This window comes from Streptomyces sp. HUAS 15-9, assembly GCF_025642155.1.
Classification (GTDB): Bacteria; Actinomycetota; Actinomycetes; order Streptomycetales; family Streptomycetaceae; genus Streptomyces.
Genome location: NZ_CP106798.1, coordinates 4,673,132 through 4,903,817, shown reverse-complemented (window position 1 = coordinate 4,903,817; position 230,686 = coordinate 4,673,132). Strand labels below are relative to the sequence as shown.

Below are 230,686 nucleotides of genomic sequence, written 5' to 3'. Positions count from 1 at the left end.
GTAATCAAGGTTGTACGTACGTAGGCCGAACCGGGTCGTTATGTCGACACAGCGACCCTGCGCGGGGGTGAGAATCTCACATCCCGCCGCCGACAAGGCGTCTGCCAAGTCGGCGTAGAAGCCCAGCAGCCGATGCGGGTGCCCGGTGCCGAACAGCACCGGCGCCCCACGCCGGGCGACCTCGGCGAGCCGCTCCGCGAAGGCCTCCAGCGCGGCCAGGGTCAGCTCCGGGTCGATCACATCATGCCCGGATGTATGCGCAGGGTCGGCCGAAACCCCACACCTTTCCGCCATGAGACCGATCAAATCCTGCAACCCCCAGACCCGTTCGGGATCGATCCCGATCATCACCCGAGGATCACGAGCGGCGAAGAGCCGATAACTCCGCAGACTTTCCTCCCGCGTGGTAGCCACATTCCCGGCAAGCCGAGCACCGAGAAGATGCGCCCGAACGACTCCACTGCTCAACACGGGAGCGATGGTGACGGACGGGGGCGGGGGGACGGGCCGGGATCGGGGGAAGACCGCACGGTTGGCGTAACGGTTCACTTTCCGGAGAGGGGCGGCATCCCAGCCCGTCCGGCACTCGAGGACGAGGCCGTTCAGGCCGAAGCGGGGGCCTGGGGGCGCAGCCCCCGGGCGGGGCCGAAGGGGCGGCAGCCCCTGGGGACGGGACGGGTAGGGGCGGCGGGGGCGAGAAAACCCACCCGCCCCCTACGCCAGCATCCCCCGCAACGGAAACACCGCCCGCCGCGTGGCCAACACGGCCTGATCCAAGCGATCAGCGGGGTCGTACCCCAACCCCCAGTCCGCCCAGGCCACAGGCCACCGCCCATCCGTCATCCGCCCCGGCGCCAACTGCCGCGTGCGAGCGAACACTTCCTGCCGCCACCCATCGGGGATCACCGTCTCGGGCGCGATCTCCCGCCCACCCGCGATCCCCACCAGATGCGTCCACGACCGCGGCACGACCTCCACCACCGCGTAGCCACCCCCACCCAGCGCGACCCACTTCCCGTCCGCGTACTCGTGCGCCAGGTCATGACACGCCACCTGCACCGCCCGCTGCGCATCCAGCGAAACAGCGAGATGAGCGAGCGGATCCTCGAAGTGCGTGTCCGCCCCGTGCTGCGACACCAGCACCTGCGGCCGGAAGTCGGCCAGCAGCTCGGGCACCACGGCGTGAAACGCCCGCACCCACCCCGCGTCCCCGGTCCCCGCCGGCAACGCCACGTTCACGGCAGACCCCTCCGCCGCCTCCGCCCCGGTCTCCTCCGGCCACCCGGTCTGCGGAAACAACGTACGAGGATGCTCGTGCAGCGAGATCGTCAGAACCCGTGGATCCTCCCAGAACGCCGCCTGCACACCGTCCCCGTGATGCACATCGACATCCACATAGGCCACCCGTTCGACCCCGAGCTCCAGCAGCCGCGCGATCGCCAGCGCGGCGTCGTTGTAGACGCAGAACCCCGACGCACTGCCCGGCATGGCGTGGTGCAGCCCACCCGCGAAGTTCACCGCGTGCAGCGCGTCCCCGCGCCACACCGCCTCCGCGGCCCCGACCGACTGCCCGGCGATCAGCGCGGACACCTCGTGCATCCCGGCGAAGGCCGGATCGTCCATCGTCCCGAGCCCGTACGCCCCGTTCGCCGACCCAGGATCCGCCGACGCGGCCTTGACCGCCTCGATGTAGTCCCCCCGGTGGACGAGCCGCAGCGTCGACTCCCCCGCCAGCTTGGCCGCGACGACCTCCAGGTCCCGGTCGAGCCCGAAGGCACCCACCAGTTTCCGGGTCAGCTCCAGCCGGACCGGATCCATCGGATGGTCCGGACCGAAGTCATAGCCCGTTACTGCCTCGTCCCACATCAGCTGTGCGTGGCCGCTCATGCCCGCCACCGTATCGGTCAGGTTGAGCGGCGAACGACCGGGCGTAGGCCAGTGTCACCAGCACCAACACCATCGGCACGAGCATGGCCCCGCGGTAGCTCCAGGCATCCCCCAGCGCCCCCACCAAGGGCGAACCGACCAGGAAGCCGACGTAGTTGAAGATATTGAGCCGCGCGATGGCCGCGTCCGACGCCCCCGGGAACAGCCTCCCCGCCGCCGCGAAGGTCTGTGGCACGAGCACACACAGCCCCAGCCCCAGCAGGGTGAATCCGAGCATCCCGACCCAGGCACCCGGCGCCACGGACACCACGGCGAACCCGAGCGCCGCCACCAGCGCCCCCAGCCGTACGACCGCCACCGCCCCGAAGCGCCGTACCCCGAAGTCCCCGATGGCCCGCCCCAGCAGCGTGGTCACCATGTACACGTTGTACGGAACCGTCGCCAGCTGCTCCGAGCTCCCCAGCACGTCCTGCAGATACTTCGCGCTCCAGTTGGAGACGGTCGAGTCCCCGATGTAGGCGAAGGTCATCACCAGACACAGCGGCAGGAGCAGCCGGAAGACGACACCCCCACCGGCTGCCGCTCCCTGCTCCTGCTCCACGGGCGCCGCGTCCCCGTCGACGTACCACCGGCTCCCCAGGAACGCCGCAGGCAGCAGCACCGCCACCACCGGCAGATACGACACCCACAGCGCCAGATGCCAGTGCGCGCCCACCCAGGCCAGCGAGGCCCCCACGATCCCGCCCAGGCTGTAGACGGCGTGGAAGCTGAGCATGATGCTCCGCCCGTACGTCCGCTGCAGACTCACCCCGAGCATGTTCATCGAGGCGTCCAGCGCACCGACGGCGAGCCCGAAGGCCGCCAGGGCCAGCGCCAGCTCGGCCATCTGCCCGCCCGCGCCGACGCCGAGCAGCGCGAGCAGCACCACCGGCTGGGACCAGCGCAGCAGCCGGCTGGGCCGTATTCGCTTCACCAGCTGCTCGGTCGTCACGCTGCCGACCCCGGCGAGGATCGGCACGGCGGCCAGGAAGACGGGCAGCAGCGCGTCGGAGACGCCGTACCGGTCCTGAATGGCCGGGATACGCGTCACGAGCAGCGCGAAGGTGGCGCCTTGAGCGAAGAAGCTGAACGCCAACGAGGCCCTGCCGCGCCGCAGCACATCTGTCATGGCGGCGAGCGTAGGGCCCCGGGGTACCCGTGGGTAGATCCAGCCAAAGATGAATTTCCCTCAGCTTTACCGAACGGAGGCTCAGGCGGCGACAGCCACCTCGGGCGTCCCGGCCTCGACCGCCCCGGCTTCGACGGTCCCGGCCTCGACCTCGGCGGCCAGCATCCCCTCCATCGGCGCGACGGCCAGGCCGCCACTGACGACGAAGCCGATCGCCATCGCGACGATCATGATGACCGTGCCGAGCCACACCATGGTGTCCACGGGGACGGTGTACGCCCCCACGAGGCGCACAACGCACTCGGCGAGCAGCACCACACCCCAGACGACGGAGAATGCCCGCTCCTTGCGGAGGAAGTCCGCGGACCCGGCCGCGCTCCCGGACATCAGCCGCTGCCAGGCGGCCTCCTTGGCCGGGTCCCCCTTCACCAGGAAGGGCTTCATGCCGGCGGTCATCATCGGCTTCCCGAGCGCGACGGAGACCAGGATCCCGATGGCGACCGTGCTGCTGATCCCGCTGTCCTTGGCGAGCATCAGCCGCGGGTCACCGGAGACGAAGCTCAGCAGCAGGGAGGCCACGTTCACGACGAGGATGAGTCCGGCCAGGCCGTTGGTCTTCCGCTCCTTGACCAGGCCCCACACGGTCCGGACCGCCGGCACCACACTGCTCCAGGCCAGCGCCGCGAAGGTGCTCATCCCGAGGCCGTCCTTGAACAGGTAGTACGAACCGAGAGGCACCGCCACGTCCACGATAAGCGGGGCGAAGGGGTTCTTCTTGCTCGTCTTCGTCGTCATGCCCTCAGCTTCGCGGAGGGGACCGGTACGCCAGTAGAAACGATCGTCCAGGGCTCGGTATGACATTTGTCAGGCCAGCAGGGCTGCCAACTCCCCCATGTCCGAGAAAAGTTGACCGGCGCCCGCGAGCTTCGCCGCAGGCGTCATCGCGGTGAACCCATAGACGTCCATCCCGGCCGCCACCGCCGCCTGTACGCCCAGCGGGCTGTCCTCCACGACCACACACCGCTCCGGTGCGACCCCCATCCGCTCGGCCGTGTACAGGAACAGGTCAGGCGCCGGCTTCCCTCGCCCCACATCCTGCGAACTGAAGATCCTCGACTCCTCGAACCACCGGTCGAGCCCGGTCGTCCGATGCCCGACCCGGATCCGCTCATGGCTCCCGGAGGAGGCCACGCAGTACGGCACCCCGTCCGCCGCCAGCTTCTCCAGCACGTCGGCAACGCCGACCACCGGCTTCAACTCCCGCTCGAACGCGGCGAACACCCGGCCATGGAAGACATCGTCGAAGTCGTCCGGCAACCGACGCCCGGTCCGCTCCTGGATGAGCTCATGGATCCGGTGCATCGCGGAGCCCATGTAGTCGCGGATGGAGTCCTCGTACGAGGTCGGATGCCCGAGCTCGGTGAGATGGGCGGCCAGGATCCGGTTGGAGATCGGCTCACTGTCGACAAGGACACCGTCGTTGTCGAAGATGACGAGTTCATAGCGATAGCGCATGCCTTCGAGCCTAAACGCCCCTGAACGCAGAAAACCCCCGCACCGGAAGGTGCGGGGGTTTTCCCAAGATTTGTTCGGCGGTGTCCTACTCTCCCACAGGGTCCCCCCTGCAGTACCATCGGCGCTGTGAGGCTTAGCTTCCGGGTTCGGAATGTAACCGGGCGTTTCCCTCACGCTATGACCACCGAAACACTATGAAACTGTGAACGCCGCACCATGCCTGAAAGCATGGGGCTGTTCGTGGTTTCAGAACCAACACAGTGGACGCGAGCAACTGAGGACAAGCCCTCGGCCTATTAGTACCGGTCAACTCCACCAGTTACCTGGCTTCCATATCCGGCCTATCAACCCAGTCGTCTACTGGGAGCCTTACCCCATCAAGTGGGTGGGAGTCCTCATCTCGAAGCAGGCTTCCCGCTTAGATGCTTTCAGCGGTTATCCCTCCCGAACGTAGCCAACCAGCCATGCCCTTGGCAGAACAACTGGCACACCAGAGGTTCGTCCGTCCCGGTCCTCTCGTACTAGGGACAGCCCTTCTCAAGACTCCTACGCGCACAGCGGATAGGGACCGAACTGTCTCACGACGTTCTAAACCCAGCTCGCGTACCGCTTTAATGGGCGAACAGCCCAACCCTTGGGACCGACTCCAGCCCCAGGATGCGACGAGCCGACATCGAGGTGCCAAACCATCCCGTCGATATGGACTCTTGGGGAAGATCAGCCTGTTATCCCCGGGGTACCTTTTATCCGTTGAGCGACGGCGCTTCCACAAGCCACCGCCGGATCACTAGTCCCGACTTTCGTCCCTGCTCGACCCGTCGGTCTCACAGTCAAGCTCCCTTGTGCACTTACACTCAACACCTGATTGCCAACCAGGCTGAGGGAACCTTTGGGCGCCTCCGTTACTCTTTAGGAGGCAACCGCCCCAGTTAAACTACCCATCAGACACTGTCCCTGATCCGGATCACGGACCCAGGTTAGACATCCAGCACGACCAGACTGGTATTTCAACGACGACTCACCGCGAACTGGCGTCCGCGTTTCAAAGTCTCCCAGCTATCCTACACAAGCCGAACCGAACACCAATATCAAACTGTAGTAAAGGTCCCGGGGTCTTTCCGTCCTGCTGCGCGAAACGAGCATCTTTACTCGTAGTGCAATTTCACCGGGCCTATGGTTGAGACAGTCGAGAAGTCGTTACGCCATTCGTGCAGGTCGGAACTTACCCGACAAGGAATTTCGCTACCTTAGGATGGTTATAGTTACCACCGCCGTTTACTGGCGCTTAAGTTCTCAGCTTCGCCCCACCGAAATGGAGCTAACCGGTCCCCTTAACGTTCCAGCACCGGGCAGGCGTCAGTCCGTATACATCGCCTTACGGCTTCGCACGGACCTGTGTTTTTAGTAAACAGTCGCTTCTCGCTGGTCTCTGCGGCCACCCCCAGCTCACCGAGTAAATCGGATCACCGGAGCTGGCCCCCCTTCTCCCGAAGTTACGGGGGCATTTTGCCGAGTTCCTTAACCATAGTTCACCCGAACGCCTCGGTATTCTCTACCTGACCACCTGAGTCGGTTTAGGGTACGGGCCGCCATGAAACTCGCTAGAGGCTTTTCTCGACAGCATAGGATCATCCACTTCGCCACAATCGGCTCGGCATCAGGTCTCAGACACAAGGTGCACGGATTTACCTGCACACCGTCCTACACCCTTACCCCGGGACAACCACCGCCCGGGATGGACTACCTTCCTGCGTCACCCCATCACTCACCTACTAACCGCTTGGTCCGGCGGCTCCACCACTCCCCTCAACTCCGAAGAGATCAGGGCGGCTTCACGGCCTTAGCATCACGATGCTCGATGTTTGACGCTTCACAGCGGGTACCGGAATATCAACCGGTTATCCATCGACTACGCCTGTCGGCCTCGCCTTAGGTCCCGACTTACCCTGGGCAGATCAGCTTGACCCAGGAACCCTTAGTCAATCGGCGCAAACGTTTCTCACGTTTGTATCGCTACTCATGCCTGCATTCTCACTCGTCAACCGTCCACAACTACCTTCCGGTGCTGCTTCACCCGGCAGACGACGCTCCCCTACCCATCACAGCAGGCGTTGGCCCTATATGCTGCAATGACACGACTTCGGCGGTACGCTTGAGCCCCGCTACATTGTCGGCGCGGAATCACTAGACCAGTGAGCTATTACGCACTCTTTCAAGGGTGGCTGCTTCTAAGCCAACCTCCTGGTTGTCTGTGCGACTCCACATCCTTTCCCACTTAGCGTACGCTTAGGGGCCTTAGTCGATGCTCTGGGCTGTTTCCCTCTCGACCATGGAGCTTATCCCCCACAGTCTCACTGCCGTGCTCTCACTTACCGGCATTCGGAGTTTGGCTAAGGTCAGTAACCCGGTAGGGCCCATCGCCTATCCAGTGCTCTACCTCCGGCAAGAAACACACGACGCTGCACCTAAATGCATTTCGGGGAGAACCAGCTATCACGGAGTTTGATTGGCCTTTCACCCCTAACCACAGGTCATCCCCCAGGTTTTCAACCCTGGTGGGTTCGGTCCTCCACGAAGTCTTACCTCCGCTTCAACCTGCCCATGGCTAGATCACTCCGCTTCGGGTCTTGAGCGTGCTACTGAAACGCCCTGTTCGGACTCGCTTTCGCTACGGCTTCCCCACACGGGTTAACCTCGCAACACACCGCAAACTCGCAGGCTCATTCTTCAAAAGGCACGCAGTCACGAGATACAGCAAGCTGCATCCGACGCTCCCACGGCTTGTAGGCACACGGTTTCAGGTACTATTTCACTCCCCTCCCGGGGTACTTTTCACCATTCCCTCACGGTACTATCCGCTATCGGTCACCAGGGAATATTTAGGCTTAGCGGGTGGTCCCGCCAGATTCACACGGGATTTCTCGGGCCCCGTGCTACTTGGGTGTCTCTCAAACGAGCCGTACAGATTTCAGCTACGGGGGTCTTACCCTCTACGCCGGACCTTTCGCATGTCCTTCGCCTATCCATACGGTTTCTGACTCGTCCCACGGCCGGCAGACCGTGGAAGAGAGATCCCACAACCCCGCATGCGCAACCCCTGCCGGGTCTCACACGCATACGGTTTGGCCTCATCCGGTTTCGCTCGCCACTACTCCCGGAATCACGGTTGTTTTCTCTTCCTGAGGGTACTGAGATGTTTCACTTCCCCTCGTTCCCTCCACACTGCCTATGTGTTCAGCAGTGGGTGACAGCCCATGACGACTGCCGGGTTTCCCCATTCGGAAACCCCCGGATCAAAGCCTGGTTGACGACTCCCCGGGGACTATCGCGGCCTCCCACGTCCTTCATCGGTTCCTGGTGCCAAGGCATCCACCGTGCGCCCTTAAAAACTTGGCCACAGATGCTCGCGTCCACTGTGCAGTTCTCAAACAACGACCAGCCACCCGTCACACACCAGAACTCTGATGCTTCACCGGGGCTTAAGCATCCGAGAAGGGCGAGCAGCGCTCGCACCCTCAGACACCCAACAGCGTGCCCGACACCCTCGCCTCCCCATCTCGCGTTCCACGCCGAAGCAGTACTAGCGACCAGAGCAGGTCAAGTGTGCCGAGTAGTCAACGTTCCACCCATGAGCTGACCACCGTCGGACGTTTGCCGACGTAGTGGCTCTGGATCTCTTACGAGATCTAGATGCTCCTTAGAAAGGAGGTGATCCAGCCGCACCTTCCGGTACGGCTACCTTGTTACGACTTCGTCCCAATCGCCAGTCCCACCTTCGACAGCTCCCTCCCACAAGGGGTTGGGCCACCGGCTTCGGGTGTTACCGACTTTCGTGACGTGACGGGCGGTGTGTACAAGGCCCGGGAACGTATTCACCGCAGCAATGCTGATCTGCGATTACTAGCGACTCCGACTTCATGGGGTCGAGTTGCAGACCCCAATCCGAACTGAGACCGGCTTTTTGAGATTCGCTCCACCTCACGGTATCGCAGCTCATTGTACCGGCCATTGTAGCACGTGTGCAGCCCAAGACATAAGGGGCATGATGACTTGACGTCGTCCCCACCTTCCTCCGAGTTGACCCCGGCGGTCTCCTGTGAGTCCCCATCACCCCGAAGGGCATGCTGGCAACACAGAACAAGGGTTGCGCTCGTTGCGGGACTTAACCCAACATCTCACGACACGAGCTGACGACAGCCATGCACCACCTGTACACCGACCACAAGGGGGACCCTGTCTCCAGGGTTTTCCGGTGTATGTCAAGCCTTGGTAAGGTTCTTCGCGTTGCGTCGAATTAAGCCACATGCTCCGCCGCTTGTGCGGGCCCCCGTCAATTCCTTTGAGTTTTAGCCTTGCGGCCGTACTCCCCAGGCGGGGAACTTAATGCGTTAGCTGCGGCACCGACGACGTGGAATGTCGCCAACACCTAGTTCCCACCGTTTACGGCGTGGACTACCAGGGTATCTAATCCTGTTCGCTCCCCACGCTTTCGCTCCTCAGCGTCAGTAATGGCCCAGAGATCCGCCTTCGCCACCGGTGTTCCTCCTGATATCTGCGCATTTCACCGCTACACCAGGAATTCCGATCTCCCCTACCACACTCTAGCTAGCCCGTATCGACTGCAGACCCGAGGTTAAGCCTCGGGCTTTCACAATCGACGTGACAAGCCGCCTACGAGCTCTTTACGCCCAATAATTCCGGACAACGCTTGCGCCCTACGTATTACCGCGGCTGCTGGCACGTAGTTAGCTTACGCTTCTTCTGCAGGTACCGTCACTTTCGCTTCTTCCCTGCTGAAAGAGGTTTACAACCCGAAGGCCGTCATCCCTCACGCGGCGTCGCTGCATCAGGCTTTCGCCCATTGTGCAATATTCCCCACTGCTGCCTCCCGTAGGAGTCTGGGCCGTGTCTCAGTCCCAGTGTGGCCGGTCGCCCTCTCAGGCTACTACCCGTCGTCGCCTTGGTGAGCCATTACCTCACCAACAAGCTGATAGGCCGCGGGCTCATCCTTCACCGCCGGAGCTTTCCACCACCCGACCATGCGGTCAGTGGTTGTATCCGGTATTAGACCCCGTTTCCAGGGCTTGTCCCAGAGTGAAGGGCAGATTGCCCACGTGTTACTCACCCGTTCGCCACTAATCCACCCCGAAGGGCTTCATCGTTCGACTTGCATGTGTTAAGCACGCCGCCAGCGTTCGTCCTGAGCCAGGATCAAACTCTCCGTGAATGTTTACTCGGCCAGTAAATTAATACAGCCGGTTGAACACCACGAGAGCGGTGCGAGAGGAGGAATAGTCCCCTCGCACACAGCGTCCTCGCTGTGTTATTTCAAAGGAACCTCGTCCCAGTCATGACGACCGGAGACGGGGTATCAACATATCTGGCGTTGACTTTTGGCACGCTGTTGAGTTCTCAAGGAACGGACGCTTCCTTTGTACTCACCCTCTCGGGCTTTCCTCCGGGCGCTTCCCTTCGGTCTTGCGTTTCCGACTCTATCAGATCTTTTCCGACCCGATTTCCTCGGTGCTTTCCAGGTTCTCGCTCTCGCGTTTCCCTTTCCGGCGGTTCTGACTCTATCAGATCCTTTCGGCCCTGATTCCCGGTCAGCGGGGTTTGTCTTCACGGCTGTTGGGCCGTTCCGACGAGTGAGACTTTAGCGGATTCCCGGCGCCCGAGCTAATCGGGGCCTGCGCCCTTTCGAACGCGGATTCCTCATTTCGCAAATACGCACGCCAAAGCACACGGCGACGGATCGCCGATCGATGGTTGGTACCTGCGGAATGGCTGTCCGGGGCCGACCGGAGTCGGTGCTCACGTCGGACAGCTCGGAGAACACTACGTATCCGGTTGGAGCGTGTCAACTCACGGCCAGGTGACGTCCCAGGGGCGTACCCTGGTCGACGTGATGACGCGTACGTGCACCCAGCAGTGGTGGGCCGCCTGACGGCGGCCGTACTCACGTATGTACTCAACGGCCGCCGCCCCGGCGGCCGTTCTCGTATCCCCCTCCACAGCTCCTGAGGGCCGGCCGGCCGGGACCGCGGCCTCGACCAGGAGATGGAGCAGGGATGACACGGGTATTCAGCGGGATCAAGCCGACCGGGCACCTGACGCTGGGGAACTACCTGGGAGCCATGCGGCAGTGGGCCGCGGTGGACCAGCACCAGGCCGACGCGGTGTTCTGCATCGTCGATCTGCACGGGATGACCGTGGACCACGATCCGGCACGGCTGCGCAGGCTGACTCGTCAGGCGGCGACGCTGTTGCTGGCGGCGGGACTCGATCCCGAGTTGTGCACCGTGTTCGTACAGAGTCATGTGGACGAACACGCGCGGCTGTCGTACGTGCTGGAGTGCGTCGCGACCGACGGCGAGATGCGGCGGATGATCCAGTACAAGGAGAAGGCCGCACGGGAGCGGGCCAGGGGCGGGAGTGTGCGGCTGTCCTTGCTGACGTATCCGGTGCTGATGGCGGCGGACATCCTGGCGTACAGGGCGGACGAGGTGCCGGTGGGGGACGACCAGGCGCAGCACGTGGAGCTGTCCCGGGATCTGGCGGTGCGCTTCAACCAGCGGTACGGGCACACGTTCGTGGTGCCGAAGGCGACCCTTCCGCGGGTGGCCGCCCGGGTGATGAACCTTCAGGACCCGGCGTCGAAGATGGGGAAGTCGGACGACTCGGGGCCGGGCATCGTCTATCTGCTCGACGAGCCGGACGTGGTGCGCAAGAAGGTGATGCGGGCCATGACCGACAGCGGGCGGGAGGTCGTGTACGACCGGGAGGGGCGGCCGGGGGTGACGAATCTGCTGGAGATTCTCGCTGCGTGCACGGGCGGGAACCCTGAGTCACTGGCGGACGTTCATCAGTCGTACGGCGCTTTGAAGAAGGACACGGCGGAGGCGGTGGTCGAGGTTCTCAAGCCCGTACAGGCCAGGCACAAGGAATTGTGTGCCGACCCGGGATATGTGGAGGAGGTGCTGCGGCATGGTGCGGAGAAGGCTCGGGCGATGGCACGGCCGACCGTCGATACCGCCTACCGGGCGATCGGGCTGTTGCCGCCGGGTGCCTTCGCGGCGTCGGCGGCGGCTGAGCCCGCGCTGAACGCGGCCCGGTAGGCGCGGGGGCTGGTGGCGAGGCGCGAGGCGAAGTGCTGGCGCATCGTGACCTCGCTGCCGAAGCCGGCGCGGCGGGCGACCTCGGGCATGGGCAGGTCGGTGCGTTCGAGGAGTTTCTGGGCCGCTGCGATGCGCTGGTCCAGGAGCCAGCGCAGCGGTGTCGTGCCGGTGGCGGCCGTGAAGTGGCGGGCGAAGGAGCGCGGCGACATGCCCGCGTGGGCGGCCAGATCCGCGACGGTGAGCGGTTCGTGGAGGTGGCGCAGGGCGTGTTCTCGCACCGCGGCGAGGGTGTCGGCGTCGCGGTCCGCGCGCGGGGTGGGGTGCTCGATGAACTGTGCCTGGGTGCCGGTGCGGAAGGGGGCGGTGACCATCGAGCGGGCGACGGTGGCGGCCGCCTCGGCGCCGTGGGACCGGCGGACGAGGTGGAGGCAGAGGTCGATGCCGGCCGCGGTGCCGGCGGCGGTCCAGATGTTGTCGTCCTCGATGAAGAGGGCGTCGGGGACGACGGCGACATGGGGGTGGTGCGTGCGCAGGAGCTCGACGAGGTTCCAGTGGGTGATGGCTCGGCGGCCGTCGAGCAGGCCTGCCTGGGCGAGGGTGAAGGCGCCGCCGCACAGGGCGGCGAGGGTGGTGCCGCGGGCGTGGGCACTGCGCAGGGCGTCGAGGACGGGGGCGGGTGCGGGAGTGAGGTGGTCGTCGAGGCCGGGGACGACGATGAGATCGGCTCGGTTCAGCCAGTCGAGGGTGCGGTCGGCGTGCAGGGCGAAGCCGCCGCGCATGGGGATGGGGGTGGTGGTGTCGGTGGCGACTCTGCGCAGGTCGAAGGCGGGGGCGCCGCGGTCGGTGCGGTCGGTGCCCCAGACCTCGGTGATGACGGAGACGTCGAAGGCGCGGATGCCGGGGAAGGCGACGAGGGCCACGCGGTACGGGGCTGCGGTCACGTGTGGCAGTAAACCATCGATCGCTGTCTTCTGCCCTTCTGGGTCGGGCGTGCCTGCGGCGGCAGGATCGAGGGCATGGAGATCGCAGAGAACGCAGCGCTGGTGGTCGTCGACGTTCAGAAGGGCTTCGAGGAGTCCGGGTTCTGGGGGCCGCGCAACAACCCCGGGGCGGACGAGAACATCGCCTCGCTGATCGACGAGTGGCAGGCGACGGGGCGGCCGGTCGTCTTCGTGCGGCACGACTCGCCGAAGCCGCAGTCGCCGTTGCGGTTGGGATACGTGGGCAATGACTTCAAGGACTATGTGGAGCAGCGGCGCGGGAAGGGGGCCGGCAGTGAGCTGCTGATCACGAAGACCGTGAACTCGGCCTTCCTCGGGACGCCGGATCTGGCGGCCTGGCTGAGGGCGCAGGGCATCGCGCAGGTGGTGCTGGCCGGGATCCAGACCAATATGTGCGTGGAGACGACGGCCCGGATGGGCGGGAATCTCGGGTTCGACGTGCTGGTCGCGTACGACGCGACGTACACCTTCGATCTGGAGGGGCCGTTCGGCTGGCGGCGCACCGCGGACGAGTTGGCGCGGGCGTCGGCGGTGTCTCTGCACGGGGGCGGCTTCGCGCGGGTGCAGACCACGAAGGAGATCGTGGACGCGGCGGGCTGAGGTGCCGCCCCGTCGGGGACGGTTCCGGGTCAGTCCTTCTTGCCGGAGGCCAGTTCGCGGCTGCGGTCGCGGGCGGCTTCGAGGGCGGCGATGAGGGCGGCTCGTACGCCGTGGTTCTCCAGTTCGCGGATGGCGCTGATGGTGGTGCCCGCGGGTGAGGTGACGTTCTCGCGGAGCTTGACCGGGTGTTCGCCGCTGTCGCGGAGCATCACGGCGGCGCCGATGGCGGACTGGACGATGAGGTCGTGGGCCTTGTCGCGGGGCAGGCCGAGCAGGATGCCGGCGTCGGTCATGGCTTCGACCAGGTAGAAGAAGTAGGCCGGGCCGGAGCCGGAGAGGGCGGTGCAGGCGTCCTGCTGGGACTCGGGGACGCGGAGTGTCTTGCCGACGGCGCCGAAGATCTCCTCGGCGTGGGCCACGTGGTCGGGGGTGGCGTGGCTGCCCGCGGAGATGACGGACATGGCCTCGTCGACGAGGGCGGGGGTGTTCGTCATGACGCGCACGACCGGGGTGCCCGTGGCGAGGCGCTCCTCGAAGAAGGAGGTGGGGATGCCCGCGGCTCCGCTGATGACGAGGCGGTCGGTGGGGATGTGCGGGACGAGTTCGTCGAGGAGGGCGCCCATGTCCTGCGGCTTGACCGTGAGGATCAGGGTGTCGGCGTTCTTGGCGGCCTCGGCGTTGCTGACGGGGGTGACTCCGTAGCGGGTGCGGAGTTCTTCGGCCCGTTCGGGGCGGCGGGCGGTGATCAGGAGGTCGGCGGGGGCCCAGCCGGCTCGGATCATTCCGCTGAGCAGGGCTTCGCCGATCTTGCCGGTGCCGAGGACTGCGACTTTCTGGGTCATGGTGCGGGTGCCCTCCGGGGGTTTGCGTCGTCCGGGTTCATCCTCGCACCGGTGCGCAAAGGTGGGGGTTGGTTGTCCGGTGGGCGGACGTTCGTTGTCGGGTTGCCGTCGAGGGTTCTCGCCCCCGCCGCCCCTACCCGTCCCGTCCCCAGGGGCTGCCGCCCCTTCGGCCCCGTCCGGGGGCTGCGCCCCCAGACCCCCACTTCGGCCTGAACGGCCTCGTCCTCAAGCGCCGGACGGGCTGGATTGTCGCGCTGTCTCAAAGCGAACCGTTACACCGTCCGGCGTCGCAATGTGGCCGCTCCCAGGCCCAGTACCAGTACCGCGCAGCCAGCCACGATCAGGACGTCTCGGAGGAAGGTTGTTGTCATGTCCGTGTGGCGCAGGACCTCGTTCATGGCGTCGACTGCGTAGGACAGGGGGAGGGCGTCGGAGATGGCCTCCAGGACGGGGTGCATGTTGGAGCGGGGGGTGAACAGGCCGCAGAGCAGGAGTTGGGGGAAGATCACCGCGGGCATGAACTGGACCGCCTGGAACTCCGAGGCCGCGAAGGCCGAGACGAACAGGCCGAGGGCCGTGCCGAGCAGCGCGTCGAGCAGGGCGACCAGGAGCAGCAGCCATGCCGAGCCCGTGACGTCCAGGCCCAGGAACCACACGGCCAGGCCGGTGGCCAGTGCCGACTGGACGATGGCGAGACCGCCGAAGGCAAGGGCGTAGCCGGCGATGAGGTCGCCCTTGCCGAGGGGCATGGCGAAGAGGCGTTCGAGGGTGCCCGAGGTGCGTTCGCGCAGGGTGGCGATGGAGGTGACCAGGAACATCGTGATGAGCGGGAAGATCCCGAGCAGTGATGCGCCGATGTTGTCGAAGGTGCGGGCGCTGCCGTCGAAGACGTAGCGGAGCAGGAACAGCATCAGGCAGGGGACGAGGATCATCAGGACGACCGTGCGCGGGTCGTGGCGGAGCTGGCGCAGCACCCGGGCCGCGGTGGCGGTGGTCCGGGAGAGGTTCACGGCGCTGGTGGAGGCGGGCACGGGGGCGGTGGTGGTGCTCATCGGACTGTCTCCTTGGTGCGGCCTGCGGCGACCGCCTCGTCCACGAGGTGCAGGAACGCCCCCTCGACGGTGTCCGCTCCGGTGCGGGTGCGGAGGGCGTCGGGGGTGTCGTCGGCGAGGATCTCGCCCTCGCGCATGAGCAGGAGCCGGTGGCAGCGCTCTGCCTCGTCCATGACGTGGGAGGAGATGAGGAGGGTGGCGCCGCGGGTGGCGGCGATGTCGTGGAAGAGGTTCCACAGGTCGCGGCGCAGGACCGGGTCGAGGCCGACGGTGGGTTCGTCGAGGACGAGGAGTTCGGGGGTGCCCAGCAGAGCCACCGCGAGGGAGACGCGGCTGCGCTGGCCGCCGGAGAGGTTGCCGGCGAGGGCGTCGGCGTGGCTGGTGAGGTCGACGTCGGTGATGACCCGGGTGACGTTCTCGCGGCGGCGTTCGGCGGCGATGGGGGTCCCCCCGCGCGAGCGAGTTCGAGCGTGGGGGAGGCCGGGGTCGAGGATCGCCGCGAAGTAGTCCAGGTTCTGGCGGACCGTCAGGTCGTCGTAGACGGAGGGGGCCTGGGTGACGTAGCCGATGCGGGTGCGCAGGAGGGGGTCGCCGGCGGGGCGGCCGAGGACCTGGAGGGTGCCCGTGACCTTGGCCTGGGTGCCCACGATCGAGCGCATGAGGGTCGACTTGCCGCATCCCGAGGGGCCCAGCAGGCCGGTGATCTGGCCGTGCGGGACGGTGAAGTCGAGGTCGCGCAGGACGGTGCGGGGACCACGGACGACGGTGAGGGCGGCGGCCTCGACGGCCGGGGTCTCCGGTGGCCCGGACGAGTAATTCATCATGCGATGAATAGTGCTCGCGGGGCGGGGTGTCGTCAAGTGGGGTGCGTTCGGTAGCGCGAAGGCGCTGCGGGGAGGCCGGAGGAGCGTGGTCCGTTCGCGCGCACCCGTCTTCACCAGGTGGCCACACGAACCGGGCGGTACTCCAACTCCCTTTACCGACAATGGGTTTCACTGCCATTCGCGCCCTCACGGGCTTCGCGTCCTCGTCATCGGAGGTACTGCCGTCATGCGCCGTGTCGTAGGCAAGGCCGATCTGTTCTCGTCCCTCGTTGTGTTCCTCGTCGCACTGCCCCTGTGTGTGGGCGTGGCCATGGCCTCCGGGGTGCCGGCGGAACTGGGGCTGGTCACCGGGATAGTGGGCGGGCTGGTCGCCGGGGCGCTGCCGGGCAGCAGCCTCCAGGTGAGCGGCCCGGCGGCGGGGCTGACGGTGCTGGTGTACGAGGCCGTGCGGGAGTACGGGATCGAGGCGCTCGGGGTGCTGGTGCTCGCGGCCGGGCTGGTGCAGATGAGCCTGGGACTGCTGCGGCTCGGGCGGTGGTTCCGGGCGGTGTCGGTAGGGGTCGTGCACGGGATGCTCGCCGGGATCGGGCTCGTGCTGGCGGCCGGGCAGATCTACGCACTCGGGGACGCGGCCGCTCCGGCGGGCGGGCTCGCGAAGATCGCCGGGCTGGTGGCGCTGCCCGGACGGGTGGGGCTGGTGGCGTTGTCAGTGGGCGGTGCCACCATTGCCGTACTGCTGCTGTGGCCGCGCTGGCGGCGGGGAGCCCGGCTGGTGCCCGCGCCGCTGGTGGCGGTGGCCGGGGCGACCGCGGTGACCTGGCTGTTCGATCTGGATGTACAGCGCGTCGAGGTGCGCGGTGTGCTGACTGCCGTACGGCTCCCGGAGGCGGCGGACTTCGGCCGGCTGACGGAAGTGGGCGCGCTCGGCACCGTCGTCGCCTTCGCGCTGATCGCGTCCGCCGAGTCCCTGTTCAGCGCGGCGGCGGTGGACCGGCTGCACCAGGGACCGCGCACGGAGTACGACAAGGAGCTGATCGCGCAGGGAGCGGGGAACGCGGTGTGCGGGGTGCTGGGTGCGCTCCCGATGACCGCGGTGATCGTGCGCAGCGCGGCGAACGTGCAGGCGGGGGCCCGCACGAAGGCGTCGCGCGTGCTGCACGGGGCGTGGCTGCTGCTGTTCACGGCGCTGCTGCCCGGTGCGCTCGGGGTGGTTCCGGTGGCGGCGCTGGCCGGGCTGCTGGTGCACGCGGGGTGCCGGCTCGTGCCGGTGCGGGAGCTGCGCGGACTGTGGCACGGACATCGGGGAGAGGTGGTGGTGCTCGTGGTGACGGCGATCGTGATCGTCGTCGGGAACCTGTTCGAGGGGGTGCTGGTCGGCCTCGTCCTGGCGGTGGCGAAGACCGCGTGGGAGGTCGGCCATGTGCATGTGGAGAGTGAGGACCGGGGAGAGGCGGGGATCGTCGTGCGGGTGCTGGGGCATGCGACGTTCCTGCGGCTGCCGAAGCTGCTGGACGCGTTGGAGGCGGTGCCGCGCGACCGGGAGGTGCGACTGGAGCTGGGCGGCCTGCGGTATGTGGACCGGGCGTGCGCGGCGGCCCTGGAGGGGTGGGCCGCCGAGCGGACAGCCATCGCGTCAGGTGTGGGCGGCCACCAGTAGCAGGACGTCGTAGGTCTCCTCGACGACGCCGTCCGGGAAGACCTTCAGCAGATGGGCGCGCTCCTCGTCGAGGAAGGCGGTCCGGGGCCCCCGCGGGGTGACGAGGAAGGCCGAGTGGCTGCCTACGTTGTCGAGATGGGTGGCGAGGGGGACACGGCGGCTCCAGCGGACCTCACGGCGCGTGAAGCGCAGGCGGCCGCTGGGGTCGGCGAGTTCGGTCCGGGCGGCCCGCTCCCTCTCGGCGGCGACGTCGATCCCGAAGAAGCGGCCGGCGCGCTCGGCGGCCTCGGCGATCCACTCGACGTCCAGGGCGTGCCTGTTCCACCACAGCGCCAGCGCGCCGCCCGGCCGCAGCACGCGCAGCGCCTCCGGCACCGACCGGGCCGGGTCCGTCCAGTGCCAGGCCTGGGCGTAAGTGAGGAAGTCGGCGCTCGCGTCGGCCAGGGGAAGGGCGTCCCCGCTGCCCCGGACGATCGGGATGCCGGGCAGGGCGCGCCGGAACTGGGCCGCCATGCCCTCACCCGGCTCCACCGCGACCACGTCCGCACCCCGGGCCCGCAGCAGCGCCGTCGCGATACCGGTGCCGGCGCCCACGTCCACGACCCGGGCACCGGCGAGGGGACGCGCGGCGAGTTCCTCGACGGCGTCGAAGAGGGCGGGCGGATAGGAGGGACGGTTCGCGGCGTACTGGGCCGCCGCGGCGTTGAAGGAGTGGGCCCGGTCGGTGGGGGAGGGCTGAGGCGTCGTGGTCATACGGCCATGGTGGTCGAGAAGGGACGCGCGACGACAGGGAGTTTCCACGGCTGACGGCGACGGGCTGCTTCCTCCGGCACTTCGGCGGCTGCTCCCCCTCGCGCTTCGGCGGCTACTTCCTCCGGCGCTTCTTCGAAGGGTTCCCGGTGCGGCGCGAGGAGCGGCGTTCGTACTCCGCGCGTGCCTTCTCGTACTCCTCGCGGTGGAGCTTCTCGCCCGGGGCCTCGGTGAGGGAGCGGAAGAAGTAGGCGAGGAGCGAGCCGATGAAGCCGATGGCCAGGAGCCCGCGCAGGGAGGCCTGACGGTCGAGGTCGAGGCGCTTGCCGAACCCGTCCCAGGTGTTACGGAAGGCCAGCGCGCTGCAGATCGCGAACATCGCCACGACCAGCACGTTCACAAAGGAGCCGGTGCCGGCGATCTGCAGGCCCTGGTAGGCGAAGCGGAGCACGAACGCGGAGGCGACGGCCGCGGCCAGCGAGCCCGCGGCCACTGCGGCACGCCGGCCCGGGTAACCGCTGTCGTGGCTCACCCAGGACGTGCCGAAGAAACGGAGAGGCTCGGGGCGGGGGCCGCCGGGGGTTCCGCCGGTGTCGGTGGAGCCCGCGGGGGTGTCCGGGGTGCTGGGTTCGTCGCTCACGGGACGATTGTGACTCCACCCGCGCGTAAAACGCACGGGCTTCCTGTGTCGGTGGCTACACCACGTCGCAGAGGGCCAGCCCGGCCCTGTTGAGGACGTTCGTCGCGCCGACGTGGTCAGCGTTCGCGGTGAACCCGCACGCCGTGCATTCGAACTTCGCCTGGGTGACGCGGTTCTCCTTCGCGACGTGCCCGCATTCCAGGCACGTGCGGGAGGTGTTGTGGGCATCCACTTCGATCACCAGGCGTCCGGCGCTCTCAGCCTTGTTCGCCAGGATTCCGAGGAACTGTCCCCAACCCGCGTCGAGGATTGCTGCGGTTGAGCCCGGCCTTGGCGGCGGCGCCATTCGGCAGGAACGCGCCGTCGTTGTCGGGGTCGGGCTTGGGCTTGGGGCTGCGGGTCATGCCCGCGGTGTTGAGCCGCTCGTGCGCGATCACGCCATGGCCGCGGATGTCCGGTCCCAGATATCTGTAGGCACCGCGTACGCCCCGAGCAGCAGTGCCTACAGACGGGCGGGATGGTCGATGCGCGTCGCGGCAGCCCCGTACGCCGCTTGGCCTGCATGCCTACAGAAGACTGGGACTGTCCACGGTTCGCGGGGACCGGACAGCGGACCAGCGCGCGGGCCGTCTTGTGGTGGAAGTCCTGGCGCGACCCCGCCGCCAAGGAGCCGGACGGCGGTACTTCAGGCGCCACACCACGTGCAGCTCAAGGTCGTACACGCCTCCGGCGAACCGGCGAGCCTTCCTGGTCACAGCCACACGACGAGCTACACACGCCGCCGGTGTATCAAGTTATGGTCCCCTGAACCTCACACGTACGTGTGAGGGGGTGGCCCCAGCCACGCCGGGGCCACCCCTCAGGAGGCCTTCGGTCCCCGCACCGACTGAAGCCGTTGTCCCCTCGAAGTAGAACCGGTGGCGCCGGGGCCGCCGCGGGCTCCGTACGGGGTCAGCCGCAGCGCGGGGCGACGTAGCCGTCGCTGCCCGTGTTCACGTAGGCGTCCGAGACGTACTCGCCGTTGCCGATGTTGTCCCAGATGTTCGTGGTGCCGTAGTAGCCCGACACCGTCGTGCCCGGCGACTGGCAGTAGATCGCGACCTTGGCGCCCTCGGGCAGGACGCGGACGATGCCGTAGCTGGTGCCAGGGCCGCTGCGAACATTGAGCCTGAGGCCCGGGGCGACCGAGTAGTAGCGCAGGGACGCGGTCGCGGCCGCGGTGGCCACGGCCTCCCCGTCGTCGGCTCCCTCGACCTCTTCGACACGGTCAACAGACATATGATTCCTCCCCCGTTGGCCCCATGACTGTCATGGGGTCCCGTTCATTCCCCTCTTACGTGTCACGAAACGCTCCTGTGCAACACGCACGCGGAGGCTAGCAAGCCGCCTCTGGCTCGTACGAATCATCGACTAGGCTCCGTGCGTCGCGCGCGCGGACGAACAGCACGGGGGTGGTCCCATGGCGCCACAGCGCAACACCGGAGCGGGCGCGGAAGCGGAACTTCCCGAGTACGCCGGTCACTACCGTCTCGAGTCATGCCTGGGCTCGGGCGGCATGGGTGTGGTGCACCTGGCCCGGAGCACCTCCGGGCTGAAGCTCGCGGTGAAGGTCGTACACGCCCAGTTCGCCAAAGATCGCGAGTTCAGGGGCCGTTTCCGGCAGGAGGTGGCCGCGGCCCGCAAGGTCAGCGGTGCCTTCACCGCGCCCGTGGTGGACGCCGACCCGGAGGCCGAACGGCCCTGGATGGCCACGCTGTTCATCCCCGGCCCCACCCTGTCCGATCACGTCAAGCGGAACGGCCCGATGCCCGCCGCGCAACTGCGCCGGCTGATGGCCGGGCTCGCGGAGGCGCTGCGCGACATCCACCGGGTCGGGGTCGTGCACCGGGACCTGAAGCCGAGCAACGTGCTGCTCGCCGAGGACGGGCCGAAGGTCATCGACTTCGGCATCTCCCGGCCCAAGGACAGCGAACTGCGCACCGAGACCGGCAAGTTGATCGGCACTCCGCCGTTCATGGCGCCGGAGCAGTTCCGGCGGCCGCGCGAGGTCGGGCCGGCCGCCGACATCTTCGCGCTCGGGTCGGTGCTGGTGCACGCGGCGACCGGGCGCGGGCCGTTCGACTCCGACAGCCCGTACATCGTCGCCTACCAGGTCGTGCACGACGAGCCCGACCTGATCGGGGTGCCGGAGAGTCTCGCGCCGCTGGTCATGCGCTGTCTCGCCAAGGAGCCGGAGGACCGGCCGACTCCGGACGAGCTCATGCGCGAGCTACGGTCGGTGGCCGCGTCGTACGACACCCAGGCGTTCATACCCACCCAGCGCACGACGGACGGACCTGCTCCGGAGCCCTCTGCCGGGTCGGCCGGGCACGCCGAGGAGAGCGGGGAAACCGCGGCGGCCGAGGAAGCGAAGAAAGCCGCGGAAGCCGAGCGGCCGTCCAGGCGTCGCGCGGGCCGGAAGGCGGCGCTTGGCATCGGCGCGCTCGGACTCGCCGTGGCCGCCGTGCTGGCCTCAGTCCATGCGCTCGGCGGCAGCGACCCCACCCCGCGGAGCACGAGTCCCCGTACCGGCGCGGCCGCCTTCAGCGAGTGGCACACCAAGCCGGCACCCGAGGCGGCGGGGATGCCGCATTGCGCGTACGGCGCGAAGAAGCTGCTCTGTGCGCAGCCCGGCGTGATCTTCGCGCTCTCCCCCATCGACGGGAAGCTGCTGTGGCGGCACTCGGTGGCCACGAGGACGACCAGCGACCCGCCCGTCCTGGCGGCCGGTCTGATCCAGCCCTACACCGACGGCGGCTCGCGTCTGGCGGCGCTGGACCCCGCCACCGGCAAGGAGGTCTGGAAGCGGCGTCTGCCGGCGTCCACGACGGTGCGCTACGTCGGCGGCACGGCCCTGCTCACGGCTGCCGACGGGACGGTCACGGGGCTGGACGCCGCGTCGGGCGGCACCAGGTGGAGCGGGCGGATCGCGGGCCAGAGCCGCCCGGTGTTCGTCTCGTTCCCCGGTGACCCGCTGGCGTACGCGACGAGCACGTCCGACGACGGGTCGGGCACGCGAGTGACGGCCGTGGATCCACTGACGGGTGCCGTGCGGTGGGATGCCCGGTTGAAGGGGACGCTGACGCCGTTCGGCGCCGAGGACGGCTCGCTCTTCTTCCTCTCCGTCGACCGTGTCTACGGGGAGACGACGGCGGTCGTCCGCTACTCACCCGGCTCCGGGGCGGCGCGTCATGTGGCGCTGCCCGTCGCGGCGCCGGGCGCCCACGCCACCGTGCGGGGAGACGTGGTCTATCTGCTGGCCACCGGCGGCTCCCTGGAGGCCGTGAACATGGCGGCGGGCAAGTCGCTGTGGCATCTGGAGACCTCGGTGACCCGCGGCTCGGCGCCGGTCACCGACGGCGCGCACGTCTTCTTCACCGCGGGCGACGGGCGGCTGCTCGCCGTCGACGCCCGCAAGGGCAGACTCGTCGGGCAGACCCCGGCACGGCTGGGCGCGAACTCGGGGCAGGTCGTGGCAGCGCTGCCCGCCCCCGTGATCAAGAACGGGCGTGTCTGCGCCACCGCCCCCGACGGCACCGTCTTCGCCCTGGACGCGCGCGACCCGTCGGCCTGGTGACATGCGAGACCCGTCGGCATGGTGACATGCGAGACCCGTCGGCATGGTGACATGCGAAGGGGCCGCCCCTCCGGGGGGGCGGCCCCTTGCTGTGGCCGGTGCCGGTGCGTCAGCCCAGCTTGGTCACGTCACGGACGGCGCCCTTGTCCGCGCTGGTCGCCATCGCCGCGTAGGCGCGCAGTGCGGCCGAGACCTTGCGGTCGCGGTTCTTCGGTGCGTACGCCCCGCCCAGCGCCTGCTCGCGGCGGGCCAGCTCGGCCTCGTCGACCAGGAGCTCGATCGTGCGGCCGGGGATGTCGATGCGGATGCGGTCGCCGTCCTCGACCAGGGCGATCGTGCCGCCCGAGGCCGCCTCGGGGGACGCGTGGCCGATGGAGAGGCCGGAGGTGCCGCCGGAGAAGCGGCCGTCGGTGATCAGTGCGCAGGTCTTGCCCAGGCCGCGGCCCTTGAGGAAGGACGTCGGGTAGAGCATCTCCTGCATACCCGGGCCGCCCTTCGGGCCCTCGTAGCGGATGACCACGACGTCGCCGTCGGTGACCTGCTTGTTGAGGATCTTCTCGACGGCCTCCTCCTGCGACTCGCAGACCACCGCGGGACCCTCGAAGGTCCAGATCGACTCGTCGACGCCGGCCGTCTTCACCACGCAGCCGTCTACGGCCAGGTTGCCCTTGAGGACGGCCAGGCCGCCGTCCTTGGAGTACGCGTGCTCGGCCGAGCGGATGCAGCCGCCCTCGGCGTCGTCGTCCAGCGCCTCCCAGCGCTCGGACTGGGAGAAGGCCTCGGCGGAGCGGACGCAGCCGGGGGCCGCGTGCCACAGTTCCACGGCCTCGGGGGACGGGGAGCCGCCGCGCACGTCCCATGTCTTCAGCCAGTCCGTCAGGGACGGGCTGTGGACCGCGTGCACCTCCTCGTTGAGCTGGCCCGCGCGGTGCAGCTCGCCGAGCAGCGCGGGGATGCCGCCGGCCCGGTGCACGTCCTCCATGTAGTACGTGCGGCTCTTGGCGACGTTCGGGGCGACCTTCGCCAGGCAGGGCACCCGGCGCGAGACCGCGTCGATCTGCTCCAGGCCGAAGGGCACGCCCGCCTCCTGGGCCGCCGCCAGCAGGTGCAGGATCGTGTTCGTGGAGCCGCCCATCGCGATGTCGAGGGCCATGGCGTTCTCGAAGGCCGCGAAGGTGGCGACGTTGAGCGGGAGGACGGTCTCGTCGTCCTGCTCGTAGTAGCGGCGGGTGATGTCCATGACCGTGCGGGCCGCGTCGACGTACAGCTGCTTGCGGGCCGTGTGGGTGGCGAGGACCGAGCCGTTGCCGGGCAGGGACAGGCCGATCGCCTCGGTGAGGCAGTTCATCGAGTTCGCGGTGAACATGCCGGAACAGCTGCCGCAGGTCGGGCAGGCGTTCTCCTCGATACGGAGGATGTCCTCGTCCGAGATCTTGTCGTTGACGGCGTCGGAGATCGCGTCGACCAGATCGAGGGTGCGGACCGTGCCGTCGACGAGCGTGGCGCGGCCGGCCTCCATGGGTCCGCCGGAGACGAAGACCGTCGGGATGTTCAGGCGCAGGGCCGCCAGCAGCATGCCCGGGGTGATCTTGTCGCAGTTGGAGATGCAGACCAGGGCGTCGGCGCAGTGCGCCTCGACCATGTACTCGACAGAGTCCGCGATCAGGTCGCGGGAGGGCAGGGAGTACAGCATGCCGCCGTGGCCCATCGCGATGCCGTCGTCGACGGCGATCGTGTTGAATTCGCGCGGGATGCCGCCCGCCTCGGTGATCGCCTGGCTGACGATGCGGCCGACCGGCTGGAGGTGGGTGTGGCCGGGCACGAACTCCGTGAAGCTGTTGGCGACCGCGATGACCGGCTTCCGGCCGATGTCCGCACCGGGTACACCGGAGGCGCGCATAAGGGCGCGGGCGCCCGCCATGTTGCGGCCGTGGGTGACTGTGCGGGACCTCAGCTCGGGCATCTCGCTCGCTCCTTCAGAGACTGCGATCAGAGAGACTTCTGATTGCCAACGAGCGTACGCCGGTCATCCAGGGTTCGGGACGAGCTGTCCGGAATGCGGGATGCGCGTCTCGGTGGTCCGACGGGTCCGACGGTGCTGCCTGGACCTACGGTCAAGGAGCCGTGAGATGCCCCTGGACCACGGGTGCCACCCGCGCCACGATCTGCTCCAGGTCCGCCGAGGCCAGCGGCTCCACCTTGACCACGTACCGCAGCATCGCGCACCCCACCAGCTGGGCCGCCGCCAGCTCGGCGCGCAGCTCGGCGTCGGGCAGGTCCAGCTGGGAGGCGATGCGGCGCAGCAGCTGGGAGGCGACGAGGTGGCGGAAGACGGCGGCCGCGGTCTCGTTGCTGACCGCGGAGCGGACGATCGCCAGCAGCGGCACGCGGGTGGTGGGGTTCTCCCAGACGCCGAAGATGAAGCGGGTGAGCCGCTCGCCGACCTCGTCGAGGGGCCCGTCGGCGACCGCGTTCGGCGCGTTGAGCGCGGGCGCGAAGGCGACCTCGATGGCCGCCTCGAACATCTGCTCCTTGGTGCCGAAGTAGTGGTGGACCAGCGCGGAGTCGACTCCCGCGGCCTTGGCGATGCCGCGTACCGAGGTCTTCTCGTAGCCGCGCTCGGAGAACTCCTCGCGGGCCGCGGTCAGGATGCGGTCGCGGGTGTCGGCGGACTCGGTGCGCGGGGGACGGCCGCGGCGCCGGGAGTTCGCCTGGGTGCGGCGCGGGGTGAGGCCGGTCACTGTCGGGGCACCTTCACCGCGGAGGCCAGGTGCAGGCGTGTGTACGCCAGCGCCTCGGCCAGGTCGGCCTCGCGTTCGGCGCTGGACATGGCGCGCCGGGTGTTGACCTCGATGACGACATGGCCGTCGAAGCCGGTGAGCGCGAGCCGCTCCAGCAGCGCGGCGCAGGGCTGGCTGCCGCGTCCGGGCACCAGGTGCTCGTCCTTCGCCGATCCGTTGCCGTCGGCGAGGTGGACATGGCCCAGGCGGTCGCCCATGCGGTCGATCATCCGCAGGGCGTCCGTGCGGGCCGTCGCCGTGTGGCTGAGGTCGATCGTGAAGTGGCGGTAGTCGTCGTTGGTCACGTCCCAGTCGGGGGCGTACGCCAGCATCTCGCGGTCGCGGTAGCGCCACGGGTACATGTTCTCGACGGCGAACCGTACGTCCGTCTCGTTCGCCATCCGCCAGATCCCGGTGACAAAGTCCCGGGCGTACTGCCGCTGCCAGCGGAACGGCGGGTGGACGACGACCGTACTGGCGTCGAGCTTCTCGGCGGCCGCCCGGGCGCGCTGGAGCTTGACCCAGGGGTCCGTGGACCAGACGCGCTGGGTGATCAGCAGGCAGGGGGCGTGGACGGCCAGGATCGGGATGCGGTGGTAGTCGCTGAGCCGGCGCAGCGCCTCGATGTCCTGGCTGACCGGGTCGGTCCACACCATGACCTCGACCCCGTCGTACCCGAGGCGCGCGGCGATCTCGAAGGCCGTCGCCGTCGACTCCGGATAGACGGAGGCCGTCGACAGGGCGACCTTCGCATCCGGGATGCGGACAACGTCCCTCGGTTCTGCCACGGAGACAGATTACGGGGTGAGGTCGGCGCGGCGCGGGGTGCCCGTTGGCCGTTGTGGGCTTTGCCATAGCCGCGGGTGGGTCGCCCACGCCCGGTCGTGCCCGTGCGGCGGAACCTCGGACGTCACCGGCCCGCGCCCCGTCGGGGGCGCGGTCGCCGGCGTCGGTTTCAGGCCGGACCCATGTGGTCGAGCCGTCGCAGGATCACGCCCTCCCGCAGCGCCCAGGGGCAGATCTCCAGGTTCTCCACCCCGAACAGATCCATCGTCCCCTCGGCCACCAGCGCCCCCGCCAGCAGCTGGCCGGAGCGGCCCTCGGAGACGCCGGGCAGTTCCTTGCGCTGGGCGGTGGTCATGCCGGCCAGGCGCGGCACCCAGGCCTCCAGTGACTCCCGCTTGAGCTCGCGCTGGATGTAGAGGCCGTCGGCGGTGCGGGCGGCGCCGGCGATACGGGCCAGCTGCTTGAAGGTCTTGGAGGTCGCGACCACGTGGTCGGGGGCGCCGAAGCGGCTGAACTCCCCCACCGTGCGGGCGATCTCGGCCCGTACATGACGGCGCAGTGTCCTTATCGCCTCGGTGCCGGGCGGGTCCTCGGGCAGCCAGGACGCGGTCAGGCGCCCGGCGCCGAGCGGCAGCGAGACCGCGGCGTCCGGCTCCTCGTCGATGCCGTACGCGATCTCCAGGGAGCCGCCGCCGATGTCGAGGACGAGCAGTTTTCCGGCCGACCATCCGAACCAGCGGCGGGCGGCGAGGAAGGTGAGCCGGGCCTCCTCGGCGCCGGTGAGGACCTGCAGCTCGACGCCCGTTTCGGCCTGCACGCGCTCGAGGACCTCGTCGGCGTTGCTGGCCTCGCGCACGGCGGAGGTGGCGAACGGCAGCAGTTCCTCGACGCCCTTGTCCTCGGCCGCCTGGAGTGCCTCGTGGACGACGCCGATCAGTTTGTCGACTCCGTCGGGGCCGATGGCCCCGTCCCCGTCGAGGAGTTGAGCGAGCCGCAACTCCGCCTTGTGCGAGTGCGCGGGCAGCGGGCGCGCGCCTGGATGCGCATCCACCACCAGCAGATGCACCGTATTAGATCCCACGTCGAGGACACCGAGTCTCATGTACGAAACGCTACTGCCACCTGGGCGCTCGTCCGTCCCCGGAGCCGTCCCGGGCGACTTACCCTGGACGGGTGCCAAAGACGAAAAAGGCGAAGGACCGCAAGGCCGCCAAATCCACCGGTGATTCTTCTCGGGTGACGCCACCGAGGAAGCCGGAGACGGACCCGGCGGCCGACGAGAAGGGGCTCGACTTCGCACGCGCATGGGTGGAATTCCCGGATCCGGCGGACGACGAGCAGGTCTTCCGGTGCGATCTGACATGGCTGACCTCTCGCTGGAACTGCATCTTCGGCAGCGGCTGCCAGGGCATCCAGGCGGGCCGGGCGGACGACGGGTGCTGCACGCTGGGCGCGCACTTCTCGGACGAGGACGACGAGAAGCGGGTCGCCGAGCACGTGGCGAGGCTCACGCCGGACGTCTGGCAGCACCACGGCGAGGGCATGAAGCACGGCTGGGTCTCGGAGGACGACGAGGGCTCCCGCCAGACGCGCCCCTACAAGGGCTCGTGCATCTTCCAGAACCGCCCCGGGTTCGCGGGCGGCGCGGGCTGCTCGCTGCACATCCTGGCGATCAAGGAGGGCCGCGAGCCGCTGGAGACCAAGCCGGACGTGTGCTGGCAGCTGCCGATCCGGCGGACCTTCGACTGGATCGACCGTCCCGACGAGACGCGTGTCCTTCAGGTCTCCATCGGTGAGTACGACCGCCGGGGCTGGGGTCCGGGCGGCCACGACCTGCACTGGTGGTGCACGTCGGCGACGTCGGCGCACGGCGCGGGGGACCCGGTGTACGTCTCCTACCGGGCCGAGCTGACCGAGCTGATGGGCAAGGCCGGCTACGACCGTCTGGTCGAGCTGTGCGAGGAGCGGCTGGCGTCCGGGCTGCCGCTGCTGGCACCGCACCCGGCGGACCCGACGGCCTGACCGGCTGCCGGTCACCGCTCGGGCGGCCCAGATCACGGGTTCTGGCCGCCCGAGGGGGTCGGGTCGCCGCTGTCGGCCGGTGGTGGGGTCGGGCCACCGGAGGGGGTCGGGGACGGGTCGGTGGGTGTCGGGGTCGGGTCGGGTGACGGCGGATCGCTGGGCGGGGGGCCGGTGGGGGCCGAGGTGGTGGGCGTCGGGTCCGGGATGGAGGTCGGGCTCGGGTTTCCCGGGTTCGTGGGGCCGGTGGACGCGGTGCCGTAGCCGTCGATCGAGACGACGGCGCCCGCGGGTGACACCGCCACCTGGGCGCTCCAGTGGCCGGACGGCTCGCGCAGATGGTCGACGTACACCTTGATCGTCAACGATTCGCCGGGCCGGAGGGTTCCCGAGAACTGGCTGAGGTAGAGCCAGCGGGCCGGGGTGGCGGCGGACCAGCGGACCGGCGAGGTGCCGGAGGCGGTGAGTGTGATCAGGGTGGTGTCGCCGCTGTTGCCTGCCGACACCGCGAGCTGCCCGGCCCCCTTCTTCCCGGCCCCGGAGACGCTGATCACCTGTACGGAGACATCGGACTTACCGTTCCTGCCCACGTGGGCGCCGGGTCTGGGGGCGGCGTTGCCCGCGTTCTCGTAGTCGTCGGCCGGGTGGCCGCCCAGGCTGTCGGGGCCGTGTGCCTCGCTGGCGGTGGCCGTGTTGCGCTCCGGGTCGTCCCCGGCGGGGGAGCCGCGGTAGGCGGCCCACAGGGCGAGCACGGGGGCCGCGACGACGGTGGCGACGACGGTCGTCGTGACGGCACGCGAGCGTAGCCGGTCGCGGCGCGCGGCACGGTCCTTCGGGTCCATCGGGAAGCCGCGCCGGTCGAAACGCGGCAGCGCCACGCCCCGCGCGCGCGGGTGGTGGGCCAGCGCGCCGTACAGGGCGCGGCGGGGCGCCTCCAGGACGGGCAGCTCGGCGGGCGTGACGCTGGCGCCGGGCCAGCGGCCCGGGACCGCGCGTTCTGCGGCCCGGCGGCAGCGCGGGCAGTCGTCGACGTGCCGGACCAGCTCACGGCGTACGGCCGTGCTGAGGACGAGCTGGTTGTCGCCGGTGAGGAGGGCCACGCCGGGGCAGCCGCCGGTCTCGACGACGGCGAGGGCCGCGCGGGTGCGCTCCACCTCGCAGGCGGCGGAGGCCAGCAGCTCGCGGGCGACGGTCCGGTCCATGCCGAGGACGGCGGCGACCTCGTGGGCGGCGAGGTGGTGCCGGACGGCGAGTTCGAGGGCCTCGCGCTGCTCCGGGGTGGTTCCGGCGGCCTCCGGCCAGGCGAGCAGCGCGAGTTCGCGCCGCCGCTCCTCCTGGGCCTCCCCGGACGCGGGCGGGTCGGCGGACTGCGGGCCTTGCCGCTCGGTTCCCGCACGGCCCGCCGCGTGCGTGCCCTGACGTTTCTGCTTGGCCTCGGCCAGCTTGCGCAGGCACGCCCAGCGGGCCAGCGCGTACAGCCAGGCCCGGCGGTCCGCCTCGTCCGGGACGCGCTGCCCGCGCCGCTCGGCCAGCGCGAGGACGTCGCCGAGCGCGGCGGTCGCCGTGTCGTGGTCGCACAGGACCGACAGGCAGTAGGTGAACAGACCGTCCAGATACGGCTCGTAGCGCGCCGGCTGCCGATGCGCCGGCGTGCGCGCCGCGGTACGGTCGCGCGCCTCCCGGTGTGCCCGGTGCGCGCCGGTGGTGCGGGTCGAGGTCTCCGGGCTGCTGCTCGTCATCTGTGCGACCGTAGGCGGCTGTGGATGGCCCCTTCTTCCCACTTGAGCACTTTTAATCCGTACGGGTGAAACGATCCCTCATAAGGGGACAGGAACCCCTCATTCCGCGACTCATTCACGACGGTGAGTGGCCAGTCCGGTCCCGTACCGTCCGGCGGTCGGTGCCGCGCTGTCAGTGCCGGCGGCTACGGTTTCCGCATGGCTGCCCGTACCAAGACCACCAAGGACCGCCCGTCCTACCGCTGCACGGAGTGCGGCTGGCAGACGGCCAAGTGGCTCGGCCGGTGTCCCGAGTGCCAGGCCTGGGGGACCGTCGAGGAATACGGCGCACCCGCGGTGCGGACCACGACGCCGGGGCGCGTCACCACGTCCGCGCTCCCCATCGGGCAGGTCGACGGGCGCCAGGCCACCGCCCGCCCGACCGGTGTGCCCGAGCTGGACCGGGTGCTCGGCGGCGGACTCGTGCCCGGCGCGGTGGTGCTGCTGGCGGGCGAGCCCGGCGTGGGCAAGTCGACGCTCCTGCTCGACGTGGCGGCCAAGTCCGCGAGCGACGAGCACCGCACGCTCTATGTGACCGGCGAGGAGTCGGCGAGCCAGGTGCGGCTGCGCGCCGACCGCATCAAGGCCATCGACGACCACCTGTATCTCGCGGCGGAGACCGATCTGGCGGCCGTCCTCGGCCACTTGGACGCGGTGAAGCCGTCCCTGCTGATCCTCGACTCCGTGCAGACGGTCGCCTCGCCGGAGATCGACGGGGCGCCCGGCGGCATGGCCCAGGTGCGGGAGGTGGCGGGGGCCCTGATCCGCGCCTCGAAGGAGAGGGGCATGTCCACGCTCCTTGTGGGCCATGTCACCAAGGACGGGGCCATCGCCGGACCCCGCCTGCTCGAACACCTCGTGGACGTCGTGCTGCACTTCGAGGGCGACCGCCACGCGCGCCTGCGGCTCGTGCGGGGCGTCAAGAACCGGTACGGCGCCACGGACGAGGTCGGCTGCTTCGAACTGCACGACGAGGGCATCACCGGCCTCGCCGACCCGAGTGGGCTTTTCCTCACCCGTCGTGACGAACCCGTCCCCGGCACCTGCCTGACGGTGACCCTGGAGGGCCGCCGCCCACTGGTGGCGGAGGTCCAGGCGCTGACCGTCGACTCCCAGATCCCCTCCCCCCGCCGCACCACCTCCGGCCTGGAGACCTCCCGCGTGTCGATGATGCTCGCCGTGCTGGAGCAGCGGGGCAGGATCAGCGCGCTGGGCAAGCGGGACATCTACTCGGCGACGGTGGGCGGGGTGAAGCTCTCGGAGCCCGCCGCGGATCTCGCCATCGCCCTGGCCCTGGCCTCCGCGGCCGGTGACACCCCGCTGCCGAAGAACCTCGTCGCCATCGGCGAGGTCGGTCTCGCGGGCGAGGTCAGACGGGTCACGGGCGTGCAGCGCAGGCTCTCGGAGGCCCACCGTCTGGGCTTCACACATGCGCTCGTGCCGGGCGATCCGGGCAAGATCCCTCCGGGTATGAAGGTCCTGGAAGTCGCCGACATAGGGGACGCGCTCAGGGTCATTCCCCGCTCCCGTCGCCGAGAGGCCCCACGGGAGGTGGAGGACCGCCGGTAGACTTTGCCCTGGTCTCGCCCGTCCGTGCGAACCGAGTGCGCGAACGGCAGCGCCCCAGAACCTGCGACCGGAGGAGTGCAGTGGCAGCCAACGACCGGGCAGCAGCTCCCGGAAAGTCCGGTGGGAGTGCCGGTTCCGATGGCCTGATGCGCGCCTCGCTGAGTGCCGTGGCACCCGGTACGGCCCTGCGTGACGGGCTCGAACGTGTACTGAGGGGCAACACGGGCGGACTCATCGTGCTCGGCTCCGACAAGACCGTCGAGGCGATGTGCACCGGCGGTTTCGTCCTGGACGTGGAGTTCACGGCGACGCGGCTGCGTGAGCTGTGCAAGCTCGACGGCGGCATCGTGGTCTCCTCGGACCTGTCGAAGATCCTGCGGGCGGGCGTCCAGCTGGTCCCGGACCCCACGATCCCCACGGAGGAGACGGGCACCCGGCACCGTACGGCGGACCGTGTCTCCAAGCAGGTCGGCTTCCCCGTGGTCTCCGTCTCCCAGTCGATGCGCCTGATCGCCCTGTACGTCGACGGGCAGCGCAGGGTGCTGGAGGACTCGGCGGCGATCCTGTCCCGCGCCAACCAGGCACTGGCCACGCTGGAGCGCTACAAGCTCCGCCTGGACGAGGTCGCGGGCACGCTGTCGGCGCTGGAGATCGAGGACCTGGTGACGGTCCGCGATGTGTCCGCCGTCGCACAGCGCCTGGAGATGGTGCGCCGCATCGCCACCGAGATCGCCGAATACGTGGTCGAACTGGGCACGGACGGGCGACTCCTGGCGCTCCAGCTTGACGAGCTGATCGCGGGCGTGGAGCCGGAGCGCGAACTGGTGGTCCGGGACTATGTGCCCGAGCCGACCGCCAAGCGCTCCCGCACGGTCGACGAGGCCCTGTCCGAGCTCGACGCCCTCAGCCACGCCGAGCTCCTCGAACTGCCCACGGTGGCCCGAGCCCTCGGCTACACCGGCTCCCCCGAGGCCCTCGACTCGGCGGTGTCCCCGCGGGGCTTCCGCCTCCTGGCCAAGGTGCCGAGGCTGCCGGGCGCGATCATCGACCGTCTCGTGGAGCACTTCGGCGGCCTGCAGAAGCTCCTCGCGGCGAGCGTGGACGACCTCCAGACCGTGGACGGCGTGGGCGAGGCCCGGGCACGCAGCGTGCGGGAGGGTCTGTCACGGCTGGCGGAGTCGTCGATCCTGGAGCGGTACGTCTGAGTTCGGGAGGGGTACGTCTGGCTCGGCGCCGCGCCGGGCACCCCTTCCGGGGCGCCCAGCCCCTGAAGGCGGGAACTAGTCCGCCGACAGCACGAACGACGTCGGCGCGATGCTGAACCCCGAGGCCTTCGCCTCCAGCAGATACGTACCCGCCGCCGCCGACCCCGCCGGAGGCGTGGCGCACTGCGGAGCGCTCGGCTTGCGGTCCCACTTCACCGTGTAGGTGATGCTGCTGCCCGCCGGCACCCGGTAGACCATGCTTCCGGCACCCTTCGGGCAGTCGGCCGACGACCAGTACGAGTCGCTGCCGTGAGCCTGGGTGATGGTCAACACCGCGCTCTTCGGACCGAGATCCACCTTGCAGTCACCGGACGACGAGTTCTTCGCGGTGAGTTCGAAGACCGGGGTCTGATCCGGCGAGTACGAGTTGTGCCGGCTGCGCAGGCTCAACGTGACCGCTCCGGAGGAGCAGTTGGGCAGCCCCGAGGAGGCGGGCAGCGTGGCCGCCGCGTTGACGCCGCCACCGGAGGAGGAGCCGGAACCCGATCCGGAGCCGTCGCCCGAACCGCTCCCGTCCGTCGAGCCGGAGCCACCACCGTCGCCCGAACCGCCGTCACCGGACCCACCGTCACCGGATCCGGCGTCGCTCCCGCCGGTGTCCCCGCCCCCCGACTCGTCACGCCCGCCGGGGTGTTGGCTGACCACCGGCCCGCTCCCGGACGGTCCCGCCGTGATCGTGGACGCGGGATTCTTGCCGTCGGGCCCGCCGGCGTTCTTCTTGCCGCCCCCGCCACCCGCCGTGGCGATCCAGGCGATCAGCAGCGCCAGGACGGCGACCACCGACAGCATGACGACCCTCCGTCGCCAGTAGATGGAGGAGGGAAGCGGCCCGACCGGATTGCGCAGAGATCCCACGGCGCAAACTTTACGAGAGATCCGCGCGCTTGCTGGCCCCACCCGCCGCCCGGGAACCAACTTTTCCGGATCATCATCCCGGCAACTTCCCACGAAGGGGCTTCGCTTCACGCTCCGCACGTCCCGCCCCGGCGCCGCCACTGACCGTGTCCGGCCGACGCGTGGCAGGATCGGAAGGGCCATGACTGAGATGCTCCACGCCCCCGTGATCGCCTGGTTCGACACCCACGCCCGCGACCTCCCCTGGCGCCGCCCGGCGGCGGGCCCATGGGGCGTGATGGTCAGCGAGTTCATGCTCCAGCAGACCCCGGTCAGCCGGGTCCTGCCCGTCTACGAGCAGTGGCTGGCCCGCTGGCCCCGCCCCGCGGACCTGGCCGAGGAGGCGCCCGGTGAGGCCGTCCGCGCCTGGGGCCGGCTCGGCTACCCGCGCCGCGCGCTGCGTCTGCACGGCGCCGCGGTCGCCATAACGGAGCGGCACGGCGGCGACGTACCGACGGACCACGCGCAACTGCTCGCGCTGCCCGGCATCGGCGAGTACACGGCCGCGGCGGTGGCCTCCTTCGCCTACGGGCAGCGGCACGCCGTACTGGACACCAACGTCCGCCGGGTCATCGCCCGCGCGGTCACCGGTGTGCAGTACCCGCCGAACGCCACCACCGCCGCGGAGCGCAGGCTCGCCCGTGAGCTGCTGCCCGAGGACGAGGGCACCGCCGCCCGCTGGGCCGCCGCCTCCATGGAGTTGGGCGCGCTGGTGTGCACGGCGAAGAACGAGACCTGCCCGCGCTGCCCGATCGCCGCCCAGTGCGCCTGGCGGCTCGCGGGCAAGCCGGAGCACGAGGGCCCGCCGCGGCGCGGCCAGACGTACGCCGGTACGGACCGCCAGGTCCGCGGCAAGCTCCTCGCCGTACTGCGCGAGGCGCGTGTCCCCGTGCCGCAGCCGGCGCTGGACCGGGTGTGGCACGAGCCGGTGCAGCGCGCCCGGGCGCTGGACGGGCTCGTCGCGGACGGTCTGGTGGAGCCCCTGCCGGGCGGTCTGTATCGGCTGCCGCTGAGCTGACGCACAGACAAGTCACAGAGCCCGGGGGGTTGTTCCACAGCCACCCAGCCCGTCAAGTCATCCCATACCAGGGCAATCCGACCACCTCCCTTACCCCGAACCCACTTCCGTTACACAACCGACGGACAGCCGAGCGCTGCCCGCAGGCTGCTTCGGACAGCCCCGTGACAACAGCTCCGTAACTTCATTCCTGTGCCCGGCACGACCAACCGGAGCACGGCAGGACTGGCACGGGGCCGGGAAAAACGGGGAACGGAGGCGGTTGATCATGGCGCAGGGCGAGGTGCTCGAATTCGAGGAGTACGTCCGCACTCGGCAGGACGCGCTGCTGCGCAGCGCACGCCGTCTGGTCCCGGACCCGGTCGACGCGCAGGACCTGCTCCAGACGGCGCTGGTGCGGACGTACGGCCGCTGGGAGGGCATCGCGGACAAGCGGCTCGCGGACGCCTATCTGCGCCGGGTGATGATCAATACGCGTACCGAGTGGTGGCGGGCCCGGAAGCTGGAGGAGGTCCCCACCGAGCAGCTGCCGGACGCCTGCGTGGACGACGCCACCGAGCAGCACGCGGACCGCGCGCTCCTCATGGACATCATGAAGGTTCTCGCTCCGAAGCAGCGCAGCGTCGTCGTGCTGCGACACTGGGAGCAGATGTCCACGGAGGAGACGGCCGCCGCCCTCGGCATGTCGGCCGGAACGGTCAAGAGCACGCTGCACCGGGCGCTCGCCCGGCTCCGCGAGGAGCTGGAGGCCCGCGATCTGGACGCACGCGCGCTGGAGCGTGAGGAGCGGGAGCGGTGCGCGGCCTGACCGACGAAGAGCCCACAGCGGCTCGCGGGGTCTACCAGGCGGCGATCACGGCGGTGGCCGTGATCGCCGTCCTCGGCCTTTTCGTCGCCGCCTGTGCCACGGGCGGCACCGGCGCCCGTGACGAGGGCCCGGCACACTCCGACTCGGTGGCGGGGGCGCGCTCGGTGATCTCCCCCGCCCCCGCCCCCAAGGCCTCTGACACATACAAACGTGTGGACGCGGTCGCCCTCGTCGAGCAGGACCCGCAGGTCTCGCCCGCGGTCAAGCGGTATCTCAAGCCGTGCGACGCAAAGGACCCGGTCGACGTGACGTACGGCGATCTGACCGGCGGCCCGACCAAGGACATCGTGGTCAACGTGCTGACCTGTGCCGACGGCGTGGGCGTCGGCTCGTACGTGTACCGCGAGGAGGGCGGCAGGTACGAGAATGTGTTCACGGCCGAGGAGACTCCGGTCTACGCGGAGATAGACCGGGGCGACCTGATGGTGACCGAGCAGGTGTACGACAAGAGCGATCCCCTGTCGAATCCGTCCGCGGAGAACGTGATCACATACAGCTGGACGGCGGGACGCTTCGTCCAAAAGGACTACCACCACACCGACTACAGCAACGCCATCGGTGGCGATCTGTCGTCGGTGCCGTCCGGCTGATGTGAACCCGACACACGATCCGTGCGTCAAGTCAGTGACGGCACGAGAACGACTCGGCACGAGATTCACACGGCATGAGAACCACGAGGACTGAGAGCAGCGGGATGGCAGACCAGACCCATGTCCTGTTCGTCGAGGACGACGACGTCATCCGCGAGGCGACCCAGCTCGCCCTGGAGCGGGACGGCTTCGCGGTCACCGCCATGCCCGACGGGCTGTCGGGCCTGGAGGCGTTCCGGGCGAACCGCCCCGACATCGCGCTTCTGGACGTCATGGTCCCGGGCCTGGACGGGGTGAGCCTGTGTCGGCGCATCCGGGACGAGTCGACGGTGCCGGTGATCATGCTGTCGGCGCGGGCCGACTCCATCGACGTCGTCCTCGGCCTGGAGGCGGGCGCCGACGACTATGTGACCAAGCCCTTCGACGGCGCCGTCCTGGTCGCCCGGATCCGCGCGGTACTGCGCCGCTTCGGCCACGCGGGCGGGGGCGCCCAGGCGGACCCCGACCCCTCCGCGGTGGACGGCGGAGTGCTGACGTTCGGCGAGCTGGAGATCGACACCGAGGGCATGGAGGTGCGCCGGGCCGGACAGCCGGTGGCGCTGACACCCACCGAGATGCGGCTGCTGCTCGAGTTCTCCTCGGCACCGGGCACGGTACTCTCCCGCGACAAGCTGCTCGAACGTGTGTGGGACTACGGCTGGGGCGGGGACACCCGCGTCGTCGACGTCCATGTGCAGCGGCTGCGCACGAAGATCGGCCAGGACCGGATCGAGACGGTCCGCGGCTTCGGCTACAAGCTGAAGGCCTGAGCGGGGCGGGCATGCGGGGGAGCAAGCGGCGGCCGCAGCGCGCGGGCATCCGCACGGGACTCAGATGGAAGCTCAGCGCGGCCATTGCGCTGGTCGGCGCACTGGTGGCGATCGCGCTGAGCCTCGTCGTGCACAACGCCGCGCGGGTGTCGATGCTCGACAACGCGCGCGACCTCGCCGACGAGCGGCTGCAGATCGCCCAGCGCAACTACGACCTGTTCGGGCGGCCGAACTTCCCCAGCATCGACATCGACGACCCCGGGCTGCCGCCCGTGCTGCGCGAGAAGGCCAAGGACGGCCGCCGGGCCACCTACGTCACGGCCCACGACGGCGGCGTGCCGGACATCTGGGCGGCGGTACCGGTCAAGGGCGGACACATTCTGTCGCTGCACACCCGCTTCACCGACCGCAGCACGAACGTGATGAAGGACCTCGACCAGGCCCTGGTCATCGGCTCCATCGCGGTCGTGCTCGGCGGCAGCGCGCTCGGTGTGCTCATCGGCGGGCAGCTGTCCGGCCGGCTGCGCAAGGCGGCGGCCGCCGCGAACCAGGTCGCCAAGGGCGAGCCGGACGTGAGGGTGCGCGACGCCATCGGCGGTGTCGTACGGGACGAGACCGACGACCTCGCCCGCGCGGTGGACGCCATGGCGGACGCGCTGCAGCAGCGGCTGGAGGCCGAGCGCCGGGTCACCGCCGACATCGCGCACGAGCTGCGCACACCGGTGACCGGGCTGCTGACGGCCGCCGAGCTGCTGCCGCCGGGGCGGCCGACCGAGCTGGTGCTGGACCGGGCCAAGGCGATGCGCACCCTCGTCGAGGACGTGCTGGAGGTGGCCCGGCTCGACGGCGCCTCCGAGCGGGCCGAGCTGCAGGACATCATGCTGGGCGAGTTCGTCGCCCGGCGGGTGGCCGCCAAGGACCCGGCGATCGCCGTACACGTGGTACACGAGTCGGAGGTCACCACCGACCCACGCCGTCTGGAGCGGGTGCTGTTCAACCTGCTCACCAACGCCGCCCGGCACGGCAAGCCGCCCATCGAGGTCATCGTGGAGGGCCGGGTCATCCGGGTCCGCGACCACGGCCCCGGCTTCCCCGAGGAGCTGCTCGCCGAGGGCCCGAGCCGCTTCCGCACCGGCAGCAAGGACCGCGCCGGGCAGGGTCACGGCCTGGGCCTGACCATCGCGGCGGGCCAGGCCCGGGTGCTCGGCGCCCGCCTGACGTTCCGCAACGTACGCCCCGCGGGCGCACCGCCCCAGGTACCGGCCGAGGGCGCGGTGGCAGTCCTGTGGCTCCCGGAACACGCCCCGACGAACACAGGCAGCTATCCGATACTGCCGTAGAACTGCAACGGATCAGCAGGCCCAGTCCTTGTCCAAGTCGAGGTCCCCCTCGCGGGGCTGGGTGAAGGAGAACCAGTTGCCTGAGTCGTCGCGGAAGAGGGCCTCCGTGCCGTACGGACGCTCCTGCGGCTCCTGGAGGAACTCCACGCCACGGTCCTTGAGCCTCTTGTAGTCGCCGTGGATGTCGTCGGTGGTGAGTACACCCGCGCCCAGCGCCCCCTTGGCGACGAGCTTCTTGACCATCTCGGCGGACTCGGGATCCATCGCCGGCGGCCCGGGCACCATCAGCGTGAGCTCGACGTCGGGCTGGTCCGGGGAGCCGACGGTGAGCCAGCGCATTCCGCCCTCGCCCATCGACATGTCCGTACGGACCTCGAGGCCCAGCTTCTCGGTGTAAAACTCCTTGGCCCGGTCCTGGTCGAGTACCCAGACGGTCGAAATCCTGAGTCCCTTGATCATGGCGTGCTCCTGTCCGCGGGGATCGGCTGCCTGCCCCGCCACCGTAGGCAGCCGGGGTCTCAGCCCGCTTCTCCAGAATTGCTCCGGGTGCTGCCGGGGCCGCTTCTGAACCCGCCCGCCCAGAGCATGGCGTAGCAGCCCGGTATGAGCGCGGCCCCGCGGCCCACGTGCTTGACCCGGTACTCGCTGGGAGTCAGCCCGGTCCACGCCTTGAACCGGGTCGAGAAGGTGCCCAGGCTGCTGAAGCCGACCAGATGGCAGATCTCGGTCACCGACAGATTGGCGGTGCGCAGCAGGTCCTGAGCCCGCTCGATCCGGCGGTGCGTCAGATACTGGCCGGGCGTCTCGCCGTACGCCTCCTTGAAGGCGCGGATGAAGTGATAGCGCGAGTACCCGGCGTGGGCCGCCACCGCGTCCAGGTCGAGTTCCGGGTCCGCCCAGTCGCGGTCCATGGCGTCCTTCGCCAGGCGCAACTGGCGCATCTTGTCCATACGGCGATGGTGGCACGCGGCACTGACATCGGGTCCCGGGCACGAAATCCCGGGCACGAAGCCCCAGGCACAAAGTCCCGGGCACGAAGAAGGCCCCCGAGGCGGACACCATCCGGGGGCCTTCGTTCAGGGGCGGATCGGCCGGCCTCGATCACCGGGGCCGGCGCCGCGTCACGCGCCGTCCGCCGCGGGTTCCGGCTTCTGGGGCCCGCTCTTGAGCGGGACCTCCTTCACGAACAGCGCAGCGGCCAGCACGATCACCGCGATCACCGCGCCGAGCAGGAACGCCGAGTGCGTACCGGCGGACACCGCGTGCTGGTACGCCTCCCGAACCGCCGCGGGCAGCTTGGCCAGGCTGGCCGCGTCCAGCTGTGCGGACTTCTCGGTCGTCTTGGCGGCCAGCCCACCGCCCCGCTCGGCCATGACGTCCTGCACCCGCTGGTTGAACAGCGCGCCCATGATCGCGACACCGAAGGAGGAGCCGAGCGTACGGAACAGGGTGGTCGACGAGGACGCGACGCCCATGTCCTTCATCTCCACGCTGTTCTGCGCGACCAGCATGGTGATCTGCATCAGGCAGCCCATGCCGAGACCGAGGACGGCCATGTACACGCCCGAGGTGAACCGGGAGGTGCCGGTGTCCATCAGCGACAGCAGATACAGACCCGTGATCATCAGGACGGCGCCGACGATAGGGAAGACCTTGTAGCGGCCGCTGTTGGTGGTGACCCGACCGGCCACCATCGAGGTCACGAGCATCGCGCCGAGCATCGGCAGGAGCAGCAGACCGGAGTTGGTGGCGGAGGCGCCCTGCACCGACTGCTGGTACAGCGGCAGGAACAGTGTGGCGCCGAACATCACGAAGCCGGTGATGAAGCCGATGACCGACATCAGGGTGAAGTTGCGGCTGCGGAAGATGTGCAGCGGCAGGACCGGCTCGGCGGCCTTGGTCTGCCAGAACACGAAGCCGACCAGGGCGACGACACCGATGGCGATCAGTTCCATGATCCGCGCGGACGTCCAGGCGTACTCGGTGCCGCCCCAGGTGGTCACGAGCACGATCGAGGTGATGCCGACGGTCAGCAGCGCGGCGCCCAGGTAGTCGATCCGCGCCTTGGTGCGCTTCTTCGGCAGGTGCAGCACGGCGCTGATCAGCAGCAGCGCGACGGCGCCGAGCGGCAGGTTGATGTAGAAGGACCAGCGCCAGCCCCAGTTGTCGGTGATGGTGCCGCCGACGAGCGGACCGCCGATCATCGCGAGCGCCATGACGCCGGCCATCATGCCCTGGTACTTGCCGCGCTCCCGCGGCGGGACGAGGTCGCCGATGATCGCCATGACGCCGACCATCAGACCGCCGGCGCCGAGACCCTGGACGGCCCGGAACCCGATCAGCTCGCCCATGTTCTGGGCCATGCCGCTCAGCGCGGAGCCGATCAGGAAGATCACGATCGAGGTCATGAAGGCGCCCTTGCGCCCGTACATGTCGCCGAGCTTGCCCCAGATCGGGGTGGATGCCGCGGTGGCCAGTGTGTACCCGGTCACCACCCAGGACAGGTGCTGCAGACCGCCCAGCTCACCGACGATGGTCGGCATCGCCGTGCCCACGATCATGTTGTCGAGCATCGCGAGCATCATCGCGATCATCAGCGCGAGCAGGACGACCCGCACGCTCCGCTGCTTCTTGCCCGGCTTGCCCGGCTGCTCGTCGAAGACCCCTTCGGGTGACTCCTGGCTCGCCAAAGCCGCTTGTGTGTCCGCCATCTTCCCACTCCCCCAGCGACCGCCACTTACTTGCCGCCCGGCTAGTTGTCTACACTGGGAAGTTAGCGCCGTAACTAGCCGGGCGTCAAGTAAGTTTCCTAGTCGGGCGGCAAGTAAGTTTCCGCGGGAGCGCGAGGAGTACGAGGATGGGCGTCACCATGGACGGCACCAAGCAGCAGCGCCGCGGCAACACCCGCCAGCGCATCCAGGACGTCGCGCTCGAACTCTTCGCCGAGCAGGGCTACGAGAAGACGTCATTGCGAGAGATCGCCGAGTGCCTCGACGTCACCAAGGCGGCGCTCTACTACCACTTCAAGACGAAGGAAGAGATCATCGTCAGCCTCTTCGAGGACCTGACGAAGCCGATGGAGGAACTGATCGAGTGGGGCCGGCAGCAGCCCCACACCCTGGAGACCAAGCAGGAGATCGTACGGCGCTACAGCCAGGCGCTGGTCGGCGCGGAACCGCTCTTCCGCTTCATGCAGGAGAACCAGGCGACGGTCCGCGAACTGCGCATCGGCGACACCTTCAAGGACCGGATGCACAGCATGCGGGACATCATGATCGACCCCGCGGCACCGCTCGTCGAGCAGGTCCGCTGCGTCAGCGCGCTGTTCACGCTGCACGCCGGGATGTTCGTGATGCAGGAGCTGGAAGGCGACCCCGAGAAGCGGCGCGAGGCCGTTCTCGAGGTCGCCGTGGACCTCGTCACGCAGGCGCACCGGGGCGCCTGTCGGGAGGATCAGGTCAGACCTTGACGCCCTTGGCGTGCAGGAAGGCGACCGGGTCGACCGCGGAGCCGTAGTTCGGGGTCGTACGGATCTCGAAGTGCAGGTGCGGACCGGTGGAGTTGCCGGTGCTGCCGGACAGGGCTATGTGCTGGCCGGTCTTGACGACCTGCCCGATCTGGACGTCGATCCGGGACAGGTGGGCGTACTGCGAGTACGTCCCGTTGCCGTGCTTGATGACGACGGCGTTGCCGTACGCGGGGCCGTCACCGGCGCCGTTGCCGCCAGCCTTGACGACCGTACCGCCGTGCGCGGCGACGACCTCGGTGCCGGTCGGCACGGCGAAGTCCTGGCCGCTGTGCTTGTGCGCCCAGTGGCTGCCGTCCTGCATGAAGCTGGCGGAGAGCGTGTACTTGTGCACCGGGTCGACCCAGGAGGTGGCGGACGCGGTGGCGGCGCTTGCGACCCCGGTTCCCACGACGGCCGTGGCACCCAGACCGGCAGCCAGGACGGCCACCCGGGTACGGAGGTTGGACGTGCGGGTGGAACGGGACGTAACGCGCTTGAACATCTGGACCTCGTGGAGTCGGGGACTTGGAACCACCCGACGCACAACCGTCCGCCGGATGGGGCATCTCTTGGTAACCCGCCATCCCGCCTGGTCTCAAACCCCCCTGTCTACGGCTAAAGCTAGTATTCAGCGACACAATCACCAGCTTCTTGACAGATAGGGTTTTTCGGGCATCACCTGCCGATACCGCCCATTCATGGCGGGTTAGGGCATAAAAATCCCTTTTGCCCAGCTAGGAAGTCTCACTATCTAACCTAGTAACGGACATATCGCCTGTGCGGCATGTCACCGGCTCCCAAGATCGACAAACCCCGAAATGTGACGCGCGCTACGCCGGCCGGCACTCGGGTCTGGTCGGCCCGCCGACGAAGAGGACCTTCGCGCGGGACGGGCCGGGGACGGGGCCGGCCGACGGGCCGGTGCGACTGTCCGCCCTGCTGCGAGCGGCGGAGCAGCCGACGGCCGCCGGTCCGCTGGTGCTCGGCCTGCGGCCGCACCTGGGGGGACTGATGAAGCGCGACGCGGTGACGGCGCTGGTGACCGGCCGCCCGCGGTTCGGCCGGACGCGGCGATCCCGCATCCGGCGCGACTCGCCAAGAACACCTCACCGCCGGTGATTTCGCGCCTCCTGTGGGCATGGGGCCGGTTCGACACCGAGCGCTGAGCGCACGGGGCGGGCGCCGCTGGGGGAGTTCGTCGGCCGGAGCGTGGGGGTCGGCGAGATGGGGTCGTACGCCGCCGACTTCCTGCCCCTGAGCTTTGTCGTACTCGGCGCCGGCACCGCCCCGGAGGACGGGCAGGCGGGCCTCGGGCGTCTCACCCGGCTGGTCGAGCTGAGACTCGACGCCCGCGCGTCAGCGGCCGCACATTCTCGGGGACGTCACGCGGCGCTTCGGCCTCGAACCGCTCCTGGATCCGCCCCACTTGGAGTCGGCCTTCCTCTCCGGCCGGACCCGCGTCGGTGTGGGCTCGGTCAACTGCGGTGCGGGCGGGGTCAGATCCTGAGGGCAAGCGGGGCCGCCGTGGAACTCACCGCGTCGGACGGCGAGTTCCGGGGGTGCGCCCAGAATTCACGGCCCTGTGTGACGCAGATCTCTGTACGCCTACCCCCCGGTAACCCTACGGTTCCCCTCGCGCCATCCTCGCCCAAGATCATGCCCCTGACAGGCCTGTACGGACGTGAGAGGACCCCCACAGATGACCAGACGCCCCTGGGCTCGCCGAGTGACCGTGACCGCCGTCTCGGCGGCCGCGTTGGCGGCCATGGCCACCCCGGCCGACGCCGCGACCGCCACCAAGGTCGACTACGCGACCTGGCAGCAGGACTGCCAGACCGTGATGGGCCAGGCGCTGCCGTACCTGAAGGACCGTATCGACGACGCCAAGCCCGGCGAGAAGCAGGCGATCGTCTTCGACATCGACAACACCACGCTGGAGACCGACTTCGGTTTCAGCTACCCGCAGCCGGCCAACAAGCCGGTCCTGAACGTCGCGAAGTACGCCCAGGAGCACGGCGTCTCCCTCTTCTTCGTCACCGCCCGCCCGGGCATCATCGCCGCGCCCACCGAGTTCAACCTCGAGTACGACGGCTATGACGTCTCCGGTCTCTACGTCCGCGGCTTCTTCGACCTCTTCAAGGACGTCGCCGCGTACAAGACCGCCCAGCGCGTCGCCATCGAGAACAAGGGCTACACGATCGTCGCGAACATCGGCAACAGCGCCACCGACCTGTCGGGCGGCCACGCCGAGAAGACGTTCAAGCTGCCCGACTACGACGGCCAGTTGTCGTAACCGCGGTCTTCGCGGCGCAGCGCATACGAAAGGGGCCGGTGCTCGAAAGCACCGGCCCCTTTCGTCCGCTCGCCCCCCGGGGGGGGGTCAGGCGTCCTTGCTCAGGTTCGGCCCGGCTCCGCCGGCCGCCTGCTCGATCGGCGGGACGTCGGGCAGCGCCGACTTCTCCTCACCCCGGAAGGTGAAGGTCTTGGTCTCGCCCTCGCCCTCGGTGTCCACGACCACGATGTGACCGGGGCGCAGCTCGCCGAAGAGGATCTTCTCCGACAGCGAGTCCTCGATCTCGCGCTGGATGGTGCGGCGCAGCGGCCGGGCACCCAGCACGGGGTCGTACCCCTTCTTGGACAGCAGCTCCTTGGCGGACTGGGAGAGCTCGATGCCCATGTCCCGGTCCTTCAGGCGCTCGTCCACCTTGCCGATCATCAGGTCGACGATCCGCAGGATGTCCGCCTGCGTCAGCTGCGGGAAGACGACCACGTCGTCGACGCGGTTCAGGAACTCGGGGCGGAAGTGCTGCTTGAGCTCGTCCGACACCTTGTTCTTCATGCGCTCGTAGTTGGACTTCGTGTCGCCCGTGGCCGCGAAGCCCAGGTTGAAGCCCTTGGAGATGTCCCGGGTGCCGAGGTTGGTCGTCATGATGATGACCGTGTTCTTGAAGTCCACGACCCGGCCCTGGGAGTCGGTCAGACGACCGTCCTCCAGGATCTGCAGCAGCGAGTTGAAGATGTCCGGGTGGGCCTTCTCGACCTCGTCGAAGAGGACGACGGAGAACGGCTTGCGGCGGACCTTCTCGGTCAGCTGGCCGCCCTCTTCGTAGCCCACGTAGCCGGGGGGCGAACCGAAGAGCCGCGACACCGTGTGCTTCTCGCTGAACTCCGACATGTCGAGGGAGATCAGTGCGTCCTCGTCGCCGAAGAGGAACTCGGCGAGCGCCTTGGACAGCTCGGTCTTACCGACACCGGACGGACCGGCGAAGATGAACGAGCCACCCGGACGCTTCGGGTCCTTCAGACCCGCGCGCGTACGGCGGATCGCCTTGGACAGCGCCTTGACGGCGTCGTCCTGGCCGATGACCCGCTTGTGCAGCTCCTCCTCCATGCGGAGCAGGCGGCTGGACTCCTCCTCGGTCAGCTTGAAGACCGGGATGCCGGTGGCCGTGGCGAGGACCTCGGCGATCAGCTCGCCGTCGACCTCTGCGACGACGTCCATGTCGCCGGCCTTCCACTCCTTCTCCCGCTTGGCCTTGGCGGCCAGGAGCTGCTTCTCCTTGTCGCGCAGGGAGGCGGCCTTCTCGAAGTCCTGCGAGTCGATCGCGGACTCCTTGTCCCGGCGGACGGCGGCGATCTTCTCGTCGAACTCGCGCAGGTCCGGCGGCGCGGTCATCCGGCGGATGCGCATCCGGGAGCCGGCCTCGTCGATCAGGTCGATCGCCTTGTCCGGCAGGAAGCGGTCGGAGATGTAGCGGTCGGCCAGGGTGGCGGCCTGGACCAGGGCCTCGTCCGTGATCGAGACGCGGTGGTGGGCCTCGTACCGGTCGCGCAGACCCTTGAGGATCTCGATCGTGTGCGGCAGGGACGGCTCGGCGACCTGGATGGGCTGGAAGCGGCGCTCCAGGGCCGCGTCCTTCTCCAGGTGCTTGCGGTACTCGTCCAGCGTGGTCGCACCGATGGTCTGCAGCTCACCGCGGGCCAGCATCGGCTTCAGGATCGAGGCGGCGTCGATGGCGCCCTCGGCGGCACCCGCACCGACCAGCGTGTGCAGCTCGTCGATGAACAGGATGATGTCGCCGCGGGTGCGGATCTCCTTGAGCACCTTCTTCAGGCGCTCCTCGAAGTCACCGCGGTAGCGGGAGCCGGCGACCAGGGCGCCGAGGTCCAGCGTGTAGAGGTGCTTGTCCTTGAGCGTCTCGGGCACCTCGCCCTTGACAATGGCCTGGGCGAGACCCTCGACGACGGCGGTCTTGCCGACGCCGGGCTCACCGATCAGGACCGGGTTGTTCTTCGTACGGCGGGACAGCACCTGCATGACCCGCTCGATCTCCTTCTCGCGCCCGATGACCGGGTCGAGCTTGGACTCACGAGCCGCCTGGGTGAGGTTCCGGCCGAACTGGTCCAGGACGAGAGAGGTCGAGGGGGTGCCCTCGGCCGGGCCGCCGGCGGTGGCGGTTTCCTTGCCCTGGTAGCCCGACAGCAGCTGGATGACCTGCTGGCGGACACGGTTGAGATCGGCACCCAGCTTGACCAGGACCTGGGCGGCGACGCCCTCGCCCTCACGGATCAGGCCGAGCAGGATGTGCTCCGTGCCGATGTAGTTGTGCCCCAGCTGAAGAGCCTCACGGAGCGACAGCTCCAGGACCTTCTTGGCACGGGGGGTGAAGGGAATGTGCCCGGACGGGGCCTGCTGGCCCTGGCCGATGATCTCCTCCACCTGCTGGCGGACCGCCTCGAGCGAAATCCCGAGGCTCTCAAGGGCCTTGGCGGCGACACCCTCACCCTCGTGGATCAGGCCCAGGAGGATGTGCTCGGTGCCGATGTAGTTGTGGTTGAGCATCCGGGCTTCTTCCTGAGCCAGGACGACAACCCGCCGCGCGCGGTCGGTGAACCTCTCGAACATCGTTAATCGCTCCTCAGAGCGGTCAGGCAGTGGGGGGAACTTCCCCTCCCTGTCCTTCCGCAGCTTAGTCCCGCAAGCGGGGACCGCTCATTCCAACTGCCGACACCGTCGATGGCCTCCTGACCCCGAACGCCGACATATGCTCCAACCCGATGGTGCGAGACGATGTTCCCGCAGGCCAGACAGTTACCCCTGTCTCCAGTACGCCGATGGCGAACGTGAGACGGCCCGTCCTGCGTGTCGCCCCCTCCCACTAGGGATGTCTTACCCGTACGGACTGACACTCCATGCCGTGCGCACCGGTTCCCTCCGCTATGGGCGAACAACCTTGCGTCTGCCCGGGCCCCCTCGAGCCCCTCGTCGATGACTGTCCGCGCTCGATTGAACACTCAGCGTAACTCGCGAGGGTCTTCGGCGGTTGCACTTGGCATGGCTGGCGCAGTCCCCATGGTTCCTCTCCCGCGTCGTCCACTCGATGCGCACGATCCCTCCGGTCCGTACGGCCCGTACGATCCGGGCGGCCCGGGTGACCCCGAGGCCCGGATCCGGCACTGGTACGAGAACGAACTGGGGTGGCCGACAGTGCCCGGTGAGCCGGTACGGCTCGTCACCGGGCTGCGCTTCGACGTGCTGGACGTGCCGACCGGGGCGGGCGCCGTGGCGCTGCGGCATCTGGGGCCGGGCTCTCCCGTGGCCCTTCAGGGCGACCGGATGCGGCTGCTGGTGGCCGCGGGCAGCGCGGAGGAGCTTCCGGGGCTGCTGGACTGGCTGGAGTGGGGCACGCTGGCCCTCGATCTCGTCGCGCTGGGCGCGGGCGAGCGCATGGACGCGCCACTGCCTCCCGAGCGGGCCCTGCGCGACGGTGCCGATACCGCCCTGCGCGTCCCGGGTCCCGTGGGGGGGGCCGCCGTGTGGCTGCGGCCCCCCGAGCCGTGGTGCGGGGCCGACGCCTCGTTTCCGACGCTGTCGGCCATGGGGGGCGTGGGGGGCGCCCCCGATCTCGTACGACTCGTGGACACGGTGGCAACGCAGTGCCACCGGATCCGGCTGCGGCGCGTACACGCCGGGCCGTCGGTTTCTCAGCCGTTGGCCTTCTCGTAGGCCTCGCGGATGGACGCGGGAACACGGCCACGGTCGTTGACCTCGTAACCGTTCTCCTTCGCCCAGGCGCGGATCTGCGCGGTGTCCTGGCTGCCGCCGGAAGCGGCACGGGCCTTTCCGCGCCCGCCCGAAGCACGGCCACCGGTACGACGACCGCCCTTCAGATAGGGCTCAAGAAGGCCACGCAGCTTGTCCGCATTGGCGGTCGTGAGGTCGATCTCGTACGTCTTGCCGTCCAGCGCGAACGTCACGGTCTCGTCCGCCTCGCCGCCGTCGAGGTCGTCGACAAGAAGGACCTGAACCTTCTGTGCCACCGGATTTCCTTTCATCGATAACTTCAAGGGCCGGGGGTCTGCGGCGTCCGCCCGTTTCGCCGCCCCCTGTTATATGCAGTACTGCAGTACGTCGGAAAGCAAACCGCTTTTGCTGGAAAAACACAAACCCCTGGGAGAGACTCAGGGGCCACCCCTGCCCCGGAAACATGCGCGTTTCGGACATAGGGAACCTGGGCATGGCTCGAGGGCCGGAATACCGGACCAAGCGCGGCGATCACAGATGCAGAAGCATCCGGCTGTTGCCCAAGGTGTTCGGTTTCACTCGTTCGAGTCCGAGGAACTCCGCGACGCCCTCGTCATAGGAACGCAACAGCTCCGCGTAGACATCGGTGCCGACGGGTGTCTCACCGATCTCCACGAAGCCGTGCTTCACGAAGAAGTCGACTTCGAAGGTCAGACAGAAAACACGGCGAACGCCGAGCCAGCGCGCGGTGTGCAGCAACTTCTCCAGCAACTGATGGCCGACACCGGCGCCCTTCAGGCCGGGCTTCACCGCGAGAGTGCGGACTTCCGCGAGGTCTTCCCACATCACGTGCAGTGCGCCGCAGCCGACCACCTCGGCGTTGTCGTCCCGTTCCGCGACCCAGAACTCCTGGATGTCCTCGTAAAGCGTGACGGTCGCTTTGTCGAGCAGGATGCGGTCTCGGACGTACACGTCGAGGAGGCGGCGCACGGCCGGCACATCGCGGGTCCGGGCCCGCCGGACCGTGATGGCTTTAGCGGTGACTTCGGGGCGCTCTGCTGACATGAGCGGACGCTATCGCCCGCCGCCATCCTGTGCGGAGCCGGGGTTCTCGTCGCCGGTATCGGTGGGGGTATCCGTGGTTTCCGGTCCCTGGACGATCCGTACCGCGTCCCTGAGGTCCTGTCGCTGTTCGTCGCTCATCATCCCGAAGAAGGCGACGAGAGCGGCGGCGGGGTTGTCGCTCTGCGACCAGGCGTCGTTCATCAGGGCGGCGGCGTACGCGGCGCGTGTGGAGACGGCCTCATATCGATAGGCCCGGCCTTCCGCCTCGCGGCGCACCCAGCCCTTCTGATGGAGATTGTCCAAAACGGTCATCACCGTGGTGTACGCGATGGACCGTTCCTGCTGAAGGTCTTCCAGGACTTCTCGAACGGTCACCGGGCGGTTCCACTTCCACACCCGCGTCATGACCGCGTCTTCGAGTTCTCCCAATGGGCGAGGCACAGCACAGAACAATAGTGGGAGATCCCGGCAATGGCGTGCCGGACGTGCACTTTCAGCGCCAAACGCCAACAAAAGGGGCGTACGACTCGGGAGGTGCGCGCACACCGGGAGCCGCGCGCCCGTCGGTGTCCGCCCGCCGGCGTCCGTCAGGCGTCTGTGCCCGTGGAGGCCTTCCGTGCACCCTCCGCGCGCGCGATGGCGTCGACGACGGCGTCCTCCTTGGCCTTGGCGGCCCCGCCCTGGGTCTTCACGATCACGCGGACCAGACCGATGAAGAACACGGCCATGACGACCGGGGGCACGAGTGCGGAGACGTAGTCCATGCGACCAGGGTAGCCACGGGGGGACGAACGGCCAGGTCGGGGTGGACCCACCCTGTTCCGGCATGTCGCCCCTGTGCCGCGGCCCTCCGTCGCGTCCGTCAGCCCGCAGCGAGCCGGTGCCGCGGCGGGTCGGCGGGCGGCGGAGACGGCTTCCGGCGCGGGAAGACCTCTCCCGGGGTCGGAATGGGACGGGACGGCTTGGGCGCGGCGGGCTCGGCCGGCTCGGGCCCCGGACGCTCCGCGGGACGCTCGGCGGGCTTCTCCGCGGGCTTCTTGCCCTGCTCCTCGCTCGCGCCCCTCGTGCCCCCGGGGATGGCCATCAGCCGCGTACGGGCCTGTACGGGCGCGCGGCAGGCGGGCACGCTGGGAAGCCCGGCGCCCCGGCCCGCGCCCCGCACAGGCCCCTCACAGCGCTCCAGGAGGGCCGCGGCGACGGGACTCCCGCTCAGCGCGCGCAGTGCGGCGAGGTCGTCCCCGATGGGCCGGTAACCGGCCTCCAGCGCCTCATCCAGGAGGGCGAAGTACCCGGTGGCGGTCCCGGGCAGGGCGGCGCGGTACCGGGCGAGGTCGGCCAGCAGGAAGGCACGCAGCCGAGCCCCCTCGCGCATCGCCTCGTCGAGCGAATCGGCGAGGCTCAGACAGTCCTGGACGTCCTCTGCCGAGGTGGGACCGGGGTGAAGGGCGAGGGCGAGAGCGCGGCGGAGCACACGCAGCTCCGCCACACCGAACACCATGCCGCCGCGGGATCCGTATGGCGTGGGCATGCATCGAAGATACGCACTAATCAGACAAACCCGACACAGAAGCCGGGCGTGGCGCCCACAAGCCACCCGGCTGGCCGGTCCCACGCCCTACCGGGCTCCGAACTGCACGCTGCCGACTCGGGCCTGGACATCCATCCGCACGGCCGCGGCCCGGGCAGCAGCACGGGCGCCGTCCCGGCGGAAGCAGGGCCGCCACCCGGGCCACGAACACGGCCATCGTCACGTCAGAAGCACGGGGGCACACCCCCGCCACAAACACGGGCATCGCCCCAGCAAAATCACGGACACCGCCCCGGCCAGAGACACGGGCGCCGTCCCCGCAGCAGCAGGATCGCCGCGCCAGCCATCAACACACACGCCGGAAGCAGGGCCGCCACACGGGCCACGAACACGGGCGCCGCCCCGGCCACAACACGCCTGCCGTCCCGGCAGGAGCAGGACCGCCGCCCGCCCACAAACGCGCGTGCCGTCCCGGCGGGAGCACAGCCTCCGCCCCGGCCACAACGCGGGCATCGCCCCAGCAAAATCACGGACACCGCCCCGGCCAGAGACACGGGCGCCGTCCCCGCAGCAGCAGGACCGCCGCCCGCCCACAAACGGCGCGTGCCGTCCCGGCGGGAGCACAGCCTCCGCCCCGGCCACAACGCGGGCACCGTCCCAGCAGAACCACGGACACCGCCCCGGCCACGAACACGGGCGCCGTCCCGGCGGAGGCGCGGGCACCGCCCGGTACCAGCGCGGCGTGCCCGGTCGGTGCGTACCAGGCGTCGGCACGCGGCTGCCCCGGGCTCGGTCAGGCCCCGTCTGCGTCCGTGCCGGTGCCCGCCGGTGCGGGAGTGGGCCGCTGGGGCATCGCGCCCGGCCGGCGGGCAGCTGGGTCCGGCACCGGCAGGGGCCTGTGTACGGGTTACATGCGGGAGACGTTGCGCTCGTACACCAGGCGCAGGCCGATCAGGGTCAGCCACGGCTCGTGTTCGTCGATGACCGACGACTCGCCGAGGACCATCGGGGCCAGGCCGCCGGTCGCGATCACCGTCACGTCCTCGGGGTCGTCGGCCAGCTCCCGGGCCATCCGGCTCACCACGCCGTCGACCTGCCCGGCGAACCCGTACACGATGCCCGCCTGCATGGCCTCGACCGTGTTCTTGCCGATCACGCTCCGGGGCCGGGCGACCTCGATCTTGCGAAGCTGCGCGCCCCGTACGCCGAGCGCCTCGACGGAGATCTCGATGCCGGGTGCGATGACACCGCCGACGTACTCCCCGCGCGCGGAGACCGCGTCGAACGTCGTCGCCGTACCGAAGTCCACGACGATCGCGGGGCCCCCGTACAGCTCGACGGCCGCCACCGCGTTGATGATGCGGTCCGCGCCGACCTCCTTGGGGTTGTCGGTGAGGATCGGCACGCCGGTCTTCACGCCGGGCTCCACCAGCACGGCGGGCACGTCGCCGTAGTAGCGCCGGGTCACCTCGCGCAGCTCGTGCAGCACCGACGGGACGGTCGCGCAGATCGCGATGCCGTCGATGCCGTCCCCGAGGTCGTCGCCGAGGAGCGGGTGCATGCCCATCAGGCCCTGCAGCAGCACCGCCATCTCGTCCGCCGTGCGGCGCGGGTCCGTGGAGATCCGCCAGTGCTCGACGATGTCCTCGCCGTCGAACAGGCCGAGAACGGTCTGTGTGTTGCCCACGTCGATCGTGAGGAGCATGGCCGTTACTCCGCCTCGCGCAGGTCCAGGCCGATGTCCAGGATCGGCGAGGAGTGGGTCAGGGCCCCTACGGCCAGGTAGTCCACGCCGGTGTCCGCGTACGCCTTGGCGTTGTCCAGCGTGAGCCGGCCGGAGGCCTCCAGCATCGCCCGGCCGTCGACGATCGCCACCGCCTCCTCGCACTCCAGGGGCGTGAAGTTGTCGAGCAGGATCAGGTCGGCGCCCGCGTCCACGACCTCGCGCAGCTGGTGCAGCGTGTCGACCTCGACCTCGATCGGCACGTCCGGGAAGGCCGCCCGCACGGCCTCGAAGGCCTGGGCGACGCCGCCCGCGGCGACCACGTGGTTGTCCTTCACCAGCGCCGCGTCCGACAGCGACATGCGGTGGTTGACGCCGCCGCCGCAGCGCACCGCGAACTTCTCCAGCGACCTGAGGCCCGGCGTCGTCTTGCGGGTGTCCCGGACCCGGGCCTTCGTGCCCTCCAGGACGTCCTCCCACGCGCGCGTGGCGGTCGCGATGCCCGACAGACGGCACAGCAGGTTGAGCGCGCTGCGCTCGCCGGTCAGCAGGTCACGGGTGTGCGTGGTGACCGACAGGAGCTTCTGCCCGGCCTCCACCCGGTCGCCGTCCTCGACGTGCCGCTCGACCTCGAACTCGTCCGTGCAGACGACGGAGAGCACGGCCTCGGCGACCCGCAGGCCGGCCACCACGCCTGCCTCGCGCGCGGTGAAGTCGCCGGTGGCCACGGCGTCCTCGGGGATGGTCGCGACGCTCGTCACGTCCACGCCGTGGGCGAGGTCCTCCTGGAGGGCCACGTTGGCGATGTCCTCGACCTCCACCGGGTCGAGTCCGGCGTCGGCCAGGAGCTGCGCGAGCGCGGGGTCGAGCCCGCACTCCAGGTACGCGTCGTCTCCTTCGGTGCCCTCGGCGCCGCAGGCGCAGTCGCCGCCGCAGCCGCCGGTGGGGGCGAGGGGAAGGTCGTCGGTGCTCACTTCTGTCACTGCTCCTGGGGACGCGGGTGGTGCTGGGTAGGGGGGAAGTCTGCGGTGTCGGTGGTGCGTACGGCCAACGTGCGGTCCGGATTCAGCCGTACGACGATGTGGCGCCGCCAGTCGGCGTCGTCACGGTCGGCGCGGTCCTCGCGCCAGTGGCAGCCGCGGGTCTCCTCGCGCAGCCGCGCGGCGGCGACCAGGACGCGGGCCACGCACATGAGGTTGGTGGCCTCCCAGGTGTCGACGCCCGGCTCGGCGGTCTTGCCGTTCTCGTCGAGGGCGTCGCGGGCCTCGGTGTGCAGCTGCTGGAGCTGGTCGGCGGCCTTGGCGAGGGAGTCGTCCGAGCGCAGGACGCCAGCGCCCTCGGTCATGATCCGCTGGATCGCGAACCGGGCCTCGGGGGCGAGGAGCGGGTGGGCGGGCGTCTCGGGGTGCTCGACCGGCTCGGGCACGCGCGCGTGCAGACCGTTGCCCGCGTGGCTCGCCGCGATGTCGGCGGCGATGCGCTCGGCGTAGACGAGCCCCTCCAGGAGGGAGTTGGAGGCGAGCCGGTTCGCGCCGTGCACACCGGTGCAGGCGACCTCGCCGCACGCGTACAGGCCCGGGACGGTCGTGCGGCCCCGGGCGTCGGTGCGCACGCCGCCGGAGGCGTAGTGGGCGGCCGGGGCGATCGGGATGGGCTCGGTGACCGGGTCGATGCCGTTGGTGCGGCAGGCGGCCAGGATCGTCGGGAAGCGGTGCTCCCACATGTCGGCGCCGAAGTGCCGGGCGTCGAGGAACATGTGCCCGGCGTCCTGCTCCTGCATGCGCCGCATGATGCCCTTGGCGACGATGTCCCGGGGCGCGAGCTCGGCCAGTTCGTGCTGCCCGATCATGAAGCGCACGCCGTCGGCGTCGACCAGGTGGGCGCCCTCGCCGCGCACCGCCTCGGAGACCAGCGGCTGCTGGCCCTCCGCGTCGGTGCCGAGGAACAGCACGGTCGGGTGGAACTGCACGAACTCCAGGTCGGAGACCTCCGCGCCGGCGCGCAGTGCGAGGGCCACGCCGTCGCCCGTGGACACGGACGGGTTGGTGGTCGCCGAGAAGACCTGCCCCATGCCGCCGGTCGCGAGGACCACGGCGGGGGCGTGCACGGCGCCCACGCCGTCGTGCTGGCCCTCGCCCATGACGTGCAGGCTGACGCCCGCGGTGCGGCCGTTCGCGTCCGTCAGCAGGTCCAGGACCAGCGCGTTCTCGATCGTGCGCAGGCCACGCGCGCGTACGGCCTCGACGAGCGCCCGGGAGATCTCCGCGCCGGTGGCGTCGCCGCCGGCGTGCGCGATGCGGCGGCGGTGGTGGCCGCCCTCGCGGGTGAGCTCCAGCCTTCCTTCGGCGGACTCGTCGAAGTGCGCGCCGGTGTCGATGAGCCGCCGTACCGCGTCGGGACCCTCCGTGACGAGGATCCGTACGGCCTCCTCGTCGCACAGGCCCGCACCCGCGACCAGGGTGTCGTCCAGGTGCTGTTCGGGGGTGTCGCCCTCGCCGAGGGCCGCGGCGATGCCGCCCTGCGCCCAGCGCGTGGAGCCGTCGTCGAGCCGGGCCTTGGTGACCACGACGGTCTTCAGGCCCGCAGCCTCGCAGCGCAGGGCCGCGGTGAGGCCGGCGACCCCGGAGCCGACGACCACCACGTCCGCGGAGATGGACCACCCGGGGGCGGGCGCGTGCAGTCGTATGCCTGTGCTGGTCACGAGGCGGCTCCGAAGGTTCCGAAGGTGAGAGGGAGGTTGTCGATCAGCCGGGTCGTCCCGACCCGGCCGGCGACGGCGAGGACGGCTTCGCCGGTGAAGTCGTCACCGATGTCGGTGAAGTCGGACGGGTCGACCAGGGCGAGGTAGTCCAGTTCGAGCGGCGGGTCGAGGCGGGCGGCCTCGTCCAGGACCAGGCGGGCGGCGGCGCGGACGGCCGCGGCGGCTCCGGGCACGGCCTTGGCGACGGCGTGCGCGTCGGCGGCCGCGCGGGACTCCCCTATGGCGCTGAGCGCCTCGGCACGCGCACGCGTGGAGGGCACTTCGAGGGCCCGTGCGCGCAGCGCCTCCTGTGCGGCGTGCCGGTCGCGGCCGGCGAACAGGGCCTGGGACAGGGCCAGGGCCGTGTGCCGCTCCTGGGGCGAGAGATACCGGTTGCGGCTCGACAGGGCGAGGCCGTCCTCCTCGCGCACGGTCGGTACGGCGACGATGTCGACGCCGAAGTTCAGGTCCCGCACCATGCGGCGGATCAGGGCCAGCTGCTGGGCGTCCTTCTGGCCGAAGAGGGCCACGTCGGGACGGGTGAGGTGGAGCAGCTTGGCGACCACGGTGAGCATGCCGTCGAAGTGTCCGGGCCGCGAGGAGCCCTCCAGACGCTCGCCCATGGGGCCCGCGGTGATGCGCACCTGGGGTTCGCCGCCGGGGTAGACCTCGTCGACGGAGGGGGCGAAAACGGCGTCCGCGCCCGACTGTTCGGCGATCTTCAGGTCGGCTTCCAGGGTGCGCGGGTAGCGGTCGAGGTCCTCGCCCGCGCCGAACTGCAGCGGGTTGACGAAGACGGTGACGACGACCTCGCCGTCCGGCCCGGCGATCTCGCGCGCGCCACGGATGAGCGTGGCGTGACCCTCGTGCAGGGCGCCCATGGTCATCACCACGGCACGGCGACCGTGACGCACACGCGCGTGCAGCTCGTCGGCGGTGCTCAGCAGGGCGGTGGTCATCGGAAGTCTCCGTTCCGGGGCACGCGCGTCGTCGGGCGGCCCTCCTGCGCGGTCGTGGGCACGGACCGGCTCATCGGGCGTCCCCCTCGGTCCGGCCGGCGAGCACCCCGAGGAGGTCCTCCGCGAGTTCCGGCTTCAGCAGCCCGTGCGCGAGCGCGCGGTCGGCGGTCGCGCGGGCCATCGCCAGGTAGCCCGCGACGGTCTGCGGGGAGTGCCTGCGCAGCTCTGCGACGTGTGCGGCGACCGTGCCCGCGTCGCCGCGCGCGACCGGCCCGGTCAGTGCCGCGTCGCCGGAGCGCAGGGCGTTGTCCAGAGCGGCGCCGAGGAGCGGGCCGAGCATCCGGTCGGGGGCCTCGACGCCGGCGGTGCGCAGCAGCTCCATGGACTGGGCGACCAGGGTCACCAGGTGGTTGGAGCCGAGGGCGAGGGCCGCGTGGTAGAGCGGGCGGTTCTCCTCGGCGATCCACTCGGGTTCGCCGCCCATCTCGATGACGAGGGCCTCGGCGGCCAGCCGCAGTTCCTCGGGGGCGGTGACGCCGAAGGAGCATCCGGCGAGCCGCTGGACGTCCACCGGGGTGCCGGTGAAGGTCATCGCGGGGTGCAGGGCCAGCGGCAGCGCGCCCGCGCGCAGGGCGGGGTCGAGGACCTTCGCGCCGTACCGCCCGGAGGTGTGCACGAGCAGTTGGCCCGGCCGTACCGCGCCGGTCTCGGCGAGGCCCGCCACGAGGGCGGGCAGGGTGTCGTCGGGGACGGTGAGCAGCACCAGGTCGGCGCGCTGGAGGACTTCGGCGGGCGGGGCGACCGGGACGTCGGGCAGCATCAGCGCGGCACGTCGCCGGGAGGCTTCGGAGACCGCGGAGACGGCCACCGGGCGGTGCCCGGCGAGCTGGAGGGACACGGCCAGCGCGGGGCCCACTCGGCCGGCGCCGACGACGCCGACGGTGAGCCGCGCGGGGCGGTCCTTGGGGTCTGGCTGCTGGTCTGTACTCACGCCACGGTGGCCTTCCCGTTCCAGTCCGCTCTGGGTACCGGACGATTTCTCGTCATGTTAACGCTATCGGCTCGAGGACCGATCGCGTTGTCCACAGGCTGTGGGTTTCCACACGTCCGCAGGGCGGGTCCCGGCGGCAGTTCGCCCGGCGAAAATCCGGCTGCTCGCGCGAGGCCGACAGGGCATGATCCGGCGCATGACTGATACGGGTGAACAGGGCGAAGAGCGCTCGGCACAGGAGCGGTTGCGGGAGCGGCGGTCGGCGGCCCACCGGACGGCACGGCGCACCCTGTCGCGCGCGGGCTGGCGGGGCACGATCCGCGAACGGCTCGCGCTGCTGCAGGAGACACAGCCCCAGGTGTACGACCTGGACGAACCGGCGGACATGTACGGCGACCGGATCGTCGCGTCCCTGGAGGAACGGGTCGCCGCGCTGCTGGGCACGGAGGCGGCCGCGTTCTTCCCGACCGGCACGATGGCCCAGCAGGTGGCGCTGCGCTGCTGGGCGGGCCGCACCGGCGACCCCACGGTCGCCCTGCATGCGCTGGCCCACCCCGAGGTGCACGAGCGGAACGCGTTCAGCCAGGTCAGCGGGTTGCGCCCGGTCCGGGTGACCGATGCGCCCCGGCTCCCCACCGCCGAGGAGATACGCGACTTCCCAGAGCCCTTCGGGACACTGATGCTGGAACTGCCCCTCAGGGACGCCGGATTCGTGCTGCCTTCGTGGGAGGAGCTCACCGAGCTCGTGGCGGCCGCCCGGGAGCGCGACGCGGTGGTGCACTTCGACGGCGCGCGCCTGTGGGAGGCCACCGTCCACTTCGACCGCACCCTGGACGAGATCGCGGGCCTCGCGGACAGCGTCTACGTCTCGTTCTACAAGTCCCTCGACGGCTTCGGCGGAGCCGCGCTCGCCGGTCCGAAGACCCTGGTGGAGGAGGCGAAGACCTGGCGGCACCGGTACGGCGGCATGATCTTCCAGCAGTTCCCCACCGCGCTGTCGGCGTTCGTCGGGCTGGAGCGGGAGCTGCCCCGGCTGCCGGACTATGTGCGCCACGCGCGCGTGGTGGCCGCCGCGCTGCGCGAGGGGTTCGCGGAGGCCGGGGTGCCGTGGGCACGGGTGCACCCCGAGGAGCCGCACACCCACGAGTTCCAGGTGTGGCTGCCGTACGACCCCGAGGTGGTGGCGGAGGCGGCGGTGCGCCAGGCCGAGGAGACCGGGACGCTCCTGTTCGGCGACGGGTGGCAGCCGGGCGGCCCCGGCCTCGCCGTCACCGAGGTCACGGTGCGCTCCGCGGGTCTGGAGTGGACGGCGGCCGACGTACGGGCAGCCGTAGCGGACTTCGTGACCGGGTTGCCGAAGAAGGCCTAGCCACAGGGCCCACGAGCGACGCGACCGGCCGGGCCGCGCCGGTCATGGTGGGAAGTCCCCGATTGACTGCCGCCGTCAATCGGGGACGGCTTGTCAGTGGGGGCGTGCACCATAGGGGCATGAGCGTGCGCATCGACATCGCGGGGCTGCGGCCGGAGAGGGTCGCCGTCGTGCCCTCACCCCTGGCCGAGCTCGGCATGGCGCTGCACGCGCTGTCCGAGCCGGGGCACCACCCGGGGCTGCAGGGCTGGGTCACCGGCGTGAGTGCCCGGCTCGACTCGCATCTGGCCGACCGGATGTGCGAGGCCGACTTCCTGTGGCGTACGACGTTCTCCGATCTGTTCATGCCCTTCGCGGGCATTCCGGGCGGGTCCGAGATTCCGGGTGCCACGCTCGCCGAGGACCTCGAGCTGCTGGACAAACTGACGGACGAGCAGTTCGTGGACACGGCGCTCGAGTTCACCTGCGCACTTCCCTACGGGCTGCCGGGCCCCGGCCCGCTCGCCGACGCCGAGCTGCGCCGACGCGCCTTGGAGCTGGCCGCCGCGCGGGGGCCGCAGCAGATGCGCTTCGCGGAGCGGCTGCTGGCCGACCCGCCCCGGATCCGGGGCTGGCTCCGGCAGTTCCTGGAGGACTGTGACGAGGCGTTCTTCGCGGAGACCTGGTCGCGGCTGCGCCACCAGCTCACGGCGGACGCCCGGCACAAGACGGAGCTGCTGCGCCACAAGGGCCTGGCGGAGGCGCTGGCGTCCGTGTCCCCGGTCGTGACCCTGGACGAGCCGGCCGGCCGGATCACGGTCGACAAGCTGGGCGAGGGGCGCACGGCCACGGCGGACGGCGGCCTCCTGCTCGTACCGACGAGCCTGGGCTGGCCCCACCTGATGGTGCTGCACCGGTACGACTGGCAGCCGGTCCTGCACTACCCGGTCGGCTCCCCCGAACTCGCCGCCCCGCCCTCCGTCGAGCAGCTCACGCTGCGGATGACCGCCCTGTCCCACCCCGTCCGCATGCGCATCTGCCGCAATCTCGCCCGCAGCGCGTACACCACGAGCGAGCTGGCCCAGGTCCATGGCATGACCGCCCCCGAGATATCCCGACACCTGAGCGTCCTGAAGAAGGCGGGCCTGCTCACGACCCGGCGCCGCGGGCGTTACGTCCTGCACCAGCTGGACGTGTCGGTGGTGGCGCGGCTCGGCAGCGACTTCCTGGAGGGGATCCTCAGATAGCCGGGCCACCCGTCAGTCGAAGCGGATGTGCTTCACACCGACCCCGGCCTGCCTGAGCCGCGTCCGCAGCGCTCCCTCGGTGTTGGGCCTGAGGGTCAGCCCGGCCAGCACGGCGATCCGGTCCGCGGTCTTCGGCACGGTCGAGTGGTCCGTCCACAGGTGCTCGGCGAACTCCGGCTCGGGCAGCCGCTCCAAGCAGTGGTCGAGCTGCCGCACGGCCCAGCTCTCCCTGCGCAGAGTGGCGTTCCTGCCGGTGACATGGCGCAGGAGGTGCCCGAAGCCGCGCTCGCGCAGCCGCCGAAGGACGGTCTCACGCTGGGCGAGGAGCGTGAAGTGGCGTACGTCATGGCCGAGTTCGCGCAGCCGGCCGACCGTCTCCTCGAAGCAGACGGGGTCGGTGACCGTCATGGGGGCGATCACCGCGCCCTCGCGCTTGGTGAGGGCGAGGTCGAGGACCTCGACGACGCCCTGCCGCCAGGAGGTCAAGTCCCGGAAGTCTCCACGCAGTTCGGGTGGGAGCGTGCGGTGCAGGCCGAAGCCGGCGTGCTCCGGATCGCAGATCACGCTGCCCGGAAGCCGACGCTGGATCTCGTGTGCGGTCTGTGTCTTGCCGCCCCCGAAGGGGCCGTTGATCCACAGGAGCATGCGCAGACCCTAGTGCGCGCCGGGCACACGGGAGTCACGTTTCCGGGAGTCGTGGCCGAGCTGCGGTTCCGGGACGGCTCCCGGTGGCGCGGTTCCGGGACGCCCCCGTAGGTGCGGTGCCACGGACTCAGCCGTGCCCGCCGGCCCGTACCAGCCCCGTCTCGTACGCCAGGACCACCACCTGCACCCGGTCCCGCAGTCCCAGCTTGGTCAGGATGCGGCCGACGTGGGTCTTCACCGTCGCCTCGGACAGCACCAGCCGGGCCGCGATCTCGCCGTTCGACAGCCCCTGCGCCACCAGCACCATGACCTCACGCTCTCGGTCGGTGAGCCGCTCCAGCTCCTTGTGCTGGGGTTCACGGCCGGTGGCGGGCAGCATCGGCGCGAAGCGGTCGAGCAGGCGGCGGGTGGTGGAGGGGGCGACCACGGCGTCGCCGCTGTGCACGGCGCGGATCGCGGTCAGGAGTTCACCGGGCGGCACGTCCTTGAGCATGAAGCCGGAGGCGCCCGCCTTCAGCCCGGAGAAGGCGTACTCGTCGAGGTCGAAGGTGGTCAGGATCAGCACCTTCGGCGGGTCGGGCTCCGAGCAGACGCGGCGGGTGGTCTCCACGCCGTCCAGCTTCGGCATGCGGACGTCCATCAGCACCACGTCGACGGGGGTCGAGCGCAGCACCTGCAGGGCCTCGACGCCGTCGCCCGCCTCCGCGACGACCTCCATGTCCGGCTGGGCGGCGAGCACCATCCGGAAACCGGTGCGCAGCAGCACCTGGTCGTCGACGAGCATCACGCGGATCGTCATCGGGGCCTCTTCCGTTTCCGTCTTTCCGACTGCTTGCCGGTCTGTCTGTGGGTCTGGTCATGGGTCTGCTTGTGCGTCCGCGGGGGCGGGGGCGGGGCAGGTGTCGGCAGGGGGTGCGCCGCCGCGTCAGTGCGCCGGTTTGAGCGGGAGCAGGACGCTGATACGGAAGCCTCCCCCGGGACGCGGGCCCGCGTCGAGGGTGCCCCCCACCATCCCGACCCGCTCGCGCATGCCGATCAGGCCGTGGCCCTGGCCGTCGGCACCGCCCTCCTCGTACAGCTCGTGCGGAGCGCCCTTGCCGTCGTCCTCGACGAGCAGGCCAAGGCCGTCGTCGAAGTAGACCAGGCGCACACTGGCGCCCGCGTTCGGCCCGCCGTGCTTGCGGGTGTTGGTCAGCGCCTCCTGCACGATGCGGTACGCCGTGAGCTCGACGCCGCTGGGCAGCGGGCGCGGGGTGCCCTCGACCTTGAAGTCCACGGGCAGGCCGGAGCTGCGGCACTGCTCGACGAGGTCGTCGATCTGCTCGACATCGGGCTGCGGGACGTACTCGCCGACCTCCTGGTGCTCCCCGGTGCGCAGGACGCCCAGCAGGCGGCGCATCTCGGCGAGGGCCTGGCGGCCGGTGGAGGAGATCGTCTCCAGGGCCTTCTTCGCCTGGTCGGGCGCGGCGTCGAGGACGTAGGCGGCGCCGTCGGCCTGGACCACCATCACCGACACGTTGTGCGCGACCACGTCGTGCAGTTCGCGCGCGATCCGGGCGCGCTCGGCGGCGACCGCGACCTTGGACTGCGCCTCGCGCTCCTTCTCCAGCCGGGCGGCGCGCTCCTCCAGCTGTTCGAAGTAGGCGCGGCGGGTGCGCATCGAGTCGCCCAGCACCCAGGCGAGGGCGAACGGCACCGTCTGGAACACCGCTATCGCGACCTCGCCCGGGAGGCTCGCCTCCGCGGCGGGCCAGCGGATCTGTGCCAGGGTGGCCGCGCACAGGCTGATGGTCAGGGCGAAGCGGGAGGCCCAGCGCGCCCCGACGGTGGCGACCGTGTAAGTGATCACCAGCATGGCGAAGTCGGCGACGGTCGTCTCGATGTCCAGGACCAGCTGCGCCAGTCCGGTCGCGGCGGCCAGGAGCAGCATCGGCTCCGGGAAACGGCGGCGCAGCGCGACGACGACGCACAGCACGGCGGACACCGCGAGTGCCGCGGCTACCGATCCGTGGTGGTCCGGGGCCCCGTTGACGCTGGTCACGCTCACGCCGGAGATCCCGAAGAGGACGACGGCCCAGAAGGTGTCGACCCACGTCGGGTGCCTGCGGAGGAAGTCATAGAGGCGCTGCACGTAACCCAGAGTAGGGAAGCGAGATGCGTGCAGGGGTCAACCGGAGGATCGATCCGGGCCCGACGCGCATACTCCGCAAGGTGGAGGCAGTGATCATCTGTGCGCCTAGTCTGTTCCGGTGACGCGAGAAACGGCGGGCGAAACGGCAGGCGGGGCGGCAGGCGACTGGCGTGGCTGGCGGGCCGCGGCCGAAGCGGCGCTGTACGGGCCCGGCGGCTTCTACCGGCGCCCCGAAGGTCCGGCCGGGCACTTCCGCACGTCCGTGCACGCCTCGCCGCTGTTCGCCGAGGCCGTGGCGGGGCTGCTGTGCCGGGTCGACGAGGCGCTGGGGCGGCCCGGAACGCTGGACTTCGTCGACATGGGTGCCGGGCGGGGCGAGCTGGTCTCCGGCGTGCTCGCCGCGCTGCCCACCGACGTGGCCGCCCGCGCGCGCGGGTACGCCGTCGAGGTCGCCGACCGCCCCGAAGGCCTCGATGAGCGGATCGTCTGGCTGAGCGACCCCCCGGAGGGGATCACCGGGCTGCTCTTCGCCAACGAATGGCTGGACAACGTACCCGTCGAGGTCGCGGAGGTGGACTCCGCGGGCGTCCCGCGGCTGGTGCTCGTACGGGAGGACGGGGCCGAGCGGCTCGGGGAGCCCCTGGCGGGGGCGGAGGCGCGGTGGCTCGCGCGCTGGTGGCCGCTGCTTGCCGAGGCGGGGCTGCGCGCGGAGATCGGGCTGCCCCGGGACACCGCCTGGGCGTCGGCCGTCTCGCGCGTCGCGCGGGGGCTCGCGGTGGCGGTGGACTACGCGCACACGGCGGACGCACGCCCCCCGTTCGGGACGCTCACCGGCTTCCGGGAGGGCCGGGAGACGGCGCCCGTGCCGGACGGTTCGTGCGACATCACGGCGCACGTGGCGCTGGACGCCTGCGCGACGCTCGACACGGCGCGCACGCTGTCCGGCGCACGCCTGCTCACGCAACGCGAGGCATTGCGCGCCCTGGGCATCGAGGGCGCACGCCCTCCGCTCGCGCTCGCCTCCACCGATCCCGCGGCATACGTGCGCGCCCTCGCGAGCGCCGGTGAGGCCGCCGAGCTCACCGTGCCGGGCGGCCTCGGCGACTTCGGCTGGCTGCTCCAGCCGGTTGGAATTCCAAACGCACCCCTCTAGGGCGGCCTACTTGTCGATGTCCCCGACCACGAAGAACATCGACCCCAGGATCGCCACCATGTCGGCGACCAGCGTTCCCGGCAGCAGCTCGGTCAGAGCCTGGATGTTGTTGTATGAGGCCGAGCGCAGCTTCAGCCGGTACGGGGTCTTCTCACCCTTGCTGACGAGGTAGTAGCCGTTGATGCCGAGCGGATTCTCGGTCCAGGCGTAGGTGTGGCCCTCGGGGGCCTTCAGGACCTTCGGGAGCCGCTGGTTGATCGGGCCGGGCGGCAGGGCGGCGAGCCGGTCGAGGCAGGCGTCGGCCAGGTCCAGCGCGTTGTGGGTCTGCTCCAGGAGGCATTCGAAGCGGGCGAGGCAGTCACCCTCGCTCCGGGTCACCACCTTCAGGGTGTCCTGGAGTTCCCCGTACGCGAGGTACGGCTCGTCGCGCCGCAGGTCGAAGTCGACGCCCGAGGCGCGCGCGATGGGGCCGCTCACGCCGTACGCGTGCACGGCCTCCGACGTGAGCTCACCCACGCCGCGTGTACGCCCCCGGAAGATCTCGTTGCCGAGCACCAGGTCGTCGAAGACGTCCATGCGCGAGCGCACGGCGGCGACGGCCCCGCGCGCGCGTGAAGCCCATCCGGCCGGCAGGTCCTCCTTCAGCCCGCCGACGCGGTTGAACATGTAGTGCATGCGCCCGCCGGAGACCTCCTCCATGACGTTCTGGAGGACCTCGCGCTCCCGGAACGCGTAGAAGACCGGGGTGATGCCGCCCAGCTCCAGCGGATAGGACCCGAGGAACATCAGGTGGTTCAGCACCCGGTTCAGCTCGGCCAGCAGCGTGCGCGTCCACACCGCGCGCTCGGGCACCTCCATGCCGAGCATCCGCTCCACGGCGAGCACCACGCCCAGCTCGTTCGAGAACGCCGACAGCCAGTCGTGGCGGTTGGCGAGCATCACGATCTGCCGGTAGTCGCGGGCTTCGAAGAGCTTCTCCGCGCCCCGGTGCATATAGCCGATGACCGGCTCCGCGTGCACGATGCGCTCGCCGTCCAGCACGAGCCGCAGCCGCAGCACTCCGTGCGTGGAGGGGTGCTGCGGGCCGATGTTCAGCACCATGTCGGTGCTCTCCGCCGCGCCGCCGATCCCGACCGTGGTCTCCGTCGTAGGAGTCATGGACACAGTCTCCCCTACGTAGGCTTGCCGCATGGAGACGGGGAGCCCGGAAAATACCGACGCGACGGGGGCGGAGCCGGTCTGGACCGGGCTGCCGCCCGGCCTGCTGCGCATGCGGCGGCTGCTGCTGGCGGTGTGGCTGGGGACGACGGCCCTGGTTGTCGCGCTGCTGCTCGGCCTGCTCGCCGGGCCGGGGTGGGCCGCCTTCGCGCTGCTGCCGCTGGCCCTGCTGGCGTGGGGCTGGGTGCTCCTCGGCCGCAACTGGCGCTCGTGGCGGTACGCCGAGCGCGCGGACGACCTGCTGATCAGCCGCGGGGTGCTGTGGCGCGAGGAGACCGTCGTGCCGTACGGGCGGATGCAGCTCGTGGAGGTGAGCTCCGGTCCCGTCGAGCGGCACTTCAAGCTGGCCTCCGTGCAGCTGCGCACCGCGGCCGCGGCCACCGACGCGAGGATCCCCGGCCTCGACCCGGCCGAGGCGGAGCGGCTGCGCGACCGGCTCACCGAGCTGGGCGAGGCCCGATCGGCGGGCCTGTGACGACGCCGGGACCCGACGACGTACGACAGGGGCCGGCCGTGGCCGAGCGGCGGCTGCACCCCGTGACGCCGTTCCGGCGCGCGTGGGCGCCGGTCGCCGTGACAGCCGGGTGGGCGGTGCACGACCCGAACCAGGCCCAGGAGCAGCTGACGAGGCTGACCACGACCATGCTGCTGGCCGGGCTCGCCGTGCTGGTCCCGGTGGCCGCCCTGTACGGCTTCATGTCCTGGTGGTTCACCCACTTCTCGGTGACCGACAGCGAACTGCGCATCCGTACCGGCCTGTTGTTCCGCCGCACCGCGCACATCCGGCTGGAGCGGATCCAGGCCGTCGACGTGACACAGCCGCTCCTCGCGCGCGTGGCGGGTGTCGCGAAGCTCAGGATCGACGTCGTCGGGGCGGACAAGAAGGACGAACTGGCCTTTCTGGGCGAGGGCGAGGCCCGCGCACTGCGCGCGGAACTGCTCGCGCGCGCGGCCGGTTTCGCGCCGGAGACGGCGCACGAGGTCGGCGAGGCGCCGTCGCGCGAGCTGATGCGGCTGCCCGCGCGCGAGCTGGCGGTCTCGCTGGTGCTGACGGGCGCGACCTGGGGGTCCCTGGTGGCGGCGCTCGTCGTACCGCCGGTGCTGTGGCTGGCCACCCACAGTGTGGTGACGGTGCTCGCCACCGGCCTGCCGCTGCTCGGCGCGGCGGGCGCGAGCAGCGTGGGTCGGTTCGTCGCCGAGTACGACTGGACGGTGGGCGAGTCCCCGGACGGGCTGCGCATCGACCACGGGCTGCTCGACCGCACGCACGAGACGGTGCCGCCGGGGCGGGTGCAGACCGTACGGATCGTGGAGCCGCTGCTGTGGCGGCGGCGCGGCTGGGTGCGGGTGGAACTCGACGTGGCCGGGTCCTCGAACTCCGTCCTGGTGCCGGTCGCCCCGCGCGCGGTGGCCGAGTCGGTCGTCGCGCGCGTGCTGCCCGGAGTGACGGTGCCACCGCTCCGGTCTCTCGCCCGGCCGCCGCGAAGGGCCGGACGGTGTGTGCCGCTGTGGTGGCGGGGTTACGGCATCACGGTCACGGACACCGTCTTCGCCGCGCGGCACGGCCTGCTCCGTCGGCGCCTGTCCCTCGTTCCGCACGCCAAGGTCCAGAGCGTACGGCTCACCCAGGGCCCCTGGGAGCGCCTCTGGCGGCTTGCCGACGTCCACGTGGACACGGGAGCCGACAAGACGGTGACAGCCCGCCTGAGAGACACCCGGCAGGCCGCAGAACTGCTCCAGAACCAGGCTGAAAGATCCCGGACGGGCCGCAGGGACGCCCGCCCGGACAGATGGATGACCTGAGCCGACGGCCGACCGCCCCGGCGAATGACCCAACCCGACAGAGGCCCAAGCATCGAACCGGTCGCCCGACACCCCAACGCTCTGCCGATGTCGGCCGCCTCGCCCGTCTCAGCACTGCGAGCGACCCGAGCCCGCCCGAAGCCCGAGCCCGGCAAAGCCGACGGCCGACGCCGGTCCCCGGTGTCGGCCGTGTGCGGTTGGGTCAGGAAGCCGCGGTGCGCAGGTTCTGCATGTCGATCTGTTCCGTCTCGTCGTGGGCCGTCAGGTCGATGACCTGGCCGACGGCGCGCGACCCCTCGTCGGCCGGCTTGAACGCGGCCTCGGACTCGGCCTTGTGCAGGGCGAGCGCCTCCTGGCCCACCACGTCGGCGAGGTCCTCGTTCTGCACGGCGGCCAGCTCGGTGGACTCCTTCTGCGTGCCGAAGAAGTCGAACCCGCCCGTGACCAGCGGACGCGGCATGGGCGCGGCCGGCAGCACGGCCACCGCGGTCGGCACCGTGAAGTGCCCCGCGGGCTGCTGCACGTTCTTGCCGGTCTCGGCCGACAGCGTCGTGGTGGTGGCGGCCGCGTGCTCGTGCCCGTCGGCCGCCTCGGGCTGCCCCTGTGCCTCGTCCTCCTGGGCGGCCTCCCGGACGGACACGGATTCCGCCCCGGTGCCGTCGCCGGCCGACGCTTGCGCGGCGGGCTCCTTCACCTCGTCCGCGACGCCGTCCCCTTTGGCCGCGGATCCGGCCCCGGCCGCCTCCTCGCCCTCGTCGAACCGGGACAGCGCCGCCTGGGCCCGCAGGAACAGCCGGGAACCCTCGGGCGAGAACACCCCGGGAGCCGCCGGCTTCTCGTCCTCGGCCGTCCCGGCACCCTCGGCGGGCTCAGCGGCCTCCGTCTCCCGCTCGGCCTCCGGCGCCGGCGAAGGCGCGGGCAGCAGCGCGCGCGAGGGCGCGGCCGACTCGATCTCCAGCAGCCGGCGCCCCTCCAGGGCGCTGGCCCGCTCGGTCTCCGCCGTGGCGTACCGCCGCAGCAGCGCGGCATGCTCGTTGCGCAGCCCGGCCAGCTCGGTCCGCTTCGCGCGCAGCCGCTGCTCCAGCTTGGTGCGCAGCTCGCGCGACTCCTCCAGGTCGGTCTCCAGCTCGGCGACCCGTTCCTCGAAGCGCCACTCGTCGCTCGCCCGCGCGCGCGTGAGGTCGGCCACCTGCTTGCCCGCGAGGGCGTCCCAGCGGCGCATCACGGCCGCACCGACGACCGCCGTCGCCGCGGCGATGGCGGCGACGACGCGCAGCACGCCCGTATCGGAGAACAACCAGGGACCAAACGCGCAGACGAGAGAGACGCCTGCGATCGCCGACGGTGGCAACAGCCGGTGCAAAGGCGGGGAATGGCGGTGACGTCCACGTGGCATGGCCAGAAACTTACCGCGCGTAGGCGAATCATGGTGCCCCCGCCCGTAAAAACGCAGCCATAACGATGCCTTCACCCGGCATCAGGAACGACACGACTGATCATCGAGCCGCCGAATTCGGCAAGATCGCTTTCAGCGGTCGCTCAGCCGCCCGCTCAGCCACTGCAACGTCGCCGGAATCTCGCGCCGCCAGGTGTTGAAGTTGTGCCCGCCGCTCGGAAGGATGATCGACGAGATCCCGGTCAGATTCGTGGCCTTCACCTGGTCGATGAACCTGAGCGTGTCCTTGTAGTTGTGCTCACCGATCCTGCTGCTGGTGACCAGCAGCGAAGTGGCCGGGGCGGGCAGGTGCTTGAGGCACCACCACAGATCGGCACGATTGCGAAGATTCCGGTCACCGCGGAAGAGGTCGCCGGTCGTGGGGTCGATCGGCGCCTTGTAGTAGGGCGACAGACCCGCGGCCGCCGCGTACGACGCCGGGTGGTGCATGGCGAGCTTCAGCGCGCAGTAACCGCCGGTGGAGTCTCCGACGATTCCCCAGCTGCCCGGTTTTCTGCCCACCCTGTAGTGGTCCGTCACGGCCTCGGGCAGATCCTTGGCGAAGAACGTCTCCGTCTGCGGGCCGCCGGGAATGTCCACGCATTCCGTGTCCCGCGGCGGCGCCACCGTCGGCCGCAGCATCACCAGGATCATCGGCTGCATCCGCCCGTTCTTGGCCAGTTCCTGGGCCGTACGCGGGTAGTGCAGCTTGTCCACCAGCGCCTGGGCCGTACCGGGGTAGCCGGTGAGTATGACGGCGGCAGGGAACGTGCGCGTGCGGTACCGGGGCTGGAAGTACTCCGGCGGCAGATAGACGTACGCCGGTGTGGCGACATGGGTCGTACGACCCACTATGTCAACCTTCTGGATCTGCCCCGTCGACCGCGGCCCCGATCCGCTCACCCCCTGCAGCTGTTGCGTGCTCAGCACCTGGAGCGGGCCGCCGGGCGCGCCGTTGGCGGTGTGGTCGACCACGACGCCCTGGGCCGTCTCTTTACCGAACAGGTCCGCCCAGCTCGCGTAGAAGCCGAAGGCCTGGTTGGCGGCGACCCCCAGGGACGAGAAGAGCGCCAGCTGGACCGCCAGCAGCAGGCCGACCCGCCCGGTGACGGACCGCCAGTTCTGCCGTGCCAGCCGTGGCCACAGCCACACCGTGCCGATGAACAGAAGCACCGCGAGCACGACCGTCAGCAGCAGCACCTTGTTGCTCGTGAGACCCATGGGCTGAACCTGCCTGCGCTTTCCGCCGGCGGCTCACCCACTCGTTCGTAGCGAGGGCTTGCCCCGGGCTTTCCTTGGCCTTTTAACCGGCTTTCCGGTGGGGAGTGAACCTCTCTCCCCAAGACACCGTCCTAGAGGGCGCAATGTCGCCGGATGCCCCGATCGGCACCGGATTCAAGGTCTCTCGCAGAACTACGGGATGCGATGTCTGTCAGGATAGATGGGGAAATGTCGGGCGGGGTTCCGAGCCGATCAGGCGCGATGCGGCGCATAGTCCGCGGCCCGCGCCCCGAGGCCGTCCCCGCACTGGTCGGCAGGGCGTGCGCTCTGGTGGGCGTCCTGGACATTGCCGCGGGCGTGTTCCCGCGCTTCCGTCACAGCCGTATGCACGCCCTCGCCGAGGTACTGCCCGGCGCGCTCGGCCCGTTCGCCGCGGCGCTCTCGCTCAGCACCGGCGTGCTGTTGCTGCTGCTCGCGCACGGGCTCAAGCGGCGCAAACGCCGGGCGTGGCGGGCCGCGGTCGCGCTCCTGCCGGCCGGTGCGATGGCGCAGTTCGTGTACCGGCACTCCATCGTCGGGGCGCTGATCTCGGTGGCGCTGCTGGTGCCCCTCCTGCGCCACCGGGACGAGTTCGCGGCCCTGCCGGACCCGCGCAGCAGGTGGCGCGCGCTCGCCAACTTCGTGCTCATGGGCGCCGGTTCCCTCGCCCTCGGGCTGGTCATCGTCAGCGTCCACCCCGAACGCACCATCGGCGACCCCAGCGTGGCCGATCGCCTGACGCATGTCCTGTACGGCCTGTTCGGCTTCGAGGGACCGGTCGACTACCAGGGCAACACCTCCTGGACGGTGGCCTTCTCGCTGGGTGCTCTCGGCTGGATCACCGCGATCACCACCATCTACCTGGCCTTCCGGCCCGAACACCCGGCCGCTCAGCTGACCGAGGAGGACGAGTCGCAACTGCGCGCCCTGCTGGACCGGCACGGCGGCCGCGACTCCCTCGGCCACTTCGCCCTGCGCCGCGACAAGGCCGTCGTGTTCTCGCCCAGCGGCAAGGCGGCGGTGACGTACCGCGTCGTCTCCGGCGTGATGCTCGCCAGCGGTGACCCCATCGGCGACGTCGAGGCCTGGCCGGGCGCCATCGAGCGCTTCATGGACGAGGCGAAGGCCCACTCCTGGACGCCCGCCGTCATGGGCTGCTCCGAGACCGGCGGCGAGGTGTGGACCCGGGAGACCGGCCTGGACGCCCTGGAACTGGGCGACGAGGCGGTGGTGGACGTCGCGGATTTCTCACTCGCCGGACGCGCGATGCGCAACGTGCGACAGATGGTCAAGCGCATCGAGCGAGCCGGCTACGAAACCCGGGTACGGCGCATCCGTGACCTGGGCGAGGCCGAACTGGAGCGCATCCGGCGCGCCGCGGAGGACTGGCGCGGCACGGACACCGAGCGCGGCTTCTCCATGGCGCTCGGCCGGATAGGCGACGCGGCCGACGGGGACTGCCTGATCGCCACCGCCCACAAGGCGGACGACGAGCCCGGCGAGTACGGCGACCTGAAGGCGATCCTGCACTTCGTGCCCTGGGGCACCGACGGCGTCTCCCTGGACCTCATGCGCCGCGATCGCTCCGCCGACCCCGGCATGAACGAGCTGCTCATCGTGGCCGCGCTCCAGGCGGCCCCGAAGTTCGGCATCACCCGCGTCTCGCTGAACTTCGCGATGTTCCGCTCGGCGCTGGCACGCGGCGAGAAGATCGGTGCGGGTCCGGTGCTGCGCGCCTGGCGTGGGCTGCTGGTGTTCCTGTCCCGCTGGTTCCAGATCGAGTCGCTGTACAAGTTCAACGCCAAGTTCCAGCCGCGCTGGGAGCCGCGCTTCGTCGTCTACCGGGCCTCCGGCGACCTGCCCCGCATAGGCTTCGCGGCCATGCAGGCGGAGGGCTTCGTCGACCTCGCCCTGCCGCTGCCGCGCTTCCTGCGCCGCCGCACCCCCACCCGGCGCCCGTGCTCGCACGGACTGGCGGAGCGGGACGTCAAGGCGGCCTGACCCGGACTGGTCCGAGCGGGACCCCCGGCCCTCCAGCCCCGGGGGTTCCGCTCGGGCCGCGGGACCTGCGGCCCCGGCCCGGGGCCTACGCTGAACATATGAGCAACCAGAGCGGGCGCGGCCGAGTGACGGGCCTTCCGGCATGGGACCGCTGCGCGGTCATGGGGGTCGTGAACGTCACCCCCGACTCCTTCTCCGACGGCGGCCGCTTCTTCGACACGACCGCCGCCGTCAAACACGGGCTCGAACTGGTCGCCGAGGGTGCGGACCTGGTCGATGTCGGCGGCGAGTCCACCCGCCCCGGCGCCACCCGCGTCGACGAGGCCGAGGAGCTCCGGCGGGTCATCCCCGTCGTCCGCGGTCTCGCCTCCGAGGGTGCCGTCGTCTCCGTCGACACCATGCGCGCCTCGGTCGCCGAGCAGGCCCTCGCGGCCGGTGCCGCCCTGGTCAACGACGTCAGCGGCGGTCTCGCCGACCCCGCGATGATCCCGGTCGTCGCGGCCTGTGGCGCCCCCTTCGTGGTCATGCACTGGCGCGGCTTCCTGGCGGGCGGCAACGTCCAGGGCGTGTACGACGACGTCGTCACCGAGGTCGTCGACGAACTCCACGCGCGCGTGGAGGCCGTCCTGGCGGGCGGCATCGCCCCCGACCGCATCGTCGTCGACCCCGGCCTCGGCTTCTCCAAGGAGGCCGGGCACGACCTCGCCCTGCTCGCCCACCTCGACCGCCTGGGCGCTCTGGGACATCCCGTCCTGGTCGCCGCCTCCCGCAAGCGGTTCCTCGGCCGCGTCCTGGCCGGGCCCGAGGGTGCACCCCCGCCGGCCCGGGAGCGGGACGCCGCGACGGCCGCCGTCTCCGCGCTCGCGGCACAGGCCGGTGCTTGGGCGGTGCGTGTCCACGAGGTGCGCGCCACGGCGGACGCGGTACGGGTCGCACGGGCCGTGGAAGGCGCGCGCGCAGCGGGCACGCGCGCGGTGGGCGCTGCACAGGGCGCGGAAGGAGCCCGGTGAGCGCCCCCCTTACCGACGTCGAACAGGTCGAGCTCGCCAACACCGCCTTCTACGAGGCCATGGAGCAGGGCGACTTCGAAGAGCTGTCCTCGCTCTGGCTCACCCCGTCCGACCTCGGCGTCGACGAGGAGTACCACGACCCGGCGGACGCGGGCGTGATCTCCTGCGTGCACCCGGGCTGGCCCGTGCTCACGGGCCGCGGCGAGGTCCTCAGGTCGTACGCGCTGATCATGGCGAACACCGACTACATCCAGTTCTTCCTCACCGACGTCCATGTCTCCGTAACCGGCGACACCGCGCTGGTGACGTGCACCGAGAACATCCTCAGCGGCGGCCCCGCCCCCGAGCCCGGCGCGGAGCTCGGCCCGCTCGTGGGCCAGCTGGTCGTCGCCACGAACGTGTTCCGCCGCACACCCCTCGGCTGGAAGCTCTGGTCCCACCACGCCTCTCCGGTACTGGCCGAGAACGACGAGGAAGAGGACGACGACACGCCTGCCTGAGTGGGCGGGTGGCCCGCAGGGACCAAGAAGTGGTTGGAATCACGAACTCGCGGGTAAGTGGGGCTACCAACCCATGAGGTACCGGGTTCCCCAGGGGAAACGCGCGATGAACCCTCTCGGCCCCGGCCGGGGCCCACCCCCCTGAGATCCGGTTCTGTCAGTGTCCGCAGGTAGATTCGTCTGAGGCCGGTGTGCCGTTCGCACACGGCACGGACCGGCCGTTACCAACGATTGCAGGAGTGATTCGCGTGGATCGTGTCGCGCTGCGCGGCCTGAAGGCCCGCGGGCACCACGGTGTGTTCCCCAAGGAGCGCGAGGAGGGCCAGCCCTTCATCGTGGACGTCGTCCTTGGTCTGGACACCCGGCCGGCAGCGGCCGGCGACGACCTCGCGAGGACCGTGCACTACGGCATCGTGGCCGAAGAGGTCGTGGCCGTGGTCGAGGGCGAGCCGGTGAACCTCATCGAGACGCTCGCCGAGCGCATCGCCCAGGCCTGCCTGAAGCACGAAGGAGTCATGGAGGTCGAGGTCTGCGTCCACAAGCCGGACGCCCCGATCACGGTCCCCTTCGACGACGTGACCGTCACCATCACCCGGAGCCGAGTATGACCGCATCCTTCACGCAGGGTCCCAGCGACCCGACCGTACAGCCGGTACCCGCCTCCGTCGTCGAACAGGTCGACGCCGCCGACACCACGTTGAGCAACCCGAAACGGGCCGTGATCTCCCTCGGCTCCAACCTGGGCAACCGCCTGGAGACCCTCCAGGGCGCCATCGACGCCCTGGAAGACACCCCGGGCGTCCGGATCAAGGCCGTCTCCCCGGTGTACGAGACGGAGCCGTGGGGTGTGGAGCCCGGCAGCCAGCCCTCGTACTACAACGCGGTCGTGGTCCTGAAGACCACGCTCCCCCCGTCCTCCCTCCTGGAGCGGGCACACGCCGTCGAGGAGGCCTTCAACCGCGTACGGGACCAGCGCTGGGGCCCGCGCACCCTCGACGTCGACATCGTCGCGTACGCCGAAGTCGTCTCCGCCGACCCGCACCTGACCCTTCCGCACCCGCGCGCGCATGAGCGCGCCTTCGTGCTGGCCCCCTGGTACGACGTGGACCCCGACGCCCTGCTGCCCGGCCGCGGCCCGGTCGCCGACCTCCTCGGCACCGTCACCCGCGCCGGTGTCCAGGCCCGCACGGACCTGGAACTCCACCTGCCCGAGTAGTCGTTAAGGTCAAGGGCCGAGACGACCACACGGTCCGGCCACACCTACTCCGGGGGAGCTGAAGGAACACCGTGAGAGAGCTGCGCATCAGGGTGCTGGTCGGCGTGTTCGTCGTTGCCGGAGTGCTGTCCTGGGCGGGCGCCCGCCTGTGGAACTCGGTGGGGACGCTCCCCAGCGTCCCGCTGGCCGCCCCCATCGTCCTGGCCCTGATCGCCGCGGTTCTGCTCGCCACGGCGCTCTCCCTGCGGGCCCGCTTCAAGGCCCAGCGCGAGCGCCGCCCCGGCGCCAAGGGAGTCGACCCCCTGATGGCCGCCCGCGCGGTCGTCTTCGGCCAGGCCAGCGCCCTGGTCGCCGCTCTCGTCGCCGGGATGTACGGCGGTACGGGCGTCTTTCTCCTGGAGCTCCTCGACATGCCCGCCCGCCGCGACCAGGCCATCTACGCCGGTCTCGCGGTGCTGGCCGGCATCGCCGTCATAGCGGCGGCCCTCTTCCTGGAACGCGTCTGCAAGCTCCCGGAGGACGAGGACCACAACCACACCGGGGCCGAACCGGCGGCCTGACCGCCGACGCCGTCAGCGCGCCAGTATCAGGCTCATCGCCTCGGCGCGGGTCGTGGCGTCCCGAAGCTGGCCGCGCACCGCCGACGTCGTGGTCTTGGCACCGGGCTTGCGGATGCCACGCACCGACATGCACATGTGCTCGGCCTCGATGACGACGATCACGCCTCGTGCCTCGAGGATCCTCATGAGGGAGTCGGCGATCTGCGTGGTGAGTCGTTCCTGCACCTGCAGACGGCGGGCGAACACCTCGACCAGCCGCGCGAGCTTCGACAGGCCCGTGATCTTGCCCGTCTCCGCCGGGATGTACCCGACATGGGCCACACCGTGGAACGGCAGCATGTGATGCTCGCACAAAGATACGATTTCGATGTCCTTGACCAGGACCATCTCGTCATGACCGAGATCGAACGTGGTCGTCAGGACGTCCTCGGGCTCCTGCGTGTGTCCCGCCAGGAGCTCCCGATAGGCCCGCGCCACCCGTGCCGGTGTCTCCCTCAGGCCCTCGCGGTCCGGGTCCTCGCCGACCGCGATCAGCAGTTCGCGTACGGCGTTCTCGGCGCGCTTCTCGTCGAACTCGCCGATGGTGCCTTCGCCGTCCAGCGTCACGGGGTCGGTCATCTGGTGCCTCGTTCCTGTTTCTCCTACGCACGGGCATGCAGAAATGCCGCGCCCCCCAAGGCTAGAACCTTGCGGGGCGCGGCATCCATTCCGGGCCTGGCACGGCGGCCGGGGCCGCACCAGGGGGCGGTCAGCTCTCCGTGCGGTCCTCCGGGGCCTGCTCCGTCACCGGGGCGGACTCCGACGCCGTGGACTTGACGGTGCTGATCGCCGGCGTCGAGCCGTTCGCGCCGTTGGTCAGTGCCAGCTCCTTCGGGGAGAGCACCGGCGGGCGGGTGGACGGCGTACGGCGGGAGGAGCCGGTCCACGCGGGCCGCGGCGGGCGCTTGTGGATCGGGGCGAAGATCTCGGCGATCTCCTCCTTGCCGAGCGTCTCCTTCTCCAGGAGGGCCAGGACGAGGTTGTCGAGGATGTCACGGTTCTCGACCAGGATCTCCCAGGCCTCGTTGTGAGCGTTCTCGATGAGCTTCTTGACTTCCTCGTCCACCAGCGCGGCGACCTCTTCCGAGTAGTCGCGCTGGTGAGCCATCTCACGTCCGAGGAACGGCTCGGTGTTGTCGCCGCCGAACTTGATCGCACCCAGGCGCTCGGTCATGCCGTACTGGGTGACCATCGCGCGGGCGGTGGTGGTGGCCTTCTCGATGTCGTTCGCGGCACCCGTGGTCGGGTCGTGGAAGACGAGCTCCTCGGCCGCGCGGCCGCCCAGCATGTACGCCAGCTGGTCCAGCATCTCGTTGCGCGTCGTGGAGTACTTGTCCTCGTCCGGGAGCACCATCGTGTAGCCGAGGGCACGGCCGCGGGACAGGATCGTGATCTTGTGGACCGGGTCGGAGTTCGGGGAGGCCGCCGCGACCAGGGCGTGTCCGCCCTCGTGGTACGCGGTGATCTTCTTCTCCTTGTCCGACATGATCCGGGTCCGCTTCTGCGGGCCCGCCACCACGCGGTCGATCGCCTCGTCCAGCATGGAGTTGTCGATCAGCTTCCTGTCGCTGCGGGCGGTGAGCAGCGCGGCCTCGTTGAGGACATTGCTCAGGTCCGCACCGGTGAAGCCCGGGGTGCGACGGGCGACCGCCGACAGGTCGACGTCGGGCGCGACCGGCTTGCCCTTCTGGTGAACCTTGAGGATCTCCAGACGGCCCTGCAGGTCCGGCGGGTCGACAGCGATCTGGCGGTCGAAGCGGCCGGGGCGCAGAAGGGCCGGGTCGAGGATGTCGGGGCGGTTCGTCGCGGCGATGAGGATCACACCGCCCTTGACGTCGAAGCCGTCCATCTCGACGAGCAGCTGGTTCAGGGTCTGCTCGCGCTCGTCGTGACCACCGCCGAGGCCGGCGCCGCGGTGGCGGCCGACCGCGTCGATCTCGTCGACGAAGACGATCGCCGGGGCGTTCGCCTTGGCCTGCTCGAACAGGTCACGGACCCGGGAGGCACCGACACCGACGAACATCTCGACGAAGTCGGAACCGGAGATCGAGTAGAAGGGGACCCCTGCCTCGCCGGCGACGGCACGCGCGAGCAGCGTCTTGCCGGTGCCGGGACGGCCGTAGAGAAGCACGCCCTTGGGGATCTTGGCGCCGACGGCCTGGAACTTCGCCGGCTCCTGCAGGAACTCCTTGATCTCCTGGAGCTCCTCGACGGCCTCGTCACAGCCCGCGACGTCCGAGAAGGTCGTCTTCGGGGTGTCCTTGGTGATGAGCTTGGCCTTGGACTTGCCGAAGTTCATGACCCGGGAGCCGCCGCCCTGCATCTGATTCATCAGGAACAGGAAGACGACCACGATCAGGACGAAGGGGAGCAGGGAGAGCAGCACGCCGACGAAGGCGTTCTGCTTCGTCGGGGAGACGGTGTACCCGTCGGGGATCTGCTTGTCCTGGAACTTGGTCTGCAGCGTGCCGGCAAGGGCCACGCCCTGGTCGCCGATGTAGCTCGCCTGGATCTTCGAGCTGCCGTCGACCTTCACGCCGTCCTTCAGCGTGACCTTGACGGTCTGCTCGTCACCGGTGGTGAGCTTGGCCGACTGGACCTTGTTGTCGTTGATCGCTGCTACGACTTGGCCGGTGTCCACCGTCTTGTAGCCGCCGGACGAGCCGACGACCTGCATCAACACGACCACGGCAAGGACGGCCAGCACGATCCACATGACCGGCCCACGGAAGTATCGCTTCACGTCCATCCATACGGAGCGGTGTCGCCCCGTCCCTCCTGCCATAGTGAGTTTGATAAGACAGTTCTTCTGACGGTACCCCAGCATTGTTGCGCGAAGCCGCACAGGACTGCTGTCAATCCCGTCTCTGCATGCTCCAACGGCGCGAAACCCGCTGGGGTTCCCGATCGTCTTACGAGACTGGGCCGTGCGAGGCTCAGCCGCCGTAGACGTGAGGCGCGAGCGTACCGACGAACGGGAGGTTGCGGTACTTCTCGGCGTAGTCGAGGCCGTAGCCCACGACGAACTCGTTGGGGATGTCGAAGCCGACCCACTCGACGTCGATGGCCACCTTGGCGGCGTCCGGCTTGCGCAGCAGGGTGCACACCTTGAGCGACTCCGGCTCGCGCGAGCCGAGGTTGGACAGCAGCCAGGACAGGGTCAGGCCGGAGTCGATGATGTCCTCGACGATCAGGACGTGCTTGCCCTTGATGTCGGTGTCGAGGTCCTTGAGGATCCTGACGACACCGGAGGACTGGGTGCCCGCGCCGTACGAGGACACGGCCATCCAGTCCATGGTGACGGGGGTGGACAGCGCCCGGGCGAGGTCCGCCATGACCATCACCGCGCCCTTGAGCACGCCGACGATCAACAGGTCCCTGCCCGCGTACTCCGCGTCGATCTTCGCGGCCAGCTCGGCCAGCTTCGCGTCGATCTCTTCCTTGGTGATGAGCACCTGCTGAAGGTCGGCACCCATGTCTTTCGCGTCCACCCGCATCACTTTCGGTCGTCCCGGTTCACGGCCGGCCGGCCCCTCCGGAAGAAGAGACCGGGCGTCTCCCCCAGGAGAGAGATTCAGCCTTGCCGAATCACCAGTCTGCCACCCTGGCGCTGGGCGACGACTTTGCCCGGGAGATTGATGGCTCCCTGGCCGCGCCAGCCGGTGATCAGCCGGTCGACTTCCTCGATGTGCCGGGCGAACAGCGAGCCGGCCGGGGCGCCCGCGCGGATGGCGGCGCGGCGCAGGATGCGGCGGCGCACGGCGGGCGGCAGAGCATAGAGCTTGGCGCACTCGAGCAGGCCGGTGGCGTCGAGGACGGAGGACTCGGCCTGGCTGGCCCAGGCGTCCAGGGCGTCGGCGTCGTCGCGGGAGAGCTGGGCCGTGCGGGCGAGTGCCTCGACGACGCCCTTGCCGAGGGCCTTCTCCAGGGCGGGCAGGCCCTCGTGGCGGAGCCGGGAGCGCGTGTAGGCCGGGTCGGCGTTGTGCGGGTCGTCCCACACCGGGAGCGACTGGACCATGCAGGCCTTGCGGGCGGTCTGCCGGTCGAGCTGGAGGAAGGGGCGGCGGTAACGGCCGTCGGCCCCCGAGACCGCGGCCATTCCGGACAGGGAGCGGATGCCGGAGCCGCGGGCGAGGCCGAGGAGGACGGTTTCGGCCTGGTCGTCGCGGGTGTGGCCGAGCAGGATCGCGGTGGCGCCGTGGCGTTCGGCCGCGGCGTCGAGGGCGGCGTAGCGGGCGTCGCGGGCGGCGGCTTCGGGCCCGCCGTCGCGACCCACGGTCACGGCGATGGACTCGACCGGGTCGAGGGCGAGTTCGCGCAGCCTCAGGGCGACCTCGTCGGCGCGCAGGTCGGAGCCGGGCTGGAGGCCGTGGTCGACGGTGATGCCGCCGGCGCGGATGCCGAGTTTGGGCGCCTCGAACGCCAGGGCGGAGGCGAGTGCCATGGAGTCGGCGCCGCCGGAGCACGCCACGAGCACGAGCGGGGACGGGGACGGGGAACGCTCGTACGCGCCGCCCGGGGAGTCGTCGGCGGAGATATGGGGGCTGTGGTCGGTGAGGATGTCGTGAAGGACGCGGCGGACCGCCAGGCGTATCGCCGCGACCGCAGGATGGGGACCCATGTCCGGTTCCCTTCATGAAGTTTTCGGGGGTGAGCCCGAGGCCGGTCACTCAGAGTGTGTAGATGGTGACAGAAACGGGCGGTTCCCCGAGCATTGCACGCCTACCCAACCCTCACGGTCCCTCGGACGGGTGATTGAGGGGGCGTTCTCCTGCCGTCGGCCGGATTCCGTTCACGACGTGCCCCATGCGCCTCACGGCTCCGGCCTGCGGTGCACCCGCGCGACCCAGTCCGCCGGTTTGGCGATCTCCGCCTTGGTGGGCAGGGTGTTCGGGGAGGTCCACACGCGGTTGAAGCCGTCCATGCCGACCTGTTCGACGACGGCTCGTACGAACCGTTCGCCGTCCCGGTACTGCCTGAGTTTGGCATCCAGACCCAGCAGCTTGCGCAGGGTCATGTCCAGGCGGGAGGCGCCCTTGGCGCGGCGCTGCTGGAACTTCTCGCGGATCTCCGAGACGGTCGGTACGACCTGCGGACCGACCCCGTCCATCACGAAGTCGGCGTGGCCCTCCAGGAGGGACATCACGGCGGTGAGGCGGCCGAGGATCTCACGCTGGGCCGGGGTCTGCACGAGCTCCACGAACGACCGGCCCCCGTCGTCCTCCTCGCCCTCGGGGCGGCCGCCGGCGAGCGACTGGGCGGCCTCTCGGATGCGTTCGAGGACCGTCATCGGGTCGACGTCGGTCTCCGCCAAGAACGACTGGATTTCACCCTCCAGGTGATCGCGCAGCCACGGCACCGCGGTGAACTGTGTGCGGTGCGTCTCCTCGTGCAGGCACACCCACAGGCGGAAGTCGTGCGGCTGTACGTCGAGTTCACGCTCCACGTGGACGATGTTCGGCGCGACCAGCAGCAGCCGGCCGCCGCCGTTCTCGCCTGCCGGGAGGTCGCGGCCGGCCGGGGCGAAGGTCTCGTACTGGCCGAGGACACGGGAGGACAGGAAGGAGAGCAGCATGCCGAGTTCGACGCCGGTCACCTTGCCACCGACGGCGCCGAGGACCGCGCCGCCGGGTGTGCCGCCGCGTCGCTCCTGCATCTTGTCGAGCAGCGGCTTGAGGATCTCCCGGAACCCGGCGACGTTCGCCCGCACCCAGCCGGGGCGGTCGACGACGAGTACGGGGGTGTCGTGGGTGACTTCGGTGCCCAACCGGGTGAAGCCCCGCACGTGCTCCTCCGAGGCCTTGGCATGCCGGCGCAGCTCCGCGACGACGGCCCGGGCCTCGTCACGGCTCACGTCGGGCCCCGGCCGCACGAGCCGGGTCGCGGTCGCCACCGCGAGATTCCAGTCGACCATCTCCGTGCCACCGATGCTCGTCATGCGTCAACCGTACGTGAGCGTTCCCACTTGGGGCAGGCTGTGACGGGGTCGGTTGATCGCGAGCTGCCTGCGTGGGCGGAGCCGGACCACTCATCGCCCACCCCGGAATCACCCGCCCCGCCCTGCGGAACGACTGCCCACGGCGGCGAGGGGCAGGAAGTGCGGCTGCGCGGCGGCACTGGACGACAGGCGATGCGGGCGCGCCGCGGCGATGGGCAGCGGCCGGAGGCGGTGGGGCGCGCAGGGCGCTACGACGACAGGCAGCGGGAGCAGGCAGTGCGACCACACCACTGCGGCAAGCAACGTCCGGCAGGCAATGTCAGCGCGCCCCAGCGCAAGCGATGGCGGCAGGCAGCGGGCGCAGGCCACGGCCGCACCACGGCAGCAAGCGACGCACGATGGGCAATGACGGCGCGCCCCAGCGGTGGCGGCAAGCCGTCGACGCAAGGCGATGCGGGCGCGCCACGGCAACGGCCAGCGGCCGGCGGCTATGGCGCGCGCCACGCTGCGGCTACAGGCAGCAGGCCACGGCCGCACCACGGCAGCAAGCGACGCACGATGGGCAATGACGGCGCGCCCCAGCGGTGGCGGCAAGCCGTCGACGCAAGGCGATGCGGGCGCGCCACGGCAACGGCCAGCGGCCGGCGGCTATGGCGCGCGCCACGCTGCGGCTACAGGCAGCAGGCGCAGGCAGCGCAGCGGCAGCAAGCGACCCACGATGGGCAATGACGGCGCGCCCCAGCGGTGGCGGCAAGCCGTCGACGCAAGGCGATGCGGGCGCGCCACGGCAACGGCCAGCGGCCGCAGGCTATATGGCGCGCGCCACGCTGCGGCTACAGGCAGCAGGCGCAGGCAGCGCAGCGGCGCCACCGCGGCAAGTGACGCACGGCAGGCAATACCGACGCGCCCCCGGCGCAATGGCGACGGTGGGCGGCAGGCGGTGCCTGGAGCCAACGGCTGCGGACGGCTCCGGCAAGCGGTGGGCTGCAGGCGATGGGGCTGCGCCACCCCGGCAAGCGGCGAGCGGCAGCCGTCGCGATCGAGCGACCACCGCACGCGGCCGACAGCAGGTGATGCGGCGGCACCCGCGGCGGCAGGCTGTGACGGCCTGCGGTGGGCTCCAACCGGCCCGAGCACGCAACGGCGGCGGTAGCGGCAAGCGGTAGGCGGCATCACCGCAGCAGGGCGCACCACCGTGCAAGCAGTGCTGCCGCCCCACTCTCCGCACGCTGCGGGCGACAGCCGGTGCCACCCCCGTAAGCGGTCACCGTGGGCAAACCTGCCCCACGTCCCCCTAACCGCAGCCGCACCCCGCCAGTGCCGTAGCCGTTCTGTCCAGTGCTGACTGGGCGTCCAGGGGGCTTGTCGTGTTCGTGGCCAGGAAGGCGAACGCCAGGAGGCGGCCGTCCTCGTCGACGACCGTGCCTGCCAGGGTGTTGACGCCGGTCAGGGTGCCCGTCTTGGCTCGGACCACGCCCGCCGCGCCGTCCGTGTAGCGGGCGCTGAGGGTGCCGGTGAAGCCCGCCACCGGGAGGCCCGTGAGGACCGGGCGGAGGTCGGGGTGGGCCGGTGAGCCCGCCTGGACGAGGAGGGCCGTCAGCAGGTCCGCCGTCAGTCTGTCGTCGCGGTTCAGGCCGCTGCCGTCGTGGAACGAGGCGCCGGGCATGGGCAGCCCCAGCTTCTTCAGCCGGGAGGCGATCGCGGCCGCCCCGTCCTCGAAGCTCGCCGGCTTGCCGCTCGCGAGGGCCGTCTGGCGGGCCAGGGCCTCGGCGATGTCGTTGTCGCTGTTGGTCAGCATGCGTTCGACCAGGGCGGAGAGCGGGGGTGAGGAGACGGTGGCGAGGGTGGTGGAGCGGCCGGTGGCCTTGGAGGGGCCCGGTGCCGTCGTCGTGACGCCGGCGTTCTTGAGGAAGCCGGCGAACTTGCGGGCCGCGTCCGCCGCCGGGTCGGCGACCCGGGTCACCGGGCCACTGGCCGAGTCGTCGGTGCGGCCCTCGTCGGCCATCAGGGCGCTGACGGGAGCGAGGTTGTCGTTGACGCCGATGGGGTGGATCGAGGGGCCCGTGTAGAGGGTGGTGTCGTAGGAGAGCGTGATCTTCGAGACCCCGCGCTTCTTCAGTGCGGCAGCGGTGTCGGCGGCCAGTGTGCGCAGGCTCGCCCAGCTGTCCGCCTTCTTGTGCGCGGTGAGCGTCGGGTCGCCGCCGCCGACCAGGACGAGCTCCTTGGTGTCCGGCTCCAGGGCGGCCCGGGTGGTGAGGCGGTGGTCGGCGCCGAGCGCGGAGAGGGCGGCGACGGCGGTGGCGATCTTCGTGGTGGAGGCAGGGGTGAGGGCCGTGTCGGCGCCGGAGCCGTACAGGCGCTTGCCGGTGGCCACGTCGACCACCGCCGCGGTGTGGGCGCTGCCGAGCTCCGGAACGTCCAGAAGCGGCGCCAGGACGTCCGCGAGGGGTTTTCCGGACACCGGGGCCTTCTTGGTGTTCACGGTGCCCGTGGCGCCGCCCAGGCCGGTCAGGACGGACGCGGCGCTGGGCGCGGGCCGGGGTGCGGCGTCCGTCGTATCGGAGTTACGACCGTGATCTGTGCCACCTGCCCGCTGCCGGGCGACCGCCCGCTCCCGCTCGGCCGTACGCTGACCGTTGGCGTCCCAGGGGCCGGCGGTGGTCACGACGCCGGCGGCCAGTGCCAGCCCGGCGGTGGCGGCGCCCGCGGTGTACTGCCAGGTCTTCAGGGTCCGCGAACGCGCAGGCCGGACGAGCGCCGCGAGGCGTGGCCGCACGGCCCGGGTGCCCCGCGCGACCCGTGCCAGACGCGGTCGTACGGCACCCGCGATCCGCACCACATGCGGTCTCGCGGCGCGCCAAGGCCTCAGTTCTGGCACAAGGACCAGCCCCTTTCGCGATCACACACCTGCGTGAGGGACACTTAACCACCAGAACTATGTGCTGATCATGGAGGAGCCACCGGTGGAGTTCGACGTCACGATCGAGATCCCGAAGGGTTCGCGGAACAAGTACGAGGTGGACCACGAGTCGGGTCGGATCCGCCTGGACCGTCGTCTCTTCACCTCGACCGCCTACCCGACCGACTACGGCTTCGTCGAGAACACCCTCGGCGAGGACGGCGACCCGCTGGACGCGCTGGTCATCCTGGACGAACCGACCTTCCCGGGCTGCCTGATCAAGTGCCGCGCGATCGGCATGTTCCGCATGACGGACGAGGCGGGCGGCGACGACAAGCTGCTGTGCGTTCCGGCCACCGACCCGCGTGTCGAGCACCTGCGCGACATCCACCACGTGTCGGAGTTCGACCGTCTGGAGATCCAGCACTTCTTCGAGGTCTACAAGGACCTGGAGCCCGGCAAGTCCGTCGAGGGCGCCAACTGGGTGGGCCGCACCGACGCCGAGGCGGAGATCGAGCGGTCGTACAAGCGCTTCAAGGAGGAGGGCGGTCACTGAGACCCCACTCCTGTGAACGGGCCGCACGCGCACGCGTGCGGCCCGTCGGCATCTCTGTGCGCATACTGAGCCTGTCGGAGTGTCGTACAGGGAGTGCTCTTCAGTGACGGACGCGGAGGACCGCAAGCCGCAGTCGGACGAGGCGAGGAGTGCGTACGACCCCGAGATCACGTCCGAGTTCGCCCTTCCGCAGGGGCTGGAGGTCCCCAAGGCAGCCGGTGAGTCCGAGACGACCTCGGAGTTCGTCCTGCCCGAGGGCCTGGATGTCCTCCAGCCGCCGGGCGCGGAGCCGGAGGGCTCGGCGTTCACTCCGCCGAGCACCTACGACGCCCGGCAGGCCCCGGCCCTGTTCACCCCGGCGACGGGCATACCCGCCGTCAGCCTGACCAAGGACGCGCCCTGGCAGGACCGGATGCGCACGATGCTGCGCATGCCGGTGGCGGAGCGTCCGGCACCGGAGCCGGTACAGAAGGCGGAGGAGGAGGGCGGTCCGGCCGTCCCGCGCGTGCTCGACCTGACCCTGCGTATCGGCGAGCTGCTGCTGGCGGGCGGCGAGAACGCCGAGGACGTGGAGGCGGCGATGTTCGCCGTCTGCCGGGCGTACGCGCTGGACCGCTGCGAGCCGACCGTCACCTTCACGCTGCTGTCGATCTCGTACCAGCCGTCCCTGGTGGACGACCCGGTGACGGCGTCCCGGACGGTGCGCCGCCGGGGCACCGACTACACGCGGCTGGCAGCCGTCTTCCGGCTCGTGGACGACCTCACCGACCCGGAGACCCATGTCTCCCTCGAGGAGGCCTACCGGCGGCTCGCCGAGATCCGCCGAAACCGCCACCCGTACCCCGGCTGGGCGCTGACCGTGGCGAGCGGGCTGCTGGCCGGTGCGGCCTCCCTGCTGGTCGGCGGTGACCTGATCGTGTTCGTCGCGGCCATGCTGGGCGCGATGCTCGGCGACCGGCTGGCGTGGCTGTGCGCGGGGCGCGGGCTGCCGGAGTTCTACCAGTTCACGGTGGCCGCGATGCCGCCCGCGATGATCGGCGTGGCCTTCGCGCTGGCGCACGTCGACGTCAAGGCGTCCGCCGTCGTCACCGGTGGACTGTTCGCGCTGCTGCCCGGGCGGGCGCTGGTGGCGGGTGTGCAGGACGGTCTGACCGGCTTCTACATCACCGCGGCGGCCCGGCTGCTGGAGGTCATGTACTTCTTCGTCGGCATCGTCATCGGGGTGCTGGTCATCCTCTACTTCGGCGTGAAGGTGGGCGGCACGCTCAACCCGGACGCGGCGCTGAACATCGCCGAGCGGCCGCTGCTGCAGATCGCGGCGTCCATGCTGCTGTCGCTGACCTTCGCGGTGCTGCTCCAGCAGGAACGGTCCACCGTGCTGCCGGTGACCCTCAACGGGGGCGTGGCCTGGTCGGTGTACGGCGCGATGCACTACGCCGGCGGTATCTCGCCGGTGGCCTCCACGGCCGTGGCGGCGGGCCTGGTCGGACTGTTCGGGCAGCTGCTGTCGCGGTACCGGTTCGCGTCCGCGCTGCCGTACACGACCGCGGCGATCGGACCGTTGCTGCCGGGTTCGGCGACCTACTTCGGGCTGCTGTCGATGGCGCAGAACGAGGTCGACAAGGGCCTTGTGTCGCTGGCCAAGGCCGCTTCACTGGCCATGGCCATCGCCATCGGGGTGAACCTGGGGGCGGAGATCTCGCGGCTGTTCCTGCGGGTCGGCTCCGCCGGGAAGCGCCGGGCCGCCAAACGGACCAGGGGCTTCTGAGCCGGGTGGCACCCGGCGCCGCTCACTGGGCGCTGTGGTTGCCCTGACCCTGGTTGTAGTCGTACGGGTACTGCTGCTGGTCGTAGTACTGGTTGTCGTGGCCCTGGTACTGCCGGCCGTACTCCTGATCGCCGTAACCCTGGTCGCTGTAGGCCTGGTCGCCATAGGCCTGGTTCCCGTAGGCCGGACCGCCATAGCCCTGGTTGCCGTAAGCCTGATTCCCGTAGGCCTGATTCCCGTAGGCCTGGTTCGAGCCGTACGGCTGCTGCTGCGGCTGCTGCTGCTCGTACGTCGGCTCGACGCGGCGCAGCTGGGTCGTGGCGTCGTCCATGACCGGGGCCCGGTGCTGCTGCTGGAGGGGCTGCTGTCCGGCCGGGGCCTCGGCGGGCGGGTTCTTCTTGCTCTTGGAGCGGGCCCGCAGGAACTCGATGGCGATCGGGACCACCGAGATCAGGACGATCAGGATGAGGATCGCTTCGATGTTCTTGTTGACGAAGTCGATGTTGCCGAGCCACGAGCCGAGCAGGGTGACGCCCGCGCCCCACAGGACGCCACCGATCATGTTGAAGACCAGGAACGAGCGGTACTTCATGCCGCTGACGCCCGCGATGATCGGCGTGAACGTCCGCACGATGGGCACGAAGCGGGCCAGGACCAGAGACTTCGGGCCGTACTTCTCGAAGAACTCGTGCGCCTTGGTGACGTTCTCCTGCTTGAAGAGACGGGAGTCCGGGCGGTTGAAGAGCGACGGGCCGACCTTCTTGCCGAACATGTAACCCGCCTGGTCGCCGAGGATCGCGGCGACGCAGATGAGGGCGATCGCGGCCCACAGCGGGAAGTTCAGCTTGCCGGAGGTGATCAGCAGACCGCAGGTGAACAGCAGCGAGTCACCCGGCAGGAAGAACCCGATGAGCAGGCCCGACTCGGCGAACACGATGAGCAGCAGGCCCCAGATGCTGTATGTGTCGAGCAGGTAGTTGGGGTCCAGCCAGCTCGGCCCGAGGGCGAGAGTCGTCACGGTTCCGGGCTCCTGAGGGTGAAGGCGGTACGGCGTCGTGCCGCCGTACAAAGCTATCAACGCAATGTGTCCGCCCCAGGTTCCACCGGTGTCTCCGGGATGCACTGTGCGGGCGCTGGGGCAAAGCTGTGAGCCATGGGTATCGACGAATACGGCGGCGGCCAGGGGCCCCAGCCCGATGTGCTGGTGGTGACCACCAACGACGTGCCCGGGCACCGGGTGCAGGACGTCATCGGCGAGGTCTTCGGACTGACCGTGCGGTCACGGCACATCGGCAGCCAGATCGGCGCGGGCCTGAAGTCGATGATCGGCGGTGAGCTCAAGGGGCTGACGAAGACTCTCGTGCAGACCCGCAACCAGGCCATGGAGCGGCTGGTGGAGCAGGCACGCGCGCGTGGCGCCAACGCGGTGCTGGCGTTCCGCTTCGACGTGACCGACGCGGCGGACGTGGGCACGGAGGTGTGCGCCTACGGGACCGCGGTGGTCCTGACCCGGGAGTAGGCCACGTGGGCCACCCGGGCCAGGGGGCAGGGGGCAGGGGGGCAAGGATCACACCGCGTGCCGCGCCGCGTTCGCGGTGATCGCCTCCCTGAGGTGCTCGGCCAGGCCCGGCCGCATGGAGTCGTAGTACGCCTTGAAGCGCTCGTCGGACACGTACATCCCGCCGAGGCACTGGTGGAGCTCGTACGAGCACTCGTAGAACCATCGGCAGATGTGCTGCCGGTGTTCCTCGGCCAGGTCCATGGCGGCCTCGCCGGTCGGCGAGGCAGGGGGCAGGGGGGCAAGGATCACACCGCGTGCCGCGCCGCGTTCGCGGTGATCGCCTCCCTGAGGTGCTCGGCCAGGCCCGGCCGCATGGAGTCGTAGTACGCCTTGAAGCGCTCGTCGGACACGTACATCCCGCCGAGGCACTGGTGGAGCTCGTACGAGCACTCGTAGAACCATCGGCAGATGTGCTGCCGGTGTTCCTCGGCCAGGTCCATGGCGGCCTCGCCGGTCGGCGGCTCGCCGGTGGCCATCAGGGCGTCGAAGCGTTCGCCCCAGGAGGCCACCTCGGCCTGCATGCGCTTCCAGTCGTCCTTGGTGTAGCGGGCGGCGCGGCGCTGTGACTCCGCGTACTCCTCGGTGCCGCCCCAGCGCTGTTCCGCCTCCTCGGCGTACTGCTCGGGGTCCTTGTCGCCGAAGACCTCGAACCTCTCCTCGGGCGTGAGGTTGATGCCCATCTTGCGTGCCTCCATGGCATGCTCCACGGCCGCGGCCATCTTCTGCAGCTTCTCGATCCGGGCGGTCAGCAGTTCGTGCTGGCGGCGCAGGTGCGCGCGCGGGTCCGCATCGGGGTCGTCGAGCAGGACCGCGACCTCGTCGAGCGGGAAGCCGAGCTCCCGGTAGAACAGGATCTGCTGCAGCCGGTCGAGGTCGGCGTCGCTGTAGCGCCGGTGGCCCGCGTGGCTGCGCTCGCTCGGGGCGAGCAGGCCGATCCCGTCGTAGTGGTGCAGGGTGCGCACCGTGACCCCGGCGAATCCGGCGACCTGTCCTACGGAGTAGCTCACATCCGCTCCTTCTTCTCGGTACACGCTCCACGGTGGGGCCTCACGTGACGTGAGGTGCAAGCCCGTTGCGGGGGCGTGCCCCGGCTGCACTCCCCCGGAGTGTTACGCCCGTTTCGTCCGCTTATGGTGACCCCGTGGCCCAGGACTCCGCGCAACAGGCGCCCAGCACCGTCCCCGCGACGCCCGCGCGCGCCCTGCTGCCGTTGATCCTGCCCGCTCTCGCCATCGGCGTGATCTCCAGCCTGCTCTTCGTCGGGGTGAGCGTGGCGGCCGAGAAGCTCCAGGGCGTGCTGTGGGACAACCTGCCCCGCGCCCTGGGAATCGGCGGCTACTCCACACTGTGGATCTCCGTCATGCTCACCGCGACCGGGATCGCGGTCGGGCTGGTGGTGTGGAAGGCGCCCGGGCACGCGGGACCCGACCCGGCCACCGTGGGGCTGAACGCGCCCACGCTGCCGCTCTCCGTACTGCCGGGCCTGCTGCTGGCGGCCGCCCTGATGCTCGCGGGCGGCCCGAGCCTCGGCCCGGAGAACCCGATCATCGCGGTGAACGTCGGCCTCGCGGTGTGGCTGGGCCGCCGGTTCCTCCCCCGGCTGCCGGGCGGGCTGTGGGGGGCCCTGGCGGAGGCGGCGACGATCGGCGCGCTGTTCGGCACGCCGGTGGCGGCGGCCCTGGTCATCTCGGAGGCGCTGACCGGACAGCAGACCAGGGGGCTGTTGTGGGACAACCTCTTCGCTCCCCTGGCCGCCGGCGCGGCCGGTGCCATCACGACCGACCTGCTCCACCACGCGTCCTTCGACCTCCATCTGCCCCCGATCGACCGGCCGGACGCGGTCGACGTGCTGTCGGCGGTCGTCGTCGCGTCGGTCGGGGCGCTGCTCGGCATGTGTGCCGTCCGCGCCTTCCCGTACCTCCACGCTGCCTTCCAGCGGCTGCGGCACCCGATGCTGATGCTTCCGGTGGGCGGGCTCGTGCTGGGGGCTCTGGGGGCCCTGGGCGGCCCGCTGACACTCTTCAAGGGCCTGGACCAGCTGGCGGAGCTGGCCCGTGCCCCTGAGGGCTGGTCGGCCGGGCAGTTCGCCACGATGACGGTGGTGAAGCTGGCCGCCCTGTGTGTCGCCGCGACCTGTGGCTTCCGCGGCGGCCGGATCTTTCCCTCGGTGTTCATCGGCACCGCCCTGGGGCTCTGCGCCCATGCCCTGGTGCCCGCGGTCTCGCCCGCCGTGGGCGTGGCGGCGGGTGTGCTGGGCATGCTCCTGGCCATCACCCGGCAGGGCTGGGTGAGCCTGTTCACCGCCGCGGTTCTGGTCGCCTCGCCGACGATCCTCGCCCTGCTGTGCGTCGCCTCGCTGCCGGCCTGGCTGCTGGTGACGGGGCGGCCGCAGATGCAGCTGCGGCCGGACGGGACGTCGGTGCGGTGACCGGCCGGACGCTCCGCCCGCCTTCTCTCCTCACTTCCCCTCCTGTCACTCCCCCTCCTCCTAGGAGACACGACCATGGCACTGCACAAGGGTCCGGAGAAGCACGAACAGCGGACCGTGTCCATCAACCCGTTCTTCGGCGAGGCCAATCCGGTCGTCGGCATGACCGAGGCCCCGCCGACGCACCGGCTCCCGGACAATCCCCTGGCGCCGAACACGGCGTATCAGCTGGTGCACGACGAGCTGATGCTGGACGGCAACTCCCGGCTCAACCTGGCCACGTTCGTCACCACCTGGATGGAGCCGCAGGCCGGGGTCCTGATGGCGGAGTGCCGGGACAAGAACATGATCGACAAGGACGAGTACCCGCGCACGGCCGAACTGGAGCGGCGCTGTGTGGCGATGCTCGCCGACCTGTGGAACGCGCCCGATCCGGCGGCCGCGGTGGGCTGTTCGACGACCGGTTCCAGCGAGGCGTGCATGCTCGCCGGGATGGCGCTCAAGCGGCGCTGGGCGCAGCGCAACGCCGACCGCTACCCGGCGCACGACGTGCGGCCGAACCTCGTCATGGGGGTCAACGTCCAGGTCTGCTGGGACAAGTTCTGCAACTTCTGGGAGGTGGAGGCCCGCCTGGTCCCCATGGAGGGCGACCGCTACCACCTCGACCCACAGGCCGCGGCCGAGCTGTGCGACGAGAACACCATCGGGGTCGTCGGTATCCTCGGCTCGACGTTCGACGGGTCGTACGAGCCGATCGCCGACCTGTGCTCCGCCCTGGACGCCCTCCAGGAGCGCACCGGCCTCGACATCCCGGTGCATGTGGACGGCGCGTCCGGCGGCATGATCGCACCCTTCCTCGACGAGGACCTGGTGTGGGACTTCCGCCTCCCGCGCGTGGCCTCGATCAACACCTCGGGGCACAAGTACGGGCTGGTCTACCCGGGCGTCGGCTGGGCGCTGTGGCGGGACAAGGCGGCGCTGCCCGAGGAGCTCGTCTTCCGGGTCAACTACCTGGGCGGCGACATGCCGACCTTCGCGCTGAACTTCTCGCGCCCCGGCGCCCAGGTGGTCGCGCAGTACTACACGTTCCTGCGGCTGGGCCGGGACGGCTACCGGGCCGTGCAGCAGACCACGCGGGACGTGGCGAGCGGGCTCGCCAAGAGGATCGAGGCGCTCGGCGACTTCCGGCTGCTGACACACGGCGACCAGCTGCCGGTGTTCGCCTTCACCACCGCCCCCGACGTGACGTCGTACGACGTCTTCGACGTCTCCCGGCGGCTGCGCGAGAACGGCTGGCTGGTGCCCGCGTACACCTTCCCGCCCAACCGGGAGGACCTGTCCGTCCTGCGGGTGGTGTGTCGCAACGGCTTCTCCCTCGACCTCGCCGACCTGTTCCTGGACGACCTGGAGCGGCTTCTGCCGGAACTGCGCCGGCAGCCGCATCCCCTGACCCACGACAAGGCGGCGGCCACCGGCTTCCACCACTGACACCAGTCGGCGGCTCAGGCGCGCGCCGACGCCGGCTAGTGGCTCAGGCGCGCGAACCGGCGTACCGCCAGCGGGAAGAACACCGCGAGCAGTACCAGTGGCCAGACGACCGCCGCCCAGGTGTGCCCCGGTTCCGCGCCGGGGCTGCCGAGCAGGTGTCGTACGGCCGTGGCCGTCTGGGACAGCGGGTTCCACTGGACGGCCGTGCCCAGCCAGTCGGGCATGGAATCGGGGGTGGCGAAGGCGTTGGAGAGGAAGCCGACCGGCCAGACCAGGATCTGCACGGCCTGGACCAGTTCCGGCTTCCCGGCGATCAGGGCCAGGTGGATGCCGATCCACAGCATCGCGAAGCGGAACAGGAGGAGCAGGCCGAAGGCGCCGAGGAAGGCGCCCGCACCGGCGTGCGCACGCCAGCCCAGCGCGTACGCCGTGCCGGTCATCAGCGCGAGCGCGATCGCCGACTGGAGCATGTCGGCGGCCGAACGGCCCACCAGCACCGCCCCGTTGGCCATGGGCATGGAGCGGAAGCGGTCGATGACGCCCTTGTCGAGGTCCCGGGTGACCGCGAGCATCGTGCCCTCAAGCCCGAAGGCCATGGTGAGCGCGAGCATGCCGGGGACCAGGTAGTCGACGTAGTGCCCCGGCACGCCCCGGCCGCCGCCGACCAGATAGCCGAACATCAGCAGCAGCATCACCGGGAAGGCCACGGCGACGAGCACCTGCCCCGGCTGCCTTGCCCAGTGGGCGAGTTCGCGGCGGGTCATGGTCCAGGAGTCGGTCACGGCGTGGGCGTAGTCGCTCATCGGGGCTCTCCTTCACGGTTGCCCCGCCCCCAAGTCGGGGAGGGGACGAAGCTCCTGCGGAGCAGGGCCGGAAGGCCGGTTCGCCGCCAGAGCGGATCGGCGTCCGCCCTCCACCGGCCGACTCCCGTTACTCACATGGAATCTGATGGAATGTGAGACATGACGCAGATGGTGAAGCGGGCTTTCAAGTACCGCTTCTACCCCACGGGCGAGCAGGCGGCTGAGCTGTCGCGCACGTTCGGCTGCGTCCGCCTCGTGTACAACAAGGCGCTGGAGGAGCGCACTCGCGCTTGGTACGGCGAGCAGCGCCGTATCTCCTACGTGCAGTCGTCGGCCGCGCTGACCAAGTGGAAGAGGACCGAGGAACTCGCCTTCCTCACGCAGGTGTCGTCCGTTCCGCTCCAGCAGGCGCCGCGCCACCTTCAGACGGCGTTCGGGAACTTCTTCGCCAAGCGGTCCCAGTACCCCGGGTACAAGAGCCGGAAGAAGTCCCGCGCGTCGGCGGAGTACACCCGCAGCGCCTTCACGTGGCGCGGCGGTCGGCTGACGCTGGCGCGCTCATGCCCCGGGTTGGCGACCTTCTCCCCCGTGGACAGGGTCACCAGCGACGTGATCCCGGCATCGATGCCGACCCGCGCGGTCCGCAGGCGTATCGGCCTGCTCGGTCAGCACGCGAGGTGGCCGGACACGACGTGGTGACCGAGGCCGCCACTGACCACTTCTCTATTAGTCAGACTTGACTACTCGCTTGAAGGTAACGCGGGCACCTCGATTGGTCAAACTTGATTAGTGGTGGTCCCCAGGATGCCGCTCCCCCGTCGCGTACGGGTTCTCCTGCCCCTCGGCGAGGACACCCACAAACGGCTCGCCCTCGCCGGCGAATGTGTAGGCGCCGCGCTCGAGGCGTGCGATCAGCCCATGGGTCCACGCGGCGTCGGAGTCAGCCGTGTGGACCCACAGGTTCATGATCTCGCCGATGTGGCCCAGCTGTTCGGAGCCGTCCTCGGGGATGTAGTGCTCGGTGACGGCGGACCGCCACTGCTCGATCCGCCGGATCCGCTCCTTGAGCAGGGCCACCGCCTCGGCCCGCGGCAGCTCGACGAGGAAGCCGATGGCCGCCGACTGGATGTCCATCTTCTGGTCGTAGGCGACCAGGGACTCCCGCAGCAGCCGGAAGAACTCCTCGCTCCCCCGGTCCGTGATCTCGTACTCGGTGCGCGGCGGACCACCGGCCGTGGACGGCGCGATCTCGTGCGCGTGCAGCAGTCCCTGCTTGGCCATCTGCTTCAGGGCGTGGTAGATCGAGCCGGGCTTGGCGTTGGACCACTCGTGCGCGCCCCAGTACTCCAGGTCGTTGCGCACCTGGTAGCCATGGGCCCGCCCGTGCTGGCGCACCGCGCCCAGCACGAGGAGACGGATCGCTGACATGCGGTCCAGCGTATGACCCACGGGGTCACCCCCAGGACGTGCCCTGCTCCTGGGCCACCAGCTCGAACGCCGTCTTCCCGTCCAGCGACTCGCGGATGATGTCGGCATGGCCAGCGTGCCGTGCCGTCTCGCGGATCAGATGGAGCACCAGCCAGCGCATGGACACGGCCTCGTCCGGCGGGAACCAGGGGTCGTTCGGCAGCGGGAAGGTGTCGTCCAGGCTGGGGAGCGAGCGGACGAAGCTCTCCGTCTCCGCGGCGACCTCCTCCCAGTACGCCAACTGCTGGGCCGTCGTCTCGCCCTCGGCGAGCACGAAACACTCGTGCCAGTTCGACTCGTCCCGCTTGACCGCCGGCGGCTCGCCCTTGGCGCGGGCGATCCAGCCCTGCTCGACCTCGGCGACATGCTTGACCAGCCCGGCCAGGGACAGCTCACTGGCGCTGGGCCTGCTGGTGGCCTGCTCGTCCGTCAGCCCCAGCACCGCGCGACGGACACCCCCGCGCTGCTCCGCGAGGAAGGCGAGCAGCGCCCCCCGCTCGTCGCCCTGCGCCTCGGCTCGCACATGAGTGACCATGACCGGCCCCTTTCATCGGGTCCAACGGCTTTCCCTTGCCTGACACCGATGACGTTACGGACCCTTGCGGTCAGCTTCTGTCCTCAAAGGCCGGGCCGGGTCGGACGGAATGCTCGACGTACTCGAACACGACCCCGCCTGGGTGGCGAACGGTGGCATTGCGGCCGGTGGGGACGCTGTTCGGGCCGGAGACGAGCTCCCCGCCGTGCAGGTCGAGGAACTCATGGAGACCGTCCAGGTCGTCGACGAGCAGGGTGCTCTGGACCTCCCGGAACGGGGCGAGCCGCGCCGCGCTCCCCGCGACGACCAGGAAGCCGCCGATGCTCGCGACCTCCACCCCGCCATAGGGGAACCGCGACCGGACGTCCTCGCCGGTCAGCTCACGCAGGGCGGGCAGGGCCCGGTCGATGTCGTCCACGTACAGGCGCGCCAGGGTCGCCAGCACCTTCATGTCCGTACTCCCGTGTCCGTGCTCCCACGGCCCGCGCTAGAAGGGGAACTCGCTGCGCCCGTGCTGTACCGAGATCCACTTCAGGGTGGTGAAGGCGTCCAGGGTCGTCTCGCCGTTGAGCCGGCCGATGCCGGAGTGCTTCTCCCCGCCGAACGGGACCAGCGGCTCGTCGTGGACGGTGCCGTCGTTCACATGGAACATCCCGGTGTCGACGCGCTTGGCGAACGCCACGCCCCGCTCGATGTCGGCGGTGTGGACGGCACCGCTCAGGCCGTACGGGGTGTCGTTGACGATGCGGACCGCTTCCTCCTCACCGTCGAACGGGACCAGTAGGGCGACGGGGCCGAAAATCTCCTTGTGCAGGAGGGAGGAGTCGGTCGGCACGTCCGTCAGGACGGAGGGCTCCACCAGGTTGTCCGTCGTCGCGCCGCGCACCAGGACCGTGGCGCCCTCGGCGACGGCCTGCTCGATCGCGGCCGAGATGGCGTTCGCCTGGAGGGAGTTGATGACCGGTCCGATGACGGTCTGCGGATCGCTCGGATCCCCCGTCCTCAGCGTCCTGACCTTGGCGACGAACTTCTCGGTGAACTCGTCCGCGACCGAGCGGTCCACCAGGACGCGGTTCGCCGCCATGCAGACCTGGCCCTGGTCGACGTACCGGCTGAAGACGGCCGCGTCGACCGCGTAGTCGATGTCCGCGTCGTCGAGGACCACCAGCGCGCTGTTGCCGCCCAGTTCCAGGACCGTGCGCTTGAGCTGCGAGGCGCAGACGGTGGCGATGTGCCGGCCGACCTTGTCGGAGCCGGTGAAGGAGATCAGCTTGGGGACCGGGTGCTCTATGAAGGCGTCGCCTATCTCCGCTATGTCGGTGAGCACCACGTTCAGCAGGCCGGGCGGCAGCCCAGCGTCCTCGAAGAGCTTGGCGATCAGCGTGCCGCCGCAGATCGGGGTGTCCTGGTGGGGCTTGAGGACGACGGCGTTGCCGAGCGCGAGGGCCGACGCGACGGGCTTGATCGACAGCAGAAAGGGGAAGTTGAAGGGGCTGATGACGCCCACCACGCCGACCGGGACGCGGTAGAGGCGGTTCTCCTTGCCGTCGATCGGCGAGGGCAGGAATCTCCCCTCGCAGCGCAGCGTCAGCTGGGCCGCCTCGCGCAGGAACTCCTTGGCGAGGTGCAGCTCGAACCCGGCCTTCATATGGGTGCCGCCGAGCTCGGCGATGATCATCTCGGTGATCTCGGGCTCCCGCTCCTCGAGGAGGCGCAGGACCTTCTCGAAGAAGACACGGCGACGGTAGGGGTTGGTCTCGGCCCATTCCCGCTGGGCGCGCGCGGCCGCCCGGTAGGCCTCGTCGACCTCGTCGACGGTCGCTATCGTGATCGAGGCCAGCTTCTCGCCGTCGTACGGGTTGAAGTCGATGATGTCCCAGGAGCCGGTGCCCGGACGCCACTCACCGTCGATGTACTGCACGGCCAGGTCGGTGAAGCTGGACGACATGTGATCCCTCGATCCCCTTACTGCCGAAGCAGTCGAGACGGACACCCGATCGACTCCACGATCCGATCGGTCTGATGAGACTGATCACATGTCATCGTACTTGTGTTTGCCGTGAGTTGAGATGACACCCGAGCAAACGAAAGCGTGAAGTCAAGAGGGCGTGAATCAGGACAACTGCAGAAGCCCGCGCAACAGGTCCCGGCTCTCGTCCGGCCCCGGGCTGTCCTGCTGAAGCTCCTTGAGCGCCTGCTCGTACTGGGTCACGTCCTCGCGTTTGTCCAAATACAGCGCACTGGTGAGCTGCTCCAGATACACCACATCGGACAGATCGGACTCCGGGAAACTCAGGATGGTGAACGCCCCGCTCTCACCGGAGTGCCCGCCGAAGCTGAACGGCATGATCTGAAGGCGTACGTTGGGCCGTTCGGAGAACTCGATCAGATGCTGGAGCTGGCCGCGCATCACCTCGCGGTCGCCATACGGCCGGCGCAGGGCCGCCTCGTCGAGGACGATGTGGAAGTCCGGGGCGTTCTCGGAGACGAGGTACTTCTGCCGCTCCAGGCGCAGCGCCACGCGCCGCTCGACGTCCGCGACGCTCGCGCCCTTCATGCCGCGCCGGACGACAGCGCGCGCGTAGTCCTCGGTCTGCAGCAGGCCGTGCACGAACTGCACCTCGTACGCCCGGATCAGGGAGGCGGCGCCCTCCAGGCCCACATAGGTGGGGAACCAGCTCGGCAGCACGTCGGAATAACTGTGCCACCAGCCCGCGACGTTGGCCTCCCGGGCGAGGGACAGCAGCGACTCTCGCTCCGCCTCGTCGGTGATGCCGTACAGCGTCAGCAGGTCTTCCACGTCCCGTGTCTTGAAGCTCACCCGGCCCAACTCCATCCGGCTGATCTTCGATTCGGAGGCGCGGATCGAGTAACCCGCCGCCTCGCGCGTGATCCCCCGCGCCTCACGCAGTCGCCTGAGTTGTGATCCGAGCAGCATGCGCCGCACCACCGATCCCGGCTCTCCCGCGCTCACGTTCGCCAGCCTCCCCAACGTCTTCAGGGGCCGAAGTCTGCCACTAAAACACTTCGAGCAGTACTCGTCCGGTTACGGAAACGGAAAGAGGCCAAAGTTTCCGCACAGGATGAAGCAGGTAACAGGTGAGCCACGTACATGAGGTTGGCGGAAAAAATGGCCAACAAGCGGTACGGGACTGCTCAATTCGGTCTCGTGCACGTGCATCTGCCCTTGCATCTGCTGTGCGCATCCGAAACCATGGTCCCGCGCCACCGCTGCATCGCAACGACCGCGAATTCCCGGGAGTGCCTCGCATGGGGACGAATGGATCGACCATGCTCGAGCCGTTACGGCAGGGCCTTCCGCCGCTGGATCCCGCGGCCGTGTCCAACGCTGCCTCCTGCGCACTGCCCGCCCGCTACGAAGCGGTGCGCGAAGCCCGGCTGTTCACGCGCAGAACACTCGACCAATGGGATGTGGGCGACCGCTTCGACGACATATGCCTGGTCGTCTCGGAGCTGGTCACCAACGCCCTGCGGCATGCGCTGCCGGGCGACGCCGCGTGCTGCGCGGAGCAGCCCCCGGCCGTGCGGCTGCATCTGATGCGCTGGACCGACCGGCTGGTGTGCGCGGTGCGCGACCCGAGCCACGACACCCCGGTGGCCCGCCCCTCGGACGACTTCTCCGCCGAGTCCGGCCGCGGGCTGTTCCTGGTCGACTCCTTCAGCGACAGCTGGGGCTGGCACCCGCTCGCCGGCACGCTCAGCGGCAAGGTCGTCTGGGCGCTGTTCCGGCTCCAGTCGGCCGAATGAGGAAGCGCGGCGTCACCTGACGTCGCACTTCTACGCGCGTTCCTGGGCGTGATGCGGAGATTGCCCCGACATATCCCTGGAATGAACGGCCGGTGTCGGCTCGCTGTCAGTTCGCTATCAGATGGTCGAACTCGCCGTCCTTGACACCGAGGAGCATCGCCTCGATCTCCGCGCGCGTGTAGACAAGGGCGGGGCCGTCCGGAAAGCGCGAGTTGCGCACGGCCACGTCTCCGCCCGGCAGGCGGGCGAACTCCACGCAGGAGCCCTGCGAGTTGCTGTGCCTGCTCTTCTGCCAGGCCACTCCGTCCAGCTGCGCGGCAGCCATGCCGTTGTACACGTCGTACCCCTTGCACACGCTGTCAACGTCGCGGTCCACAGGTCGCTCCCCGGTGGTGCACTGGCTGATGTGGCCATGGATGCTGTAGTCAACTGACCCGGATCATAACCCCCTTCACGTGCAGGTGCATGGGCGGATGCACGTGCACGGGGGGTGGTCCTACGGTTACAGCTTTGACGTCCGCTTTACCGAAACTGCTCCAGCGTCTGCCCCAGCGCCCGCAGGACATGCGAACGCCAGCCCCCGTCCATGATCTTCCGCGCCATCGTCTGTGCCGGGTCGTCCGGATCGAATCCCTCATGTACTAGGAAGAGACGCGTACCGCGCCCTTCGTGTTCCAGCGTCCATGTGATGGTCCAGTCCGCGGGATTGGCCGGATCGGCATCGGCCCACCGGACGGACAGCATCCGCTCCCTGTCGTAGGCGAGAACCTGCACGTCGACGACGCCGGAGAAGCGGGTGTTGGGACGTGGGACCGAGGTGAGCCGGTATCGGTGCCCGACCTCGAGACGGAAATTCTCCGACCCGGGCATCTGCCACTGAACGAGCAGTTCCGGCTCGGTGAGGGCGCGCCAGACCTTTGCCGGCGGGTGCGGGAGGTACTGGTCGACGCGGATCGTGGTGAGGTCGTCCGCGGGCGGGGTGTCGGTCATGAGCGGTCATCGTCGGGCATACGGTCGAGCAGTTCGCCGAGCCCCGTCAGTTGCCCGCGCCAGAACCGCTCGTACGGGTGGAGCCAGTCCTGCAGGTCGGCGAGCGGGGCCGCCTCCAGGCGGTAGATGCGCTGCCGGCCGGAGCGCTGCTCGGAGACGAGGCCGGCCTCCCGGAGCACCTTGAGGTGTTCCGAGAGGCTGGGGCGGCGCATGTCGAAGTGGTCGGCCAGGGCCTGGACGGGCTGGGGCCCCCGCTCGCGCAGCAGGCGCAGCACCTCGCGGCGGGTGGCGTTGGCCAACGCCGCGAAGATCCGATCCTCGACGGCCCCCGTCGTCGTCATACCCCGCCCCTTCCTGGCGCCGAGCACCGGCAGGCCCTAGCGCTGAGCCTCCGTGAGCAGCATCAGACCGTTGCCGTCCGGGTCCCGGAAGGAGGCCATACGGCCCCAGGGGAACGCGTCCGGCCCCTGCGCGTCGATGCCCGCCTCGGCGAGCCGGGCGCAGTCGGCGTCCACGTCGGTCGTCACCAACATGATCCCCCGGCTGGAACCGGGCTCGAAATCCCCCATCCCCGGCCCCGAGAGCGTGAACACGGTCTGCGCCCCGCGCGGGGCGACCTGGAGCCACCGGCCCTGCGGCATGTCCGAGTCGGCGGTGACCTCAAACCCGAGGACGTCCCGGTAGAAGCGCAGGGCACGGTCCTGATCGGTGACGGGAAGGGTGACGAAGGAGGCGTGAGTGATGTTCACGGGGAGGACGATAGGTAGGAGATTCCCTACGAGTCAAGCGTAGGGAATCTCCTACCTATCCGGGAGGTGCTCAGCGAATACCCACCCGGCGCCCACAAGTCCCCTTGGCAAGTACTGGTAGCTTGCTGCGGTCGTTCCGGCCAACCGGGCGGCCGACCGGCTACAGCTTGGGAGCTTCCAGTGACTTCGGCGACTACGAGGGTGCGGATCGCGGCCACGGCCGCCGGCATGGCGGGCGCGCTCGCACTGACCGCGTGCAGCGGCGGCGGTGGCTCCGACGACTCCTCCCCCACCCCGAGCGCGACCGCGGCCCCGACGTCCACAGCGGGCGCCGGCGACAGCGCCGGCGGCAAGGCCTCCTCGTCCGGCAAGCTGCAGGGCAGCTGGCTCGCGACGACCGACGGCAAGGCCGTGGCCCTGGTCGTCACCGGCAAGCAGGCCGGGCTCTTCGCGACCGGCGGGACCGTGTGCACGGGCACCGCGGGCGAGGAGGCGGGCATGCAGATGATCCACCTGACCTGCACCGACGGCAGCAAGGACCGCGGCACCGGGATGGTGGACTCGGTGTCGAAGGCCTCCATGCAGGTGACCTGGTCGGGCAAGGTCGGCAAGGAGACCTACACGAAGGCCGAGGGCGGAAAGCTGCCGTCCGGGCTGCCGACCGGCAACCTCGGCTCTTGACCGACGGCACCGTCACGACCTCGACAGGGACCCCCTCATGCGCGCCATTCCGCTCACCGTCACCGCCCTCGCCGCCGCCCTCCTCCTGACCGCCTGCGACGACGGCACAAGCGGCGGCAAGGGCAAGAGCGGCTCGGCCTGCGAGATCGGCAAGGTCTCGGTGCAGATCGGCACGGCGAGCGTGGCCCCGGCGGCGGGTGACACGGGCGAGGTGCCGGTCAGCATCACCAACCAGAGCGCCCCGTGCACCCTGGACGGCTTCGCCGGCGTGGAGCTGAAAGCGGGCGGCACCTCGGCCAAGGTCCCCGCGCTCCAGGGTGCGAAGGCGCAGAAGCTGAAGCTCGCCAAGGGCGACTTCGCCTCCTTCACGATCAGCTATGTGCGCGGCAAGGCGGGTGACGCGACGAGCCTGGAGGCCAGGAGCGTGAAGATCACCCTGCCCGGCTCCGGCACCGCCATGAGCTTCCCCTGGTCGTACGGCCCCGTCGCCGGGAAGGGCGGCGCGGGCACCCCGAACGCCTCGGTGAGCGCCTTCCAGCAGGCCGGCGACTGAAACACCGAAGTCCGGCCCAGCGGCGGACGGACCAGGGTCAGTCCAGCCGCGGACGGGCCCTGACCTGGGCCCGGTCCGCCGCCTGCGCCCCTTCCGTCCAGCCGGCCTCGTCGCTCACCCCGCGCAGCCGGGTGGTGGTGGTCCGCGGGAACATGCGCTCCGTACGGTCGGTGACGGCCATCTCCCGGGTGGCCAGGACCGGAAGCAGGTCCTGGGTGACCTGGGTGTCGGCGGCGGCCGCGAGGCGGTCCCCGACTCGATGGGCGTAGGCCGCGAGGAAGGACTGTCTGAAGGTCTTGGTCCGCTTGCGCCCGCCCGCTCTCTGGGCCGCCTCCGCCTTCGTCATCGCGTGCGTGGCCTGCACGAGGAGCGAGGTGTAGAGGAGTTCGACCGCCTCCAGGTCGGGTTCGAAGCCGACGACCGTGGAGAAGCCGAGGGGCTCGTTCCACACGGCACGGCAGTGGTTGGCGTCGGCGACGGCGTGCAGCAGCACCGCCTTGGCCTGCTCGTACGGCGGCTCGACACCGATCCGGCAGGCGCCGGGCGCGTCCTTCGCGGGAGCGTCCGCCGCCAGCAGCGCCTCGTCGATGCTGTGCCGTGCCATCAGCTCCTGCGCCTTGGCGCTCAGCGCCTCGGCCTCCTCCGGGAATCCGGTCGCCTCGGCCTTGGCGAGCAGCGCACGGATGCGGGTGAGCATGCGGGAGGCCGGCCGGTGCCCACGGCGCGGCTCCTCCAACGGCTCCAGGGTGGGCAGGCGCAGCAGCAGGCGGTACAGCTCCAGCACGGTGGTCGCGTACGAGAAGCGGTCGGCCCCGCGGGCAGGGGCGTCCGGCAGGGCGTCGAGCTGGGCGGTCCAGCGGGGGCCGCGCGGCCGGTCGTGCGGCATCTGCGCTCTGATCAGCGCCGCCGCCAGGCGCACGTGCTCGTCGTCCAGCTCACGCCGTACGAGCCGTACGACGTCGGCGGGCTGCCAGCCGCGCCGCCACGCGGTCGCCACGAACTCCTCTCCTCGCCGCGCGAGTTCGTCGTCCGCGGCGGGGTCGGCCGCGAGAAGGGACGCACCGGTGTCGAGGCCGGAGTCGTTGTCGTCGTAGAGGGCGGCCCGGAAGGCCCGCTCGACGGTGCTGGTCGTACTGCTGCTCACCCGTCGATCGTGTCATGCGCCACCGACAGCGGACGCCGGTCATCCACAGCCTGTGGACAATGCCTGGCTCCTGTCAGGAGCGCGCCGGGTCCCGCAAGGCCCGGTCGAGGGCGTCCGCGGCCGCGCACGGGATGTCCGGGCGGACACCCGTACCCTCCCAGTTGGTGCCGGACACCGGGTTGATCGACCGGCCGACCGGGACGGTGGCCTCCAGGTGCGGGTGGACCGTCCAGCCCTCGCGCGGATGCGCCCCGCCCCTGGTGACCTCCCCCACGATCACCGCACGGCCCAACTGCTGCAGGTTGTAGGCCAGTTCCTCGGCGCCGGAGAAGGTGTGACCGCTGGTGAGCACATATACCGGCTTGGTCCCGCCGAACCGGGCGCCCGGGACGTACGGCAGGCTCCAGGACTGGTCGTAGCGCTCCCCCACGCGCGCGTACTGGGTGTTCAGGTGCGTGCGCTCGTCGAGCAGGTAGCTGCAGACGAAGGCCACCGTCTCCGGGTCGCCGCCGCCGTTCCCCCTGAGGTCCAGGATCAGCGCGTCCGCGCGCGCGACCAGGGTGAGCGCGGCCGACAGCGGCTCGGCGGACCAGGCTAGCGGGAAGAGCGCGGGGGCCAGTTCGACGAGTGCCGCCCCGCCGGTCAGCAGTTCCACGTGCGGGACACCGCCCAGCGAGGTGTCGAACTGGCGGCGCATCGCGGCCAGCGCGGCCTCACCCTGGCCCTGCGGGACCCGCTCGGGGTGGTACTTGAGGCGTAGATGCAGATCGCCGTTGTCGGACTGGAGGTCCGCGGTGACCCGGGCGCCGAGTTCCTCGGCACGGTCGACGTCGTACGCCCCCTCCCCCAGCCTGCGACGCAGCAGCGCGGCCAGCCGGTCGGCGACCTCCGGGAAGACGTAGTGCTCGGTGACGAGCCGGGCGGTCTCCTCTACGACGGCGGCGACATCGGCCACGGGGGCGGGGCCGGAAGCGGGGATCGTGGTGTCAGGTGTGCCGGGTGTACGGGGCGTCAGGGTGGTCATGGCCGCGAGTACAGCACCGGGCTTGCAAAAGCGTCAAGAGAATTAGACGCTTGACGTATGACCGAGCATGAGCCGGAGAACGGCGCCGGTATCGAGGACGTACTGGAGATCTCCGAACCCGACCAGTTCGCCGCACTCGCCCACCCTCTGCGACAGCGGCTGCTCTTCGCGCTGACCCACCGGTCCGCCACGATCAGCCAGTTGGCGGTGCGGCTGGGGGTGGCCAAGGGCAGCGTCGGGCACCACCTCAAGGTGCTGCGCGAGGCGGGGCTCGTACGGATCGTGGAGACGCGGCGGGTGCGGGGCGGGACCGAGCACTACTACCTGCGGGTCGGCCGGCGTCTGCGGGTCGCCGAGCCGCAGGCGGCGGGGACGGCGGCGCTGCTCGGCGCGGTCGCCCAGGAACTGGACCGCGCCCCGGGGGACCCACTGCTCTCGCTCCGTCATCTGCACCTCACCCCCGAGCGGGCGGAGCAGTTGCGGGACACGTTGGCCGAACTGGTCGACACAGCCGAGGAGGACGGGGGCGAAGAGGCGGTGCATTCCGTGCTGGTGGTGATGTACGAGCACACGAAGTCGCCGTAGTGCGGGGAGTTCTCCGTGCCACCCCAGTGTCAACTTCGGGTTGACGGTCCTGGGGTGTCAACCTATGGTTGACACATGACGACGAACTCTCCCGGAACGGCATCCGTACGGCTCGACGACCTCATCGAGGCCATCAAGAAGGTCCACACCGAACCGCTCGACCAGCTCCAGGACGCGGTCATCGCCGCCGACCACCTGGGCGACGTGGCCGACCACCTGATCGGGCACTTCGTCGACCAGGCGCGACGTTCGGGCGCGTCCTGGACGGACATCGGCAAGAGCATGGGCGTCACCCGGCAGGCGGCGCAGAAGCGCTTCGTGCCGAAGGAGTCGGCCGGCCTCGACCCGAGCCAGGGCTTCAGCCGCTACACCCCGCGCGCGCAGAACGTGGTCATGGCCGCCCACAACGAGGCCAAGGCCGCGCGGAACGCCGAGGTCCTGCCCGAGCACCTCGTCCTCGGCCTGCTCGCCGAGCCCGAGGGTCTGGCCGGCCACGCGCTCACCGAGCAGGGCGTCTCCCTCGACGCGATCCGCGAGGCGGCGTCCGCCGCGCTGCCGCCGGCGGCCGAGGAGGTGCCCGAGCTGGTCCCCTACAGCGCCGCGGCCAAGAAGCCGCTGGAGCTCACCTTCCGCGAAGCGCTGCGCCTCGGCCACAACTACATCGGCACCGAGCACCTCCTGCTGGCGCTGCTGGAGTACGAGAACGGCGAAGGCGTCCTCAGCGGCCTCGGCGTCAGCAAGCAGAAGACCGAGCGGTACGTCGCCAAGGTGCTCTCGCAGCTGGTGCAGACGCGGAAGGCGGACCAGTCGGAAGACTGAAACCGCAGGTCACGACGATTGTCAGTGCCGCCTGCCACACTCGCGACCATGACCGACCGCTGGGCACTCGCTCCGGCCGAGGACGGTGGCGTGGAGCTCGCCCCCCTCGGTCCGGACGGGCTGCCCGTCGGTCCGGTGCGGCGGGAGGACGATCTCGCCGAGGCGGTGCGGGGCCGACCGGAGGTGACGCGCTGGGTGTGGCGGTCGACCCCCGAGGTCTACCCGCGTCTGCTCGCCACGGGGGTGCGAGTGGAGCGGTGCTACGACATCGAGGACGCCGAGACACTCCTGCTGGGCCACGAGGGGCGGTCCGGCGAGCCACGCTCGGCCGCCGCCGCCCTGGCCCGGCTGCGCGGCGGCCCCGTACCGCCCGATCCACCACTGCGCGCCGCCGAACCGGGCGCGCAGTCCCCGCTGTTCGAGCCGCAGGGTGCCCGCCTCCCGCTCGACGGCCTCCTCACGGTCTACGCCGACCAGCAGCGGCGGCACGACCGGGCCGAGCACCCCGACCGGATGCGGCTGCTGACGGCCGCCGAGTCGGCGGGCATGCTGGTGGCCGCCGAGATGAACCGCGCGGGCCTGCCCTGGAGCGCGGACGTCCACCGCGAACTGCTGCGCGAACTGCTCGGCGAGCGGTACGCGGGCGGCGGTGAGCCCCGCCGGCTGGCCGAGCTCGCGGAGGAGGTGTCGGCCGCGTTCGGCCGCCGGGTGCGGCCCGATCTGCCCGCCGATGTGATCAAGGCCTTCGCGCGGGCCGGGATCAAGGTGAAGTCCACCCGCCGCTGGGAGATCGAGTCCATCGACCACCCGGCAGTGAAGCCGCTGCTGGAGTACAAGAAGCTGTACCGGATCTGGGTGGCCCACGGCTGGTCGTGGCTGCAGGACTGGGTGCGGGACGGGCGGTTCCGGCCGGAGTTCCTCGCGGGCGGGACGGTCACCGGGCGCTGGGTGACCAACGGCGGGGGCGCGCTGCAGATCCCCAAGGTGATCCGGCGGGCGGTGGTCGCCGACCCGGGCTGGCGGCTGGTCGTGGCGGACGCCGACCAGATGGAGCCGCGCGTGCTGGCGGCGATCTCCCGCGACCCCGGTCTGATGGAGGTGGCGGGGCGGGAGACAGACCTGTACCAGTCCGTCTCCGACCGGGCCTTCTCCGGCGACCGCGCCCAGGCCAAGCTCGCCGTGCTCGGCGCGGTCTACGGCCAGACCTCCGGCGACGGCCTGAAGAACCTCGCCGCGCTCAGACGCCGCTTCCCCAAGGCGGTGGCCTACGTCGACGAGGCGGCGCGGGCCGGCGAGGAGGGGCGGCTCGTGCGCACCTGGCTGGGCCGGACCTGCCCGCCCGCGGCGGGGGCGGACGCGGACGCGGCGGCGGAAGAGGCGGGCATCCCCGCCGGGGAGGCCGAGCCCGACGGGCAGCAGTGGGTGCCCGGCCATGCCTCCACCGACGCCCGCGCCCGCGGCCGCTTCGCCCGCAACTTCGTCGTCCAGGGCAGCGCCGCCGACTGGGCCCTGCTGCTGCTCGCCGCGCTGCGCCGGACCTGCGCCGGTCTGGCGGCCGAGCTGGTCTTCTTCCAGCACGACGAGGTCATCGTGCACTGCCCGAAGGACGAGACGGACACGGTGGCGGCGGCGATCCGCGAGGCGGCCGACCTGGCGGGCCGCCTGACCTTCGGGGAGACACCGGTGCGCTTCCCGTTCACCACGGCGGTGGTGGAGTGCTATGCGGACGCCAAGTGAATCCGCGGCCGACGGGAGGGCCGGGAGGATGACCGGCGGTCAGCAGGTTCCGCCGAGCAGCTCCCGCAGTTCCGCCACGACCGGCTTCGCGTCCGTCCCGTCCAGTGCGGCAAGCGCGGCACGCCACTCGTCGTTCGCCTCCTCGACGCGCCCCCGGCCGCGCAGCAGGAGCCCGTACTGGTGGCGGGCGAGACCGCCCATATAGCGGTCGGCGCGGTCGTCCGCCCGGCGCAGCAGTTCCGCGCACTCGTGCCAGGCGCGTTCGGCCTGGCCCAGCCGCCGCAATGCGCGGACCAGGCCGAGCCGGGTCTGGGACTCGCCGTGCCAGTCGCCGTGGCCGCCGAGAATGCGCAGGCTCTCCTCGAAGTGCACGGCGGCCGCGTCCGGTTCGCCGAGGGTGAGATGGGCGTAGCCCATGTTGCAGTGCGCCGAGTGCTGCACGATGACGGCGCCGATCGCGTCCCCGATCGCCAGCGAGCGCCGGTGCTGCTCGATGGCGGCCCGGGGGTCGGTGTGCTCGTAGAGGTTGCCCAGATGGCTGAGGGTGACGGCCTCGCCGTAGGGGTCCTTGAGCCGCCGTGAGTACTCCAGGCTCTGCCGCAGCGCGTCCTCGGACTCGGCATACCGTCCCAGTCCCTCCAGCAGCAGCCCCCGGTTGTTGAGGCAGCGGCGGATCCAGGACCTCGTACCGAGGTGCCGCCAGATCGCCAGGGCCTGGTCGTTGAGGCGGAGGGCGTCGTTCTGCCGGCCGGTCAGGAAGTGCAGCCCCGCGAGATCGCCCAGCGCATACGCCTCGGCGGCCTCGTCCCCGAGCCTTCGGGCCGTGGTGAGGGCGGCCCGGCCGAGCACCTCCATCTCGGCGACACGGCCACGGCGCTGGACGTACGGGAAGACGAGGCGGATGAGGGTGGACAGATGGGCGGCCGTGCGGTCGTCGGGCGATGTGCTCAAGGACGCGTCCGCGTGCCGCTCGACCAGCGCGACGATGTTCTCCAGCTCCACATCGCCCCAGGCGAAGGCCTGTTCGGCGGAGTCGAAGGGCGGTACGGCCGCCACGTCCGCCGCGTGTCCGGGTGGCTGCGCGGCGGTCGGGCGGCGGCGGTCGTCCTGGTCGAGGCCGGGTTCGACGATGGCGGTCAGGGCGCGCTCGGCGACGGCGGCGTACCAGCGCAGGGCCGTGACAGCGGCGTCGGAGCCGTCACCGGTGGCGGCGTCGGCCCCCGCCAGTTCGCGGGCGAAGTCGCGGACCAGGTCGTGCGGTGCGTAGCGGCCGTACGCCGTCTCCTCCAACAGGGCCACGTCGAGCAGGCGGTCCAGAGCGGCCTCGGCCCGGCGCTCGTCGGTGCCGGTGAGACGGGCGAGCAGGGGTGCGCCGTACGCCGGGAGGTCGAGCGCGCCGATGCGGCGCAGGGCGAGGGCCGCGTCCCGGTCGGCCTCGCGCTCGGCGGCGGCGAGCGCGTCGTGGGCGACGGCCAGGGAGCGGCGGACGCTCAGATCGTCGTACTCGAGGTGGTGCAATCGACCCTCGGTGGCAGCCAGTTGAACGGCCAGGACGTCCGGGGTGAGCGCGCTGCGGGCGGCGAGCCGGGCAGCGACCACCCGCAGGGCCAGCGGCAGACGCCCGGTGAGGCCGACGAGCGGGTGCCCGGCATGGAGCCCGTCGCGGCCGCTCACCGCGCGCAGCAGCGCGGCGCTGTCCTCGCCCGTCAGCGGCCCGAGCGGAAAGCGGCGGGCGCCGTCGAGGGCGGTCAGCGGCGAGCGGCTGGTGACGATCACGGCGCAACCGGGGCCCGCCGGAAGCAGGGGGCGTACCTGGGCGGCGTTCGCGGCGTCGTCCAGGACCATCAGGGTGCGGGTCGGCGCGAGGATGGAGCGGAGCAACGCGGCGGCCGCGTCCGGGTGTTCGGGGATGCTACGGGACTCCGCACCGAGGTCGCGGAGCAGTGCGGCGAGTGCCTGGGCGGGGGCGAGCGGGGGCACTCCGGGGGTCGCGCCGTGCAGGTTGACGTACAGCTGGCCATCAGGAAAACGTCCCCTCAGCCGATGCGCCGCGTGCAGTGCCAGGGCGCTCTTGCCCACGCCGGCCATGCCGGTGATGACGGCGACGGCAGGGGTGTCCGGGTCGACGAGCATGCCGCGCAGATCGCGCAGTTCAGGGGTGCGGCCGGTGAAGTGTGCGGGTGACGGAGGCAGTTGGGCGGGCGCGGGCTGTCTGTCGCCGGACATCCGGCCTCCCGCCGGGTCCGGACCCCCACCCTCGTCACCGGTCCGGCTCTCACCGTCGCCCCCGGTCTGGATCTCGACGTCACCACCGGCTTGGATCTCGTCGCCATCACCGGTCCGGATCTCGCCGTCGGATCCGGACGGCTGTCTCCGCGGGGCCTCCTCAGGCGCGGGCGACACCTGGGCGGCGCGGGCCTCGACGGCCACGACTCCCGGACGGCCGTCGTACGACGGCTCCGCGCTGCCCGCTCCCCCGTCGACCGGCGCCAAGACCCCCCGGAGCACCTCGACATGAGCGGCGCGGATCGCCGGGCCGGGCTCGATGCCGAGTTCCTCGACCAAACGGGTGCGCAGGTCGCGGTGGACCGCGAGGGCCTCGGCCTGGCGGCCGGTGCGGTGCAGGGCGAGCATCAGCTGGCGGTGGTGCGCCTCGCGCAGCGGATGCTCGGCGACCAGGGCCGCCAACTCCGGTACCAGGCCAGGCAGTCGCGTACCGCCGACGGCGAGCTCGGCGTCGTACCGCCACTCGATCAGGAGCAGCCGCGCCTCCTCCAGACGCTGCACGAAGGCGTATCCGCCGAGGTCGGCCGAGACCCCGCTCAGCGGCGTGCCGCGCCACAGCGCCAGCGCCGCCGCGCAGGCCCGCAGCACCCCTGCCCAGTCCCGGCGGGCGTGCGCGGTCCGTGCCTCGGCCACCCGCGCGTCGAAGATATGGACGTCCAGCTCGCCCTCGTCGACCCGCAGCAGATAGCCCGGCGCCACGGCCCGCAGCCGCTCGGGTTCGTCGAGGAGCCGGCGCAGCCGGGTGACGTGGTTGTGCAGCGAGGCCCGCGCCGACGCCGGGGGCGCACCGCCCCACAGCGCGTCCTTGAGCGACTCGACCGAGACGACACGGCCGGCCTCCAGCAGCAACGCGGCGAGCAGGGCGCGCACCTTGGGACTGCCGATCGCCCGGACCTCGGACCCGGAGCCGCTGCGGTCGCCGGTGTCGTGGGTGAGGGCGGTGTCGTACACGACCCGGTCGTTCTCGGCACCGTCGACACGGCCATGGCCGGGGCCGTCGACGCCGTACCCATCGCTGTACGAAATCCCGTACAGCGCTCGGTCATACAGAACGGGTGGTCCCAGCAGCCCGAACCGCAGCCCGCACCGCCGCATCACGCCGTCCCATTGCCTTCCCGCCCGGTCCCGTCCGACCGTGCTCCACGGCGGGCATGCCCGCCGTCCATGGCGGATTCCCGCCCCGTCCGAGGCGGTTTCCCGCCATCCTCTCCCTGTTGGTCCGGGCCGGAATCCGCTACGGTTCCGGCATACTCCCGTCGCTCTGCGTCGACTTCTCGCCAACTGCCTCGCGACCTGCGGGAGAACCGTTGGCCATATGTTAGCGATCCGTTGGTGCGCCCTGATCTGATCACTGCATCGGATCTGGCCCACCGGCGCGCGCGTGCGACGCGCAACTCGGGGGAGTGTCGCCGCAGGCCGGATCCGGGGACACAAGAGGGCCCCGGTCGGCGGAGGTGAACGACCGGGGCCCTCGTCCCCACTTACTCTTCTCTTCTTCCCGGCGACGGGCGGGCGTTCCCGACGTCGGACAAGGCGTCAGACAACGGGCGGGCGCCCCAGCCGGGTCAGCCGCCACACCGTCCGCCAGCGCATGGGCCGCCGCTCACCGGCCGGTTCCCGCAGCCCTTCGACGAACCCGCCGAACCAGGCCCGCAGCCCACCCGCCGAGCGGGTGCGCAGAAGCGTGAGGAGCGCCCAGACCCCGAGATGGACCGGGATCAGCGGCAGAGGCAGCCGGCGCCGGACCAGCCAGACGCGGTTGCGGGCGGTCACCCGGTAGTAGATGGCGTGCCGGGCGGGCGAGGTCTTCGGGTGCTGGAGGAGCAGTTCGGGCGCGTAGAGGATCTTCCATCCGGCGTCGGCGGCCCGCCAGGCCAGGTCCGTCTCCTCATGGGCGAAGAAGAACTCGGCGGGCCAGTCCCCGGTCTGTGCCAGCATCGCCATGCGCAGGGCGTGTCCGCCACCAAGGAAGCCGGTGACATAACCGCCCCGCATGGGATCGGAGTTGCCGACCCGGGGCACGTGCCGCTGCTGGGTCTCCCCGTGCTCGTCGGCGATACGGAAGCCGACGATGCCCAGGCGCGGATCGGCGGCGTACAGATCCCGTACGCGGCGCAGCACATCGACGTCGACCAGCAGACCGTCGTCGTCCAGCTCGACGACGGCATCGACGTCGCCGTACTCCCGGAGCCGGGCCAGGGCGACATTGCGCCCGCCGGGGCAGCCGAGGTTCTCGTCCACGTCGATGGTGGTGACCTCGCCGGGAAGCGACAGCCGCCGGGCGAACTCGGGCAGCCGGCACCCGTTGCCGACGATCACGATCCGGGCCGGGGGCACGTCCTGCTTGGCCACGGACTCCAGCAGGGCATCGACTTCGGCGGGCCGGTTCCCCATGGTCACCACGGCGACGGCGATCCTCGGCTCCACCATGTCTCTCACCCCATCCGGCCCTGGGCGGCGTCCGCGTCCTGACCGCGTGACGCTCGCCGTTCACCAAGATGTTGCCTCAAGGGCGGTAGTTGTCCTGGGGCCGGTTTAGTTTGCGCCCTTTTTACGGCGGTTTTCCTTACGGCCGAAGGCCCACGCACCCAGACCCACCAGCAGGGCCGCCCCGGCTCCGTAGACCGGCAGCCACAGGGTGGTCGTGGAAGCCAGGCAGTCGGCAATGGCGTCATGCCGGTGGACCACCTGCGCATAGGCCATGGCGGTACGGTCTGGGCCGACGAGGTTCGGCAACGAGGCCTCCGTGCGGAGGCTTTCGAAGATGCCCAGCTGATCGCACTGGCTGCGGGTCCCCGGCATCGGAAAGAGCCACGCCCAGCGCTGCATCATCGGAGCCAGCGCGACCGCGACACACAGGCCCACCACCAGCGAATACGCCGTCAGGTCCTGCACATACGAAAAGCGGAGGCCCGGCGTGGGCGTCGGCGGTCGGTAGGAGGCGAGGACCACCACGAGAAGCGTCACACCGATGTAGGTGGCGAACCACTGCCAGGACCCCTGCGCGAGGGCGAAGGTGAGCACGGCGGCGAGAGCGATGCCGACGACTCCCGGCTGAACGGGCTCTCGATGGCCGCCTGCCCCGACAGAGGTGGTTTCCCCGGCTCTTCGAGGGCTGAGGTTGTGCATGCGCTCTCTCCCGCCTGGTTCCGAGGCCACCAGTGTTCACGCGGTTCGCGCCATGGGCCCGGCACCATGCCGAGTGCGGGCGCCGGATCCCTTCGATCCGCTCGTACGCCATGTGTGATGCGCTCGTACGCCACGTGAGACTCGCCGCCCCCACCCATCAACGGCTGACGGAATGCCCGAATTGGTACAGTCTGGCGGCCATAACAGGTGATCCACACCGAGGACATCCAGGCTGGAGGATGCCGGAGATGGGCAAACCAACGCGGCGCGACCTGCTCAAGGGGACCGCGGCGCTCGGCGCCGCCACCCTCGCCGACGGAGCGCTGGGGGCATCGGCCCAGGCACGTCCACGCGTCCGCACGAGGCCGGGGCAGGCCGCCTGGGAGCAGGCCGCTGCGGGGCCGGACCGGCACGACGTGCTCGACGTCGCGGTCATCGGTGCCGGGGTGTCCGGGGCGTACACCGCCTGGCGGCTGCTCGGCCCGGAGGCCGACCGCAGCCGTGCGCTGAAGGAGCTTCGGCGGCGACGCGGTGGTCCTCTGTCGGTGGGTCTGTTCGAGGGCAGCGAGCGCGTCGGCGGCCGCCTCTTCTCGGTGACGCCGCCCGGTATGCCCCACCTGCACGCCGAGCTGGGCGGGATGCGCTACCTGAGCGACCAGCCGGTCGTGGCCCAACTCGTGGACCATCTCGGGCTGCCGACGGCCCGCTTCCCGGTCGACGAGCCGCAGAACCTCGTCTACCTACGCGGGCACCGCTTCACCCAGGCCCAGTGGAACGACCCCACGGTCGTGCCCTATGACCTGCCGGCCACGATCCGGGGCAAGTCACCGGACGACGCTCTCGTGTCGGTCATCGAACGCTTCGTCCCCGGTGCCGCCACCATGGACCACCAGGCATGGGACAAGATCAAATCGACGGCGTCGGCCGACGGCCGGCTCCTCTACGACATCGGGTTCTGGAACCTGCTGCTCGACGCGGTCGGGCAGGAGGGGTGGAACTTCCTCCACGACGGCTTCGGCTACGGCTCGGTGGTCGACAACGTCAACAGCATCGAGGCCATGGAGGCGTCGGTGGCCGACTTCGTCGGCTCCCCGCCGCCGCACTACCGGCTCATGGTCAACGGCTATCAGACGATGCCCGAGGAACTCGTCCGGCGGTTCGAGGCGGAGGGCGGGAGCCTCCACCTCCACCACCAGGTCCGCCGGATCGACCGGGAGAGCGTTCACGGCGAGGACGTACTGGCCCTCGCCCTGGCCGTCTGGCCCGAGGGACGGCCGCTCACGGTCCGGGCACGGCACGTCGTTCTGGCGATGCCGCAGCGCTCGATCGAGCTGCTGGACCCGGACACCTTCCTCTTCACCGGCGACCGGTTCCTGTCCGACCTCGGCTCGATCGTCCCGCGGCCCGCCGCCAAGCTCTTCCTCGGCTACGACCGCCCGTGGTGGGAGGATCTCGGCCTGCGGGCCGGCCGCTCGGTGACCGACCTGCCGCTGCGCCAGACCTACTACTGGGGCGTGGAGGGCAAGCAGCCCGGGGCCGACCCCGACAACCGCAACTCCCTGCTGCTGGCCTCGTACAACGACCTCGACGACGTAGAGTTCTGGAACGAGTTGCTGACCCGGCCGAACCGTCTCGCCCCGGTGGCGGTGACCCGGCCGCCCCGGCCGATGGACGCGACGGCATCGGGACCGCTGGTCGACGAGGCACAGCGCCAGCTACGCGAACTGCACGGCCCCGACGCCCGTATCCCCGAACCGACGGCCGCCTACTTCCAGAACTGGGTGCAGGACCCGTACGGAGCCGCCTACCACTTCTGGCGGGTGGGGGAGCGGAGTTGGGAGGTCATGCCACGCATGCGCCGCCCGCTCCGCGACGCCAACCTCTACGTCTGCGGCGATGCCTGGTCGACCGGGCAGGGGTGGGTCTACGGCGCACTCACCCAGGCCGAGCTGATGCTGGAGGAACACTTCGGCCTGCCCCGCCCGGCGTGGCTCCCGGCGAGCGTGTATCTCGGCCCGTGACCCACGCCGTCACCCCTGTCCCTTCGCGCAGGCTCAGAAGCTCGTCAGCGTCCCGGGCAGGTCGAACGTCTGCGACGTCCTCTTGTCCAGGTCCACCACGGTCGCGGTGTCGTCCGAGATCATCACCCAGCCGTCCCGCGTGTGCCGCAGCAGCGACGAGCTGTCCATGCCCTTGACCGTCACGCGCCGCAGTTCACGCCCGCTTCCGCGGTCCAGCTCGATGAGATCGCTGTCCTCCCCGATGTTCACCGCGACCACGACGGTGTTCTTCGACGCCTGCACGGCATCGACCCTTCCGCCGACCGCGCTCACCACCGTTGCCCCGTCCGCGTTCTTCAGGGTCACCTTCACCGTGGTTCCCCGGTTGTTCCGGGTGGGGGTACCGGCCAGGACCGGGGTGCCCGCCGGACATGCCAGTTGCTGCACCTGCACGCCACCGGCCTGCCCGGCCTGCCGGGTCCTGCCTGTGGCGAGGTCGAGCACACTCACCTTCATGCCGGATCCCTGTCCCGTGGCCAGGCACACCGTGTCACTGGACGGATCGGACGCCGCCAGCGTGACCGAACCCGGAACCCGCACGTCCCGGACCTTCTTCCACGTCTTCGCATCGCGTACCAGCACACTGGTGGTCTTGCCGTCCGCCGTGGCAGCGCCCTGATCGTGTCCGGGGGAGCCATGAACGGCCGCGACCAGGCTCTTGCCCGGCACGAGTTCACGCAGCCGCTCCGTATCGTCCTTCTCGTCCAGGGTCTGCCGGGCGGTGTTCAGCGTGAAGAGCCGGTCCGGACGATCCCCATCCCGGGGCGTCGACAGCCACCACGTCCCGTCGGCCGACTGCCCGAGCTGAGGAGCCAGCACGTCGTCGTCGCCGTCCTTCTGCGGCACAACAGCCAGCGCCTGCGCGTGGTGGGCCACGGGATTGATGCCCACCACCACGGTGTGCCCGGACACGATCGCGGTCACATAGGTCTGCGATCCCTTCCAGTCCGTTCCCAACTCCACGTCGTCGGAACCGGAACAGGAGGCCAACAGGGCAGTGGACACCGCGAGCGCGGCGTACGACGTCTTGCGCCGCATCACAGGGGCCGCACCGGCGACCATCGCACCTTCGGGCATCCTGCCCTCCAGGGCTACCTCAGGAGTTCCGGTCGCGGACGCTCAGCCCCGCTTCGCGCACGCCTTCTGCTTGGCCAGCCCCGACACGATCCCGGACATCTCACCGATGACGGCGTCCTTGTCCTTGTCCTTGATCCGGTCCGACATCGTGATCTCGGCCGCGGGACTGCGCCCGTACGACAGAACCGTCTTCGTCCCGTCGTGGGTCTTCTTGGCGTTCACGACCCAGTCGACCCCCTTCACCGAGGTGCACGTGGCCGACTCGGGGACGTCCGAGATGTTCCCGCAGCGGAGAATCACATCGCCGTCCCCCCACACGGCCGTTCCCTTCTGGTCGGAATCGGTGCGCTCACGGCCCCCCAGCTTCTGCGGCGCCTTGTCCACCAGACCGGAGCACGCGGCACTGGCACCACCCGGAGCTCCCGACACGTTGTAGGAACGCCCGGAAGTCCCGCACGCCGCAAGAGCGGCGGCACACACAGCGATCGCACCAACCTGTGCCAGACGCCGGCCAGTGGTCATCTCCATGAGTAATCCCTTGTCTAGGTAACGCAGTTGTGGCTTTCTACGGCGAAGGCCACACGGCGGAAGTCGGTACCCGGCGCTCTCGTACAGAGCGCCGGCCATGTTTGGCGACCGGGGTCAGTCCTCGCGGATGCTGAGCAGGTCGCCGGGTTGGCAGTTCAGTTCGCGGCAGATCGCGGTGAGGGTGGAGAAGCGGATCGCCTTGGCCCGGTCGTTCTTCAGGACGGAGAGGTTGACCACCGTCACCTCGACCCTGGCCGCCAGTTCGGAAAGAGTCATGCCCCGCTCGGCCAGCAGCCGGTCCAGGTGGACCTTGACCCGGTGTTCCTCCTCTGGGGGCATCAGACCAACCCCTCGGTGTCGGCGCGGAGCTTCGTGCCACGCCGGAAGACCTCGCCCAGGGCCAGGATGAGGAAGGCGAGCAGGACGTACTGGCCCGTGAAGGTGATCGAGGAGGGGATCTGATCGGCCATGGGGGTGCCGCTCACCAGCGCTTCCGTGGTGAGCGCCGGCAGTACCGGCGAGAGGATGGCCTGCACCAGCACCGTGAGACCTATGGCGCTCAGGCGGCGGGCGTTCTTCGGCACGAAGACGTCGCCGCCTCGCAGCGTCCTGGCCATCTGAAACAGGAGTGCCAGGACGAGGAGCAGGAGCAGACCGCCGACGACGTCCGGCAGCGCGAGCAACAGGCGCTGGCTCAGGTCGGGGTGGGCGACAACGAAGTCGGCCTGGTGGGTGCCGGTGAGGGTCATGCCGTGGCCCGCCACCGCGTCGGTCACGCTGACCGGTACCCGGGTCGTGGTCTCGGTCTTGACCTCGCGGGTGTCCACGGGGTCGATGAGGCCGACCACCCCGAGGGCCGGGACCAACACCCCGAAGACGCCGACGAGCAGAGCGGCCAGACCCAGAGCAGCCTCCAGGAGCCCATTGTCGGTCCGGCTCCACCAGGACTTCGTACCCACGGTTCCCCTGTCGCTCGCAACCCGCATATCGCTTATCGATACTATCGATAAGCGATATGCGGGCTGTCAAGCTCAGGGTGCGGCGGCGATTGAGACGGGTCTCAGCAGTCAGGCAACCGCGGCGACCGCCTCATCGCCACCTCAGAGCCGGTCGGCGAGACGACCGTGGTGGGAGTAGGCAAAGAGGGCCGCCTCGATACGGCTGGTTACTTTGATCTTGGTCATGAGGTTGGTCAGGTGAGCCTTGACGGTGCGCTCGGCTATGCCCAGTCGGTGGCTGATCTCGCGATTGCCGGCTGCGTGCCCGAGCAGCATGAGGACTTGGCGCTCCCGGGGGGTGAGAGAAGGGATGGCCTGGGGGTCTCCTGGGGCGGACGGAGCGGCCGGGGTGAAGCTCAAGTCCCCTTGCGATCCCGTTCTATGGTCATCCAACGTGAGGTAAGTCAAAGCGGTGGTCTCCCCGTTCATCTCTGTCTGACCGCTTCAGCCGGCTGTCCCCTTGCTCTCGTTACGCTCCTTGCCTGCCGGGTTCTCGGGGCTGAGCGGCGGTTGTGGCGGCACCGTGACCCGTTTGGACAGGCCGACGGCGTCTCACATGTGCGCCCCGCGCATGGCGCGTCTCCATTCCGACTTGGCCGGTAAGGACCGTGGGGACCGCCTGCGTTGAGGTCGGTCAACCACGCCCGGAGACGCGCCCTCGTGGGGCAGGGTCAGTAAATGATCGAAAACGGCTCAAGTAAAGCGAGTTGAGGCAACCTTGAGGTTGTCTCAGATCTTGTTGACGGGTAAACAAGCGCCTACCGCGTGGTCGCGCTCAACGACGACTCCGTCAACGTCCTTGCGCCGGCCGCCGACATCAACGTCAAGATCATGTCGAACACGGTAGGTCACAGCGACACCTGCGTCACGCCGGACACGCACCAAAGCGTCCCGCCCCAGGTCGGCAAGAACGCCGCCGAGGCCACCACGGCGTTCTTGCCGTGTGACGCGTCATGCCCGGAGCGCCGCAAAAGGCCCGTGTTGCACCGTCCAAAGGCGTCCGCGCTCCCCTTGCGCCTTCTGACTGCGTCCGACGCTGCCCGTTGCGGCCTAACGGGCCGTGCCGAGGCGGTTGCGACGTGACTCGACCAGGCAGCGCCATCGTTCGCGGGTCTGTCGTTCTCCGTCGATCCACCGTGCTCGCGCAGTCTCCTCGGGGAGCGGAAGGCCAGCCATGAAGTGCGCGATTTCGACGTAGTAGGCGTAGTCGCCGCTCTGCGTGAGTTCGCGCAGGCGAGTGATCGCGGTGGTGAGGTCGTCCTGGGCGCCGAGGATGGCGTGGTGGAAGCACAGGACGAGTTTCAGTTTGGCCGCGGCGTAGGAAATGCCGGAGACGCCGACTTCGGCGAGCAGGACGGCCGCCCGGTCGGGCACGTCTGCGGCGAACCCGGCGTCGCGTACGAGTGCGGCAATGCGAGCGGTCATCTCGCTGGAGCGCAGGCTGAGGCGCGACAGCAGCCGGGCCGCCAGGTCGAGTTCCTCATCGGCTCGATCGGGGTCGACGAAGGAGACGGTGAAGGCGAGATGTGCTTGCACCATGGCGGTCTCGCCGGCCGCGCCGTGTTCTTCGGCCTCGCTCCTGGCTGCCAGGTAGGCAGCGGTCGCCCGTTCCATGTCTCCCTGCACCCACCACACATCTCCCAGAACCCGATGGTGTCGGCCTTTCCAGCCCAGCCTCCCAGCGGCTTCCACCGCCGCAGGGAAGTCTCCGGACAGTCGGCTCAGGTGTGCCAGGCCGCGTCGAGCGGCAGAAGCGAGCCGACCGTCGGCGGACGCGACACGCTGCATGCTGCGGCGCGAATCGTCCGTCAGGCCGAGGTCTCGCTGGGCCTTCGCCAAGTAGTACGTGGCCATTTCGACCAGGTCATCCGGGAGCAGCTGCGATGCAAGGACGGCGGTGAGTCGACTGGCTGTGCGTTCACGGTGTTCGTGCTGGCGCCGGGCGATGGCGCTGAGCGATTCCACCAGGGCGTCCACCGCAGTCTGCAGGCCGTCCGACGAGGTGGCATCGGCTGCGGGGAGTGCCAGCGGTTCCCAGATCGAGTCTCCTACGTACTGGAAGGCAGCATCGGCGAGCCAGCCGAGATCGAGATGGAAGTCCCGTGCGAGGAGCAGCCCTTGCTGGAGGCAGCCGACCAGGACGGCGCGGTCGCGTCGCAGGTCCTGGCGCCACCGCGATTCCAGGGCGTGGAAAGCCCGTTGGGCCGCGCGCTGCCAGTCCTGGTCCGACCAGCGGTCGTCACTGACGTCGTCCGCAGTGCGAATAGCGGCGCGGATCAGGTCGTGGACGTGGAAGGGCCACACACCGGAAGGGGACTCCCGGATGAAGGGGCGCTCGGTCAGCCGTAGGGCAGGCGCGTCGTGCTGCATGCCGGCAGCCTGGGTGGCCAGGGGCACGGAGAACGCACTGAACAGGCTGACCGAGCGCAGTACGTGGCGTTCCTCGGGGGTCAGGTCGCTGAGGGTACGGGTGATCAGGGCGGGGAAGTCGTGGTCGAAGTCGGTGACCTGCGGCTGCCTGCCGCCGCGTCGAAGTTCCAGGTAGCGCATGACCGACAGGTCCAGGTACAGAGGCAGTCCATGGGAGCGCTCGGCGATGATCCGGCGGACCGGTTCGTCGATCAGCGGCTGCCCGTCGCGGCTGAGCCTGCGGGCCAGATAGTCCTCGCAGTCTTCGGAGGAGAAGTCGCCGATCAGGATCTGGTGGCCGGATACGCCTGACCCGACATGCGTCGCCTCAGGGACGAGGCCGGGCCAAGCGTTCGACCCAGTCCAGTCGAGTTGCCCTTCCAGACTTGCCTCCGCCCACTGAAGGCGGTTGCGTCCGGTGACGACGAAGAACGCGTTGGGCATCAGCCACACGATGCGCTGGAGCAGGCGCTCGAAGTCACGGTTGGTGCGGTCACCGGTGTCCTCGAAGGTGTCCAGAAGGATCACAGGTAGTGCGCTCTTGCCGGCCGGGAGCTGGGCCAGGTCCCAGGCGAGAAGGTGCGGGTAGAAGCTGAGGGCTTCCAGGTCGGGCTCGGCCTCCAGGAGGTCGGCCAGACGGGAGCAGCCGGCGAGGGCGCGTACGGACTGGCGCCGCTCGCGTAACGCCTTGATGAGCGCTCCGGCCCCGTGCCCGAGCGCACCCCCGACGGTGCCGGGAAGGAGCAGAGCCTGGGCCACGTCGCTGAGGGCTGACTGCATCTGCTGGGGAAGGGCGGCAGCGGCGCTGAAGCGGCTCAGCAGCCCGCCCCGGCGGAGGTAGTCCTCGATCGGTTCGCCCGGGTGGTTGTGCTCCCAGTAGCGGCGCAGGGCGAGGTCGAAGGCGGGCATCGGGCGGCCGAGCGGAGCGACGGCAAGACGGATGGTGAGGATGAGGCGCTCGAAGTCCATGCCCGCGGCGCGCGCGAGGTCGATGCGGACCGGCAGCGTCCGATCCTCGGGGTGGGACGGCGATTCCCATTGCACGGGGCGGTGCTCGCTGCTGGTGAGCGACGCCTCGATCTTGCGGGAGAGCGTGGACTTGCCGATCCCGCCCACACCGTGGAACACAAGCATGTTGCGGCGGGGAGCCTCCAGGTCCTCCACGTCGAAGTCCGCACGGGTCACGTGCCGTATGTGCGCAGCGAGGCCGGCGGTCACCGCTTGCCACTGTGCCTGCCGGTTCGTGAACGCCTCACTGGCGGCGATGCTCCGGTCGTTCGAGCTGAACAGCGTTCGAAGGTCCCGCCCTGCCACCGCTCCCCCTGACGATCAACTGGAGCAAATTTATGCTTCATTGAGGACAGCCTGGCAAGTCCACATTCAGGCAGAGTCTGCAGGTCGTATTCGGGTCGCGTCCGCGGACGTGGTGTACGACCAACGTTGTGAGGGGCGTCAGCCGTGGTCACTCACGTGGCTCAGCTGCCCAGGGCGGGTGTGCCGCAGGCGGGGCACGGCCGACTCGGCGGTCGAGGCGAGGTAGTCCTCCAGGAGTTCGGCGAAGGGCACACTGTGCGGAGCGCTCAACTCCAGGCGCATGCAAGTGAGTTCGTGGTCGTGGTGGATCTCCACCGAAAAGTCGGGATCACGTGCCAATCATGCCGGAGGGGCTAACGGGGTGAAGGCGTCTCGCAGGGCACCCGCTGGACATTCGGCCAGCGCTTACCCGGCGGCCACGGCGGAGCCCTGATTGGATCGCCGCTAGCCGCAGCACGCGAGACATCCACCAGTCCGTCCTTGACGACCTGGCGCGGGCGACGGAGGCCGTCGTCAAGCTCGTGCCAGGCGCGCCCCGAGCGATCCGTTCGGTGATCGAACAGCGTGCGGCCCGGCCCGCCCTCACCATCGGCGCTTCGCCCCGCTGTACGTGCGAGTGCACCTGCGGTGCTGCTCAGGAGGGAGCACGCACCGCACAGTCCGGGGGTGTCTGGACTCGCCCAGGGGGCTCTCCCTTCCCGGAGAGCCCCCTCAGCCCATTTCTGTGAGGTTCACGAGAACCGCACCAGCGACTCGCTCGTCCGGAGCGATGGCGTCATCTCCAAGGATCATGCCTCGCACACGGCTCGGCAGCTCGGACGGAGGGCGCTCCACGATCTCCTGCATGCGCCGGTACAGCGGCCATTGACTCAAGTCGCGAGGCAGACCACTCGCGGCCCGCACCAAGTCGAGCTCCCGGTCGACGGCCTCTCGTTCCATTCGCCGATCATGACCTGTCCCAGTGGGCTGAACTCGCCCACTGACTCCGGGCGTAGCGGGCCACGCCGGCACGTCAGGCCTCACCGTGAGGAGACCGCCCTCCTCGTTCAAGGCGGCCTGGAGTTCCTTGACCGCTGCCCGGTGAAGGTCCCTTACGCGCCGATAGGGCGCCTCCACCCTCAGGCCCTCGGGCTCACTCTCATCGCACAGAAGGCGGTGCCATGGCAGGCTTCGACTCTTCACGTACGAGGTGCTGGCCCTGCTGGAGAGCAAGGTCCGCTGCACCACGAGGGCAGAGACGATGGTGCACCCGAACTGTCTTTCCCCAACGGGGCCGTGACGACAACCCGCCAGTAACCCTTCCGGGAGGTCTGGCTGCCAGCTTCGACGGTTGTAGAACACGTAGGCGGGAAGGCACCCTGAGGCGACAGCGTCCTCGATCAGGAGGTCGCTTTGCAGGCGCCCTTTGTCGGGCCGGTACCGAAGCTTGTAAGTACCGTTCCACTCCTCGCGCTTGGCTTGGACCCGCATGCCGAAGCCGATGTCACCGGCATAGAACCACCATTCCCAGTCCGCGCCGTTCGCGGCTTCCTCACTGCCCGTGAACCAGCGGACTGCCACGCGGTCCGCGTGCTCCATGCTGATGGTCGTCAGATGATGTTCGGTGAGCCCCACCTCGCCGGGTGCCTGGCCTTTCCGATGGCCGTGAGACAACCGCCCGAAGGTGTACTCGGAGCACAGGCTCAAGGTGCGGCAGAGCGACTTCTCGCGCAGGGCGCCGCCACAGAATCGGCAGAACCGGGAGTCGGCCGATGGCTCACGGCCACACTGGCACACCTGCTCCACGTCGCCTTGCTCCGGGCCGACAGTCGCCTTCTTCGAGATCATCCGGCGTCCTGCTCGCGCAGACCCGCGCGCAAGCGCGGCATGGCGGCGCATGACCGCAACGGTGCCCAGATCCACCTCACCCTGGCCGTGCTCCTCTCCGCAGGGGCAGATGCTCCAGCCGTCCTTGTCCACACGGTCGGCCACACTGTCCACCAACACCGCCGGCCCGTCGAGCACCCCCACCGGAATCTCCGCCACCCCGCCGGAATGACGCTTCACGAGCGCGGCCCCGATCTCCGTACCGAGGTGCATCGGCTCTGCCACAGCCCCCCAGCCTAGAAGCGGATGTTGGAGCCTTTCCACAAGACTCGCGTAATCGCCAAGTGCTGCGACCAGACCGTTCCATGGCGATGGCGCGCCCTCTCGCGCGCACCCCTCTGCACGAGTCCTGCGCTCATGCGCTCCCCTCGCGCACCCCTTGGATCCGGCGGCGTGACCCGAGAGGGACCATCAATCACAACACTGCCCCAGAACGAGAGAAAGCCCAGGTCAGGGGCACCCGACCCAGGCTTTCGCTGGAGCCGCCTTCGGGATTCGAACCCGAGACCTACGCATTACGAGCTCGCCAGAGCGTTGCCCCGGCATTCCCTGGCCACCCCTGTTTCTCCCGTCTATGCAGGTCAGCTCGCATGCGCGTATCCCGGACGCGGTGATCGTTCACGGGGTTTCACTGTCCTTCCGGACCCATCCTGGACCCAGGGATGTCCTGCTGGCTGGCCGACCGGGTCCCAACCGGGTAGGCCTCCAGCTCAGGCCGGGCGGCAAAGGCGCGTCCAGCGCAGAGGCCTTGCGATGCGAGGGGGCCCAACCCCGGCGTGAGCGGCGTCCTTGGTGTTGCAGATGCAGGGACTTGAATCTCCACGTGCTTCTTGGCGTGGCTGGCCACCGGAGTTGTGGCAGTCATCTGGCCTCAGCCCTGGGCCTGGCTGCCTTTTCCTACCGGGCACGTGCGAGCCGTGTGTGCATATCGCGGCTCAGGCGGTGAACGCACTGGGTCAAGGTCACGTTTGCGCCAAGAACGTCTGGTTCCCTACCTGCTGTGCCCTCCGCCCTCGCCTCCTCAGAGAATCCTGAGCCGACCATCTCTCTCCGTGAGAAGCTGATCAGTTATGTAGAGGTAGGACGAGAGGTTGATCCGCATGGCCGAGGCAGGAGCCGAGTACGGGAACGGGGACACGAAGAATGGCTGGTACGTGCTCGCCTACGGCGACGAATACTTCGCCAGCCGGCACTCACGCGTTGAGTTCGTCTCCTTCGAGTACCGCGTCTCGTCCCTTGCGTGGCTTCGCAGCAAGATCACAAAAAGCGTCGATGTCGAGCTGGCAGAGCTCCACGCGAACCGCGAGACCGGGGCCCATCGAGTCCGTGGCTGGGAGGGTGAGAGCGACCTCATGCTCGACGAGTCGGTGAACGTGCTCGACACGGACGTGCGTCAGATCAGTGCTGGCGTGATCGTCGTTGCCTCTGTTGCCGCCCTCGAGGCCCTGATGAACCAGATGCTGGACCAGCCCGGCGACGAGCGCCTGCATAGGGCTGGCCTCACGCGTAAGGCTGGGGAACTCGCGGCACGCTGGTCAGCAGTGATCGACCGCACGGAACTCGACGAGCACATCTCGTGGCTGCGGGATCGCCGCAACTCGTTCGCGCATCGGCTTATCGACGATGTCGACCTTCAGTGGCGCTCAGCCTCCGGCTTGGGACTTTGACGACGAGATGGCTGACGAGGCCCTGGAGAGAATAAGCGCTGTCGCTTGGATGTTGGAGGCGGGATGGGAACAGTACCTCGGACCGCGGGGAAAGCTCAACGGGACCTGACTTCCGATGTTCGCAGCCATCCCTACCGTTCGAACCGGAATCCGAAGAGCCCGCCTTCGTCGTAAGCATCTGTTAGCAGTGGCTCTATGATGTAGGGCGTCGGATCGAACCCGAGACTACGGGTCTGGGTGAGCTTGTCTTCGTTGATTGTGACGATGTACTGCATGCCTTCCGTCTCGGTGATATCCACCGCGGCTTCGAGGGCTCGCGTTACCTGTCGGTCGTCGACTCCATCAAAGATGTGACTGTCGTGGACGAGGAAGTCAGGCGCCCGACCCTCACGATGGCCGATGACGGCCATCGTGAGGTCGAAGCAGAAGATCGACATCTTGTTGATCCCCTGGCTGACATCGCTGCTGATCTTTGGAGTGATCTTCAGGCTGCTTTTGCCAGCCTCGACCGAGAGGTAGGCCGGCCGATCGTTGCCGTACAGCCTGCTGGCAAGCTCGTGGAACAAAACGGTTGCCTGGTTGATCTGCTGTTGCCTCTCCTGTAGATCAGTGTCGACTTCCCGGACGAGGTCGATGCGCGTCGCCTCGATTTCTCGGCTGCTCGCTTCCACCGTCTGGGCGACTTCCAATCGGTGCTGCAGCGCCCCGAGCTTTGCCTCTTCCTGGGCCAGGATCTTCTGCAGCGCCGTGAGACGGTCGAGCGCCCCACCTTCACTCAGGTCCTTCAGGACAGCACTCAGCTCTGTGTCGAGTCGGGCTCGCTCGGCTTTGCGGGCCTCAAGGTTGCGGCGGGTCGCCTCGATTTCCTCTCCGAGGTATGTACGCCGGTTTCTTACTACCGCTGTGTGGAAGGCTCGTACGTCCTCGAACCGTTTGAGAGCTTGCCCAGGCAGCATGAGGCCCAGTTCGCCGTAGACCTGCTCCAGGTATTGCACCTCGGGATCAACTGCCTCGGCCACCGCCTTTTCGAGGTGGTCGAGATTCCGCCGGTCGATCACGTCTTGCGTACCAAGATCCTGGACTCGCCGGCTCAGCTCGTCAGCCCGCTCCTTTAGCTCCTCGTACTGCGGAACGACGCGGAATGCATCGATCTCTCTCTGGAGTTCAACGATCTTCGAGTTCCGAACGGCAATCTCGCCACGAAGGTCGGCTGTCTTACCGATCACCTTGCCCCAGACGGGGTCGTCCACCGCCTTCTTCAACTGGTCTCGCGTGGCCTTCTTCGCCGCGATGTCCTGATATCGGGCGGCAAGGGCGGAATCGAGGCCGAGCAGGTAGGCCAGATTCGGTGTCGCCTTCGCCTCTGACTGGCGCGAGAAGCTGCGCACCGCTTCATTGAAGCCATGGTCGCCAACGCGGCGGATGAGGAAGGAAAGCAGCCCTCGACCGCTGACTCCGGGATGCTCCCCGGTGAGGCCGAAGAGCTCCTTGTCGATCAGCGCCTGCCACTCAGCGAGAGTGACCGTCTGCTCCTCTTCGGCTCCAAATCCAAACAGGGACCACTCAGATGAACCACTCAACTCTGGGTGATTCCGGAGGCTCGGGCGAAGCGTGACGTGCTTGACGTCAGTGCCGGACCGGCTGACGCTCAGCTCCTGGCTCAGACCGGGCCAGTCCAGGCTGAGTGTGAAGACCGTCTGACGCAGCTCTTTGCGGGCTGCCAGATGCTTGTTGTCCGCTCGTGCACCCAGCAGGAAGTGCAGTAGCTCGATCATGCTCGACTTGCCTGAGCCGTTTCGGCTGTCGGTTGATCGAGAGGCTGCGGTGGCCTCCGCTACGACGAGGTTGAGGCCGGGCTGGAAGGTGACCGTCTTGAACCGCTCATTGTCAGCGCTGAGCCGGCGCAGCATGGGCGGCCTTTCTGGTGAGGAGGTCGTCTCTCAAGTCAACGAGATCAAGGGCGTGCAGTACGTCCAGGGCCAAAACGAACCAGCCAAAGGAGAGGGGCGCCGGATGGTCGTGTCCTCGCCGCCACTCGCGGAGACGGGCCCATGTCTGGCTGACTGTGAGGGGGTGGTCCAGTTGCATGATGATCTGGGCGCCGACAGCCAATAGCGCACGGTCGGGAGCGATCCCCTTGGTCGGGGTGATCATGATGCGCCTCCGTCCGCTACGTGTGTCGGTCTCCATCCCGGTGGGGGGACCTCGAAGATGTCACATTCGTCGAAGAAGTACGCGAGGACGGCCTTTGCGGCTTCATCACGGTTCCACCGCGGAGCCTCCTGGCCCAGCACGAAGCGTTGCATCTGCCAGAGGATCTCGTCTGTGTCGTCGCCATACTCGTGCCGCATCCGCCTGTAGTACGCCTGGAATCCGGCAGCTGTCTCATCCCGCTCCATCTGGTCGAGCAGGTCTCGGTAGTACTGGTCGACGAGATGGACGTAGGGCCGGCCAGCCTGGAGCACCGCCCGAGCCTGCTCCGAGAGGCCGTTGAAGTCGACCTTGTAGGTGGTGGGCAACGGAACGGAGGCGTCGGGAACACGCTGACGCTTCTCGGAAAGATGCTTCAGCAGTGGCTCGATCTCGGCGAGGCCGATGCTGTAGACGACCTGCTCAACCGGGATCGTCTCGCCGAGCAGGATCTCCATCTGCAAGCGATCGAGATACATCGCCTCGTTCCAGAGCTTCTGAGGTCCCATCTGCTGGAAGGCGACGCGAGGGAACGTCTGGCCAGCATCCATGAGCAGCCCCGATATGACGGGGTGGATGCCTCCACGCTGGTCGTTGTGGACGAAGACGAAGGTATCGAACTGTTCCGGGCGCTGGATGATGGCGCTCTCCACGTCTCCGTGGAACTTGCCCTTCACCGAGAACACGTCAAAGGTCTCTGGCGCGTAGCAGGCGTACAGGGTCCGGCACGACGTCCGCAGGCCGTCTCCGCCAAGGTCACCGATGCTGCCGGCGGTCCGGATCGGAATGTAGTCGTCGTAGCGTAGTTCCATCAGGAGGTGGAAGAGCTTCTCGAACTCGTTGCCCGCGCTGCCCGCGACCATCATCCGGAACTTGCTGTGCGCGTACTGCCTCTGGTGCGGGAGCACCGGCGCCTCCCCTGTGCTGTTCTCTCTCTACGCACCGTAGTGGCTTACCAGCCCACTGAGTAGCCCGCTTCCCAGACAACTCGGGGCTGACCAGCCTTCCTTCACGAACCCACCGGCCCTGGGAGCCGCAGGAGTGCACCAAACTGATCTAGCTTGTCTCTCCTCTCGCGATAGTCCTGAAGGGCCCGGCCGACGAGGGTCCAGAATCCTGGCGAATGCTCACGTTTGTACAGGTGAGCTAGTTCATGCGTCAGGACGTAGTCGATCAACTTCGCGGGGAGTTGCATCGCGGCCCGGCGGAGCTTCCATCAGACCCGGAGCGATTCAATCAGGCCAACTGCCTACCGTGGGAGAACAAAGCTGCCTCGACTTGATCCGGGAGTGCACCTCGGGCCCGCGCGTGCTCCTGCACCCCGTCCACGTACTGCCGGTATTGGTCCGTGGTCCAGCCGTTCTCCGGCCAAGTGGCGTCCACAGCACCCTTGGCCTTGAGGGCCCGTGAGACGACGCTGTCGAGAATGACCGCGCGGCGGGGCGCTGTCGCGCTGTCGTGACCGGCGAAGTAGAGCACCTTGGTAAAGAATGCCGGTCCGAGGAAAGGGATGCGCTGATCGTTATTGAATGCCCGGTATGCATCAACGGCGCCTCGTTCCCGCAGTACGTCGAGTGCCTCGCCGAGTCGAGCGTCGATGTCTGCGGGTGAGGAGTGCTCGAAGATGCGTGCCCGCCGGTTCACCGACTGCGCCTTGGTGCCGGCCCCCCAGACCAAGGCGGCGACAAGCAGGAGGCGGCGGCCTTGGACGGTGTCCGTCTGTCGGGCGATGCCGAATACGGCCCGTCGGTCCACCCGGGGCCTGCGGCCGATATGCGGGCACTCGTCGAGCGCGGCCGGCCACCAAGTGGAATCCGGGAGCAGGGATATCCAGCGGCCTCGGTCGAAGGGAATCGCCTGGCCGAGGACCGTGTCGCGGTCGGGGACGTCGACATTATCAGGCAGGACGATCACTCTTGCTCCTTGGCGGGGTGCGGAGGCGGGAGGCTGGGCCACAGGCAGTTCGCGGGTCGCTCAGGAGTCGGGGGCAGGTACGGAGTCGCCGCACCCATCCAGCCCTCGCATCGGCCTCACAGGGTAGTGGTGTAGACCGCGATTCTCTCAAGAGAATGCAGCCCGGCCTGTACGTCGCTCTGACGCGCTGCACCCAGTCACTCGCCTCGGCCACCAGGCGCCTCTGCCGCTCGTCGAGGCGCATCCGACAGCCTGGCATCGCTTCCGCGAGAACCGTCTGGGGCTCCTCCGGAGCGCCCGGGTCTACGACCCGACCGAGTGCGCGGAGGAACCTCGGCCCTCCTCGTCGTCCGGTTTATTTTCCTCGTCTGTGCAGGTCAGCAAGCCTAGAAGCATCTGGGCCACACTGATCATTCACGGGGTTTCATCATCCTTCCGGACCCATCTTGGACCCAGGAAGGCCCTGCTGACCTGCCATCCCAGCCCGAGCCGGGCAGGCTTCCAGCCGCTATCGAGCAGCTGATCAGCTGTCGCTCCGGTCACGGTCTCCGCGGTACGACGAAATCGCCCCATGAACGAGTTCCTCTCCCGTGAAGTTGACCTGAACGAACGGCATAGCGTTCCAACCGGTTCTTGCTCCTACGGATGCGGGTGGCCGGAAACCGCCCATCAAGCTCCCACCCTCGTGTTCTGAGTATTGGAAGCAGCAGTTGGTTACTGTAATTTGACCATCCGTTAGTCGGCCAGGTTGGGGAACCATGGGTGGCCGAGGGGGAGGGACCAGGACATTGTTTGTCCACGTCCAGCGGGTTGGCTTGTGGCCAGTCTCATCAGCTGGATTCCGGCACACCTTGGCGCAGACGCATAAGCATGGTGCCTCAAGGCATGTTTGAGCGCGGCCAGAGAGTGAGGGTCCGAGCCGTCGGCGTCCCGGAGTTCGCCACAGTCAGGTTCGCTCTGCCCGGTGACCAATCGGGGACATGGGATCTCATCCTGGTCGACGACGAGGACCGTCGTCACGAGGTGAATCTGGCAGCCGGAGACACCGAGACCGTGCGACCTCTCGTCAGCGACGGGCAGGCTAACTCCGCCCGTGTGCTGGCCGCGATGTGGACTCAGTGGATGAACGCCGCGGCGACCAATGCCGAGTCCAGCGCGATGGCAGCCACGCCGCTGAAGCCGTACGCGCACCAGACCACGGCCGTCTACGGAGCGATGCTCCCCCAACCCCTGCTGCGTTTCCTTCTCTGTGACGAGCCGGGTACCGGAAAAACGATCATGGCTGGCTTATATCTGCGTGAGATGCAGAGGCTCGGCCTGATAAAGCGCGCGATCATCGTGTGCCCGGCGAACCTCGCCACCAAGTGGGTGGACGACTTCCAGCGGTTACTGGGGGGCGGGCTGCGTCAGCTGACCTCGGCCACGGTGCGTGAGGACGCTCTGAACTCCAACGACCTGTGGGTGGTGTCGCTGGAGTTAGCAGCAGTGAACCCCGCAGTGCAGGACGCCATCCGGCCGGACAAGGCCGGCTGGGATCTGGTCGTCTTCGACGAGGCGCACCGACTGACTCCGACTGCCGCCGGCTTCCACCAGGTCGGACGGCTGCTGGCCAAGAACACCCCGCGGGCCCTGCTGATGACGGCAACGCCGCACCGGGGCAAAGAGTGGCTCTTCCGACATCTGCTGCATCTGGTGGACCCGGAGATCTACCCGGATCCGGGAAACGACCCCACCATCGAACTCAGTGCACTGCGTCCCGGCCCCATCCACTTCCTGCGGCGGATGAAGGAAGACTTAGTCGACTACGACGGCACGACCCGGCTGTTCAAAGGGCGCACCGCGCACAACCACAGCGTCCCGCTCTCGCAGACCGAGTACGGCTTCTACAGGGCTGCCCTAGATATGGTCGACCGGTTCTTCCCTCCAGTGGCGCAGCCGCTTGCCCGCATGGTCTACGGCAAGCGAGCAGCCTCCAGTCTCTACGCGCTGGCCGAGACACTGCGCCGGCGGCACGAACACATGGGGGCGATGAGCGAGGCGGAGGCGGCGCTCATCGCCGACCGCGAGGATCACGGTGACGAGGCCGAGGTCGATGAGGCCAAGGTGATTCACACGATCTCAGCCTCGACCAGGGCTGAGCGGGCCGCGATCAACAACCTCGTGCAGCAGATCGAGGCAACAGTCAGTGACTCTCGCTGGCAGCCGTCGAAGTGGAAGCGGCTCACCGACGACTGCCTGGCCGCCCACGGAATCCACCCTGGGAACAGTGAACAGGCCGTTGTCTTCACCGAGTACGCAGACTCGGCCGAGTGGATCGCCCGGCGGCTCCAGGCCCAGGGATACACCGCCCAGCTCTACTCCGGCCGCCAGGGAAAGACCGAACGCGACGAGGCGCGCAAGGCATTCATGCGCGGCGAATTCCAGATCATCGTCACCACTGACGCTGGCAACGAGGGTATCGACCTGCAGGCCGCGCACGTGCTCGTGAACTACGACATCCCGTGGTCTTTAGTCCGCCTCGAACAGCGGATGGGACGCATCCACCGCGTCGGTCAGCAGCGCGACGTCTACCTCTACAACCTGGTCGCCACCGACACCCGGGAAGGCAAGACCCTGCTCCGCCTCCTGGACAACTTCGTTACGGCCGCGAACGAGCTGCGCGGCCAGATGTTCGACAGCCTCTCGGCGGTCGCCGAAATCACCGGCGTCGACTACGACAAGTGGCTGTCGGACCTCTACGGCAACGACGAGCTGAAGAAGCAGCAGGCCATCGACGCCGCCCAGGCGGTCCAAGCTCAGGAACTCAGCCGGGCAGCCCGGAAGGTACGGGACAACGAGCGACGCCTGGCCAGCCAGGTGGACGCGGTGGCCGCACTGACCCTGCTTCAGCGTGATCTGTTCGCACGCATCAACCCGGCCATCGTCGAGGCATACCTCGACCGGCTCGCGGCGGCCGGCGTGCTGAAGTCCGCTCCGACCGCGGCCGGACCCGGGTTCCGGCGGCTCTCCCTAAGCGGCAAGGCCATATTTCCGGCCACTCTGGGCGGACAAAACGAGGTTCACGTCGCCACCAGCGGGGACGTGGTGCGCGAAGCCTCGGAGAGCATCGACATCGGTGACACCGTCACCCTCGGCCCCGGTGAGCCCGGCTTCAGCGACCTAATCAACACAGCCGAGCACACCCTGGCCGAGGACCTGTACCAGTCCGGCGCCGCATCCGACCCCACCAGCCTCACCCCGTACGACTTGTACGCGTATGAGGCGACGATGACCGAAAGCAATGGCAAGCGCGCAAGCATATGGGCCACCTTGATCAAGGTGGACGACAGCGGCAATGCCCGCCCGGTGCGATGGGAGTCCCTGGCCAACCTCGTGCCCACCGACCAGTACGGCGGCTCACCGCATCCGGCCCGTGAGGGCCACGCGCTCACAGCCGCCCGTGAAGTGGCCGCCACGACCGTCGCGGAGCACCGGAAGGTGCGCGCCGACTGGTTCGCCCAGGCCCGCCGCGACCTGACCAACCTGCCGCTGAGCCTGACCGATCGCATCGATGACCGCGCCGCCCGTCTTGAGCTGCGGCACCGGCTTCAGACCCAGACCGCTCAGCGACTCGAAGAGCTTGAGCGGCTCGCGGACGTGCATCTGACCGAACCGAAGCAGGTGGGTCGAATCCGCGTCCTGGCCACCGCCGACATCAGCGTCCAGGCCGAGATCGACGCCGAGCTGGTTTCCATGCGGCGCGTGCAGCAGCTCCTTGAGGACGACGGCTGGACCGTGGCCGATGTCCACACCGAGGGCCGTGGTTACGACTTGGAAGCTCGCCGCCACAGCCAGGTCCGCCATGTCGAGGTCAAGGGCGTGCTGGGCAGCGCGGCCAGCGACGGCATCCGGATGACAGGCAACGAAGTCCTCATCGCGACCCAGCACCGCAAGGAGTACTGGCTCTACGTCATCGACCAGTGCGCCGATGGCAAGGGCCGATTCTTCGGCGCTTACCAGGACCCCGCCACCCTCTTCGCGAACGTCATGACCGGGAACGCGGTGTTCCGTGTCCCGGGCAGCAGCCTCAAGAACGCCCCCGGGAGCAACGCATGACCCGAATGATTGAACGCTGGTTCCCCTGTGCCGAGGTTTCGGCGAACAGTTCAGCAGGATGGGGAAGCGGTGCGACCGAGATCGGGCTGTTCCCGTGGTTCGCGAAGCGTCCAGTCGCACAGGCCAAGGCTGCGGTGGTCTGCTCGCTGCTGCCCTGGCCGGAGGATCAGGCTGAGCAACAGCGTCTTCAAGAGCTGGTACACAAGGCCATGTCCGGGCGCTACGCCGCCTGGCAGACGCTCCACGACGAGATCCTCAAAGCGAACCCTGAGGGCGCATCAGTCCTGGACCCGTTCAGCGGGCGCGGAATGATCCCGCTCGAGGCGGGGCGGCTCGGGCTTGAGGCCCATGGTGTCGACTACAGCCCGGTCGCGGTGCTGGCCAGCACACTCCTCACCGACTTCCCTCTCCGGGACTGGTCTCAGGAGCCGAGCCTGCCGTTCGCCGAGGAAAGCGACGCCCTCTACGATGACCGGCCCCGGCTGCTTGTTGACGTTCGCGCAACTCTCGATGAGGTGGGACGCCGGTGGACGGCAGCCATGGCGGACTACTACCCCGAGGTCAACGGCAAACGGCCGTGGGGGTATCTGTGGGCCATCGCCATACCGTGCCAGGAGTGCGGCAACCGGTTCCCTCTGGTCGGCTCGTACGAGCTGCGAAGGCCGAGTCAGAAGCGCGGTCGCAAGGGCGCTCCGCCTGTCATCGATCCCGGCCAGTCGTTCTACATCGAAGCCGACCCGGCTGCCGGTACCTGCGCAGCGGTGGTGCACGAGGGCCCTCCAACGCGTACTCCAACACTGACGCGCGCTCGTACGGCTGAGGGTCGCACGCTGCCGGGGAAGTCTGCGATCTGCCCCTTCTGCAGTCATGTGCACCCACTCGATGTGCATCGCCGACTCACCGACGAGAGGCGCGCCACAGACATGCTCCTGGTGGTGGCCGACCACTCGGACGACTTCGGCAAGGAGTACCGGGAACCCACCCAGGCAGAGCTCTCGGCTGTCGCCACAACACCCGCGGCACTACGTGAGCTGTCCGACCCGAGTCCGTTTCTGAGTGCCGTACCGGACGAACGGATCGCACCGGGCAACAACAACATCATCGGGCCGTCCATCTACGGGGCGCGCACCTACGGCGACTTCATGTGCGATCGGCAGACCCTGGCCTTCGTCATGCTCACCCGGTCCATCGCCGAGGTGGCCGACGAACTCATGTACAAGGCGGGGGTGAGCCCTGACTATGCGCGAACGCTGAGTGGTTACGCAGGGGCGGTCGTCGCGCGGAAGCTGCGGAGAGCTACACGCGGTTGCGCTCTCGATCCGAAGCTCAACAAGGTTCACGATATTTACGCGAACCAGGGGTCGATTGTGTTCTCCCAGGACTTTTTCGAGGTGGGGATCGGCACCGGTCCGGGATCGTGGTCGTCGCTGTGCAAGAGCAGCATGGCGACACTCTCAAACCTGATGACTGACATTCAGGGGACGCCGGTCAGCGTGACTCGGGGGTCGGCCACCTCGATGAACCTGAGGGACGCGTCCATCAACACTGTGGTGACTGACCCGCCGTATGACGAGATGATCGCGTATGCCGACTCCTCCGATCTGATCTACGCATGGCTGAAGCGCGCCCTGCACAGCACCTGGCCCGAGCTCGTCGTCACTTCCGACGAACACGGCTGCCAGGAGAAATCGGAAGAGATCATCGTCAAGCGGGTCCGGGGAGAGGCTCCTAACGAGCACCGAACTCGCGAGCACTACGACACGAAGATCGCCCAGGCGTTCGGCGAGATGCGTCGCGTGGTCCGCGACAACGGACTGGTGACCATCGTGTTCGGATCCGGAGACCCGGAGGTCTGGCAGCGCCTGCTCACGGCCATCGAGAAGGCCGGCCTGGTGATGACGGGGTCCTGGCCTGCGAACACCGAGGCCAGCAACCATCAGGGCAAGGCGAACATCGAGACCACCCTGACCATGACGTGCCGCCCCATGGCGCCCGGACGATCCCCTGGGCGCAAGGGCGCGGTCGAGGCGGAGATCAAGGCAGAGATCAAGCAGCGTTACCCGGACTGGGAGCGGTGGGGCTTGGCCCCGGCAGACATGCTGATGGCCGCTGCCGGACCGGCCATGGAGGTCGTCGGCCGTTACAGCGAGGTCCTCGACGCCAAGGGCGAACCCGTCGACATCTACACGTTTCTTCCGCTGGCGCGAGCTGCAGTCCAGGAGGCCATGGCCGTCGAGATCAATCACCAGCCGCTGGAGACCTTTGACGCTCGAACGCGGTTCGCGTTGTGGTGGATTACGCTCTACAACCGCCAGATCCGGGCGAAGTCCGAACTGCGCTGGCAGGCTCTGGCTTCCTCGCTCGACCTGGCAGCGATACGCGACCTGGTTCCTGATGCCGACAAGGGTGTGCGGTTCATCGCCGCCCGCGACTACGAGGGCAAGATCGACGGAGATTCGACCGTCATCGACATCGCCCTCGCACTCGCAGCTGCCTCGGAGGAGGGCCTCCAGGCCATGGGGCAGGTACTGGCGGACGCAGAACACGCGGCCGACGACACCTTCCTGTGGGCCGCAGTCCAGTTCCTCGCGGACCGGCTTCCCGACAACGACCCAGACTCCGTCCGCTTCACCCGCGTGCTGCGCAACCGGGTCGGCGTGGTCAGTGCCGCCGAGGCAGCCGCCGCGAACAACTACGAAAAATCCCAGCTTCAACTCATCGACGACGTCCAGTTGCGGCTTACGTGATGACGACCAACACCACCCCCGTGATCCTCGTGTCCACCAGCCCAGGAGAGCAGCCATGACGACCAACGTGACGCCGTGGTGGAAGGCACTCAAGCTCCGCCAGGAGATCCACAGCGCCTCCGGGCAGATCGATGACGTACAGATGTCGCTGTTCCGAGCCGTTCACGCCACGGGAGCCGACCGGCCGCCCTATGCCGACGCCGACTACTACGGTGACATCACTCACCCGGCCGAACGGCTCATCGACCTGCTCACCGAAATCGCAGTCCGCATCGGTGGTGGCGACGACTACTTGAAAGCCCGAGCAGTCACCCGACTCGACCAGGGCATGGGCGGTGGTAAGTCGCACGCATGCATCGGCGCCTACCATCTGGCCGCCAATCCAAGGGCGCTGCTGGGAACCGAGCTCGGCCAAAGGGTGAACGAGCGCGCGAGGGCCAGAATCGGCCACCCGCTTGCCGGCGGCCTCGGACGTCCACATGTCGTCGTTCTGCCCTGCGACAACATGACCCCAGGGGCCGGGGTACAGGAGTTCGACGGGCCCGCGGTCAACCTCTACGAGCGTTTCCTGTGGCGTCTCTTCTCCAAGGACTACACCCTCTTCGAACGCTATCGGCGGTTCTGGAGCGACAAGCACAAGATCGCCGAGGCCATCAGCGCGGTGAACCGCCCCGTACTGATCATCGTCGACGAGGTGCTCGACTACATCGGCAACGGACTGGACGGCGCAAACCAGACCGACCTGGCGGCCCAGGACATGGCGTTCCTACGGGCCCTGCTCGATGTCGTCAATGACGTCCCTCATGTCGCGATGCTGGTCGTGATGATCGCCTCCGACATCGACAAGACCGCGCTCTCGCCCGCCGCTCAGGCCCGCCGCGACGACCTGAATAGCCAGCTCGACCGCAACGGCTTGCCGACCACCGTGACCGGCGTGGGCGACTTCGCCGACATCCTCCGCCGCCGGCTGTTCGATGCGGAACCCGCCGGTGAGGTGCTCGCTGCGACTGCTGCGCTCTACGAGGAAGTGCTGACAGACAAGACCTGGAGCAAGCAGGTCTGGGACCCGATCGGAGCTGCGTGGCGCCGCAACTGGCGTGCAGAGATGACAGCTTGCTACCCCTTCCATCCCATGCTGATGAGCCTGGCTCAGTCGGAGTGGAGCAAGGTCACCGGATTCCAACGGGTCCGGTCCACGATCCGCATCTTCGCCGCCACGGTCTATGCCCTGCAGCAGCGCGGTAAGGCAGGCGAGTGGGTGCCGGCGCTCATAGGGCCCGGAGACCTGCCGCTGTCGGACAGCACCGTCCGAGAGGCGCTCCTGGGCAGCGGCCTGGTGGAGGACGACCGCACCATCGCGAACTATCGGAGCCTGGCCGAGATCGAGGTCATCAACCACGACGGCTCGTCAGGCGCAGCGCGCCGCCAGGACCTCGAACGGCAGTCCAGCACCTGGGGCACGAACAATCCACGCGCGGCTGAACGGGCGGCCACCTTCATCTTCCTGGCGAGTGTTGTCGGCACCCTGCGCCCGGGGCGGGGCCGCGGAGCCAGTGCCCCTGAGGTCAAGGCGGCCACCAGCGTGCCGGAGGCCGCGTATACCGTCACCGACGCCGACGGCGTCGTCGATGAGCTGGTAAATCCGAACCAAGGGATGAGCGCGCTCGACATCACTCCCGGTCAGGGCAACAACAAGCCAGCCCGTTACTTCCTCTCCACCCGGCTCACCCACCGCATGCTGGTGAAGAACATCCGGCGCACCATCACCGAGACCGAACGCGACGCGGTAATCGCCGACATCGCGAAGAGGCTGGCCAGCAGCGGCCCATTCCGCGATCTGCAGTTCGTGCCGGCGGACCCCCAGCGCAATCCCGCCGACGTCCTCGCCACGGCCGGCTTGGACACCGCCTACACCACCCGGCTCATCGTCCTCGACCCGGCGCAGTACAGCCTGCGCAACGGCATGGAAAAGCCGACCCTCGAGGCACTCACCGTCGCCATGGGGCTCGGGCAAGGTGCGCAACAGCTCCCCGTCCAGTGGGCCAGCAGCGCGGTGTACGCCGTGGTGAACACCCAGCAGCGCGCTCTTGCACGGAACTTAGCGGTGGAGTACCTGGCAAGGCAGAAGGCCCTGCAGGCGCCCGAAATTCAGAACGACGACGAACTCAAGACGATCGGTGCCAAGGAGCTCGCCGAGGCCAAGACTCAGCTGGAGAAGGCGCTCAAGCGGGCGTACCAGCATGTCGCCTACCTGGCCCAGCCCGACCCGGACGGAGAGCGGTACCTCGACCAACTCACATTCGACAAGGACAACATCACCGCCCTCGACGGCATGCTCGTCTGGAAGGGCCTCGCCGCTCGGGACAAGGTTTTCGACACTGGCCAGTTCAGCGCCAAGGCTCTCCTGCACAACCTTCGCGACCACGACTACGGCAAAACCCTCTCCGACATCCGAGCCGCCTTCTACAGCGCCCCACGTTTGCCGCTGCTTTACGGGGGTGACCGCGACCTTCAACAGGCGATCTACGATGCTGTCAGCCAGGGCCTGCTTAGCATCGTTGACGGAGCGGGCACCGAGGTGGAGGTCACAGCCCCCGGACAGGTCAACCTGGCGAGCACGGGCCTGCGCCTCGCCAAGCCACAACCCAAGACGTGCGCCAGCTGCGACCAGCCAGTTCACGAAGGTCGATGCTCCTTGAGTGCCGACAACACCGTCGATAGCGGCTCGACGCACAAGCCAGGCAGCCCAGCTGTCGACACACCGAGCATGCCTCGGCAGCGGGAGACCGAGGGGCCGAGTCCGGACCAATCCCCAGAAAGGGAGCAGGTCAGGGACCGGCAGGTCGCCTTCTCGTTCACCAAGAACCTCCTGGCCAACGGCGACAGCGCCGACGGTTTCGCTGCACTCTTCCGGGCGTTCTACATGGCCCTAGACGAAAGGCAGATCAGCTATCTGCAGGGGACTCTCCAGTTAGTCATTCAGGCCGATGAGGCCGAGCAGATCCAGCAGTGCCTGGAAGAACTCGGCATAAGCGGAACGTTCAAGGAGATCTGACGGGTTAGCCCGCATGCCGGTGACGGCATGCTTCGGTGTGCGGGCACGCTGGCCGACTACGACTGCTCTCCGACGCCGAGGAGCGCATCATAGGGACGAATCTGCACGCCCGACCGGTCCATGAAAACCAGCGTCCCCCGGCATGACAGTCGGGGCGCTTCGAGCTGTACCTGTTCCCCCGCCTCGGCGTACTCAAGATGCGCGGCCTTCGCGCCCGCCACGCTCAGGGCGTCTTCCCTGGATCGTCTCCGGCAACGCGCGCCGCCTGGAGCACCGCACCCACGTCATCGAACCGCGAACGTACCCGTAGTTCTTCTCCGACCGCGCTGGTAGAGCTGTCCGGCCTGCCGCCGATGAGGCGGAGAGTCTGGCGCTAGCCGTCGACATCACGCTCACGACCATGCAGGCGATGCTCACGTCGATGCGGATGACGACCGACACGTACCAGGCGGTGCTGCCTGAGATGCACGCCGCAACGACCTCGGCCTTGTACCCCATCACCACATACCGGGCAGCAGAAGGCCAGAAGGAAGATGAAAAGAAGGACACGGAGACGGACGGACGGAGGTCCGACCGGGGCCCAGATTGGGCTCACCGGGCACCTCAGGGCCCAATCGGCAGGTGGCTTGGACCAGAAGTTGATCAAGTAAATGAGAAAAGGTCAGGTCAGGGGGTGCCTGGCCAGGCTTTTCTCGGATCCGCTTTCGGGACTCGAACCAGAGACCTACGCATTACAATGCGTAAGGCGCTCCCGGCTCCGTGTTGGACCCATCTGGCCCTCGTAAGACCTCACAGGGCAGTGGTGTAGACCGCGAATCGATCAAGGGAATGGGAAAAGGCCAGGCCAGATGGGGCCTGACCTGGCTTTTTATGGAGCCGCCTTCGGGATTCGAACCCGAGACCTACGCATTACGAGTGCGTTGCTCTGGCCATCTGAGCTAAGGCGGCGCGCTGTCCGCACTATGGTGCGATCAGCAACGTCGGTAAGTCTACACAGTTTCCGGGGGTGCTCCGACCATGCCCCGGGAGTGGGGCTCCCGGGACCGGTGGGGTGGCTACGAGCAGCGTTTTCCCTGCGTGGGGGGCGTTCCGTGGAGGAGGTAGGCGTTGATCGTCGAGTCGATGCAGGTGCTGCCGCGACCGTAGGCGGTGTGGCCGTCGCCGACGTAGGTGAGGAGCCGGCCGGAGGAGAGCTGGCGGGCGAGGGACTGGGCCCAGCCGTATGGGGTCGCGGGGTCGCGGGTGGTGCCGACGACCACGATCGGCGCCGCGCCCCTGGCCTCGATGCGGTGGGGTGCACCCGTGGGCTGAACCGGCCAGTAGGTGCAGTTCAGGGAGGCCCAGGCCAGGCCCTCGCCGAAGACGGGGGACGCCTTCTCGAAGGCGGGCAGGGACTTCTTCACCTGGTCGGGGCCGGTGAAGGCCGCCGGGAGGTCCAGGCAGTTCACGGCGGCGTTGGCAGACATCAGGTTCGTGTAGTGGCCGTTGCCGCTGCGCTCGTAGTAGCTGTCGGAGAGGGAGAGCAGCCCGGCGCCGTCGTTCTCGTTCATCGCCGCGCTCAGTGCGTCACGCAGTTGCGGCCAGGCGTCCTCGTCGTACATCGCCGCGATCACCCCCGTGGTGGCGAGCGCTTCGCCGAGCTTGCGTCCGTCGGGGTCACCCGTGGCAACGGGGTGGGCGTCGAGCTTGCGGAAGAAGGCCTTGAGGTGGTCGCCGACCTGTGCGGGGGTCGTGCCCTTGCCGCCGAGCGGGCAGTCGGACTGCCGTACGCAGTCCTTCGCGAACGCCTGGAACGCGGTCTCGAAGCCCGCCGTCTGGTCGAGGTTCAGCCTGCGTGCGTTCAGGGACGGGTCCATAGCACCGTCAAGGACCAGGCGGCCCACCCGCTCCGGGAACAGCCCTGCGTAGGTCGCGCCGAGGAACGTGCCGTACGACGCGCCCACGTAGTTCAGCTTCGGGTCCCCGAGCGCCGACCGCAGGACGTCCATGTCCCGGGCCGCCTCGACGGTGGAGATATGGCGGAGCAGACCCGCCGAGTGGGCCCCGCACCCCTCCGCGAACTTCTTGTACTCCCCGACCAGCGCGTTCGTCTCCTTCTGGTCGTCGGGGGTGACGTCCGTCTGCGTGTACGTGTCCATCTGACGCCCGTCGAGACACTCGACGGGCTCGCTGCGGGCGACGCCGCGCGGGTCCATCGCCACCATGTCGTAGCGGGCACGGACCTCCTCCGGGTAGCCCAGGCCGGCGTACTGCTGCAGGTACGCGACCGCCGAGCCCCCCGGCCCGCCCGGGTTGACCAGCAGTGAGCCGAGCGGCTTGCCCTTGTCGCTGGCCTTCTTGCGGGCGACGGCGAGTTTGACGTCTCCGGCGCCGGGCTTGGCGTAGTCCAGCGGAGCCTTCAGCGTCGCGCACTCGAAGTCGGGGACTCCGCAGTCGCGCCAAGCGAGCTTCTGTCCGTAGTACGGCTTCAGCGCGGCCGGCGTCGAGCGGGGCAGCGCGGCCAGCGCCGCCTCCGCCTGCGTCGGCGCCTCGCTGGTCGACGTGGACGGGTTCCCGGAGGAGCACGCGGAGACGAGCAGGGCGGCTGCCGCCAGGAGGGCGGCCGCGGCCCCACCACGAGGCCGGAGTCGAGTTCGGAGGCGGGGTCGGGTTCGGGGTCGAAGCCGGCGGGAGGTTCGCCTATTGTGCATCATCTGAGCGTAACCCTGAGCGACGGTATAAGTGCTGTGCGTCCGCAATGCGGCTCGTACGGATGACGTCGTCAACCGCGGGTGATGAATTCAGCCCACTCTCAGAGACATTGTCAGCCCGCTCTCAGAGTCATTGTCATCGCCTCCACCGCCAGCAGGGGCGCCACATTGCGGTCGAGGGCCTCGCGGCAGGCCGAGATCGCCTCGATGCGGCGCAGGGTCGACTCCGGGGAGCTGCCACGGGCCAGCCGCTCCAGGGCGTCCTCGGCGTCCGCGTTGGCGATGGCGACGCGGGAGCCGAGCTGGAGGGCGAGGACATCGCGGTAGAACGCCGTGAGGTCGGTCAGGGCGAGGTCCAGGCTGTCGCGCTGCGTGCGGGTTCTGCGGCGCTTCTGCATGTCCTCCAGGTCCTTCATCACGCCCGCCGTGCCGCGCGGCAGTCGCCCGCCCTGGGCCGCGCCCAGCGCCGCCTTCAGCTCCTCGGTCTCCTTGCCGTCCATCTCCTCGGCGAGCTGCTTGGCGTCCTCCGCGGCCGCGTCGACCAACTCCTGGGCGGCCCTGAGGCAGGAGCCGACCTCGTCGAGGCGCAGCGGCAGCTTCAGCACGGCGGCGCGGCGCTCGCGGGCGGCCGGGTCGGTGGCCAGGCGGCGGGCCCGGTCGACATGGCCCTGGGTGGCGCGGGCCGCGGCGGCGGCCACGTCGGGCTCGATGCCCTCGCGCCGTACGAGCATGTCGGCGACGGCGTCGACCGAGGGCGTGCGCAGGTTGAGGTGGCGGCAGCGGGAGCGGATGGTGGGCAGCACGTCCTCCAGCGACGGGGCGCACAGGAGCCAGACCGTGCGGGGGGCGGGCTCCTCCACGGCCTTGAGGACGGCGTTGGCGGACTTCTCGTTCAGCCGTTCCGCGTCCTCGACGAGGATGACCTGCCAGCGGCCGTTCGCCGGTGACGTGAACGACTTGCGGACCGTGTCCCGCATGTCCTTGACCAGGATCTCGGAGCCGACCGCGGCGACCGTGGTGACGTCCGCGTGGGTGCCGATCAGCGCCGTGTGGCAGCCGTCGCAGAAGCCGCAGCCGGGGGCCCCGCCGAGGGCGCGGTCGGGGCTCACGCACTGCAGGGCCGCGGCGAAGGCCCGCGCCGTCTGGTTGCGGCCCGCGCCGGGCGGGCCCGTGAACAGCCAGGCGTGCGTCATCTTCGACGCCTCCGGCGGCGGGGCGTCCGCGGCAACCGCGGTGACGAGCGCGTCGGCGTCCCGAGCGGCCGCGTCGAGCAGCTCGCTCACCTTCTCCTGCCCGACGAGGTCGTCCCACACCGTCATGGGTCACGCCGCCCTTCCGTCACATTTCGCGTTCCGGTGTCCATTGTGCGGGCGACCACTGACAGCCCTGCGGGCGGCCACTGACGGACGGGGCCGTGGTGACGTTCCGGACCGCGCGGCCCCGTCGGCCCCGTCGGCCCCCTCAGCCCCGGCGTCCCCGCCCGCGGCCCCGGCCGCCCTGGTCCTCGTCGTGCCCGTCGTTCTCGTACGACCCCAGCAACTCGTCCGCCAGCGTCGGCAGATCGTCCAGCGGCGTCTCCTCGGCCCAGTCGGACCGCGGCCGCCGTCGCGCAGCTCCGTCCTCGTCGACCTGCGGGAGCTCCCGCGTACGGTCGTCGGGGGCGGCGGGACCGGCGGTCGGCCGCTCGTCCCGGAAGAACCCCTGCGGCATCCGCTCCGCCGGATCCCCGCCCCGCACGGGAGGCAGCACGGCCGTCTCGTCCGCTGCACCGGGAGCAACCGGAGGCAGCACGGCCGTCTCGTCCGCGGCGCCCGGAGCCACGGGAGGCAGCACGGCCGTCTCGTCCGCGGCACCGGAAGGTACCGGCGGCTGCGGAAGCTTCGCCGTCACCTCGGACTCGGACTCCCCGGACGGCTTGCGGGACCGGGACGGCCGACCGTCGCGCTGCTCGCCCTTGGCACCGCCCTCGGACTCTGCCTGGTCTGCCCGAACCACGGGCGTCGGCACGGTCGCCGCCTCCTGCGCAACGGCGGGAGCCGCGGGCCGGGGTGTCGCGGTGACCGTCGGCTGGGGTGCCGCGGGCTGCTGTGCGGCCACGTCGGCGGCGGCCGACGCCGCTGCCGCCTGGCGCCGGGCCTCCTCGGCGCGCAGCAGCGCCGCCTCGGCCTTGCGCTGCTTCTCCAGGCGCCGGGCCTCGGCCTCGGCGTGCAGCCTGGCCTCCTCCTCGGCCTGCTTGCGCCGCCGCTCCTCCTCGGCCCTGCGCCGGGCCTCCTCGGCGGCACGGGCCTCTTCCTCGGCCAGCAGCCGGGCCCGCTCCTCCTCGGCCCGCCTGCGTGCTTCCTCCGCCCGCTGCCGGGCCTCCTCCGCCTGCCGCTCGGCCTCGCGCCGCTGCGCCTCCTCCAGCTCGCGCCGCTTGCGCTCCTCCTCCTCGGCGCGCAGCTTGGCGAGCTGTTCCTGGCGCTCACGCTCCAGGCGCTCCTCCTCGGCCTTGCGCATGGCCTCCTCCTCGGCCTTGCGGCGGGCCTCCGCCTCGGCGGCCTTGCGGGCCTCCTCGGCGGCCTTCACCTCGGCCTCGGACAGCGGAAGCACGGTGTCGAGCCGGTGCCGGATCACGGTCGTGACGGCCTCGGGCTCCTGGCCCGCGTCCACGACCAGATAGCGCCCGGGGTCGGCGGCGGCCAGCGTCAGGAATCCGGCCCGCACGCGCGCGTGGAACTCGGCAGGCTCCGACTCCAGCCGATCCGGAGCCTCGGTGAACCGCTCGCGGGCGGCCTCCGGGGCGACGTCCAGCAGGACGGTCAGATGGGGGACGAGGCCGTTGGTCGCCCAGCGGTTGATCCGGGCGATCTCGGTCGGGGACAGGTCCCGGCCCGCCCCCTGGTAGGCCACCGACGAGTCGATGTACCGGTCGGAGATGACGACGGCCCCCCGCTCCAGCGCGGGCCGTACGACCGTGTCGACGTGCTCGGCGCGGTCCGCCGCGTACAGCAGGGCCTCCGCCCGGTGCGAGAGCCCCGCCGACGACACGTCCAGCAGGATCGAGCGCAGCCGCTTGCCCACGGGAGTCGCACCGGGCTCGCGGGTGAGCACGACCTCGTGGCCCTTGGCCCGGATCCACTCCGCGAGGGCCTCGGCCTGGGTGGACTTCCCTGCGCCGTCGCCGCCCTCCAGGGCGATGAAGAAGCCGTTCGTGGCCGGTGTCTGTGCCGGGTCGTCGCCGCCGAGCAGCGCGTCCCGCAGGTCGTGCCGCAGCGGCACGCCGGAGCGGTCGTCGACCTTGGCCAGCACCAGCGCGGCCACCGGCAGCAGCAGCGCGCCGACCAGCATGAGGGTGAAGGCGGCGCCGCCGTGCGCGAAGACGAACTTGCCGTTCTCCAGCCGGTGCGGGCCGATGAGGGCCGCCATCAGGGGCGCGATCAGCGCGCCGAGCGCCACGAAGACCCGTACGACCGCGTGCAGGTGTTCGGTGGTGCGCGGCCGACGGTAGTCCTCGGTCTCCTGGTCGAGCAGCGTGTGCCCGGTGTTGGCGGCGATGCCGGCGCCGACCCCGGCGAGCGCGACGATCAGCAGCACGCTGGTGACGTCCGGGACGAGCCCGGCGGCAAGCAGCGCGACGCCGGTGAAGGCGATCGCGAGCGACAGCAGCCGGCGGCGGGAGAGCGAGGGCAGCACGGCGGGGGCCGTACGGATGCCGACGACGACTCCGCCGGTCAGGGCGAGCACCAGCAGCCCGTACAGCACCGGGCCACCGCCCAGGTCCTTGGCCTGCAGCACGGACACGGCGACGGCGGCGGAGATCGCCCCGGCGACGGCGGCGCAGGCGAGGACGAGCAGCGGAACGGCCCCCGTGCGACCGGTGTCCACGCCCGTGCCCGTCCTGGGGCGGCGCAGTCCCTCCAGCGGGGACCGCGGGCGCGGGGTGCGCGCGTCAGGCAGTTCCAGGTACGTCAGCACGGACAGGGACGCGGCGAACAGACCGGCCGCGACGTACGAGCCGAGGGCCGCCTGATGCTGGGCGAACCAGGCGCTCACGGTGCCGAGGAGGTTGTTGAGCAGCGCCGCGGCGACGAGCGCGGCGGCCGACAGGGGGACCGCCACGAAGCCCGTGCGCAGCGACAGGCGGCGCAGGGCGTCCATGTGGTCCGGCAGCGGCCGTACCGTCGCGCCCTCGGGGGGCGGGGCGGGCAGCAGGGCGGGGGCGGCGCTCTCGCGGCACACCGACCACAAGCGCTCTGCGACACCGGTCACGAAAGCGGTGACCAGCAGGACCGCCAGCGCGTTGGCCGGCGTCCAGTCGATCCACAGGGGCGCGATGATCAGCAGTACGGCGCGCAGACCGTCGGCGCCGACCATGGTCCAGCGGCGGTCGAGCGGGCCGTCCTGCGAGGTCAGAGAGGTGAGCGGCCCGAGGAGTACGGCGCCGAAGAGCAGGGTGGCCAAAATGCGCGCCCCGAAGACGGTCGCCACTGCGAACGCCACGCCCCGGTAGCCGCCGCCGAACGACCCCTCGGCGATCGCCGCCTGGAGGGCGAGCAGGACCAGCACGAGGAGCGCGAGGGCGTCGCCCACGCCGCTCACGAGCTGTGCGCTCCACAACCGCTTGAGTTGCGGCTGGCGCAGCAGGGCGCGGACCGCCCGCTCGCGGGAGTCCGCCACCAGGGTGTCGTCGGGTGCTGTGGTGAGGGCCGTTGGCTGCTCGGCTCGCGTCATGCTTTCAGCCTATCGGCAGGGACCGACAGCCCGCCGCGCCCCGTCCGAACGTGCGCACGCCCCGACACCAAAGTGATGCCGGGGCGTTCGTTTTGCGAACAGAATGTGAATCAGGACGGGAATCGGGAGGCGAAGACCGGCGGTCTCAGTCCTCCACAGACCTGTCTGTCTCAGTCCTCCACAGACCGCCGGTCTCAGTCGTCCGCCGACGTCTTGAAAGCGGTGGCCTTCGAGGCCGTCGTCGCCTTCTTGGCGGCGGTCTTCTTGGCCGTCGTCGTCTTCTTCGCCGCGGTCGTCTTCTTGGCGGCCGTCTTGGTGGCGGTCGCCTTCTTGGCCGGAGCCTTCTTGGCGGTGGCCTTCTTCGCGGGCGCCTTCTTCGCCGTCTTCTTGGCGGGGCCCTTGGCGCGCTTCTCGGCGAGGAGCTCGAAGCCGCGCTCCGGGGTGATCGCCTCGACGCTGTCGCCCGAGCGCAGGGTCGCGTTGGTCTCGCCGTCGGTGACGTACGGCCCGAAGCGACCGTCCTTGACGACGACCGGCTTCCCGCTGACGGGGTCCTCGCCCAGCTCCTTCAGCGGCGGCTTGGCGGCCGCGCGGCCACGCTGCTTCGGCTGGGCGTAGATCGCCTGGGCCTCCTCCAGCGTGATCGTGAAGATCTGGTCCTCGGCCTGCAGGGACCGCGAGTCCGTGCCCTTCTTCAGGTACGGGCCGTAGCGGCCGTTCTGCGCGGTGATCTCCACGCCGTCCGCGTCGGTCCCGACGACGCGCGGCAGCGACATCAGCCGGAGCGCGTCCTGGAGGGTCACCGTGTCCAGCGACATCGACTTGAACAGCGAGGCCGTACGCGGCTTGACGGCGTTCTTGCCGGTCTTCGGGGTGCCCTCGGGGAGCACCTCGGTGACGTACGGGCCGTAGCGGCCGTCCTTGGCGATGATCTGGTGGCCGCTCTGCGGGTCCGTGCCCAGCTCGAAGTCGCCGCTCGGCTTGGCGAGCAGTTCCTCCGCGAGCTCGACGGACAGCTCGTCCGGGGCGAGGTCGTCGGGGATGTCCGCGCGCTGGTGCTGCTCGGTGTCCTTCTCGCCGCGCTCGATGTAGGGGCCGTAGCGGCCGACCCGCAGCACGATGTCGTTGCCCACGGGGAACGACGACACCTCGCGCGCGTCGATCGCGCCCAGGTCGGTCACCAGTTCCTTGAGGCCGCCGAGGTGGTCCCCGTCGCCGTTGCCCGCCTCTGCCGCGTTGCCGTTGTTCGTGCCCTCGCCGAAGTAGAACCGCTTCAGCCACGGCACGGCCTTGGCCTCGCCGCGCGCGATGCGGTCGAGGTCGTCCTCCATCTTGGCGGTGAAGTCGTAGTCGACGAGCCGCCCGAAGTGCTTCTCCAGGAGGTTGACCACGGCGAAGGACAGGAAGGACGGCACCAGGGCCGTGCCCTTCTTGAACACATAGCCGCGGTCGAGGATCGTGCCGATGATCGACGCGTACGTCGACGGGCGGCCGATCTCGCGCTCTTCGAGCTCCTTGACCAGGCTGGCCTCGGTGTAGCGGGCCGGGGGCTTGGTGGCGTGCCCGTCGACCGTGATCTCCTCGGCCGTCAGCGCGTCGCCCTCGCCCACCTGGGGCAGCCTGCGCTCGCGGTCGTCGAGTTCGGCGTTCGGGTCGTCGGCGCCCTCGACGTAGGCCTTCAGGAAGCCGTGGAAGGTGATCGTCTTGCCGGACGCGCTGAACTCGACGTCCCGGCCGTCGGCGGCGGTGCCGGCGATCTTGACGGTGACGCTGTTGCCGGTCGCGTCCTTCATCTGGGAGGCGACGGTCCGCTTCCAGATCAGCTCGTAGAGCTTGAACTGGTCGCCGGTCAGGCCGGTCTCCGCCGGGGTGCGGAAACGATCACCCGAAGGACGGATCGCCTCGTGCGCCTCCTGGGCGTTCTTGACCTTCCCGGCGTACGTACGCGGCTGCGGCGGCAGGTAGTCGGCGCCGTACAGCTGCGTGACCTGGGCGCGGGCGGCCGCGATCGCGGTGTCGCTCAGCGTCGTGGAGTCCGTACGCATGTACGTGATGTAGCCGTTCTCGTACAGCTTCTGCGCGACCTGCATCGTGGCCTTCGCGCCGAAGCCGAGCTTGCGGCTGGCCTCCTGCTGCAGCGTCGTCGTACGGAACGGGGCGTACGGCGAGCGGCGGTACGGCTTGGACTCGACGGACCGCACCGAGAACCGGGTGTTCTCCAGGGCGGCGGCGAGGGCGCGGGCGTTCGCCTCGTCGAGGTGGAGGGTGTTCGCGGTCTTGAGCTGCCCGAGCGAGTCGAAGTCACGGCCCTGGGCGACGCGCCTGCCGTCGACGGACTGAAGCCGGGCGACCAGGGTCGACGGGTCGCTCGGGTCGCCGGCACGGCCGGTCCCGAAGGTGCCCGTCAGGTCCCAGTACTCGGCGGAACGGAAGGCGATGCGCTCGCGTTCCCGCTCCACCACGAGCCGGGTCGCTACCGACTGGACACGGCCGGCCGACAGGCGCGGCATGACCTTCTTCCACAGGACCGGCGAGACCTCGTAGCCGTAGAGGCGGTCGAGGATGCGGCGGGTCTCCTGTGCGTCGACCATGCGCTGGTTCAGGTCGCGCGGGTTGGCGACGGCCTCGCGGATCGCCTCCTTGGTGATCTCGTGGAAGACCATCCGCTTGACCGGGACCTTGGGCTTGAGGACCTCCAGGAGGTGCCAGGCGATGGCCTCGCCCTCGCGGTCCTCATCGGTGGCGAGGAAGAGTTCGTCGGAGTCCTTCAGCAGATCCTTGAGCTTCTTGACCTGGGCCCTCTTGTCGGCGTTGACGACATAGATCGGCTCGAAGTCGTGCTCGACGTCCACGCCGAGGCGGCGGACCTCGCCGGTGTACTTCTCCGGCACCTCCGCGGCGCCGTTGGGAAGGTCGCGGATGTGCCCGACGCTCGCTTCGACTACGTAGCCGGGGCCCAGGTAGCCCTTGATCGTCTTCGCCTTGGCAGGCGACTCGACGATGACGAGTCGGCGGCCGCCCTGTGCGGTCTCGCTGGTCGGGGACAACTTCGCTCTTCTCTCCGGTCGACGCTGGGGCCTCCCCGGGCCTGTGTCCCGGGGTCGTGTCGTGGTGACGCTGCGGAGTGTGACGGTACATCCCGCCCCCGTGTCAAACGGGAAAAGCCCACAACGGCCACTCGAACGGTAACCCGACTACCGGTATTCCTGCCGCCCGGAGTGCCGGGCCGCCACCACGACCCTGTCCGGAGCGTGACGCTCCCCTTACGCGTACGGCAGCACGCGACCCGCGGTCACAGGCGGGTGAGGCAGTACGCGCCGAGGCCCAGGGCGACCGCTCCGGCGAGGCCGGCGAGGGTGGCCGACGCGACCTGATTCACGCCATGGGCAACCGGTTCGCGGTGTCGGACCCGGGCGCCGGTCCACACCAGCAATGCGCCTCCGAACAGGGCGAACACCACTCCCGCGAAGATCGCCGGTCCGCTCTCCATGGCTGCCCCGCCCCTTTTCCGCCGTCCATGAGTGCCCAGGGTCCGGAGACTGCCACGCACGGGCGGCGTGCGGGCGAAGTCGAGGTGAACGGCGAGCCGACAGCTTTTCGCACGCATATGCGAAAAATCTCGGTGCGAGACAGGACACAGATATTTTTCCGGCCGTTTTCTTCTCGTCGGCGCGTCCCGGGTCGCGCCGGGCCCCGTGCGGGCCGCGTCCGGGCCCGGTGCGACGCCGGTCACCCGACCGGTGTGCCGTACGGCACGGGTGGTGCGCGCGTGTCGCGCGCGGCCGACGGGCGCGAGGGGCATCCGTACGCCAGGTGACCCGCACCCGGGTCGGCCCGACACCGTAGCCACCGCCCGGGGCCGGTCGCGGACCGCGCGCTAGCCGGCCGGTTCGAGGAAGCCCTGTTCCACCAGCAGCCGGATCTGCGCGGGCGTGCTGTCGCGCAGCACCACCGGGTCCTCGCCCAGCAGCTGCGCGATGGCGTCGAGGATGCGGCCCGCGCTCAGCGTGCCGTCGCACACGCCCGCGAAGCCGGCCCCGACCGTGTCCACCCGGGTGGCGCGGCGCATACCGCGGTTCTGGCGCAGCACCACATGCTCCGGGTCCTCGGCACCGGGCAGCCCGACCTGCTCCTGGACGACCTCGGCGACGAGCCTGAAGTGACCCTCCAGCAGGGCGGCGTCGTCGTGCCCACGGAGATAGTCGAGACGGGCGAAGTGCGCCCGCACCGTTTCACCGAGGGGCTGTTCGATCGGGTGCGGCCATTCCTCCACGACGATCGAGGGCTCTGCGGCCGACGTCTTGCGCAGCGTGATCCAGCCGAAGCCGACCGCCTTGACCTTGCGCGCCTCGAACTCGTCGAGCCAGGCGTCGTACCGCGCCTGGTACTCCGCCGGGTCGGCGCGGTGGTCACCGGCGTCCCTCAGCCACAACTCGGCGTACTGCGTGACGTCCTGCACCTCGCGCTGCACGACCCAGGCGTCGCAACCGCGAGGCACCCACGACCTGATCCTGTCCTGCCAGTCCTCCCCTTCCACGTGCTGCCAGTTGGCGAGGAACTGCGCGAACCCGCCTTCGTTCAGTCGCTCGCCCGCTCCTTGAACGAGCGAGCGGCACAATTCGTCCCCGCCCATCCCGCCGTCGCGGTAGGTCAGACGGGCGCCGGGCGAGATCACGAACGGCGGGTTCGACACGATCAGGTCGTACGTCTCGTCGTCCTTGAGCGGCTCGAAGAGCGAGCCCTCGCGCAGATCGGCCGCCGGGGCCCCGGACAGGGCGAGCGTCAGCGCGGTGATGTGCAGCGCGCGCGGGTTGAGGTCGGTCGCCGTCACGCGGGTGGCGTGCTGGGCGGCGTGCAGCGCCTGGATGCCGGAGCCGGTGCCGAGGTCGAGCGCGGCGGCGACGGGCGTGCGGACGGTGATGCCGGCCAGGGTCGTGGAGGCCCCGCCGACGCCGAGGACCACGGCCGAGTCCGTCTGGCGGCTCTGGCCGCCGACGCCGCCCGCGCCGCCGACCGCGCAACCGAGGTCCGACACGATGAACCAGTCCTCGCCGTCCGGGCCGCCGTAGGGCCGGATGTCCACGGTGGCGGCGACCTCGTCGTCGCCGACGCGCGTCAGCCACCGGCTCTCGAGGCACTCCTCGACGGGCAGCAGGTCCGCCACGCGCGCGTGCGGCACGGGCTGCTGGAGCAGGAACAGCCGTACGAGTGTCTCCAGCGGCGTGTCCCCGCGGGTGGCCCGGAGTGCGGGCACGGTCTCGCTGCGGGCCAGGGCCGCGTACGCGGGGGCGCCGAGCAGTTCGAGCAGCCCGTCGGCGGTGAAGGCGGCGCCGAGCAGGGCGGCACGGAGCCCGGCGGCGACATCGGGACGGTCAAAGGACGGCAGGGGGGACAGGGTGGCGTTACTCACGTCCCCCATTGTGTCCGCTCGGACCGACATCGCACGTACCCGAACCGGCCCGCGTCAGCCGCCCGCCCCGGTGCTCAGCCCGCCGACGCCGGGGCCGAGGAGGAGGCCGACTTGCAGCTCTCCTGCTTGGCCATCGCCTGGCCGACGTCGCCCTCCTCGAGGTTCTTCAGCGCGACGTTCCCGGTCGTGCTCAGCTTGTCGAGCTGGGTGGCGATGTCCTTGAGGCCGTCGGCGAACTTCGCCTGGTCCTTGGTCTCGAGCTCGTCGACCTGCTTCTTCAGGGCGGCGTAGGACGCGCCGAGCTGGTTGAGCTCCTTGACCGCGTCCTGCTGCTTCTTCCTGCCGCCGTCCACATTCGGCGCCCCGGCCGAGTTCACGGCGGCGCCGATCGCCTTGTAGGCGTCGGACATGTCCTGGAAAGCCTTCGCATCGGTCTTCTGGACGTCCGCGGGCGCGCTGTTGTCGGAGGTCTCCTTCTGGATCGCGGCGTTGGCGGCCGCGATCTTCTTGGCCTGCGGCTGGACCGCGTCGCAGACCTGCTTGGCCCAGGCATCCAGCTTGTCGTTGTTTTCGCTTCCGCCGCCGCTGCTGGTGCATCCCGTCAGCGCCGCCACGAGTACCGCACCGCCGGACAGTGCGGCCGCGAGCTTTTTGTTCACCGGATCGGTCCCTTCCCTGGCTCTCGGCCCCCGGACCCTACACGCCGGATGGGTGACAGTCGCATGCCGAACAGCCGATAAGGACCAGTTTGCTCCTCTTTGCACCAAGCGAGAGAAGGCTCACCCTGAGGGCGTGCGCACACACGAACGGGCGGGCGGCACATCAATGCGCGCCACCCGCCCGTCCGTTGAACGGAACGTCGTAAGACGGCCTACGAAACCACCGCGGGATCGGCCGACTTGCTCACCCGTTCGGCACTGTCCTCGTCGCCCACGGCGATGCCGCGCCGCTTGGAGACGTACACGGCACCGACGATCACGAGCAGCGCGAGGACCGCGATCGCGATCCGTACGCCGAGGTTCTTGTCATTGCCGTACGAGAACTTGATGACCGCGGGCGCGATGAGCAGCGACACCAGGTTCATCACCTTCAGCAGCGGGTTGATCGCGGGACCGGCGGTGTCCTTGAAGGGGTCGCCGACCGTGTCACCGATCACCGTGGCCGCATGGGCCTCGCTGCCCTTGCCGCCGTGATGGCCGTCCTCGACCAGCTTCTTGGCGTTGTCCCAGGCACCACCGGAGTTGGCCAGGAACACCGCCATCAGCGTGCCGGCGCCGATCGCGCCCGCGAGATAGGAGCCGAGAGCGCCGACACCGAGCGTGAACCCGATGAAGATCGGCGCCATCACCGCGAGGAGGCCTGGCGTGGCCAGCTCCCTGAGGGCGTCCTTGGTGCAGATGTCGACGACCTTGCCGTACTCGGGCTTCTCCGTGAAGTCCATGATCCCGGGCTTCTCGCGGAACTGCCGCCGCACCTCGTACACGACGGAACCCGCCGACCGCGACACGGCGCTGATGGCGAGTCCGGAGAAGAGGAAGACGACCGCCGCACCCGCGATCAGGCCGACCAGGTTGTTCGGCTGCGAGATGTCCAGCGACAGGCTCATCGGCGCGCCCGGGCCGGTCAGTTTCGCGCCCACGTCCTGCACGCTGGTCGTGATCGCGTCACGGTACGACCCGAAGAGCGCCGATGCCGCGAGGACGGCGGTGGCGATGGCGATGCCCTTGGTGATGGCCTTGGTCGTGTTGCCGACCGCGTCCAGGTTGGTGAGCACCTGCGCGCCCGCGCCCTCGACGTCCCCGGACATCTCGGCGATGCCCTGGGCGTTGTCGGAGACCGGACCGAAGGTGTCCATGGCGACGATCACGCCCACCGTGGTGAGCAGACCGGTGCCGGCCAGCGCGACCGCGAACAGGGCCAGCATGATGGACGTGCCGCCGAGAAGGAACGCCCCGTAGACGCTGAGGCCGATCAACAGGGCGGTGTAGACGGCCGATTCGAGACCGATCGAGATACCGGCGAGGACGACGGTGGCCGGACCGGTGAGCGAGGTCTTGCCGATGTCCATCACCGGACGGCGGTTGGTCTCGGTGAAGTAGCCGGTCAGTTGCTGGATCACGGCGGCGAGCAGGATGCCGATGGCCACCGCGACCACGGCGAGGATCCGTGGGTTGCCGTCCTTGCCGCTGATCGCCGTGTCGGTGACGCCGTCGAGGTCCGAGTACTTCGCGGGCAGATAGATGAAGACCGCCACCGCCACGAGCACGAGCGAGATCACCGCGGAGATGAAGAAGCCCCGGTTGATCGCGGTCATGCCGCTGCGGTCGCTGCGGCGCGGCGCGACCGCGAAGATGCCGATCATCGCGGTGATCACGCCGATCGCGGGCACCAGCAGCGGGAAGGCGAGCCCGGAGTCGCCGAAGGCGACCTTGCCGAGGATGAGCGCCGCGACCAGGGTCACGGCGTACGACTCGAACAGGTCCGCCGCCATACCGGCACAGTCGCCGACGTTGTCGCCCACGTTGTCGGCGATGGTCGCGGCATTGCGCGGATCGTCCTCCGGAATGCCCTGCTCGACCTTGCCGACCAGGTCGGCGCCGACGTCGGCGGCCTTGGTGAAGATGCCGCCGCCCACACGCATGAACATGGCGATCAGGGCGGCCCCGAGGCCGAAGCCCTCGAGCACCTTCGGCGCGTCGGCCGCGTACACCAGCACCACACAGGAGGCGCCCAGCAGGCCGAGCCCCACCGTGAACATGCCGACGACGCCGCCCGTGCGGAAAGCGATCTTCATGGCTTTGTGCGAGACGGCGGTGAGATCCTTTTCCGGCTCGCCTTCCGCCGGGGTGGCCTCCCGGGCCGCCGCGGCGACGCGCACATTGCTGCGCACGGCGAGCCACATGCCGATATAGCCGGTGACCGCCGAGAATGCCGCGCCGATCAGGAAGAACACCGACCGTCCGGCGCGCTGATTCCAGTCGTCCGCGGGCAGCAGCATGAGCAGGAAGAACACCACGACGGCGAATACGCCGAGCGTGCGCAGCTGCCGGGCCAGATAGGCGTTGGCGCCTTCCTGGACCGCACCCGCGATCTCCTTCATGCTGTCGGTGCCCTCGCCCGCCGCGAGCACCTGGCGCACCAGGACTCCCGCGACGATCAGGGCCGCGACCGCGACGACCGCGATGATCGCCACGAGGACACGGTTGTCGTCGGTCAGGACTGCGGCTGCGAAGGTTGTGGGTTGACCCAACTGATGAGGGGTAGAAAGCCCCGCCATTCGTCCTCCTTGACGCTTGGGCTGAGCTCAAGATGTGGACGGATTGTAGGTACCCGAACCTGATCAAAACAGAGCGCGGTAAACGGAATTAGCCTTCACCTGCTCTTCAGCAAATGATCGACATCACGCCAGAGAACCCGAAAGCGGTAACGCCCCAAAGGCATTGACGCCCGCATTGGCGCTTGATCAAATAATCGGGTGATTGATCGTGAATTTCTTCACGAATTCCTATGGTCGCAGGTGGACGCAGGAAGATGGTCGCAAGTGGCCGCCAGAATGCAGCACGAAGGGCCCTGCTGAGCAGGGCCCTTGTGAGTGAGCGGGGTTGCGCCGAACGGGTGGCGCGGGGGTGGTTCAGGCGAGCGCGACCGCCGGCGGTGTGGTCGGCCAGGTCATGCGGATCAGCCCGCCGTGCTCCCCGGCACTGACCTCCACGTCGTCGACGAGACCGCTGATGACCGCGAGGCCCATCTCGTCCTCCTCGGCCTCCGCGTCCGCCTCCTCGGCGGCACCGCCGGGCGCCCGGTCGCCCGGGGCCGAATGCGGCGCCTCGTCGCCGACCTCGATGGAGAACTGTTTCTCCTCCTCGATCAGCGCCACCTTCACCGGCGCCGCGATACCGGCGCTCTGGTGCAGCCCGACAGCGCGGGAACAGGCCTCGCCGACGGCGAGCCGCACTTCGTCCAGTACGGCCTCGTCCACTCCGGCCCTGCGCGCCACCGCTGCCGCCACCAGTCGGGCGGTCCTGACGTGCTCGGGCAGCGCGCTGAAGCGGAGTTCAACGGTGGCCATGCATCCCCCTCGCGACTTCGGGCGTGCGGTCGGGGGCCGGGCCGCCGAAAGCCCGGACCCCCTGATGAGACTTCTTCCGCCCCGGGCAGTACGCCGGGGCCGGGCGCGCCGACGACGCGGGCCGATCGGCGGCCCGGCATCGGTCGGCGGCAGCCCGGATCAGTCGGTGGCCGCCACCGCTTCCTCGACCGAGGTGTGGATCGGGAACACCTTGGTGAGACCGGTGATGCGGAAGATCTTCAGAATGCGCTCCTGGTTGCAGACCAGGCGCAGGGAGCCCTCATGGGCACGCACGCGCTTCAGCCCGCCGACCAGCACGCCGAGACCGGTGGAGTCGAGGAAGTCCACGCCCTCCATGTCGACGACGAGATGGAAATTCCCGTCGTTCACCAGCTCGACCAGCTGCTCGCGCAGCTTGGGCGCGGTATATACGTCGATTTCGCCACCGACCTCGACGACCGTACGATCGCCGACGGTACGGGTCGACAGGGACAGGTCCACGGATCCTCCAGCACCTTGCTATCGAGCGGTCGCCCCTCGGGACACCTCGGCTTGCGGCCCCCGGGACGTACGCCAGCCGCGATGGCATTCAATCACTTACCGGCAGGCGTGCACGACGCCTTGGCCCCATTGTCCGTCACGCCGGTGACACACTCGGTGCCAATGGCCAAGAATCACCGATCCGATCGATCCCCGACGGACACCGCGACCCGCCCCGCTCCGGGCACGGTCCTGGACCGGCTCGCCTCGGGCCCGAGCCGGGCCTCGCGCATCACTCATACGGAGCACTTGCCCCCCCGCGCGGGTCGCCATGCCGTCTGGCCGGACCGGATTCGCCCGGAAGTGATCGCGGCGGTGCGGTCGGCCGGCATCGAGCACCCCTGGACGCACCAGGCACTGGCCGCCGAGCACGCCCTGGACGGCGACTCGGTGGTGGTCGCCACGGGCACGGCGTCGGGCAAGTCCCTGGCGTATCTCGTGCCTGTCCTGTCGACGCTCCTGGACGGCTCCGAGGCACCGAACGGCCGCGGTGCCACCGCCCTGTACCTGGCTCCCACCAAGGCCCTCGCGGCCGACCAGTGCCGTTCGGTGAAGGAACTCTCACACCCGCTGGGCACCGCTGTCCGGGCCGCCGTGTACGACGGCGACACGCCGGTGGAAGAACGCGAATGGGTCCGCCAGTACGCCAATTACGTCCTCACCAACCCCGACATGCTCCACCGCGGCATACTGCCCTCGCACCCGCCCTGGTCCTCCTTCCTGAAGGCGCTCAAGTACGTCGTGATCGACGAGTGCCACACCTACCGGGGCGTCTTCGGCTCGCACGTGGCACAAGTTCTGCGCCGACTACGCCGTCTGTGTCAGCGCTACGGCGCGTCGCCCGTCTTCCTGCTGGCCTCCGCGACCGCCGCGGAGCCCTCCGTGGCCGCCCGCCGCCTCACCGGCCTCCCGGTGACCGAGGTCGCCGACGACGCCTCTCCACGCGGGGAACTGGTGTTCGCCTTGTGGGAGCCCCCACTCACCGAGCTGCACGGCGAGAAGGGCGCACCGGTCCGCCGCACCGCCACCGCCGAGACGGCCGACCTGCTGACCGACCTCACCGTGCAGGGCGTGCGCTCGGTCGCCTTCGTGCGCTCTCGGCGTGGCGCCGAGCTGATCTCCGTCATCGCCCAGGAACGGCTGGCCGAGGTCGACCGCTCCCTTGCCCGGCGTGTCGCGGCATACCGCGGCGGCTACCTCCCCGAGGAGCGCCGCGCCCTGGAACGCGCCCTGCACTCCGGCGAGCTCCTCAGCCTGGCCGCGACCACGGCCCTGGAGCTCGGCGTGGACGTCTCCGGGCTCGACGCCGTACTGATCGCCGGGTACCCCGGCACACGCGCGTCCCTGTGGCAGCAGGCGGGCCGGGCGGGCCGCTCCGGGCAGGGCGCCCTGGCGGTGCTGGTCGCCCGGGACGACCCGCTGGACACCTTCCTCGTCCACCATCCCGAGGCCCTGTTCGACCAACCGGTGGAATCCACGGTCCTCGATCCCGACAACCCGTACGTCCTGGCCCCGCACCTGTGCGCGGCCGCCGCGGAGCTTCCGCTGACCGAGGACGACCTGCAGCTGTTCGGCCCCGCCTGCGCGGAACTGCTGCCGCAGCTGGAGGCCGCGAAGCTGCTGCGCCGCCGCACGAAGGCCTGGCACTGGACGCGCCGCGAGCGGGCCGCCGACCTGACCGACATCCGCGGCGGGGGCGGCCGGCCGGTGCAGGTCGTCGAGGAGGGCACAGGACGCCTCCTCGGCACGGTGGACGCGGGTGCCGCGCACTCCACGGTCCACGAGGGCGCGGTGCACCTGCACCAGGGCCGTACGTACCTGGTGCGCTCCCTCGACCTGGAGGACTCGGTCGCCCTGGTCGAACAGGCGGACCCGGCCTATTCGACGGTCGCCCGCGACACGACGTCGATCTCCGTCCTGGAGACGGACGTCGAGGTCCCCTGGGGCGCGGGACGCCTGTGCTACGGCTCGGTGGAGGTCACCAACCAGGTCGTCTCCTTCCTGCGCCGACGTGTCATCACGGGTGAGGTGCTGGGCGAGACCAAGCTCGACCTCCCGCCACGCACCCTGCGCACCCGCGCCGTGTGGTGGACGGTCTCCGAGGACCAGCTGGACGAGGCCCGGATCAACCCGGAGATCCTCGGCGGCTCCCTGCACGCCGCCGAGCACGCCTCCATCGGCATGCTGCCCCTCTTCGCCACCTGCGACCGTTGGGACATCGGCGGCGTGTCGGTGCCGCTCCATCCCGACACCCTCCTTCCGACGGTCTTCGTGTACGACGGCCACCCGGGCGGCGCGGGCTTCGCGGAGCGCGCCTTCCACACCGCACGCGACTGGCTCACCGCCACCCGCCAGGCCATCGCCTCCTGCGAGTGCGACGTCGGCTGCCCGTCCTGCATCCAGTCCCCCAAGTGCGGCAACGGCAACGATCCGTTGCACAAGCGGGGGGCCGTACGCCTGCTCACGGTGCTGTTGCGCGGGGCGCCGGAGGAGAAGGCCGAGCAGGAGCCGGCGCAAGGGCCGGAGCGGAAGCGGGAGGAGGGGGCGGAGCAGGAGGAGGGGGCTGGGCAGGGGCCGGTCCCGCAGGTCCCGCCCGCGATCTGACCTCCGCCGTGAACGGCCCCTGTCCAAAGGACGCCGTCACGTCCGACGTGTCGCCCACGACGGCGCAGCGCACCAGCCGGGTGCCCTGCGCCCCCGCCACCCGCTCGGCGCGAGCGCAGGCCGCCGTGGTGCCCTCGGCCCAGTGGTCCGCCGCCGCGAGCGCCGCGAGATCCGCACCGCCCGCCGCACGGTGCCGGGCCACCACGGCATGCCCCAGGGCGAGCACCACGCCGAACACGACGCACAGGACGGCGACCGCACCGACGCTCCAGACGGTGGCAGACCCTCGGTCCGAGAAGCGGCACGAGGCCCTTCTCCCCGGGCGGCGACTCATCGCCGGGCCTCCGCCCCGCCGCCCGTCGGCCCCGCGGTCACCGAGTCCTCCGCCGAGGCCACGGCCTCCTCCCGTACTTCGAAGGGCAGGCCGGGCAGCAGCGGCGGATCGGCCACGACCGTCACCCGGACATGGTCTCCCTCCCGGGCCACCGTGACCTTCGCGCCGTGCGGTGCCGCCTCACGGGTGACCGCCACGACCGCGTCGGCCGGATCCTGGCGGGCGGCCGCCCGGGCGCCCGTGCGTGCCGCGTCCACGCACTGGATCTGCGCCGCCACCACGAGCATCCCGCAGACCAGCGCCATCGTGAACGCCGCCAGCACGGGCAGCACCACGGCCGCCTCCGCGGTCACGAACCCCGCGTCCCCGCGCTCCCCTCGCTCACATCCGGGCACTGAGGGCTCGCTTCACGATCGCCTGCAGCTCCGCCCTGACCTGCCCGCTCGTCACGACCTCGTAGAGCAGCAGGGCGAACCCGACCGCCGCGACGATCCCCATCGCGTACTCGGACGTGACCATGCCCGCGTCCCGGCACCGCCGCGCCTGCCACCACGCCCGCATCTTCCTGACCTTCTCGCTCATCTGAACTCCTTTGCACTGCAGCTCGGTTGACCATGTGGTTTCGTCTATCGGCCCGCTCATCGACCACCCCCTCCCACCACTCCGCCCGCCAGCCCGATCACCACGGGCAGCACACCGACCGCGATGAAGGCGGGCAGGAAGCACAGCCCGACCGGCGCGGTGACCATGACGGCCGCCCGGCGGGCCCGTGCCGTCGCCGTGCGTGCCCAGTCAGCGCGGGCGTCCGCGGCGAGCCGTGCGACGGGACCGGCCGCTGGCAGCCCCGATTCATCGGCGCGCTCCAGGAGCCGGGCCAGGGCACCGGCACCCGGCAGCGACGCCAGCCATCGCCAGGCGTCCGCCGGTTCACCGCCGAGCCGTATCTCCGCGGCGCCCCTCGCCAGCCCTTGTCCGACGGGCCCCGCGAGTGCGTCTCCGACGGCCTGGGCGGCGATCACCGGACCGGCACCAGCCGCGATGCAGGCCGCCAGAAGGTCCGCGGCGAGCGGGAGTGGGCGCGCGGCCCGAGCGGCATCGAACTCCTCCGCCCGGCCCGCCTCCTCCTGCCGGTGCCGCCAACGCCACAGCCCCACGGCGGCTCCCAGCCCCACCGCCGTCCCGGCCGGCCCGCCGACCAGCACCCACCCGGCGCCCACCACCCCGGCCACGGGCAGCCACCGCCGTACGACGTCCCGCGCCTCGAAGGGCGTCCCGGTGTCCGGCGCCTTCGAAGCCACCAGCCCGGCCAGCCGTCGCCGCACCCGGCGCCCGCGCCGTGCCGCCGCGAACCGCCGTACCGGCCAGCCGAGGAGCAGCACCGCGACCACGACCGTCCCCAGGCTGTGGACAAGCTGCGCGCTCATACCGCCTCCGCTCCCCGCACGATCCGCGCCGCCCACCACAGGCCGACGGCCTCGAGCACCCCGCCGACCACCAGGCAGCCCAGGCCCGCCCCGGTGTGCAGCAGCACGCGCAGTGGGTCGGCGCCCATGGCCGTACCGAGGAGCAGGCCCAGTACGGGCAGTGCCGCGAGCATCACCGTCGTAGCCCGGGCGCCCGCCAACTGGGCTCGCAGGTCGGCGCGCTGGTCCCGCTCGGCGCGCAGGGCCCCGTCGAGCCGATCGAGGCCGGCCGCGAGCCCGGCGCCCTGGTCCACCGCCACCCGCCAGCACGCCGCGAGCCCCAACAGCCCCTCGGCGCCCGGCTGCCGGGCCGCCACGGCGAGGGCACCCGGTACGTCCCCGCCGAACCGTGCTGCCGCGAGCACCGCCGCCTGTGCGTCCGCGAGCCCGCCGGAGTCCCGCTCGGCCCGCAACAGTGCTTCCCCCGGCTGCCGCCCGGCACGCACCTCCCCGGCGAGCGCCCCGCACAGCGCGATCACCTCGTCCCCGCGCCGCTCCCGGGCCCGCCTCGCCTCCCTGGCCAGCCGCAGCCGCCGCAGCACGGGCACCCCGGCCGCCCCCGCGGCGACCGGAATCACCGAGGTGCCCAGCAGCGCCAGCACCAGCCCCGCGGCCAGTGACCACCACTCGCCCCGTAACCGACCGCGCAGCCGCCGCAGTTCACTCATGGCCTGCTCCCACGGGGGCGGTCCGGTCCCCACCGACCCGCCACCGGCGAGCAGCAGCCGTGCCCGCCGGGCTTCCCGGTGCCGTCCGCCCATCAGCCAGACGGCCGCACCGGCGCACGCCACGGCGGCACTCATCGACATCTCACCCATCTCACCCATCGCATCCACCACTTCCGTCGCTTCCCCAGCCGCCGACCCGTCCGCCGCTTCCCTAGCCGCCGACCCGTCCATCGACCTGGTCGTCGGCCCGGCCGCCGTCGCCGTCGTCACCCAGCAGCCCCCGCAGGCGCTCCCAGCCCCGCTCCCGCTCGAACGCCCGGGTGCCCCAGCGCAGCGCCGGTACCGTCCGCACCAGGCCCGTGGGATCCCGCTCCAGCACATGCACCTCGGCGATCCGCCGCCGGCCGGTCCGGTCCCGCACCAGGTGCAGCACCACCGACAACGCGGCCGCCAACTGGCTGTGCAGGGCTGCCCGGTCGAGCCCGGCGGCCGTACCGAGGGCCTCCAGGCGGGCCGGCACATCCGCTGCGGCGTTGGCGTGCACCGTGCCGCAGCCTTCGTGGCCGGTGTTGAGCGCGGCCAGGAGATGGACGACCTCGGCTCCGCGCACCTCCCCCACGACCAGCCGGTCGGGGCGCATCCGCAGTGCCTGCCGCACCAGGTCCTCAAGGGTGACCAGGCCCGCGCCCTCCTGGTTGGCGGGTCTGGCCTCCAGCCGCACGACGTGCGGGTGATCCGGCCGCAGCTCCGCCGAGTCCTCGGCGAGCACGATGCGTTCGCCGGGTCCGACGAGTCCGAGCAGCGCGCTGAGCAGGGTCGTCTTGCCGCTGCCTGTGCCGCCGCTGATCAAAAAGGACAGCCGTGCCCGCAGCAGCGCGCCGAGGACGCGGTCCCCGCCGGGCGGCACCGTGCCCGCCGTCACCAGTTCGTCGAGCGTGAACGCCCGCGGCCGTACGACCCGCAGGGACAGGCAGGTGCAGCCGACGGCCACCGGGGGCAGCACCGCGTGCAGTCGGGTTCCGTCGGGCAGCCTGGCGTCCGCCCAGGGGCGCGCGTCGTCCAGCCGGCGTCCGGCCACCGCGGCCAGGCGCTGTGCGAGGCGTCGTACCGCCGCCGCGTCGGGGAAGGTGACCGGGGTCAGCGCGAGGCCGCCGCCGCGGTCCACCCACACCCGGTCCGGGGCCGACACCAGGACGTCGGTGACGGAGGGGTCGGCGAGCAGCGGCTCCAGTGGCCCGCTGCCGACCAGTTCGGACCGCAATCGGGCGGCAGCACCGAGGACTTCGGCGTCGCCGAGCACCCGACCCTGTTCGCGCAGTGCCTGGGCCACGCGCGCGGGTGTCGGTTCGGCGCCGCTCTCGGCCAGCCACCGCCGTACGCCGTCGAGCAGTTCCGGGCCGTCCACCGGATCGAGGCCGGGTCCGGGAAGCGTCCTCATGCGACACCACCCGCCTCCACCAGCGTCCGTTCCCAAAAGCCCTTGCAGAACCGCGCCAGCGGCCCGCGGCCGGAGGCTCCGGGTGGTTTCCCGGTCTCGTACGGCCGCAGCAGTCCCGATTCGACGGGCACCTCTCCGGCCAGCGGCAGCCCGAGCAGTCTGGCCACCTCGCGGTCGTCCAGACCCGGTGCGTACGGCCCGCGTACCGCCACCCGCAGGTCGCGCAGGACCATGCCGACGGCGGACGCCACCCGTCCGGCCGCCGCGACGGCGCGCAGTTCGGCGGGGACGACGAGGAGCGCGAGGTCGAGCTGGGCGAGCGCCTCGGCGACCCCGTCGTCCAGGCGCCTCGGCAGATCGACGACCACCGTGCCGCCACGCCGCCGGGCGGCCGCGAGGACCGCCCGCACCGCCGGGGGCGGGATGGCGACGCAGTCGCCTCGGTCCCAGCTGAGCACCCTCAGCGCGTGGAGCCGGGGCAGTGACTCCTCCAGGGCGCCGCCGCCGACCCGGCCGCGCGAGGCGGCGAAGGCGGGCCAGCGCAGTCCCTCGGCCGTCTCTCCGCCGAGGAGTACATCGAGTCCGCCGCCCAGCGGATCCGCGTCCACGAGCAGGGTGCGCAGTCCCTCGCGCGCCGAGGTGACGGCGAGCGCGCAGGCGAGCGTGGAGGCACCGGCCCCGCCGCGGCCCCCGATGACGCCCACGGTGAGGGCCGGGCGGCCGACGCCCTCGGCGACGTCGGCGATGCGGTCGACCAGCCACTGCTCGCCGTCGGGGAGCATCAGGACGTGGTCCGCGCCGATCTCGACGGCACGTTTCCAGACCCCCGGGTCGTCCTGGTCGCGGCCCACCAGGACCACTCCTCGTCGGCGCGCGGCCCCGCGCACGCGCCGCGCCGCGTCGTCGCCGACCAGGACGAGCGGCGCCGCCTCCCAGGTGCCTCTGGGTTCCGGTACCCCGTGATGGACTTCCGGTGTCGCGCCGGCCGCCGCGCACAGGCGCAGCAGATCGTCGAGAAGCCCGGCGTCCTCGGTGACGATCAGCGGCCGCCCCGGGCGCCCCCCGGTGTCGGGCGGCGGATCGTGGGTGACGGTTCCGGCCACGTGTGCTCCCCCTTCGCTGCATGTCCCGCGCAGCCCTCTGCGGCCACGCGATTCCCGGACGTGTGAAGAACCGGCATCCGGCCTCCATATGAACGGCCGATACGAACCGGCCATACGCGCCCCGACAAACGGAACCGGCCATGAACTCGCCGCGAGCGTTGCGCGTTGGAATCACAGTGCAGCGATCCCGGAAATCGTGTGGATCTTGGTCGAAAACTGTGGACAACTCAGCGGCTGTGAATATCGCAGTCACCCATACCGGTGACCCCTGCACGGTTCCCTGTGCGACTTCCGCAGAGCAGCGTCACAACTACCCTCAGTGACGGATCATGCGCAGCCTTGAGGGACGGCCGAAGCCGCCCCGGCGCGGTCTCGCGACCGCCTGGAGAACGGGAAAACCCACCCGGACATGCGACGACCCCCGCCGGGGGGGAGAGCGGGGGTCGTCCCCACGGCCGACTCGGGGGGGGAGGAGTCGGGCCGGGTTAGCACGGTCGCGAACGATCCGTGACTTCCATGGTGTACCCGAGAGCCCTCTCAGGCAAACCCACGCGCCCCACACTACGCCGAATGGTGGGCGCCTATGCTCTGGGTCGTGGAAAACCACTCCTTGCCCCGCACAGCGGCCTTCTTTGACCTGGACAAGACGGTCATTGCGAAGTCGAGCACGCTCACGTTCAGCAAGTCGTTCTACCAAGGCGGACTGATCAACCGCAGGGCCGCCTTGCGTACCGCCTATGCCCAGTTCGTCTTCCTGGTCGGCGGTATGGACCACGATCAGATGGAGCGCACCCGCGAGTACCTGTCCGCGCTGTGCCGCGGCTGGAACGTCCAGCAGGTGAAGGAAATCGTCGCCGAGACTCTGCACGACCTGATCGACCCGATCATCTACGACGAGGCCGCCTCCCTCATCGAGGAGCACCACCGGGCCGGCCGCGACGTCGTGATCGTGTCCACGTCGGGCGCCGAGGTGGTCGAGCCGATCGGCGAGCTGCTCGGCGCCGACCGGGTGGTGGCCACCCGCATGGTCGTGGGCGACGACGGCTGCTTCACGGGAGAAGTGGAGTACTACGCGTACGGCCCGACGAAGGCCGAGGCGGTCAAGGAGCTCGCCGAGTCCGAGGGCTACGACCTCGAGCGCTGCTACGCCTACAGCGACTCGGCGACCGATCTGCCGATGCTCAGGACGGTCGGGCATCCTCATGCGGTCAACCCGGACCGGGCCCTGCGCCGTGAGGCGCTCTCGCGCGGGTGGCCGATTCTGGACTTCCACCGGCCTGTCCGGCTCAAGCAGCGGCTGCCCGTGCTCTCCGTACCGCCGCGGCCGGCCCTGGTCGCGGCGGCCGCCATAGGTGCCGCGGCCGCCACCGCGGGCCTCGTCTGGTACGCCAGCCGACGCCGGAGCTCGGTCGCCTGACCTTGGGATTTCACCGCCGCTCCGGATTGGTTCGGCATATCGGTGCCCGTTTAACGCATATTTGATCACAAAAGTAAAGAACTGCAGCCAGGGGTTCCGCTTGCTCCGGGCTTGCAGTACAAAGGATTCAACGGCCCGCGAGACCAAAGGACATCCGAAAGGATCACCTTTAAAACGCATTTGGCCCACGGACCGACGCATGAACACCGGGCACCCACGCGACGTCGACCCGTCGATTACGGGCCAGCCACACCAGGTGACGGGCAAAGTACCCGACCTGATGGGCGACATATCGAGGACGCTTGGTAACTCGGCGCGCATGCCAGCGGCGGTACGAAACCTCGTACCGCCGCAACCCTTTTCCCGGCCTTCCCGGCCTTCCCGGCCTTCCCGGCCTTCTCAGGCGGCGCCGCGCTGCAGCGCCTCGCACACCGCCGTGGACTCGCGCGCACCCAGTTCGACGGCCCGGCCGCAGTGCGCGATCCAGGCCGCCATGCCCTCCGGAGTGCCGGCGACATAGCCGTCGAGGGCCGCCAGATACGCCGCGCGGCCCAGCTCCGCGTACCCGACCTCGGCCGGACAGGCCGACTTCGGATCCAGACCGCTGCCGATCAGGACGATCCGCTCTGCCGCGCGCGCCACCAGACCGTTGTGGGACGCGAAGGGGCGCAGCGCGAGCAACTCGCCGTGCACGACGGCCGCTGTCACCAGCGCGGGCGCGGAACTCCCCGCGATGATCAGCTGCGAGACGCCCTCGAGCCGTCCGGACACCTCGTCCGCGTCCGGCAGCGCCAGCTCGACCAGGGGCTCGTCGACCGGCTCGCCGTTCCTGCGGGGCCGACCGACCTCGTCGCCGGTGCCCGCGGCGGCCACCATGTGCAGCCGGGCCAGCACCCGCAGGGGCGACTGCCGCCAGATCGACAGCAACTGGCCCGCCTCGGCGGTCAGCCGCAGCGCCGCGCCGATGACGCGTGCCTCGTCGTCGCCACTGAAGTCGGTGCGCCGCCGCACCTCCTCCAGGGCCCAGTCGGCACCGGACAGCGCCGCGGAGCCACGGGCGCCGCGCAGGGCCGCCTCGGAGGTGATCTCGTTGCTGCGGCGCCGCATGATCCGGTGCCCGTAGACCCGGTCCACAGCCTTGCGCACGGACTCCACGGACTCGGCCACACCGGGTAGCGAGCCCAAGGCCGCGAGCGGATCGGAAGTCGCGCCTGTCTTACTCATGAGTACGACATTACGCACCCCGCGGTGCCACCCCACGAAGGAGTGGTCTTCTTCACTCGGCCTGCCACGCAGAGCGATTGGACCACTACCCTTTGTGAACATGAAAATTGCTTTCGTCGGGAAGGGCGGCAGCGGCAAGACCACGCTCTCCTCCCTCTTCATCCGCCACCTGACGGCCGCCGGCGCGCCGGTCGTCGCCATCGACGCCGACATCAACCAGCACCTGGGCCCCGCGCTCGGTCTCGACGACGCCCAGACGACCGCGCTGCCCGCGATGGGCCAGCGGCTGACGCTGATCAAGGAGTACCTGCGCGGTTCCAACCCGCGCATCGCCTCCACCGCGACGATGATCAAGACGACCCCGCCCGGCGAGGGCTCGCGACTGGTCCGGGTGCGGGAGCCCAATCCGGTGTACGACGCCTGCGCGCGGCCGGTGGAACTCGACGGCGGCGCCGTCCGTTTGATGGTCACCGGCTCCTTCACCGACGCCGACCTGGGAGTCGCCTGCTACCACTCCAAGACGGGAGCGGTGGAGCTGTACCTGAACCACCTGGTCGACGGCCCCGACGAGTATGTCGTGGTCGACATGACAGCAGGCTCGGACTCCTTCGCCTCCGGCATGTTCACCCGCTTCGACATCACGTTCCTCGTGGCCGAGCCGACCCGGAAGGGGGTCTCCGTCTATCGCCAGTACAAGGAGTACGCCCAGGACTTCGGCGTGGTCCTGAAGGTCGTCGGCAACAAGGTGCAGGGGCAGGACGACATCGACTTCCTGCGCGCGGAGGTGGGGGACGACCTGCTCGTGACGGTGGGGCACTCCGACTGGGTGCGCGCCATGGAGAAGGGCCGGCCGCCGCGGTTCGAGCTCCTGGAGGACGCCAACAACCGTGCCCTGCGCACCCTTCGGGTCGCCGCCGACGCGACGTACGACCTGCGGGACTGGGAGCGCTACACGCGCCAGATGGTGCACTTCCACCTGAAGAACGCCCACTCGTGGGGCAATGAGCGCACCGGGGCCGACCTGGCGGCGCAGATCGACCCCGGGTTCGTGCTCAACGAGGGTGTCGCCACCCCTGTCTGACGGCTGCTGCCCGTCCGACGCCTACTGCCCGATCGCCGGTGCCCCCGGCGCCCCCTTCGGGGCCGGGGCGGAGCGGTTCGACAGGAAGGACGCCCAGCCCTGCCTGGGGGCCTTGCCGACCTCCAGCGTGCGCAGCTTCGACAGGGTCTGCGGATCCTGGGCGTCCAGCCAGTCGGCGAGCTGCCGGAAGGAGACGCAGCGCACCTCGGGCTTGTTGCAGACCTGCTCGACGACCTCGTCGACGGCACGCATATAGGTGCCGCCGTTCCAGTGCTCGAAGTGGTTGCCGATGACCAGGGGAGCACGGTTGCCGTCGTAGGCCCGGTAGAAGCCCTTCAGCAGACCATCGCGCATCTGGTCGCCCCAGTAGCCGTACTTGTCGGGGTCACCCTGGGTCGAGGTGCCGGACTGGTTGATCATGAAGTTGTAGTCCATGGTCAACTGCTCGTAGGTGTGCCCGGGGAAGGGCACGAGCTGCATCGACAGGTCCCACAGCCCCTCCTTCTTCTTCGGCCAGACCTGGTTGTTGACACCACTGGTGTCGTAGCGGAAGCCCAACTGGCTCGCCGCCTTCATGAAGTTCTTCTGGCCCTCCAGGCACGGAGTGCGGGCGCCGATGAGCTCCTTGTCGTAGTCGAAGGGCAGCGGCGGCGCCTTCGTCTGGCCCGAGTTGGTCTTCCAGTTCTTCACGAACTGCTTGGCCTGGGTGATCTCGTCCTTCCACTCGTCCACCGACCACTGGCCGACACCGCCGTCATTGCCGCAGAAGTGGCCGTTGAAGTGGGTGCCGATCTCGTTGCCCTCCAGCCAGGCGAGGCGCAGTTGCCGGACGGTGTCGGCGATGCCCTTCTCGTCGTTGAAGCCGATGTCGGAGCGGCCGGGCGAGTGCTGCGGGGGCCGGTAGAGGTCGCGCTTCTCCTCCGGCAGCAGATACACGCCGCTGAGGAAGTACGTCATGGTCGCGTTGTTGGCCTTGGCGACCTTGCGGAAGTGGGAGAACAGCTTCTGGCTGTCCTCGCCCGCTCCGTCCCAGGAGAAGACCACGAACTGCGGAGGCTTCTCACCGGGCTTGAGCCGCTCGGGTCTGGGCAGGTGCGGCTGCGCGCCGGTGTACGCGGTGGAGCCGTCGCCGATCAGGCGGACCATGCTCTGGGGCGCGGCCGCGCCCTGCCGAGGTCCGGATGCTCCTTCCTTGGAGCCGTCGGCGTCGCTCGCGCAACCGGCGAGCGACGCCGCACAGGCCGCGGCGACCATGGCGCCCGCGGCGATCCTCTGGTTGGCGGCCATGTTCCGCCCACCTTCTTCCTTCTCTCAGGCCAACGCCGATACGGGCGTTGTCTGGTGATCTGCCGGGGTGTGCCGACAGCGCCGCCAAGGTCCCACGGGGCCGAGAAGGAATTAGTACGACAAGCCGATGAAATGCTCGGTTCATCCCAGAGGGTGAATCTCTGAACCATTTGCACGGAAAGTCCATGCATGACCTTTACTCTGCATTACGATCTATTTACCGAGCGTTGATTTCATCCCGCCGCTGCACGCCGTGACCCATGGCCGCGACCCGCCCCGCCACCTCGACGGGGCAACCCCTTTCGCGACCCGCGCCGCCCCGGAGGAGACGGGAAACATGTCAGTCTGCGCACCCACCCCGCCCCAGGCCCTCGGCCTCGCCCGATCGGCCGGAATCCGCACCGCCGACCCGACCCGGACCAAGCACCCCCACCAACCGCACAGCCCGCCGCCGGCTCCGCCCCGCCGCTTCCACCTCGCGGGCGCCGACCTGTCGGCATCGACCGCGGTCTTCCTGATCGCCCTGCCCCTGTCACTGGGCATCGCCCTCGCCACCGGCGCCCCGCTCCAGGCGGGACTCGTCGCCGCCGCCGTCGGCGGACTCGTCGCCGGGCGGCTCGGTGGCTGCCCGCTCCAGGTGAGCGGCCCCGCCGCCGGACTCACCGTCGTCACCGCCGATCTGATCCACCGTTACGGCTGGCGGACGACATGCGGCATCACCGTCCTCGCCGGTCTCGCCCAACTCGCCCTCGGCTGCCTGCGTGTGGCCCGCGGCGCCCTCGCCGTCAGCCCGGCCGTCGTGCACGGCATGCTCGCCGGCATCGGCGTCACCATCGCCGTCGCCCAGCTGCACATCGTCCTCGGCGGTACTCCGCAGAGCTCCGTCCTCGACAACATCCTCGCGCTGCCCGCCCAGTTGGCGGCCCTGCAACCCGCCGCCGTGTCGATGAGCGCACTGACCCTGACCCTGCTGCTCGTCTGGCCACGGCTGCCCGGCCGTCCCGGCCGCCTGCTGCGCAAGATCCCGGCCGCCCTCGTCGCCGTCGCCGCCGCCACCACGACCGCCTCGCTCGCCGCGCTCACCCTGCCCAAGGTCGACCTGCCGTCCTGGCACAGCCACGCCCTGGCGGGACTGCCCGAGGGCCCGGTACTCGGCATCGCCGCCGCCGTGTTCACCACCACGTTGGTGTGCAGCGTGCAGTCACTGCTCGGCGCGGTCGCCGTGGACAAGCTGGTCGCCCGCCGCCCCGGACCGCGGGCCCATGTCGGACGCTCCGACCTGGACCGGGAGCTGCTCGGGCAGGGCGCCGCCAACTGCGTCTCCGGAGCACTGGGCGGACTGCCCGTCGCGGGGGTCGCCGTGCGAAGTTCGGCGAATGTGAGATCCGGTGCCGTGAGCCGGAACTCCACGATGTTGCACGGCGTTCTCGTAGTAGTAGCCGCGCTGCTGATGGTCCCGGTCCTCGACCTCATCCCACTCGCCTCGCTCGCCGCCCTGGTGATGGCCGTCGGCATCCAGATGGTGTCCCTGCACCACATCCGCGCGGTGACCCGCCACCGCGAAGTGCTGGTGTACGCCGCCACGACACTCGGCGTGGTCTTCCTGGGCGTCCTGGAGGGCGTGACGCTCGGCGTCGCCGTGGCCGTCGCCCTCGCCCTGCACCGCCTCGCCCGCACCCGAATCACGCACGAAGAGAAGGAAGGAGTCCATCACGTACATGTACGAGGACAGCTGACGTTCCTCGCGGTGCCACGGCTCAGCCGGACCCTGCATCTCGTACCCCAAGGCACCCACGCCGTCGTGGAGTTGGACGGTTCGTTCATGGACCACGCGGCGTACGAGTCACTGCAGGACTGGCAGAACGCACACACCGCGCAGGGCGGCACGGCGGAACTGACCGGCCGCCGCACCGGGCTCCGGACCGCCGAGCCGACGGCGTCCGCCGGATGCCGCTGCCGGCCCTGGACGCCCTGGCGCAACCACCAGTGCGACATGCCGTCCGGCGGTGGGCCGAGCGGCGGTGCGGGCAGACGGCCGGACACCGACGGGACCGACCGCCCGGAGGGGCCGGCCCAACCCCGCGACGACACCGACGCCGAGGCCACCTTCGGCGACGGCTCCGGCTCCGGTTCCGTTACCTCCACCTCCGTTTCCGGCGCCTCCACCTCGGCTTCCGGATCCGCCTCCAACACCGGCTCCGACGTCACGTCCAGCGCGCATGAACTCGCCCGCGGTATCAGCGCGTTCCAGCGCAACACCGCCCCGCTGGTGCGGCACGAGCTGGCGCGGCTGGCGCGGGAGGGGCAGCGGCCGTCCCAGCTCTTCCTCGCCTGCGCCGACTCCCGGCTCGTGACATCGATGATCACCTCCAGTGGTCCCGGCGACCTCTTCGTCGTCCGCAATGTAGGCAACCTGGTGCCGCTGCCGGGCGAGGAGAGCGGCGACGACTCCGTGGGGGCCGCGATCGAGTACGCGGTGGACGTGCTGAACGTGCGCTCCATCACGGTGTGCGGGCACTCCGGGTGCGGGGCCATGCAGGCGTTGCTGAACTCCGAGCCCGGGGGCGAGCCGACCCCCCTCAAGCGGTGGCTGCGGCACGGCCTGCCGAGCCTGGAACGGCTGGCGGACGACAGCCGGCCGCCCTGGGCACGGCTGGCCGGGCGAGCGGCGGCCGACGCGGTGGAACAGCTCTGCCTGACCAACGTGGTCCAGCAGTTGGAGCATCTGCGCGCACACGACTCGGTGGCGCGGGCGCTGGCCGACGGTGCGCTGGAGCTGCACGGGATGTACTTCCACGTGGGCGAGGCGCAGGCGTATCTGCTCGGCGGCGCGGTCGGCGACGAGGCGGTGTTCGAGCACGTGACGGGGGCGGAGGAGCTGCCCAGCCCTGCGTGACGGGACACGGGTGACCGGCGCGGGCGACCGGGCGGTCGTGACCGAACCAGCATGACCGGACCGCCGCGATCGGACCGGCATAACCGGACCCGGGTGCGGCCACGGTGTGCGGCTGCATGAGCGGCGGCCGCACACCGGTGACTCCGCTCGCCGCCGCACACCAGTGGCTCCCGCCCGCGGCCGCGCACCAGGGGGCTCCGGCACCGTGCAGGGCGCCATGTGGGTGACATGTCAGTGACACCTGGGTGTCTCGGCAGCCCGACCGTCGCCGTCACAGCAAAGGTCAGGAGGCTGAACCCGGTCTTGGTCGGCATCCGTGTACAGGGGTAGTGGACCATCCAGACAGGTCTAAACCAATTCCAGGTCGACCCTTGTCATCGGACCCCCGGGTCTGATGAGCTGTGGCCTGGGACACAACGGACACCCTTGGAAAGGGAGATGTCGTGAGCAACGAAAGCCTGGCCAACCTGCTCAAGGAGGAGCGCAGGTTCGCGCCGCCCGCCGAACTGGCCGCGCACGCCAATGTCACGGCGGAGGCGTATGAACAGGCCAAGGCTGACAGGCTCGGCTTCTGGGCCGAGCAGGCCCGCCGGCTGACCTGGGCCACCGAGCCGACCGAGACACTGGACTGGTCGAACCCGCCGTTCGCGAAGTGGTTCAAGGACGGCCGGCTCAACGTCGCCTACAACTGCGTGGACCGGCACGTGGAGGCCGGCCTGGGCGACCGGGTCGCAATCCACTTCGAGGGCGAGCCCGGCGACAGCCGCGCGATCACCTACACCGAGCTGAAGGACGAGGTCTCCCGCGCCGCGAACGCGCTGCTGGAGCTCGGCGTCCAGGCCGGCGACCGGGTCGCGATCTACATGCCGATGATCCCGGAGACGGCGATCGCGATGCTCGCCTGCGCCCGGATCGGCGCCACCCACTCCGTGGTCTTCGGCGGCTTCTCCGCGGACGCGCTCGCCACCCGTATCCAGGACGCCGACGCCAAGCTCGTCATCACCGCGGACGGCGGCTACCGGCGCGGCAAGCCGTCCGCGCTCAAGCCCGCCGTCGACGACGCCATCGACCGGGTCGACAACGTCGAGCACGTCCTCGTCGTGCGCCGTACCGGCCAGGACGTCGCCTGGACCGACGGCCGGGACGTGTGGTGGCACGAGCTCGTCGAGGGGCAGTCCGCCGAGCACACCCCGCAGGCGTTCGAGGCGGAGCACCCGCTGTTCATCCTCTACACCTCCGGCACCACGGGGAAGCCGAAGGGCATCCTGCACACCTCCGGCGGCTACCTCACCCAGGTCGCCTACACCCACGACGCGGTCTTCGACCTCAAGCCGGAGACGGACGTGTACTGGTGCACGGCCGACGTCGGCTGGGTGACCGGGCACTCGTACATCGTGTACGGACCGCTGGCCAACGGCGCCACCCAGGTGATGTACGAGGGCACCCCCGACACCCCGCACCAGGGCCGGTTCTGGGAGATCATCCAGAAGTACGGGGTCAGCATCCTCTACACGGCGCCGACCGCGATCCGCACGTTCATGAAGTGGGGCGACGACATCCCCGCCAAATTCGACCTCAGCAGTCTGCGGGTGCTGGGCTCGGTGGGCGAGCCGATCAACCCCGAGGCGTGGATCTGGTACCGCAAGCACATCGGCGCCGACAAGACCCCGATCGTCGACACCTGGTGGCAGACCGAGACCGGCGCGATGATGATCTCCCCGCTGCCCGGCGTCACCGAGACCAAGCCCGGCTCCGCCCAGCGGCCGCTGCCCGGCATCTTGGCGACCGTGGTCGACGACGAGGCGAACGAGGTGCCCAACGGAGGCGGCGGCTACCTGGTGCTGACCGAGCCGTGGCCGGCCATGCTGCGCACCATCTGGGGCGACGACCAGCGCTTCCTCGACACCTACTGGTCGCGTTTCGAGGGCAAGTACTTCGCCGGTGACGGGGCGAAGAAGGACGACGACGGCGACATCTGGCTGCTGGGCCGGGTCGACGACGTCATGCTCGTCTCCGGCCACAACATCTCCACCACCGAGGTCGAGTCCGCGCTCGTCTCCCACCCCGCGGTCGCCGAGGCCGCGGTCGTGGGCGCCACCGACGAGACGACCGGGCAGGCCATCGTCGCCTTCGTGATCCTGCGCGGCAGCGCCTCCGAGGACGACACGCTGATGGGCACGCTGCGCGACCACGTCGGCGCGACCCTCGGTCCGATCGCCAAGCCCAGGCGCATCCTGCCCGTCGCGGAGCTGCCCAAGACCCGCTCCGGCAAGATCATGCGCCGGCTGCTGCGCGACGTCGCCGAGAACCGCCAGCTGGGAGACGTCACCACGCTGACCGACTCCACGGTCATGGACCTGATCCAGGCCAAGCTGCCCGCCGCGCCCAGCGAGGACTGAGCGGACAGAGGAACACCCGTCTGAGGGGCGCCCCGCACGAATGGATCCACGGAAGGATCCGCTGAAGCGGGGCGCCCCTCGGGCGCATAACGTGGAACCACCGGATGCGTCACCCGACAACCTTAGGTAAAATAAGCAAAGCGCGAATTGGCGCGGCAAGATCCTCAAGGTGCGCCGGGAAGTCTGGTCGGCATGTGCTCAGCTCTGCCCACCACCCGGAGGTGTCCCCGTGGCCGCGCCCCGCACCACTGTCTCCCGCAAGGTCCTCGGACGTCTGTCCCTCCCCGAGCGGACCTTCGTCATGGACGCGCTGCGCACGGAGACCGTCGGCGGTGTGCTGCTGCTGATCGCCGCGGTGGCCGCGCTGATCTGGGTGAACGTCCCCCCGCTGCGCGCCGGCTACGAGACCGTCAGCCACTTCCACTTCGGCCCCCAGGCCCTCGGGCTGGACCTCTCCGTCGCCCACTGGGCCGCCGACGGACTGCTCGCCGTCTTCTTCTTCGTCGCCGGGATCGAGCTCAAGCGCGAACTCGTCGCGGGCGACCTGCGGGACCCGAAGGCGGCCGTCCTGCCCGTCGTGGCCGCGCTGTGCGGGATGGCCGTACCCGCGCTCGTCTACACCCTCACCAACCTCACCGACGGCGGATCCACCCAGGGCTGGGCCGTCCCCACCGCCACCGACATCGCCTTCGCGCTCGCCGTGCTCGCGGTCATCGGCACGTCGCTGCCCAGCGCCCTGCGCGCCTTCCTGCTGACGCTCGCCGTCGTCGACGACCTGTTCGCGATCCTGATCATCGCGGTCTTCTTCACCGACCGCATCGACGTCGCCGCGCTCGGCGGGGCCGTCGTCGGCCTGGCCGTCTTCTGGGTGCTGCTGCGCAAGGGCGTAAGGGGCTGGTACGTGTACGTCCCGCTCGCCCTGGTCATCTGGGGGCTGATGTACAACAGCGGCATCCACGCGACGATCGCCGGCGTGGCCATGGGCCTGATGCTGCGCTGCACCACCCACGAGGACGAGGAGCACTCGCCGGGCGAGCACATCGAGCACCTGGTACGGCCCCTGTCGGCGGGCCTCGCGGTGCCGCTGTTCGCGCTGTTCAACGCCGGTGTGCTGGTGTCGGGCGGGGCACTCGTCGACGTGTTCACCGAACCGGAGACCTTCGGTGTGGTCCTCGGGCTCGTCGTCGGCAAGACGCTCGGCATCTTCTGCGGCACCTGGCTGACCGTCCGCTTCACCCGGGCGTCCCTCAGCGATGACCTCGAATGGGCGGACATCTTCGCCGTGGCGGCCCTGTCCGGCATCGGCTTCACCGTCTCGCTGCTCATCGGCGAACTCGCCTTCGAGGGCAACGCGGTGCTCACCGACGAGGTCAAGGCGGCCGTACTGACCGGCTCGCTGATGGCGGCCGTCTGCGCGACCGTCCTGCTGAAGATACGCAACGCCAAGTACCGCAGGATGTGGGAGGACGAGGAGCGGGACGAGGACCTCGACGGCATCCCGGACGTCTACAGGGAGGACGAGCCGTCGTACCACCTGCGCATGGCAAAGATCCACGAACAGAAGGCGGCCGAGCACCGGCGCATCGCCCGGGAACAGGCCGCGGCACGCCACGGGCTTGCCGAAGTGCCGGGCGGGGCAGGCGAGGAGGACGACAGTCCGGCATGATCTGACGAGACGGTACAAAAGACGAAGAGGGAGAACGCGATGAGCGCACCCGACGGCAGCCCGGTCGGCGCCGAACGCAGCATCGGCCAGCTGTTCGCCTCGGCGACGACCGAATTGTCGGCGCTGGTGCACGACGAGATCGCGCTGGCGAAGGCCCAGCTGAAGCAGGACGTCAAGCGCGGCGCGACGAGCGGCGGCGCGTTCTCGGCGGCGGCCGTGCTCCTGCTGTTCTCCCTGCCGATGCTCAACTTCGCGCTGGCGTACGGCATCCGGACCTGGAGCGGCTGGAACCTCGCGATCTGCTTCCTGCTGTCGTTCGCGGCGAATGTCCTGGTGGCCGTCGTGCTGGCGCTGATCGGCGTGGTCTTCGCGAAGAAGGCCAAGCAGAGCCAGGGCCCGCAGAAGGTGGCGGCCTCGATGAAGGAGACGGCGGGCGTCCTGCAGAACGCCAAGCCCCACCCCCGTCCCGAGCGCCCGGCGCTGGAAGACCGGGTGCCCGAGGCCATCGAAGCTGTGGGACGCTCGGCGTCATGACGGATCCCTCCGCGACCTCGGTCGTACGCGTCGATGTCCCCGAAGGGGTGACCCACCGGGACGTCGCCGCCAACGGCGCCCGCTTTCACATCGCGGAGCTGGGCGACGGCCCCCTGGTGCTGCTGCTGCACGGTTTCCCCCAGTTCTGGTGGACGTGGCGGCACCAGCTGACCGCGCTGGCCGACGCGGGCTTCCGCGCGGTGGCGATGGACCTGCGCGGCGTGGGCGGCAGCGACCGCACACCGCGCGGGTACGACCCGGCCAACCTCGCCCTCGACGTCACCGGTGTGATCCGGTCGCTCGGCGAGCCGGACGCCGCGCTGGTCGGCCATGACCTGGGCGGCTATCTGGCATGGACGGCGGCCGCGATGCGGCCCAAGCTCGTACGGCGGCTCGCGGTCGTCTCCATGCCGCACCCCCGGCGCTGGCGCTCCGCGATGCTGCGGGACGCCCGGCAGACGGCCGCCAGCTCGTACATCTGGGGTTTTCAGCGGCCCTGGGTCCCGGAGCGGCAGCTCATCGCGGATGACGGCGCCCTCGTGGGCCGACTCATCCGGGACTGGTCCGGGCCCCGGCTGCCGGACGACGAGACGGTGGACACCTACCGGCGGGCGATGTGCATCCCGTCGACGGCACACTGCTCGATCGAGCCGTACCGCTGGCTGGTGCGGTCGCTGGCCCGCCCGGACGGCATCCAGTTCAACCGCCGTATGAAGCGGCCGGTGCGGGTGCCGACGCTGCATCTGCACGGCTCGCTGGACCCCGTGACGCGCACGCGGAGCGCGGCGGGCTCGGGCGAGTACGTCGAGGCCCCCTACCGCTGGCGGCTGTTCGACGGGCTGGGCCACTTCCCGCACGAAGAGGACCCGGTCGCCTTCTCCGCCGAACTGATCAACTGGCTCAAGGACCCCGAGCCCGATCGGTGACCCTACCAATACGTCCGGTATGTCGCATTGAACGTCTGTCCTACGAACGGCCACATGCCTGGCGCATAGGCCAATTGAGGGGTCCGAAGGCGGTTATCGACCATGGGGCGGGGGCAGACGTCGGGGTATGGGCTGGACGCACGACTACAGTGACGCACCCCGAAACCGCCGTTCCACGGGCGGTCTGAGCTCCCACCAGGGAAGCGCCCCGCAGTCGCCGGGCACCGACCTCAGGGTGGGGATCCCACGCATCCTGCGCCGCCGGGCCCGCTGGGTCTCGGTACGCCTGCGTCACCCCCGCGGCTGACGGGCCCGATACGTCTTACAGGGCGCAGCTGTCGGTGCCCACCTGCTCGTTCGCCGTACGGCCCTTGGCGATGTCCTGCCGGATCTCGGCCGCCGTGAGCGCGTAGCCGGTGTCGGCGTCGTCGAGGGACTTCGCGAAGACCACGCCGTAGACCTTGCCGTCGGGCGTGAGCAGCGGGCCGCCGGAGTTGCCCTGGCGGACGGTCGCGTACAGGGAGTAGACGTCGCGGCGGACGGTGCCGCGGTGGTAGATGTCCGGGCCGTTGGCCGTGATGCGGCCGCGCACGCGCGCGGCACGGACGTCGTACGACCCGTTCTGCGGGAAGCCCGCGACGATCGCGCTGTCGCCGCTGTCCGCGTTCCGGGACGCGAACTGCAGGGCACGCGCCTTCAGGTCCGGCACGTCGAGTACGGCGATGTCGCGCTCCCAGTCGTAGAGGACGACCTTGGCGTCGTACTTGCGGCCCTCCCCGCCTATCTGGACCGTGGGCTCGTCGACGCCGCCGACGACGTGCGCGTTGGTCATCACGCGGCGGTCGCCGAAGACGAAGCCGGAGCCCTCCAGGACCTTGCCGCAGCTCTGGGCGGTGCCCATGACCTTGACGATGGAGTTCTGGGCGCGGGTGGCGACGGCGCTGCCCGCCAGGGCCGGGTCGGGCGGCCGGACGTCATTGATCGGCTCGTTGGCGAACGGGCTGAAGACCTGCGGGAAGCCGTTCTGCGCGAGGACCGTGGAGAAGTCCGCGAACCAGGTGTCGGCCTGCGCGGGCAGGGCGCGGGAGACCCCGAGCAGCACCTTGGAGCTGCGGACCTCCTTGCCGAGCGTGGGCAGCGTCGTGCCGGCCAGGGCCGAGCCGATCAGCCAGGCGACCAGCAGCATCGCCACGACGTTGACCAGGGCGCCGCCGGTCGCGTCCAGGGCGCGGGCCGGGGACCAGGTGATGTACCGGCGCAGCTTGTTGCCGAGGTGGGTGGTCAGGGCCTGGCCGATGGAGGCGCAGACGATGACGATCACCACCGCGACGACGGCGACGGTCGTGCTGACCTCCTTCTGGTCGGTCAGGGCGTCCCAGATGACGGGGAGCACATAGACGGCGACGAGACCGCCGCCCAGGAAACCGATCACCGAGAGGATGCCGACGACGAACCCCTGGCGGTAGCCGACGATCGCGAACCACACGGCTGCGACCAGCAGCAGGATGTCCAGCACGTTCACTGAATCTGGCCTCGCCTCATCACTCTCCGGTACCACCAGCTCGGCCGGGGGTCCGGGGGTTGGCCCCCGGGAAAACACAGCACGGGGTTCACCCTGTCATGACCGCCAGTCGAGCGGGACCTGCTTCTCTCTGTCCCAGGGCCGCTCCCAGCCCGCGTAGTGCAGCAGCCGGTCGATGATCCCCGCCGTAAAACCCCAGACCAGGGCCGATTCGACCAGAAATGCCGGACCTGCGTAGCCGCGCGGGTGGACGGCGGTGGCTCTGTTGGCCGGGTCCGTGAGATCCGCCACGGGGACGGTGAAGACGCGCGCGGTCTCGTTCGGGTCGACGACACCGACCGGGGTCGGCTCCCGCCACCAGCCCAGCACCGGGGTGACGACGAAGCCGCTGACCGGGATGTAGAGCTTGGGCAGCACCCCGAAGAGCTGGACGCCGGACGGGTCGAGACCGGTCTCCTCCTCGGCCTCACGCAGCGCGGCCCGCAGCGGTCCGTCGCCCGACGGGTCACCGTCCTCCGGGTCCAGGCTGCCGCCGGGGAACGAGGGCTGGCCGGCATGCGAGCGCAGCGATCCGGCGCGCTCCATGAGCAGCAGCTCGGGACCCTGCTCACCCTCGCCGAACAGGATCAGCACGGCGGATTCCCGCCCCGCCCCGTTCTCCGGCGGCAAGAAGCGGCTCAGCTGAAGCGGCTCGACCGTCTCCACGGCGCTCACCACCGGGTCCAGCCACTCGGGCAGCCCCTCCTTGCTGAGCGTCGCCGAGCCACCGCGCGTGTCGCTCGTGTGCGTCATCACCACCCCCGTTCTTCCGTGTCCAACGCCCGACGGCACCTCGATCGTTCCGTCATGCGGCCCCCAGCGGCGGCGCCGGTCGGCCGCCCGCGTCGAGATAGGACTGCGGGGGCTTGAGGCGCTGGCCCGGGAAGCCGCCCTTCTCGTACTTCAGCAGCTTGCGGGCCTTGTCCGGGTCGGTCTCGCCCTCGCCGTACGCCGGGCAGAGCGGGGCGATGGGGCAGGCGCCGCAGGCGGGCTTGCGGGCGTGGCAGATGCGTCGGCCGTGCCAGATCACATGGTGCGAGAGATCCGTCCACTCGCTCTTCGGGAACAGCGAGCCGACGACGGCCTCGATCTTGTCGGGGTCGGTCTCGTCGGTCCACTTCCAGCGCCGCACGAGCCGCTGGAAGTGCGTGTCCACGGTGATGCCGGGCCGCCCGAAGGCGTTGCCGAGCACGACGAACGCGGTCTTGCGGCCGACGCCAGGGAGCTTGACGAGGTCCTCCAGCCTGCCCGGGACCTCACCGCCGAAGTGGTCGACCAGGGCCTTGGACAGCCCTATGACCGACTTGGTCTTGGCCCGGAAGAAGCCGGTGGGGCGGAGGATCTCCTCCACCTCCTCCGGGTTGGCGGCGGCCAGGTCCTCGGGGGTGGGGTACTTGGCGAACAGCGCCGGGGTCGTCTGGTTGACCCTGAGGTCCGTGGTCTGCGCGGAGAGCACCGTTGCGACCAGGAGCTCGAAGGGGTTCTCGAAGTCGAGCTCGGGGTGGGCGTAGGGGTACACCTCCGCGAGCTCGCGGTTGATGCGGCGGGCGCGCCGGACCAGGGCGGTGCGCGACTCGTCGGCCGGAATCTTCTTCGCGGGCGTCACCTTCGCCGGCGTCGCGGGCGCGGCCTTCACCGGCGTCGCTTTCGCGGGCGCCTTCTTCGTCGGCGTCTTCTTCACCGCTGCCGTTTTGGCAGTTTTTACGGTTTTCCTACCGCCGCCCGGGTTCTGTTCGCCCACAGCGGAATCGCGACGTACAACCACCCGCGCAGCCCCCTTGGCCTGTGCTCTACCGGCGATTTGGACACCCGGCCAGCCTAAAGCCCGGCACCGACATCCGCCCCGGACCCAGAAGATCAGCGCCCAATTGGACCCCTGCCGCTTACCTCGGGACACCTGTGCGGCATCCTTGTGACAGATCACACTGTTTGGACCGTCCGGCAAAATGGGGAACACGGTCCCCTGGTACCAAGGGGGAGCAAGATCCCCTGAGCAGGTCGACAAGGAGAGAACTCGTGGACGACGTTCTGCGGCGCAACCCGCTCTTCGCGGCGCTCGATGACGAGCAGTCCGCGGAGCTGCGCGCCTCCATGAGTGAGGTGACCCTCGCACGTGGAGACTCCCTGTTCCACGAGGGCGACCCGGGCGACCGGCTCTACGTCGTCACCGAGGGCAAGGTCAAGCTCCACCGCACCTCGCCCGACGGCCGCGAGAACATGCTCGCCGTCGTCGGCCCCGGCGAGCTGATCGGTGAGCTGTCGCTGTTCGACCCCGGCCCGCGCACGGCGACCGCCACCGCGCTGACCGAGGTCAAGCTGCTCGGTCTCGGCCACGGCGACCTGCAGCCCTGGCTGAACGCCCGCCCCGAGGTGGCCACCGCCCTGCTGCGCGCCGTCGCGCGCCGTCTGCGTAAGACCAACGACGCCATGTCCGACCTGGTCTTCTCCGACGTGCCCGGCCGTGTGGCCCGCGCCCTGCTGGACCTCTCGCGCCGCTTCGGCGTGCAGTCCGAGGAGGGCATCCACGTCGTCCACGACCTGACGCAGGAGGAGCTGGCCCAACTGGTCGGCGCGTCCCGCGAGACCGTGAACAAGGCGCTGGCGGACTTCGCCCAGCGCGGGTGGCTCCGCCTGGAGGCGCGGGCCGTGATCCTGCTGGACGTCGAGCGCCTCGCCAAGCGGTCGCGCTGACGCCGAGTCCGTTCCTTACGGCTCGGGTCCCTTCCTTACGACTACGGGGTGCCGTCTCTTCGGGGGCGGCGCCCCGTTCTCGTCGCCGCCGGGTTCTGAACGTCGCCGTCAGGCGGTAAATGAGCTGCCCTGCCGCTCCCCCGGGGGCACAGTGAGCCCATGGCCAAAACCGCCGCTTTCCAAGGCCTCGACTCCCGGGGCTGCATCGAGCGCGAGGGCTCCCTCGCCCTCGTCCCGCACGACTTCCGCCCCGTCGTCGCCGCCGCCCGGGACCGGCTGCTCGAAGTCTTCGGCGCACGGCTGCACAGCGCGTACCTCTACGGGTCGATCCCACGCGGCACCGCGCGCGTGGGACGCAGCGATCTCGATCTGCTGGTCGCGCTGCGGGAGGAGCCGACGGAGGCGGACCGGGAGGCCGTCCGTGTGCTCGGCGACGCGCTCGACAAGGAGTTCGGGCAGATCGACGGGGTGGGGACGCTGCTGTTCGGCCGGGAGCGGCTGCTGAGCGAGCCGGAGCGCTACGACCTGGGGTGGTTCGTGGCCTGCCTGTGCACTCCCCTCCTCGGGGAGGACCTCGCCGAGTACCTTCCGCGCTACCGGCCCGACTCACTGCTCGCCCGCGAGACCAACGGCGACCTCGCTCTCCTCCTCCCCCGCTGGCGCGAGCGGATCGCCGGCGCCGACGACTCGGAGAAGGCCCGGCGGCCCCTCGTACGCTTCATGTCCCGGCACCTCGTGCGCACCGGGTTCACCCTCGTCATGCCCCGCTGGAACGGCTGGACGAGCGACCTGAGAGAGATGGCCGAGGTCTTCGGCGCGTACTACCCGCACCGGGCGGCGCAGATGCGCACAGCGGCCGAGTACGGGTACGAACCGGTCGGCGATCCCGTCATCCTGCGGTCGTACGTCGACGACCTCGGGCCGTGGCTCGCCGAGGAGTACGCGCGCGTGCACGGGGTGAAGACACCCAGGCCCGCCTGACGGTTCCCCGCCGCTACGGGATCAGCCCGTGTTCCTGGAGGTAGTCCATCTGCGCCCGCACCGACAGCTCCGCCGCCGGCCACAGTGAGCGGTCCACGTCGGCGTAGACGTGGGTGACGACCTCGGAGGCGGTGCGGTAGCCGTCCTCGACGGCCGTCTCCACCTGGGCGAGGCGGTGGGCGCGGTGGGCGAGGTAGAACTCGACGGCGCCCTGGGCGTCCTCCAGGACGGGGCCGTGGCCTGGCAGGACCGTATGGACGCCGTCGTCCACCGTGAGCGACCTCAGACGCCTCAGGGAGTCCAGATAGTCGCCCAGACGGCCGTCGGGGTGCGCCACGACCGTCGTACCGCGGCCGAGGATCGTGTCACCGGTCAGCACCGCACGGTCGGCCGGAATGTGGAAGCACAGGGAGTCCGCGGTGTGGCCGGGCGTCGGTACGACCCGCAGCTCCAGGCCGCCGACCCTGACCACGTCCCCGGCGGCCAGCCCCTCGTCGCCCAGCCGCAGCGCCGGGTCCAGCGCGCGCACCTTCGTGCGGGTCAGCGATGCGAAGCGGGCGGCGCCCTCCGCGTGATCGGGGTGGCCGTGGGTGAGCAGGGTGAGGGCGATGCGTCTGCCGGCCTTCTCGGCCGTGTCCACGACAGCGCGGAGGTGGTCCTCGTCCAGCGGGCCGGGGTCGACGACGACGGCCAGGTCGGAGCCGGGCTCCGCGACGATCCAGGTGTTGGTGCCGTCCAGGGTCATCGCGGAGGCGTTGGGCGCCAGGACGTTGACGGCCCGCTCGGTGGCGGGACCGGAGAGGACTCCGCCACGGGGCTGGCCGGGGAGGGCTGCGGCGTCCGTCATGCGGAAGCTCCTTCCGGCGCCGCCGTCCGTGTGCCGCGCCGGCCGGCGGCCGACGCGACGATCAGCGGCTCGCGCAGCTCCGCGGGGGATACGCGGGAAGCTGCGAGAAATACGTGGGGAATCGATTCTCCACCCCCGGACCGGCAGGGCGGAGCCGCGCCGTCCGTCATGCGGGGCCTCCTCCTGCCGGAAGGTTCGGGATGTGCTTGGTGAACTCGTCGTGGCCCGGCCAGGACAGGACGATCTCGCCGTCCACCAGGCGGGCGCGGGCCAGGACGGGAGTCATGTCGCGCGCGGGAGCGGCGGCGAGCGTCTCGGCGGCGGTGGCGTGCGGGGCCAGTTGGCGCAGGGTCGCGATGGTGGGCGGCATCATCGTCAGCTCGCCCTTGTCGTAGGAGTCCGACGCCTCCTGAGGGCGGATCCACACCGTGCGGTCGGCCTCCGTGGACGCGTTCCGGGTGCGCTGGCCCTCCGGGAGGACGGCCACGAAGAACCAGGTGTCATAGCGGCGGGACTCGAACTCGGGGGTGATCCAGCGGGTCCAGGCGCCCAGCAGGTCGGAGCGCAGGACCAGTCCGCGGGAGTCCAGGAACTCGGCGAAGGACAGGTCGCGGGCGACCAGGGCGGCGCGGTCCGCCTCCCAGTCCTCGCCCGTGGTGTCGCCGACCACCGAGTCGGGGTCGGGCCCGGCGAGCAGGACGCCCGCCTCCTCGTAGGTCTCCCGGACGGCCGCGCAGACGACGGCCTGGGCGCCGCGCTCGTCGACGCCGAGCCGCTCGGCCCACCACGCGCGCGTGGGGCCCGCCCAGCGGATCTGGTGGTCGTCGTCCCGCGGGTCGACGCCGCCGCCGGGGTACGCGTACGCGCCTCCGGCGAAGGCCATGGAGGCGCGTCTGCGCAGCATGTGGACGGCCGGACCGGCAGTGGTGTCCTTCAGGAGCATCACCGTCGCCGCGCGCTTCGGGGACACCGGGGTGAGGGTGCCTTCCGTCAGCGCACGGATACGATCCGGCCACTCCGGGGGATACCACTGCCCATTAGCCATGGGCGGAGGCTATCCCGATGTGCGCGAATGTTCGAGAGGGGCCAGTGAGCAGCGCCTTACGGCACCAGCTCGACCTGGATCTCCACCTCCACCGGCGCGTCCAGCGGCAGCACGGCGACGCCGACCGCGCTGCGCGCGTGGACGCCCTTGTCGCCGAGGACGGCACCCAGCAGCTCGCTCGCGCCGTTGACGACGCCGGGCTGCCCGGTGAAGTCGGAGGCCGAGGCGACGAAGCCGACGACCTTCACCACGCGCGCGACGCGGTCCAGGTCACCGGCGACGGACTTCACGGCGGCCAGGGCGTTCAGCGCGCAGGTGCGGGCCAGGTCCTTGGCCTCTTCCGCGGTGACCTCAGCGCCCACCTTGCCGGTGACCGGAAGCTTGCCGTCGACCATCGGCAGCTGTCCGGAGGTGTAGACGTACACGCCCGATTGCACGGCCGGCTGGTAGGCGGCCAGCGGCGGCACGACCTCCGGCAGGACAAGACCGAGTTCGGCCAGCTTGGCCTCGACGGCGCTCACGACTGCTTCGCCCGCTTCAGGTAGGCCACGAGCTGCTCGGGGTTGTTCGGGCCGGGCACGACCTGGACGAGCTCCCAGCCGTCCTCGCCCCAGGTGTCCAGAATCTGCTTCGTGGCATGGACGAGCAGCGGCACGGTTGCGTATTCCCACTTGGTCATGTGGCCGACTGTAGCCCCTGTTATCCACAGCCTCCCGCGTGGCCCGTCCGCGGACTGGTTAGTCTCGAATACGTGAGCAGGCTCCAGGTCGTCAGCGGCAAGGGCGGGACCGGAAAGACGACGGTCGCCGCTGCCCTCGCGCTGGCCCTCGCGACCGAGGGGAAGCGGGCGCTTCTCGTGGAGGTCGAGGGTCGGCAGGGCATCGCACAGCTCTTCGAAACAGAGGCGTTGCCCTACGAGGAACGAAAAATCGCCGTGGTTCCCGGGGGCGGGGAGGTGTACGCACTGGCCATCGACCCCGAACTGGCCCTTCTGGACTACCTCCAGATGTTCTACAAACTGGGCGGGGCGGGCCGGGCCCTGAAGAAGCTCGGCGCCATCGACTTCGCGACCACCGTCGCGCCCGGCCTGAGGGACGTACTCCTGACGGGCAAGGCGTGCGAGGCGGTGCGACGCAAGGACAAGAGCGGGCATTTCGTATACGACTACGTCGTCATGGACGCCCCGCCGACCGGGCGCGTCACCCGATTCCTCAACGTCAACGACGAGGTCGCGGGACTCGCGAAGATCGGCCCGATACACAATCAGGCACAGGCCGTGATGCGGGTGCTGAAGTCACCCGAGACCGCGGTGCACCTGGTCACGCTCCTGGAGGAGATGCCGGTCCAGGAGACCGCGGACGGGATCGCCGAACTGCGGGCCGCGCGGCTGCCGGTGGGCCGGGTCATCGTGAACATGGTGCGGCCCGAGGTGCTGGACGAGGCCGACCTGGAACTCGTACGGACCGTGCCGCGCACCGCCGTAGCACAGGCGCTGTCCGCCGCCGGGCTGGGCGGGGCACGCCGCGGCGGCAAGGCCGAACAGCTGGTGGACCCGCTGCTGGACCAGGCCGCCGAGTACGCCGAGCGGTACGCGCTGGAGCACGAGCAGCGCGCCGTCCTCGGCGAGCTGGACCTGCCGCTGCACGAACTGCCGCTGCTCGCCGAGGGCATGGACCTGGCGGGCCTGTACGAACTCGCCACCGAGCTGCGGAAGCAGGGGATGTCATGAGTCCGGACCCGGACCCGGCCCAGGCGCAGGACACCGGCCGCCACCGCCTCTCCCCCGCGCGCGTGCTCGATGTCGACCCGCTGCTCGACGACCCGAAGACCCGGATCGTGGTGTGCTGCGGCTCGGGCGGTGTCGGCAAGACGACGACCGCGGCGGCTCTCGGGCTGCGGGCCGCCGAGCGCGGCCGGAAGGTGGTCGTCCTCACCATCGACCCGGCCCGGCGGCTCGCCCAGTCCATGGGCATCGACTCGCTGGACAACGTCCCGCGCCGGGTCAAGGGCACCGACGGCGACGGCGAACTGCACGCCATGATGCTCGACATGAAGCGCACCTTCGACGAGGTCGTCGAGGCGCACGCGGACCCCGAGCGGGCGGCCGCGATCCTGGCCAACCCCTTCTACCAGTCGCTCTCGGCGGGCTTCGCGGGCACGCAGGAGTACATGGCGATGGAGAAGCTGGGGCAGCTGCGGGCCAGGGACGAATGGGACCTGATCGTGGTCGACACGCCGCCCTCCCGGTCGGCGCTGGACTTCCTCGACGCGCCCAAGCGGCTCGGGTCCTTCCTGGACGGGCGGCTGATCCGGCTGCTGACGGCCCCGGCGAAACTGGGCGGACGCGCGGGGATGGCCTTCCTCAACGTCGGCATGTCGATAATGACCGGCACGCTGGGCAAACTGCTGGGCGGTCAGCTGCTGAAGGACGTCCAGACGTTCGTGGCCGCGATGGACACGACCTTCGGCGGGTTCCGTACCCGCGCGGACGCGACGTACAAGCTGCTGCAAGCGCCCGGCACGGCGTTCCTCGTGGTGGCGGCCCCGGAGCGGGACGCGCTGCGCGAGGCGGCGTACTTCGTGGAGCGGCTGGCCGCGGAGGACATGCCGCTGGTCGGACTGGTGCTCAACCGCGTCCACGGCAGCGGCGCCGACCGCCTGTCGGCCGAACGTGCGCTCGCCGCCGCGGAAAATCTTGAAGAGCCCCGCATTGTGGATCAGGGGGGCGGGAAAGCTGGACTTCGTAACTCTCCCGACACGTACGGCAGTTCAGACTCTCCCGCTGTCGAAGCGCCGGCTCCCGCCGAAGGCTCCCCCGCCGTCACGGACCCGGAGCGCACAGTCGACCAGCTCACCGCAGGCCTGCTGAAGCTGCACGCCGAGCGCATGCGGCTGCTCTCCCGCGAGCAGCGCACCCGCGACCGCTTCACCGCGCTCCACCCCGAGGTGGCGGTGGTGGAGGTGGCCGCACTGCCCGGCGATGTCCATGACCTCACGGGACTGCGGAACATCGGGGAACGGCTTGCGGCCGGACGGACGGAGCTGTCCTAGGCCTTGGAGCGCTGGAGGCCTGAGCCTTGGAGCCCTATAGGCACGCCCGAGCCGCACCGGTCGAGCAGATGGCGGGCCCTGCCCCGAGCGCACACGCGACGACCCCTGGACCTGGGCGCGTGCCGCATGAGGCATGCCGTAGCCGCTTCCCATGACATACGACACACGCCACATGCAACCTATGCCACATAACCGGACATACCACACACACCGCTTCCCATGACGCGTGCCCGGCATGGCCCGAGGTGCCCTGGGTGTAGACCCGAGGGGAGGCCCTCAGCTCACCGCCGCGTAGTTCTCGTACACCTCATCGCTGTCGAGAGGCACGATCCCGGCCCCGCGTTCGTACTCCAAGCGCGCGGTCTCCAGGAGCCTGCGCCACGATGTCACGGTGGGCCGCCTGCGCAGCAATGCGCGGCGCTCCCGCTCCGTCATGCCTCCCCACACGCCGAACTCGACGCGGTTGTCCAGCGCATCGGCCAGACATTCGGTGCGTACCGGGCATCCGGTGCACACCGCCTTGGCCCTGTTCTGCGCTGCTCCCTGAACGAACAGTTCATCCGGATCGGTAGTGCGGCAGGCAGCCTGCGCACTCCAGTCGGTTACCCAGCCCATACCGGCGCCGTCCTCTCCCGAATCGAGGCTCCCCCACGGCGGCAGCGGCATATTCACCGCCGCCAGTTGAGGACGTTACGGAAGGTGGGCACAGCGCAACACCCCCTTCGGGCCCAATCTTGAATGGCCCGAACGGACTATGGGTTAACGGCAGATCACCCGCGGGAGTGAGCTGGCGACATGCGTGATCATCCCGGCAAACCGGGACAGCTGTGGTACGTCACAACGGACGTCGGTTGACACACAAGGCGGATTCGGACACGCCGCCCATAAAAAATTTGGGCTACCTCCGGAACGATTCGGGGTCGCCGGACGTATTGATACGTGGCCGCACTGCTGTGACAGTTGAGAGCAGCTTAGGCCAAGGCATATACGCGTGTCCGGCGAATGAGAACGTAGGCGCCGCACGCTGTCCACGGCCCGGCGCGGGCCGTCGGCCCGGGATGTCGCGAATGTCACCCATGTCACGATCCGGCACTCGAACATCCCGACAGACACCCGCTCCACCGGATCGCTCATCTCTACGGATTAGGCTGCCCTCATGCCAAAGAAGCGCTCGGGTGGTGGCCTCTCGGCAACGCAGCAGGCCGCCAAGTTCCTCGGTGTCAGTGTCCTCGCGGGAGCCGTGATGGCCGGCATCGCGCTGCCCGCTGCCGGAGCGCTCGGGCTCGCGGCCAAGGGCTCGGTCCAGGGCTTCGACGAGATCCCGGCCAATCTGAAGAGCCCACAGCTCAGCCAGCGGACCACCATCCTGGACGCCGCGGGCCACCAGATCGCGACCGTCTACTCCCGTGACCGCACAGTGGTGGACCTCAAGGACATCTCGCCGTACATGCAGAAGGCGATCGTCGCGATCGAGGACTCCCGCTTCTACCAGCACGGCGCGATCGACCTGAAGGGCGTCCTGCGCGCGCTGAACAAGAACGCGCAGAGCGGCGGGGTCGCCCAGGGTGCCTCCACGCTCACCCAGCAGCTGGTGAAGAACTACTTCATCGAGGAGGCCGGCGACGACCCGACGAAGGTCGCGCAGGCCACCCAGCAGACCCTGGGCCGCAAGATCCGCGAGCTGAAGTACGCGATCCAGATCGAGGAAAAGCTCGGCAAGAAGAAGATCCTCGAGAACTACCTCAACATCACCTTCTTCGGCGAGCAGGCCTACGGCGTCGAGGCGGCCTCCCAGCGCTACTTCTCCAAGCACGCCAAGGACCTCAGCCTTCAGCAGGCCGCGCTGCTGGCCGGCATCGTCCAGTCGCCCAGCCGCTACGACCCGGTGAACGACGAGGCGGAGGCCACCAAGCGCCGCAACACCGTCCTGCAGCGCATGGCCGAGGTCGGCGACATCTCCCAGCAGGAGGCCGACGCGGCCAAGGAGAAGCCGCTCGGGCTGCACGTCAGCCAGCCCAAGAACGGCTGCATCACCGCGAGCAAGGGTGCCGGCTTCTTCTGCAAGTACGTGGAACACGTCTTCCTCAACGACCCGGTCTTCGGCAAGACCAAGGAGGCCCGGGCCAAGATCTGGAACCGCGGCGGTCTGACGATCCGTACGACCCTCGACCCGCAGTCCCAGGCATCGGTCCAGGCCTCGCTCAAGCAGCACGTCGAGAAGTCGGACAAGGTGGCCGCGGCCGCCACCCTGGTCGAGCCCGGCACCGGCAAGATCCTGGCCATGGGCCAGTCGAAGCCGTACGGCTACGGCAAGAACGAGACCGAGTACAACTACTCGGTCGACCGTGACATGGGCGGCTCCAACTTCGGCTTCCCGACCGGTTCGACCTTCAAGCCCTTCGTGGCCGCGGCCGCCATAGAGGGCGGCAAGCCGGCGACCCAGGAGTACCCGTCGCCGTACAAGATGCCCTATCCGAGCCCGGTGCAGGCGTGCAACGGCAAGCAGTGGGTCAACGACAGCAACTACACCGTCGAGAACGAGAGCGAGTCGGAGAAGGGCCCGTACGCCATGAAGGAGGCGATGGCGAAGTCGGTCAACACCTACTTCGTGCAACTCATCTCCGACATCGGTCTGTGCCCGGTGGTGAAGATGACCGACGCGCTGCACGTGGTGCAGGGCGACGGCAAGAAGCTCCCCGAGGCGCCGGCCATCGCGCTCGGTTCCAAGGGCATCTCCCCGCTGACGATGGCCAACGCGTACGCCACCTTCGCCGCCCGCGGCATGTACTGCACGCCGATCGCCATCGAGTCGATCACCCAGAAGGCCGGCAACGAGCAGAAGTCCCTCCCGGTGCCGAAGTCGACCTGCTCGCGCGCGATGAGCGAGAACACCGCCGACACGGTCAACACGCTGCTGCGCGGCGTGGTCGACTCCGGCACGGGTCAGCAGGCCGGCCTCACCGACCGCGAGAGCGCCGGCAAGACGGGTACGACGGACGAGCGCAAGAACGCCTGGTTCGTCGGCTACACGCCCAACATGGCCGGCGCCGTCTGGGTCGGCAGCGCCCGGCAGAACGTGAAGATGGTCAACATCACCATCGGCGGCGTCTACCGCCCCCTCGTCTACGGCGGCGAGGTCCCCGGCCCGATCTGGAAGGACGCCATGACCGGCGCCCTCCAGGGCAAGCCGGCCGAGTCCTTCAACCTCGTCGACATCCCGGACAGCAACGACAACGGCGACGACAACGGAGACGGCCATGGGCACGGCCGTGGCCACGGTGGCGACAACGGCGGCTTCATCGGCGGGATCATCGGCGGCCTGACGGACGGCGGTACGACGGCGGGCACGGCCAACGGCGGCACGAACGGCGGCCCGCTCCCGGCGCCCACCCTCTCCCTCCCGGGCAACTTCATCCAGGGGCAGAGCAACGGGGGAAGGAAGACCGGCGGGACGCACGGCTGAGGCCGACGCCGTCGGATTCGCAGACAGAACGGGACCGACACAACGGAACCCACACAGCGGGACCGCACCCGGGCAGAAGCCCACGGTGCGGTCCCGTTGCCGTGCCGTATGCCGTATGCCCGGCTTCAGCCCTGCAGCAACTTCTTGACCGCGGCGGCGACACGGCCGCCCTCGGCCTGGCCGGCCACCTTGGGGTTCACGATCTTCATGACGGCACCCATGGCCCGCGGCCCCTCGGCGCCCGCGGCCTTCGCCTCCTCGACGGCCTGGGCGACGATCCGCTCCAGCTCCCCGTCGGACAGCTGCTTGGGCAGGTACGCGGCGAGGACCTCGCCCTCCGCCTTCTCCCGCTCGGCCTGCTCGGGACGACCACCCTGGGCGAAGGCGTCGGCCGCCTCCCGGCGCTTCTTGGCCTCCTTGGTGATCACCTTGAGGACCTCGTCGTCGGAGAGCTCGCGCTTCTCCTTGCCCGCGACCTCCTCCTTGGTGATCGCGGCGAGCGTCAGCCGCAGCGTCGAGGAGCGGAGCTCGTCGCGCTCCTTGATCGCGGCGTTGAGGTCGTCGTGCAGCTTCGACTTGAGCGTGGTGGTCATGGCGTCGATTGTCGCAGGTACGGAAGGCCGGACGCCTGCCGATTTAGCCGGGACCCGGTCGGCGTCACGAGAACCGCCCCCGCCGCCGAATCGGACGGGGGCTTGGGCGACAGGCGGTCCCTGGGCCACCGTGCGGTCTGACACGATGGTTGTATGCGCGCTCGATACGGAGTACCCCTGGGAATCGCGGCGGTCGGCGCCGCCGGTGTGTTGTATGCGGCGGGGTTCGAGGCCCGCTCCTTCCGGCTCCGACGGGTGACCGTCCCGGTCCTGCCCGCGGGCATGCGCCCGATGCGCATCCTCCAGGTCTCCGACATCCACATGGTGAGCGGTCAGCGCAAGAAGCAGCGCTGGCTGCGCTCGCTGGCGGGCCTGCGACCGGACTTCGTGATCAACACCGGCGACAACCTGTCGGACCAGGAGGGCGTCCCCGAGGTCCTGGACGCCCTCGGCCCCCTGATGGAGTTCCCGGGCGCGTACGTCTTCGGCTCCAACGACTACTACGGCCCCAGCCTCCGCAACCCGGCCCGCTACCTGCTGGAGAAGGCCAGCGGCCACCACGGCCTCAACGGCAACCCGCCGGTCGTGGGCGCGATCCACAACCCCTGGGAGGACCTCCGCGACGGCTTCGACGCGGCGGGCTGGCTGAACCTGACCAACACGCGGGGTGTGCTGAAGGTCGAGGGCGTCTCGGTGGAGCTGACGGGCCTGGACGACCCGCACATCAAGCGCGACCGCTATCTGCAGGTGGCCGGCGGTCCCTCGGGTATGTCCGACTTCTCGATGGGCGTGGTGCACGCGCCGTACCTGCGAGTGCTGGACTCGTTCACGGCGGACGACTACCCCCTGGTCCTGGCCGGCCACACCCACGGCGGCCAGCTCTGCATCCCCTTCTACGGCGCCCTGGTCACCAACTGCGACCTGGACACGGACCGCGTGAAGGGCCTGTCCACGCACACGGCGGAGGGCCGCACGTCGTACCTCCACGTGTCGGCGGGCTGCGGTACGAACCGCTACACGCCGGTACGGTTCGCCTGCCCACCGGAGGCGACGCTGCTGACGCTGGTGGGCCGGGAGTAGTCGGCCGGGGGCCGGGAGCAGTCCGTAGTCCGTAGTCCGTAGTCCGTAGTCCGTAACCAGTAACCCACCCGGCCCCGCCCATATCGCCCCTTTTATACGCTTTGCCTAGCGTGAGGGCATGACCGCCCCGATACCCAGGGACATCCCGGACCTCCCCGCGGTCCCGCGCAAGCCCAGACTGCTGCCCTCGCATGTACCGGCCACGGCGGTGGTACCCCCCTTCCCCCGCCCCCTGGCCGCGGTATTCCGCCTCCTTACGGCCCTGGCGGCGGCCACGGGCGTAACCCTGGAGCTCCTCCTGGGCAGCCCGACCCGGGCGATGAGCTACTTCAGCGTCCAGGCCAATGTCCTACTGGCGCTGGTGTTCCTGATCTCGGCCCGCCGCGCGTGGTCGGCCCGCCGCCCCATACCGTCCGCCGTGACGGGCGCCGTGCTCCTCTACGCAGTGATCTCGGCCCTCGCCTACCACCTGCTGCTGGCCCACACGACGCCCCCGTTCTCCATGACGGGCGCGACGACGCCACCGGCGCCCTGGCACGGCGAGTGGCTCGCCGCCCAGCTCCTCCACAAAGCGGCCCCGGCCGCGGCGGTACTGGACTGGCTCCTGCTCACGGCCCCCGGCCGCCTGCACCTGCGCCAGGCCACGACCTGGCTCGTCTACCCCCTGGCCTACCTGCTCTTCTCCCTCGCCCGCGGGGAACTCCTGCTCCCCGGCACCCCCGACCGCTACCTCTATCCCTTCCTGAACGTCGACCAGCACGGCTACCGCGGCGCCCTCGCCAACGCCCTCCTCCTCGGCCTCGCCTCCTACGGCCTCGCCGTCCTCCTGACCGCCGTCGACCACGCCCGCCCGAACCCCGTCCGCCGCCGCGCCAAAACCGGATTTCGTCTCCGGCCACCGGTGGGCTAAAGTAAACGACGTCGCCGCGACAAGCAGCGACATCGGGGTGTAGCGCAGCTTGGCAGCGCGCTTCGTTCGGGACGAAGAGGTCGTGGGTTCAAATCCCGCCACCCCGACAGCTGAATAGCAATGCCAGAGGGTCCATACCGAATCGGTATGGACCCTCTGGCATTGCTGCGTGTCTAACTGCGTGACTATCGATTCCCGGGTGATTCCCGCGCGCCTACGGCGGCCAAGGGCTTCCCGAGGCCGCCACGCTCCTGCGGCTGCTGGCCTGCTACGCCCCCGAGCCGCTGCCTGTCGGCATCCTCGCGCCGGAGCAGCCGAGTGCCACCGAGCTGTCCGACGCCCAGCCGCCTCTGCCCCGGGACCGAGCGGATCAAGCCCTCCACGGGCTGCTCACCCAGAGCCTGGTGGCGCTCGTGGAGGTCCCCGGCGACGCGGGCCGTCCCGCCGTCCGCAGCGTGCAGGCGCACGCGCTGCTCCTCGACACCGTGTTCGCCCGCACCCCACTCGACCAGCGCGACGCCGTCCTCACCGCGGCAACCACACTCCTGACCCTGCTCCTCGTCCCGGCTCCGGACACCGAAGGCCGCTACGTCGACGCACAGACCCTCCGTCTCTTCCTGCCCCATGCCACCGCACTGCTTCGCCGCGCCGACGGGACCAAGAGCCCGGCAGCCCACGAGGCACTGGCCATCGTCCGCCGACTGCGGGACCAGAGCCACGACAGCGGTGACTTCGCCGCCGCGCACGCACTCGCCACCGCCGCGCACGCGGCCACGGAGAGGGAGCACACGGCCGACGCACCCCGCCCGGGCAAGCGCCCATACGTGACTCGAAGGATCCGGGCGGGCGCTCGATAGTTTTCCGGGCTGCCGCCTGGACGTCACTGATCGGCGCCATCAGGCAGGGTGCCCTCACCGGGGTGAACCGGGAGCGTCGGAACTGACGCCGCCTCGGCCGAGGCGGTGATCAGGTCAACTCCCCACTGCTTCAGCAAAGATGTACGGCAAAGGCATACGATTCTCTCCGGGCCTGCGTCCATGTGTCGCCCGTGGTCGCTACGAAGATGGTCGCGGCCGGCACCTCACGGTCGCGCGGGTGGCTGTTCCGGGGTTGCTGCGCCTTCTGTCGTGGCGATCGTCTCGCGCAGCAGATCGCGAGCCGCGGCCAGGTCGGCCGCACGGCGGTCCAGGGCATTCAACTGGGCCCGCAGGCGTTCGAGGACGCCGGGGCAAGGACGCAGGGCAAGGCCGTCGGCGGCGCATGGGAGGACCTGGCGGATGATCCGTGTGGGAAGGCCGGCGGCGAGCAGTCCGCGTATCTGCCGAACGGTCTCCACGGTGTCGTCGGCGTATTCGCGATATCCGTTGGCACGTCGGTCCGACCGTATGAGCTCGACGCGCTCGTAGTAGCGCAGCAGGCGTTCACTGACTCCGGTACGGCGTGACAACTCCCCGATCAGCACGCGCTCCTCCTTCGGCTTGACCTTCCAACGGTGTCAGGGCGCAACGCTGACCCGGTCGGCCGTATTCCTGGCCGTCCGCTTTCACATGGGGACAGAAGATGATCATTGACGCGCACAGCCATGTCCACGACCCGGTCGAGGAGCACATCATGCTGCTGGACGGCGCCGGGGTGGACCGGGCGGTTCTCTTCGGCACCCGGCCTCACCCGGAACGTGCGACCGACCTTGAGTCGCTGCGGCGCGAGATGGCCGCACTGGGCGAGGCGGTCGGCGGCCGGGCCAATGGGATCGAGGGGTACCGGACCGCATGGCAGGAACTGGACGCTGCGCTGGAGGCCTACCCGGATCGCTTCATCGGATTCAGGAGCGTGCCGCTCGACCTGGCCCCGCATCGGATCGCTGAGCTGATCGACCGGGACGTGGTCGGTCGTGGCCTGCGGGGAATCGGGGAACTGACGCCGCCACCCGGCCGGGCGGACCTGGTGGAGCCCGTGCTGCGGGCAGCCGCGGACCACAGCCAACTGCCCGTAGTGGTCCACGGGTTCGCGCCCACCACGGCCGAAGACCTGCGAACCCTGGCCCGACTGGCAGCCGCGTATCCGTCCGTGCCTGTGGTGATCGGCCAACTCGGGGGCCTGAACTGGATGGACGCCATCGAGTTGGTCCGGGACACGCCCAGCATGTTCCTGGAACTGTCCACGGCCAACGTGATCTTCGCCGTTCGGCTGGCCGTCCGGGAGATACCGGACCGCACCCTGTTCGGCTCGGACGCCCCATACGGTGACCCGGCACTCGCCCGTGCCACTGTCGAGCGCGTCACCCGCCCAGGTGAGGTACGCGACCAGGTGCTGGGAGGAACAGCGGCCCGGCTTCTCGGTATCGTGACGTGATCATGAGGTCCGAGGCCCTGACCAGGCTGTCGGAGCGTGCGTCACCGTAAAGGTCGGTGGCGGCTCACGGGGGAGTGACTGATTGTGTTTGCCGCTGTCTTCGGCGATGAAACGGGGTTCCTCATCGGGCTCACCGTTGTCGCCTTCGTCGTAGGACTGAGCGCGTGGGCCGTCGCCCGTCGGCGTCAAGTAGCCCATTCCTTCTGGTGGTTGCCGCTGGCGTTCTGCCTGACCGGCGTCCTCGGCGTCACCCTCGCACTACGGGGCGGTGAGTCGGGGCGGGCCGAGTGTGTGATCAACCATGAGATCACCGAGCCGCTGCACACCACGCAGGGCCTGTGGAACCTGGCGATGTTCGTGCCGCTCGGTCTGTTCGGTGCGCTGGCACTGCGCCGTCCGCTTCCCGTACTGGCCGGCGTCCTCGCGCTGCCCTGCGTCATCGAACTCGGCCAGGCCCTGGCGCCGTTCGTGAGCGGGATCTGTGACAGCGCCGATGTGGAGATGAACGCAGGCGGCGGCGTGCTCGGCGTGGCCGGTGGGCTCGCGCTGGTGCGGGGCCGTGTCGCGTGGCGTTCCTGGGCCAAGCCCACGCTGATCGCGGCCGGAGCGCTCGCCGTGGCGGGGCTGACCGTCTTCCAGACCGCGATCACCGCCTACCACGTGGACGGCTCTTCCGTGCGGGACGCGAACGACGACGAGCGCCAAGTCGCCGAGCGTGTCATCCGCGAGGCCTTCGGTGACCACTACCAGGTCGGCGCGCTTCGTGTCAGCCCCGGTCTCGACGGCTACAACGGCTGGATGTCCATCCAGATGGCGGGTGGGTTCCCCGCCCAGCTGATGTGGCCGGGCGGCCGCCAACTGAGCGTCGGCTTCGAGGATTCCGACCTTCCGACCCGGGCGAGCTTCCCCGTCCCGGGCTCGGCCACGCCCGATGACGCCCAGGGCGCCTACCTCATCGCCCGTACCTACATGAAGGCCCACTACCCGTGGGCCGAGGCGGCCACCTGGCACGAGACCCGACCGGTCGGCGACAAGGCCAAGTCGGGATGGCTCATGTCGTGGCGGTTCAAGGAACGTGGCGTGGAGATGCCGCGCAGCCTCGACGTGCAGATCAACCGCGCCGGACGCGTCTCCCGGTTGCTGGTCGACTTCGGCCCCGAGCACGTGAGGATCCCCGCCGGGCTGATCTCGGCCGACCGGGCCGAGAGGATCGTCAGGAAGGATCGGGGGAAGAGCGGCGTCAATCTCCGTGCGCTCCGGATCCGCGCGGACGTGCTGAAAGCCGAGCGGGCCAAGGGCTGGCAGGGCCCCTGGCGAGTGGTGTGGTCGGTGAGCGTCACCGACACACGGTGCAAGCCCGACGAGATCGTCGTCTGTGAACCGTCGCAGACGTCGGTCGACGCCGGTACCGGCGAGGTCTACGACGACTGAGCCGAGTGAGCCGACTGAGCCGTCTGAAGCGAGGTCGCAGGCTTCTGCGTGGACGGGGGCGGCGGCCTCCGTGTGTTCTTTCGTGCGTCCCTGCCCACGGCCCAAAATGCGCACACCCCACCCCCCTCCTACCGTTGAAGGGCAAGTCGCCGACGTATGGGGGCACCGGTCGGCTCCGTGCGGGAATGGGAAGGTGGTGCGGAGATGGCCACGACGTCGGACACTCCGGTTCTGGACACGATCGCCGCCATGACGGTCGACTCGATCGAGCGTTGCGGAATGGATGAAGGCTCGCTGATCCTCACGCGTATCGCCGCGCTCGTGGCGATGGATGCGCCGCCGGTCAGCTACCTCGCTCACGCGGGCGCCGCGATGGAGGCCAACCTGACGTCCGAGCAGGTGCAGGACGTACTCGTCGCGATCGCCCCCGTCGTGGGCACGGCGCGGGTCATGTCGGCCGCGGGGCACATCGCCGAGGCGTTCGGGTTCGCCATCGCCATCGCGGAGGCCGAGGCCGAGTCGATCGCCCAGGCCGAGGGGAAGAGCCGTGGCTCGTCCTGAGAAGGCCTGAACCCGAGAAGGCCCGAGGACAAGGCCTGAGAAGGCAGGCCTTGTCCTCGCCCCCTTCGCGTCTCAGTCCGTGACGAGGTCCTCCGGTGCGGACCGCGCCAGTTCGGCGAGGGTGGCGAGTGCCTGGGAAAGGGCGTCCGGCCGGGGCGTGGCCAGGCCCAGCCGGACGGCGTTCGGCGCGTGGTTGTCGCCGACGGTGAAGGCGGCCGCCGGAACCACGCCGATGCCGTGGCGGGCGGCAGCCGCGACGAAGGTGTCCGCGCGCCAGGGGTGGGGCAGCCGCCACCAGCAGTGGTAGGAGCGCGGATCGCTCTGCACCGCGAAACCGTCCAGGTGCCGGGCCGCGATCTCCTGCCGTACCACCGCGTCCCGCCGCTTGGCCTCGGCCAGCACGGCCACCGTGCCGTCCTGCTGCCAGCGGTGGGCTGCCTCCAGGGCGAATCTCATCGGTGCCGAGCCGGACGCGCGCAGGGCGGTGCTGATGCCGGCCGACAGGGCTGCGGGCGCCACCACGAAACCCAGCGTCAGGCCTGGCGCGACGCGCTTGCTCAGGCTGTCGATCAGGATCGTGTGCTCGGGTGCGTGGGCGGCCAGGGGTGGCCGTTCGTTGTGGAGGAAGGACCAGATGGCGTCCTCCACCGCGGGGATGCCTAGCTTGCGCAGGACCTCGGCCAGGCGCTCGGCGCGGGCCGTGGGCATGGTCAGCGAGAGCGGGTTGTGCAGTCTGGGCTGTACGTAGACCGCGTGCAGGGGGGCGGCGGCGTGGGCCTCATCGACGGCGTCCGGGATCAGTCCCTCGCCGTCCATGGGCAGGGGGACGAGCGTGATGCCCAGCCGGGCCGCGATCGCCCTGAGGACCGGGTACGTCAGTTCCTCGACTCCCAGTCGCGCGCCCGGCGGCACCAAGGCGGCGATGACGGCCGCGATGGCCTGCCGTCCGTTGCCCGCGAACAGGATCCGCGCCGGGTCGGGGCGCCAGCCGCCCGCGGCGAGGATGTCGGCGGCGGAGTCCTGTACCGCCGGGAGGGCGGCGGCGCCCGCGGGGCGCAGAGCTTGGGCCAGGGCGTCGGGGCGGAGGAGTCCGGCCAGGCCCTCGGCCAGGAGTGCGCTCTGCTCAGGGACCACCGGGTAGTTGAGCTCCAGGTCGACGCGGGTGGTGGCCGGTTCGGTGAGTGCGGGGGCGGCGGCCGGGGAAGCCGCGCGGACGAACGTGCCCCGTCCCACCTCGCCCGCCGTCAGTCCCCGGCGGGCCAGTTCCTGGTAGACGCGTGTGGCCGTGGAGTTGGCGATGCCGTGCCGCCGCGCGAACTCGCGCTGCGGGGGCAGACGGTCACCGGGGCGGAGCCCGCCCGACCTGATCTCCTCGGCCACCGCGTCCGCGACGCTCTGATAGTCCCGCACCATGCTCTCCCCCTCGGCCGACAGCGTCCCTCATCCCACCACAGAATTGCACTGAGAGCAATATTCTCATTGCACTGAGTTATTGCACTGCAATATGCTCCGAGGCAATCCGATGCCGACCGGTGTCGGTGCGAGGCAGGGGGCGCTTTCATGGTCGATCTGGCCATTGTTGATCGAGTCGTCGTTGATCCAGTCGTCGTTGATCCGAGCGGGATCCTCGGCGTGACCGCGGTGGGGCTCGGCATGGTGCTCACCCCCGGCCCGAACATGATCTATCTCGTCTCCCGCAGCATCACCCAGGGCAGACGCGCCGGGATCATCTCCCTCGGCGGTGTGGCCCTCGGCTTCCTGGTGTACCTGCTCGCCGCGAACCTGGGCCTGGCGGTCGTCTTCGTCGCCGTACCCGAGCTGTATCTCACGGTGAAACTGGCGGGCGCCGCCTACCTCGGCTTCCTGGCCTGGAGCGCCCTGAAGCCGGGCGGCATCTCCGTGTTCACCCCGCAGGACGTGCCGCACGACCCGCCACGCCGGCTGTTCACGATGGGCCTGATGACGAACCTGCTCAATCCCAAAGTCGCCATCATGTACCTGTCGCTGATCCCTCAGTTCATCGATCTGGACCGGGGCCATGTGCTGCTCCAGGGCCTCGTCCTCGGCTCGGCCCAGATCCTGGTCAGCATCGCGGTCAACCTCACGATCGTGCTGGCGGCGGGCACGATCGCGGCCTTCCTCGCCCGCCGCCCCTCCTGGCTCCGGGTGCAGCGCTGTCTGATGGGTACGGTGCTCGGCGCCCTCGCCGTGTCACTGGCCATCAACTAGCCGCCGCAGCAACCCACTCAGTTGTTCCAGGTCTCGTCGTACGGGTCGTGCGGCGTCGGCACCGGCCTGGACCCGGTGAGCCGCAGGAACGGGATCGGGCCGTTGTTGACCGGGTCCCGGGTCTGCTTCGTGGTGTACGTGCCCGTCACCTCCAGCCAGGCGTCCGGCTGGAGGACCGGCGGGATCTTCCCGGTCAGGCCGATCTTCACCGGCTGGGCGTCCGCGGCACAGCAGTTGAGGGCCATGCGGACGAGGTAGGGCGTGCCCGCGCGGTCCACGGCGACGAAGCCGGTGATCCGGACGCTGCGGCCGCCCAGGGAACGGCCGTGGTCGTAGACCGCGCGGCCCGCGTAGTCGACCAGATTGACCGGCACGGGGTCGCCCGTCGGCAACTTCATGTAGCCGTACGGCTGTTGCAGGGCCGTACCGGTGCGCATCGCGCTGTACGAGCCCAGGGCCGGCGGCGCGACCAGGATGAGGGCGAAGAGCGGGAGGACGAGGAGCCAGGAGATACGGGGCTCCCGGTGAACGTGACCGTGGCCCTCTTCACCGGCGGCGGCACCATCGGCGCCGGCCCCCTTCCTCCGCCGCGCGTTCTTCCACTCGTACCAGGCCGTCGCCAGCGCCGTCACGATCAGTACGACGCCGGCCGCCAGCAACAGCGGGCGCAGGCCCGCCTTGACATAGCGCAGATAGAGGTCGGTGAAGCCCGCGTGCAGCAGGGCCGCACCGGTCAGGAACAGGACCGCCGCCTGTGCCTGGCGGTTCACAGCAGCACCGCCCCGGTCACGACCGCGCCCACGACGGCGAGGACGAAGGTGGCGGGGGCGAACCGCAGGGCGAAGCCACGGCCGAAGGTACCCGCCTGCATCGCGAACAGCTTCAGGTCGATCATCGGGCCGACGACCAGGAACGCCAGCTTCGCCGTCAGCGAGAACTGGGTCAGCGACGCCGCCACGAACGCGTCCGCCTCCGAGCAGATCGACAGCACCACGGCCAGGACGGCCAGGGCGAGGACGGAGAACACCGGGTTGTCGGCGGCCGTACGCAGCCAGTCGGCCGGGGCCATCGCCTTCAGCGTCGCCGCGGCCATCGCGCCGAGCACCAGAAAGCCGCCGGCGTGCATCATGTCGTGCCGGACGGACCCCCAGAACGCCTCGCCCCTGCTCTGCCCCTCGTGCGAGGCGTGCGACGGCAGGCGCAGCCAGTCGGTGCGCCCGAGGCGCTGCCACAGCCAGCCCATCACGCACGCGACCAGCAGGCTGGCGACGAAACGGCCCAGCACCATCTCCGGGTTCCGGGGGAAGGCGACGGCCGTCGCCGTCAGCACGATCGGGTTGATCGCCGGGGCGGAGAGGAGGAACGCGATCGCCGCCGCGGGGGTCACACCCCGGCGGACCAGCGCCCCGGCCACCGGCACCGACGCGCACTCGCAGCCCGGCAGCACCGCGCCCGCCACCCCGGCGACCGGTACGGCCAGGCCGGGCCTGGCGGGCAGGGCGCGGGCGAAGAACGACGGCGGTACGAAGACGGCGATCGCGGCGGACAACAGCACCCCGAGGGCCAGGAACGGCAGGGCCTGGACGACCACCGCGACGAACACCGTCATCCAGCTCTGCATCACCGGCGTGGACAGCGCACCGCGGATCGGCCCCTGCGCCACCACCACCAGCAGCATCAACATCGTCAGGGCGAGCGGGGAGTTGAGGTGCCAGCCCTCCTTGTCCGGCCGACGGTCAGGCCGCTGGTCGGACCCGGTACCGGGCGGCGCCGCGTCGCGAGCGACAGGCCCGAGCGGGGCTTCTTCGGTGATGGCCACGGGTCGGGTACCTCCGGCGTACGGGCGCTTCGCTGTTCTGCCTCCCCTTCGGTACGGCGGTCCCGGCACGCGCGTTCAGCCCGTTGCTGGAACCATCCGTCCCGTTGGGGCACTCTTTGCCCTTGTGGGGAGCGTTCCGTATCAGGGTGGCCATGGTGGTGCGCCGGCCCGGATGGTGGTGTGCGGCGACGACGGGCTCGCGCACCGGCTGTCCGCCGAACTGCGCGGAGTGTACGGCGAGCAGGTGACGCTCGTCGTACCGCCGAACGTGCGCACGGCACGGCCGCCGGTCGTCGGGCGGGCCCGGGCGGCCTCGGCAGCGCTGCTGGACCGGGTGGTGAACGCGGCCGTGGGACGCACCGCGACCAGCGGCAACGGCGGCGCGGGCAGCACCGGCACCGGCACCGGCACCGGCACCGGTGAAACCGCCCGTGGTGAGCGGCTGTTGGAGGCCACCGAGCCGACCGAAGCCGTGCTCGCCGAGGCCGGCGTGGAGCGGGCCACCGCGCTGGCGCTCGTGTACGACGACGACGAGACGAACATCCGCGCCGCCCTCACCGCCCGCCGCCTCAACCCACGCCTGCGGCTCGTCCTCAGGCTCTACAACCGGCGGTTGGGCCAGCACATTGAGGAACTCCTCGACCAGTCCGCCGCGTTGGCGGCCGGGAACGGCGAGAGCGGCGAGCCGGGGAGCGACGCCTCGACGACCGTGCTGTCCGACGCCGACACCGCCGCGCCCGCGCTGGCGGCGACCGCGGTGGCCGGCACCACCAAGGTCGTACAGACGGACGGGCTGCTGCTGCGCGCGGTGGAACGGCCGCCGGCCCGTCCCGGGCAGATCGCCGACCCCGGGCTGTGCACACTGGCGCTGCTGTCGGCGACCAGCAGCGATCCGGCCGGCGCGGACGGCGCCGAGGGCAGCGGGGAGCGCGGACCGCGGCTGCTGCCCGACGAGGCGGAGGTACGGGAGGCCGACGGGCGCGGGACGGTCGTACTGGAGCAGGTGTCGTACGCCGCCGGACCGCCGTTGTCCGCGGGGCGCGCCGGGGTCGTACCGCCGTTCGCCTCGCTGTTCTCCCGGCGGCTGCGGTGGTCGCTGGCCGGGCTCGTGGGGTGTGTGATGGCGCTGGCCGTGGCCCTGTGGCTGGTGACGGGCATCCATCCGCTGCAGGCCTTCTATCTGACGCTTCTGGACCTCTTCGCCATCGACGACCCGGCCATCGGGGCGTCCCTCGGGCGGCAGATCCTGCAACTCCTGTCCGGGCTGGTCGGGTTACTGCTGCTGCCGGTGCTGCTGGCCGCGGTGCTGGAGGCGCTCGGCACCTTCCGGACCGCGTCCGCCCTGCGCAAGCCCCCGCGGGGCCTCGGCGGACATGTGGTGCTGCTCGGGCTGGGCAAGATCGGCACACGGGTGCTGACGCGGCTGCGGGAGCTGCACATCCCCGTGGTGTGCGTCGAGGCCGACCCCGAGGCCCGCGGACTTGCCACCGCACGGCGGCTGCGGGTGCCGGTGGTGCTCGGGGACGTGACCCAGGAGGGGGTCCTGGAGGCCGCCAAGATCCATCGGGCGCATGCGCTGCTCGCCGTGACCAGCGCGGACACGACGAATCTGGAGGCCGTGCTGTACGGGCGGTCCGTGCGACCGGATCTACGGGTGGTCCTGCGCCTGTACGACGACGACTTCGCGACCGCCGTGTACCGCACCCTCCGGGCAGCGCATCCGCGCGCGCTGACCCGGAGCCGGAGCGTGACGCATCTGGCCGCGCCCGCCTTCGCCGGGGCGATGCTCGGCCGGCAGATCCTGGGGGCGATCCCCGTCGAGCGCCGGGTACTGCTCTTCGCCGCGGTGGACGTCGAGGGGCACCCCCAGTTGGAGGGGCGGACGGTGGCCGGGGCGTTCCGGGCCGGTGCCTGGCGGGTGCTGACGCTGGAGGGACGGCAGTCGCTGTCGGCCGACCATGTGCTGCGTGCCGGGGAGCGGGTGGTGCTTGCCGCCACTCGGAGGGGGCTGGCGGAGCTGCTCGGCCGACCTGGCGCTCCGCCCCCGACCCCGCCAGGGGCTCCGCCCCTGGACCCCGTTTTCCCACCCGCCAACCCGTCTCGATAGGCCGAACAGCAACCCCGCGGCCTACTCGATCAGGTGCCGCCTCGCGAAGTCGATCTCCAGTCCCACCTGCTTGATCCGCTCCTCCACCACCAGCGACCCGTGCCCCGCGTCATAGCGGTACACCTCATGGGTGGCACCCCGCGCCGCAAGGCGGTCGACGTAGTTCTCCACCTGACGGATGGGGCAGCGCGGATCGTTGACGCCGGCCGAGATGTAGACGGGGACCTTGACCTGGTCGACGTAGGTGAGGGGGGAGGACGCCTCGTAGCGCTCCGGGACCTCCTCGGGGGTGCCGCCGAGCAGGGTGCGATCCATCGCCTTCAGGGTCTCCATCTCGTCGTGGTACGCCGTGACGTAGTCCCCGACCGGGACGACCGCGATGCCCAGGGTCCAGGCGTCCGGCTGGGTGCCGAGCCCGAGGAGGGTGAGGTAGCCGCCCCAGGAGGCGCCCGTGAGGATCAGCCGGCCGGGGTCGGCCAGGCCCGAGGACACCGCCCAGTCGCGGACCGCCGCCACGTCCTCCAGCTCGATCAGGCCGACCCGGTGTCGGAGCGCGTCCGTCCAGGCCCTGCCGTAGCCCGTCGAGCCGCGGTAGTTGATGCGCACCACCGCATAGCCGTGGTCCACCCAGGCGGCCGGGCCCGCGGCGAAGGAGTCGCTGTCGTGCCAGGTCGGGCCGCCGTGCAGGTCGAAGACCGTCGGCAGCGGGCGGGTGGCCCCGGCGGGCTTCTGGATCAGCGCGTGGATGCGGCCGCCGGGGCCCTCGACCCACACGTCCTCCACCGGCACCGAACCGGGGCACTTCATCCCGGGCGGGTCCAGGACCACCTTGCCGGTCGTCGAGCGGACCGCCGGCGGCTCGGCGGCCGAGGACCACAGGAACTCCACGCTGCCGTCGGGGCGGGCCGTCGCGCCGGAGACCGAGCCGGTCGGGGTCGGGATGCTCGTCAGCTCGCGCGTGGCCAGGTCGTAGCGGAACAGTTCGCTGCGGGCCTCGAAGCCGTGGGCGATCAGCAGGGAGGAGCCGTCCGGATACCACTCCGCGCCCACATCGCCCGGCAGGTCCAGCGCCAGGTCGGTCTCCTCGCCCGTCGCCACGTCCCACACCAGCGGCTCCCAGCGGCCGCGGCGCTGGTGTCCGATGAGCAGCCGGGTGTCGCCGTCGACCGGCGCGAAGCCCAGCACCTCCAGGCCCAGTTCCTCCGCGCCGCCCTTGGTGTCGTCGAGTTCGGCGACCTGTGTGCCGTCCTGGCGCAGGACGCGCAGCGCGGAGTGCATCGCGTCGCCGTGCTCCGTGTGCTCGATCGCGAGCAGTGTGCCGTCGTGGGAGAGGCCGCCGACGTACGCGGACTCGCGGTGGCGGTAGAGCTCGACAGGTACCTCGCCGTCGCGGGAGACGTGGATCGTGGTGCCCTCCTCGTCCGTCGAACGGCCGACGACCGCGGTGCGGCCGTCGGGGGCGAGGGCGAGTCCCGCGGGGTAGGAGGGCTTCAGGCCCGGTGTGGCGAGCTCGTCCTCGCCGCCCGCGAACCGCTGCCGGCGCCATACGCCGAACTCGTCGCCGTCCTTGTCGTCGAACCACCAGATCCACGCACCGTCCGGCGACACCAGACCGTCCGTGGTGCCGTTCGGCCGGTCCGTCACCTGCCGCTGCGCCCCTGTCGCACGGTCCCAGGCGTACAGCTCGTACGTCCCTGTCGCGTTGGACACGAACAGGGAGCGGTCGGGGGCGTCCTCCGCCCAGTCGGGCAGGGAGACACGCGGTGCCCGGAACCGCTTCTCCCACTCGGGCATGGCTGCTGCGTCGCTCATGCCTCTATGTAACCCGATCAGCACCAAGTCGTACGGGGGAAGTCCGGAGCGGGCACGGACGGCTCAGCCCCGGCCACAGAACTTGTATGAATAAGTTAGGCCGCAACTTGTATGAACAAGTTTGGTCACGGTTCTTCCGCCCGACAGCGGCCGCCGGTACCTATGTCCCGTTCATGTCACCCCTTAGGCACCCTCATCGACGGGACGAGGTACACGAATGAGACTGCGCTGGAGATCCTTCGGCGGGCTGGTCGCCCTCCTCGGTGCATTGATCGTCTGCGCTCCCGGTCCCGCTCGGGCGGCGGGCGGCAGCGGCAATCTGATCGTGAACGGCGACGCGGAGAGCGGCGGGTACTGCACCAATGACTGGGGTGCGGCATCCACCGTACCCGGCTGGACCACCGAGGCGGGCGGGCTGGACGTCATGTGCCACACCGCCGGGTCCTTCGGGCTGCCCGGCGACGGCAAGGCGCCCGGCAAGGCCTTCTTCGGGCCCGGCAACTTCGGCGACGGCGCGATGACGCAGACCGTGGACGTGGCCTCGGCGGCCGGGGCCATCGACGGCGGCCAGGTGAGCTACGACCTCTCGGGCTGGCTCGGCGGCTGGACCGTCTACGGCGGCTATGTCTCGGTCGGCCTGCACTTCCAGGACGCGAGCGGCCACCCGATCGGTACGACCGCCAAGCTGCCGGCGGTCTCCGCGAGCGACCGGGGGCTGGCCACAAAGTTCCTCTCCCGCAGCACCACCGGCCCGGTCCCGGCCGGGACCCGCTCCATCCAGGTCGAGGTGCAGTTCCTGTCGACGTCCAACGAGACCGGCTACCTGGACAACCTCTCGCTGACCCTGAACACCCCGGTCACCGCGCCGGCCCCGGTCACCCCGCCCGCGTCGCGCGTGCCCGGCTACGACCACGTATTCATGATCATGATGGAGAACACCGACTACTCCGCGATCACGAACGACCCGGCGGACACGCCGTACATGCACAGCCTGATGAACCAGGGCGCCACGCTGACCGACTTCCACGGCGTCTACCACCCGAGCGACGAGAACTACCTCGCCGTCGCCGGCGGCGACACCTACGCCAAGGGCGCCACGTACTGGCCCAACATCAACTCCCCGCAGCGCAACCTGGGCGACACCGTCGAGGCGGCCAGCAAGAGCTGGAAGGCCTACGAGCAGGGCATGGGCACACCCTGCAACACCAGCGACAACTTCGACCGCTACTACGAGCCCGACGACGCGCCGTTCATCAACTACACCGACATCAGCGGCAACGCCTCCCGCTGCGCCGCACACCTGTTCGACACCTCGCAGCTGACCACCGACCTCCGGTCGGCCGCGACCACCCCGGACTTCTCCTGGATCGCCGCCGACGACTACTACGACGGCGAGGCCTCCGGCAACGGCAGTCCCACCAGCCTGAGGACGCAGGACGGCTGGCTGAAGCAGACCCTCGCCCCGGTGCTGGCCTCCCCCGCCTGGACCCAGGAGCGCTCGCTGCTCGTCCTGACCTGGGACGAGAGCAACAGCGAGGCCTACAACCACATCGTCACCACGGTCGTCGGATCGCAGGGCACCGTCCCGGCCGGCACCAGCAGCCCGGCGCACTACGACCACTACGGCATCGCCCGCACCATCGAGTCGGCCCTCGGCCTGCCCGCCCTCACCGGCAACGACGCCTACGCGACCCCGCTGAACGCCGCGTTCGCACCGTCCACCGCCACGGCCCCGACCCTCACCGGCGACCTGAACGCGGTCACGGGCGGCAGCAACGTCACCCTTCGCTATTCAGTGCCGTCCCCGTCCCAGGTGAGTGCGAAGAACTGGGTCGGCTTCTACCCGGCAGGCGTCAGACCGGGCCAGCAGTCCTCGCTGACCTGGTCCTACGCCCCTGATGCCAGCGGTGCCCTGACCTTCTCCACCGGCAAGCTCAAGGGCAACGGCACATACGACGCGTACTACCTCGCGAACGACGGCTACTCGGTCCTGGCCGGACCGTTCACCGTGACCGTCGGCTGATCCGGCGCCGCCGGGACCCCCGGGCCCGTCACCGCGCGATCGCCCCGTACCGTTGACGGCGTGTACCGGTTTCTGCTGACACCCCGCTGGTGGGGCATCAACGTCTTCGTGCTGCTCTCCATCCCCTTCTGCATCTTCATGGGGTCGTGGCAGCTGGGCCGGTTCGAGGCGCGGGTGCAGGACCACCGGGCCGCCACCGAGCAGGCCTCCTCGGGCAGGTCGGAGGCGGCCCGGCCGCTGGCCGAGCTGCTGCCCGTCGACAAGAGCACGTCGGGCAAGCGGGCCACCGCCACCGGCCGGTACGACAAGCAGTTCCTGGTGCCCGGCCGGGAACTGGACAACAGGAGCGGCTTCTATGTGATGACGCTGCTGCGCACCGACTCCGGCAAGGCGCTGCCGGTGGTGCGGGGCTGGCTGCCGGGCGAAGCCGACTCGGCGAAAGCACCCGCTCCACCCGCCGGCGAGGTCACCGTCACAGGTGCGCTGCAGGCGTCCGAGACGCCGGGGGACAACGGCGTCAGCGCCCAGGGCGGGCTGCCGTCCGGGCAGACGGCGGCGATCAGCTCGGCGTCACTGGTGAACCTCGTGCCGTACCGGGTGTACGACGCGTGGGTCACGCTCGACAAGGGCGACTCCGGGATGAAGGCCGTGCCCGCGACCGCCCCGGACAACACCGGGCTGGACCTGAAGGCGTTCCAGAATCTCGGCTACACCGGTGAGTGGTTCGTCTTCGCGGGCTTCGTGGTCTTCATGTGGTTCCGGCTGCTGCGCCGCGAGCTGGAGTTCGCCCGGGACGCGGCGCTGGGCCTGGTACCGGACGAGGAGGGCGTCTCCGCCCCGTCCGGCGTCTGAGTCGGGCGCACCGACGGCGTCCCCCGCCGCCGAGACGGATCGGCAGACCGGCTACGACGCCGACAGCACCCCGGTCCAGTAGACCGTCCCGGCGCACGCGTTGGACACCGTCGCCGAGACCGCGGGCGAGCCCGCCTGCGGAGTGTGGGTCACCACGACACTGCCGTCGGCCGGGCCGTCCTCGGTGAGCAGCTGGGTGGTGACGCCCGAGGACGTGCTGCCGCCGCCGTCCGTGCCGCCGCTCGCGCTGGCGTCCTGGCTGGGCGTCGGCGAGGGAGAGGGGCCGGTGGGGTCCGTGCCGCCGTTGTTGCCGCCGGTGGTGGGGCAGGCCGCCGAGGGCACGAAGGCGAACTTCTCCTCGTAGGCCGAGCCGGGCTGCAGGACCAGCGCGGCCGCCTCCAGGGACGGGTCGGGCAGGCCGGCCGCCGCGTCGCCCGACACATGCCGCGCCGCACCGATCTTGGTGGCGTCCGCGGCGCCCTGCGCGAGGGTGCTCACGCTGCCCGCGCCGTCGACGGTGCAGCTGCTGGTGGAGATGTTGGTGACCCGGAAGGTGCCGTAGACGACGCCGGCGGAGTCGGGGGTGTTCACGGTCCCCGTGGCCGAGCCCAGCTGGGCCGCCGTGCACACCGGGGCGCTGGTGCCCGCGGAGGCCGCGGGGTCGGTGCCACCGGTCGAGCCGGTGCCGTTGCCGCCGGTCTTGCCCTTGCCGGACTCCTTCTTGCCGTCCTGCCCCGTGCCCGAGGTCTTGCCGCCGGAGCCGCCCGAGGTGCTGGTGCCCCCGTCCGGGTTCTTGCCCTGGCCCACGCCGCCCTGGGCCTGCGAGGCCTGGCCGGCGTTGGAGGTGTTGGGGTCGAAGCCGCCGGAGTTGGAGACGTGCACGAGGGCCGGGACGGCGGTGCCGATGAACAGGGCGGCGGCGGCCATGCCGACGGCGGCCTGCCGCTTGCGGGCCCGCCGGGCGGGTACCGCGCGCCGCAGGTGTTCCAGCGTGCCGTCGCGCGGCTCGACGTCCTGGACGGCCGAGTGCAGCATCCGGCGCAGTGCCAGCTCGTCCGAGCCGAGCCCCTCGGGGCCCTTGTCGTCGGGGCTGTCGTTCACAGTTCCGTTCCCAGCGTGCGATTGCGTGTGCTCTTGCTCAGGCCGTTCCATCGGCTCGTGCCAGGCGTAGGGCTCGTGGCGATCATGGGAGTCCCGCCCTTCGGCATCTTCTCTCATGCCGGTGCCTCCATCGCCACGCGCAGCGCCGCGATGCCGCGCGAGCCGTACGCCTTGACCGAGCCCAGGGATATCCCGAGCGTCTCGGCGACCTGCGCCTCGGTCATGTCCGCGAAGTAGCGCAGGACCAGGACCTCGCGCTGGCGGCGTTGCAGGCCCTTCATCGCCTTGATGAGGGAGTCGCGCTCCAGCTGGTCGTAGGCGCCCTCCTCGGCGCTCGCCATGTCCGGCATCGGCTTGGAGAGGATCTTCAGGCCGAGGATGCGGCGGCGCAGGGCCGAGCGGGAGAGGTTGACGACCGTCTGGCGGAGATAGGCGAGGGTCTTCTCCGGGTCCCGGACGCGCTTGCGGGCCGAGTGGACGCGGATGAAGGCCTCCTGGACGACGTCCTCGCAGGAGGCGGTGTCGTCGAGGAGGAGCGCGGCGAGGCCGAGCAGCGAGCGGTAGTGCGCCCGGTAGGTCTCGGTGAGGTGGTCGACGGTCGTGCCGGCCACCGCGGACTCGTCGGCGCCGTCACGCTGGTCGGGTATGCGGGCGGGCCGCGCTGCGGGCATGGGCGCGATCACCGGCATGCCGCCGGGCGCACCGGGCATGCGGGGCCGCAACACCGCGCGGGGCGGCCGAAGGGCCGTACCGCGGGTCGCCGCACTGAGTTCGAGTACCTCTGCCACGCCAGTTGGACACGCTCACCCCCTCCGGGGTTGTACGCGCCGAGCATCACTTTTGCGTCAGACGCGTCGGATGGCACGGCCGACGGCGTCTCCGCGGCCGGCAGTACACCCGACGGAACCTCAAGTGCCGTCATGCGTCCCGCTCTTCCCCTATGTCCCATATGAACGAGCGTCCCCACGCCCAGATCGCGGCGTCCCCACGCCTTGACCATCGCGTCCCACGCCCCGCAAGGGCGTCCGCAAAGACGCTCCCCGCCCTTCGCGCGGTTGCGGGGGCGGGGAGAAAAATCTTCGGACGCCGAGAGGCCCGGATCAAGTGGTACGGACCATTAATCCGACCCCTTGCGTCTTACACAGATCCTACAAATGGATGCGCTCCCATCCACCGGTTTTCCGGTGAGGTGTGGGCCTCACGACACCCCACGCGGGCGTCACGACACCCCGCGCGGGCGTCACGAGAACTCCGCCGCCACCAGTTCCGCGATCTGCGCGGTGTTCAGCGCGGCACCTTTGCGCAGGTTGTCCCCGCATACGAAGAGTTCGAGCGCGGTGGGGTCGTCCAGCGCCCGCCGCAGCCGCCCGACCCAGGTCGGGTCGGTCCCCACCACATCGGCGGGGGTGGGGAACTCACCGGCGGCCGGATCGTCGAAGAGGACGACACCGGGCGCCGTGGCGAGGATCTCGCGGGCGCGGTCGACGGTGACCTCTTCCTGGAAGCGGGCGTGGACGGTGAGGGAGTGCGTGGTGATCACCGGCACGCGCACACAGGTCACGGCCACCGGCAGCTTCGGCAGTCCGAGGATCTTGCGGGACTCGTCCCGCACCTTCATCTCCTCCGACGACCAGCCGTCCTCCCTGAGCGACCCGGCCCACGGTACGACGTTCAGCGCGACCGGCTCCGGGAACGGCCCGGTGTTCTCCCCGACGGCCCGGCGTACGTCACCGGGGCTGGTCCCCAGCTCCGTACCGGCCACCAGGGACAGCTGGGCCCGCAGCGTCTCGACACCGGCGCGCCCCGCCCCGCTCACCGCCTGGTACGACGACACCACCAGCTCGCGCAGCCCGAACTCGGCGTGCAGCGCGCCCAGGGCGACGATCATCGACAGGGTCGTGCAGTTGGGGTTGGAGATGATGCCGCGCGGCCGGCGACGCGCGCAGTGCGGATTGACCTCGGGCACCACGAGCGGCACCTCCGGGTCCATCCGGAAGGCGCCGGAGTTGTCGACCACCACCACGCCCTTGGCCGCGGCGATCGGCGCCCACTGCGCGGCGACCTCGTCGGGCACGTCGAACATGGCGACGTCGACCCCGTCGAAGGCCTCCTCCGACAGGGCCACCACCTCGACCTCCGCGCCACGCACGGCCAGCTTGCGGCCGGCCGAGCGCGGGGAGGCGATCAGGCGGATCTCGCCCCAGACGTCCTTGCGCTGGGACAGGATCTGGAGCATGACCGTACCGACGGCCCCGGTCGCTCCCACGACCGCGAGCGTCGGACGTACGGCCGGACCGGTCGCGGCCATCAGCGGCCGGTGCCTCCGTACACGACCGCCTCGTCGGTGTCGGAGTCGAGCCCGAAGGCGGTGTGCACGGCCCGGACCGCCTCCGACACGTCGTCGGCGCGGGTGACGACCGAGATACGGATCTCCGAGGTGGAGATCAGCTCGATGTTCACCCCCGCGTCGGACAGCGCCTCGAAGAAGGAGGCGGTGACGCCCGGGTTGGTCTTCATGCCCGCGCCGACCAGGGAGATCTTGCCGATCTGGTCGTCGTAGCGCAGCGAGTCGAAGCCGATGCCGGCCTTGCTCTTCTCCAGGGCGTCGATGGCCTTGCGGCCCTCGGTCTTCGGCAGCGTGAAGGAGATGTCCGTCAGGCCCGTGGAGGCGGCGGACACGTTCTGCACGACCATGTCGATGTTGATCTCGGCGTCGGCGATCGCGCGGAAGATGGAGGCGGCCTCGCCGGGCTTGTCCGGCACACCGACAACCGTGATCTTGGCCTCGGAGGTGTCGTGCGCGACACCCGAGATGATGGCCTGCTCCACCTTCTTGTCCCCTTGCTCGATCGGCTCGCTGCTGACCCACGTGCCCTGCAGCCCGCTGAACGAGGAGCGGACGTGGATCGGGATGTTGTAACGGCGCGCGTACTCCACGCAGCGGTGGAGCAGCACCTTGGAGCCGGAGGCGGCGAGCTCCAGCATGTCCTCGAAGGCGATCCAGTCGATCTTCTTCGCCTTCTTCACCACACGGGGGTCGGCGGTGAACACGCCGTCGACGTCGGTGTAGATCTCGCAGACCTCGGCGTCCAGCGCGGCCGCGAGGGCCACCGCCGTGGTGTCGGACCCGCCGCGCCCGAGCGTGGTGATGTCCTTCTTGTCCTGGCTGACGCCCTGGAACCCGGCGACGATCGCGATGTTGCCCTTGTCCAGGGAGTCCCGGATCCGGCCCGGCGTGACGTCGATGATCCGGGCTTTGTTGTGGACCGAGTCGGTGATGACGCCTGCCTGGCTGCCGGTGAAGGACTGGGCCTCGTGGCCCAGGTTTTTGATCGCCATGGCCAGCAGGGCCATGGAGATCCTCTCTCCGGCGGTCAGCAGCATGTCGAACTCACGCCCGACAGGCATCGGAGACACCTGCTCGGCGAGATCGATCAGCTCGTCCGTCGTGTCGCCCATCGCGGAAACGACGACAACCACCTGGTTGCCGTTCTTCTTCGCTTCCACGATCCGCTTGGCGACGCGCTTGATGCCCTCGGCATCGGCTACGGAGGAGCCTCCGTACTTCTGCACGACAAGGCCCACGTGCGCTCCTCGCTCAGTCCGTCGATTGCCCGCTCAGTCTAACGAGCGTCCGAATTTTGCCCTCGGGGAACCGCATCGTGAGATCCGGCAACCCGCTTCGTGACTCCTCTTGCCCAATGTCAGGCAAGTGATGGCTGTGATCTGCGCTTCACACGGACCTCACGGATCTCACTGGCCCTGGCGCATGCCCAGGGGGCCGGCGATCTCCTGCTCCATCACCTTGCCCGCCTCGAACTCCAGGGTGTCGTCGCCCATGCTCTGGTCGGTGTCCAGGCCGTTCAGCTCCTCCAGGGGCTGGTTGAGGCGGACGTGGGCGAGGACGGAGTGCAGGGCGCGCAGGGTGGCCGAGGCCGTGGAGCCCCAGTTGGAGAAGTAGGAGAACTGCCACCACCACAGGGCCTCGGTGGTGCGGCCCGCGCGGTAGTGGGCCATGCCGTGGCGGAGGTCGGTGATGACGTCGGCGAGGTCGTCGGAGATACGGGCCGGGACGGAGGCCTTGCGGGGCTCGTAGGGGTCGAAGACCTCCGAGTAGACGTCGACCGGCTCCAGGAGGCGGGCCAGGTTCTCCCGGAGTTCGTCCACGTCCGGCTCGAAACCGGGATCGGGCTCGTAGCGCTCGTCGGGGACGATGTCCTCGTGCGCGCCGAGCCGGCCGCCGGCCAGGAGCAGCTGCGAGACCTCCAGCAGGAGGAAGGGGACCGCCGAGTCCGGCTCGTCGCCCCTCGCGACCTCCGAGACGGCCACCAGGAAACTCTCGACCTGATCCGCGATCTGGACCGCGAAGTCGTCCGGGTTCTGCGTCGTGGCGTGCAGCGTGGCGTCAGACATCTAGGAGTCGTCTCCCCTCGAAGGCGCGGCCGAGCGTGACCTCGTCCGCGTATTCCAGGTCGCCACCCACCGGGAGGCCGCTGGCCAGGCGGGTGACCTTGAGGCCCATGGGTTTGATCATGCGGGCGAGGTACGTGGCCGTCGCCTCGCCTTCGAGATTGGGGTCCGTGGCCAGGATCAGTTCGGTGACCGTTCCGTCGGCCAGGCGGGCCAGGAGTTCCCGTATCCGGAGATCGTCGGGGCCCACGCCCTCGATCGGGCTGATCGCGCCGCCGAGGACGTGGTAGCGGCCCCGGAACTCACGGGTGCGCTCGATCGCGACGACGTCCTTGGGCTCCTCGACCACGCAGATGACCGACTGGTCGCGGCGGGGGTCGCGGCAGACCGCGCACAGCTCCTCCTGCGCGACGTTGCCGCAGGTCGCGCAGAAGCGGACCTTCGCCTTCACCTCCAGGAGCGCCTGGGCCAGGCGCCGTACGTCCGTCGGCTCGGCCTGCAGGATGTGGAAGGCGATCCGCTGCGCGCTCTTGGGACCGACGCCGGGCAGCCGCCCCAGCTCGTCGATCAGGTCCTGGACCACGCCTTCGTACAACGGACTGCCCTTCCTGGAGTCTTCCTGTACGTACCGTAGTTGGCCGCGGCCTGTCTTAGAAAGGCAGGCCGGGGATGCCGCTGCCGCCGCCGAGACCCTGGGCCAGCGGGCCGAGCTTCTGCTGCTGGAGGGTCTGCGCGTTCTCGTTGGCCGCCTGGACGGCCGCGACGATCAGGTCGGCGAGGGTCTCGATGTCCTCCGGGTCCACGGCCTTCGGGTCGATCACGAGTCCGCGCAGCTCGCCGGAGCCGGTGACCGTGGCCTTCACGAGACCCCCGCCCGACTGACCGTCGACCTCCGTGTTCGCCAGTTCTTCCTGGGCCTTCGCCAGGTCCTGCTGCATCTTCTGGGCCTGCTGGAGCAGCTGCTGCATATTGGGCTGGCCACCACCGGGGATCACGATCAGCTCCTGGTTCGGTTCTCGTTGTTCTCCGTTGTGCACGAGCCTACGTGGTCCACGCAGGCATCGCCCCGCCACTCTTTCGAGTGAGATTGCCGTGAGTCCTATACCTGATCAAGGCCCCCTTCCGAGCGGAAAAGAGGCGAAAGCTTCGCCTTCGCCACCCATTGGGCGGTAGGAAAGGTGCCGCGCGCGTCAGCATGCAGATGTCACTCAACGTGACCGGTCGCGATCAGTAGGGAGTGCCGGGTGGGTCAGCCGGAGATGCAGCCCGAGGGTCCGCCTCAGGACGGGCGGGGCGAGGGGGCGGCCGGGCTGCGGCCGGGCGATCTGACCGGGCGGATGTTTCCGCCCGGGGACTGGGGGGAGCCGGCCGAGCGGCTGGACGAGCTGTACCGGTGGGTGGAGCGGGGGGCTCTGGAGACGGCGGCCTGGTACCTCGCGGACCGGGTGTGGAAGCGGCGCGGGGCGCGGGCGCTGCGGGCGGGGACGGCCACGGGGGCCGTGTGCGGGAGCGTGCTGCCGCTGCTGGATCTGACCGGGGTGCTCGGTGGGGGTGCGCCGTGGGGGTATCTGGCGCTGATGGTCGCGGTGGCGTGTGCCGGTGTCGACCGGTTCTTCGGGGTCACGTCGGGGTGGATAAGGGACGTGGCCACCGCGCAGGCCGTGCAGCGGCGGTTGCAGGTGTTGCAGTTCGACTGGGCGTCGGAGTGTGTGCGGGAGGTTCTGGGGCCGGCCGAGGGCACGGCGAGTGAGGCCACCGAGCGGTGTCTGGGGGTGCTGCGGAGGTTCTCCGAGGACGTGACGGAGTTGGTGCGGGTGGAGACTGCCGACTGGATGGTGGAGTTCCGGACGGGGTCCGCGCCGTTGGGGATCCAGGCGGCCGTGGCCGGGTCCGGGGGGCGGGGGGAGTCGGGGGGGTTGCCTGGGCGGTTCCCGTTGCCGCCGGGGGCCGGCGCCCGGCCCAACATGCCTCGGCAGCGGCCGCCGGAGCCGCGATAGGTTTCACGTCCGGTGCTGATGAGGTGCCCTGTGCTGGGGCTGGGCGGGGGTGGGTCGCGCAGCCCGGCGCTGCGGGGTGCCTCCCCCAAGCTCTCGGCTTCGCTCGAGCAGGGGGGACCCCCATCGCCCACCCGTGCCGCCCTGGGGGTCCCGGTGGGGTCACCGTACGGGCGCCCGGAGGGACAATCCGGTCTCGTCGGCTGAAGTTCGCTGGGCGTTCAACGAGCTCGCGGATAAAGGGAGTTGGCCCTCACCACATCACTGCTTCGTGTAGGTCAGGCTCTCCCCGTTGCCCTGCTTCGCCCGCCGCAGCCGTCCGTCCGACAGCAGCGTGACCTCGGTGGCCTCGCCGGGCGAGCAGGACGAGAGCGGCTCGCCGGAGGAGACGGTGGACGGGCCGATCTCCAACGGGCCGTTGCCGCTGGGCTGTTCGGCCAGCTCCGCGGTGAAGACACAGTGGTAGCTGCCGCCGCCTGCGACGGGCCCGTCGGCGACCAGTGTCAGGACCGTGTCCCCCACGTCGCCCTGCTCGATGGTCAGTTGGCGGGTGTTGTGCCCGGTGGCGTTGTCGATCGACGTCTCCCAGGTCCCCAGGTAACCGGCCGGGATCGTGCCGTCCGACGGTGCCGAGGAGGTGGGCTGCGAGGTCGTCGGGTCGGGCCCGGAGGTGGTCGGGCCGGCGGTCGTGGGCGCGCCGGTGGTCGGGCCGGGGGAATTGGTGCCCCCGCCCTTGTCGTCGCTGCCGCCGCCCTTCATCAGGGCGTACACCGAGCCGCCCGCGGCGAGCGCGACGACCAGCGCGATCACCACGAGGAGTGCCGTGGACCGGCCGCTCTGGCGCGGCTCCCGCGGCGGAATGCCGCCGGGTCCGTACGGCGGGGTCGAGCCCATCGGCGGCGGGCCGTACGGCGGGGTCGAGCCGACGCCGCCCGCGTACGGGTTGTACGGCTGCCCGGAACCGGGCCAGGCACCGGCGCCGGGCTGCTGCGGATGGCCGTAGGCGGAGGGCTGCGGGTGCTGCTGCGGGTAGCCGTACGCCGGGTGGACCGGGGGCGCACCCGGCGGGGGCGTCTGGCCCGGGGCGACCATGGTGGGCAGGTGGTTGACCCCCGGTCCGCCGCCGTTGGGGCGCGGGTCCCCGGGCGGGGGCGGCGCGGAGGCGTCGTCGGAGGCGGGCGCGTGCTCGGGGGAGGAGCCGGGCGCGGGGGCGTGCCCGGGGGCGAGCCGGGTGCGGGGGTCTGCTTGTGGATCCACGCGGGGGCGGGGTCGGGCGTACCGTCCCCCCCGGGGCCGGGCGCGGGCCGGCCGGGCACAGACGCGGGAGGCGCGGGAGACGCAGGCGGAGCCGACCGGGAATCGGCCCCTGCCGGACCCTCCGCCGCCCCCTCCGGATCCTCGGCCTCCAGCAGCTGCACCGCGTGCCGCCCCAGCTGGGCCACCAGCGCACCCGGCAGCCACGGGTCCCGCGAGCGGCCTCCGGACACCGTGTCCTCGGCGCCGGTGCGCTCCAGGATCCGGTCCAGCGTCGGCCGGGCGGCCGGGTCCTTCTTCAGACAGTCGCGCACCAGGTCGGCGATGCCCTCGGGCACGCTCTCCAGGTCGGGCTCCTCCTGGGCGATCCGGAACATCAGGGCGTGCACCCCGCTGTTGGCGGTGCCGAAGGGAAGCTTGCCGGTCGCCGCGTAGGCGAGCACGGAGCCGAGGCAGAAGACGTCGCAGGCGGGCGTGATCCGGTCGCCGCGCACCTGCTCGGGCGCCATGAAGCCGGGCGAGCCGACCAGGGAGCCGGTGCGGGTGAGCCCGTCCCCGGCCAGGGTCTCCAGGGCCCGCGCGATACCGAAGTCGATGACACGCGGCCCGTCGATGGTCACCAGCACGTTGGACGGCTTGAGGTCACGGTGCACGATCCCGGCGGCGTGGATGTCCTTGAGCGCGTGCGCGAGCCCGGCCGCCAGGATCCGTACCGAACGCTCGGGCAGCGCTCCGTGGTCGTGCCCGACCACCTGCTGGAGGCTGGGTCCGGCGACATACCCGGTGGCCACCCACGGCACGGCGGCCTCGGTGTCCGCGTCCAGCACGGGTGCGGTCCAGTGGCCGCCGACCCTGCGCGCGGCCTGCACCTCCTGTCGGAACCGGGCCCGGAACTCCTCCTGCTCGGCGAGCTCCTCGCGCACCAGCTTCACGGCGACGGTACGGCCCCGGTCCGACCGGGCCAGATACACATGCCCCATGCCGCCCGCGCCGAGCCGAGCCAGCAGCCGGTACGCGCCGATGCGCTGCGGGTCACCGGGCCCGAGCTTCTCCATGGCTGCGCCGCCTTCCCCCCGTAGGTGTGCAACGAACCGAGAATAGTGCGGTCGTGAGGGTGGTCGCGCGGGGCGGTGTCTACGGTTCCGTAACAGACAATCTGTCGTGGAAACCCCCCTACCAGGGAACAGGTCGCCGATACCGCGTTCGCTGCGCGGACATTTACGCTCGCCCGCATGACCCCTCAGCCGAATCCCGAAGCCGGCGCCGCCGTGAAGGCCGCGGACCGTGCACACGTCTTCCACTCCTGGTCCGCCCAGGAGCTCATAGACCCGCTCGCCGTGGCCGGCGCCGAGGGGTCGTACTTCTGGGACTACGACGGCAAGCGCTACCTCGACTTCACGAGCGGGCTCGTCTACACCAACATCGGCTACCAGCACCCGAAGGTCGTCGCCGCGATCCAGGAGCAGGCCGCACGCCTGACCACCTTCGCGCCCGCCTTCGCCGTCGAGGCGCGCTCGGAGGCGGCCCGGCTGATCGCCGAGCGGACGCCGGGCGACCTGGACAAGATCTTCTTCACCAACGGCGGCGCGGACGCCGTCGAGCACGCGGTGCGCATGGCCCGGCTGCACACGGGCCGCGCGAAGGTGCTGTCGGCGTACCGCTCGTACCACGGCGGTACGCAGCAGGCGGTGAACATCACCGGTGACCCGCGCCGCTGGCCCTCCGACAGCGCCACCGCCGGTGTCGTCCACTTCTGGGCGCCCTACCTCTACCGCTCCCGCTTCTACGCGGAGACCGAGGAGCAGGAGTGCGCGCGGGCCCTGGAGCACCTGGAGACGACGATCGCCTTCGAGGGTCCCGGCACCATCGCCGCGATCGTCCTGGAGACGATTCCGGGCACCGCGGGGATCATGGTTCCGCCGCCCGGCTATCTCGCGGGCGTGCGGGAGCTGTGCGACACGTACGGGATCGTGTTCGTCCTGGACGAGGTCATGGCCGGGTTCGGACGCACCGGTGAGTGGTTCGCGTCCGACCTGTTCGATGTCGTGCCCGACCTGATGACCTTCGCCAAGGGCGTGAACTCCGGATATGTGCCGCTCGGCGGTGTCGCCATCTCCGGGAAGATCGCGGAGACCTTCGGCAAGCGGGCCTACCCGGGCGGTCTGACGTACTCCGGCCATCCGCTGGCCTGCGCCGCCGCCGTCGCCACCATCAATGTGATGGCGGAGGACGGTGTCGTCACCAACGCGAAGAACCTGGGCGCGAGCGTCGTGGAACCCGGCCTGCGCGCGCTGGCCGAGCGGCACCCGAGCGTCGGCGAGGTGCGCGGCGTGGGCATGTTCTGGGCCCTCGACCTGGTGAAGAACCGGGAGACCCGGGAGCCGCTGGTGCCGTACAACGCGGCGGGCGAAGCGAACGCGCCGATGGCCGCCTTCGGTGCCGCCGCGAAGAAGAACGGCCTGTGGCCCTTCGTCAACATGAACCGCACGCACATCGTGCCTCCCTGCAACGTGAGCGAGGCCGAGCTGAAGGAGGGCCTCGCGGCCCTGGACGTCGCGCTGAGCGTGGCCGACGAATACACGGTGTGAGTGACGACCGCAACACCGAAGCTCACCAGGGGGAACTCGAACGCGTAAGGTGACGTGCTCGTAGATATGGACGAGCACGTCACCCATACGCGTGAGGAGAGCCCCCGACCATGCCCGGCAACGGTGCCGTGACCCGCAGTACCTTGCGGCAGCAGATCGCGGACGCGCTTCGTGACGAGGTGCTGGCCGGCCGGCTCCAGCCGGGCCGGGCGTTCACGGTCAAGGAGATCGCCGACCAGTACGGGGTCTCGGCGACGCCGGTCCGTGAGGCGCTGGTCGACCTGTCCGCGCAGGGCATCCTGGAGGCGGACCAGCACCGCGGCTTCCGCGTCCCGGAGTACTCGCTCGACGACTACCGCGGCATGATCGAGGCGCGCAGCCTGGTCACCGACAGCATGTTCCAGGCCCTCGTCGACGGCCGCAAGCCGTTCGCCGACCCCGAGGAGCCCCGTACGGCGAAAGCCCTCGCCGCGGTCCGGCGGCGCGGCGAGGAGGCCCAGCGCGCGTCCGCCGCCGGTGACCTGACCGTGCTGATCGGCTACGACCTGCGCTTCTGGCGGGAGTTGGGCGCCCTGTTCGGCAACCCCTATCTCGCCGACTTCCTGAACCGGCTGCGCGTCCAGTCCTGGGTGTGCGCGGTGCAGCACCTGCGCCGCCTGCCCGATCTGCGCGGCCGCCTGTGGTCCGGGCACACCGAACTGGTGGACGCCCTGGCCCGCCGGGACCCCGCGGGCGCCCGAGCGATCGTCGCCGGGTACAACGCGCACGCCCTCGCCCTCATCGAGCGGCTGGCGGCCGGATGAGCGGCCGCCGCACCGAGGTGGTCGACCTCTCCGTGGTCATCCCCGCCTACAACGAGGAAGAGCGTCTCGGCCCCACCCTCGAGGCCGTCACGGCCTATCTGAGCGACAACGCGGGCCGCTGGGGCGAGTGGGAGGTGATCGTCGCCGACGACGGGTCGACCGACGGCACCCGGGAGGTGTCGGCCTTAGGGCACCCACGGGTCCAGCTCGTCACCAGTGACCGCAACCGCGGCAAGGGCAATGCCCTGCGCCTCGGGGTGGCGGCCTCGCGCGGCCGCCGGGTGCTGGTCACCGATGCCGACCTGGCGGCCCCGATAACCGAGTTGGAGCGGCTCGACAAGGCGCTCAGCGAGGGGCACACGGCGGCGATCGGCTCGCGTTCGGTGCCGGGTGCGGCGATCGACAACCACCAGCACCGGGTGCGCGAACTGCTCGGCCGTGCCGGGAACTTCCTGATACGCGCGACGGCCGTGCCGGGCATACGGGACACCCAGTGCGGTTTCAAGCTGTTCGAGGGCGACCGGGCCCGTGAGGCCTTCGCCGCCTCCCGGCTCGACGGCTGGGGCATAGACGTGGAGGTGCTCCAGCACTTCCACCGGAGCGACTGGTCCGTGGCCGAGGTCCCGGTCCGCTGGAGCCATCAGCCCGGCTCGAAGGTCGGCCCCCTCGACTACGCCCGCGTCCTCACCGACCTGGCCCGGCTCAGAGCCCGCGCCGTGCGGCCCGCCGACCTCCTGGTCACCGTCCTCTTCCTGCTGATGGCGGTGGCCCTCTACTCGGGCCGTGTCCTCGACCCGGACCACCGCTATCTCCCCGACTCCCTCCAGGACCAGAACCAGTGGGAGTGGTTCTTCGCGGTGACCGCCGACAACGTCGCCCATCTGCGCAACCCCCTCTTCACCGATCTCCAGGGCTTCCCCGACGGCGTGAACCTGATGGCCAACACGGTCATGCTGGGCCTGTCCGTCCCCTTCGCGCCGCTCACCCTCGTCGCGGGCCCCGCCATCGCGCTGAGCGTCTGTATGACGCTGGGCCTGGCCGCGACCGCGGCCGCCTGGTACTGGCTGATCGTGAAACGGGTCGTACGGCAGCGGGCGGCCGCCTTCCTGGGCGCCTCACTGGCCGCCTTCGCGCCCCCGATGGTCAGCCACGCCAACGCGCACCCCAACTTCGTGATCCTCTTCATGATCCCGCTGATCATCGACCGCGCCCTGCGGCTGTGCGCGGGCACGCGGGTGGTGCGGGACGGGGTCGTGCTCGGCCTGATGGCCGCCTACCAGGTCTTCCTGGGCGAGGAACCCTTTTTGCTCGCCGCACTTGGCATGACCCTGTTCGCGGCCGCCTACGCCGTCGTACGGCGGGACGTGGCGCGGCAGGCCTGGCGTCCGCTGCTGAAGGGCCTGCTGATCGGCGCGGCGGTCTGTCTCCCCCTCGTCGCCTATCCCCTGTACTGGCAGTTCACCGGCCCGCAGAGCTATCGAAGTGTCCTGCACGGCGACAACGCGGGCAACAGCCCCCTGTCCCTGGTCGCCTTCGCCGAGCGCTCGCTGTTCGCGGGTGACGCACAGACGGCGAACTCGCTCTCCCTCAACCCCACCGAGCAGAACGCGTTCTACGGCTGGCCGCTGGTCGCCCTGGCCCTCGCGATTCTCGTACGGCTGTGGGAGCAGGCCCTGGTCAGGGCGCTGGCGTTCACCGCGGTGGCCGCCGCGGTGCTCTCCCTCGGCCCGAAGATCCGCTTCCCGCTCACCGACACCGTCTACCCCGGCCCCTGGGCCCTGCTGGCCGACAAGCCGCTGTTCGAGTCGGTGATCGAGGGCCGGGTGGCGATGGTCTGCGCCCCGGCACTGGGCATGATGCTGGCGATCACGGTGGACAAGCTGGCGGCGACCCGTGCCGTGGGCACGATGTACTTCGGCTTCCTCGGCGTCCTGCTCGCCCTGGCCCCGCTGGTCCCGGCGCCGCTGAAGGCCGAGGAGCGGGCCGAGGTGCCGGCGTTCTTCACGGACGGGACCTGGAAGTCGTACGTCCGCGAGGGCGAGTCCCTCGTGCCCGTGCCGCTGCCCGACTCCGGCTCCGCGGAGGCCCTGCACTGGCAGACGGCGGCCCATCTGGGCTTCAGGATCCCCGGCGGCTACTTCAACGGCCCGTACGGCGAGGACCGTATCGGCATCTACGGCGCCTCTCCGCGCTACACCTCCAACATGCTCCGGGACGTGCGCTGGACGGGCGTGGTCCCGATCATCGGCAAGAACTGGCAGGCGCAGGCCGAGCGGGACTTCGCCTACTGGAAGGCGGGCGCCTTGGTGGTCGTGCCCCAGCCGAATGACGACAAGCTGCGCACGGCCCTGCACAAGCTGACCGGCCGTGCCGGAAAGTGGACGCACGGTGTGTGGGTATGGGACCTGCACGAGGGAGGCCAGGGCCTGTCCGGCGGATCAGGCCGGAGAAATCCAACGGCAACGGATCAGCGAAGGTGAGCGGGGTCTGGTGTGTGCAGCTGCAAGGCGGAGGAGGGCGTCGACGCGGAGCGTCGGCAACCGACGACAACGCCGCAGATGCGCGTGCCAGACCCCGCGTCTCCGGCAGGATCCGCCGGGCAGGCCCTGGGCCTGCGCCGCACGGACTACCCTTCCCTGACTACCCTGCAATGCGTGTACGCGTGCTGATGCGAGGAGCTCTCTTTGGCCTGTGACCTGTGGCTGGTGCCGCTCGTGGACGTCCTGTGCCACACCCCGGACAACCCCTTCGCCGAGGAACTCGCGCAATACAACAAGGTGCTCGCCGAGGCCGGGCTCCCACCGGTGCCGGTGTACCAGTACATGCCGGGCCTGTCCGGCGAGGTCGCCCCGGTGGCCGGCTTCGACTACGACGCGCTGCACTTCCTGCGCCGGGTCTATCTCCTCCAGATGTGCGGGCTGCCGGTGACGCCGGTGGACGAACTGGGCGGCGACTACGAGCAGCTCCTGGAGATGTTCGAGTCCACCGCCCAGCAGTCGCACCTGGTCTGGCACTACGACCACGCGGGCGCCTACGTCCCGGTCGACTTCCCCAACCCGCTGTCCAACGAGGAGCTGCTGGCGAGCGGCGGCCCGCTGGGCTCCTCCCAGACGCTGCTGCGGGAACTGGAGTTCGTCGCCCCGTCGATCGGCATCGATCCGGCCAACCCCCCGGCGGCACCGGAACCTCCGCGTGGCCCCACGGAGCTGGAGGAGCCGGCGGTCCCACCGCCGTACGACCCCAGCCCCTTCGCTCGCGAACGGCACGTCTGGCTCGGTCTGCACGCGGCCGCGACCAGGAGCCTGGCCCAGGGGTCGATGATCGTCTTCAGCTGACCGTCAGACCGCCACCTCGGCGAGAACCGTACGCAGCAGCAGTGTGTGCACGAGACGGTCGGGGGCGGGGGGCGGATGGCGCCGGCCCAGTGGCCAGGTCGGGCCGTACAGCGCGGGCACCGGGATGTAGCTCACCCGGTCCGGCCCGCAGGTCAGTCTGGTCACCTCCTCCGGCCAGGCGTGACAGGCGGTGCTCCCGGCCGCCACGAGGAAGTAGACGCAGCGGCGCCCGGTGACCGCCTCGATGACCGGCCCCGGGTCACCGCCGGTCATCTTCGCCAGCCGGTCGGCGAGGTCACGACCCCGGTGGGCGGTGGGGCGCGGCAAGGCGAGTGGCGTTCACGCCGGGCCGGCTCAGCGACTTGCGGCCGGTGGGGGCGGGGCGCGCGTCAGCGCGGTGGTGGCACCACCCAGCCCCCGCACCCCACCCCCACCGGCCATGACCCGCCGAGCCGACCCGGTGCCCCGGCCCCGGTTGTCGCGTCCCCGCCCACCGGCCTCAAGCCGCTGAGCCCACCCGACGCCCACCCCACCCCACCCACCACCCGCAAGCCGCCAAACCCACCCGGCGTGCCCCCGCGCCCACCGGCCTCAAGCCGCTGAGCCCACCCGGCGTGCCACCACCCCGCCGCCGCGCCCCATCGCCCCGGTCCCGGGACGCAGCCGACGGTTGCCCGTGAACTCTGTTGGCCACCCGTCTTTCCGGGCCGCTCGCTCGCTTCTGACCCGGGCTGGAGCGAGGCGTGTCAAGGGTGGCCCGGAGGGCCATCGCCGTCAGGCGACGCGTAGCGCCCTTGACTCGCCTCGCGGAAGCCCGACAATGGCCGAGAAGCGGGCGGTCCCTACGGCCACCGCGCAGCCGACGTTCAGAACACCGGTGTCCCGGCCTGCGTCAGCTTCCAGTTGGCGACAGCGAAGTCCGCCGGATCGAGGCTGCCCTTGGACACCACGTAGTCGATCATCAGCTGGCGGATCTCGTTGGTGGAGCTGTAGGCGATGTCGGCGGACGCGATGTGCGGGTAGCCCGAACCGCCGTTGGCCCGGTAGTTGTTGACGGCGACGACGAAGACCTGGTCGTCGGCGACCGCGGCGCCCTTGTAGGTGAGGTTCTTGATGCGGGAGCCCTCCGGCTGGGCGATGTCAATCTCGTAGGACACGCCCGCCGCGGTGTCGTACATGTAGTCCCAGAAGCTGTTGGCGTTGGTGAGGGTGGAGGTGTCCACCGCCGTGCCCGCCGGGACCTGGTGGTAGTACTTCGCCGCGTACTCCAGGTAGTCCTTGAGCTGGGCGCCGGTGAGCTTCTTGCCGTAGAGGGTGTTGTCGTAGATGTAGAGCCCGGCGATGTCCTTGATGGTCACGCTGCCCTGGGGGATGTCGGCCGTGCGGCTGAACGGCGCGGCGACGGAGATGAGCGGGAGCGCGGCGTCGGCGGCGGACAGGCCTGCCCCGACCGTCTTCATCTGTACCTCGTGGATGAAGTCCATGATGGGGACGTCCTTCCAGCAGGACTCGGCTGCCGAGAGGTCCGCCGTGCAGGTGCCGACGGGGGTGTTGACGTACTTCACGACGAGGTCGTGGTCGGTCTTGAGGAGCCGGGTGATCTCCGGGTCCTCCTCGACGTTGTTGGGGTTGAGGGTCTGGGCCGTCTTGCTCGTGACCTTCCAACGGCCGTGGTGCAGCTCTACCTCGAAGTCGAAGACGCTGAGCCGGTAGCCCCAGCAGTACGGCTCGGAGAGGAGGACCTCCTCGCCCGTCTCCTCGTTCTTGACGGTGTAGGACGGCACCTCGACGTGGGTGTGGCCCACGAGGATGGCGTCGATGCCGGGGACCTGCTCGGCGACGAGGTTGGAGGCGTTCTCGACGTACGGGAGCGAGTCGCCGTAGGAGGAGGAGCCGTCGAGGCCGGAGTGGTCGGTGAGGAAGACGACGTCGCAGCCGAGGGCGCGCAGCCGTGGGACGTACTTCTTGGCCTGCTCGACCAGGCCGGGGAAGACCATCTTCCCGCTGACGTTGTCCTTGTCCCACAGCGCGATACCGGGGTTGGTGAGGCCGAGGATGCCGACCTTGATGTCGGGGGCGCCGGGGACGCAGATGCGCTTCACGGTGTACGGCAGGAACGCGGGCCTGAGGGTCTTGGCGTCCAGGGCGTTGGCGCCGAGCAGCGGGAAGCGGCACTGGCTCTCGAACTTGCGCAGTACCTCGATGCCGTAGTTGAACTCGTGGTTGCCGAGGGCGGCGGCGTCGTAGCGCATGTGGTTCATGGCGACGGCCATCGGGTGCTTGGGACCCCGCTTGCCGTCGGTCCCGGTGATCGGGTCGACGCGGGCGAAGTAGTAGGCCAGGGAGGTGCCCTGGATGATGTCGCCGGCGTCCACGAGCAGCACATGCTCCTCGCCCTTGGCCTCGCGCTGCTGTTTGACGAGGGTGGCGACGCGGGCGACACCGCAGGAGTTGCCGGCCTTGTCCGTGTAGGGGGCGTCCTTGTAGTAGTCCCAGTCGAAGACGTGGCTGTGCAGGTCGGTGGTGCCGAGGATGGAGAACGACCAGGTGCGGGGCGTGTGTCCGGGCTCGTGGTCGGATGCTTCGGCGGTACCGGTGCCGACCGCTCCGGCGGCGACGGCGGCGGCACCGGTGACGGCCGACTTCTGCATGAACTGCCGGCGGTTCATGGGCTGGACGGGCATTCGGGGCTCCTGGAACGGGAGAGGGGCGAGAAACGGCAACTACCCGCGTAGATGCTTGCCCTGCGCCGGTTCCGCGCGGAACCAGGAACAGCCCAAGGGCCGGTCAAGGATGTTCATGTCCATGACCGGCCCCTGGTCGCCGGAGATTGGTCCGGCCGACGACCCGTGAGTCCCGGATGATGACCTGTAAGTCCCGGATGATGACTACAGGAACGAGTTGATCTCGATCGTCTCGTCGCGGCCCGGGCCCACGCCGATCGCGGAGATCGGGGCGCCGGACATCTCCTCCAGCGCCTTGACGTAGTTCTGGGCGTTCTTCGGGAGGTCGGAGAAGGACTTCGCCTTGGTGATGTCCTCGGACCAGCCCGGGAGGTTCTCGTAGACCGGCTTCGCGTGGTGGAAGTCGGTCTGCGAGTACGGGAGTTCCTCGACACGCTTGCCGTCGATCTCGTACGCCACGCAGACCGGGATCTGCTCCCAGCCGGTCAGCACGTCCAGCTTGGTGAGGAAGAAGTCGGTCAGGCCGTTCACGCGGGTCGCGTAGCGGGCGATGACCGCGTCGAACCAGCCGCAGCGGCGGTCGCGGCCCGTCGTCACACCCCGCTCACCGCCGATGCGGCGCAGCGCCTCGCCGTCCGCGTCGAACAGCTCGGTCGGGAACGGACCGGCGCCGACGCGGGTGGTGTACGCCTTGAGGATGCCGATGACCCGGCTGATCTTCGTCGGGCCCACGCCGGCGCCGGTACAGGCGCCGCCCGCGGTCGGGTTCGAGGAGGTGACGAAGGGGTACGTGCCGTGGTCGATGTCCAGGAGCGTGCCCTGGCCGCCCTCGAACAGGACGACCTTGTTCTCCTCCAGGGCCTGGTTGAGGACCAGGACCGTGTCGGCGACGTACGGGGCGAGCTTGTCGGCGTAGCCCAGCAGCTCCTCGACCACCTGGTCCGCGGCGATCGCGCGGCGGTTGTACAGCTTGGTGAGGATCTGGTTCTTGACGTCGAGGGCCGCCTCGACCTTCTGGTGCAGGATCGACTCGTCGTACAGGTCCTGGACCCGGATCCCGACGCGGTTGATCTTGTCCGCGTAGGTCGGACCGATACCGCGCCCCGTCGTCCCGATCTTCCGCTTTCCGAGGAAGCGTTCCGTCACCTTGTCGACGGTGACGTTGTACGGGGTGATGATGTGCGCGTTACCGCTGATCATGAGCTTCGACGTGTCGACGCCGCGCTCGTTCAGACCGCTCAGCTCGGAGAGCAGGACCGACGGGTCGACGACGACGCCGTTTCCGATGACCGGCGTACAGCCGGGAGAGAGGATTCCGGAAGGGAGGAGGTGGAGTGCGTACTTCTGGTCGCCGACGACCACCGTGTGGCCGGCGTTGTTGCCGCCCTGGTAGCGAACGACATAGTCCACCGAGCCACCGAGCAGGTCGGTGGCCTTCCCCTTGCCTTCGTCACCCCACTGAGCACCGAGCAGCACAAGTGCGGGCACGCGCGTACACCCCTTCCGGGCGGGGCATGTCCAAGGTCAGGGGCGTAGGCGTAAGGTTCACCGCCGCGTACCACCGCGACCGCCTTTGGTCGCACAACCGTCGGACCGGATGCCCCGGAATAGACGAAGCCCCTGGCGCAATAGCGCAAGGGGCTCTTGCACAAAGATGCTACCCGAGGAAGCGAGGCAGGACCGAGGTGGCGACCTTCGCGACGTCCGATCAGCTGCTGGTGGTCATCGACCCGGTCGCCCGGCGGACGGACGGCGAGTCCGTACGAATCGCGAAAGACGTGCTCAGCGCGGGTGCGACCACCAAGGTGTGCCTGCCGGAGGGGCCGGAGGAATTCGCCCGCGCCCTGGCGCGGCGCGGCTCGCGGCGCCCCGTGGTGGTCGGCGACGACCGGGCGCTGGTCCGGGCGGTGTCCTTGTTGCACCGGCAGCGGGAGCTGGCCGGATGTGTGCTGTCGGTGGTGCCGGTGGGGGGCGCGCTGGCGCTGGCGGAGACCCTGGGGGTGCCGACGGGGGCGGTGGCCGCGGCACGGGCCGTGCTCGACGGGGTGGAGCGGCGCATGGACCTGCTGGTCGACGACAGTGACGGAGTGGTGCTCGGCGCGCTGCGGATCCCGCCGGTGCCGGTGCGGCGGGCCGCACCGCTGGAGCCGGTGCCCGTGGCTCCGGGCCGCCCTTGGCTGCGGACGACATACCGGTCCCTCGTACGGACGCTGGGCGCCCGCCCCGCCCGGCTCGCCACGTCCGTGCCCGCACCCGGGCCCGCGCGGCTGCGGGTGGAGGTCGACGGGGTGACGCTCGTCGATCTGGACCAGCCGGTGCAGGGCGTCTCGGTGACGACCGGCTCCGCCGGGCTGGCCGAGGTCGAGGTGCGGCCGGCGTCGGTGGGCGCGGAGGCGTGCCCGCTGCGGGCCTCCGGGCGGACCGTGACCGTGGCCGGACCGGACTTCCGGTACCGGGCGGACGCCGGGGTGGCGGGGCCGGTACGGAAGCGGACGTGGCGGGTCGTGGAGGGTGCCTGGGGGCTCACGGTGCCCCAGCGGGCGGGGGCCTGAAAGGGGCCGGGTTCAGCCCTGCCCGAACAGCTGTTCCCGGTGCACCCGCCAGCGCTCCATCATGGCCGCGATCTCGCCGTCGACGAACTCGAAGAAGGCCAGCGTCTCGGCCATACGGCGGCCCGCCGGGGTGTCCGCCCCGAGGCTGACGACCCCCTCGCGCAGGGCGCCCTCCCACCGTTTGATGACCGCCTCACGGTTGGTCAGGGCCTCGTACCACTGGTTGCTGTGCACCCGGTAGCGCTCGCGCCGCGAGCCGGGCTCACGCTCGCGGGACACCATGTGCTGCTGGGCCAGGTACCGCACCGCGCCGGAGACCGCCGCGGGGCTCACCTGGAGCTGTTCACCCAGTTCGGCAGAGCTCATCGCGCCCTCGTCGGAGGACAGGAGCGCGGCGAAGAGCCGGGCCGGCATGCGCTGCATCCCGGCTTCGACGAGCTGTGCCGCGAAGGACTCGACGAACTTCGACACCGCCTCGGGGTCACGCTCCGTATCGGCTGATTCCGTCATGACCGCATCCTATCGGAGCTTCATAGCCTTCCTTAACTTCACAAATTTCTGAAAGAAGCGTACGTTCTGAGCCATGACGAAGGCAATCACCGTCTCCGGACTGCACAAGTCCTTCGGGCGGACACACGCCCTGGACGGCCTCGACCTGGACGTCGAGACCGGAGAGGTCCACGGCTTCCTCGGCCCCAACGGCTCCGGGAAGTCCACCACCATCCGGGTCCTGCTCGGCCTGCTGCGCGCCGACTCGGGCGCCGCGCAGATACTGGGCCGCGACCCGTGGCGGGACGCCGTGGAGGTGCACCGCCGGATCGCCTACGTCCCCGGCGACGTCACCCTGTGGCGCAACCTCTCCGGCGGCGAGGTCATCGACCTGTACGGCCGGCTGCGCGGAGGCCTCGACAAGGCGCGCCGGACCGAGCTGATCGAGCGGTTCGAGCTGGACCCCACCAAGAAGGGCCGCACCTACTCGAAGGGCAACCGGCAGAAGGTCGCCCTCGTCGCCGCCTTCGCCTCCGACGTCGACCTGCTGATCCTGGACGAGCCGACCTCGGGCCTGGACCCCCTGATGGAGGAGGTCTTCCAGCGCTGCGTGGAGGAGGAGCGCGCCCGCGGCCGCACGATCCTGCTGTCCTCGCACATCCTCAGCGAGGTCGAGGAGCTCTGCGACCGGGTGAGCATCATCCGCAACGGCCGCACCGTCGAGAGCGGCTCGCTGGCCGACCTGCGCCACCTCACCCGCACCAGCGTCAGCGCCGAACTCGCGGGACCGCCCAACGGCCTGTCCCACCTCCCCGGCGTCCACGACCTCGACGTACAGGGCCGCCGGGTGCGCCTCCAGGTGGACACGGACAAGCTGGACGCCGTGCTGCGGCAGCTGAGCGAGTCGGGCGTACGGTCCCTGACCTCGACCCCGCCCACACTGGAGGAACTGTTCCTGCGCCACTACCAGGACGAGGTGCCGCGATGACCACCCTCGCGGTACGGGCGCCTGGCGGCACCCGCCAACTGGCCGGCACCGGAACCCTGTTGCGCTTCGCCCTGCGCCGCGACCGGGTGATGATCCCGGTGTTCGTCGCGGTGAACGCGCTCATGATCCTCTCCATGCCGGGCACCCTGAAGTCCCTGTACGACACCACCGCCGAACGTGCCGACCTGGCACGGCAGATGGAGACCAACGCCTCGTTCCGCGCCCTGATCGGCCCGGTCTTCGACACCTCGATCGGCGCGCTGACGGCCTGGCGCGTGGGAGTGACCGCGGCCGAGCTCGTGGCCGTGATGAGCCTGCTGATCGTCGTACGGCACACCCGGGACGAGGAGGAGAGCGGCCGGCAGGAGCTGGTGGCGTCGGGGATGGTGGGCCGCCGGGCCTCCCTCACGGCAGCGCTGCTGGCGGCGGCCGTCGCGAACGCCGTACTGGCGCTGCTGGTCACGGCCGGTCTGGCCGGACAGGGAACCTCGGGCGCCGTGTCCTTCGGGCTCGGCCTCGCCGGGGTCGGCATGCTCTTCGCCACCATGGCGGCGATCGTCGCCCAACTGACGGAAAGCGCACGGCTCGCCCGGGGGCTGACCTCGGGGGTCCTCGGGGCGGCCTTCGTCCTGCGCGCGGCGGGCGACTCGGCGTCCGACGACGGTTCCTCGGTGCTGACGTGGCTGTCGCCGCTCGGCTGGCTGGAGAACCAGCGGTCCTTCGCGAGCGAACGCTGGTGGGTGCTGCTTCTCTTCGCGGCCGCGATCGCCGCCCAGGGCGCGCTGGCCTACGGGCTCGCCGGGCGCCGGGACGTCGGCATGAGCTTCCTGCCCACGCGGCCCGGTCCGGCGAACGGCCGCATGGGCACGGCGGGCGCGCTGGCCTGGCGGCTGCAGCGGGGCAGCGTCCTCGGCTGGTCGATCGGCTTCTTCCTGGCCGGGGTCGTCTACGGCGGTCTGACCGACGGCGCGGCCGATCTGGTCCGCGGCAACGACCAGGCACGGGAGATCTTCGAGCGGATGGGCGGCCAGAGCGCGTTCACGAACGCGTTCCTCGCGGCGATGGTCGGCATGCTCGGCCTGATCGCCTCCCTGTACGTCGTGGCCTCCGTACTGCGCCTGCACAGCGAGGAGACCTCGGGCCGCGCGGAACCGGTACTGGCCTGCGCAGTGGGCCGCCTGCGCTGGGCCGCGGGCCATCTGGCCATCGCCTTCGGCGGCTCGGCCCTGATCATGCTCCTGGCGGGCCTGGGCTTCGCCGTCGGCTACGGCAAGGAGATTGCCCCGATCCTGGGCGCCTGCCTCC

At 70.0% G+C, this 230,686-nt stretch carries 197 protein-coding genes, 2 tRNA genes, 3 rRNA genes and 5 pseudogenes (2 of these 207 cut by a window edge); 79 read left to right on the top strand and 128 right to left on the bottom strand.

Annotation, left to right across the window (positions count from 1 at the left end; genetic code table 11):
• The 8 genes from N8I87_RS22645 to N8I87_RS22610 form a co-directional block, all read right to left on the bottom strand.
• Positions 1–471, bottom strand: partial view of a phosphatase gene (locus N8I87_RS22645; protein WP_263211180.1) — the 5' portion only. 345 nt of this gene lie to the left of the window's left edge; only the first 471 of its 816 coding nucleotides appear in the window; the start codon lies at positions 469–471; its stop codon lies beyond the left edge, outside the window.
• Between the two features lie 243 nt (positions 472–714).
• A complete protein-coding gene (locus N8I87_RS22640) occupies positions 715–1,887 on the bottom strand; it encodes an acetoin utilization protein AcuC (protein WP_263211178.1) in 1,173 nt (390 codons plus the stop codon).
• Complete coding sequence (locus tag N8I87_RS22635) at positions 1,838–3,055, bottom strand: MFS transporter (protein WP_263211176.1); 1,218 nt, start codon at positions 3,053–3,055, stop codon at positions 1,838–1,840. Before N8I87_RS22635 ends, N8I87_RS22640 begins: the two co-directional genes overlap by 50 nt.
• A gap of 81 nt (positions 3,056–3,136) precedes the next feature.
• Positions 3,137–3,850, bottom strand: coding sequence for a VC0807 family protein (locus tag N8I87_RS22630; protein ID WP_263211175.1), 714 nt, complete (start codon positions 3,848–3,850; stop codon positions 3,137–3,139).
• Between the two features lie 69 nt (positions 3,851–3,919).
• On the bottom strand, positions 3,920–4,570 hold the full coding sequence (locus N8I87_RS22625) for an HAD family hydrolase (protein WP_263211173.1): 651 nt from the start codon (positions 4,568–4,570) through the stop codon (positions 3,920–3,922).
• Positions 4,571–4,642: 72 nt separating this feature from the next.
• Positions 4,643–4,759: ribosomal RNA gene (gene rrf, locus N8I87_RS22620) — 5S ribosomal RNA — on the bottom strand.
• Between the two features lie 87 nt (positions 4,760–4,846).
• Positions 4,847–7,966: ribosomal RNA gene (locus N8I87_RS22615) — 23S ribosomal RNA — on the bottom strand.
• 305 nt (positions 7,967–8,271) lie between these two features.
• Positions 8,272–9,797: ribosomal RNA gene (locus N8I87_RS22610) — 16S ribosomal RNA — on the bottom strand.
• Together the 16S, 23S and 5S rRNA genes form the textbook arrangement of a ribosomal RNA operon.
• Positions 9,798–10,638: 841 nt before the next feature.
• Between N8I87_RS22610 and trpS the strand changes: the two genes are divergently transcribed.
• On the top strand, positions 10,639–11,685 hold the full coding sequence (trpS, locus tag N8I87_RS22605) for a tryptophan--tRNA ligase (RefSeq protein ID WP_263211172.1): 1,047 nt from the start codon (positions 10,639–10,641) through the stop codon (positions 11,683–11,685).
• Here trpS and N8I87_RS22600 read toward each other — a convergent pair.
• Positions 11,604–12,626: a GlxA family transcriptional regulator gene (locus tag N8I87_RS22600; RefSeq protein ID WP_263211170.1), complete on the bottom strand. Its 1,023-nt coding sequence runs from the start codon at positions 12,624–12,626 to the stop codon at positions 11,604–11,606. The two genes, trpS and N8I87_RS22600, sit on opposite strands and share 82 nt — an antisense overlap.
• 75 nt (positions 12,627–12,701) lie before the next feature.
• Between N8I87_RS22600 and N8I87_RS22595 the strand changes: the two genes are divergently transcribed.
• Positions 12,702–13,286: a cysteine hydrolase family protein gene (locus tag N8I87_RS22595; protein WP_263211168.1), complete on the top strand. Its 585-nt coding sequence runs from the start codon at positions 12,702–12,704 to the stop codon at positions 13,284–13,286.
• A gap of 29 nt (positions 13,287–13,315) precedes the next feature.
• On the opposite strand, the gene proC is transcribed toward N8I87_RS22595, so the two are convergent.
• The 3 genes from proC to N8I87_RS22580 form a co-directional block, all read right to left on the bottom strand.
• On the bottom strand, positions 13,316–14,128 hold the full coding sequence (gene proC, locus N8I87_RS22590; protein ID WP_263211166.1) for a pyrroline-5-carboxylate reductase: 813 nt from the start codon (positions 14,126–14,128) through the stop codon (positions 13,316–13,318).
• A 272-nt stretch (positions 14,129–14,400) separates the two neighbouring features.
• A complete protein-coding gene (locus N8I87_RS22585) occupies positions 14,401–15,180 on the bottom strand; it encodes an ABC transporter permease (RefSeq protein WP_263211165.1) in 780 nt (259 codons plus the stop codon).
• On the bottom strand, positions 15,177–16,004 hold the full coding sequence (locus N8I87_RS22580; protein WP_263211163.1) for an ABC transporter ATP-binding protein: 828 nt from the start codon (positions 16,002–16,004) through the stop codon (positions 15,177–15,179). The genes N8I87_RS22585 and N8I87_RS22580 overlap by 4 nt, the downstream gene beginning before the upstream one ends.
• Positions 16,005–16,230: 226 nt before the next feature.
• Here N8I87_RS22580 and N8I87_RS22575 point away from each other — a divergent pair, with 226 nt between their 5' ends.
• Positions 16,231–17,661 carry a SulP family inorganic anion transporter gene (locus tag N8I87_RS22575; RefSeq protein ID WP_263211161.1) on the top strand — a complete coding sequence of 477 codons (1,431 nt, stop codon included), beginning with the start codon at positions 16,231–16,233 and terminating at the stop codon, positions 17,659–17,661.
• On the opposite strand, the gene N8I87_RS22570 is transcribed toward N8I87_RS22575, so the two are convergent.
• From N8I87_RS22570 to N8I87_RS22555, 5 genes and pseudogenes are all read right to left on the bottom strand, one after another.
• Positions 17,638–18,414 (bottom strand): class I SAM-dependent methyltransferase, encoded by a 777-nt coding sequence (locus N8I87_RS22570; RefSeq protein ID WP_263211159.1) that lies wholly within the window; start codon positions 18,412–18,414, stop codon positions 17,638–17,640. The genes N8I87_RS22575 and N8I87_RS22570 overlap by 24 nt on opposite strands.
• Before the next feature lie 112 nt (positions 18,415–18,526).
• Positions 18,527–19,051 carry an EamA/RhaT family transporter gene (locus tag N8I87_RS22565; RefSeq protein WP_263211157.1) on the bottom strand — a complete coding sequence of 175 codons (525 nt, stop codon included), beginning with the start codon at positions 19,049–19,051 and terminating at the stop codon, positions 18,527–18,529.
• A 55-nt stretch (positions 19,052–19,106) separates the two neighbouring features.
• Positions 19,107–19,503, bottom strand: a pseudogene (locus tag N8I87_RS22560) (RNA-guided endonuclease InsQ/TnpB family protein); the annotation flags it as partial.
• Positions 19,504–19,691: 188 nt separating this feature from the next.
• Positions 19,692–19,812: pseudogene (locus tag N8I87_RS44750) on the bottom strand (IS200/IS605 family transposase); the annotation flags it as partial.
• 190 nt (positions 19,813–20,002) lie between these two features.
• On the bottom strand, positions 20,003–20,329 hold the full coding sequence (locus N8I87_RS22555; RefSeq protein WP_263211155.1) for an SH3 domain-containing protein: 327 nt from the start codon (positions 20,327–20,329) through the stop codon (positions 20,003–20,005).
• A 181-nt stretch (positions 20,330–20,510) separates the two neighbouring features.
• Between N8I87_RS22555 and N8I87_RS22550 the strand changes: the two genes are divergently transcribed.
• Positions 20,511–22,667: a serine/threonine-protein kinase gene (locus tag N8I87_RS22550; protein WP_263211153.1), complete on the top strand. Its 2,157-nt coding sequence runs from the start codon at positions 20,511–20,513 to the stop codon at positions 22,665–22,667.
• A gap of 109 nt (positions 22,668–22,776) precedes the next feature.
• Here N8I87_RS22550 and ilvD read toward each other — a convergent pair whose 3' ends face one another.
• From ilvD to N8I87_RS22530, 4 genes are all read right to left on the bottom strand, one after another.
• On the bottom strand, positions 22,777–24,630 hold the full coding sequence (ilvD, locus tag N8I87_RS22545) for a dihydroxy-acid dehydratase (protein WP_263211151.1): 1,854 nt from the start codon (positions 24,628–24,630) through the stop codon (positions 22,777–22,779).
• Between the two features lie 151 nt (positions 24,631–24,781).
• Positions 24,782–25,408, bottom strand: coding sequence for a TetR/AcrR family transcriptional regulator (locus tag N8I87_RS22540; protein WP_263211149.1), 627 nt, complete (start codon positions 25,406–25,408; stop codon positions 24,782–24,784).
• Complete coding sequence (locus N8I87_RS22535; RefSeq protein ID WP_263211147.1) at positions 25,405–26,235, bottom strand: sugar phosphate isomerase/epimerase family protein; 831 nt, start codon at positions 26,233–26,235, stop codon at positions 25,405–25,407. Before N8I87_RS22535 ends, N8I87_RS22540 begins: the two co-directional genes overlap by 4 nt.
• A 167-nt stretch (positions 26,236–26,402) precedes the next feature.
• Entirely contained in the window at positions 26,403–27,335 is a 933-nt protein-coding gene (locus N8I87_RS22530; protein WP_263211146.1) for a Ppx/GppA family phosphatase, read from the bottom strand.
• Positions 27,336–27,406: 71 nt separating this feature from the next.
• Here N8I87_RS22530 and N8I87_RS22525 point away from each other — a divergent pair, with 71 nt between their 5' ends.
• Complete coding sequence (locus N8I87_RS22525) at positions 27,407–28,255, top strand: DUF3109 family protein (RefSeq protein WP_263211144.1); 849 nt, start codon at positions 27,407–27,409, stop codon at positions 28,253–28,255.
• Between the two features lie 32 nt (positions 28,256–28,287).
• On the opposite strand, the gene N8I87_RS22520 is transcribed toward N8I87_RS22525, so the two are convergent.
• A complete protein-coding gene (locus tag N8I87_RS22520) occupies positions 28,288–29,991 on the bottom strand; it encodes a BACON domain-containing protein (RefSeq protein WP_263211142.1) in 1,704 nt (567 codons plus the stop codon).
• A gap of 198 nt (positions 29,992–30,189) precedes the next feature.
• On the opposite strand from N8I87_RS22520, the gene radA reads away from it, so the two are divergent.
• Together radA and disA are read left to right on the top strand one after the other, a co-directional pair.
• Positions 30,190–31,599, top strand: coding sequence for a DNA repair protein RadA (gene radA / locus N8I87_RS22515; RefSeq protein WP_263211140.1), 1,410 nt, complete (start codon positions 30,190–30,192; stop codon positions 31,597–31,599).
• An 80-nt stretch (positions 31,600–31,679) separates the two neighbouring features.
• The gene (gene disA / locus N8I87_RS22510; RefSeq protein WP_263211139.1) at positions 31,680–32,804 is read left to right on the top strand and encodes a DNA integrity scanning diadenylate cyclase DisA; all 1,125 of its coding nucleotides are present in this window, start codon (positions 31,680–31,682) and stop codon (positions 32,802–32,804) included.
• A gap of 75 nt (positions 32,805–32,879) precedes the next feature.
• On the opposite strand, the gene N8I87_RS22505 is transcribed toward disA, so the two are convergent.
• Entirely contained in the window at positions 32,880–33,719 is an 840-nt protein-coding gene (locus N8I87_RS22505; RefSeq protein ID WP_263211137.1) for a hypothetical protein, read from the bottom strand.
• A gap of 181 nt (positions 33,720–33,900) precedes the next feature.
• Between N8I87_RS22505 and N8I87_RS22500 the strand changes: the two genes are divergently transcribed.
• The 5 genes from N8I87_RS22500 (at position 33,901) to cseC (ending at position 38,383) form a co-directional block, all read left to right on the top strand.
• Positions 33,901–34,776, top strand: a complete 876-nt coding sequence (locus N8I87_RS22500; RefSeq protein WP_263211136.1) for an HhH-GPD family protein — start codon at positions 33,901–33,903, stop codon at positions 34,774–34,776.
• Between the two features lie 268 nt (positions 34,777–35,044).
• The gene (locus N8I87_RS22495; RefSeq protein WP_263211134.1) at positions 35,045–35,584 is read left to right on the top strand and encodes a SigE family RNA polymerase sigma factor; all 540 of its coding nucleotides are present in this window, start codon (positions 35,045–35,047) and stop codon (positions 35,582–35,584) included.
• Positions 35,572–36,234: a hypothetical protein gene (locus N8I87_RS22490; protein WP_263211132.1), complete on the top strand. Its 663-nt coding sequence runs from the start codon at positions 35,572–35,574 to the stop codon at positions 36,232–36,234. Before N8I87_RS22495 ends, N8I87_RS22490 begins: the two co-directional genes overlap by 13 nt.
• Positions 36,235–36,338: 104 nt before the next feature.
• Positions 36,339–37,043, top strand: coding sequence for a two-component system response regulator CseB (gene cseB / locus N8I87_RS22485; RefSeq protein WP_263211130.1), 705 nt, complete (start codon positions 36,339–36,341; stop codon positions 37,041–37,043).
• Between the two features lie 11 nt (positions 37,044–37,054).
• On the top strand, positions 37,055–38,383 hold the full coding sequence (cseC, locus tag N8I87_RS22480; RefSeq protein WP_263211128.1) for a two-component system sensor histidine kinase CseC: 1,329 nt from the start codon (positions 37,055–37,057) through the stop codon (positions 38,381–38,383).
• Between the two features lie 12 nt (positions 38,384–38,395).
• Here cseC and N8I87_RS22475 read toward each other — a convergent pair whose 3' ends face one another.
• The 3 genes from N8I87_RS22475 to N8I87_RS22465 all read right to left on the bottom strand — a co-directional run bounded on the left by N8I87_RS22475 (position 38,396) and on the right by N8I87_RS22465 (position 41,094).
• Positions 38,396–38,842, bottom strand: a complete 447-nt coding sequence (locus tag N8I87_RS22475; RefSeq protein ID WP_263211126.1) for a VOC family protein — start codon at positions 38,840–38,842, stop codon at positions 38,396–38,398.
• Between the two features lie 59 nt (positions 38,843–38,901).
• Positions 38,902–39,324, bottom strand: a complete 423-nt coding sequence (locus N8I87_RS22470; RefSeq protein ID WP_263216599.1) for a helix-turn-helix transcriptional regulator — start codon at positions 39,322–39,324, stop codon at positions 38,902–38,904.
• Between the two features lie 180 nt (positions 39,325–39,504).
• Positions 39,505–41,094, bottom strand: coding sequence for an MDR family MFS transporter (locus tag N8I87_RS22465; protein WP_263211124.1), 1,590 nt, complete (start codon positions 41,092–41,094; stop codon positions 39,505–39,507).
• Between the two features lie 146 nt (positions 41,095–41,240).
• Between N8I87_RS22465 and N8I87_RS22460 the strand changes: the two genes are divergently transcribed.
• Positions 41,241–41,852, top strand: coding sequence for a TetR/AcrR family transcriptional regulator (locus N8I87_RS22460; protein ID WP_263211123.1), 612 nt, complete (start codon positions 41,241–41,243; stop codon positions 41,850–41,852).
• On the opposite strand, the gene N8I87_RS22455 is transcribed toward N8I87_RS22460, so the two are convergent.
• Entirely contained in the window at positions 41,842–42,393 is a 552-nt protein-coding gene (locus N8I87_RS22455; protein WP_263211121.1) for a M23 family metallopeptidase, read from the bottom strand. The genes N8I87_RS22460 and N8I87_RS22455 overlap by 11 nt on opposite strands.
• A gap of 419 nt (positions 42,394–42,812) precedes the next feature.
• Between N8I87_RS22455 and N8I87_RS22450 the strand changes: the two genes are divergently transcribed.
• Together N8I87_RS22450 and N8I87_RS22445 are read left to right on the top strand one after the other, a co-directional pair.
• The gene (locus tag N8I87_RS22450; protein WP_263211119.1) at positions 42,813–43,010 is read left to right on the top strand and encodes a hypothetical protein; all 198 of its coding nucleotides are present in this window, start codon (positions 42,813–42,815) and stop codon (positions 43,008–43,010) included.
• A gap of 580 nt (positions 43,011–43,590) precedes the next feature.
• Positions 43,591–44,184 (top strand): HAD family acid phosphatase, encoded by a 594-nt coding sequence (locus N8I87_RS22445; protein ID WP_263211117.1) that lies wholly within the window; start codon positions 43,591–43,593, stop codon positions 44,182–44,184.
• Between the two features lie 87 nt (positions 44,185–44,271).
• Here the strand turns inward: N8I87_RS22445 and N8I87_RS22440 are convergent, their stop codons facing one another.
• On the bottom strand, positions 44,272–46,797 hold the full coding sequence (locus tag N8I87_RS22440) for an ATP-dependent Clp protease ATP-binding subunit (RefSeq protein WP_263211115.1): 2,526 nt from the start codon (positions 46,795–46,797) through the stop codon (positions 44,272–44,274).
• Between the two features lie 429 nt (positions 46,798–47,226).
• Here N8I87_RS22440 and N8I87_RS22435 point away from each other — a divergent pair, with 429 nt between their 5' ends.
• The gene (locus tag N8I87_RS22435; protein WP_263211113.1) at positions 47,227–47,898 is read left to right on the top strand and encodes an SCO3374 family protein; all 672 of its coding nucleotides are present in this window, start codon (positions 47,227–47,229) and stop codon (positions 47,896–47,898) included.
• Here N8I87_RS22435 and N8I87_RS22430 read toward each other — a convergent pair.
• The 10 genes from N8I87_RS22430 to N8I87_RS22385 all read right to left on the bottom strand — a co-directional run bounded on the left by N8I87_RS22430 (position 47,877) and on the right by N8I87_RS22385 (position 56,922).
• Positions 47,877–48,212, bottom strand: a complete 336-nt coding sequence (locus N8I87_RS22430; RefSeq protein WP_263211111.1) for a histone-like nucleoid-structuring protein Lsr2 — start codon at positions 48,210–48,212, stop codon at positions 47,877–47,879. The two genes, N8I87_RS22435 and N8I87_RS22430, sit on opposite strands and share 22 nt — an antisense overlap.
• Positions 48,213–48,447: 235 nt before the next feature.
• On the bottom strand, positions 48,448–48,981 hold the full coding sequence (locus N8I87_RS22425; protein ID WP_263211109.1) for an amino-acid N-acetyltransferase: 534 nt from the start codon (positions 48,979–48,981) through the stop codon (positions 48,448–48,450).
• 9 nt (positions 48,982–48,990) lie between these two features.
• Positions 48,991–49,386, bottom strand: coding sequence for a BlaI/MecI/CopY family transcriptional regulator (locus tag N8I87_RS22420; protein WP_411577271.1), 396 nt, complete (start codon positions 49,384–49,386; stop codon positions 48,991–48,993).
• Between the two features lie 182 nt (positions 49,387–49,568).
• Entirely contained in the window at positions 49,569–49,745 is a 177-nt protein-coding gene (locus N8I87_RS22415) for a hypothetical protein (protein ID WP_263211107.1), read from the bottom strand.
• Positions 49,746–49,843: 98 nt separating this feature from the next.
• Complete coding sequence (locus N8I87_RS22410; protein ID WP_263216596.1) at positions 49,844–50,479, bottom strand: hypothetical protein; 636 nt, start codon at positions 50,477–50,479, stop codon at positions 49,844–49,846.
• Between the two features lie 937 nt (positions 50,480–51,416).
• Entirely contained in the window at positions 51,417–52,214 is a 798-nt protein-coding gene (locus N8I87_RS22405) for a type III pantothenate kinase (protein ID WP_263211105.1), read from the bottom strand.
• Between the two features lie 5 nt (positions 52,215–52,219).
• Complete coding sequence (nadC, locus tag N8I87_RS22400) at positions 52,220–53,206, bottom strand: carboxylating nicotinate-nucleotide diphosphorylase (RefSeq protein WP_263211104.1); 987 nt, start codon at positions 53,204–53,206, stop codon at positions 52,220–52,222.
• A gap of 5 nt (positions 53,207–53,211) precedes the next feature.
• A complete protein-coding gene (locus N8I87_RS22395; protein WP_263211102.1) occupies positions 53,212–54,933 on the bottom strand; it encodes an L-aspartate oxidase in 1,722 nt (573 codons plus the stop codon).
• Complete coding sequence (gene panC, locus N8I87_RS22390; RefSeq protein ID WP_263211100.1) at positions 54,930–55,931, bottom strand: pantoate--beta-alanine ligase; 1,002 nt, start codon at positions 55,929–55,931, stop codon at positions 54,930–54,932. The genes N8I87_RS22395 and panC overlap by 4 nt, the downstream gene beginning before the upstream one ends.
• A 70-nt stretch (positions 55,932–56,001) precedes the next feature.
• On the bottom strand, positions 56,002–56,922 hold the full coding sequence (locus tag N8I87_RS22385; RefSeq protein WP_263211098.1) for a Rossmann-like and DUF2520 domain-containing protein: 921 nt from the start codon (positions 56,920–56,922) through the stop codon (positions 56,002–56,004).
• A 196-nt stretch (positions 56,923–57,118) separates the two neighbouring features.
• On the opposite strand from N8I87_RS22385, the gene N8I87_RS22380 reads away from it, so the two are divergent.
• Both N8I87_RS22380 and N8I87_RS22375 read left to right on the top strand, forming a co-directional pair.
• Positions 57,119–58,291: a threonine aldolase family protein gene (locus N8I87_RS22380; RefSeq protein ID WP_263211096.1), complete on the top strand. Its 1,173-nt coding sequence runs from the start codon at positions 57,119–57,121 to the stop codon at positions 58,289–58,291.
• Positions 58,292–58,410: 119 nt separating this feature from the next.
• Positions 58,411–59,517, top strand: a complete 1,107-nt coding sequence (locus tag N8I87_RS22375; RefSeq protein ID WP_263211094.1) for a DUF5937 family protein — start codon at positions 58,411–58,413, stop codon at positions 59,515–59,517.
• A gap of 12 nt (positions 59,518–59,529) precedes the next feature.
• On the opposite strand, the gene N8I87_RS22370 is transcribed toward N8I87_RS22375, so the two are convergent.
• From N8I87_RS22370 to N8I87_RS22360, 3 genes are all read right to left on the bottom strand, one after another.
• A complete protein-coding gene (locus N8I87_RS22370) occupies positions 59,530–60,162 on the bottom strand; it encodes an AAA family ATPase (protein ID WP_263211092.1) in 633 nt (210 codons plus the stop codon).
• A 127-nt stretch (positions 60,163–60,289) separates the two neighbouring features.
• On the bottom strand, positions 60,290–60,961 hold the full coding sequence (locus N8I87_RS22365) for a response regulator transcription factor (protein WP_263211090.1): 672 nt from the start codon (positions 60,959–60,961) through the stop codon (positions 60,290–60,292).
• Positions 60,962–61,087: 126 nt separating this feature from the next.
• Complete coding sequence (locus N8I87_RS22360; protein WP_263211088.1) at positions 61,088–62,293, bottom strand: sensor histidine kinase; 1,206 nt, start codon at positions 62,291–62,293, stop codon at positions 61,088–61,090.
• A gap of 118 nt (positions 62,294–62,411) precedes the next feature.
• On the opposite strand from N8I87_RS22360, the gene N8I87_RS22355 reads away from it, so the two are divergent.
• Positions 62,412–63,446, top strand: a complete 1,035-nt coding sequence (locus N8I87_RS22355) for an SAM-dependent methyltransferase (RefSeq protein WP_263211086.1) — start codon at positions 62,412–62,414, stop codon at positions 63,444–63,446.
• Between the two features lie 6 nt (positions 63,447–63,452).
• Here N8I87_RS22355 and N8I87_RS22350 read toward each other — a convergent pair whose 3' ends face one another.
• Complete coding sequence (locus tag N8I87_RS22350; protein ID WP_263211085.1) at positions 63,453–64,604, bottom strand: NADH-quinone oxidoreductase subunit D; 1,152 nt, start codon at positions 64,602–64,604, stop codon at positions 63,453–63,455.
• Positions 64,605–64,635: 31 nt separating this feature from the next.
• Between N8I87_RS22350 and N8I87_RS22345 the strand changes: the two genes are divergently transcribed.
• Entirely contained in the window at positions 64,636–65,139 is a 504-nt protein-coding gene (locus N8I87_RS22345) for a PH domain-containing protein (protein ID WP_263211083.1), read from the top strand.
• Entirely contained in the window at positions 65,136–66,467 is a 1,332-nt protein-coding gene (locus tag N8I87_RS22340; RefSeq protein ID WP_263211081.1) for a PH domain-containing protein, read from the top strand. The genes N8I87_RS22345 and N8I87_RS22340 overlap by 4 nt, the downstream gene beginning before the upstream one ends.
• Before the next feature lie 202 nt (positions 66,468–66,669).
• Here the strand turns inward: N8I87_RS22340 and N8I87_RS22335 are convergent, their stop codons facing one another.
• A complete protein-coding gene (locus N8I87_RS22335; protein ID WP_263211080.1) occupies positions 66,670–67,863 on the bottom strand; it encodes a hypothetical protein in 1,194 nt (397 codons plus the stop codon).
• A gap of 132 nt (positions 67,864–67,995) precedes the next feature.
• A complete protein-coding gene (locus N8I87_RS22330) occupies positions 67,996–69,123 on the bottom strand; it encodes an alpha/beta hydrolase (RefSeq protein ID WP_263211078.1) in 1,128 nt (375 codons plus the stop codon).
• Between the two features lie 228 nt (positions 69,124–69,351).
• Here N8I87_RS22330 and N8I87_RS22325 point away from each other — a divergent pair, with 228 nt between their 5' ends.
• The 6 genes from N8I87_RS22325 (at position 69,352) to N8I87_RS22300 (ending at position 74,449) form a co-directional block, all read left to right on the top strand.
• The gene (locus N8I87_RS22325) at positions 69,352–71,163 is read left to right on the top strand and encodes a phosphatidylglycerol lysyltransferase domain-containing protein (protein WP_263211077.1); all 1,812 of its coding nucleotides are present in this window, start codon (positions 69,352–69,354) and stop codon (positions 71,161–71,163) included.
• 98 nt (positions 71,164–71,261) lie between these two features.
• Entirely contained in the window at positions 71,262–72,173 is a 912-nt protein-coding gene (gene folP / locus N8I87_RS22320; RefSeq protein WP_263211075.1) for a dihydropteroate synthase, read from the top strand.
• Positions 72,170–72,673, top strand: a complete 504-nt coding sequence (locus N8I87_RS22315) for a nuclear transport factor 2 family protein (RefSeq protein WP_263211074.1) — start codon at positions 72,170–72,172, stop codon at positions 72,671–72,673. The genes folP and N8I87_RS22315 overlap by 4 nt, the downstream gene beginning before the upstream one ends.
• A 248-nt stretch (positions 72,674–72,921) precedes the next feature.
• Entirely contained in the window at positions 72,922–73,281 is a 360-nt protein-coding gene (gene folB, locus N8I87_RS22310) for a dihydroneopterin aldolase (protein ID WP_263211073.1), read from the top strand.
• Positions 73,278–73,889, top strand: a complete 612-nt coding sequence (gene folK, locus N8I87_RS22305; protein ID WP_263211072.1) for a 2-amino-4-hydroxy-6-hydroxymethyldihydropteridine diphosphokinase — start codon at positions 73,278–73,280, stop codon at positions 73,887–73,889. The genes folB and folK overlap by 4 nt, the downstream gene beginning before the upstream one ends.
• Positions 73,890–73,960: 71 nt before the next feature.
• Complete coding sequence (locus N8I87_RS22300; protein WP_263211070.1) at positions 73,961–74,449, top strand: DUF3180 domain-containing protein; 489 nt, start codon at positions 73,961–73,963, stop codon at positions 74,447–74,449.
• Positions 74,450–74,461: 12 nt separating this feature from the next.
• On the opposite strand, the gene folE is transcribed toward N8I87_RS22300, so the two are convergent.
• From folE to dacB, 6 genes are all read right to left on the bottom strand, one after another.
• Positions 74,462–75,067 carry a GTP cyclohydrolase I FolE gene (gene folE / locus N8I87_RS22295; RefSeq protein ID WP_263211068.1) on the bottom strand — a complete coding sequence of 202 codons (606 nt, stop codon included), beginning with the start codon at positions 75,065–75,067 and terminating at the stop codon, positions 74,462–74,464.
• Positions 75,068–75,197: 130 nt separating this feature from the next.
• A complete protein-coding gene (gene ftsH, locus N8I87_RS22290) occupies positions 75,198–77,237 on the bottom strand; it encodes an ATP-dependent zinc metalloprotease FtsH (RefSeq protein WP_263211067.1) in 2,040 nt (679 codons plus the stop codon).
• A 187-nt stretch (positions 77,238–77,424) separates the two neighbouring features.
• Positions 77,425–77,985, bottom strand: a complete 561-nt coding sequence (hpt, locus tag N8I87_RS22285; protein WP_263211065.1) for a hypoxanthine phosphoribosyltransferase — start codon at positions 77,983–77,985, stop codon at positions 77,425–77,427.
• 77 nt (positions 77,986–78,062) lie between these two features.
• On the bottom strand, positions 78,063–79,109 hold the full coding sequence (tilS, locus tag N8I87_RS22280; protein WP_263211063.1) for a tRNA lysidine(34) synthetase TilS: 1,047 nt from the start codon (positions 79,107–79,109) through the stop codon (positions 78,063–78,065).
• 192 nt (positions 79,110–79,301) lie between these two features.
• On the bottom strand, positions 79,302–80,426 hold the full coding sequence (locus N8I87_RS22275) for a zinc-dependent metalloprotease (protein ID WP_263211062.1): 1,125 nt from the start codon (positions 80,424–80,426) through the stop codon (positions 79,302–79,304).
• A gap of 1,294 nt (positions 80,427–81,720) precedes the next feature.
• Positions 81,721–83,265, bottom strand: a complete 1,545-nt coding sequence (gene dacB, locus N8I87_RS22270; RefSeq protein WP_263216594.1) for a D-alanyl-D-alanine carboxypeptidase/D-alanyl-D-alanine endopeptidase — start codon at positions 83,263–83,265, stop codon at positions 81,721–81,723.
• Between the two features lie 124 nt (positions 83,266–83,389).
• Between dacB and N8I87_RS22265 the strand changes: the two genes are divergently transcribed.
• Together N8I87_RS22265 and N8I87_RS22260 are read left to right on the top strand one after the other, a co-directional pair.
• Complete coding sequence (locus N8I87_RS22265) at positions 83,390–83,881, top strand: inorganic diphosphatase (RefSeq protein ID WP_263211061.1); 492 nt, start codon at positions 83,390–83,392, stop codon at positions 83,879–83,881.
• Between the two features lie 103 nt (positions 83,882–83,984).
• A complete protein-coding gene (locus N8I87_RS22260; protein ID WP_263211059.1) occupies positions 83,985–85,649 on the top strand; it encodes a threonine/serine exporter family protein in 1,665 nt (554 codons plus the stop codon).
• A gap of 22 nt (positions 85,650–85,671) precedes the next feature.
• Here N8I87_RS22260 and N8I87_RS22255 read toward each other — a convergent pair whose 3' ends face one another.
• Positions 85,672–86,667 (bottom strand): DedA family protein, encoded by a 996-nt coding sequence (locus N8I87_RS22255; protein WP_263211057.1) that lies wholly within the window; start codon positions 86,665–86,667, stop codon positions 85,672–85,674.
• Between the two features lie 135 nt (positions 86,668–86,802).
• On the opposite strand from N8I87_RS22255, the gene N8I87_RS22250 reads away from it, so the two are divergent.
• Positions 86,803–87,168: a YbjQ family protein gene (locus N8I87_RS22250; protein ID WP_263211056.1), complete on the top strand. Its 366-nt coding sequence runs from the start codon at positions 86,803–86,805 to the stop codon at positions 87,166–87,168.
• A gap of 48 nt (positions 87,169–87,216) precedes the next feature.
• Here the strand turns inward: N8I87_RS22250 and N8I87_RS22245 are convergent.
• Both N8I87_RS22245 and N8I87_RS22240 read right to left on the bottom strand, forming a co-directional pair.
• Positions 87,217–87,429 (bottom strand): annotated as a pseudogene (locus N8I87_RS22245) (TipAS antibiotic-recognition domain-containing protein); the annotation flags it as partial.
• 26 nt (positions 87,430–87,455) lie between these two features.
• Positions 87,456–88,217 (bottom strand): MerR family transcriptional regulator, encoded by a 762-nt coding sequence (locus tag N8I87_RS22240; protein WP_263211055.1) that lies wholly within the window; start codon positions 88,215–88,217, stop codon positions 87,456–87,458.
• Positions 88,218–88,351: 134 nt separating this feature from the next.
• Here N8I87_RS22240 and N8I87_RS22235 point away from each other — a divergent pair, with 134 nt between their 5' ends.
• Both N8I87_RS22235 and gad read left to right on the top strand, forming a co-directional pair.
• Entirely contained in the window at positions 88,352–89,638 is a 1,287-nt protein-coding gene (locus N8I87_RS22235; RefSeq protein WP_263211054.1) for an ion channel protein, read from the top strand.
• A gap of 75 nt (positions 89,639–89,713) precedes the next feature.
• Positions 89,714–91,126, top strand: coding sequence for a glutamate decarboxylase (gene gad / locus N8I87_RS22230; protein ID WP_263211053.1), 1,413 nt, complete (start codon positions 89,714–89,716; stop codon positions 91,124–91,126).
• Between the two features lie 35 nt (positions 91,127–91,161).
• Here the strand turns inward: gad and N8I87_RS22225 are convergent, their stop codons facing one another.
• Complete coding sequence (locus tag N8I87_RS22225) at positions 91,162–91,929, bottom strand: ABC transporter permease (RefSeq protein ID WP_263211052.1); 768 nt, start codon at positions 91,927–91,929, stop codon at positions 91,162–91,164.
• A 159-nt stretch (positions 91,930–92,088) separates the two neighbouring features.
• Between N8I87_RS22225 and N8I87_RS22220 the strand changes: the two are divergent.
• Positions 92,089–92,487: pseudogene (locus tag N8I87_RS22220) on the top strand (RNA-guided endonuclease InsQ/TnpB family protein); the annotation flags it as partial.
• Positions 92,488–92,715: 228 nt separating this feature from the next.
• Here N8I87_RS22220 and N8I87_RS22210 read toward each other — a convergent pair.
• From N8I87_RS22210 to N8I87_RS22190, 5 genes are all read right to left on the bottom strand, one after another.
• Positions 92,716–93,357: a PadR family transcriptional regulator gene (locus N8I87_RS22210; RefSeq protein ID WP_263211051.1), complete on the bottom strand. Its 642-nt coding sequence runs from the start codon at positions 93,355–93,357 to the stop codon at positions 92,716–92,718.
• A gap of 25 nt (positions 93,358–93,382) precedes the next feature.
• Positions 93,383–93,931: a DinB family protein gene (locus N8I87_RS22205; protein WP_263211050.1), complete on the bottom strand. Its 549-nt coding sequence runs from the start codon at positions 93,929–93,931 to the stop codon at positions 93,383–93,385.
• Between the two features lie 70 nt (positions 93,932–94,001).
• A complete protein-coding gene (locus tag N8I87_RS22200) occupies positions 94,002–94,382 on the bottom strand; it encodes a VOC family protein (protein WP_263211049.1) in 381 nt (126 codons plus the stop codon).
• Between the two features lie 36 nt (positions 94,383–94,418).
• The gene (locus N8I87_RS22195) at positions 94,419–95,879 is read right to left on the bottom strand and encodes an aldehyde dehydrogenase family protein (protein ID WP_263211048.1); all 1,461 of its coding nucleotides are present in this window, start codon (positions 95,877–95,879) and stop codon (positions 94,419–94,421) included.
• A 165-nt stretch (positions 95,880–96,044) separates the two neighbouring features.
• A complete protein-coding gene (locus N8I87_RS22190) occupies positions 96,045–96,881 on the bottom strand; it encodes a Sco1979 family transcriptional regulator (protein WP_491743947.1) in 837 nt (278 codons plus the stop codon).
• Positions 96,882–97,201: 320 nt separating this feature from the next.
• Here N8I87_RS22190 and N8I87_RS22185 point away from each other — a divergent pair, with 320 nt between their 5' ends.
• Positions 97,202–97,699, top strand: a complete 498-nt coding sequence (locus N8I87_RS22185) for an ATP-binding protein (RefSeq protein WP_411577270.1) — start codon at positions 97,202–97,204, stop codon at positions 97,697–97,699.
• A gap of 106 nt (positions 97,700–97,805) precedes the next feature.
• Here N8I87_RS22185 and N8I87_RS22180 read toward each other — a convergent pair whose 3' ends face one another.
• The 4 genes from N8I87_RS22180 to N8I87_RS22165 form a co-directional block, all read right to left on the bottom strand.
• Positions 97,806–98,075, bottom strand: a complete 270-nt coding sequence (locus N8I87_RS22180) for a DUF397 domain-containing protein (protein WP_263211046.1) — start codon at positions 98,073–98,075, stop codon at positions 97,806–97,808.
• A 146-nt stretch (positions 98,076–98,221) separates the two neighbouring features.
• Positions 98,222–98,689, bottom strand: a complete 468-nt coding sequence (locus tag N8I87_RS22175) for an SRPBCC family protein (protein ID WP_263211045.1) — start codon at positions 98,687–98,689, stop codon at positions 98,222–98,224.
• Positions 98,686–99,030 (bottom strand): ArsR/SmtB family transcription factor, encoded by a 345-nt coding sequence (locus N8I87_RS22170; RefSeq protein WP_263211044.1) that lies wholly within the window; start codon positions 99,028–99,030, stop codon positions 98,686–98,688. Before N8I87_RS22170 ends, N8I87_RS22175 begins: the two co-directional genes overlap by 4 nt.
• Positions 99,031–99,066: 36 nt before the next feature.
• Positions 99,067–99,438: a VOC family protein gene (locus N8I87_RS22165; RefSeq protein ID WP_263211043.1), complete on the bottom strand. Its 372-nt coding sequence runs from the start codon at positions 99,436–99,438 to the stop codon at positions 99,067–99,069.
• 228 nt (positions 99,439–99,666) lie between these two features.
• Between N8I87_RS22165 and N8I87_RS22160 the strand changes: the two genes are divergently transcribed.
• Entirely contained in the window at positions 99,667–100,119 is a 453-nt protein-coding gene (locus tag N8I87_RS22160) for a hypothetical protein (protein ID WP_263216591.1), read from the top strand.
• A 37-nt stretch (positions 100,120–100,156) separates the two neighbouring features.
• The gene (locus N8I87_RS22155; protein WP_263211042.1) at positions 100,157–100,672 is read left to right on the top strand and encodes a DUF4232 domain-containing protein; all 516 of its coding nucleotides are present in this window, start codon (positions 100,157–100,159) and stop codon (positions 100,670–100,672) included.
• Positions 100,673–100,709: 37 nt separating this feature from the next.
• Here N8I87_RS22155 and N8I87_RS22150 read toward each other — a convergent pair whose 3' ends face one another.
• Complete coding sequence (locus N8I87_RS22150; protein ID WP_263211041.1) at positions 100,710–101,816, bottom strand: DUF2786 domain-containing protein; 1,107 nt, start codon at positions 101,814–101,816, stop codon at positions 100,710–100,712.
• A 73-nt stretch (positions 101,817–101,889) separates the two neighbouring features.
• Entirely contained in the window at positions 101,890–102,840 is a 951-nt protein-coding gene (locus N8I87_RS22145) for a S41 family peptidase (RefSeq protein WP_263211040.1), read from the bottom strand.
• Positions 102,841–102,897: 57 nt separating this feature from the next.
• Between N8I87_RS22145 and N8I87_RS22140 the strand changes: the two genes are divergently transcribed.
• From N8I87_RS22140 to N8I87_RS22130, 3 genes are all read left to right on the top strand, one after another.
• Complete coding sequence (locus N8I87_RS22140) at positions 102,898–103,425, top strand: ArsR/SmtB family transcription factor (RefSeq protein ID WP_263211039.1); 528 nt, start codon at positions 102,898–102,900, stop codon at positions 103,423–103,425.
• Between the two features lie 75 nt (positions 103,426–103,500).
• Complete coding sequence (locus tag N8I87_RS22135; RefSeq protein WP_263211038.1) at positions 103,501–104,244, top strand: Clp protease N-terminal domain-containing protein; 744 nt, start codon at positions 103,501–103,503, stop codon at positions 104,242–104,244.
• Between the two features lie 48 nt (positions 104,245–104,292).
• Entirely contained in the window at positions 104,293–105,981 is a 1,689-nt protein-coding gene (locus tag N8I87_RS22130; protein WP_263211037.1) for a bifunctional 3'-5' exonuclease/DNA polymerase, read from the top strand.
• A 39-nt stretch (positions 105,982–106,020) separates the two neighbouring features.
• Here the strand turns inward: N8I87_RS22130 and N8I87_RS22125 are convergent, their stop codons facing one another.
• From N8I87_RS22125 to N8I87_RS22115, 3 genes are all read right to left on the bottom strand, one after another.
• Complete coding sequence (locus N8I87_RS22125; RefSeq protein WP_263216589.1) at positions 106,021–109,362, bottom strand: AfsR/SARP family transcriptional regulator; 3,342 nt, start codon at positions 109,360–109,362, stop codon at positions 106,021–106,023.
• Positions 109,363–109,803: 441 nt separating this feature from the next.
• Positions 109,804–110,697, bottom strand: a complete 894-nt coding sequence (locus N8I87_RS22120) for a glycosyltransferase family 2 protein (protein ID WP_263211036.1) — start codon at positions 110,695–110,697, stop codon at positions 109,804–109,806.
• A 105-nt stretch (positions 110,698–110,802) separates the two neighbouring features.
• The gene (locus tag N8I87_RS22115) at positions 110,803–111,396 is read right to left on the bottom strand and encodes a hypothetical protein (RefSeq protein ID WP_263211035.1); all 594 of its coding nucleotides are present in this window, start codon (positions 111,394–111,396) and stop codon (positions 110,803–110,805) included.
• Between the two features lie 248 nt (positions 111,397–111,644).
• Here N8I87_RS22115 and N8I87_RS22110 point away from each other — a divergent pair, with 248 nt between their 5' ends.
• Positions 111,645–113,417 (top strand): flavin monoamine oxidase family protein, encoded by a 1,773-nt coding sequence (locus N8I87_RS22110; protein ID WP_263211013.1) that lies wholly within the window; start codon positions 111,645–111,647, stop codon positions 113,415–113,417.
• 33 nt (positions 113,418–113,450) lie between these two features.
• Here the strand turns inward: N8I87_RS22110 and N8I87_RS22105 are convergent, their stop codons facing one another.
• From N8I87_RS22105 to N8I87_RS22085, 5 genes are all read right to left on the bottom strand, one after another.
• Positions 113,451–114,533 carry a hypothetical protein gene (locus N8I87_RS22105; RefSeq protein ID WP_263211012.1) on the bottom strand — a complete coding sequence of 361 codons (1,083 nt, stop codon included), beginning with the start codon at positions 114,531–114,533 and terminating at the stop codon, positions 113,451–113,453.
• 42 nt (positions 114,534–114,575) lie between these two features.
• A complete protein-coding gene (locus tag N8I87_RS22100; protein ID WP_263216588.1) occupies positions 114,576–115,055 on the bottom strand; it encodes a DUF3515 domain-containing protein in 480 nt (159 codons plus the stop codon).
• A 120-nt stretch (positions 115,056–115,175) separates the two neighbouring features.
• The gene (locus N8I87_RS22095) at positions 115,176–115,400 is read right to left on the bottom strand and encodes a helix-turn-helix domain-containing protein (RefSeq protein ID WP_263211010.1); all 225 of its coding nucleotides are present in this window, start codon (positions 115,398–115,400) and stop codon (positions 115,176–115,178) included.
• A complete protein-coding gene (locus N8I87_RS22090) occupies positions 115,400–116,020 on the bottom strand; it encodes a DUF2975 domain-containing protein (protein WP_263211009.1) in 621 nt (206 codons plus the stop codon). Before N8I87_RS22090 ends, N8I87_RS22095 begins: the two co-directional genes overlap by 1 nt.
• Before the next feature lie 141 nt (positions 116,021–116,161).
• Positions 116,162–116,419, bottom strand: a complete 258-nt coding sequence (locus N8I87_RS22085; RefSeq protein ID WP_263211008.1) for a response regulator transcription factor — start codon at positions 116,417–116,419, stop codon at positions 116,162–116,164.
• A gap of 405 nt (positions 116,420–116,824) precedes the next feature.
• Here N8I87_RS22085 and N8I87_RS22080 point away from each other — a divergent pair, with 405 nt between their 5' ends.
• Positions 116,825–117,142, top strand: a complete 318-nt coding sequence (locus tag N8I87_RS22080; protein WP_263211007.1) for a hypothetical protein — start codon at positions 116,825–116,827, stop codon at positions 117,140–117,142.
• Here N8I87_RS22080 and N8I87_RS22075 read toward each other — a convergent pair.
• The 3 genes from N8I87_RS22075 to N8I87_RS22065 all read right to left on the bottom strand — a co-directional run bounded on the left by N8I87_RS22075 (position 117,110) and on the right by N8I87_RS22065 (position 121,873).
• Positions 117,110–119,782, bottom strand: a complete 2,673-nt coding sequence (locus N8I87_RS22075) for an ATP/GTP-binding protein (protein ID WP_263211006.1) — start codon at positions 119,780–119,782, stop codon at positions 117,110–117,112. The genes N8I87_RS22080 and N8I87_RS22075 overlap by 33 nt on opposite strands.
• Positions 119,783–119,920: 138 nt before the next feature.
• Complete coding sequence (locus tag N8I87_RS22070; RefSeq protein ID WP_263211004.1) at positions 119,921–120,064, bottom strand: hypothetical protein; 144 nt, start codon at positions 120,062–120,064, stop codon at positions 119,921–119,923.
• 429 nt (positions 120,065–120,493) lie between these two features.
• Positions 120,494–121,873 carry a DUF6615 family protein gene (locus N8I87_RS22065; protein WP_263211003.1) on the bottom strand — a complete coding sequence of 460 codons (1,380 nt, stop codon included), beginning with the start codon at positions 121,871–121,873 and terminating at the stop codon, positions 120,494–120,496.
• Positions 121,874–122,748: 875 nt separating this feature from the next.
• Here N8I87_RS22065 and N8I87_RS22060 point away from each other — a divergent pair.
• Entirely contained in the window at positions 122,749–123,315 is a 567-nt protein-coding gene (locus tag N8I87_RS22060; RefSeq protein WP_263211002.1) for a hypothetical protein, read from the top strand.
• A 131-nt stretch (positions 123,316–123,446) separates the two neighbouring features.
• Here the strand turns inward: N8I87_RS22060 and N8I87_RS22055 are convergent, their stop codons facing one another.
• The 5 genes from N8I87_RS22055 to N8I87_RS22035 all read right to left on the bottom strand — a co-directional run bounded on the left by N8I87_RS22055 (position 123,447) and on the right by N8I87_RS22035 (position 127,419).
• Entirely contained in the window at positions 123,447–125,225 is a 1,779-nt protein-coding gene (locus N8I87_RS22055; protein ID WP_263211001.1) for an ABC-three component system protein, read from the bottom strand.
• The gene (locus N8I87_RS22050) at positions 125,203–125,469 is read right to left on the bottom strand and encodes an ABC-three component system middle component 6 (RefSeq protein ID WP_263211000.1); all 267 of its coding nucleotides are present in this window, start codon (positions 125,467–125,469) and stop codon (positions 125,203–125,205) included. Before N8I87_RS22050 ends, N8I87_RS22055 begins: the two co-directional genes overlap by 23 nt.
• On the bottom strand, positions 125,466–126,413 hold the full coding sequence (locus N8I87_RS22045) for an ABC-three component system protein (protein ID WP_263210999.1): 948 nt from the start codon (positions 126,411–126,413) through the stop codon (positions 125,466–125,468). The genes N8I87_RS22050 and N8I87_RS22045 overlap by 4 nt, the downstream gene beginning before the upstream one ends.
• 101 nt (positions 126,414–126,514) lie before the next feature.
• Positions 126,515–126,700 carry a M48 metallopeptidase family protein gene (locus tag N8I87_RS22040; RefSeq protein ID WP_263210998.1) on the bottom strand — a complete coding sequence of 62 codons (186 nt, stop codon included), beginning with the start codon at positions 126,698–126,700 and terminating at the stop codon, positions 126,515–126,517.
• 41 nt (positions 126,701–126,741) lie between these two features.
• Entirely contained in the window at positions 126,742–127,419 is a 678-nt protein-coding gene (locus N8I87_RS22035) for an 8-oxoguanine DNA glycosylase OGG fold protein (protein WP_263210997.1), read from the bottom strand.
• Positions 127,420–128,304: 885 nt separating this feature from the next.
• Here N8I87_RS22035 and N8I87_RS22030 point away from each other — a divergent pair.
• The 3 genes from N8I87_RS22030 to N8I87_RS22020 are packed head-to-tail and all read left to right on the top strand — an operon-like array spanning position 128,305 to position 137,316.
• The gene (locus tag N8I87_RS22030; RefSeq protein WP_263210995.1) at positions 128,305–131,514 is read left to right on the top strand and encodes a helicase-related protein; all 3,210 of its coding nucleotides are present in this window, start codon (positions 128,305–128,307) and stop codon (positions 131,512–131,514) included.
• Positions 131,511–134,261, top strand: a complete 2,751-nt coding sequence (locus N8I87_RS22025; RefSeq protein ID WP_263210994.1) for a DUF1156 domain-containing protein — start codon at positions 131,511–131,513, stop codon at positions 134,259–134,261. The genes N8I87_RS22030 and N8I87_RS22025 overlap by 4 nt, the downstream gene beginning before the upstream one ends.
• Before the next feature lie 55 nt (positions 134,262–134,316).
• Positions 134,317–137,316, top strand: a complete 3,000-nt coding sequence (locus N8I87_RS22020) for a DUF499 family protein (protein WP_263210992.1) — start codon at positions 134,317–134,319, stop codon at positions 137,314–137,316.
• Between the two features lie 871 nt (positions 137,317–138,187).
• On the opposite strand, the gene N8I87_RS22015 is transcribed toward N8I87_RS22020, so the two are convergent.
• From N8I87_RS22015 to bldG, 11 genes are all read right to left on the bottom strand, one after another.
• Positions 138,188–138,264, bottom strand: a tRNA-Thr gene (locus tag N8I87_RS22015).
• A 107-nt stretch (positions 138,265–138,371) separates the two neighbouring features.
• Positions 138,372–140,006, bottom strand: a complete 1,635-nt coding sequence (locus tag N8I87_RS22010; RefSeq protein WP_263210991.1) for an alpha/beta hydrolase — start codon at positions 140,004–140,006, stop codon at positions 138,372–138,374.
• Between the two features lie 113 nt (positions 140,007–140,119).
• On the bottom strand, positions 140,120–141,325 hold the full coding sequence (locus N8I87_RS22005) for a DNA polymerase III subunit delta' (RefSeq protein WP_263210989.1): 1,206 nt from the start codon (positions 141,323–141,325) through the stop codon (positions 140,120–140,122).
• A gap of 142 nt (positions 141,326–141,467) precedes the next feature.
• The gene (gene tmk, locus N8I87_RS22000; RefSeq protein ID WP_263210988.1) at positions 141,468–144,716 is read right to left on the bottom strand and encodes a dTMP kinase; all 3,249 of its coding nucleotides are present in this window, start codon (positions 144,714–144,716) and stop codon (positions 141,468–141,470) included.
• A gap of 194 nt (positions 144,717–144,910) precedes the next feature.
• Positions 144,911–147,763 carry a type I DNA topoisomerase gene (gene topA / locus N8I87_RS21995; RefSeq protein WP_263210986.1) on the bottom strand — a complete coding sequence of 951 codons (2,853 nt, stop codon included), beginning with the start codon at positions 147,761–147,763 and terminating at the stop codon, positions 144,911–144,913.
• Between the two features lie 245 nt (positions 147,764–148,008).
• Positions 148,009–148,206, bottom strand: a complete 198-nt coding sequence (locus tag N8I87_RS21990; protein ID WP_263210985.1) for a hypothetical protein — start codon at positions 148,204–148,206, stop codon at positions 148,009–148,011.
• A gap of 387 nt (positions 148,207–148,593) precedes the next feature.
• On the bottom strand, positions 148,594–150,135 hold the full coding sequence (locus tag N8I87_RS21985; protein ID WP_263210983.1) for a N5-glutamine methyltransferase family protein: 1,542 nt from the start codon (positions 150,133–150,135) through the stop codon (positions 148,594–148,596).
• Between the two features lie 65 nt (positions 150,136–150,200).
• Positions 150,201–150,785 (bottom strand): small secreted protein, encoded by a 585-nt coding sequence (locus N8I87_RS21980; RefSeq protein WP_263210981.1) that lies wholly within the window; start codon positions 150,783–150,785, stop codon positions 150,201–150,203.
• Between the two features lie 212 nt (positions 150,786–150,997).
• Positions 150,998–153,403 (bottom strand): sodium-translocating pyrophosphatase, encoded by a 2,406-nt coding sequence (locus tag N8I87_RS21975; protein ID WP_263210980.1) that lies wholly within the window; start codon positions 153,401–153,403, stop codon positions 150,998–151,000.
• 354 nt (positions 153,404–153,757) lie between these two features.
• Entirely contained in the window at positions 153,758–154,195 is a 438-nt protein-coding gene (locus tag N8I87_RS21970) for an ATP-binding protein (RefSeq protein ID WP_263210978.1), read from the bottom strand.
• A 159-nt stretch (positions 154,196–154,354) separates the two neighbouring features.
• On the bottom strand, positions 154,355–154,696 hold the full coding sequence (gene bldG, locus N8I87_RS21965) for an anti-sigma factor antagonist BldG (protein WP_010986038.1): 342 nt from the start codon (positions 154,694–154,696) through the stop codon (positions 154,355–154,357).
• 81 nt (positions 154,697–154,777) lie between these two features.
• On the opposite strand from bldG, the gene N8I87_RS21960 reads away from it, so the two are divergent.
• A complete protein-coding gene (locus N8I87_RS21960) occupies positions 154,778–157,339 on the top strand; it encodes a DEAD/DEAH box helicase (RefSeq protein ID WP_263210970.1) in 2,562 nt (853 codons plus the stop codon).
• A gap of 40 nt (positions 157,340–157,379) precedes the next feature.
• Here the strand turns inward: N8I87_RS21960 and N8I87_RS21955 are convergent.
• The 7 genes and pseudogenes from N8I87_RS21955 to ssd form a co-directional block, all read right to left on the bottom strand.
• Positions 157,380–157,673: pseudogene (locus N8I87_RS21955) on the bottom strand (Rv3654c family TadE-like protein); the annotation flags it as partial.
• Positions 157,670–158,026: a TadE family type IV pilus minor pilin gene (locus N8I87_RS21950; protein ID WP_263210969.1), complete on the bottom strand. Its 357-nt coding sequence runs from the start codon at positions 158,024–158,026 to the stop codon at positions 157,670–157,672. The gene N8I87_RS21950 and the pseudogene N8I87_RS21955, both read right to left, overlap by 4 nt.
• 28 nt (positions 158,027–158,054) lie before the next feature.
• Entirely contained in the window at positions 158,055–158,255 is a 201-nt protein-coding gene (locus tag N8I87_RS21945) for a DUF4244 domain-containing protein (RefSeq protein WP_263210968.1), read from the bottom strand.
• 56 nt (positions 158,256–158,311) lie between these two features.
• Complete coding sequence (locus tag N8I87_RS21940) at positions 158,312–159,097, bottom strand: type II secretion system F family protein (protein WP_263210967.1); 786 nt, start codon at positions 159,095–159,097, stop codon at positions 158,312–158,314.
• Complete coding sequence (locus tag N8I87_RS21935; protein ID WP_263210966.1) at positions 159,094–159,963, bottom strand: type II secretion system F family protein; 870 nt, start codon at positions 159,961–159,963, stop codon at positions 159,094–159,096. Before N8I87_RS21935 ends, N8I87_RS21940 begins: the two co-directional genes overlap by 4 nt.
• A 52-nt stretch (positions 159,964–160,015) precedes the next feature.
• On the bottom strand, positions 160,016–161,242 hold the full coding sequence (locus N8I87_RS21930) for a TadA family conjugal transfer-associated ATPase (protein ID WP_263210965.1): 1,227 nt from the start codon (positions 161,240–161,242) through the stop codon (positions 160,016–160,018).
• A complete protein-coding gene (ssd, locus tag N8I87_RS21925; protein WP_263210964.1) occupies positions 161,239–162,345 on the bottom strand; it encodes a septum site-determining protein Ssd in 1,107 nt (368 codons plus the stop codon). Before ssd ends, N8I87_RS21930 begins: the two co-directional genes overlap by 4 nt.
• A 583-nt stretch (positions 162,346–162,928) precedes the next feature.
• On the opposite strand from ssd, the gene N8I87_RS21920 reads away from it, so the two are divergent.
• Positions 162,929–163,762 carry an HAD family hydrolase gene (locus tag N8I87_RS21920; protein WP_263210963.1) on the top strand — a complete coding sequence of 278 codons (834 nt, stop codon included), beginning with the start codon at positions 162,929–162,931 and terminating at the stop codon, positions 163,760–163,762.
• A 399-nt stretch (positions 163,763–164,161) separates the two neighbouring features.
• Here the strand turns inward: N8I87_RS21920 and N8I87_RS21915 are convergent, their stop codons facing one another.
• A complete protein-coding gene (locus tag N8I87_RS21915; protein ID WP_263210962.1) occupies positions 164,162–164,986 on the bottom strand; it encodes a Fic family protein in 825 nt (274 codons plus the stop codon).
• Between the two features lie 100 nt (positions 164,987–165,086).
• On the opposite strand from N8I87_RS21915, the gene N8I87_RS21910 reads away from it, so the two are divergent.
• Positions 165,087–166,067 (top strand): ATP-binding protein, encoded by a 981-nt coding sequence (locus N8I87_RS21910; RefSeq protein WP_263210961.1) that lies wholly within the window; start codon positions 165,087–165,089, stop codon positions 166,065–166,067.
• A gap of 21 nt (positions 166,068–166,088) precedes the next feature.
• On the opposite strand, the gene N8I87_RS21905 is transcribed toward N8I87_RS21910, so the two are convergent.
• On the bottom strand, positions 166,089–167,354 hold the full coding sequence (locus tag N8I87_RS21905; RefSeq protein ID WP_263210960.1) for a polysaccharide deacetylase family protein: 1,266 nt from the start codon (positions 167,352–167,354) through the stop codon (positions 166,089–166,091).
• A gap of 337 nt (positions 167,355–167,691) precedes the next feature.
• Between N8I87_RS21905 and N8I87_RS21900 the strand changes: the two genes are divergently transcribed.
• The 6 genes from N8I87_RS21900 to N8I87_RS21875 all read left to right on the top strand — a co-directional run bounded on the left by N8I87_RS21900 (position 167,692) and on the right by N8I87_RS21875 (position 176,082).
• Positions 167,692–170,250 (top strand): bifunctional SulP family inorganic anion transporter/carbonic anhydrase, encoded by a 2,559-nt coding sequence (locus tag N8I87_RS21900; RefSeq protein ID WP_263210958.1) that lies wholly within the window; start codon positions 167,692–167,694, stop codon positions 170,248–170,250.
• A gap of 443 nt (positions 170,251–170,693) precedes the next feature.
• The gene (gene acs / locus N8I87_RS21895) at positions 170,694–172,649 is read left to right on the top strand and encodes an acetate--CoA ligase (RefSeq protein WP_263210957.1); all 1,956 of its coding nucleotides are present in this window, start codon (positions 170,694–170,696) and stop codon (positions 172,647–172,649) included.
• Between the two features lie 229 nt (positions 172,650–172,878).
• Positions 172,879–174,315 (top strand): Na+/H+ antiporter NhaA, encoded by a 1,437-nt coding sequence (gene nhaA / locus N8I87_RS21890; RefSeq protein WP_263210955.1) that lies wholly within the window; start codon positions 172,879–172,881, stop codon positions 174,313–174,315.
• 39 nt (positions 174,316–174,354) lie between these two features.
• Positions 174,355–174,849 (top strand): phage holin family protein, encoded by a 495-nt coding sequence (locus N8I87_RS21885; protein ID WP_263210953.1) that lies wholly within the window; start codon positions 174,355–174,357, stop codon positions 174,847–174,849.
• Entirely contained in the window at positions 174,846–175,775 is a 930-nt protein-coding gene (locus N8I87_RS21880; protein ID WP_263210951.1) for an alpha/beta fold hydrolase, read from the top strand. Before N8I87_RS21885 ends, N8I87_RS21880 begins: the two co-directional genes overlap by 4 nt.
• Before the next feature lie 127 nt (positions 175,776–175,902).
• Positions 175,903–176,082 (top strand): hypothetical protein, encoded by a 180-nt coding sequence (locus tag N8I87_RS21875; protein WP_263210950.1) that lies wholly within the window; start codon positions 175,903–175,905, stop codon positions 176,080–176,082.
• A 15-nt stretch (positions 176,083–176,097) separates the two neighbouring features.
• Here N8I87_RS21875 and N8I87_RS21870 read toward each other — a convergent pair whose 3' ends face one another.
• From N8I87_RS21870 to nth, 3 genes are all read right to left on the bottom strand, one after another.
• A complete protein-coding gene (locus N8I87_RS21870; RefSeq protein WP_263210949.1) occupies positions 176,098–177,297 on the bottom strand; it encodes a MarP family serine protease in 1,200 nt (399 codons plus the stop codon).
• Positions 177,298–177,393: 96 nt separating this feature from the next.
• On the bottom strand, positions 177,394–178,089 hold the full coding sequence (locus N8I87_RS21865) for an NUDIX hydrolase (protein ID WP_263210948.1): 696 nt from the start codon (positions 178,087–178,089) through the stop codon (positions 177,394–177,396).
• 52 nt (positions 178,090–178,141) lie between these two features.
• Complete coding sequence (nth, locus tag N8I87_RS21860) at positions 178,142–179,017, bottom strand: endonuclease III (protein ID WP_263210946.1); 876 nt, start codon at positions 179,015–179,017, stop codon at positions 178,142–178,144.
• A 335-nt stretch (positions 179,018–179,352) separates the two neighbouring features.
• Here nth and N8I87_RS21855 point away from each other — a divergent pair, with 335 nt between their 5' ends.
• Both N8I87_RS21855 and N8I87_RS21850 read left to right on the top strand, forming a co-directional pair.
• Positions 179,353–180,027 carry a Crp/Fnr family transcriptional regulator gene (locus tag N8I87_RS21855; protein ID WP_018547939.1) on the top strand — a complete coding sequence of 225 codons (675 nt, stop codon included), beginning with the start codon at positions 179,353–179,355 and terminating at the stop codon, positions 180,025–180,027.
• Positions 180,028–180,186: 159 nt separating this feature from the next.
• The gene (locus tag N8I87_RS21850; protein ID WP_263210943.1) at positions 180,187–181,008 is read left to right on the top strand and encodes a nucleotidyltransferase domain-containing protein; all 822 of its coding nucleotides are present in this window, start codon (positions 180,187–180,189) and stop codon (positions 181,006–181,008) included.
• A gap of 13 nt (positions 181,009–181,021) precedes the next feature.
• Here N8I87_RS21850 and N8I87_RS21845 read toward each other — a convergent pair whose 3' ends face one another.
• The 4 genes from N8I87_RS21845 to sp36 all read right to left on the bottom strand — a co-directional run bounded on the left by N8I87_RS21845 (position 181,022) and on the right by sp36 (position 183,579).
• Positions 181,022–181,855, bottom strand: coding sequence for an MBL fold metallo-hydrolase (locus N8I87_RS21845; protein ID WP_263210942.1), 834 nt, complete (start codon positions 181,853–181,855; stop codon positions 181,022–181,024).
• Positions 181,856–182,021: 166 nt separating this feature from the next.
• Entirely contained in the window at positions 182,022–182,900 is an 879-nt protein-coding gene (locus N8I87_RS21840; RefSeq protein ID WP_263210941.1) for an NUDIX hydrolase, read from the bottom strand.
• A gap of 56 nt (positions 182,901–182,956) precedes the next feature.
• Complete coding sequence (locus N8I87_RS21835) at positions 182,957–183,421, bottom strand: RidA family protein (protein ID WP_263210939.1); 465 nt, start codon at positions 183,419–183,421, stop codon at positions 182,957–182,959.
• Positions 183,418–183,579, bottom strand: coding sequence for a Sp36 family protein (gene sp36 / locus N8I87_RS21830; RefSeq protein WP_263210938.1), 162 nt, complete (start codon positions 183,577–183,579; stop codon positions 183,418–183,420). Before sp36 ends, N8I87_RS21835 begins: the two co-directional genes overlap by 4 nt.
• Before the next feature lie 72 nt (positions 183,580–183,651).
• Between sp36 and bagA the strand changes: the two genes are divergently transcribed.
• Positions 183,652–184,629 carry an ATPase BagA gene (gene bagA, locus N8I87_RS21825; RefSeq protein WP_263210936.1) on the top strand — a complete coding sequence of 326 codons (978 nt, stop codon included), beginning with the start codon at positions 183,652–183,654 and terminating at the stop codon, positions 184,627–184,629.
• A complete protein-coding gene (bagB, locus tag N8I87_RS21820) occupies positions 184,626–185,951 on the top strand; it encodes an ATPase BagB (RefSeq protein ID WP_263210934.1) in 1,326 nt (441 codons plus the stop codon). The genes bagA and bagB overlap by 4 nt, the downstream gene beginning before the upstream one ends.
• A gap of 276 nt (positions 185,952–186,227) precedes the next feature.
• On the opposite strand, the gene wblA is transcribed toward bagB, so the two are convergent.
• On the bottom strand, positions 186,228–186,566 hold the full coding sequence (gene wblA / locus N8I87_RS21815; RefSeq protein WP_263216586.1) for a transcriptional regulator WblA: 339 nt from the start codon (positions 186,564–186,566) through the stop codon (positions 186,228–186,230).
• 541 nt (positions 186,567–187,107) lie between these two features.
• On the opposite strand from wblA, the gene N8I87_RS21810 reads away from it, so the two are divergent.
• Positions 187,108–189,414, top strand: a complete 2,307-nt coding sequence (locus tag N8I87_RS21810) for a transglycosylase domain-containing protein (RefSeq protein ID WP_263210933.1) — start codon at positions 187,108–187,110, stop codon at positions 189,412–189,414.
• 125 nt (positions 189,415–189,539) lie between these two features.
• Here N8I87_RS21810 and N8I87_RS21805 read toward each other — a convergent pair whose 3' ends face one another.
• On the bottom strand, positions 189,540–190,007 hold the full coding sequence (locus N8I87_RS21805) for a GatB/YqeY domain-containing protein (RefSeq protein WP_263210932.1): 468 nt from the start codon (positions 190,005–190,007) through the stop codon (positions 189,540–189,542).
• 153 nt (positions 190,008–190,160) lie between these two features.
• Here N8I87_RS21805 and N8I87_RS21800 point away from each other — a divergent pair, with 153 nt between their 5' ends.
• The 5 genes from N8I87_RS21800 to N8I87_RS44420 all read left to right on the top strand — a co-directional run bounded on the left by N8I87_RS21800 (position 190,161) and on the right by N8I87_RS44420 (position 192,940).
• The gene (locus N8I87_RS21800; protein ID WP_263210931.1) at positions 190,161–191,087 is read left to right on the top strand and encodes a metallophosphoesterase; all 927 of its coding nucleotides are present in this window, start codon (positions 190,161–190,163) and stop codon (positions 191,085–191,087) included.
• Positions 191,088–191,205: 118 nt separating this feature from the next.
• The gene (locus N8I87_RS21795) at positions 191,206–191,997 is read left to right on the top strand and encodes a Pr6Pr family membrane protein (RefSeq protein WP_263210930.1); all 792 of its coding nucleotides are present in this window, start codon (positions 191,206–191,208) and stop codon (positions 191,995–191,997) included.
• Between the two features lie 33 nt (positions 191,998–192,030).
• A tRNA-Pro gene (locus tag N8I87_RS21790) sits at positions 192,031–192,104 on the top strand.
• Positions 192,105–192,401: 297 nt separating this feature from the next.
• Entirely contained in the window at positions 192,402–192,854 is a 453-nt protein-coding gene (locus tag N8I87_RS21785; protein ID WP_263210928.1) for a hypothetical protein, read from the top strand.
• On the top strand, positions 192,818–192,940 hold the full coding sequence (locus tag N8I87_RS44420; protein WP_411577384.1) for a DUF397 domain-containing protein: 123 nt from the start codon (positions 192,818–192,820) through the stop codon (positions 192,938–192,940). The genes N8I87_RS21785 and N8I87_RS44420 overlap by 37 nt, the downstream gene beginning before the upstream one ends.
• Positions 192,941–193,078: 138 nt before the next feature.
• On the opposite strand, the gene N8I87_RS21780 is transcribed toward N8I87_RS44420, so the two are convergent.
• Positions 193,079–193,459 (bottom strand): MerR family transcriptional regulator, encoded by a 381-nt coding sequence (locus N8I87_RS21780; protein ID WP_263210927.1) that lies wholly within the window; start codon positions 193,457–193,459, stop codon positions 193,079–193,081.
• Positions 193,460–193,557: 98 nt separating this feature from the next.
• Here N8I87_RS21780 and N8I87_RS21775 point away from each other — a divergent pair, with 98 nt between their 5' ends.
• The 3 genes from N8I87_RS21775 (at position 193,558) to N8I87_RS21765 (ending at position 196,341) form a co-directional block, all read left to right on the top strand.
• Positions 193,558–194,349 carry an amidohydrolase family protein gene (locus N8I87_RS21775; protein WP_263210925.1) on the top strand — a complete coding sequence of 264 codons (792 nt, stop codon included), beginning with the start codon at positions 193,558–193,560 and terminating at the stop codon, positions 194,347–194,349.
• Positions 194,350–194,433: 84 nt separating this feature from the next.
• The gene (locus N8I87_RS21770) at positions 194,434–195,780 is read left to right on the top strand and encodes a VanZ family protein (RefSeq protein ID WP_263210924.1); all 1,347 of its coding nucleotides are present in this window, start codon (positions 194,434–194,436) and stop codon (positions 195,778–195,780) included.
• Positions 195,781–195,984: 204 nt separating this feature from the next.
• Positions 195,985–196,341 (top strand): carboxymuconolactone decarboxylase family protein, encoded by a 357-nt coding sequence (locus N8I87_RS21765; protein WP_263210923.1) that lies wholly within the window; start codon positions 195,985–195,987, stop codon positions 196,339–196,341.
• A gap of 72 nt (positions 196,342–196,413) precedes the next feature.
• On the opposite strand, the gene N8I87_RS21760 is transcribed toward N8I87_RS21765, so the two are convergent.
• Entirely contained in the window at positions 196,414–197,751 is a 1,338-nt protein-coding gene (locus N8I87_RS21760; RefSeq protein ID WP_263216585.1) for an aminotransferase-like domain-containing protein, read from the bottom strand.
• 243 nt (positions 197,752–197,994) lie between these two features.
• Here N8I87_RS21760 and N8I87_RS21755 point away from each other — a divergent pair, with 243 nt between their 5' ends.
• Positions 197,995–198,570 carry a LysE family translocator gene (locus N8I87_RS21755; RefSeq protein ID WP_263216584.1) on the top strand — a complete coding sequence of 192 codons (576 nt, stop codon included), beginning with the start codon at positions 197,995–197,997 and terminating at the stop codon, positions 198,568–198,570.
• Between the two features lie 17 nt (positions 198,571–198,587).
• On the opposite strand, the gene N8I87_RS21750 is transcribed toward N8I87_RS21755, so the two are convergent.
• Both N8I87_RS21750 and N8I87_RS21745 read right to left on the bottom strand, forming a co-directional pair.
• On the bottom strand, positions 198,588–199,340 hold the full coding sequence (locus N8I87_RS21750) for a TIGR03943 family putative permease subunit (RefSeq protein WP_263210921.1): 753 nt from the start codon (positions 199,338–199,340) through the stop codon (positions 198,588–198,590).
• Positions 199,337–200,389, bottom strand: coding sequence for a permease (locus N8I87_RS21745; protein ID WP_263210920.1), 1,053 nt, complete (start codon positions 200,387–200,389; stop codon positions 199,337–199,339). The genes N8I87_RS21750 and N8I87_RS21745 overlap by 4 nt, the downstream gene beginning before the upstream one ends.
• 172 nt (positions 200,390–200,561) lie before the next feature.
• Here N8I87_RS21745 and N8I87_RS21740 point away from each other — a divergent pair, with 172 nt between their 5' ends.
• Complete coding sequence (locus tag N8I87_RS21740) at positions 200,562–202,496, top strand: NAD-binding protein (protein ID WP_263210919.1); 1,935 nt, start codon at positions 200,562–200,564, stop codon at positions 202,494–202,496.
• 21 nt (positions 202,497–202,517) lie between these two features.
• Here N8I87_RS21740 and N8I87_RS21735 read toward each other — a convergent pair whose 3' ends face one another.
• Positions 202,518–204,308 (bottom strand): S9 family peptidase, encoded by a 1,791-nt coding sequence (locus N8I87_RS21735; protein ID WP_263210918.1) that lies wholly within the window; start codon positions 204,306–204,308, stop codon positions 202,518–202,520.
• A gap of 217 nt (positions 204,309–204,525) precedes the next feature.
• Between N8I87_RS21735 and N8I87_RS21730 the strand changes: the two genes are divergently transcribed.
• A complete protein-coding gene (locus N8I87_RS21730; protein ID WP_263210917.1) occupies positions 204,526–206,331 on the top strand; it encodes an alkaline phosphatase family protein in 1,806 nt (601 codons plus the stop codon).
• A gap of 60 nt (positions 206,332–206,391) precedes the next feature.
• Positions 206,392–207,183, top strand: coding sequence for an SURF1 family protein (locus N8I87_RS21725; protein WP_263210916.1), 792 nt, complete (start codon positions 206,392–206,394; stop codon positions 207,181–207,183).
• A gap of 51 nt (positions 207,184–207,234) precedes the next feature.
• Here the strand turns inward: N8I87_RS21725 and N8I87_RS21720 are convergent, their stop codons facing one another.
• The 7 genes from N8I87_RS21720 to N8I87_RS21690 form a co-directional block, all read right to left on the bottom strand.
• Complete coding sequence (locus tag N8I87_RS21720) at positions 207,235–208,284, bottom strand: hypothetical protein (RefSeq protein ID WP_411577269.1); 1,050 nt, start codon at positions 208,282–208,284, stop codon at positions 207,235–207,237.
• A 113-nt stretch (positions 208,285–208,397) separates the two neighbouring features.
• Entirely contained in the window at positions 208,398–209,072 is a 675-nt protein-coding gene (locus tag N8I87_RS21715) for a SigE family RNA polymerase sigma factor (RefSeq protein WP_411577268.1), read from the bottom strand.
• 452 nt (positions 209,073–209,524) lie between these two features.
• Positions 209,525–210,592, bottom strand: a complete 1,068-nt coding sequence (locus tag N8I87_RS21710; RefSeq protein WP_263210914.1) for an aspartate-semialdehyde dehydrogenase — start codon at positions 210,590–210,592, stop codon at positions 209,525–209,527.
• Positions 210,592–211,869: an aspartate kinase gene (locus tag N8I87_RS21705; protein ID WP_263210913.1), complete on the bottom strand. Its 1,278-nt coding sequence runs from the start codon at positions 211,867–211,869 to the stop codon at positions 210,592–210,594. The genes N8I87_RS21710 and N8I87_RS21705 overlap by 1 nt, the downstream gene beginning before the upstream one ends.
• Positions 211,870–212,037: 168 nt before the next feature.
• A complete protein-coding gene (locus N8I87_RS21700; protein WP_263210912.1) occupies positions 212,038–212,697 on the bottom strand; it encodes a DUF5063 domain-containing protein in 660 nt (219 codons plus the stop codon).
• Complete coding sequence (gene recR / locus N8I87_RS21695; protein WP_235460829.1) at positions 212,690–213,289, bottom strand: recombination mediator RecR; 600 nt, start codon at positions 213,287–213,289, stop codon at positions 212,690–212,692. Before recR ends, N8I87_RS21700 begins: the two co-directional genes overlap by 8 nt.
• Positions 213,290–213,344: 55 nt before the next feature.
• Positions 213,345–213,689, bottom strand: coding sequence for a YbaB/EbfC family nucleoid-associated protein (locus tag N8I87_RS21690; protein ID WP_263216581.1), 345 nt, complete (start codon positions 213,687–213,689; stop codon positions 213,345–213,347).
• Positions 213,690–213,938: 249 nt separating this feature from the next.
• Here N8I87_RS21690 and N8I87_RS21685 point away from each other — a divergent pair, with 249 nt between their 5' ends.
• Positions 213,939–214,691: an SLATT domain-containing protein gene (locus N8I87_RS21685; protein WP_263210910.1), complete on the top strand. Its 753-nt coding sequence runs from the start codon at positions 213,939–213,941 to the stop codon at positions 214,689–214,691.
• A 258-nt stretch (positions 214,692–214,949) separates the two neighbouring features.
• Here N8I87_RS21685 and N8I87_RS44415 read toward each other — a convergent pair whose 3' ends face one another.
• Together N8I87_RS44415 and N8I87_RS21680 are read right to left on the bottom strand one after the other, a co-directional pair.
• The gene (locus N8I87_RS44415; protein WP_411577267.1) at positions 214,950–215,501 is read right to left on the bottom strand and encodes a hypothetical protein; all 552 of its coding nucleotides are present in this window, start codon (positions 215,499–215,501) and stop codon (positions 214,950–214,952) included.
• Complete coding sequence (locus N8I87_RS21680) at positions 215,495–216,997, bottom strand: serine/threonine-protein kinase (RefSeq protein ID WP_411577266.1); 1,503 nt, start codon at positions 216,995–216,997, stop codon at positions 215,495–215,497. Before N8I87_RS21680 ends, N8I87_RS44415 begins: the two co-directional genes overlap by 7 nt.
• Positions 216,998–217,174: 177 nt before the next feature.
• Here N8I87_RS21680 and N8I87_RS21675 point away from each other — a divergent pair, with 177 nt between their 5' ends.
• From N8I87_RS21675 to N8I87_RS21660, 4 genes are all read left to right on the top strand, one after another.
• Positions 217,175–218,530, top strand: coding sequence for an aspartate aminotransferase family protein (locus N8I87_RS21675; RefSeq protein ID WP_263210908.1), 1,356 nt, complete (start codon positions 217,175–217,177; stop codon positions 218,528–218,530).
• 110 nt (positions 218,531–218,640) lie between these two features.
• Positions 218,641–219,333, top strand: coding sequence for a GntR family transcriptional regulator (locus N8I87_RS21670; protein ID WP_263210907.1), 693 nt, complete (start codon positions 218,641–218,643; stop codon positions 219,331–219,333).
• Entirely contained in the window at positions 219,330–221,813 is a 2,484-nt protein-coding gene (locus tag N8I87_RS21665; RefSeq protein ID WP_263210905.1) for a dolichyl-phosphate beta-glucosyltransferase, read from the top strand. The genes N8I87_RS21670 and N8I87_RS21665 overlap by 4 nt, the downstream gene beginning before the upstream one ends.
• A gap of 204 nt (positions 221,814–222,017) precedes the next feature.
• The gene (locus N8I87_RS21660; protein ID WP_263210903.1) at positions 222,018–222,668 is read left to right on the top strand and encodes a putative DNA-mimic protein; all 651 of its coding nucleotides are present in this window, start codon (positions 222,018–222,020) and stop codon (positions 222,666–222,668) included.
• A gap of 3 nt (positions 222,669–222,671) precedes the next feature.
• Here N8I87_RS21660 and N8I87_RS21655 read toward each other — a convergent pair whose 3' ends face one another.
• From N8I87_RS21655 to N8I87_RS21645, 3 genes are all read right to left on the bottom strand, one after another.
• Positions 222,672–222,995: a hypothetical protein gene (locus tag N8I87_RS21655; protein WP_263210901.1), complete on the bottom strand. Its 324-nt coding sequence runs from the start codon at positions 222,993–222,995 to the stop codon at positions 222,672–222,674.
• Between the two features lie 539 nt (positions 222,996–223,534).
• Positions 223,535–225,352: a bifunctional metallophosphatase/5'-nucleotidase gene (locus N8I87_RS21650; protein ID WP_263210900.1), complete on the bottom strand. Its 1,818-nt coding sequence runs from the start codon at positions 225,350–225,352 to the stop codon at positions 223,535–223,537.
• A 204-nt stretch (positions 225,353–225,556) separates the two neighbouring features.
• Complete coding sequence (locus N8I87_RS21645) at positions 225,557–226,840, bottom strand: adenylosuccinate synthase (RefSeq protein ID WP_263210898.1); 1,284 nt, start codon at positions 226,838–226,840, stop codon at positions 225,557–225,559.
• A 197-nt stretch (positions 226,841–227,037) separates the two neighbouring features.
• On the opposite strand from N8I87_RS21645, the gene N8I87_RS21640 reads away from it, so the two are divergent.
• Positions 227,038–227,904, top strand: coding sequence for a diacylglycerol kinase catalytic domain-containing protein (locus N8I87_RS21640; RefSeq protein WP_263210896.1), 867 nt, complete (start codon positions 227,038–227,040; stop codon positions 227,902–227,904).
• A 12-nt stretch (positions 227,905–227,916) separates the two neighbouring features.
• Here the strand turns inward: N8I87_RS21640 and N8I87_RS21635 are convergent, their stop codons facing one another.
• Entirely contained in the window at positions 227,917–228,414 is a 498-nt protein-coding gene (locus tag N8I87_RS21635; protein WP_263210895.1) for a GbsR/MarR family transcriptional regulator, read from the bottom strand.
• Positions 228,415–228,487: 73 nt separating this feature from the next.
• On the opposite strand from N8I87_RS21635, the gene N8I87_RS21630 reads away from it, so the two are divergent.
• Both N8I87_RS21630 and N8I87_RS21625 read left to right on the top strand, forming a co-directional pair.
• A complete protein-coding gene (locus tag N8I87_RS21630; RefSeq protein WP_263210894.1) occupies positions 228,488–229,381 on the top strand; it encodes an ABC transporter ATP-binding protein in 894 nt (297 codons plus the stop codon).
• Positions 229,378–230,686, top strand: the 5' portion of a protein-coding gene (locus N8I87_RS21625) for an ABC transporter permease (protein WP_263210893.1). The gene runs 293 nt beyond the window's last position; only the first 1,309 of its 1,602 coding nucleotides appear in the window; its start codon is at positions 229,378–229,380; its stop codon lies off the right edge, out of view. Before N8I87_RS21630 ends, N8I87_RS21625 begins: the two co-directional genes overlap by 4 nt.

Bases quoted from the DNA above. Each gene is read 5' to 3' on its own strand.
- N8I87_RS22640 (WP_263211178.1), bottom strand. From the start codon at position 1,887: ATGAGCGGCCACGCACAGCTGATGTGGGACGAGGCAGTAACGGGCTAT.
- N8I87_RS22635 (WP_263211176.1), bottom strand. From the start codon at position 3,055: ATGACAGATGTGCTGCGGCGCGGCAGGGCCTCGTTGGCGTTCAGCTTC.
- N8I87_RS22630 (WP_263211175.1), bottom strand. From the start codon at position 3,850: ATGACGACGAAGACGAGCAAGAAGAACCCCTTCGCCCCGCTTATCGTG.
- N8I87_RS22625 (WP_263211173.1), bottom strand. From the start codon at position 4,570: ATGCGCTATCGCTATGAACTCGTCATCTTCGACAACGACGGTGTCCTT.
- trpS (WP_263211172.1), top strand. From the start codon at position 10,639: ATGACACGGGTATTCAGCGGGATCAAGCCGACCGGGCACCTGACGCTG.
- N8I87_RS22595 (WP_263211168.1), top strand. From the start codon at position 12,702: ATGGAGATCGCAGAGAACGCAGCGCTGGTGGTCGTCGACGTTCAGAAG.
- proC (WP_263211166.1), bottom strand. From the start codon at position 14,128: ATGACCCAGAAAGTCGCAGTCCTCGGCACCGGCAAGATCGGCGAAGCC.
- N8I87_RS22585 (WP_263211165.1), bottom strand. From the start codon at position 15,180: ATGAGCACCACCACCGCCCCCGTGCCCGCCTCCACCAGCGCCGTGAAC.
- N8I87_RS22580 (WP_263211163.1), bottom strand. From the start codon at position 16,004: ATGATGAATTACTCGTCCGGGCCACCGGAGACCCCGGCCGTCGAGGCC.
- N8I87_RS22575 (WP_263211161.1), top strand. From the start codon at position 16,231: ATGCGCCGTGTCGTAGGCAAGGCCGATCTGTTCTCGTCCCTCGTTGTG.
- N8I87_RS22570 (WP_263211159.1), bottom strand. From the start codon at position 18,414: ATGACCACGACGCCTCAGCCCTCCCCCACCGACCGGGCCCACTCCTTC.
- N8I87_RS22555 (WP_263211155.1), bottom strand. From the start codon at position 20,329: ATGTCTGTTGACCGTGTCGAAGAGGTCGAGGGAGCCGACGACGGGGAG.
- N8I87_RS22550 (WP_263211153.1), top strand. From the start codon at position 20,511: ATGGCGCCACAGCGCAACACCGGAGCGGGCGCGGAAGCGGAACTTCCC.
- ilvD (WP_263211151.1), bottom strand. From the start codon at position 24,630: ATGCCCGAGCTGAGGTCCCGCACAGTCACCCACGGCCGCAACATGGCG.
- N8I87_RS22530 (WP_263211146.1), bottom strand. From the start codon at position 27,335: ATGAGACTCGGTGTCCTCGACGTGGGATCTAATACGGTGCATCTGCTG.
- N8I87_RS22520 (WP_263211142.1), bottom strand. From the start codon at position 29,991: ATGACGAGCAGCAGCCCGGAGACCTCGACCCGCACCACCGGCGCGCAC.
- radA (WP_263211140.1), top strand. From the start codon at position 30,190: ATGGCTGCCCGTACCAAGACCACCAAGGACCGCCCGTCCTACCGCTGC.
- N8I87_RS22500 (WP_263211136.1), top strand. From the start codon at position 33,901: ATGACTGAGATGCTCCACGCCCCCGTGATCGCCTGGTTCGACACCCAC.
- N8I87_RS22495 (WP_263211134.1), top strand. From the start codon at position 35,045: ATGGCGCAGGGCGAGGTGCTCGAATTCGAGGAGTACGTCCGCACTCGG.
- cseB (WP_263211130.1), top strand. From the start codon at position 36,339: ATGGCAGACCAGACCCATGTCCTGTTCGTCGAGGACGACGACGTCATC.
- cseC (WP_263211128.1), top strand. From the start codon at position 37,055: ATGCGGGGGAGCAAGCGGCGGCCGCAGCGCGCGGGCATCCGCACGGGA.
- N8I87_RS22475 (WP_263211126.1), bottom strand. From the start codon at position 38,842: ATGATCAAGGGACTCAGGATTTCGACCGTCTGGGTACTCGACCAGGAC.
- N8I87_RS22470 (WP_263216599.1), bottom strand. From the start codon at position 39,324: ATGCGCCAGTTGCGCCTGGCGAAGGACGCCATGGACCGCGACTGGGCG.
- N8I87_RS22465 (WP_263211124.1), bottom strand. From the start codon at position 41,094: ATGGCGGACACACAAGCGGCTTTGGCGAGCCAGGAGTCACCCGAAGGG.
- N8I87_RS22460 (WP_263211123.1), top strand. From the start codon at position 41,241: ATGGGCGTCACCATGGACGGCACCAAGCAGCAGCGCCGCGGCAACACC.
- N8I87_RS22455 (WP_263211121.1), bottom strand. From the start codon at position 42,393: ATGTTCAAGCGCGTTACGTCCCGTTCCACCCGCACGTCCAACCTCCGT.
- N8I87_RS22445 (WP_263211117.1), top strand. From the start codon at position 43,591: ATGACCAGACGCCCCTGGGCTCGCCGAGTGACCGTGACCGCCGTCTCG.
- N8I87_RS22440 (WP_263211115.1), bottom strand. From the start codon at position 46,797: ATGTTCGAGAGGTTCACCGACCGCGCGCGGCGGGTTGTCGTCCTGGCT.
- N8I87_RS22435 (WP_263211113.1), top strand. From the start codon at position 47,227: ATGGCTGGCGCAGTCCCCATGGTTCCTCTCCCGCGTCGTCCACTCGAT.
- N8I87_RS22425 (WP_263211109.1), bottom strand. From the start codon at position 48,981: ATGTCAGCAGAGCGCCCCGAAGTCACCGCTAAAGCCATCACGGTCCGG.
- N8I87_RS22420 (WP_411577271.1), bottom strand. From the start codon at position 49,386: ATGACGCGGGTGTGGAAGTGGAACCGCCCGGTGACCGTTCGAGAAGTC.
- N8I87_RS22415 (WP_263211107.1), bottom strand. From the start codon at position 49,745: ATGGACTACGTCTCCGCACTCGTGCCCCCGGTCGTCATGGCCGTGTTC.
- N8I87_RS22410 (WP_263216596.1), bottom strand. From the start codon at position 50,479: ATGGTGTTCGGTGTGGCGGAGCTGCGTGTGCTCCGCCGCGCTCTCGCC.
- N8I87_RS22405 (WP_263211105.1), bottom strand. From the start codon at position 52,214: ATGCTCCTCACGATCGACGTGGGCAACACACAGACCGTTCTCGGCCTG.
- panC (WP_263211100.1), bottom strand. From the start codon at position 55,931: ATGACCACCGCCCTGCTGAGCACCGCCGACGAGCTGCACGCGCGTGTG.
- N8I87_RS22380 (WP_263211096.1), top strand. From the start codon at position 57,119: ATGACTGATACGGGTGAACAGGGCGAAGAGCGCTCGGCACAGGAGCGG.
- N8I87_RS22375 (WP_263211094.1), top strand. From the start codon at position 58,411: ATGAGCGTGCGCATCGACATCGCGGGGCTGCGGCCGGAGAGGGTCGCC.
- N8I87_RS22370 (WP_263211092.1), bottom strand. From the start codon at position 60,162: ATGCTCCTGTGGATCAACGGCCCCTTCGGGGGCGGCAAGACACAGACC.
- N8I87_RS22365 (WP_263211090.1), bottom strand. From the start codon at position 60,961: ATGACGATCCGCGTGATGCTCGTCGACGACCAGGTGCTGCTGCGCACC.
- N8I87_RS22350 (WP_263211085.1), bottom strand. From the start codon at position 64,604: ATGACTCCTACGACGGAGACCACGGTCGGGATCGGCGGCGCGGCGGAG.
- N8I87_RS22345 (WP_263211083.1), top strand. From the start codon at position 64,636: ATGGAGACGGGGAGCCCGGAAAATACCGACGCGACGGGGGCGGAGCCG.
- N8I87_RS22335 (WP_263211080.1), bottom strand. From the start codon at position 67,863: ATGCCACGTGGACGTCACCGCCATTCCCCGCCTTTGCACCGGCTGTTG.
- N8I87_RS22330 (WP_263211078.1), bottom strand. From the start codon at position 69,123: ATGGGTCTCACGAGCAACAAGGTGCTGCTGCTGACGGTCGTGCTCGCG.
- N8I87_RS22325 (WP_263211077.1), top strand. From the start codon at position 69,352: ATGTCGGGCGGGGTTCCGAGCCGATCAGGCGCGATGCGGCGCATAGTC.
- folP (WP_263211075.1), top strand. From the start codon at position 71,262: ATGAGCAACCAGAGCGGGCGCGGCCGAGTGACGGGCCTTCCGGCATGG.
- folK (WP_263211072.1), top strand. From the start codon at position 73,278: ATGACCGCATCCTTCACGCAGGGTCCCAGCGACCCGACCGTACAGCCG.
- folE (WP_263211068.1), bottom strand. From the start codon at position 75,067: ATGACCGACCCCGTGACGCTGGACGGCGAAGGCACCATCGGCGAGTTC.
- ftsH (WP_263211067.1), bottom strand. From the start codon at position 77,237: ATGGACGTGAAGCGATACTTCCGTGGGCCGGTCATGTGGATCGTGCTG.
- hpt (WP_263211065.1), bottom strand. From the start codon at position 77,985: ATGCGGGTGGACGCGAAAGACATGGGTGCCGACCTTCAGCAGGTGCTC.
- tilS (WP_263211063.1), bottom strand. From the start codon at position 79,109: ATGGGTCCCCATCCTGCGGTCGCGGCGATACGCCTGGCGGTCCGCCGC.
- N8I87_RS22275 (WP_263211062.1), bottom strand. From the start codon at position 80,426: ATGACGAGCATCGGTGGCACGGAGATGGTCGACTGGAATCTCGCGGTG.
- N8I87_RS22250 (WP_263211056.1), top strand. From the start codon at position 86,803: ATGGGTATCGACGAATACGGCGGCGGCCAGGGGCCCCAGCCCGATGTG.
- gad (WP_263211053.1), top strand. From the start codon at position 89,714: ATGGCACTGCACAAGGGTCCGGAGAAGCACGAACAGCGGACCGTGTCC.
- N8I87_RS22225 (WP_263211052.1), bottom strand. From the start codon at position 91,929: ATGAGCGACTACGCCCACGCCGTGACCGACTCCTGGACCATGACCCGC.
- N8I87_RS22210 (WP_263211051.1), bottom strand. From the start codon at position 93,357: ATGTCAGCGATCCGTCTCCTCGTGCTGGGCGCGGTGCGCCAGCACGGG.
- N8I87_RS22205 (WP_263211050.1), bottom strand. From the start codon at position 93,931: ATGGTCACTCATGTGCGAGCCGAGGCGCAGGGCGACGAGCGGGGGGCG.
- N8I87_RS22200 (WP_263211049.1), bottom strand. From the start codon at position 94,382: ATGAAGGTGCTGGCGACCCTGGCGCGCCTGTACGTGGACGACATCGAC.
- N8I87_RS22195 (WP_263211048.1), bottom strand. From the start codon at position 95,879: ATGTCGTCCAGCTTCACCGACCTGGCCGTGCAGTACATCGACGGTGAG.
- N8I87_RS22185 (WP_411577270.1), top strand. From the start codon at position 97,202: ATGGGGACGAATGGATCGACCATGCTCGAGCCGTTACGGCAGGGCCTT.
- N8I87_RS22175 (WP_263211045.1), bottom strand. From the start codon at position 98,689: ATGACCGACACCCCGCCCGCGGACGACCTCACCACGATCCGCGTCGAC.
- N8I87_RS22170 (WP_263211044.1), bottom strand. From the start codon at position 99,030: ATGACGACGACGGGGGCCGTCGAGGATCGGATCTTCGCGGCGTTGGCC.
- N8I87_RS22160 (WP_263216591.1), top strand. From the start codon at position 99,667: ATGGCGGGCGCGCTCGCACTGACCGCGTGCAGCGGCGGCGGTGGCTCC.
- N8I87_RS22155 (WP_263211042.1), top strand. From the start codon at position 100,157: ATGCGCGCCATTCCGCTCACCGTCACCGCCCTCGCCGCCGCCCTCCTC.
- N8I87_RS22145 (WP_263211040.1), bottom strand. From the start codon at position 102,840: ATGACCACCCTGACGCCCCGTACACCCGGCACACCTGACACCACGATC.
- N8I87_RS22140 (WP_263211039.1), top strand. From the start codon at position 102,898: ATGACCGAGCATGAGCCGGAGAACGGCGCCGGTATCGAGGACGTACTG.
- N8I87_RS22135 (WP_263211038.1), top strand. From the start codon at position 103,501: ATGACGACGAACTCTCCCGGAACGGCATCCGTACGGCTCGACGACCTC.
- N8I87_RS22130 (WP_263211037.1), top strand. From the start codon at position 104,293: ATGACCGACCGCTGGGCACTCGCTCCGGCCGAGGACGGTGGCGTGGAG.
- N8I87_RS22125 (WP_263216589.1), bottom strand. From the start codon at position 109,362: ATGCGGCGGTGCGGGCTGCGGTTCGGGCTGCTGGGACCACCCGTTCTG.
- N8I87_RS22120 (WP_263211036.1), bottom strand. From the start codon at position 110,697: ATGGTGGAGCCGAGGATCGCCGTCGCCGTGGTGACCATGGGGAACCGG.
- N8I87_RS22115 (WP_263211035.1), bottom strand. From the start codon at position 111,396: ATGCACAACCTCAGCCCTCGAAGAGCCGGGGAAACCACCTCTGTCGGG.
- N8I87_RS22110 (WP_263211013.1), top strand. From the start codon at position 111,645: ATGGGCAAACCAACGCGGCGCGACCTGCTCAAGGGGACCGCGGCGCTC.
- N8I87_RS22105 (WP_263211012.1), bottom strand. From the start codon at position 114,533: ATGCCCGAAGGTGCGATGGTCGCCGGTGCGGCCCCTGTGATGCGGCGC.
- N8I87_RS22100 (WP_263216588.1), bottom strand. From the start codon at position 115,055: ATGACCACTGGCCGGCGTCTGGCACAGGTTGGTGCGATCGCTGTGTGT.
- N8I87_RS22095 (WP_263211010.1), bottom strand. From the start codon at position 115,400: ATGCCCCCAGAGGAGGAACACCGGGTCAAGGTCCACCTGGACCGGCTG.
- N8I87_RS22070 (WP_263211004.1), bottom strand. From the start codon at position 120,064: ATGCGCCTGGAGTTGAGCGCTCCGCACAGTGTGCCCTTCGCCGAACTC.
- N8I87_RS22060 (WP_263211002.1), top strand. From the start codon at position 122,749: ATGGCCGAGGCAGGAGCCGAGTACGGGAACGGGGACACGAAGAATGGC.
- N8I87_RS22055 (WP_263211001.1), bottom strand. From the start codon at position 125,225: ATGCTGCGCCGGCTCAGCGCTGACAATGAGCGGTTCAAGACGGTCACC.
- N8I87_RS22050 (WP_263211000.1), bottom strand. From the start codon at position 125,469: ATGATCACCCCGACCAAGGGGATCGCTCCCGACCGTGCGCTATTGGCT.
- N8I87_RS22040 (WP_263210998.1), bottom strand. From the start codon at position 126,700: ATGCAACTCCCCGCGAAGTTGATCGACTACGTCCTGACGCATGAACTA.
- N8I87_RS22030 (WP_263210995.1), top strand. From the start codon at position 128,305: ATGTTTGAGCGCGGCCAGAGAGTGAGGGTCCGAGCCGTCGGCGTCCCG.
- N8I87_RS22025 (WP_263210994.1), top strand. From the start codon at position 131,511: ATGACCCGAATGATTGAACGCTGGTTCCCCTGTGCCGAGGTTTCGGCG.
- N8I87_RS22020 (WP_263210992.1), top strand. From the start codon at position 134,317: ATGACGACCAACGTGACGCCGTGGTGGAAGGCACTCAAGCTCCGCCAG.
- N8I87_RS22010 (WP_263210991.1), bottom strand. From the start codon at position 140,006: ATGCACAATAGGCGAACCTCCCGCCGGCTTCGACCCCGAACCCGACCC.
- N8I87_RS22005 (WP_263210989.1), bottom strand. From the start codon at position 141,325: ATGACGGTGTGGGACGACCTCGTCGGGCAGGAGAAGGTGAGCGAGCTG.
- tmk (WP_263210988.1), bottom strand. From the start codon at position 144,716: ATGACGCGAGCCGAGCAGCCAACGGCCCTCACCACAGCACCCGACGAC.
- N8I87_RS21990 (WP_263210985.1), bottom strand. From the start codon at position 148,206: ATGGAGAGCGGACCGGCGATCTTCGCGGGAGTGGTGTTCGCCCTGTTC.
- N8I87_RS21985 (WP_263210983.1), bottom strand. From the start codon at position 150,135: ATGGGGGACGTGAGTAACGCCACCCTGTCCCCCCTGCCGTCCTTTGAC.
- N8I87_RS21975 (WP_263210980.1), bottom strand. From the start codon at position 153,403: ATGGCGGGGCTTTCTACCCCTCATCAGTTGGGTCAACCCACAACCTTC.
- N8I87_RS21970 (WP_263210978.1), bottom strand. From the start codon at position 154,195: ATGGCCACCGTTGAACTCCGCTTCAGCGCGCTGCCCGAGCACGTCAGG.
- N8I87_RS21960 (WP_263210970.1), top strand. From the start codon at position 154,778: ATGGCATTCAATCACTTACCGGCAGGCGTGCACGACGCCTTGGCCCCA.
- N8I87_RS21945 (WP_263210968.1), bottom strand. From the start codon at position 158,255: ATGAGCGAGAAGGTCAGGAAGATGCGGGCGTGGTGGCAGGCGCGGCGG.
- N8I87_RS21940 (WP_263210967.1), bottom strand. From the start codon at position 159,097: ATGAGCGCGCAGCTTGTCCACAGCCTGGGGACGGTCGTGGTCGCGGTG.
- N8I87_RS21935 (WP_263210966.1), bottom strand. From the start codon at position 159,963: ATGGGTGAGATGGGTGAGATGTCGATGAGTGCCGCCGTGGCGTGCGCC.
- N8I87_RS21930 (WP_263210965.1), bottom strand. From the start codon at position 161,242: ATGAGGACGCTTCCCGGACCCGGCCTCGATCCGGTGGACGGCCCGGAA.
- N8I87_RS21920 (WP_263210963.1), top strand. From the start codon at position 162,929: ATGCTCTGGGTCGTGGAAAACCACTCCTTGCCCCGCACAGCGGCCTTC.
- N8I87_RS21915 (WP_263210962.1), bottom strand. From the start codon at position 164,986: ATGAGTAAGACAGGCGCGACTTCCGATCCGCTCGCGGCCTTGGGCTCG.
- N8I87_RS21910 (WP_263210961.1), top strand. From the start codon at position 165,087: ATGAAAATTGCTTTCGTCGGGAAGGGCGGCAGCGGCAAGACCACGCTC.
- N8I87_RS21905 (WP_263210960.1), bottom strand. From the start codon at position 167,354: ATGGCCGCCAACCAGAGGATCGCCGCGGGCGCCATGGTCGCCGCGGCC.
- N8I87_RS21900 (WP_263210958.1), top strand. From the start codon at position 167,692: ATGTCAGTCTGCGCACCCACCCCGCCCCAGGCCCTCGGCCTCGCCCGA.
- N8I87_RS21885 (WP_263210953.1), top strand. From the start codon at position 174,355: ATGAGCGCACCCGACGGCAGCCCGGTCGGCGCCGAACGCAGCATCGGC.
- N8I87_RS21880 (WP_263210951.1), top strand. From the start codon at position 174,846: ATGACGGATCCCTCCGCGACCTCGGTCGTACGCGTCGATGTCCCCGAA.
- N8I87_RS21875 (WP_263210950.1), top strand. From the start codon at position 175,903: ATGGGCTGGACGCACGACTACAGTGACGCACCCCGAAACCGCCGTTCC.
- N8I87_RS21865 (WP_263210948.1), bottom strand. From the start codon at position 178,089: ATGACGCACACGAGCGACACGCGCGGTGGCTCGGCGACGCTCAGCAAG.
- N8I87_RS21850 (WP_263210943.1), top strand. From the start codon at position 180,187: ATGGCCAAAACCGCCGCTTTCCAAGGCCTCGACTCCCGGGGCTGCATC.
- N8I87_RS21845 (WP_263210942.1), bottom strand. From the start codon at position 181,855: ATGACGGACGCCGCAGCCCTCCCCGGCCAGCCCCGTGGCGGAGTCCTC.
- N8I87_RS21840 (WP_263210941.1), bottom strand. From the start codon at position 182,900: ATGGCTAATGGGCAGTGGTATCCCCCGGAGTGGCCGGATCGTATCCGT.
- sp36 (WP_263210938.1), bottom strand. From the start codon at position 183,579: ATGACCAAGTGGGAATACGCAACCGTGCCGCTGCTCGTCCATGCCACG.
- bagB (WP_263210934.1), top strand. From the start codon at position 184,626: ATGAGTCCGGACCCGGACCCGGCCCAGGCGCAGGACACCGGCCGCCAC.
- wblA (WP_263216586.1), bottom strand. From the start codon at position 186,566: ATGGGCTGGGTAACCGACTGGAGTGCGCAGGCTGCCTGCCGCACTACC.
- N8I87_RS21810 (WP_263210933.1), top strand. From the start codon at position 187,108: ATGCCAAAGAAGCGCTCGGGTGGTGGCCTCTCGGCAACGCAGCAGGCC.
- N8I87_RS21805 (WP_263210932.1), bottom strand. From the start codon at position 190,007: ATGACCACCACGCTCAAGTCGAAGCTGCACGACGACCTCAACGCCGCG.
- N8I87_RS21800 (WP_263210931.1), top strand. From the start codon at position 190,161: ATGCGCGCTCGATACGGAGTACCCCTGGGAATCGCGGCGGTCGGCGCC.
- N8I87_RS21795 (WP_263210930.1), top strand. From the start codon at position 191,206: ATGACCGCCCCGATACCCAGGGACATCCCGGACCTCCCCGCGGTCCCG.
- N8I87_RS21775 (WP_263210925.1), top strand. From the start codon at position 193,558: ATGATCATTGACGCGCACAGCCATGTCCACGACCCGGTCGAGGAGCAC.
- N8I87_RS21765 (WP_263210923.1), top strand. From the start codon at position 195,985: ATGGCCACGACGTCGGACACTCCGGTTCTGGACACGATCGCCGCCATG.
- N8I87_RS21755 (WP_263216584.1), top strand. From the start codon at position 197,995: ATGGTGCTCACCCCCGGCCCGAACATGATCTATCTCGTCTCCCGCAGC.
- N8I87_RS21740 (WP_263210919.1), top strand. From the start codon at position 200,562: ATGGTGGTGTGCGGCGACGACGGGCTCGCGCACCGGCTGTCCGCCGAA.
- N8I87_RS21735 (WP_263210918.1), bottom strand. From the start codon at position 204,308: ATGAGCGACGCAGCAGCCATGCCCGAGTGGGAGAAGCGGTTCCGGGCA.
- N8I87_RS21730 (WP_263210917.1), top strand. From the start codon at position 204,526: ATGAGACTGCGCTGGAGATCCTTCGGCGGGCTGGTCGCCCTCCTCGGT.
- N8I87_RS21710 (WP_263210914.1), bottom strand. From the start codon at position 210,592: ATGGCCGCGACCGGTCCGGCCGTACGTCCGACGCTCGCGGTCGTGGGA.
- N8I87_RS21700 (WP_263210912.1), bottom strand. From the start codon at position 212,697: ATGTCTGACGCCACGCTGCACGCCACGACGCAGAACCCGGACGACTTC.
- N8I87_RS21680 (WP_411577266.1), bottom strand. From the start codon at position 216,997: ATGGAGAAGCTCGGGCCCGGTGACCCGCAGCGCATCGGCGCGTACCGG.
- N8I87_RS21675 (WP_263210908.1), top strand. From the start codon at position 217,175: ATGACCCCTCAGCCGAATCCCGAAGCCGGCGCCGCCGTGAAGGCCGCG.
- N8I87_RS21670 (WP_263210907.1), top strand. From the start codon at position 218,641: ATGCCCGGCAACGGTGCCGTGACCCGCAGTACCTTGCGGCAGCAGATC.
- N8I87_RS21665 (WP_263210905.1), top strand. From the start codon at position 219,330: ATGAGCGGCCGCCGCACCGAGGTGGTCGACCTCTCCGTGGTCATCCCC.
- N8I87_RS21650 (WP_263210900.1), bottom strand. From the start codon at position 225,352: ATGCCCGTCCAGCCCATGAACCGCCGGCAGTTCATGCAGAAGTCGGCC.
- N8I87_RS21635 (WP_263210895.1), bottom strand. From the start codon at position 228,414: ATGACGGAATCAGCCGATACGGAGCGTGACCCCGAGGCGGTGTCGAAG.
- N8I87_RS21630 (WP_263210894.1), top strand. From the start codon at position 228,488: ATGACGAAGGCAATCACCGTCTCCGGACTGCACAAGTCCTTCGGGCGG.